At 62.2% G+C, this 230,686-nt stretch carries 197 protein-coding genes (1 of these 197 cut by a window edge); 79 read left to right on the forward strand and 118 right to left on the reverse strand.

The features are described 5' to 3' along the window. Positions 1-105 precede the first annotated feature (105 nt). From PQR40_RS00005 to phnS, 8 genes are all read right to left on the reverse strand, one after another. Positions 106-666 (reverse strand): phosphonate degradation HD-domain oxygenase, encoded by a 561-nt coding sequence (locus tag PQR40_RS00005; protein WP_408235505.1) that lies wholly within the window; start codon positions 664-666, stop codon positions 106-108. A gap of 4 nt (positions 667-670) precedes the next feature. Further along, positions 671-2,122, reverse strand: a complete 1,452-nt coding sequence (gene phnY, locus PQR40_RS00010; RefSeq protein WP_408338420.1) for a phosphonoacetaldehyde dehydrogenase — start codon at positions 2,120-2,122, stop codon at positions 671-673. Then, positions 2,119-3,375 carry a phosphonoacetate hydrolase gene (gene phnA, locus PQR40_RS00015; protein ID WP_408391423.1) on the reverse strand — a complete coding sequence of 419 codons (1,257 nt, stop codon included), beginning with the start codon at positions 3,373-3,375 and terminating at the stop codon, positions 2,119-2,121. The genes phnY (PQR40_RS00010) and phnA overlap by 4 nt, the downstream gene beginning before the upstream one ends. A gap of 57 nt (positions 3,376-3,432) precedes the next feature. Next, positions 3,433-4,167: a phosphonate utilization associated transcriptional regulator gene (locus PQR40_RS00020; RefSeq protein WP_408235511.1), complete on the reverse strand. Its 735-nt coding sequence runs from the start codon at positions 4,165-4,167 to the stop codon at positions 3,433-3,435. Between the two features lie 75 nt (positions 4,168-4,242). Beyond that, a complete protein-coding gene (phnV, locus tag PQR40_RS00025; RefSeq protein WP_408338422.1) occupies positions 4,243-5,106 on the reverse strand; it encodes a 2-aminoethylphosphonate ABC transport system, membrane component PhnV in 864 nt (287 codons plus the stop codon). Continuing rightward, complete coding sequence (locus PQR40_RS00030; protein ID WP_408508152.1) at positions 5,096-6,037, reverse strand: 2-aminoethylphosphonate ABC transporter permease subunit; 942 nt, start codon at positions 6,035-6,037, stop codon at positions 5,096-5,098. Before PQR40_RS00030 ends, phnV begins: the two co-directional genes overlap by 11 nt. Beyond that, the gene (gene phnT, locus PQR40_RS00035) at positions 6,015-7,115 is read right to left on the reverse strand and encodes a 2-aminoethylphosphonate ABC transport system ATP-binding subunit PhnT (protein ID WP_408508153.1); all 1,101 of its coding nucleotides are present in this window, start codon (positions 7,113-7,115) and stop codon (positions 6,015-6,017) included. The genes PQR40_RS00030 and phnT overlap by 23 nt, the downstream gene beginning before the upstream one ends. A gap of 88 nt (positions 7,116-7,203) precedes the next feature. Then, entirely contained in the window at positions 7,204-8,295 is a 1,092-nt protein-coding gene (phnS, locus tag PQR40_RS00040; RefSeq protein WP_408235523.1) for a 2-aminoethylphosphonate ABC transporter substrate-binding protein, read from the reverse strand. A gap of 362 nt (positions 8,296-8,657) precedes the next feature. On the opposite strand from phnS, the gene PQR40_RS00045 reads away from it, so the two are divergent. Then, entirely contained in the window at positions 8,658-9,770 is a 1,113-nt protein-coding gene (locus tag PQR40_RS00045) for a 2-aminoethylphosphonate--pyruvate transaminase (RefSeq protein ID WP_408235526.1), read from the forward strand. Between the two features lie 98 nt (positions 9,771-9,868). On the opposite strand, the gene PQR40_RS00050 is transcribed toward PQR40_RS00045, so the two are convergent. Continuing rightward, positions 9,869-10,624 carry a DeoR/GlpR family DNA-binding transcription regulator gene (locus PQR40_RS00050; protein ID WP_408508154.1) on the reverse strand — a complete coding sequence of 252 codons (756 nt, stop codon included), beginning with the start codon at positions 10,622-10,624 and terminating at the stop codon, positions 9,869-9,871. Positions 10,625-10,797: 173 nt separating this feature from the next. Here PQR40_RS00050 and PQR40_RS00055 point away from each other — a divergent pair, with 173 nt between their 5' ends. Continuing rightward, complete coding sequence (locus tag PQR40_RS00055) at positions 10,798-12,357, forward strand: ABC1 kinase family protein (RefSeq protein ID WP_408508155.1); 1,560 nt, start codon at positions 10,798-10,800, stop codon at positions 12,355-12,357. Positions 12,358-12,496: 139 nt separating this feature from the next. Continuing rightward, a complete protein-coding gene (locus tag PQR40_RS00060) occupies positions 12,497-13,369 on the forward strand; it encodes a DMT family transporter (RefSeq protein ID WP_408508156.1) in 873 nt (290 codons plus the stop codon). A 129-nt stretch (positions 13,370-13,498) separates the two neighbouring features. Here the strand turns inward: PQR40_RS00060 and PQR40_RS00065 are convergent, their stop codons facing one another. Beyond that, positions 13,499-14,527 carry a L,D-transpeptidase gene (locus tag PQR40_RS00065; protein WP_408338430.1) on the reverse strand — a complete coding sequence of 343 codons (1,029 nt, stop codon included), beginning with the start codon at positions 14,525-14,527 and terminating at the stop codon, positions 13,499-13,501. A gap of 274 nt (positions 14,528-14,801) precedes the next feature. On the opposite strand from PQR40_RS00065, the gene nadE reads away from it, so the two are divergent. Beyond that, complete coding sequence (gene nadE / locus PQR40_RS00070; RefSeq protein WP_408235538.1) at positions 14,802-15,662, forward strand: NAD(+) synthase; 861 nt, start codon at positions 14,802-14,804, stop codon at positions 15,660-15,662. Positions 15,663-15,779: 117 nt separating this feature from the next. On the opposite strand, the gene PQR40_RS00075 is transcribed toward nadE, so the two are convergent. The 7 genes from PQR40_RS00075 to PQR40_RS00105 all read right to left on the reverse strand — a co-directional run bounded on the left by PQR40_RS00075 (position 15,780) and on the right by PQR40_RS00105 (position 21,274). Beyond that, complete coding sequence (locus tag PQR40_RS00075; RefSeq protein WP_325043072.1) at positions 15,780-16,049, reverse strand: RNA-binding protein; 270 nt, start codon at positions 16,047-16,049, stop codon at positions 15,780-15,782. A gap of 5 nt (positions 16,050-16,054) precedes the next feature. Next, positions 16,055-16,201 carry a hypothetical protein gene (locus tag PQR40_RS00080; RefSeq protein WP_408235541.1) on the reverse strand — a complete coding sequence of 49 codons (147 nt, stop codon included), beginning with the start codon at positions 16,199-16,201 and terminating at the stop codon, positions 16,055-16,057. A 279-nt stretch (positions 16,202-16,480) separates the two neighbouring features. Then, the gene (locus PQR40_RS00085) at positions 16,481-16,831 is read right to left on the reverse strand and encodes a hypothetical protein (RefSeq protein ID WP_408235544.1); all 351 of its coding nucleotides are present in this window, start codon (positions 16,829-16,831) and stop codon (positions 16,481-16,483) included. 100 nt (positions 16,832-16,931) lie between these two features. Beyond that, positions 16,932-17,585 (reverse strand): hypothetical protein, encoded by a 654-nt coding sequence (locus PQR40_RS00090; RefSeq protein WP_408338432.1) that lies wholly within the window; start codon positions 17,583-17,585, stop codon positions 16,932-16,934. A 48-nt stretch (positions 17,586-17,633) separates the two neighbouring features. Beyond that, positions 17,634-17,810, reverse strand: coding sequence for a hypothetical protein (locus tag PQR40_RS00095; protein ID WP_408235549.1), 177 nt, complete (start codon positions 17,808-17,810; stop codon positions 17,634-17,636). 24 nt (positions 17,811-17,834) lie between these two features. Beyond that, positions 17,835-19,496, reverse strand: coding sequence for a S10 family peptidase (locus PQR40_RS00100; RefSeq protein WP_408235552.1), 1,662 nt, complete (start codon positions 19,494-19,496; stop codon positions 17,835-17,837). 221 nt (positions 19,497-19,717) lie between these two features. Further along, positions 19,718-21,274 (reverse strand): S53 family peptidase, encoded by a 1,557-nt coding sequence (locus PQR40_RS00105; protein ID WP_408508157.1) that lies wholly within the window; start codon positions 21,272-21,274, stop codon positions 19,718-19,720. 306 nt (positions 21,275-21,580) lie between these two features. Here PQR40_RS00105 and PQR40_RS00110 point away from each other — a divergent pair, with 306 nt between their 5' ends. Further along, positions 21,581-22,090: a DUF1993 domain-containing protein gene (locus PQR40_RS00110; RefSeq protein WP_408235558.1), complete on the forward strand. Its 510-nt coding sequence runs from the start codon at positions 21,581-21,583 to the stop codon at positions 22,088-22,090. Between the two features lie 137 nt (positions 22,091-22,227). On the opposite strand, the gene PQR40_RS00115 is transcribed toward PQR40_RS00110, so the two are convergent. Both PQR40_RS00115 and PQR40_RS00120 read right to left on the reverse strand, forming a co-directional pair. Next, positions 22,228-22,548 carry a YnfA family protein gene (locus tag PQR40_RS00115; protein WP_408235561.1) on the reverse strand — a complete coding sequence of 107 codons (321 nt, stop codon included), beginning with the start codon at positions 22,546-22,548 and terminating at the stop codon, positions 22,228-22,230. Between the two features lie 144 nt (positions 22,549-22,692). Then, on the reverse strand, positions 22,693-23,322 hold the full coding sequence (locus PQR40_RS00120; protein ID WP_325043771.1) for a LysE family translocator: 630 nt from the start codon (positions 23,320-23,322) through the stop codon (positions 22,693-22,695). Positions 23,323-23,478: 156 nt separating this feature from the next. Between PQR40_RS00120 and PQR40_RS00125 the strand changes: the two genes are divergently transcribed. Further along, entirely contained in the window at positions 23,479-23,946 is a 468-nt protein-coding gene (locus PQR40_RS00125) for an Lrp/AsnC family transcriptional regulator (protein WP_325043770.1), read from the forward strand. A gap of 65 nt (positions 23,947-24,011) precedes the next feature. After that, positions 24,012-24,245 (forward strand): hypothetical protein, encoded by a 234-nt coding sequence (locus PQR40_RS00130; RefSeq protein ID WP_097396989.1) that lies wholly within the window; start codon positions 24,012-24,014, stop codon positions 24,243-24,245. Positions 24,246-24,488: 243 nt separating this feature from the next. Here PQR40_RS00130 and PQR40_RS00135 read toward each other — a convergent pair whose 3' ends face one another. Beyond that, positions 24,489-25,961: a carbohydrate porin gene (locus tag PQR40_RS00135; protein WP_408508158.1), complete on the reverse strand. Its 1,473-nt coding sequence runs from the start codon at positions 25,959-25,961 to the stop codon at positions 24,489-24,491. A 1,203-nt stretch (positions 25,962-27,164) separates the two neighbouring features. Between PQR40_RS00135 and PQR40_RS00140 the strand changes: the two genes are divergently transcribed. Both PQR40_RS00140 and PQR40_RS00145 read left to right on the forward strand, forming a co-directional pair. Then, positions 27,165-27,305 (forward strand): hypothetical protein, encoded by a 141-nt coding sequence (locus tag PQR40_RS00140; protein ID WP_408508159.1) that lies wholly within the window; start codon positions 27,165-27,167, stop codon positions 27,303-27,305. Positions 27,306-27,441: 136 nt separating this feature from the next. Then, positions 27,442-29,127, forward strand: a complete 1,686-nt coding sequence (locus PQR40_RS00145) for an NRAMP family divalent metal transporter (protein ID WP_408508160.1) — start codon at positions 27,442-27,444, stop codon at positions 29,125-29,127. Positions 29,128-29,266: 139 nt separating this feature from the next. On the opposite strand, the gene PQR40_RS00150 is transcribed toward PQR40_RS00145, so the two are convergent. Beyond that, positions 29,267-29,743: an OsmC family protein gene (locus tag PQR40_RS00150; protein WP_408235573.1), complete on the reverse strand. Its 477-nt coding sequence runs from the start codon at positions 29,741-29,743 to the stop codon at positions 29,267-29,269. On the opposite strand from PQR40_RS00150, the gene PQR40_RS00155 reads away from it, so the two are divergent. Next, positions 29,726-30,493 (forward strand): GntR family transcriptional regulator, encoded by a 768-nt coding sequence (locus tag PQR40_RS00155; RefSeq protein ID WP_408235576.1) that lies wholly within the window; start codon positions 29,726-29,728, stop codon positions 30,491-30,493. The two genes, PQR40_RS00150 and PQR40_RS00155, sit on opposite strands and share 18 nt — an antisense overlap. On the opposite strand, the gene PQR40_RS00160 is transcribed toward PQR40_RS00155, so the two are convergent. Next, positions 30,494-30,826: a hypothetical protein gene (locus PQR40_RS00160; RefSeq protein ID WP_408235579.1), complete on the reverse strand. Its 333-nt coding sequence runs from the start codon at positions 30,824-30,826 to the stop codon at positions 30,494-30,496. A gap of 289 nt (positions 30,827-31,115) precedes the next feature. Here PQR40_RS00160 and PQR40_RS00165 point away from each other — a divergent pair, with 289 nt between their 5' ends. Together PQR40_RS00165 and PQR40_RS00170 are read left to right on the forward strand one after the other, a co-directional pair. After that, positions 31,116-31,811, forward strand: a complete 696-nt coding sequence (locus tag PQR40_RS00165) for a hypothetical protein (RefSeq protein ID WP_408508161.1) — start codon at positions 31,116-31,118, stop codon at positions 31,809-31,811. A gap of 102 nt (positions 31,812-31,913) precedes the next feature. Continuing rightward, the gene (locus PQR40_RS00170; protein WP_408235585.1) at positions 31,914-33,920 is read left to right on the forward strand and encodes a bifunctional DedA family/phosphatase PAP2 family protein; all 2,007 of its coding nucleotides are present in this window, start codon (positions 31,914-31,916) and stop codon (positions 33,918-33,920) included. 246 nt (positions 33,921-34,166) lie between these two features. Here the strand turns inward: PQR40_RS00170 and PQR40_RS00175 are convergent, their stop codons facing one another. The 3 genes from PQR40_RS00175 to PQR40_RS00185 are packed head-to-tail and all read right to left on the reverse strand — an operon-like array spanning position 34,167 to position 38,381. Beyond that, positions 34,167-35,633 carry an efflux transporter outer membrane subunit gene (locus PQR40_RS00175; protein WP_408235835.1) on the reverse strand — a complete coding sequence of 489 codons (1,467 nt, stop codon included), beginning with the start codon at positions 35,631-35,633 and terminating at the stop codon, positions 34,167-34,169. Positions 35,634-35,650: 17 nt separating this feature from the next. Continuing rightward, positions 35,651-37,246, reverse strand: a complete 1,596-nt coding sequence (locus tag PQR40_RS00180; protein WP_408235588.1) for an MDR family MFS transporter — start codon at positions 37,244-37,246, stop codon at positions 35,651-35,653. Next, the gene (locus tag PQR40_RS00185; protein ID WP_408391394.1) at positions 37,239-38,381 is read right to left on the reverse strand and encodes an HlyD family secretion protein; all 1,143 of its coding nucleotides are present in this window, start codon (positions 38,379-38,381) and stop codon (positions 37,239-37,241) included. The genes PQR40_RS00180 and PQR40_RS00185 overlap by 8 nt, the downstream gene beginning before the upstream one ends. Positions 38,382-38,538: 157 nt before the next feature. Between PQR40_RS00185 and PQR40_RS00190 the strand changes: the two genes are divergently transcribed. The 3 genes from PQR40_RS00190 to PQR40_RS00200 all read left to right on the forward strand — a co-directional run bounded on the left by PQR40_RS00190 (position 38,539) and on the right by PQR40_RS00200 (position 40,970). Further along, positions 38,539-39,300: a CerR family C-terminal domain-containing protein gene (locus tag PQR40_RS00190; RefSeq protein WP_408235594.1), complete on the forward strand. Its 762-nt coding sequence runs from the start codon at positions 38,539-38,541 to the stop codon at positions 39,298-39,300. 220 nt (positions 39,301-39,520) lie between these two features. Continuing rightward, a complete protein-coding gene (locus PQR40_RS00195; RefSeq protein ID WP_325044586.1) occupies positions 39,521-39,823 on the forward strand; it encodes an ArsR/SmtB family transcription factor in 303 nt (100 codons plus the stop codon). A gap of 85 nt (positions 39,824-39,908) precedes the next feature. Next, positions 39,909-40,970, forward strand: a complete 1,062-nt coding sequence (locus tag PQR40_RS00200) for an alkene reductase (RefSeq protein ID WP_408235597.1) — start codon at positions 39,909-39,911, stop codon at positions 40,968-40,970. Positions 40,971-41,162: 192 nt separating this feature from the next. Here the strand turns inward: PQR40_RS00200 and PQR40_RS00205 are convergent, their stop codons facing one another. Beyond that, positions 41,163-41,690: a GNAT family N-acetyltransferase gene (locus tag PQR40_RS00205; RefSeq protein ID WP_408508162.1), complete on the reverse strand. Its 528-nt coding sequence runs from the start codon at positions 41,688-41,690 to the stop codon at positions 41,163-41,165. Between the two features lie 149 nt (positions 41,691-41,839). Between PQR40_RS00205 and PQR40_RS00210 the strand changes: the two genes are divergently transcribed. Further along, complete coding sequence (locus PQR40_RS00210; protein ID WP_408508163.1) at positions 41,840-42,487, forward strand: VTT domain-containing protein; 648 nt, start codon at positions 41,840-41,842, stop codon at positions 42,485-42,487. Here the strand turns inward: PQR40_RS00210 and PQR40_RS00215 are convergent. The 12 genes from PQR40_RS00215 to sauS all read right to left on the reverse strand — a co-directional run bounded on the left by PQR40_RS00215 (position 42,484) and on the right by sauS (position 56,261). Beyond that, a complete protein-coding gene (locus PQR40_RS00215) occupies positions 42,484-42,978 on the reverse strand; it encodes an SRPBCC family protein (RefSeq protein ID WP_408235606.1) in 495 nt (164 codons plus the stop codon). The genes PQR40_RS00210 and PQR40_RS00215 overlap by 4 nt on opposite strands. Next, positions 42,975-43,313, reverse strand: coding sequence for an ArsR/SmtB family transcription factor (locus PQR40_RS00220; protein WP_054039157.1), 339 nt, complete (start codon positions 43,311-43,313; stop codon positions 42,975-42,977). Before PQR40_RS00220 ends, PQR40_RS00215 begins: the two co-directional genes overlap by 4 nt. A 3-nt stretch (positions 43,314-43,316) precedes the next feature. Continuing rightward, positions 43,317-43,778, reverse strand: a complete 462-nt coding sequence (locus PQR40_RS00225) for a VOC family protein (protein ID WP_408508164.1) — start codon at positions 43,776-43,778, stop codon at positions 43,317-43,319. A 94-nt stretch (positions 43,779-43,872) separates the two neighbouring features. After that, positions 43,873-44,706: an IclR family transcriptional regulator gene (locus PQR40_RS00230; protein ID WP_408235838.1), complete on the reverse strand. Its 834-nt coding sequence runs from the start codon at positions 44,704-44,706 to the stop codon at positions 43,873-43,875. Between the two features lie 87 nt (positions 44,707-44,793). Next, positions 44,794-46,335, reverse strand: coding sequence for an AMP-binding protein (locus PQR40_RS00235; RefSeq protein ID WP_408508165.1), 1,542 nt, complete (start codon positions 46,333-46,335; stop codon positions 44,794-44,796). 24 nt (positions 46,336-46,359) lie between these two features. Beyond that, on the reverse strand, positions 46,360-48,141 hold the full coding sequence (locus tag PQR40_RS00240; RefSeq protein ID WP_408235618.1) for an ABC transporter permease subunit: 1,782 nt from the start codon (positions 48,139-48,141) through the stop codon (positions 46,360-46,362). 19 nt (positions 48,142-48,160) lie between these two features. After that, positions 48,161-49,231, reverse strand: coding sequence for an ABC transporter ATP-binding protein (locus PQR40_RS00245; RefSeq protein ID WP_408235621.1), 1,071 nt, complete (start codon positions 49,229-49,231; stop codon positions 48,161-48,163). A gap of 11 nt (positions 49,232-49,242) precedes the next feature. Then, positions 49,243-50,304, reverse strand: a complete 1,062-nt coding sequence (locus PQR40_RS00250) for an ABC transporter substrate-binding protein (protein ID WP_408235624.1) — start codon at positions 50,302-50,304, stop codon at positions 49,243-49,245. 46 nt (positions 50,305-50,350) lie between these two features. Then, entirely contained in the window at positions 50,351-51,112 is a 762-nt protein-coding gene (locus tag PQR40_RS00255; protein WP_408235627.1) for an enoyl-CoA hydratase/isomerase family protein, read from the reverse strand. A gap of 509 nt (positions 51,113-51,621) precedes the next feature. Further along, positions 51,622-53,004, reverse strand: coding sequence for an MFS transporter (locus tag PQR40_RS00260; protein ID WP_408338460.1), 1,383 nt, complete (start codon positions 53,002-53,004; stop codon positions 51,622-51,624). Between the two features lie 144 nt (positions 53,005-53,148). Further along, the gene (locus PQR40_RS00265) at positions 53,149-54,819 is read right to left on the reverse strand and encodes an AMP-binding protein (protein ID WP_408338462.1); all 1,671 of its coding nucleotides are present in this window, start codon (positions 54,817-54,819) and stop codon (positions 53,149-53,151) included. After that, positions 54,816-56,261 (reverse strand): acylating sulfoacetaldehyde dehydrogenase, encoded by a 1,446-nt coding sequence (gene sauS, locus PQR40_RS00270; RefSeq protein WP_408508166.1) that lies wholly within the window; start codon positions 56,259-56,261, stop codon positions 54,816-54,818. Before sauS ends, PQR40_RS00265 begins: the two co-directional genes overlap by 4 nt. A gap of 201 nt (positions 56,262-56,462) precedes the next feature. On the opposite strand from sauS, the gene PQR40_RS00275 reads away from it, so the two are divergent. Next, on the forward strand, positions 56,463-57,227 hold the full coding sequence (locus PQR40_RS00275) for an IclR family transcriptional regulator (RefSeq protein WP_408235639.1): 765 nt from the start codon (positions 56,463-56,465) through the stop codon (positions 57,225-57,227). Positions 57,228-57,451: 224 nt separating this feature from the next. After that, positions 57,452-58,204: an IclR family transcriptional regulator gene (locus PQR40_RS00280; RefSeq protein WP_408235642.1), complete on the forward strand. Its 753-nt coding sequence runs from the start codon at positions 57,452-57,454 to the stop codon at positions 58,202-58,204. Positions 58,205-58,293: 89 nt separating this feature from the next. On the opposite strand, the gene pdxR is transcribed toward PQR40_RS00280, so the two are convergent. Continuing rightward, positions 58,294-59,820 (reverse strand): MocR-like pyridoxine biosynthesis transcription factor PdxR, encoded by a 1,527-nt coding sequence (pdxR, locus tag PQR40_RS00285; protein ID WP_408508167.1) that lies wholly within the window; start codon positions 59,818-59,820, stop codon positions 58,294-58,296. Positions 59,821-60,119: 299 nt separating this feature from the next. On the opposite strand from pdxR, the gene tauA reads away from it, so the two are divergent. From tauA to pta, 6 genes are all read left to right on the forward strand, one after another. Beyond that, positions 60,120-61,178, forward strand: coding sequence for a taurine ABC transporter substrate-binding protein (gene tauA, locus PQR40_RS00290; protein ID WP_408508168.1), 1,059 nt, complete (start codon positions 60,120-60,122; stop codon positions 61,176-61,178). Between the two features lie 32 nt (positions 61,179-61,210). Continuing rightward, on the forward strand, positions 61,211-62,026 hold the full coding sequence (locus PQR40_RS00295) for a taurine ABC transporter ATP-binding protein (RefSeq protein ID WP_408508169.1): 816 nt from the start codon (positions 61,211-61,213) through the stop codon (positions 62,024-62,026). Next, positions 62,019-62,939 (forward strand): ABC transporter permease subunit, encoded by a 921-nt coding sequence (locus PQR40_RS00300; RefSeq protein ID WP_408338470.1) that lies wholly within the window; start codon positions 62,019-62,021, stop codon positions 62,937-62,939. Before PQR40_RS00295 ends, PQR40_RS00300 begins: the two co-directional genes overlap by 8 nt. Before the next feature lie 213 nt (positions 62,940-63,152). Continuing rightward, complete coding sequence (gene phnY, locus PQR40_RS00305; protein ID WP_408508170.1) at positions 63,153-64,610, forward strand: phosphonoacetaldehyde dehydrogenase; 1,458 nt, start codon at positions 63,153-63,155, stop codon at positions 64,608-64,610. A gap of 169 nt (positions 64,611-64,779) precedes the next feature. Then, positions 64,780-66,582: a sulfoacetaldehyde acetyltransferase gene (xsc, locus tag PQR40_RS00310; protein WP_408235660.1), complete on the forward strand. Its 1,803-nt coding sequence runs from the start codon at positions 64,780-64,782 to the stop codon at positions 66,580-66,582. A 185-nt stretch (positions 66,583-66,767) separates the two neighbouring features. Then, positions 66,768-67,808, forward strand: coding sequence for a phosphate acetyltransferase (pta, locus tag PQR40_RS00315; RefSeq protein WP_408508171.1), 1,041 nt, complete (start codon positions 66,768-66,770; stop codon positions 67,806-67,808). Between the two features lie 105 nt (positions 67,809-67,913). Here the strand turns inward: pta and PQR40_RS00320 are convergent, their stop codons facing one another. From PQR40_RS00320 to PQR40_RS00335, 4 genes are all read right to left on the reverse strand, one after another. Beyond that, positions 67,914-69,686 carry a cobaltochelatase CobT-related protein gene (locus PQR40_RS00320; protein WP_408508172.1) on the reverse strand — a complete coding sequence of 591 codons (1,773 nt, stop codon included), beginning with the start codon at positions 69,684-69,686 and terminating at the stop codon, positions 67,914-67,916. A 107-nt stretch (positions 69,687-69,793) separates the two neighbouring features. Continuing rightward, positions 69,794-70,783, reverse strand: a complete 990-nt coding sequence (locus tag PQR40_RS00325; protein ID WP_408508173.1) for an AAA family ATPase — start codon at positions 70,781-70,783, stop codon at positions 69,794-69,796. A gap of 148 nt (positions 70,784-70,931) precedes the next feature. Further along, positions 70,932-72,236: an MFS transporter gene (locus PQR40_RS00330; RefSeq protein WP_408235672.1), complete on the reverse strand. Its 1,305-nt coding sequence runs from the start codon at positions 72,234-72,236 to the stop codon at positions 70,932-70,934. Between the two features lie 196 nt (positions 72,237-72,432). Then, complete coding sequence (locus PQR40_RS00335) at positions 72,433-74,094, reverse strand: GMC family oxidoreductase (protein ID WP_408235675.1); 1,662 nt, start codon at positions 74,092-74,094, stop codon at positions 72,433-72,435. A gap of 220 nt (positions 74,095-74,314) precedes the next feature. Between PQR40_RS00335 and PQR40_RS00340 the strand changes: the two genes are divergently transcribed. Further along, positions 74,315-75,166, forward strand: a complete 852-nt coding sequence (locus PQR40_RS00340; protein WP_408235678.1) for an IclR family transcriptional regulator — start codon at positions 74,315-74,317, stop codon at positions 75,164-75,166. A gap of 99 nt (positions 75,167-75,265) precedes the next feature. Here PQR40_RS00340 and PQR40_RS00345 read toward each other — a convergent pair whose 3' ends face one another. The 9 genes from PQR40_RS00345 to PQR40_RS00385 all read right to left on the reverse strand — a co-directional run bounded on the left by PQR40_RS00345 (position 75,266) and on the right by PQR40_RS00385 (position 85,994). Beyond that, a complete protein-coding gene (locus PQR40_RS00345) occupies positions 75,266-76,693 on the reverse strand; it encodes an amino acid permease (protein WP_408235681.1) in 1,428 nt (475 codons plus the stop codon). 241 nt (positions 76,694-76,934) lie between these two features. After that, complete coding sequence (locus PQR40_RS00350; protein ID WP_408508174.1) at positions 76,935-78,350, reverse strand: NAD(P)/FAD-dependent oxidoreductase; 1,416 nt, start codon at positions 78,348-78,350, stop codon at positions 76,935-76,937. 19 nt (positions 78,351-78,369) lie between these two features. Continuing rightward, entirely contained in the window at positions 78,370-78,774 is a 405-nt protein-coding gene (locus PQR40_RS00355) for a nuclear transport factor 2 family protein (RefSeq protein WP_408338486.1), read from the reverse strand. A 279-nt stretch (positions 78,775-79,053) separates the two neighbouring features. After that, the gene (locus PQR40_RS00360; protein ID WP_408235688.1) at positions 79,054-80,019 is read right to left on the reverse strand and encodes a CobW family GTP-binding protein; all 966 of its coding nucleotides are present in this window, start codon (positions 80,017-80,019) and stop codon (positions 79,054-79,056) included. Next, entirely contained in the window at positions 80,012-81,673 is a 1,662-nt protein-coding gene (locus tag PQR40_RS00365; protein WP_408508175.1) for an amidohydrolase, read from the reverse strand. Before PQR40_RS00365 ends, PQR40_RS00360 begins: the two co-directional genes overlap by 8 nt. Before the next feature lie 38 nt (positions 81,674-81,711). Next, entirely contained in the window at positions 81,712-83,097 is a 1,386-nt protein-coding gene (locus PQR40_RS00370; RefSeq protein WP_408338490.1) for a sodium:solute symporter family protein, read from the reverse strand. Between the two features lie 18 nt (positions 83,098-83,115). Then, positions 83,116-83,325 (reverse strand): DUF3311 domain-containing protein, encoded by a 210-nt coding sequence (locus PQR40_RS00375; RefSeq protein WP_325043394.1) that lies wholly within the window; start codon positions 83,323-83,325, stop codon positions 83,116-83,118. 296 nt (positions 83,326-83,621) lie between these two features. After that, complete coding sequence (locus tag PQR40_RS00380; RefSeq protein ID WP_408508176.1) at positions 83,622-84,353, reverse strand: sulfite exporter TauE/SafE family protein; 732 nt, start codon at positions 84,351-84,353, stop codon at positions 83,622-83,624. 261 nt (positions 84,354-84,614) lie between these two features. After that, positions 84,615-85,994, reverse strand: coding sequence for an MFS transporter (locus PQR40_RS00385; RefSeq protein ID WP_408508177.1), 1,380 nt, complete (start codon positions 85,992-85,994; stop codon positions 84,615-84,617). A 149-nt stretch (positions 85,995-86,143) separates the two neighbouring features. Between PQR40_RS00385 and PQR40_RS00390 the strand changes: the two genes are divergently transcribed. Beyond that, a complete protein-coding gene (locus PQR40_RS00390; protein ID WP_408508178.1) occupies positions 86,144-86,848 on the forward strand; it encodes an ArsR/SmtB family transcription factor in 705 nt (234 codons plus the stop codon). A gap of 117 nt (positions 86,849-86,965) precedes the next feature. On the opposite strand, the gene PQR40_RS00395 is transcribed toward PQR40_RS00390, so the two are convergent. From PQR40_RS00395 to PQR40_RS00415, 5 genes are all read right to left on the reverse strand, one after another. Next, positions 86,966-87,799, reverse strand: coding sequence for a quaternary amine ABC transporter ATP-binding protein (locus PQR40_RS00395; RefSeq protein ID WP_408508179.1), 834 nt, complete (start codon positions 87,797-87,799; stop codon positions 86,966-86,968). Between the two features lie 30 nt (positions 87,800-87,829). Further along, the gene (locus PQR40_RS00400; RefSeq protein WP_408508180.1) at positions 87,830-88,798 is read right to left on the reverse strand and encodes an ABC transporter permease; all 969 of its coding nucleotides are present in this window, start codon (positions 88,796-88,798) and stop codon (positions 87,830-87,832) included. A gap of 104 nt (positions 88,799-88,902) precedes the next feature. Continuing rightward, positions 88,903-89,940 carry an ABC transporter substrate-binding protein gene (locus PQR40_RS00405; protein ID WP_408235712.1) on the reverse strand — a complete coding sequence of 346 codons (1,038 nt, stop codon included), beginning with the start codon at positions 89,938-89,940 and terminating at the stop codon, positions 88,903-88,905. A gap of 94 nt (positions 89,941-90,034) precedes the next feature. After that, a complete protein-coding gene (locus PQR40_RS00410) occupies positions 90,035-91,261 on the reverse strand; it encodes a M24 family metallopeptidase (protein ID WP_408508181.1) in 1,227 nt (408 codons plus the stop codon). Positions 91,262-91,300: 39 nt separating this feature from the next. After that, positions 91,301-92,188: a HalD/BesD family halogenase gene (locus PQR40_RS00415; protein ID WP_408235718.1), complete on the reverse strand. Its 888-nt coding sequence runs from the start codon at positions 92,186-92,188 to the stop codon at positions 91,301-91,303. A 121-nt stretch (positions 92,189-92,309) separates the two neighbouring features. Between PQR40_RS00415 and PQR40_RS00420 the strand changes: the two genes are divergently transcribed. The 5 genes from PQR40_RS00420 (at position 92,310) to PQR40_RS00440 (ending at position 97,554) form a co-directional block, all read left to right on the forward strand. Further along, positions 92,310-93,224, forward strand: a complete 915-nt coding sequence (locus tag PQR40_RS00420) for a LysR substrate-binding domain-containing protein (RefSeq protein WP_408235721.1) — start codon at positions 92,310-92,312, stop codon at positions 93,222-93,224. Positions 93,225-93,819: 595 nt separating this feature from the next. Next, positions 93,820-94,962, forward strand: a complete 1,143-nt coding sequence (locus PQR40_RS00425) for a porin (protein WP_408235724.1) — start codon at positions 93,820-93,822, stop codon at positions 94,960-94,962. Between the two features lie 151 nt (positions 94,963-95,113). Continuing rightward, positions 95,114-95,581, forward strand: a complete 468-nt coding sequence (locus tag PQR40_RS00430) for a MarR family winged helix-turn-helix transcriptional regulator (RefSeq protein ID WP_408338496.1) — start codon at positions 95,114-95,116, stop codon at positions 95,579-95,581. 16 nt (positions 95,582-95,597) lie between these two features. After that, positions 95,598-96,161 carry an isochorismatase family protein gene (locus tag PQR40_RS00435; protein WP_408508182.1) on the forward strand — a complete coding sequence of 188 codons (564 nt, stop codon included), beginning with the start codon at positions 95,598-95,600 and terminating at the stop codon, positions 96,159-96,161. 52 nt (positions 96,162-96,213) lie between these two features. Beyond that, entirely contained in the window at positions 96,214-97,554 is a 1,341-nt protein-coding gene (locus PQR40_RS00440; RefSeq protein WP_408338500.1) for an MFS transporter, read from the forward strand. 149 nt (positions 97,555-97,703) lie between these two features. On the opposite strand, the gene PQR40_RS00445 is transcribed toward PQR40_RS00440, so the two are convergent. The 6 genes from PQR40_RS00445 to PQR40_RS00470 all read right to left on the reverse strand — a co-directional run bounded on the left by PQR40_RS00445 (position 97,704) and on the right by PQR40_RS00470 (position 104,759). Then, positions 97,704-99,227 carry a CoA-acylating methylmalonate-semialdehyde dehydrogenase gene (locus PQR40_RS00445; protein ID WP_408508183.1) on the reverse strand — a complete coding sequence of 508 codons (1,524 nt, stop codon included), beginning with the start codon at positions 99,225-99,227 and terminating at the stop codon, positions 97,704-97,706. Between the two features lie 381 nt (positions 99,228-99,608). Beyond that, the gene (locus PQR40_RS00450; protein ID WP_408235739.1) at positions 99,609-100,688 is read right to left on the reverse strand and encodes a hypothetical protein; all 1,080 of its coding nucleotides are present in this window, start codon (positions 100,686-100,688) and stop codon (positions 99,609-99,611) included. Positions 100,689-100,726: 38 nt separating this feature from the next. After that, entirely contained in the window at positions 100,727-101,752 is a 1,026-nt protein-coding gene (locus PQR40_RS00455; protein WP_408508184.1) for an Ldh family oxidoreductase, read from the reverse strand. Next, the gene (locus tag PQR40_RS00460) at positions 101,749-103,086 is read right to left on the reverse strand and encodes a C4-dicarboxylate transporter DctA (protein WP_408508333.1); all 1,338 of its coding nucleotides are present in this window, start codon (positions 103,084-103,086) and stop codon (positions 101,749-101,751) included. The genes PQR40_RS00455 and PQR40_RS00460 overlap by 4 nt, the downstream gene beginning before the upstream one ends. Positions 103,087-103,257: 171 nt before the next feature. Continuing rightward, positions 103,258-104,433: a UxaA family hydrolase gene (locus PQR40_RS00465; protein ID WP_408235745.1), complete on the reverse strand. Its 1,176-nt coding sequence runs from the start codon at positions 104,431-104,433 to the stop codon at positions 103,258-103,260. A 56-nt stretch (positions 104,434-104,489) separates the two neighbouring features. Next, positions 104,490-104,759, reverse strand: coding sequence for a UxaA family hydrolase (locus PQR40_RS00470; protein WP_266241527.1), 270 nt, complete (start codon positions 104,757-104,759; stop codon positions 104,490-104,492). 272 nt (positions 104,760-105,031) lie between these two features. On the opposite strand from PQR40_RS00470, the gene PQR40_RS00475 reads away from it, so the two are divergent. The 4 genes from PQR40_RS00475 to PQR40_RS00490 all read left to right on the forward strand — a co-directional run bounded on the left by PQR40_RS00475 (position 105,032) and on the right by PQR40_RS00490 (position 108,690). Next, entirely contained in the window at positions 105,032-105,790 is a 759-nt protein-coding gene (locus tag PQR40_RS00475; RefSeq protein WP_408235748.1) for a GntR family transcriptional regulator, read from the forward strand. Between the two features lie 32 nt (positions 105,791-105,822). Further along, the gene (locus PQR40_RS00480) at positions 105,823-106,728 is read left to right on the forward strand and encodes a LysR family transcriptional regulator (protein ID WP_408235751.1); all 906 of its coding nucleotides are present in this window, start codon (positions 105,823-105,825) and stop codon (positions 106,726-106,728) included. Positions 106,729-106,871: 143 nt separating this feature from the next. Then, positions 106,872-107,528 (forward strand): HAD family hydrolase, encoded by a 657-nt coding sequence (locus PQR40_RS00485; RefSeq protein WP_408235754.1) that lies wholly within the window; start codon positions 106,872-106,874, stop codon positions 107,526-107,528. 25 nt (positions 107,529-107,553) lie between these two features. After that, positions 107,554-108,690: a DSD1 family PLP-dependent enzyme gene (locus PQR40_RS00490; protein ID WP_408508185.1), complete on the forward strand. Its 1,137-nt coding sequence runs from the start codon at positions 107,554-107,556 to the stop codon at positions 108,688-108,690. A 111-nt stretch (positions 108,691-108,801) separates the two neighbouring features. On the opposite strand, the gene PQR40_RS00495 is transcribed toward PQR40_RS00490, so the two are convergent. The 9 genes from PQR40_RS00495 to PQR40_RS00535 all read right to left on the reverse strand — a co-directional run bounded on the left by PQR40_RS00495 (position 108,802) and on the right by PQR40_RS00535 (position 120,147). After that, the gene (locus tag PQR40_RS00495) at positions 108,802-109,971 is read right to left on the reverse strand and encodes a porin (protein WP_408235757.1); all 1,170 of its coding nucleotides are present in this window, start codon (positions 109,969-109,971) and stop codon (positions 108,802-108,804) included. A gap of 57 nt (positions 109,972-110,028) precedes the next feature. Further along, complete coding sequence (locus PQR40_RS00500) at positions 110,029-111,093, reverse strand: formylglycine-generating enzyme family protein (protein WP_408235760.1); 1,065 nt, start codon at positions 111,091-111,093, stop codon at positions 110,029-110,031. Positions 111,094-111,116: 23 nt separating this feature from the next. Then, a complete protein-coding gene (locus PQR40_RS00505; protein WP_408508186.1) occupies positions 111,117-112,841 on the reverse strand; it encodes an arylsulfatase in 1,725 nt (574 codons plus the stop codon). A gap of 73 nt (positions 112,842-112,914) precedes the next feature. Continuing rightward, complete coding sequence (locus PQR40_RS00510) at positions 112,915-114,363, reverse strand: APC family permease (protein ID WP_408235766.1); 1,449 nt, start codon at positions 114,361-114,363, stop codon at positions 112,915-112,917. Between the two features lie 294 nt (positions 114,364-114,657). After that, positions 114,658-115,599, reverse strand: coding sequence for a helix-turn-helix domain-containing protein (locus PQR40_RS00515; protein WP_408508187.1), 942 nt, complete (start codon positions 115,597-115,599; stop codon positions 114,658-114,660). Positions 115,600-115,862: 263 nt separating this feature from the next. After that, positions 115,863-117,203: an aspartate aminotransferase family protein gene (locus PQR40_RS00520; RefSeq protein ID WP_408235772.1), complete on the reverse strand. Its 1,341-nt coding sequence runs from the start codon at positions 117,201-117,203 to the stop codon at positions 115,863-115,865. Positions 117,204-117,258: 55 nt separating this feature from the next. Beyond that, positions 117,259-118,758 (reverse strand): aldehyde dehydrogenase family protein, encoded by a 1,500-nt coding sequence (locus PQR40_RS00525; protein WP_408508188.1) that lies wholly within the window; start codon positions 118,756-118,758, stop codon positions 117,259-117,261. A 195-nt stretch (positions 118,759-118,953) separates the two neighbouring features. Continuing rightward, positions 118,954-119,394 (reverse strand): hypothetical protein, encoded by a 441-nt coding sequence (locus PQR40_RS00530; protein ID WP_408508189.1) that lies wholly within the window; start codon positions 119,392-119,394, stop codon positions 118,954-118,956. Positions 119,395-119,406: 12 nt separating this feature from the next. Beyond that, positions 119,407-120,147 (reverse strand): helix-turn-helix transcriptional regulator, encoded by a 741-nt coding sequence (locus tag PQR40_RS00535; protein WP_408235781.1) that lies wholly within the window; start codon positions 120,145-120,147, stop codon positions 119,407-119,409. Positions 120,148-120,379: 232 nt separating this feature from the next. Between PQR40_RS00535 and PQR40_RS00540 the strand changes: the two genes are divergently transcribed. Continuing rightward, positions 120,380-121,165, forward strand: a complete 786-nt coding sequence (locus tag PQR40_RS00540; protein WP_408508190.1) for an SDR family NAD(P)-dependent oxidoreductase — start codon at positions 120,380-120,382, stop codon at positions 121,163-121,165. A gap of 16 nt (positions 121,166-121,181) precedes the next feature. Here PQR40_RS00540 and PQR40_RS00545 read toward each other — a convergent pair whose 3' ends face one another. The 5 genes from PQR40_RS00545 to PQR40_RS00565 all read right to left on the reverse strand — a co-directional run bounded on the left by PQR40_RS00545 (position 121,182) and on the right by PQR40_RS00565 (position 126,644). Further along, positions 121,182-121,985: an SDR family oxidoreductase gene (locus PQR40_RS00545; RefSeq protein ID WP_408338526.1), complete on the reverse strand. Its 804-nt coding sequence runs from the start codon at positions 121,983-121,985 to the stop codon at positions 121,182-121,184. After that, complete coding sequence (locus tag PQR40_RS00550; protein WP_408391337.1) at positions 121,982-122,791, reverse strand: MoaF C-terminal domain-containing protein; 810 nt, start codon at positions 122,789-122,791, stop codon at positions 121,982-121,984. The genes PQR40_RS00545 and PQR40_RS00550 overlap by 4 nt, the downstream gene beginning before the upstream one ends. Before the next feature lie 281 nt (positions 122,792-123,072). Next, positions 123,073-124,191 (reverse strand): histone deacetylase-like amidohydrolase, encoded by a 1,119-nt coding sequence (locus PQR40_RS00555; RefSeq protein WP_408484881.1) that lies wholly within the window; start codon positions 124,189-124,191, stop codon positions 123,073-123,075. A gap of 58 nt (positions 124,192-124,249) precedes the next feature. Continuing rightward, entirely contained in the window at positions 124,250-125,485 is a 1,236-nt protein-coding gene (locus PQR40_RS00560; protein WP_408235796.1) for an MFS transporter, read from the reverse strand. A 97-nt stretch (positions 125,486-125,582) separates the two neighbouring features. Next, on the reverse strand, positions 125,583-126,644 hold the full coding sequence (locus tag PQR40_RS00565; RefSeq protein ID WP_408508191.1) for a porin: 1,062 nt from the start codon (positions 126,642-126,644) through the stop codon (positions 125,583-125,585). Positions 126,645-126,998: 354 nt separating this feature from the next. Between PQR40_RS00565 and PQR40_RS00570 the strand changes: the two genes are divergently transcribed. Next, the gene (locus PQR40_RS00570) at positions 126,999-128,138 is read left to right on the forward strand and encodes a helix-turn-helix transcriptional regulator (RefSeq protein WP_408508192.1); all 1,140 of its coding nucleotides are present in this window, start codon (positions 126,999-127,001) and stop codon (positions 128,136-128,138) included. 9 nt (positions 128,139-128,147) lie between these two features. On the opposite strand, the gene hpaR is transcribed toward PQR40_RS00570, so the two are convergent. Further along, entirely contained in the window at positions 128,148-128,555 is a 408-nt protein-coding gene (gene hpaR / locus PQR40_RS00575) for a homoprotocatechuate degradation operon regulator HpaR (protein ID WP_408235805.1), read from the reverse strand. Positions 128,556-128,735: 180 nt separating this feature from the next. Here hpaR and PQR40_RS00580 point away from each other — a divergent pair, with 180 nt between their 5' ends. The 7 genes from PQR40_RS00580 to hpaI all read left to right on the forward strand — a co-directional run bounded on the left by PQR40_RS00580 (position 128,736) and on the right by hpaI (position 134,895). Then, entirely contained in the window at positions 128,736-129,509 is a 774-nt protein-coding gene (locus PQR40_RS00580) for a fumarylacetoacetate hydrolase family protein (RefSeq protein ID WP_408508193.1), read from the forward strand. Further along, entirely contained in the window at positions 129,506-130,264 is a 759-nt protein-coding gene (locus PQR40_RS00585) for a fumarylacetoacetate hydrolase family protein (protein WP_408508194.1), read from the forward strand. Before PQR40_RS00580 ends, PQR40_RS00585 begins: the two co-directional genes overlap by 4 nt. A gap of 126 nt (positions 130,265-130,390) precedes the next feature. Further along, positions 130,391-131,848, forward strand: coding sequence for a 5-carboxymethyl-2-hydroxymuconate semialdehyde dehydrogenase (gene hpaE, locus PQR40_RS00590; protein WP_408338538.1), 1,458 nt, complete (start codon positions 130,391-130,393; stop codon positions 131,846-131,848). Between the two features lie 61 nt (positions 131,849-131,909). Then, positions 131,910-132,773, forward strand: coding sequence for a 3,4-dihydroxyphenylacetate 2,3-dioxygenase (gene hpaD, locus PQR40_RS00595; protein ID WP_408235817.1), 864 nt, complete (start codon positions 131,910-131,912; stop codon positions 132,771-132,773). 21 nt (positions 132,774-132,794) lie between these two features. Next, positions 132,795-133,193 (forward strand): 5-carboxymethyl-2-hydroxymuconate Delta-isomerase, encoded by a 399-nt coding sequence (locus PQR40_RS00600; RefSeq protein WP_408235820.1) that lies wholly within the window; start codon positions 132,795-132,797, stop codon positions 133,191-133,193. 74 nt (positions 133,194-133,267) lie between these two features. Then, entirely contained in the window at positions 133,268-134,071 is an 804-nt protein-coding gene (gene hpaH / locus PQR40_RS00605; protein ID WP_408235823.1) for a 2-oxo-hept-4-ene-1,7-dioate hydratase, read from the forward strand. Between the two features lie 20 nt (positions 134,072-134,091). Beyond that, positions 134,092-134,895 (forward strand): 4-hydroxy-2-oxoheptanedioate aldolase, encoded by an 804-nt coding sequence (hpaI, locus tag PQR40_RS00610; protein WP_408235826.1) that lies wholly within the window; start codon positions 134,092-134,094, stop codon positions 134,893-134,895. 902 nt (positions 134,896-135,797) lie between these two features. Here the strand turns inward: hpaI and PQR40_RS00615 are convergent. Continuing rightward, positions 135,798-138,131, reverse strand: coding sequence for an EAL domain-containing protein (locus PQR40_RS00615; RefSeq protein ID WP_408484887.1), 2,334 nt, complete (start codon positions 138,129-138,131; stop codon positions 135,798-135,800). 547 nt (positions 138,132-138,678) lie between these two features. Between PQR40_RS00615 and bcsD the strand changes: the two genes are divergently transcribed. From bcsD to PQR40_RS00655, 8 genes are all read left to right on the forward strand, one after another. Beyond that, positions 138,679-139,134, forward strand: a complete 456-nt coding sequence (gene bcsD / locus PQR40_RS00620) for a cellulose biosynthesis protein BcsD (RefSeq protein WP_408241697.1) — start codon at positions 138,679-138,681, stop codon at positions 139,132-139,134. 62 nt (positions 139,135-139,196) lie between these two features. Then, positions 139,197-140,108 carry a cellulose biosynthesis protein BcsP gene (bcsP, locus tag PQR40_RS00625; protein WP_408241699.1) on the forward strand — a complete coding sequence of 304 codons (912 nt, stop codon included), beginning with the start codon at positions 139,197-139,199 and terminating at the stop codon, positions 140,106-140,108. Continuing rightward, a complete protein-coding gene (bcsQ, locus tag PQR40_RS00630) occupies positions 140,105-140,893 on the forward strand; it encodes a cellulose biosynthesis protein BcsQ (RefSeq protein WP_408508195.1) in 789 nt (262 codons plus the stop codon). Before bcsP ends, bcsQ begins: the two co-directional genes overlap by 4 nt. Further along, on the forward strand, positions 140,890-143,094 hold the full coding sequence (bcsA, locus tag PQR40_RS00635; protein WP_408241705.1) for a UDP-forming cellulose synthase catalytic subunit: 2,205 nt from the start codon (positions 140,890-140,892) through the stop codon (positions 143,092-143,094). Before bcsQ ends, bcsA begins: the two co-directional genes overlap by 4 nt. 3 nt (positions 143,095-143,097) lie before the next feature. Then, complete coding sequence (gene bcsB / locus PQR40_RS00640) at positions 143,098-145,674, forward strand: cellulose biosynthesis cyclic di-GMP-binding regulatory protein BcsB (protein WP_408508196.1); 2,577 nt, start codon at positions 143,098-143,100, stop codon at positions 145,672-145,674. Position 145,675: 1 nt separating this feature from the next. Further along, positions 145,676-146,884: a cellulose synthase complex periplasmic endoglucanase BcsZ gene (bcsZ, locus tag PQR40_RS00645; RefSeq protein ID WP_408241711.1), complete on the forward strand. Its 1,209-nt coding sequence runs from the start codon at positions 145,676-145,678 to the stop codon at positions 146,882-146,884. Further along, positions 146,875-151,629 carry a cellulose synthase subunit BcsC-related outer membrane protein gene (locus PQR40_RS00650; protein ID WP_408508197.1) on the forward strand — a complete coding sequence of 1,585 codons (4,755 nt, stop codon included), beginning with the start codon at positions 146,875-146,877 and terminating at the stop codon, positions 151,627-151,629. Before bcsZ ends, PQR40_RS00650 begins: the two co-directional genes overlap by 10 nt. Before the next feature lie 780 nt (positions 151,630-152,409). After that, entirely contained in the window at positions 152,410-155,106 is a 2,697-nt protein-coding gene (locus tag PQR40_RS00655; RefSeq protein ID WP_408508198.1) for a hybrid sensor histidine kinase/response regulator, read from the forward strand. 127 nt (positions 155,107-155,233) lie between these two features. Here PQR40_RS00655 and hisC read toward each other — a convergent pair whose 3' ends face one another. The 4 genes from hisC to PQR40_RS00675 are packed head-to-tail and all read right to left on the reverse strand — an operon-like array spanning position 155,234 to position 160,810. After that, entirely contained in the window at positions 155,234-156,346 is a 1,113-nt protein-coding gene (hisC, locus tag PQR40_RS00660) for a histidinol-phosphate transaminase (RefSeq protein WP_408241724.1), read from the reverse strand. After that, positions 156,339-157,772, reverse strand: a complete 1,434-nt coding sequence (locus PQR40_RS00665) for an aldehyde dehydrogenase family protein (protein ID WP_408241727.1) — start codon at positions 157,770-157,772, stop codon at positions 156,339-156,341. Before PQR40_RS00665 ends, hisC begins: the two co-directional genes overlap by 8 nt. A 10-nt stretch (positions 157,773-157,782) precedes the next feature. Further along, a complete protein-coding gene (locus tag PQR40_RS00670; protein WP_408241730.1) occupies positions 157,783-159,468 on the reverse strand; it encodes a thiamine pyrophosphate-dependent enzyme in 1,686 nt (561 codons plus the stop codon). Positions 159,469-159,520: 52 nt separating this feature from the next. Then, complete coding sequence (locus tag PQR40_RS00675; protein ID WP_408241733.1) at positions 159,521-160,810, reverse strand: MFS transporter; 1,290 nt, start codon at positions 160,808-160,810, stop codon at positions 159,521-159,523. A gap of 168 nt (positions 160,811-160,978) precedes the next feature. Here PQR40_RS00675 and PQR40_RS00680 point away from each other — a divergent pair, with 168 nt between their 5' ends. Beyond that, on the forward strand, positions 160,979-161,905 hold the full coding sequence (locus tag PQR40_RS00680; RefSeq protein WP_408241736.1) for a LysR substrate-binding domain-containing protein: 927 nt from the start codon (positions 160,979-160,981) through the stop codon (positions 161,903-161,905). A gap of 151 nt (positions 161,906-162,056) precedes the next feature. On the opposite strand, the gene PQR40_RS00685 is transcribed toward PQR40_RS00680, so the two are convergent. Beyond that, positions 162,057-163,277, reverse strand: a complete 1,221-nt coding sequence (locus PQR40_RS00685; RefSeq protein ID WP_408508199.1) for a cytochrome-c peroxidase — start codon at positions 163,275-163,277, stop codon at positions 162,057-162,059. Between the two features lie 4 nt (positions 163,278-163,281). Next, entirely contained in the window at positions 163,282-164,514 is a 1,233-nt protein-coding gene (locus PQR40_RS00690; RefSeq protein WP_408394399.1) for an alkaline phosphatase family protein, read from the reverse strand. Positions 164,515-164,862: 348 nt separating this feature from the next. On the opposite strand from PQR40_RS00690, the gene PQR40_RS00695 reads away from it, so the two are divergent. From PQR40_RS00695 to PQR40_RS00710, 4 genes are all read left to right on the forward strand, one after another. Then, positions 164,863-165,609 carry a GntR family transcriptional regulator gene (locus PQR40_RS00695; RefSeq protein WP_408237025.1) on the forward strand — a complete coding sequence of 249 codons (747 nt, stop codon included), beginning with the start codon at positions 164,863-164,865 and terminating at the stop codon, positions 165,607-165,609. Further along, positions 165,606-166,496, forward strand: coding sequence for a sulfite exporter TauE/SafE family protein (locus PQR40_RS00700; protein ID WP_408508200.1), 891 nt, complete (start codon positions 165,606-165,608; stop codon positions 166,494-166,496). Before PQR40_RS00695 ends, PQR40_RS00700 begins: the two co-directional genes overlap by 4 nt. After that, positions 166,493-166,840 (forward strand): DUF1634 domain-containing protein, encoded by a 348-nt coding sequence (locus PQR40_RS00705; protein ID WP_408339859.1) that lies wholly within the window; start codon positions 166,493-166,495, stop codon positions 166,838-166,840. Before PQR40_RS00700 ends, PQR40_RS00705 begins: the two co-directional genes overlap by 4 nt. Before the next feature lie 183 nt (positions 166,841-167,023). Further along, the gene (locus tag PQR40_RS00710) at positions 167,024-167,290 is read left to right on the forward strand and encodes a hypothetical protein (RefSeq protein WP_408394397.1); all 267 of its coding nucleotides are present in this window, start codon (positions 167,024-167,026) and stop codon (positions 167,288-167,290) included. Here PQR40_RS00710 and PQR40_RS00715 read toward each other — a convergent pair. From PQR40_RS00715 to PQR40_RS00725, 3 genes are all read right to left on the reverse strand, one after another. Continuing rightward, entirely contained in the window at positions 167,235-168,626 is a 1,392-nt protein-coding gene (locus tag PQR40_RS00715) for an ATP-binding protein (protein WP_408508201.1), read from the reverse strand. The two genes, PQR40_RS00710 and PQR40_RS00715, sit on opposite strands and share 56 nt — an antisense overlap. After that, complete coding sequence (locus PQR40_RS00720) at positions 168,623-169,336, reverse strand: response regulator (protein WP_408237039.1); 714 nt, start codon at positions 169,334-169,336, stop codon at positions 168,623-168,625. The genes PQR40_RS00715 and PQR40_RS00720 overlap by 4 nt, the downstream gene beginning before the upstream one ends. A 113-nt stretch (positions 169,337-169,449) precedes the next feature. Then, the gene (locus PQR40_RS00725; protein ID WP_408339861.1) at positions 169,450-169,743 is read right to left on the reverse strand and encodes an EF-hand domain-containing protein; all 294 of its coding nucleotides are present in this window, start codon (positions 169,741-169,743) and stop codon (positions 169,450-169,452) included. Between the two features lie 423 nt (positions 169,744-170,166). Between PQR40_RS00725 and PQR40_RS00730 the strand changes: the two genes are divergently transcribed. Together PQR40_RS00730 and PQR40_RS00735 are read left to right on the forward strand one after the other, a co-directional pair. Then, positions 170,167-170,469, forward strand: coding sequence for a hypothetical protein (locus tag PQR40_RS00730; RefSeq protein WP_408508202.1), 303 nt, complete (start codon positions 170,167-170,169; stop codon positions 170,467-170,469). A 382-nt stretch (positions 170,470-170,851) separates the two neighbouring features. Next, on the forward strand, positions 170,852-171,097 hold the full coding sequence (locus PQR40_RS00735; protein WP_408237045.1) for a hypothetical protein: 246 nt from the start codon (positions 170,852-170,854) through the stop codon (positions 171,095-171,097). 111 nt (positions 171,098-171,208) lie between these two features. Here PQR40_RS00735 and PQR40_RS00740 read toward each other — a convergent pair whose 3' ends face one another. Next, complete coding sequence (locus PQR40_RS00740) at positions 171,209-172,459, reverse strand: arsenic transporter (RefSeq protein WP_408508203.1); 1,251 nt, start codon at positions 172,457-172,459, stop codon at positions 171,209-171,211. A 277-nt stretch (positions 172,460-172,736) separates the two neighbouring features. Here PQR40_RS00740 and PQR40_RS00745 point away from each other — a divergent pair, with 277 nt between their 5' ends. The 4 genes from PQR40_RS00745 to PQR40_RS00760 all read left to right on the forward strand — a co-directional run bounded on the left by PQR40_RS00745 (position 172,737) and on the right by PQR40_RS00760 (position 175,597). Beyond that, positions 172,737-173,291, forward strand: coding sequence for a cytochrome b (locus tag PQR40_RS00745; protein WP_408237051.1), 555 nt, complete (start codon positions 172,737-172,739; stop codon positions 173,289-173,291). 115 nt (positions 173,292-173,406) lie between these two features. Continuing rightward, entirely contained in the window at positions 173,407-173,970 is a 564-nt protein-coding gene (locus PQR40_RS00750; RefSeq protein ID WP_408508204.1) for a YceI family protein, read from the forward strand. Positions 173,971-174,018: 48 nt separating this feature from the next. Beyond that, positions 174,019-174,597, forward strand: coding sequence for a YceI family protein (locus tag PQR40_RS00755; protein ID WP_408508205.1), 579 nt, complete (start codon positions 174,019-174,021; stop codon positions 174,595-174,597). A 274-nt stretch (positions 174,598-174,871) separates the two neighbouring features. Then, positions 174,872-175,597, forward strand: a complete 726-nt coding sequence (locus PQR40_RS00760) for a DeoR/GlpR family DNA-binding transcription regulator (protein WP_408237059.1) — start codon at positions 174,872-174,874, stop codon at positions 175,595-175,597. Positions 175,598-175,655: 58 nt separating this feature from the next. Here PQR40_RS00760 and PQR40_RS00765 read toward each other — a convergent pair whose 3' ends face one another. The 7 genes from PQR40_RS00765 to deoC all read right to left on the reverse strand — a co-directional run bounded on the left by PQR40_RS00765 (position 175,656) and on the right by deoC (position 185,193). After that, positions 175,656-176,714 (reverse strand): ABC transporter permease, encoded by a 1,059-nt coding sequence (locus PQR40_RS00765; RefSeq protein ID WP_408508206.1) that lies wholly within the window; start codon positions 176,712-176,714, stop codon positions 175,656-175,658. 15 nt (positions 176,715-176,729) lie between these two features. Next, complete coding sequence (locus PQR40_RS00770) at positions 176,730-178,286, reverse strand: sugar ABC transporter ATP-binding protein (RefSeq protein ID WP_408508207.1); 1,557 nt, start codon at positions 178,284-178,286, stop codon at positions 176,730-176,732. Between the two features lie 122 nt (positions 178,287-178,408). Further along, positions 178,409-179,413, reverse strand: a complete 1,005-nt coding sequence (locus PQR40_RS00775) for an autoinducer 2 ABC transporter substrate-binding protein (RefSeq protein ID WP_408339873.1) — start codon at positions 179,411-179,413, stop codon at positions 178,409-178,411. 114 nt (positions 179,414-179,527) lie between these two features. Further along, positions 179,528-180,601 carry an ABC transporter permease gene (locus PQR40_RS00780; RefSeq protein WP_408508208.1) on the reverse strand — a complete coding sequence of 358 codons (1,074 nt, stop codon included), beginning with the start codon at positions 180,599-180,601 and terminating at the stop codon, positions 179,528-179,530. 46 nt (positions 180,602-180,647) lie between these two features. After that, positions 180,648-181,610, reverse strand: a complete 963-nt coding sequence (gene rbsK / locus PQR40_RS00785) for a ribokinase (RefSeq protein WP_408508209.1) — start codon at positions 181,608-181,610, stop codon at positions 180,648-180,650. Positions 181,611-181,772: 162 nt separating this feature from the next. Further along, the gene (locus PQR40_RS00790) at positions 181,773-184,166 is read right to left on the reverse strand and encodes an aldehyde dehydrogenase family protein (protein ID WP_408508210.1); all 2,394 of its coding nucleotides are present in this window, start codon (positions 184,164-184,166) and stop codon (positions 181,773-181,775) included. A gap of 16 nt (positions 184,167-184,182) precedes the next feature. Continuing rightward, positions 184,183-185,193 carry a deoxyribose-phosphate aldolase gene (gene deoC, locus PQR40_RS00795; protein WP_408237079.1) on the reverse strand — a complete coding sequence of 337 codons (1,011 nt, stop codon included), beginning with the start codon at positions 185,191-185,193 and terminating at the stop codon, positions 184,183-184,185. 250 nt (positions 185,194-185,443) lie between these two features. Here deoC and PQR40_RS00800 point away from each other — a divergent pair, with 250 nt between their 5' ends. The 4 genes from PQR40_RS00800 (at position 185,444) to dinB (ending at position 190,766) form a co-directional block, all read left to right on the forward strand. After that, a complete protein-coding gene (locus tag PQR40_RS00800; protein WP_408508211.1) occupies positions 185,444-187,060 on the forward strand; it encodes a sugar ABC transporter ATP-binding protein in 1,617 nt (538 codons plus the stop codon). Then, a complete protein-coding gene (locus PQR40_RS00805) occupies positions 187,057-188,058 on the forward strand; it encodes an ABC transporter permease (protein ID WP_408508212.1) in 1,002 nt (333 codons plus the stop codon). Before PQR40_RS00800 ends, PQR40_RS00805 begins: the two co-directional genes overlap by 4 nt. Before the next feature lie 119 nt (positions 188,059-188,177). Continuing rightward, positions 188,178-189,326 carry a substrate-binding domain-containing protein gene (locus PQR40_RS00810; protein ID WP_408237088.1) on the forward strand — a complete coding sequence of 383 codons (1,149 nt, stop codon included), beginning with the start codon at positions 188,178-188,180 and terminating at the stop codon, positions 189,324-189,326. A 273-nt stretch (positions 189,327-189,599) separates the two neighbouring features. Then, on the forward strand, positions 189,600-190,766 hold the full coding sequence (gene dinB / locus PQR40_RS00815; RefSeq protein ID WP_408508213.1) for a DNA polymerase IV: 1,167 nt from the start codon (positions 189,600-189,602) through the stop codon (positions 190,764-190,766). Here dinB and PQR40_RS00820 read toward each other — a convergent pair. From PQR40_RS00820 to PQR40_RS00845, 6 genes are all read right to left on the reverse strand, one after another. Beyond that, on the reverse strand, positions 190,763-192,187 hold the full coding sequence (locus tag PQR40_RS00820) for a heavy metal sensor histidine kinase (RefSeq protein WP_408508214.1): 1,425 nt from the start codon (positions 192,185-192,187) through the stop codon (positions 190,763-190,765). The two genes, dinB and PQR40_RS00820, sit on opposite strands and share 4 nt — an antisense overlap. Further along, entirely contained in the window at positions 192,184-192,870 is a 687-nt protein-coding gene (locus PQR40_RS00825) for a heavy metal response regulator transcription factor (protein ID WP_408237097.1), read from the reverse strand. Before PQR40_RS00825 ends, PQR40_RS00820 begins: the two co-directional genes overlap by 4 nt. Before the next feature lie 83 nt (positions 192,871-192,953). After that, positions 192,954-194,432 (reverse strand): efflux transporter outer membrane subunit, encoded by a 1,479-nt coding sequence (locus PQR40_RS00830; protein ID WP_408508334.1) that lies wholly within the window; start codon positions 194,430-194,432, stop codon positions 192,954-192,956. A 56-nt stretch (positions 194,433-194,488) separates the two neighbouring features. Further along, a complete protein-coding gene (locus PQR40_RS00835) occupies positions 194,489-195,712 on the reverse strand; it encodes an efflux RND transporter periplasmic adaptor subunit (RefSeq protein ID WP_408508215.1) in 1,224 nt (407 codons plus the stop codon). Positions 195,713-195,747: 35 nt separating this feature from the next. Continuing rightward, positions 195,748-198,972 carry an efflux RND transporter permease subunit gene (locus PQR40_RS00840; RefSeq protein WP_408237102.1) on the reverse strand — a complete coding sequence of 1,075 codons (3,225 nt, stop codon included), beginning with the start codon at positions 198,970-198,972 and terminating at the stop codon, positions 195,748-195,750. Between the two features lie 408 nt (positions 198,973-199,380). Next, on the reverse strand, positions 199,381-200,505 hold the full coding sequence (locus tag PQR40_RS00845; RefSeq protein ID WP_408237105.1) for a mandelate racemase/muconate lactonizing enzyme family protein: 1,125 nt from the start codon (positions 200,503-200,505) through the stop codon (positions 199,381-199,383). Between the two features lie 128 nt (positions 200,506-200,633). Between PQR40_RS00845 and PQR40_RS00850 the strand changes: the two genes are divergently transcribed. From PQR40_RS00850 to PQR40_RS00870, 5 genes are all read left to right on the forward strand, one after another. Then, positions 200,634-201,527, forward strand: coding sequence for a LysR family transcriptional regulator (locus PQR40_RS00850; RefSeq protein WP_408508216.1), 894 nt, complete (start codon positions 200,634-200,636; stop codon positions 201,525-201,527). Positions 201,528-201,674: 147 nt separating this feature from the next. Beyond that, positions 201,675-202,634, forward strand: coding sequence for a dihydrodipicolinate synthase family protein (locus tag PQR40_RS00855; protein ID WP_408508217.1), 960 nt, complete (start codon positions 201,675-201,677; stop codon positions 202,632-202,634). A gap of 97 nt (positions 202,635-202,731) precedes the next feature. After that, complete coding sequence (locus PQR40_RS00860; RefSeq protein WP_408237298.1) at positions 202,732-204,036, forward strand: MFS transporter; 1,305 nt, start codon at positions 202,732-202,734, stop codon at positions 204,034-204,036. A 235-nt stretch (positions 204,037-204,271) separates the two neighbouring features. Then, a complete protein-coding gene (locus PQR40_RS00865) occupies positions 204,272-204,910 on the forward strand; it encodes a LysE family translocator (protein ID WP_408508218.1) in 639 nt (212 codons plus the stop codon). A 69-nt stretch (positions 204,911-204,979) separates the two neighbouring features. After that, positions 204,980-205,339 (forward strand): hypothetical protein, encoded by a 360-nt coding sequence (locus PQR40_RS00870; protein ID WP_408508219.1) that lies wholly within the window; start codon positions 204,980-204,982, stop codon positions 205,337-205,339. A 31-nt stretch (positions 205,340-205,370) separates the two neighbouring features. Here PQR40_RS00870 and PQR40_RS00875 read toward each other — a convergent pair whose 3' ends face one another. Next, positions 205,371-207,083 (reverse strand): SulP family inorganic anion transporter, encoded by a 1,713-nt coding sequence (locus tag PQR40_RS00875; protein ID WP_408508220.1) that lies wholly within the window; start codon positions 207,081-207,083, stop codon positions 205,371-205,373. Between the two features lie 369 nt (positions 207,084-207,452). On the opposite strand from PQR40_RS00875, the gene PQR40_RS00880 reads away from it, so the two are divergent. Together PQR40_RS00880 and PQR40_RS00885 are read left to right on the forward strand one after the other, a co-directional pair. Next, the gene (locus PQR40_RS00880; RefSeq protein ID WP_408237123.1) at positions 207,453-207,668 is read left to right on the forward strand and encodes a hypothetical protein; all 216 of its coding nucleotides are present in this window, start codon (positions 207,453-207,455) and stop codon (positions 207,666-207,668) included. An 86-nt stretch (positions 207,669-207,754) separates the two neighbouring features. Beyond that, positions 207,755-208,612 (forward strand): PA4780 family RIO1-like protein kinase, encoded by an 858-nt coding sequence (locus PQR40_RS00885; RefSeq protein ID WP_408508221.1) that lies wholly within the window; start codon positions 207,755-207,757, stop codon positions 208,610-208,612. A gap of 89 nt (positions 208,613-208,701) precedes the next feature. Here the strand turns inward: PQR40_RS00885 and PQR40_RS00890 are convergent, their stop codons facing one another. From PQR40_RS00890 to ftrA, 10 genes are all read right to left on the reverse strand, one after another. After that, positions 208,702-209,763: a LacI family DNA-binding transcriptional regulator gene (locus PQR40_RS00890; protein WP_408508222.1), complete on the reverse strand. Its 1,062-nt coding sequence runs from the start codon at positions 209,761-209,763 to the stop codon at positions 208,702-208,704. Positions 209,764-209,812: 49 nt separating this feature from the next. Then, positions 209,813-210,973, reverse strand: a complete 1,161-nt coding sequence (locus PQR40_RS00895) for an ABC transporter ATP-binding protein (protein ID WP_408508223.1) — start codon at positions 210,971-210,973, stop codon at positions 209,813-209,815. Between the two features lie 53 nt (positions 210,974-211,026). Further along, complete coding sequence (locus tag PQR40_RS00900) at positions 211,027-211,938, reverse strand: carbohydrate ABC transporter permease (protein ID WP_408508224.1); 912 nt, start codon at positions 211,936-211,938, stop codon at positions 211,027-211,029. Next, positions 211,938-212,879, reverse strand: coding sequence for a carbohydrate ABC transporter permease (locus tag PQR40_RS00905; RefSeq protein WP_408339899.1), 942 nt, complete (start codon positions 212,877-212,879; stop codon positions 211,938-211,940). Before PQR40_RS00905 ends, PQR40_RS00900 begins: the two co-directional genes overlap by 1 nt. A gap of 9 nt (positions 212,880-212,888) precedes the next feature. Then, positions 212,889-214,130 carry an ABC transporter substrate-binding protein gene (locus PQR40_RS00910; protein WP_408237140.1) on the reverse strand — a complete coding sequence of 414 codons (1,242 nt, stop codon included), beginning with the start codon at positions 214,128-214,130 and terminating at the stop codon, positions 212,889-212,891. A 39-nt stretch (positions 214,131-214,169) separates the two neighbouring features. Continuing rightward, positions 214,170-215,585 carry a GH1 family beta-glucosidase gene (locus PQR40_RS00915; RefSeq protein ID WP_408508225.1) on the reverse strand — a complete coding sequence of 472 codons (1,416 nt, stop codon included), beginning with the start codon at positions 215,583-215,585 and terminating at the stop codon, positions 214,170-214,172. Positions 215,586-215,871: 286 nt separating this feature from the next. Beyond that, on the reverse strand, positions 215,872-217,086 hold the full coding sequence (locus tag PQR40_RS00920) for a DUF2252 domain-containing protein (protein WP_408508226.1): 1,215 nt from the start codon (positions 217,084-217,086) through the stop codon (positions 215,872-215,874). A 41-nt stretch (positions 217,087-217,127) separates the two neighbouring features. Continuing rightward, entirely contained in the window at positions 217,128-217,895 is a 768-nt protein-coding gene (locus PQR40_RS00925) for a bestrophin-like domain (protein WP_408508227.1), read from the reverse strand. Positions 217,896-218,052: 157 nt separating this feature from the next. Beyond that, a complete protein-coding gene (locus PQR40_RS00930; protein WP_408508228.1) occupies positions 218,053-218,997 on the reverse strand; it encodes a hypothetical protein in 945 nt (314 codons plus the stop codon). 160 nt (positions 218,998-219,157) lie between these two features. Then, positions 219,158-220,123 carry a transcriptional regulator FtrA gene (ftrA, locus tag PQR40_RS00935; protein WP_408508335.1) on the reverse strand — a complete coding sequence of 322 codons (966 nt, stop codon included), beginning with the start codon at positions 220,121-220,123 and terminating at the stop codon, positions 219,158-219,160. A 123-nt stretch (positions 220,124-220,246) separates the two neighbouring features. Here ftrA and PQR40_RS00940 point away from each other — a divergent pair, with 123 nt between their 5' ends. From PQR40_RS00940 to PQR40_RS00950, 3 genes are all read left to right on the forward strand, one after another. Next, positions 220,247-220,681: a rhodanese-like domain-containing protein gene (locus PQR40_RS00940; RefSeq protein WP_408508229.1), complete on the forward strand. Its 435-nt coding sequence runs from the start codon at positions 220,247-220,249 to the stop codon at positions 220,679-220,681. A gap of 80 nt (positions 220,682-220,761) precedes the next feature. Further along, the gene (locus PQR40_RS00945; RefSeq protein ID WP_408508230.1) at positions 220,762-222,831 is read left to right on the forward strand and encodes a putative bifunctional diguanylate cyclase/phosphodiesterase; all 2,070 of its coding nucleotides are present in this window, start codon (positions 220,762-220,764) and stop codon (positions 222,829-222,831) included. 117 nt (positions 222,832-222,948) lie between these two features. Continuing rightward, positions 222,949-223,755, forward strand: a complete 807-nt coding sequence (locus tag PQR40_RS00950) for a hypothetical protein (protein WP_408508231.1) — start codon at positions 222,949-222,951, stop codon at positions 223,753-223,755. Positions 223,756-223,771: 16 nt separating this feature from the next. Here PQR40_RS00950 and PQR40_RS00955 read toward each other — a convergent pair whose 3' ends face one another. From PQR40_RS00955 to dapA, 4 genes are all read right to left on the reverse strand, one after another. Further along, on the reverse strand, positions 223,772-224,203 hold the full coding sequence (locus PQR40_RS00955) for a bactofilin family protein (protein WP_408237166.1): 432 nt from the start codon (positions 224,201-224,203) through the stop codon (positions 223,772-223,774). 157 nt (positions 224,204-224,360) lie between these two features. Next, positions 224,361-224,759, reverse strand: coding sequence for a hypothetical protein (locus tag PQR40_RS00960; protein WP_408485476.1), 399 nt, complete (start codon positions 224,757-224,759; stop codon positions 224,361-224,363). Continuing rightward, positions 224,752-225,738 (reverse strand): M23 family metallopeptidase, encoded by a 987-nt coding sequence (locus PQR40_RS00965; protein ID WP_408237172.1) that lies wholly within the window; start codon positions 225,736-225,738, stop codon positions 224,752-224,754. Before PQR40_RS00965 ends, PQR40_RS00960 begins: the two co-directional genes overlap by 8 nt. Before the next feature lie 356 nt (positions 225,739-226,094). Further along, a complete protein-coding gene (dapA, locus tag PQR40_RS00970) occupies positions 226,095-227,018 on the reverse strand; it encodes a 4-hydroxy-tetrahydrodipicolinate synthase (protein ID WP_408237175.1) in 924 nt (307 codons plus the stop codon). A gap of 409 nt (positions 227,019-227,427) precedes the next feature. On the opposite strand from dapA, the gene PQR40_RS00975 reads away from it, so the two are divergent. Beyond that, entirely contained in the window at positions 227,428-228,720 is a 1,293-nt protein-coding gene (locus PQR40_RS00975) for an aspartate carbamoyltransferase (RefSeq protein WP_408237178.1), read from the forward strand. Positions 228,721-228,956: 236 nt separating this feature from the next. After that, positions 228,957-230,420: an amino acid permease gene (locus PQR40_RS00980; protein WP_408508232.1), complete on the forward strand. Its 1,464-nt coding sequence runs from the start codon at positions 228,957-228,959 to the stop codon at positions 230,418-230,420. A gap of 18 nt (positions 230,421-230,438) precedes the next feature. On the opposite strand, the gene PQR40_RS00985 is transcribed toward PQR40_RS00980, so the two are convergent. After that, positions 230,439-230,686 carry the 3' portion of a zinc-binding dehydrogenase gene (locus PQR40_RS00985; protein ID WP_408508233.1) on the reverse strand. 172 nt of this gene lie beyond the right edge of the window, so 248 of the gene's 420 nt are visible here — the last part of the coding sequence; its start codon lies beyond the right edge, outside the window; it ends in the stop codon at positions 230,439-230,441.

Raw genomic sequence — 230,686 nt, forward strand, 5'->3', positions numbered from 1 at the left:
CAACCACGCCTTGCAAGCGTTATTTTGATACGCATGGATTGCGCCAGAAATGGCGCGAAGATGGCACAACAAGCTCATCCGAAGACCAACCGAAAACCCCTTCGTTCAGGCAACCACACGCTTCTGCATCACACGCTCGACTACACTCAAATAATGATCGAGTCCCGGCGTAGCGCGGTTCTCTTCTTTTGCGCGATCGTCCCATTTACGCAGGTGCAATGCGTCCTCCGCGTACGGCTTCTGCAAGAACACTTCAGCCTCTTCCTTGCTGAAGATACCGCCTTGCAGTTCCAGGCTCCGCACCGAATCGGCGGAAAGCTGGCCGAAATACGTATCGTCGATTGCGCACAGGCAGCGCTTGGCGTCGACGTGCAGCCGGATCGGCTCCAACACCGCATCCGACAACACCGGCCGCAGGAACGGCAGCGCGAAATACTGATGCAGATCGTCGATGCCCCGCTCCGTCGGCGTTTCACCTTGCAGATTCAGCAGATGGCCGAGGTCGTGCAAAAACGCGGCGGCAACGAGTTCATCGTGAACGCCCGCCTCTTCTGCCAACGCACCACTTTGCAGCGCATGTTCAAGCTGCGTCACCGGTTCGCCGCTGTAGGCAAGATTGCCGTATTGCTCGAATAACGAACGGATATCGCTCAGACTCAATGCCACGCTCTTACTCCCACGGTAATGAAAACGTCTTCAGGTTGGTGAAGCTCTTCATCGCTTCCTGAACGCCTTCCTTATAGCCAAGCCCGGAATCCTTGATGCCGCCGAACGGCGTCAGCTCGATCCGGTATCCCGGCACTTCCCACACGTTGACCGTTCCCACGCGCAATTCGTTGATGAAGCGCGTGATCGCGTCCTGCCGGTTCGTGCACACACCGGACGACAACCCGAACGGTGTCCCGTTACTGATACGGATGGCGTCGTCGAGCGTATCGAAGGTGATGATCGGCGACACCGGGCCGAAGGTTTCCTCGCGCACCAATGTCATTGACGGGTCGACGCCATCCAGCACCGTCGGCGAGTAAAGCGCGCCGTCGCGCTGGTTGCCGATGCGCAAGCGCGCGCCGCTCGCCACCGCCTCGTTGACACGCGCCTCGAATAGCTGCGCGGCGGCGACATCGATCACGGTACCCATCTGATTCGACGCGTCGAACGGATCGCCGCAGGTCCATGCGCGTGTCTTCTCCACGACCAGATCGGTGAAGTCCGCCGCGATACTCTTCTGCACCAGCATTCGCTTGACCGCGGTACACCGCTGGCCGGAGTTCTTATACGAGCCCTGCACGGCAAGCGTCGCCGCGCGATCGAGATCGGCGTCTTCGAGCACGATCAGCGGATCGTTGCCGCCCAGTTCCAGCACGACGCGCCGGTAACCCGCCTTCGCCGCAATGTATTTGCCGATCGCCACGCCGCCCGTGAAGGTCACGAGCTCCGCCAACGGATGCGTGATCAGTTCGTCGGCGATTTCGCGTGGATCGCCGGTCAGCACCTGCAACATCGGCGCAGGCAAGCCGGCTTCGTACAACACATCCGCAAGATAGAGTGCCGACAGAGGCACCTTCTCCGACGGCTTCAGCAGGACGCGATTATTGGTTGCGATTGCCGGCGCGATCTTGTGCGCGACCTGGTTCATCGGATGGTTAAACGGCGTAATCGCGACGATCACACCTTCCAGCGGCTCGCGCTGCGAAAACACCCGTCGCTTCTTGCCATGCGGCGTCAGATCGCAGGAAAAGCTCTGGCCGTCGTCGCGCAAAGCTTCGATCGAGGCGAACTTGAACACATCGGCAACCCGGCCGATCTCATAGCGCGAATCCTGCCTGGACAAACCCGACTCGAGCGAAATCAGGTCCGAGGCTTCTTCAGTTCGCTCCCGCAGCAACGCCGCAGCGCGTTCGAGAATCTGCGAACGCTCGTAGCGTGTGAGCTTCGCCTGATACGCGGCAGCATATTCAAACGCGGCGCGCACGTCGTCGATGCTCGCCAACGGGACCGTGCCCACGCGCGTTCCCGTAAAAGGATCGAGCACGTCGAGTGTGCGCGAACGCGTCGCGCGCTCGCCTTTGAGCCGCAGCGCTTCTGCCCGGAATGCCGGATGGTCCCGCAGCACGGCGTTCATGATGCCGACACGTGATTCAACGCGACGTCGAAGATATCGAAGTTGCGCAGCCGTTTATCGGTGGGCAGGCCCTCGACGCGGCGATTGAACAGCAGCGGCACTTCCTGCTCGGAGATGCCGCCGTGCGAGCGCAATGGCACGGTCAGTCCGGACAGATCATGCTCATCGCGACGCGTGCCAAGCACCACATGTTTTGTACTGACCACAACGATATCCCCCACGCGGTCGTTCGGCAGCTCGAAGCGCTCGCATGCGACGCGGTTGTCGAGCACGACTTCAATGCCCTGCAAACCGCCGATCCGCTCTATCACCTGCGCCACACTCACATCGTGTGGCAGGTAAATTGTCGCGAACGAACCGAGCGCACCGTGATGGACGACATACGGATCGGTGATCGGCAAAATCACGCGCGCTTTCCCGTGCCCAAGCCAATCGTCCAGCACATCCTGCAGGTAGATCACGTTCGGCTCGCCGGTCTTCGGATCGTGCTTGGCGTTCATGCCGTGGTCGGCGGTCAGGCCGATCACCCAGCCGAGGGCGTCGAGCTTCGCGAGATAGCCGTCCATCATCGCGTAGAAGTCGTTCGCGCCTTGGGTACCCGGCGCCCACTTGTGCTGAATGTAGTCGGTGGTCGACAAATACATCAGGTCGAGCTTGCGGGTTTCAGCAAGCCGCACGCCGGCGGCGAACACGAACTCGGACAAACCCGCGCTATACACATCAGGCACCGGCAGGCCGACCAGATCGAGTACTTCGTCGATGCCATTTTCTTCGCGCGTCACCTTGTCGGCTTTTTCCGCCGAGAAGCAGATGCCCTTCAACTGCCAGCCGAGCAGGCGGCGCAGCTTGTCTTTCGCGGTGACCACGGCAACTGCGGCGCCTGCGTGCGCTGCAGCGGCCAGCAAGGTCCCGGCACGCAGATAGGCGGGATCGTTCATCATCACTTCCGCGCCTTCGCCGCCATTCGCGTCCGGGTCCCAGAAGTAGTTGCCGCAAATGCCATGCACCGAGGGCGGCACGCCGCACACGATCGAGAGGTTATTCGGGTTGGTGAACGACGGAATCACGCAGTCGCCCTTGAAGGCCGCGCCGTCCTTGAGCATCTTGCCGATGAACGGCGCGACACCCGCAGCGACCGCGGCTTCGAGGTAATCGTATTCACAGCCGTCGACGCACACCACAACCGTCGGTTGCGCGGGTAGCAGGTAGCTGCGGCCATTGACTTCGATCGTACGTTCGCTTGCGTTTGCCATCATTACCTTCCATGCGTGAAGAGCACGCGTGCTCTAGTCAATCCGTTGCAACCAGTCTCAATCATTCGATGCCGCCGACATCCGCACCGCGCCCAACTGCCCCGCCGGTTCGCACGCCTCACGCGCGCGCTGCAGGCCGCCGTTCACATGCGCATGCATCAGCGCGGCAGCATGCTCAGCGTCGCGCGAGGCCAGCGCCGTCAGAATCGCGCGATGTTCGGCGAGCGAGCGCTCCATCGCATCTGCGTGCACCACCAGCGCGGCGCGGCGAAACAGACTCAGTTCGCTCACCAGCCTTCGATATGTCTCATACAGCTTGACGTTGCCCGACGCCGCCACGATCGCGTCGTGAAACGCGACATTGGCGCGCGTGTAGACATCGTGATCCTGCGCATCGAGCGCCGCGCGCATCGCGTCGAGCCATTCGCGCAACACGGCAAGCTTGCGTGCATCGATGCTCGAAGCCAGCATCCGGCACGCCGCCTCTTCGAGCACCGCACGCACTGCGTAAATCTCGTCCGCTTCCGCCAGCGACACCGTCCGTACGAACACGCCGCGGTTTTTCTCGGTGCGCACGAGGCCCGTTTGCTCCAGCGCGCGAAACGCCTCGCGCACCGGCCCGCGCGACACCTGCAGACGCGCGGCCCAATCGGCTTCGTTGAGTTTGTCGCCGGGCGCGAGCGCCCCTTCGATGATGTGCCGTTCGATTTCGTCGCGGACCAGCGTCGTCAGCGAATGCCTGCGCACAACCTCAATCGGATCGACAGAAGCAGTTTGCATATATTCGGTCATTTTGACAAATTTCGCCACATCGATATGTGTTTGCGCGCCGCGTGGCACGCAAACACAACAATCAGAAGATGCGCGTCAGTCCGCCCGACGGCGCGGGACGCGCGCCGCGATCAGCAGTAGCGCGGCAAGCGAGACCATCAGCAGAATCAGCGACAACGCGGAGGCCGGCAGGTAATAACCGCGCTCCACCTGCCCCACCACCACGATCGGCACCGTCGCAAAGCCCGGCGGGTACACAGTGAGCGTGGCGCCGAGTTCGCCGAGCGAGAGCGCGAAGCCGAGCGCGAGGCTCGCGCGGATCGCGGGCACCAGTTGCGGCAGCACGACGCGGCGTAACACCATCGATGGCGGGGCACCCAGACTCGCTGCCGCTTCGCGCAGAATAGTCAGTTCCGGACGCAGCGCGGCGGCCGCGCAGCGGTAGCAGAACGGCAGCACCAGCGCGATCTGCACGAACACGACGATCGCCGCCGAGCTGGACAGATCGAACGGACGCTTGTGGTACGCGATCAGCACGGCCAGCCCGAGCACCACGCTCGGCACGCCGTTGGGCATCATCGCGATCGTGTCGACGAACGCGCCAAGACCGCGCCGGTCGCGCCCTTCCAGCGCCAACGCCAGCCACAGCCCGAGAATCGTGCCGAGCACGGCGACGCCCATGCCGATTTCGAGGCTCGTAGCCAGTGCGTCGAAATCGCTTGAACCCAGCCGCTCAAACCAGCGCATGCTGAGGCTGTCCGGCAGGATCGTGCCCGACCAGTGCCCGGCCACGCTGGATAGCGCGACCACCAGCACCGGCAAGACGAACAGCCAGAAGCACAGCAACGCGGCAAAGCCGAGAAACAGGCCGCCCAGCATCCGCACCAGCAGGCTGTGCCGGACCGGCCGCGCCTTCTTGTGCATGACCGGCAAAACGGTCGGATCGAGTTCAACGGCCATGGCCCGCTCCTTTCACCTTGCGGCGGTTGACCTGGCGGTACAACGCGTACAGCGACAGCGACATGATGAGCATCACCACGGCACCGGCCGCAGCGGTCGGCAGATCGAGGTCGACCGTCGCGGAGCTGTAGATCGCCACCGGCAGCGTGATCAGATGGGCGCTGCCGAGCACGAGCAGAATGCCGAACTCGTTCAACGTCAGCAGAAAACACAGGATCGTGCCCGCGGCGATGCCCGGCCACGCGAGCGGCAGGATCACCTTGAACGCAACCATCCAGCCGCTTGCGCCGAGACTGCGGGCGGCTTCGATCAGACGCATGTCAAGCGTGGCGAACGACGCAAGCGTCGGACGCACGACAAACGGCGCGTAGAAGATCACTTCCGCGAGAATCACGCCGCCCACGCCGAACAGGAAATTGAGCGGCGGCGCCTCGAGATGAAATAGCTGCTGCAAGCCGATGCTGACCGAGCCTTGCGAGCCGTACAGAAAGATCAGCGTGAAGGCGACCAGAAACGACGGAAACGCGACGAACAGCTCGAGGAAACGCGTGATCATCCGCGCGCCGGGAAATGGTTTGAAAAACAGCATCGACGCCAATGCCACACCTAGCAGCGATGCGAGGCCGGCGCTGGCAAACAGAATCCACAGCGTCGTACCGATCACGCCGCTCGTTTCCGGGTTGCCGAAGAACGCCGAGTAAGCCTGCAGGCTCAAACCATGCGGGCCGGTGAGACTCAGCAGCACGAGGCGCACGAGCGGATAGATCACCAGCGGACCCAGCACGACCACCGCAAGGAACAGCAGGTGCCATTGCGCCACGCGTTCGCGCCGCTTCACCGCCGCCGTGTGCGAGGCCGCGCTCGCGCTGCGGCGGGCGTCGGCGGCAGCGTTGAGCGGATTTGGCGTATCAGGGGTTGATAAGGACGACATCGTCAGCCTCATAACGCAGGGAAACACGCGCGCCCTTCTCCGGCATCATGCCGTGGCCGCGCTGCATGGTAACGAGCAGAGGCTCATTGGGCATCGCGTCCAGAGCGACCGACACCGACAGCACCGCCCCATACCACTCCACCGACGTAATCGCGCCATGTAACTGCCCTTCGCCGAGCGGCACGATGCGCAGCGCTTCCGGACGCAGACAGGCCACCCGGTCGCGCTCGTTGTAACGCACGTCGTCCATGCTGAATGCGACCTGCGGCGGCAACAGATTGGCCGCGCCCAGATAGCGCGCGACGAAACCGTCATTCGGCGTGTCGTACAACTGTTGCGGCGTGCCGAGTTGCGCGATGCTGCCTTCACGCATCAGCAGTGTGCGGTCGGACAGCACCAGCGCGTCGTCCTGATCGTGCGTCACACAGACGATCGTCAGATTCGGCAGGCGCTCATGCAGCGCCTTCAGTTCGGAACGCACCGACGCGCGCAGATTGGCGTCGAGTGCGGAGAGCGGCTCGTCGAGCAACAGCACATCGGGCTCGATCACGAGCGCGCGCGCCAGCGCCACACGCTGCTGCATGCCGCCCGACAATTGCGCCGGCATGTGATGCCCGGCGTCGCCCAGTTGCACGAGCTTCAACGCATCGGCCACACGTCGCGCGACATCCTTCGACGGCATTCGGCGCGCGCGCAACCCGAAAGCCACGTTATCGAACACCGACAGATGCGGGAACAGCGCATAGCTCTGAAACAGCAAGCCGAGATTGCGCTTATGCGGCGGCACATGCGTCAGGTCGTGACCGGCAACAGTCAACGTGCCGGACAGTCCGTCCGCTTCAATGAACCCGGCGATGAAACGCAACAGCGTGGTCTTGCCGCAACCGCTGCGGCCGAGCACGGTGAGCAATTCGCCGCGCTGAATGGTCAGCGACAGATCGTCGAGCACGGTGCGCGTTCCGAAGCGCACCGTCAGATGGTCGATCTGCACGCCGCCCGGCGTGTTCGAACGCGCGGCGTCGAGCGCGTCCGGTGAGGCGCCGAGCGCGCCTGGGTGAGCAAGACTGGCCGTATTCACCGGGTTCATCCTCCAACTAGATTAATGCTGATACGGCGCCCCGCACGAATGCAGGAGCGCCGCCTGACTCAATGGCGAATTGTCCGGCTTACTTCGGCTTGACGACTTCGAGCTGCTTGCCCGACGAACCGATCACGTCGTTCTTCCAGCGTGCCGTCCAGTCAGCCTTCTTTGCCATCACTTGCGTCCAGTCCACCGGGATCAGCGTCACGCCGGCGATCGCCTTCTTGACTGCTTCGCCGTTCTTGCCGGCGAGCGGCACGTCGGTGCGACCCGGGATACCGAAGATGTCCGGCACCTTGGCTTGCACGTCGGTCGACATCAGGTAGTCGATCAGCTTCTTGCCTTCTGCCTGGTTCGGGCCGCTCTTGATCAGGCCGATCGCGTACGGCAGTTGGAAGGTGGTCGGCTTCCCGCCGGCGCTGGCTGCGAGGAAGATCGGCTTGAGCGACAGACCGCCGTTGGCCGCATCGTCCAGATCCATCTGCAGGTCGCCGTTGGCGAAGGCGATTTCGTTACGCGAGAGCAGCACGTCGAGGTAGCCGGTGCCCTTGGTGTGGAACTTGGCGCTCTCTTCCAGCTTCTTCAGGTAGTCGAACGCCTTGTCTTCACCCATCAGCGACGTGGTCAGGATGATCACGGCCATACCGTCGCCAGCCGTGGCCGGGTTCGAGTAAGCAACCTTGCCGGTGTAGTCCGGGTGCAGCAGGTCGGCGAACGTCTTCGGCTGGTTCTTCGTGACGTCCGGGTTGATCGCGAACGAGAAGTAATTGTTCACGAAGGTCGCCCATGCACCGTTCGGCGCCTTGGCGATGGCCGGCACGTTCTTGTAGTTGGCGCTCTGATAGGCCTGCAGCAGGCCGGCCTGGTCAGCTTGCTGGATGAACGGCGGCAAGGTGACGATCACGTCCGCCTTCGGCTGATCCTTCTCGATGGTGGCGCGATTCACCACTTCGCCGCTACCCGCCGTAACGATGTTGACCTTCACGCCTTCCTTCTTTTCGAAGGCCGGCAGCACATCCTTATAGAGGTTTTCGAGGCCGTCGGCGGTGTACAGCACCACTGCGTCAGCCGCGTGGGCCTGCATCGCCGTGCCGCCGAACGCTGCCGCGGCGATCAGCGCCGGCAACAGTTTGCGTGCGAGGCCAGCCGTGGCGTGAAAGGAATTCGTCTTTGTCATGTCGCTCTCTCCGAAAGGCAAAAAACCAGACGGTCGGGATAACCCGATACCTGTTGTGATTGAACGGCGGTAGCGCCGTGCCGCTTGCGTGTTGCCCGCAGCCAGTTGTCGTGCAGTTTCGTACGGATTGCAGATTGCCGACAACTTTGCCGCTTCTTCTCCAGCCTGACTTACAGCTTACCTACGACACTCGCGCTGCCTGCCATGCCTGAACGGGCACGGCAAGAATCACAGGTTTCCATGACAACGCCATGACTATTCTGGCGATTTCCAAAAAATGACACAATTCGCCAATAATATCCAAATCAATCTTTTCGTCACCCTGGCCGGGCGGCGACCATTCATCTGATGACGGAGGCTATGTGATCCTTGGAAACGACCCCATCCTGTTGACCCCGGGCCCGCTCTCCACCTCGCCGCAAACCCGCGAGGCGATGCTGCGCGACTGGGGATCGTGGGACGCCGCGTTCAACCGTATGACTCATAGCGTGTGCGCCGACCTCGTGAAAATCGTACATGGCGAAAATGACTATGTATGCGTGCCGCTTCAAGGCAGCGGCACGTTCGCGGTCGAAGCGGCGCTCGGCACGCTGGTGCCGCGTCAAGGCTGTGTACTGGTTCCGAACAACGGCGCATATTGTGCCCGTCTGATCAGGATATTGCAGCGAATGGGCATCGCTTATGTCGAACTGGCGCTGCGCGACGACGAGCCGGTCAGCGCCGCCGCCATTGAAGACGCCTTCAATCACGACTCGCGTATCAGCCACGTCGCGCAAGTCCATCTGGAAACGAGCGCCGGTCTGCTCAATCCGCTCGACGATATCGCCGCGGTGTGTCAGCGGCACGGCAAGAGCCTGATCGTCGACGCAATGAGTTCGTTCGGCGCACTGCCGATCGATTTACGGCGCGGCGGCATCGACGCGCTGATTTCGGCGAGCGGCAAATGCCTTGAAGGCGTGCCGGGGATGGGATTCGTGATTGTGCGGCGCAGCGTGCTGGAGCAGAGCGAAGGACGCTCGCCCTCGCTAGCGCTGGATCTGCACGATCAATATGTTTATATGCAGAAGACGACGCAGTGGCGCTTCACACCGCCGACTCACGTGGTCGCGGCTTTGCGTCAGGCACTCGATCAGTTCATCGCGGAAGGGGGACAAACAGCGCGCGGTGCACGCTACCGGCAAAACTGTGCGGCGTTGCTAACCGGCATGCAAGCGCTTGGCTTCGAGCCGTTTCTGAAGCCCGAGGTGCAGGCGCCAGTGATCGTCACGTTCCACGCGCCGCGCGACCCCGCGTGGAATTTCGCTAACTTTTATGCTGCGGTGCGCGAGGCAGGCTACGTGCTCTATCCGGGCAAGCTCACGCAAGTGGAAACATTCCGCGTGGGTTGCATCGGCGCGATCGATGCGAACGAACTGCACAACGCTGTGGCGGCGATCGGCCGTACGCTGAAACAGCTCGGGATTCGTGTGAAGTGAACTGGGCGCCGCGGCGCACCCGTGGTGCATGGGGTGCACGAGGCACTCGCTCATGCGCTCTGGCCGTAAGCCGCCCGGGCGCCTAGGTACCCGGGCACTCAGGCGATCAGGATTTCTGGCCCATGCGCCGTGATCGCCTTACCGAGCACCTTCTCCGGCGCCAGTTCGGTGACCAGATAACGTACCGACTCGATCCCGTTGATGCGCACCGGCGTCACGCGCCCGAACTTTGAGTGGTCGGCGACCACCACCACCATGTCGGCGGCGGAGATCATGCGGCTGCGCACTTCAGCCGCCATGCGGCTGTAGTCGGTCAGATAGCCGTCCGGCGAAATGCCGCCCGCGCCGATGAAGGCGAAGTCCGCGTGGTACTGCGTCAGTTGATGGACCGTGTCGAGCCCGAAGGTAGCGTCTTCGATCTCCGACAGTTCACCGCCAAGCAGCGTCACGCGGTTATCGTTGCGGCGGCCGAGCAGCAGCGCGATGCGCCAGTCGTTCGTATAGACCGACAGGCGATGCCGGTCGAGCAGCGCCCGGGCCACCGCTTGCGTGGTGCTGCCCGAATCGATGACCAGCGAGGCGCCGTCCGGCACGAATTCGGCCGCGCGTTCGCCGATCGCACGTTTCGCGCCGGTGTTGGCGGCTTCGCGCGTATCGAGGTCGGGCTCGCGCCGGTCGCTGGACAGCGCGCCGCCGTGGGTCGTGACCAGCAGACCGCGCCCGGCCAGCGCATTCAGGTCACGGCGGATCGTCTCGCGCGACACATTCAGTTCGCGCACCAGTTCAGCAACCGAGAGCGCGCCGGTTTTGGCGACTTGCGCCAGGATGTATTGGTGACGTTGTTCTGCGAGCATCTGTTGAGGGCCGGAAGCCGGCACGCTTGAGTTTCACCACGGTGGAAGGCCGGCGTATTGTATTACGCGTGGAGCGGGGATGCTCCTCCTCGCGCGCTTACCTGCTAACCTGAATACCCTTGGCCGCGCGCCGACGCCTGTCGATGCCGCGTAATCCGTCAACCGAACTGCCGATGCCGCCACTGTTTCGCCGTTTACTGCTGCTGTTCCACGCGTTGCGTTATGGCTCGCGCCTGATCTGGCTTGCCGCTCCGCCCGATCACAAACTGCACTGGATGATCGATCTGCTCGGCCGCGTGCATGCTTCCGGGCGCAGCGGCGAGAGCCTGCACGGTGTGCTGCCCGCGCTCGGGCCGCTCGCGAGCCGCTTCGCGCAGACCTTGGTGGAACGGCCCGAACTCGCGACCGGTACCCTGCACGACGCCATCGATGCGATCGACCACCTCGAAGCCCCACTGCCGCCGCAGGAATCCGAACAGGCTTTGGCGCGCGCGTTCGGCCGGCCGCTCGCCACCCTCTTCAGCGCTGTCGATCTCGTGCCGGTGCGCGGCGGCTTCGCCGAACAGACGCACTTCGCGCGGCTCATCGTGCCGGTCAACGGCCATAGCGAAGTCGCCATCAAGCTGGTGCGCGCCGATCAACTGCAACAGATCGGCGACGAACTCGCGCTGCTACGCTGGGTCGCGCGCTGGCTGGAGAAACTTTCCAGCTCCGCCCGCCGCCTGCAACTGCGTACGCTCGCGCAGACCTTCACCGACGACGTCCTGCGCCGCTTCGATCTGCGCGCCGAAGCCGCCAATCTGAGCCAGACCGGCCATCATTTCGACGGCGACCGGCGCATCGTCGTGCCGGACGTGATCTGGGACCTCTGCCCCAACCACACGCTGACGATGCAGCGCATCAACACCCTTCCGGCCAGCGACCTGCCCGGCCTGCATGCGCATCACATCAAGCTCGCGCCGCTCGCCGCGCATATCGTCGAGGTGGTGACTGAGCAGGCATTCGAACACGGCTTCTTTCACGCCACGCTCGATGCACGCCGGGTGCGCGTGAGCGTCGAACCGGACACGTTGGGACGCCTCGTGCTGGCGGAGTTTTCGATCATGTCGAGTCTGTCGACCGGCGAGCGAGAATTTTTCGTGCACGGCGCGACCGCGCTGTTCGATCAGGACTACGGCCGGCTTGCCGAACTCCATCGCGATGCCGGGCATGTGCCGCACGACACGCGAACGGAAATGCTCGAAGCCGAATTGCGCACTCGCGCCGAAGCGCACTTCGCGGCCGAACCGGCAGACCGGTCGGCGGGTTCGCTATTTCATCACCTGCTGCACGCGGTGCATCCGTTCGACGGCGCCGTGCCCGGCCGGCTCGCCACGGCGCAGCGCTCGTTTCAGCAGGCGGAAATGCTGGCGCGCGCGCTGCATCCGGGTGTCGATACGTGGAATGTCACGCGCAAGGTGCTGGCGGGGATTGCGCGGCGCGATATGGACCACCGCGGCTGGATCAAGCGCATCTCGCACGAGTTGCCCCATTTGGCGCACATGCTGCCGCGCGTGCCGCAACTGGCCGTGCGCTACCTGCAGCATGAGCACGATCGCGTCCGCACGCCGCAGCAGAATGCACAGCTGATGCTGGATATCGGCCGTGAATATCGACGTACGCGTGTGCTGCTGTGGGCTTGCGCGGTATGCGGCGGGATGCTCGGCGCGGGGACGGTATTGTTGATGTGGTGATGCCCCGAGGAGGCTGCGAACGCTCCGGCGCTCTAGTGAAGCAATCTGCCACTGATCCCGCACCCGCGATTGCAGCTTCGAACAAGACGTGCTTCGAGTGTCCCGGCAAGATGGCGGCTTTTCACGTTACCGGTCTCAGATGCTCGCTTCCTCAATCGCCGCCGTATTCGTCGTCTTGTGGTCGACCGGTTTCGTGGTGGCCCGAGCGATCACGCCCTATGCCGATCCCAATCTGTTTCTGCTCGCGCGCTTCGGCGGCACCGCGCTGATATTCGCGCTTGCCGCGCTCGGCGCACGCGCCGCGTGGCCGACCGGCCGCGATCTTGGCAAGCACCTGCTGGCGGGCGCGCTGCTGCAAGGCGTCTACCTCGGCGCAGGCTACTGGGCCGTTGCGCAGGGCTTAAGTGCCGGGGTAATGGCCTTGCTCGGCGCGCTGCAGCCGCTCGCGACCGCCGCCGTCGCGGCACCGCTATTCGGCGAGCGGCTTTCGCGGCGTGGCTGGGCCGGCATGGCGCTCGGGCTCGCGGGCGTCGTGCTGGTCCTCGAACCGAAACTCGCCGCGGCTGCACCGCCCACCCCACACGGCAACGCGCCGCCGTGGCTGGTCGTGCTCATCTCGATCCTCGCGATCGGTGCGATCACCGCGGGCACACTGTTTCAGAAGACATCGCTGGCAAAGGCCGATATCCGCAGCGCAAGTGCAGTGCAGAATTTCGGCGCGGCGGTCGTTGCGTCGATTCTTGCACTGGCGCTCGGCGAGCATCGCTGGATTGCTTCCGCGACTTTGTGGGGGGCGCTTGCGTGGGGCATCGTGATGCTGTCGGGGATCAGCGTCACCTTACTGGTGTGGATGGTCAGGCGCGGCGATGCTGCGCGCGCCACGGCGCTCATGTTCCTCGCGCCGCCGCTCGCCGCGCTCGAAGGGTATGTCGGTTTCGGTGAAACGCTGCTGCCGGTGCAGATCGCCGGATTTGCCGTGGCGTTGGCAGGCGTGCTACTGGCGCGGTCGTGAGGGTTTGATCGGCGCACGCCAGTCGCGTCGTTCAATGCGCGTTCGTCACTTGCTCTGGGCGGCATGATCGCGCGCACGTTATCAACCTGAGATCCGCTCAGTACCCTCGCCTGCCGGTCAACTCGCGAATCAATCCGCCGTATCGGCGCCCGCCGGCACTTTTGCGCGCGCCTGGCTGCCCGGGGCCGGTGACCAGGCCGGGCGGCTTTTGCGCTGCGAATCGACCACGACGATGTAACGCCCCGCCCACGGGGTCACCTGGCGATCGCTTTTCAACACCCACAGCGATTTGCCGGACTCGACGAGCGCGGCATATTCGGCGTCGAGAATGCCGTAATGGTCGATAAATGCATTGAGCGACGCGGGAATCCGCACGCAGCCTTTTGAATGGCGAATACCGAGCAGCGGCTCGAGCCGGTCCGGGTCGGTGGCGTGCATCTGGAAACGCATCTGCGACATGCCGCCCTTGCCCCAACCTCGCTCGCCCTGGGCCCAACCGAGGTCGAAGATCCGCATGTCGCGCTTGCCGTAGCCGCGGATGCGGTTCTCGTTCAGCGTGCCTTCGGAGCGGAAATCCATATTGGACGGCGTATGGTCGAACACGCCGAGCGGCGTGATGAAGTGGTCGTACTCGCCGGGCCGGCCCGTTGAAACCGGCGACGCGCCGATCATCTGCCAGCTATCGGCCGGGGTCGCCCGGAAATAGATGAACAGCGCCTGCACATTGGCGTTCCGGTCGACCATCACGACATATTCGCCCGACAGGCTGCCGAGCATGTGCTCGCCGAGCGCCGTTTGCAGGCGGCCGGCATAAGCGTGCTGCTCCGCCGCCGGTACTTTCAATCGACGTGTCACGTCTTGCGCGAACACGTCCCGCAGCAGGAACGCGCGGCGCGGATCGACCACCCCCGCCGCATCGGGCGCGGCAACGGTCGACGCCTTGACAGCCAGCGCCGGGCGCTTCGCCGCTACAGATGCCGATGCCGATGCCGATGCCCGGACGAGCGTAGTGCCCAAAACCGGGGCTGGGGCTGGGGCCGACGCCGCGATTGCAACGCTACATGACACCGCACAAAAAACGGCTCCCAGCGCGCGAGCCAGATAGCGCACTGAAAGAACTGCGCGCGCGGAACACGGCGCATAGAGTAAATCCGACATACCCACCACTTCGCTTTGACGATCTACCGATGCGGAAGGACTGCGGTCCAGTGCAGGCTGGCCAGGCCGATTGGGGTAGTTCATCGCGCATTTGAGCAAACCTGATTATTATCGACTGCTCGCCGGCTCATGCGGCGCTCGGAACGAGGATGTTACTAAGCACATTGATATCTGTCGATGAAGAATCGGCCCGTTCATGGGGCCGCCGCTCGAGCAATCCGCGCGAGCGTTCATAGTCGACACTCGCACAACCGCACACGGAGAAGATAGGAACATGACGCAACAGGACGCAACCGCCCGCCAGGCAAGCATCGCAGCGGAAATGCACGTCACCGCCGAGTTCGACACCACACAGGAAATCGAGCGCCGGGTCGCTTTTCTGGCGAACTATCTCCGTAGTAACGGGCTGAAAACCTACGTGCTCGGCATCAGCGGCGGAGTCGATTCAACGACCGCCGGGCGGCTTGCGCAACTCGCGGTCGAACGCCTGCGCGCCGAACATTACGACGCGCGCTTCGTCGCGATCCGTTTGCCCTACGGCACGCAAAAAGATGAAGCTGACGCGCAGCAGGCCCTGAGTTTCATTCGCGCGGACGAAAATCTCGCCATTGACATCAAACCCGCCGCCGATGCGATGCTCGCCGCGCTGGATAACAGCGGTATGCCATTTAACGACGACTCACAGCAGGATTTCATCCACGGCAATATCAAGGCGCGGCAGCGAATGATCGCGCAATACGCGGTAGCCGGCGCGCGGGCCGGCGTGGTGATCGGCACGGACCACGCGGCCGAATCGGTGATGGGATTTTTCACGAAGTTCGGCGACGGCGGCGCCGATGTGCTGCCGCTTACGGGCCTGAACAAGCGTCGTGTGCGGGCACTGTCCAAAGCCTTGGGCGCGCCCGAAGCACTGGCGCACAAAGTGCCAACCGCCGACCTCGAAATGTTGCGTCCACAACGGCCCGACGAAGACGCTTACGGCATCCCTTACGACGATATCGACGACTTTCTGGAAGGCAAACCTGTGAGCGACGCCGCGCGCGAGACGGTCTTGCGCTTTTACGATGTCACGCGGCACAAGCGGGCGTTGCCGTACACGCCGTTCGATTGGCCGGTAAAAGAAAGCGGGGAATGAAAGAAGGAATGTAACAACGAGAACATGCGGGGAGGATGCGCGTCAGGAACGCGTCAGACGCAGCGCGCGCGACTCCTTACCCACTCGGCGCATTCGGCAGACGCCACTGCGAGAGGCTCAATGAGCAGGCGGCGACTCGTCGTCGCTGAACAGATCGGCGCTCGCCTCGAGCGCCAAACCGCCTAAATGCTTGCCGTGAATCTGCCGCGCGATTACGTCGCCGACATACGGCACATCTGCGTCCAACTCGACCGTGGCATAGGCGCTGGGTTTCCCGGCATCGATCACCTCGACGCTTTTTGCATAATGCCCAAGCTCACGTTCGAGAAATTCCCGCACTTCCTGCTCGCTGCACGATTCCGCGATATTGCGCACGATCAGGTTCATGCTGCCTACCCTCGGCGCGCGTTGCGATCCGTAACATGCACGCGCACTGGGCGCAACGCGGCACGCTGTTTCGCCTCGGCAGCCGCGAGCTGGCGGATCAATGCAGCGCCGGCCGCACCCAAAGCAGCCAATGACAGATAGAAGGCAATCATTTAAATCTCCCCTTCGAATTTCGTCCTGTTTTCAGGATAGCCACAATCGACAACAAAAGCGATGCGACACAATGTCGTAAAAGACGGACTTTAAAACTTCCGTTAATGCACTGTACCTGAATAAGCAGCGGTAAAAACAGCAAAACACATGTTCATTCAGTGGTGCAGACCCGGCACACGCGCCAGACGCGGACGCTAGACGCAAAAACCGGGCCGCGATACGCATCGCCGACGGCATCCTGCGGGGGACGTGAGCAAAGGGCGGGCTGATCGTCGGGATCAGTCCGCCGCTTGCACGTTGGCCGCGCTCACCCACCACGCATTCTTGCCCTGCGGCACGTGAACCAGCACGGCGGAGGGATCATCGACACCGTCGTCGGCGACCTGGCATACCGCCAGACCGTCGGGCAGCCGTTTCACCTCGCCGGCCGCCTGGAACAGCGCGACGCGCTGCGCGCTCAAGGGTCGCAGCTGCCGGTACACGTCGAAACTGATTGCCGCTGGCACATCGCCGCGAATCTGCAGCGAGTCGGCGCTCCCGCAGCGCACGGGTTCGGCGGCAAGCACCGCAGCGCTGCCGAATAAACAGCCGAAAGTGAGCGCCAGTGCGGCAAGGCGTGAATGAGTCATGGTGATTCTCCGAGAATAAGTTGGGACAGCGCGCTGCGAGCGGTGCTGCTGGATACACGCGATTGAACATCGAGGGCGACACAGGCGAAAACAGACGGCCTCATGGCCCGCTGTCGCGACCGTCGCCTCGCCCGTTGCTGTCGCCGGTCGCAACATCGAGACGACTTACGTCGCAAGACGTCTGGCTAAAGCCCGAATAGACCACCGACCAGTTGCCGACAATCGCGGCTTGCGCCTCCGCAAGGCTCAGTTTCCCTTCGCAAACGCAGCGTTTGAGCATGACCGCAGCGCGCGCCTTACGACGCTCGCCCTGCTGGCCTGCCCATGGCAGAAGATCGAGATTGGAGGGTGCATTCGGCGAGCCGCCGAGCACAATGGGCACGCGCCTGTCCAGCGCGAACGTGGGACCGTTGCCGGCATCGATGCCGCGCGCGGCAAGCATGCGGTCCTTGTGGGCCATCAGTTCGTCGAACGGCGGTGCGACCGTGTCCGCATAGCCGGGCCGGCAAATCGTTTCGCCGACCGACTCTTGCGTGACGCGCCCGTCGAGCATCGCGGAATCCTGAGCCCAGGCTTCACCGACACGCAATGCGAGTATCGCGGCGAAGCCGAGCAGGAACACCACGCGCATCGTGCGGGCCGGACGCGTGCCGCCGCACCGGCGCACGAGCGTCGGCGGAGTCGTCTGATAGGTACTGCTGGTTGCGTCGCTGTTATGGATGATGCGACGCCTGTCTGCAATGCCTGCGTTCATTCGTCGGCGCGCCGGCAGCGGCGTGCAATAGTTCAATTCGCAGGCTAATTAAAACACATTCAAAATGCATGCGTGAAAAAGGTGCACTTGCGCAGGCTGGTACAGATGCGTCCAGATGCGCTCGCAGGTGAATGCCGGCGCGGTCTTGCCGTGCATGAAGCCAAGTTGCAAGACCGCGTCGAACCACAAGATAAATGCAAATGCCGCTGCCTGCGCGCCGCCCACATACGACGCCGACAGCACGCTACGTCAGCCTGGCTTCGCCATCCGGGCCTGCAAGGCACGGATACGGCCGAGCGCCGGAGTATTGGACACCGTCGACTCATACATCTTGGCGAGATCCGCCTTGAGCGCGGTGCGCGAGCCGCCGTCGAGATAGACCATATGGCCTGACGGATAAAAACGCGCCGACAGATTCTGCCGGACCTGCTGGCTGACAAGCGGCATTTGCTGAAGATCGAGCACGGTCTGATAGAACGGCGTGACGTAATCGAAGAAACCGTTCGCCGACAGCACCTTCAAGTCAGGATTGAGTGCCATCACGGCGGCAAGGTCGCCTGCGGTATACAGAATGACGTTGCCTTTGGCATCGAGCCCCTTCTGTGCGCCGGTCGGGTCGATGTGGCTAAAGTCCCAATACTGGAATGCCTGATCGTTGAGGTCCGTGAACGCCGAATTCGACGTGTATTTCAACTGCTCGTTCAGGTACACGTTCCACATCGTCGTGTAGACGCCGGTCACCGCCGTCATGGTGGGATCGTTGCCGCCGGAATTCGGGTCGATCTTGCCGGCGATACCGGTGTTGATCGCCGTCACGCGACCGTCGTACTCGCCAAGCGCAAGCCCCTGCGATTTCAGCAACGTGGTCAGGAACAGCGAATTACCGCGGCTGTCGTACGACGCGATATCGAGGCTCCAGGCGAGCAAGGTGGTTTTGTCGATACCGGTGTACTCGCTCAGCTTTTCGACCGTTGCGGAATCCGTAGTCGGAAACTTGCGCAGCGCCGCCAGATAGTCGGTGCGTGCGAATTGCGCCACTTCTTCGGCAAACGTGCCAAGGTCGGTTGGCCGCGGCGCAATGCCGAGTTTCTTGTGATACCACGCGTCCGCAGCAGTTGTGGGCAGCGCGCCGACCGGGTTGCCGGATTGCGTGTAATCGAGAATGGACGATTGCAGCGTGATGCCGTTCAGATCGACGCCGTCTTCATGCAGCCGGTACGCCAGCACGCAACTGCGCGCCGTACCATAAGACTCGCCGTACAGGTACTTCGGCGAATTCCAGCGATCGTTCTTCGTCAAAAACCGCTTGATGAACTGCTTGATCGAGTCGGCGTCCTGGTCGACACCCCAGAAGGCGCGGTTCGTCTTTGGCGCAATGGCCGCCGAGTAGCCCGTGCCGACCGGATTGATGAAGACGAGGTCGCTCTTGTCGAGCAGACTGTCCGGGTTGTCTTCCATCGAGTATGGCGCGGGCGGCGTAAAGCCCGGCATCGACGTCTTGATGCGGCGCGGCGCGAACGAGCCCAGCAGCACGAACACCGAAGACGACCCCGGGCCGCCGTTGTAGAAGAACGTCACCGGGCGGGTTTCTTCCTTCTGGCTGTCCTGCGTAAACGCGACGTAGAACATCTTGGCTTCAGGCTGCGAACTGCTCGGGTCGACGATCACGAGATGACCCACCGTCGCCGTGTAGTTGATCTTCTGCCCGCCGATCGTAGTCGAATGGTGCGTCACCGCGGCGGTTTCAGTAGTATCGGTGACGGAATCGTCCGGCCCGTTGCCATAAGCAACTGGATCGAAGAACGGTTGATCTCCTGCTTTGTGCGACACGCTGCTGGCAGCCGTTGCGGGCGAAGCATGGGTGTTGTGTGACGACTGCGGACTAACGGAAGCTGACTCGGGGTTCGTCATGATCGCTCCATGGGTTCGTTAACGTCTTGATATGTCTTGATCTGTCTTTCTGTGTCTAGCCGTCTCTTGTATGTCCTGCATTGCCTGCGTCTCTTGAAGCCATGCACCGTACCGCCTGCGGCCTGAAAGCAGCGCACCTTGGGACAAGCGCGGACGGCTGGCGATCGCCTGATCTGACACTCAGCCAGGCGCCCATCCGAACCGATCCGCAACTCATCAGACTATAGTGCCGCCGCCACCTTCTGACCATTGGGGCTGCCGAGTCCCGTGCACGCATCCCAGCCCGGCGACGAGGCGAAGCTGCCGTTGTTGCCTTGGGTGATGTCGTTAAACGCGCCCGGCGTCTTGTACAACTTCGGGTTGATGAAACCGGCCGGCTGCCCTTTCGCGGCGTTGATCCGCGCAATCAGCGCCGCCCACAGCGGTGCGACCGCGCTGGTGCCGCCGACCACCGTCTGCGTGCCGTCGATCAAGACGCTATAGCCTGTGACAGGCGACGCGTCGCCGGCTACGTCCGGCACACCGCGCCCGCTGAGCGCCGTCCTGGCGCCGCTCGACGAAGTGGCGGACAGGCCTTGCTGCCAAACCGGCACTGGAAAGGTCCGGCTCACGCCACCGCCGCTCGCGCCGCCCTGCGCGCCGTCGTTCCACACCACCTCATGCGAGATCGCTGTGCCCGACGCGGTCAGGTTCGTGCCGCCGCATGCGAGCACATAAGGGCTCGACGCCGGAAAGTCGACCTGATCGCCACCGGAACCGTCGCTCGAGCCGCTATCGCCCGACGCCGCGCAGACAGTCACACCCAAAGCCGCCGCCGTTTGCAGCACGCTGTTGAAAGCTTGCAGCGACTGGCTGGTCCAGTTCGACTCCGGTCCGCCCCAACTGATCGAGATCACCGAGGGTTTATTGGTTGTGTCGTGCACCGCGCGGCTCACCGCGTCGATGAAACCGGCATCGCTGTTCTGAGTGAAATAGACCGCGATGGTCGCGCCAGGCGCAATCGCACCGACGATTTCGATGTCGAGCGTGACTTCCCCATCGGGCCCATTCGGGTCGCCGCTCGGCTGATTGCTGCCCTGATCGACGCCCACTGCTTTCACCTTCGGCGAAGCAACGCCGAGGCTCGCAAAGTAACTCTTCAGGTCGGAGGCGTTGTACCCGCCGCCGAGTTCAATGATGCCGACGCACTCGCCGCTACCGTCGCCTTGCGGAAACTGATACAGCGACGCGAGTTGCGGCGGCGTAAACGAAACCTGGTGTCCTTTAGCCGCCTGGAACGGCGGCCGGATGCGAAAGTGCGGTCGCGCCTGTGGCCGGTTATCCAGCCCGAGCACGGCCTCCACGATGCCGTGCAGATCGTCCGGTACGCTGATCGTGCCAGTGCGGCCGCGGAACTGGCCCGCCGTGTGATGTTGATAATGCTCCAGCTTGACACCGAACGCGGTCTGGAACTGCGCGATCGTGCCGCTCAGCGACACCGAGCGCGCCGCCGGATCCTCCTGCACCACCGTCAAGCCGTGTGCGCTGGCAAAGGCTTTGACCTTGGCGATGTCGTCCGGCGCGGCCCCATAATCTTTTGCAAATGTCTCGCGCGAAAGTGGTTTGACACTCGGGTCGCCGGCTTCGATCTTGCTCATCAGTGCGTCGAACTGCGCCTGCCGCTGACGGCGCACTATCACGAAAACCTCGATCCGTTCCGACGGATCGCATTGCCCAACAACTTTCGAACCTTGCTCTACCGTTCGCTCGCTTCCCGGCAGCGGTTGTCTATTGACCATGGTGTCGATTCTCCTGTTAGCGTGACGGCGCGGAGCGCAAGGTACACCCCAAGCACGGCACGCGCCTGCACGAACTCACCGCCTCGGCACCGGCGGCGAATTGCTGTTTCAAGGACTTCGCCAAACCATCCGACCTATGCATTCGAACACAGTTCCGGTGTGCGCGGCAGTTGTCCGAATGGCTAACGCCGGGTTGGATCAATGCGCATCGTGCAGCACCCGCGCTATGATGCTGAAGCGGCAATCCAGCCGTTGCAGCGCCTCGCGCGCCGCCCGCGCGCACGATCAAAGAATCAGAGGAACCCCATGTCAATTTCGATGTATCAAGCATCATTGCCCGTGCTGGTGCGCGGCATGACCAATCTGCAAGTCATCCTCGGCAAAGCAGAAGCGCACGCTGCCGAGAAACAGATCGACCCGACCGTGTTCACGAACGCCCGGCTCGCGCCGGACATGCTGCCTTTGATACGCCAGGTTTATATCGTGAGCGACACGGCCAAGGGCTGCGCCGCGCGCCTCGCTGGTGTCGAAGCGCCGAAGTTCGAGGACGTCGAACAGACCTTCGAAGAACTCGACGCCCGCCTTCAAAAGACGATTGATTATTTGAAGGAATTCAACGCGCAGCAGATCGACGGATCGGAAGAGCGTCCAATCACGCTGAAAATGCGCAGCGGCCCGATCGAGTTCACGGGGCTGTCATATCTGCTCGGATTCGTGCTGCCCAACTTCTATTTTCACGTTACGACGGCGTACGACATTCTGCGTCACAACGGCGTCGAACTTGGCAAGCTCGACTATCTGGGCGGCATCAAATAAGAAGGCGCGCATGCTAATGCGTGAACGCGGTTGCAGCAAGGTATAAGCAGCACGTGGGTCGCACATCGGCTGTGAACCATGCAAGGACCGTACGTGCATGAACGGTCCGTGAGCAGTGTGTGAGCGGTCCAACGGCATCAAACGCGTGGCTGGAACGCGATGATCGCCATGCCGGCCAGTGTGAATGCCACGCCGGCCGCATCCCACAGCGTGGGCCGCACTTTGTCGACGCACCATAGCCACGCAATCGCCACCGCCACGTAGACACCGCCGTAAGCCGCATACACGCGGCCTGCGGCGGCGCCGTGCAGCGTCAACAGCCAGGCAAACAACGCGAGACTGAGCGCGCCGGGCACCAGCAGCCAGATGGAGCCGCCCTCCTTCAGCCAGCGCCATGGCAAATAGCACCCGACAATTTCGGCAATGGCAGTCACGGCATAAAGCAGAAAAGTTTTCATCGACAGATAGAAGCGAATGATTGTGTTGTCGCGGCACCGCGCGCGACTGTCTATCGGCTTTATTAACACAATCACTTTGCATGCGGGCACGGCACATGCAACAGTCGTTGCGCCCGATCCCTATTCGCTATCTGTCATGAGCAATCAATCCAGCGAAAGCCGCAGCGCAAAGCCGATCAGCGCCGCTGAGAAAGTCCAACGCTGCAGCGTCTGCGCGAGCGGATGAGCCCGCATCCAGCCGGCGATGCGCGCCGCGCCGATCGCGTACATTGCGTCGAAACACGCGCCGATAGCGAGCAGCACCAGACCCAACTCGATCATCTGCAACGCAACCGGTCCGGCCTCCGGACGCACGAACTGCGGCAATAGCACCGAGCAGAACAGCAGCGCTTTCGGGTTCAACAGATTGGTCAGCAAGCCTTTGACGAAAGCGGCATGCAACGGCCGTGACTCGGCGCTTACCGTGCCGCCTTCAGGCAACGCGAACACGGGTGAGCGGAATATCTGGATACCGACCCACGCGAGATACACCGCGCCGCCGTAACGCACCACGTCGTATAGCCAGGGCGCACTGCGCAACAGCGCCGCCACCCCGCATGCCGACAGCGTGACGTGCGTTGCACGCGCCATCCCCAAACCGCCGGCCGCCGCAAAGCCACTGCGCACGCCGCGTCCGATACTGGTCTGCAGAACCAGCGCCATGTCGGGCCCGGGCACGGCATAAACCACAAACAACGCAGCGATATAAACGACCAGAAGGTGTGCGGAAATCATAGAAGCCTCTTGTTTTTAAGAGGCTCTATCTTGCTATCGTCAGCGGAGCGTTTGCTGGCGAAATACAGGAGCAGGCGCGTTGCCTTTGAAGGAATACGCTAAAATTCCGCTCTCAAGCCATGTTTTCCGCTAGCACACAGTAAGCGCCCCAAAACCATGACAACCGACCTCGATAAAACAGACCGCGCCATCCTCGCCGCACTGCAGAACGACGGCCGTATGTCGAATGCACGGCTGGCCGAAATGGTCGGTTTGAGCGAGACGCCTTGCGCACGCCGCCTCAAGCGCCTTGAGAACGACGGCTATATCGACCGGTATCGCGCGATGCTTTCGCGCTCCGCCCTCGGCCTCGGGGTTGTCGCATTCGTCTACGTGCGTTTTGCCGTGCACGACCGCGCGATGGCCACCCGTTTCGAGCGCGAGGTGCAGGCAATCCCGCGAATTCTGGCGTGCCACAACGTCTCGGGCAGCGCCGACTACATCCTGCAAGTGGTCGCGCGCGATCTCGACGACTACGGCACTTTTATGCGCGACGAGATGCGCAGCCTGCCGGGCGTGACATCGGTGGAGTCGGCGTTGTCGCTGCGGGAAGTCAAGGCTAACGGCGGGCTGCCGCTGTCCTGAATGCGGACGTGGCATAGTCACCCATTTGATACGGTGCGAGCCGACCAGACCAGCACGGAGTTTTCATGGATCACGAAAAGGCGCGAGCCGAAGAGACAGCCGCGATGGAGCGCGTATTGACCGCAACCACGCGGGTAAAGGCGGCCTTTGCGTCGCTGCAATCGCAATTCCCGCCGGCCGGCAGCGGCCAGCCTTCGCAGTTCGCGCTGCAAACCTTCGACGCTGCGTTGCAGGAACTCGAAGACGCGCAAGCCGCATTCGACGAATTACTCGGTGATCTGCTTGACGGCAATCGTTGAGTGGCATAGCCGGGCTCTTCCCTGGATAGCTGCTGCGCAGCACGCGAGCGGCGATCGTTTTAGTTTCCATCGAAACGGTCGTCGCGTTATTTGGAGGCGCTAGCGGGACTTGACCGTTAGTTGCGTATTAACGTCCTGGAACTGAAATTTCCACGACGCCGGATCGCCCATCCCCTGCCCGATCCTGAATGCCTCGACGCGCTACTGCGTCCAGAAGCGCGTCGAAACACCCATCCCATCCGCTCAAAAAATGATGCTGGTCCGCAACCCGACGATCGCTTCATTTCCGACTCGCAGTAACGGATTGTTCGGATCAGGAATACCACCTGCCGGACGGAACACATATTGGAAGTCCGCCTGCAGTTGCCACCACGATGCGACCTGATACTGGTAGGTCGCTTCGACGACGGTCTCGGCGCTGCGCGACGGATAGCCCGGCGTCGTCAGCGAGGCGGTATCGCTCGCGAGCCCTTGGGCATGCGAGCCGATCTTCGCGTAGCCGATCGCCAATCCGGCAACGTCATTGTCGCGTCCTTTGAACGGCGCTTTGAGCGTCACGCCAGCGTTCACGCCCAGGTCCACCAGATTGCGATCGCCCGGCGCGCCCATGACTCTCGCGAAAACGCCCACCGACTGCGGGCTGTCCCCGCCGCGTTGCCAAACCGTCTGGTCAGCAATCGCGTAGAAGCTATAGTCGCCCCGGTGATTCGCCGGCAAGCCGCTACTCGCCGGGTTCGCCAGCGATAAACCGGCACTGTCGAAACGCGGGTCCGCAAATTTTTGCGTGTTGTACCAGAAGCCCAGTTTGTAGGTGCCAGGCAGTCCGGTTGCCTGCGTACCCGAAGGATTCGCCGCAGGCTGGTTGATTGCGTACTGCACTTCGCCGATGAACAATGCGCCGCCGCGCAGATTGAAATTCGTGCCGTGGCGGTTCTGTTGTTGTGGGTCGCCCGTATCGCTGCCCGCCGGATTGCTGTTGAAGACACCGGCCATCACGGTCCAGGCATCCGAAGGCTTGGCACGCAATCGCACGCCCAGTGACGACAGTGGATAAGCTGGACCACCCGCGGGCATATCGACCGACGGCAACACGGGCCAGCCAAAGGTCGCGTTGACGAATGGTGTCGCGAACTGGCTCACCATGAATTCCTGGTCGAGACTCTGTTGCCCGACCTTCACGTCCACTTTTCCGCCAATCAGGGATTGCTGATACCAGAGCTCCCACAGCCGAGTCGTGTCGTCGGCCTCGATGCCGCTCGCACTTTGCAGGGTCAGCAGATTCCGTTGACTCAGATTGCTGCCGTGGATCTGCAACGCCGACACATTGAACGTGCCGCCTGGCAATCCCAGCGCTTTTTCCGTATCGACGACGATACCGAACTGGGTCAGTCCATCGTAAGCACCGCCCCGTTTAGTACCGCCCGACAGATTGTTCAGATACTCGCTGGTTTCCTGCAGGTTGAAGCTCACCCCGTAGTTACCGAGCCATGGACGCAGACCGCCCATTTCGCCGAACAGATTCGAGCGATCCCAGAGGCCGGTGGGCGCGGCGGGGGTCTGCTCAGCAGCAGGCGTCTGCCCTGCAATTGGAGCCTGAACTGCAGCAGGTGTCTGATCCAAGACAGGTGCCTGACCCACTGCCGGCGCCTGTGCCAGCACAGAAGGCGCCACGCCAAACGACAGCAGGAACGTAAGACCGAGGGGACCGCGTGACATCCACCATCCGGTTTTCGCAGGGTTTTTCTCCACGAGACAAGGTTGAGCGCTGCGCATGCGGCGCGGCAGGGAACGATACGACAGCGATTTGACGAACATAAGCTCACTCCCATCGAGCCCGGCCAGGCCGGGCGATGTACGAAGACGTGACCGGGTCTCGCAAACAACGCGATAACGATCAAACAGAGGGAGCGTGCGACTGGATGACCGGCAGGAACCGGTCACTGAAGAGGCGCGCTAACTCGAACGGAGCGAGTTAGCGGCTAAGGAGCGATCCTGTTGCTAACTCGCGGATACTGCGCCGGCGTAGACCGGCATCGGACTTCCACTACTGGAGCATGTGTCCACGAGGGACTCCTTTTTGCTGAGACGGGCGGATTGTATTCGGCACGCTTATAAAATCGCAAGTAAAAAACACACAAAAGAGATCGCACTCCGAATTTGTCGGCGGGCCCTTCGACAGATACCCGGTTGCCATATTCATCGCTGCATCTGCGCCCTTCATCCACCTGTCCTTCCTGTCATTTCTGAAAGACTCAGCCTCGTCTGGCGATGGCAAAGCGCGCTCCCCCACGCGTAAAAAAAGAATATTTGCTTCGCTTAACGAAGCATGTTGACTTCTGCTTGTGGGAGTGCCTAAAATTCGCCCGTCATCACAAACGGGGCCATTGCCTTGGACACCAGCAGTAGTCGATCTTCGAACAGTTTCGCTGCCTGACCGGCCCGACGCCCGCGCTCTCTTTTCTCAGCCGCCGTCTTGCCAGCAGGCAGACGGTGCGCGCCGTAGTAACTCTCTCCGTGCACCCTAACTAGCGCCATTCGGCCGCGCCGCGCTTACGCACGTCCTGCGTCTGCGCGTCCACACGTCCGTATGGCATCGCGTCGCGAGCATCCGCTCGAGTCAGCGCTCACTCACGCCGGTTCGATCCGTTCGAACGTCGGCATGGCCGGGCGCGTGGATCAACACGTGCGTGCTTAACGCCAAAAAGTAATGCCGACAAGCAACGCCGATAAACAACACCGATAAGGAGCCGCCATGCCAGACAGTGACAGTTATCCCTTATGCCGCTCAATTGCCACGCAATCTTTGTTTTGCCTGAGGAAAGCGAGTAGACGTTCGCCGCCGCGCGCTTAGTGCCGGCCGCGCTCCGTGTCTGCTGGCTTTCCGCAACCCGCGTAAAGCCATACGCCCGGAGAAATACCATGTACATCGCCATCCTCGTACCGACCCTGCAGCAAACGCATATCCACAGCGACGCTGCACTCGCGCTTCACAGCATCAAGCCGCACTGGTTCGCCGCGTCCTGGCATCGCGTCAAAGCGCTCCTCTCGCACTCGGCTTAACGACCCACAGTCAGTACCCGCACGCCTTCGCGATCCGCATGCGCCGCTGTCGCTCGATCTCGTTCGACGACACTCGCGCTGCAGATCCCGAAAGCGCGCCACTGCAAACAGATCACACCCACTCAGGCGATTAGAAATGTCCACTCCAATTAACGTCTCACCACCACGCAGCGCCGTTCTCGACGAAGCCCATCTCGGCGACATCAAAGGCGCACTCGGCACTATCGCGCATCACGACACCGCACCTCGCAATAACTGGTGGGCCCGTATCCGCACACTGCTCGCGATCCGCGGGCCTGGCCTCATCGTGATGGTCGGCGATAACGATGCCGGCGCTTTCGGCACCTACACCCAGGCGGGACAGAATTACGGAACCACCCTGCTGTGGACCATGCTGCTGCTCGTGCCCGTTCTCTTCGTCAATCAGGAAATGGTGTTGCGCCTCGGCGCCGTCACCGGCGTCGGTCATGCACGGCTGATCTTCGAGCGCTTCGGCAAGTTCTGGGGGGCATTCAGCGTCGTCGACCTGTTCATATTGAACGCGCTCACTATCGTGACCGAATTCATCGGCATCACGTTCGTGCTGGATTTCTTTGGCATTTCGAAGGTGACCGGCGTTTGCATTGCCGCGGCAGTGACGATGGCCGCGGTCAGTACAGGCAACTTCCGGCGTTTCGAGCGCTTCGCGGTTGTGCTCTGTCTGTTGAGCCTGTTGCTGGTGCCCGTACTGGTGTCGATTCATCCGCCGGTTGCCCAGATGACGCACGATTTCTTCATTCCGAACTGGCCTGCCAACTCGAAACTGAGCGACGTGATGCTGCTCGTGATCGGCATTGTCGGCACCACGGTGGCGCCGTGGCAGCTGTTTTTCCAGCAAAGCTATATCGTGGATAAACGCATCACGCCGCGCTTCATGAAGTATGAGAAAGCCGACTTGTGGATCGGCATCGTCTTCGTGATGATCGGTGCGGTGGCCATGATCTCGTTCTGCGCCGCACTGTACTCAGGCAAGCCCGAGTTCGGCAATTTCACGGATGCGGGCGGCGTGATCGCCGGCCTCGAAAAGTATGCCGGACGCACACCCGCGGTTCTCTTCGCCGTCGCGCTGCTCGACGCCTGCATCATCGGCGCGGCCGCCGTCTCGTTGTCCACCGCATATGCTATTGGCGACGTATTCAAGATTCGCCACTCGCTGCATCGCGGCGTGACGGACGCGAAGGGCTTTTACCTCGTCTACTTCGGTATTATCGCGGCCGCAGCGGCGCTGGTGCTGATTCCCGGCAGCCCGCTCGGACTACTGACTGAAGCCGTGCAGACGCTCGCAGGCGTGCTGCTTCCGAGCGCTACGGTGTTTCTGCTGCTGTTGTGCAACGACCGGGCGGTTCTCGGTCCGTGGGTGAACTCAAAGAAACTCAACTTCTTTACAGGCGCAGTTGTCTGGGTGCTCGTCATGCTATCCATCGTCCTGACTGCATCGGTGATGTATCCGGACATTACCGGCGAAGCCATCATTGAAGTACTGGCCGGCGGCACGTTACTCGCTGTAGTCGGTTACGCTGCAACCGTAACGGTCCGCAGGCTGCGGCCCGTACCGGCGGATGCCGAGAGTTCCGCGGTTTCCGGGGTTTCCGGGGTCTCCGATAACGAGCAACCGTTTTCGAAAGAAGCACGCAATACGTGGCGCATGCCGCCGCTGGAAGAACTGCCGGCGCCGCAACTCACCATGTCCAAACGCGTCTGGATGGGTGTGCTGCGCGGTTATCTGATCGTGGCTGTCGCCCTGGTTATCGTAAAGGTCGTGCAGATGACTTTGCTGCATTAAATCGATGCGGCCCGCCCGCTCCCGGTCGTTTCGGTGAGCGGCGGGCAAACGGCAGTTCCGTACTACACCCCACACTGCTTTATCAGTTGCGTTGCGATCTTTTTACGGGATGCAGGTGCTGGTCACGGCCACGCATCCGTCACGCCCCATCCGCCGCGATAACAGGCTTGCACAGAATCGGAAAGTTGACCGAGTTCGCGATATAGCACTTCTCATGCGCCACGTGATGCAAACGCCCGGCCAGTTCGAGGTCGCCGCCTGCCCGAATGACGACGTGCGGGCGTAGAACGATCTGCGAAAAACGCCCCTGCTCCGGACTATCGAGCATCGTGCCTTCGGCGTTGTCGCGATAGCTTAGAACAACGATGCCCACGTCCGAGCAAAGATGCAGATACCAGAGCTTGTGGCAGGCGGAGGCCGAGGCGACCAGCAGATCTTCCGGATTCCACCGGCTTGCGTCGCCGAGAAACGCCGCGTCCGATGATCCGGGAATGTCGGGCTTGCTTCCCGCAGCGATGACGTGGTCCCGACCGTATTCACGGTATCCCGAAGTGCCGCTGCCACGGTTTCCTGTCCACTGCACCGATACCGCGTATTTGTGCTCGCCGTGCGCCATGCCCATCTCCTTTGCTATTGCCCGGAATTGAATTCGCAACACATGGATTCTATATCCGCACGCTGGTTTTGGTATACCATTATTCCAAATGACAAGGGCTCAACGCATATGGACCATAAACTGGATTCGACGGCCGACGCCATCGCCGTCTCACTACGCGAACTGATCGCGGCCGGCGAACTGGAAGACGGCGCACGGCTGGTCGAGCGCGAACTCGCCGATCGATTCGGGGTGAGCCGGGTGCCGATGAGAGAGGCCATACAGAAGCTCGAAGGCGAAGGACTGATCGAACTCATGCGCAATCGCGGCGCCGTCGTGCGAACGCTCACGGAGTCCGACCTGGATGAAATTTACGCCCTGCGTATGTTGCTCGAAGGTGACGCCATCTTCCACGCGGTCAAACGCATGGACAGTGAAACGTTATCGCGCGCCGAACTGGTTCACCGGTTGCTGGGAGACGCCGATACAGCGCAAAGACAGGGCGAACTGAATCGCGAGTTTCATGAGCTGCTATACCGCCCCTGCGCGAATGGCCGGCAACTGAAAACGATCCGCGAGCTGCGCGCCCAGGTCGAGCGCTACGAACGTCTGCAAAGCACATTGCTCGCCGACACACCAGCCTTCCAGGACGAGCATCTCAAGATTCTCGAAGCATGCGAGACGGGCAATGCCCGCCTCGCGCGATCGATGACGGTGGAACATCTCGCGTCCGCGAAGCGCATCGTTCTGCAACGGGTCCGGGCTGAGTGACTACTGCTGCCCGGGCGCTTTTCCCGTCAGGTTCGGCGCTCGCGGATTCGGATTCATATTCAGGCTGGTGCCATTTGCTCGCATGTTGTTAAGCACGGGTCCCGATCCAATGCCTCCTCCGCCGACTGTGGGTGAGCCGCCCACCGTGCCCGCGCCCGGCATTGGGCTCGGGCTTGCCGCCCCCGTGCCCAGCCCTGCTCCCGCACCATTGGCCCCGCCTGCCTGCAAGCCGTTCGTACCGTTGGCGCCAAGGTTTGCCGACTGGGCATAAGCCATACCCGTCAGACCCATCATCAGCGCCGAAGTAAAAATCACTTTAGTCACGATTTTCATAGCCCACTCCGTCATGCCGTCGAATTGCCCGAGCGAAGCACTCACACCATCGTAACGATGTCGAGCGAACGACGCTCATAAAGGAACCCGGTCAAACAGTAAGACTGGTTGCCAGCCGCGTTTGTTCATCAAAGACAATCAGGGATTGATCTACGAATTTACCGACGGAATCCGAGCGGACCAATCCCGATCGGCAAGTTGTACAAATGCTTACAAAGCAGCGCGCTTCCCACGTACACCGCCCGCGCTGCTGCGGCGTTATTGCAGGCACCTACCAGCGGAGTCCGCGATGAACACGAACATCACTTCCAGCAATCCGCAGCGCAACCGCATCCACCCCTTGGTCGCCGGCGCGGCAGTGGCCGTCATTCTTGCGAGCGCCACCGGCATCGCGGCAATGACAGGCCTTCTGCCGACCTCGCACGCCATTACGGAGCCCGCACTCCCTGCCACGGCGGTCGCGGCGCAGATTGCGAGCACACCGGTCGCCGTACCCCAACCGAACCCGGTTCAGCAAACCGTTCAACAGGCAGCCCCGGCACAGCCGCGCGTACATCACACGCACAGCACGCCCGCAGCGCAGTCGCCGAGGTACGCAAACAATCAGGGATACCAGGCACCGTATGATTCCGCGCCGGCAAGGCCGGTCGCCGATCCTTATGCGGGTGAAGTCGTCGCCATCAACACGGTCCAGGCGCCTGAGCAAACCACCGGACTCGGCGCGCTCGGCGGAGCGGTCGCGGGCGGTCTGGTCGGCAATCAGATCGGCGGTGGACGTGGCAAGATTTTCACCACCATTGCGGGCGTTGTCGGCGGGGGGCTTGCCGGTAACGGCATCGAGCACGCGGTGCGCAAACAGACCACCTATCAGGTCCAGGTGCGCATGCAGGACGGCAGCTACCGCAACTTCAGCTATCCGACGCAGCCGGATGTCCAGATCGGCGAGCGGGTTCACGTATCCGGCGATTCGCTGACGGCTTCGTGATAGTCAACGCCGGCATCTCACCCGATGCCGGTTTGCAAAAATGTCGCGCAACGCCGTGCGCGTTATGATCAACCGTTACGCCAGAACGGCTGATCGAGCACGATGGAGCACGCCTACATCCACCTTTTGCATCTGCTTGCCGGCCATTCGGCGTGGACGCTCACGGTCATCTTTCTTGCGGCCTTCCTGGAGGCCATCGCCGTCGTCGGCACCTTCATCCCAGGCAGCACTGCGATGTTCCTCGCCGGCGCGCTGGCCGGCACCGGCTCACTGAGCCTCGGCTGGGTGTTCCTGTGGGCGATCGCGGGCGCCATCGCCGGCGACGGCATGAGCTTCTGGATCGGCCGTCGCTACAAGGCCAGGATCGTTCAGCTCTGGCCGTTCCGCACACACCCGCAGATACTCGACGCCGGCCAGCGCTTCTTTCAGAAACACGGTGCCAAGAGCGTCGTGTTCGCCCGCTTCATCGGACCATTGCGGGCGATCGTGCCGGTGGTAGCGGGCATGCTGGGTATGACGCCGCTGCGCTTTTACGCAATGAACGTACTGTCGGCGCTGCTATGGGCACCCGCGCATATCCTGCCGGGCGTGGTATTCGGCGCCTCGGTGCTGCTGGCCGGTGCAGTGTCGTTCCGCCTCGTTGTCATCATCGCGCTGCTGGTGGCGATCGTCTGGCTAAGCTTTCGCGCGATGCGTTTCCTGCTCTCGCATGCCAGTGCGTGGTCGAGCGCGGCGGGCCGCTATCTGGGAAGCTGGGCTTGCCGCCACCCGGGGCCGTTCGGCCGTCTCGCGCGGCGGCTGCTGGACCCCGAACAGCCGGATGCCAGCAGCATCGTAGTGACGTCGCTGATCGTGCTGGTGTCGGGCGCGCTCTTCTTCGGGGTCCTCGAAGACGTCATCAGCGGCGATCCGCTAGTCACCGTCGATCTATCCGTCTATCACTTCCTGCAATCGGTCCGCACGCCCTGGAGCGACACCGTCCTGGCAGGACTGGCGACCCTCGGCAGCGTCGCCACGCTGACGGCGCTGATCGTGACGGTGGTGGTGTGGATGCTGCTGGAGCGACGTTGGCGCACCATCGGCTACTGGCTCGCCGCTGTCGTGTTTTCGCAATTGCTGATCTTCGCCCTGCAGTTCGCCATGCAGCGCGCGCCGCCCAATGAGCTCATGTCCGGTGCCTACGTGTTTCCGAGCAATCACGTCGCCGCGACGGTGATCGTCTACGGCTTCCTGGCGTTCCTGCTCGCGCGCCGGGTCGGCATGCTGGAAGGTTTGCTGGTGGCGACCGCAAGTACGGTCGTCGTGATCGTGGTCGCGCTGGCGGGACTCTATTTCGGCCGGTACTCGGTCTCCGACGCGATCGGCGGCGCCGCGCTCGCGTACATCTGGGTGGCGATCGTCGCGCTGACGGCGATGTTGCGGCATCCAGAAGTGCCGCCTGTGCGCCGCCTCATGCCGGTCGTGGTTCTGGTGGTGATGCTCGGGAGCGTGGGAGTCCAACTGGGCGTCAATCCACCCGCACCGCCCTCGGACAGCACGCTGCGCCCGCCGCCCGTGCTGGTCACGCAGGCAGAGTGGACGGCGTCGCTGTCGAAGCGACTGCCATGCTATCGCTCGGATATGGGCGGCGACCACAAGGAACCGCTTACGCTGCAATGGGTGTCGAACCTCGATTCGATCCGCGGGCAACTGCGCGCCCAGGGATGGATCGAGGGCACGGACCTGTCTGCGCACAGCCTGCTCTCGCTTGCCTCGCCGAACGTCGCGGCAGTGGCGCTGCCGGTGTTGCCGAAGCTGAACAATGGCGTGCCTTCGTCGCTGGTCTTCATGCGTCCTGGCGACACCCGCGACGAACGCGATGTCCTGCGCTTCTGGCCGAGCGGCTATGCCGTGGAGAACGGCGTGTCAGCCACGCCGCTGTGGGTCGGCGCCTTCGCGCACGAACGGCTCGCCCGAGCGTCCTGGCCGATCAACATTCTGCGCGTCGACAAGGAAGTGTCGACGTTCGATGCTCACACCAGAATGAGCGCCGGCCTCGGCGCTGCGCTCGTGGCCAAAGTGAGTTGCCATGGCGTGCCGGTGTCGCTACTGGCCGCTCCAGTGGAATGAGCGGCGCGTTGAAAGCGGTCTGCCTGGATGCGCGCGTTCGCCGCATCAATCAGGAAATCGCTCTGTGCTCAATCACTTGGCGGGTTTAGCCAGGACTTGTCCACAAGGATATGAACATTTTCTGTGGATAAGCCCGGCGATGCAATCCGCACTTTCTTCGGGAAGCACCAGGCGCCCTCGCATCCCGGTCACACTGAAACGCACTGCGCGGCCAGGTCGTGCTTCGACAACGGCCGCGCCCGCGCGCTAACCTTGCTGCGCTTGCCAGCCGGTGCCGAGGCTTTTCTGTAGCGACACAAAGTCCTTGAGCAACTCAGCCCGCCCCGCGACGACGTCCTGCTGCGCGGTGAACTCCTGGCGTTGCGTATCGAGCAGATCGATCAGGGTAGCGACTCCGGCGGAATAGCGCTGCCGCATCAGCGTGGCCGAGTGAGTGGCCGACGCTTCCACCTTTTGCAACGTGACGACATGCTCGCGCTGATGCCCATAACGCGAGAGCGACGAGTTCGCGTCCTGCAGCGCGCCGAGCACGGCCTTCGTATAACGGGCCTCGGCTTCGTCACGCGATGCCTCGGCGGCATGGACGCTACCCAGCGTGCGACCGAAATCGAACACATTCCATTGCAGATACGGCGCGCCGATCCAGCTGAAATTGCTCTTGCGTACAAGGTGGCCCGGATCGCTCGCGCTGAAGCCGATATCACCAAGCAGCGTCACCTTCGGGAAAAAGTCTGCAATGTGTTCGCCGATCTGCGCATTGCTCGACGCGAGTCGCCGCTCCGCTGCACGAATATCGGGGCGCTGCTGCAACATCGCCGACGGATCGCCGATCGCCACTGTCTCAGGCAACGCCGGGAGCGGCCGCGTGCCGGCGAGCTGTTCGTCCAGCGCGCCGGGCTCACGACCGGTCAGCACGGCGAGGCGGTCGAGCGAATCGGTCAGTTGCGCGTCGAGCGGAATCAGCGTCGCGCGCGTGTTCTCGACCTGCGTGTTCAGGCGTTCGACATCGATATCCGCTGCCGTGCCCCGCTCCCGGCGCTGCTGCGTGAGCGTCAACATTTTCTGTTCGGTCTCCGCCTGACGCTGCGCGAGTTCAAGCCGCGTCTGCTGGTCGCGCAGTTCGATGTAGGTCTGCGCAACCTCGGCCGCGAGCGACACCTGGGTGTCCGCGAGATCGGCGTTTACGGCTTCCGCATCCGCCGAGGCCGCTTCGATCGCGCGCCGCGTGCCGCCAAACAGGTCGATTTCCCACGTGGCGTCGAAGCCCGCGGTATAGAGCTGCAGCGGGCCACGACCCGACGATGCAGTACTGCCTGACGAGCTTCCCGAACTGAGCGAACTCAGATCAGGCTCGCGCATACGCAGCGCGGCAGCATCCCCCGACACCTTCGGCAATGCGTTTGCACGTTGTTGCTGCAATTGCGAACGCGATTCCCGCAGCCGCGCCTGGGCGATATGCACATCGGGACTGTGTGCAAAGGCGGCGGCGATGAGGTCGTTCAGTTGCGGGTCGTTGAATGCGAGCCACCATTGGCTCGGCGCCGGCGTTGCAGTCGTTCCGGCGGCCGGCGCGCGCACAAAGGTCGCGCTGCTGTGAGCGTCCCGCGCAAGCGGCGGCGCGCCGTGATAATCCGGGCCGACCGTGCAACCCGACAAGGAGAACAGAAGCGCGGCGGCGGCCAGCGCGAAACACGAGGGTCGGGTGAACATCATGGGGAGATGGAAAGACATTAGTGTCCAGCGGACGAAGGCGGCGGCGCATTCCTGCTCGGCGTTTTCAGAAACAGCGCAAGCGGAATGCAGGCGAGCAGCGCGATGCCGAGCAGATAGAAGGTTTCCGAATAGGTCATCACGATGGCCTGTTGCGTAATCTGCGCGCCGAGTTGCCCGAGCGCGCGCATCTGCGAATAGGCCATGTCTCCGGTATGAGCGAACCAGTTCGCGGCGTTCGCCGCAAGACTCTCCTGCCCGATCAGCGAATTTGCGCTGACCGACTCGCGGATCATCGCGGTATGAAACGTCGTGCGCCGGTCGATCACGGTACCGATAATCGCAAGGCCGATCGACCCACCAAGGTTGCGCGCCATGTTGTAGAGACCGGCGGCGTCGCCGGAATCTTCGCGCGACACGGCCGCCATCGACGCCTGATTAAGCGGCATCATCGCGAGCATCTGGGCGGTGCCACGGATCAGTTGCGACCACATGAAATCGTGCCCGACACTCTGCGCCGTCAGGTTAATGTCGATCATGCAACTGATCGCGTACAACACCAGCCCGGTGATCACCAGCACGCGGAAGTCGAATTTGCCAAGCAAGCGCGGCAGCACCGGCATGATCAGGAAAGCGGGCAATCCGGAAAGCAGCATGATCGCGCCGGACTGTTCCGCGTTGTAGCCCGCGACCACGCCAAGAAACTGTGGCAGCAGATACGACACGCCATACAGTGCCGCACCGACTGCGGACACAATCACGATCACGCTCGCATAATTCGGATTGCGCATCAGGCTCAGGCGCACAATCGGTTTCTTTGCGGTCAGTTGCGAAGCGGCAATCAGAAGCATGCCGAAGACCGTCACGCAGGTGAGTGTCACGATCATCGGCGATTCGAACCAGCGCTCGCGCTGACCCTCCTCGAGCACCACGGTGAGCGAACTGAGGCCAATCGCGAGACCAACGATGCCGAGCCAGTCCGCCTTGAAAAACGCCTCCCAGTGCGGCCGGTCCGACGGCAGGCCGAGGATCAGCAGGGTCATCAGCGCGAGGCAGATCGGCAGATTCATGAAGAAGCACCAGCTCCAGCTGATGTTCTCCGCGAGCCAGCCGCCGACGACCGGTCCAAGCAGCGGTCCGAGCAACACAATCAGGCCGAACATGGTCATGCCGACCGGCAACTGCGATAGCGGCAGGCGCGTACGGATGATTGTCTGCGCCGTCGGAATCAGCGCGCCACCCGTGAAGCCCTGCCCGATGCGGCCGGCGATCATCATGGGTAACGTGTGCGACCAGCCGCACATCATTGAAAACGCGATGAAAAGCACTGAATTCGTCAGCAGGAAATTACGCAGGCCGAATACGCGCGTAAGCCATGCCGCCAGCGGAATCATCACGATTTCCGACATCAGGTAGCCCGTCGAAATCCAGGTGCCTTCGGTACCGGTGGCGCCGATTTCGCCCTGAATCTGCGGCAGCGCCGAGTTCGTGATCGAGATGTCGAGCGTCGCCATCAAGGCGCCGAGCGCGCCTGCCGCGACGGCGATCCAGTCGCCGACGCTGGCACGCTCCTCGGCATGCGGTGCGGCTGGCGCCGCGGTGCTCGCATCAGCCACGATGATTCTCGGTATCGATGCGCGCGTCACGATCGCGGGCGGAACGCGTGTCGACATCCACGGTCACCGACAGCCCCGGCAACAGCACGCTACGCGTCTCCGCTCCCGTGTCGATCCGGATCCGCACAGGCACCCGCTGCACGATCTTCGTGAAGTTGCCGGTGGCATTTTCCGGCGGCAGCAGCGCGAATTGCGAGCCCGTACCGGGCGAGAAACTGTCGATCACGCCGTGCAGCGTATGACCGGGCAACGCGTCGACCTGCAGGTCCACCGGCTGACCGACGCGCATCCGGCCCACCTGCGTTTCCTTGAAATTGGCCAGCAAATAGGTACTTTGGACCGGCACGACTGTCAGCATCCGCGTGCCGGGTTGTACGTACTGACCAACACGCACGCTACGATCGCCGACCTTGCCGCCGAGGACGCTGCGCACCACGGTGTTATCGAGATCGAGTTGCGATTGTTGTGCGCTTGCCTGGGCCGCTTCGAGTTGTGCGCGTGCCTGGGCGAGCTGCGCGGTGGCCGAACCGATCTGCGAGCGTGCTGCGTCAACCGCCGCCGAATTCGCGGCGAGCGTGGCATTCGCCTGATCGCGACTGCTGGTCAATTCCGCCAGCCGTTCACTGCTTTCAGCACCGGTTGCAACGAGCGGCGCGTAGCGCCGCACTTCGTCGCTCGCATGCTGCGCGCTCACGCGCGCCACCTGCTGCTGCGCCTGCGTTTGCGCAATGTTGGACTGCTGCTGTTTGATATCGGCCTGCGCGCGTTCGATGTCGGCCTTGCGCGCATCGATCGTGGCCAGCGCCTGGTTGAGTGCGACCTGATACTGGCGAGCGTCGAGATGGACAAGCGGATCGCCGGGTTTCACGACCTGATTGTCCACGACGTAAACCTCCGTGATGTAGCCGGCAATCTTGGGCGCGACCGTGACGCTATCGGCCTGCAGATAGGCGTCGTCGGTGCTTTCGATGAAACGCCCCACCGTCCACCAGCGGGTGAACCAGACCGCGCCGACAATCAGCGCGACAACGCCGAGTGCGATCAGCACCGTTCGCCGGGTGGGACGCCTCGCGCCTGAAGCAGGCGCGTCTTCGGCGGGTATCGGGCGGGAGGGAGAGCCTGCGGTCGCTGACATCGTATGGTCCAATTATTTCCGGTTGGCATAATTATTCCACTTGATACAATTGTGTCAAGTGATATATTTCGGAAGATATCCTCAAGAGGACGTTCTTCGGGGCGCCCCCAAGGGGACTTCCTTCGGGCGTAATGAAGAGAAATGCGGAGAGAAATGCATGAACACCGCAAAGAGGCTGCGCCGTCCGCCGGAGGGCGGCTATGCGCGCGGCGACGAGACGCGTCTCCGGATCATCGAAGCGGCGGTCGAACTATTTGGTGAACACGGTTTTGATGGCGCGTCGACGCGCGACATCGCGGCTCACGCCGGCGTCAACGCGCCTGCACTGCAGTACTACTTCGAGAATAAGGAAGGGGTGTATCGCGCGTGTGTCGAAATGCTCGCCGACGATGCATGGAAAACATTCGGACCGCCCATCGAGCAGGCGCAGGAAGCCCTGCGCGAAAACGCCGGCACCACGGCGTTGATCGATGCCTTCATCCGCATTCAGGAAGCGATCGCGGACAGCGCCTTCGCGAAAGCGAACAATCCGGGCCGGCGGCTTTTCTTCGCGCGCGAGCAGGCTGGCTATGAGCCCGAAAGTGCGACGCGGATTCTGAGCTGCCGGATCCGAGAACCGCTAAACAACACGAGCGCGGCGCTGGTGGCGCGAATTTCCGGACGTGCCGCCGACGATCCCGTCACGCTGATCCGCACGTTCAGTCTGCATGGGCAACTGGTGATTTTTCACGTCGCGCATCGCTCGACGTTGTCGCTGCTCGGCTGGAAAAACATCGATGCAGAGAAGGCAGAGCAGATCAAATCAACCATACGCGGGCAGACGCGCATGCTGCTCGAGCAATGGAACCGGGAAGGTGACGAGGGGCGCACACCCGAAGTGCAAACCACGGGCAGAGGAAAGTCACGCAAGCAGCCGTGATTTCGTCAACATGACGACGCGAGAGCTCGGCCTTGCCTCGTCGCGAGCGATGCAATTGCGGCCGCCTCCTCGATCAACGATACCTATCAACCCCATTGCCAATAATGGCTTCAAGCATATCGTAAAATTCCGATATATGATTCGTCTTGTAGCGATGCAGATGCGTGAGCGCTAACCGGCGCCACGTCTGCCCGTTGTCGATGACTTGAAACTGACTCACATGACGCTCGATATCGACGCGATTCACAAAGCGCTTGCCAACCCTGTTCGGCGGGAGATTCTCGGCTGGCTGCGCGAGCCGTATGCGCATTTCTCCGACCAGGACCTGCCGCTCGACTACGGCGTGTGCGCCGGCAAGATCGACGCGCGCTGCGGCCTGTCGCAGTCCACCGTGTCGGCGCATCTCGCCGCTTTGCAGCGGGCCGGTCTCGTCACGTCGAAGCGGGTTGGTCAATGGGTGTTTTTCAAACGCAACGAGGCCGTCATTCAGGCGTTTATCGAGCACATGAACACCGGGCTCTGAACGCGTCATCCGCATCGCCGCGCTTCTTTCATCATGCAGTTTTTTAAGGCTAGGGCCACGTGCCCGCCACCCAAGGTGAACTCATATGCCGACTCTTTTTGACCCGCTCCAGATTGGCGACATTACGTTGTCAAACCGCATCATCATGGCGCCGCTCACGCGTCAACGCGCTGAAGAAATCCGCGTGCCGAACGCGCTGATGGCGAAGTACTACGCCGAACGCGCCACGGCAGGGTTGATCATCAGCGAAGCCACTTCGGTCACGCCGCAGGGAGTCGGTTACGCCGAAACTCCGGGCATCTGGTCGCAGGAACAGGTCGAAGGCTGGAAGATCGTCACGAACGCCGTGCACGCAGCCGGCGGCAAGATCTTCCTGCAACTGTGGCACGTCGGCCGTATTTCGGACCCGCTGTTCCTGAACGGCGAACTGCCGGTCGCGCCGAGCGCCATCGCAGCCCAAGGTCACGTGAGCCTGGTGCGTCCGGAGCGTCCATACGTGACGCCGCGCGCACTTGAACTCGACGAAATCGCCGGTGTCGTCGACGCATTCCGCAAGGGCGCCGAAAACGCGAAGGCAGCAGGTTTTGACGGTGTGGAAGTACACGGCGCGAACGGTTATCTGCTCGACCAGTTCCTGCAGGACAGCACCAACAAGCGTACCGACGCCTACGGCGGCCCGATCGAAAACCGCGCCCGCCTGCTGCTCGAAATCACGGACGCCTGTATTGACGTCTGGGGTGCGAACCGTGTCGGCGTTCACCTCGCGCCGCGCCGCGACGCGCACGCCATGGGCGATTCGGATCCGGCTACCACCTTCGGTTACGTGGCACGCGAACTCGGCAAGCGCAAGATTGCGTTTATCGCCGCTCGCGAAGCGCTCGGCGACGACCGCCTCGGCCCGCAACTGAAGAAGGCATTCGGCGGCCCGTACATCGCGAATGAAAAGTTCACCAAGGAAACCGCGCAGCACGTGCTCGACGCGGGTGAAGCGGACGCGGTGGCATGGGGTCAATTGTTCATCGCGAATCCGGATCTGGTGCGCCGCTTCGAGACGAACGCACCGCTGAACAAGCCGAATCCGGCGACGTACTATGCACGCGGAGAAACCGGCTACGTGGACTATCCGACGCTGGAAACTGTCGAGTAAGGACTTGAAGCCTGCGGAGCATAAGCCGCCTCGTTAAAGCGGCAAGTTTACCCGTACTACGCGGCAAGAGCACGCGGCGGGTGTGGCCGGAACGTTATCCGGTCACACCCGCCGCACTCTTTTTATGCACCGGACGTTGCGCGCGGCACACATGGCCCGCGCCACATGCAATCCGGGCCCTCGCGCCCGCTGTCATGTCAGATCTCGCCGCATGAACACGCGCTTCGATTCGTCGAGTCCTCGCGCGATATGTGCGGCACGCCGGGCGATCAACACCGCGTCGAGATCGGCCTCCTCGATGTCGCGAAAGCCTAGCCGCCGATAGTACGGCGCATTCCACGGCACCTCGAGAAACGTCGACAGCGTGAGTTGCGTCACCTGTTGCGCAAGCGCGCGTTGCGCGACCTGCTCGATTAGCGCCGCGCCGATGCGTTGCCCGGCATGCGACCTCAACACGTCGACCTCCTGAACGTAGAAGCACGCGGGCTGCGGCTCGAACATTACGAACCCCACACAGCTCGCATCAGCATCCACGGCGACGACGATCTGCTGCGCGTCGATCTTGCGATAGACGAATTCCAGCTCCATCGGCGGTGCATCGGCGATACCGGTCATGCCGACGCTGACAAAGCGCTGGCCTGCCTCGAATTCGATCGTACGGATAGCGTCTGCATCGTGAGGCCCGGCAAGGCGGAATGTGAAGTTGGAAGCGTATTGCATAAGCATTTCGTAGAGATTTTTCAGACGTGGTTCCGAAACGTGGTTCGGCAACGCAGGCTTTAATATTGACATCACCACCGCGAAATAAACAAGTGCCCACGCCGCCACAGGACTAAACTCCTGAACACCTAAATCCCTTTCGAACCAAGATGGATTTCATGCATGTGCTGCAGGTCGCCCTGCACTTCGACCAGCACCTGAGCGGTTTGATCGTGCAATACGGCACGGCCGTCTATGCGATGCTGTTTCTCGTCGTGTTCGTCGAGATCGGCTTCCTGCCGTTATTCTTTTTGCCGGGCGATCCGCTGATTTTCATCTGCGGGGGTCTGGCCGCAACCGGGGCGCTGAATGTGTGGCTCGTGATCCCTGTGCTGTTCGCCGCCACCGTGGCCGGCAGCATTGTCGACTATGCGATCGGCCGCGCGATCGGCGAGAAAGTCTATACCGCCGACTACCGCTGGCTCGACAAGAATGCACTGCGTAAGGCGCACGCGTTTTACGAAGCGCGCGGCGGTCTGACCTTTCTGCTGTCGCCGTTCATTGCCGTCGTGCGTACATTCGCGCCGTTCGTCGCCGGTGTTTCGCGCATGACGTTTACACGTTTCGTGTCATTCGTCACGGCCGGCGCGGGGCTGTGGATCGGGTCGCTGGTAGCGGCAGGCTATCTGTTCGGCAATGTGCCGCTGGTGCGCGATCATATGAGTTCGATCGTGCTGCTGGGTGTCTCACTCGGCGTAGGGTCGCTGCTGGTGAGCGCCGTGTGGCGCTTCGTCAACCGAAGGTTGCGCGCTCATTAAAGCGGGGCAGCGGCCTGCACCTCTGAACGTAGAGACGCCAGCAAAGCCTGCCACCACTCGCCGTGCCGCAACAGAAACACGCGCTCGGGGAAATGGTGGCGCGCCACATGATCCTGCGGCACCGTATCCCAGCCGCGATGCTCGACCGTCACGCGCGTTTCGTCGCCCACCGCTTCGAAACGCACCTCGACATGCGTGTGCTGCGCATCGGTGAAACTGGCCTGATGCCAGCCGAATGCCAGGCGCTCGCCCGGCTCCCAGGCTGTGACTCTGCCAATCTCGAACACACTGCCGTCCGGTTGTGTTTCGACGAGGCGTCCGTGCTCGCCACACTCCGGCGAAGATTCGAACGACAGCATGCCCGCGCCTTGCGGCGTGAACTGAAACAGTCCATTCGGCCGCCACCATCTGCCGATCTCGCGCGCGAACACATCGAACGCGCGCTGCGGTGTTGCCGCAACGCGTAGCGACACCTGCACGCGCGAACTCATTCCTGCTGCTCCAGATGCGCCTTGAACGACAGCAATTGCTCGGACCATAAAGCTTCGGTCTGTTCGAGCCATGCCTTCAGTTCGCTCATTGGCGCCGATCGCAGCACGTAAAGACGCACGCGCGCATCGACACCGTCATGCGATTCTTCGATCAACTCGCTGGAGCGCAGCACACGCAAATGCCGGCTCATGGCCTGCGGCGAAAGACCGGTGGCTTGCGCGAGTTCACCGGCGCGCATCGGCTGCTGGCTGAGCAGATCGACCACCTGACGCCGGTTCGGATCGGCTAGTGCGGCCAACGTGCGGTCGAGCGAGACGCTGGCGGGCAATCCCATCGCTTATACCCAGCCTTCGATTTTCAGTCCGCTCACGCGCTCAGCTTCCTCGCGCGACACTTCGCGAACCGTCTGACCGAAGCTCCAGACGTGCCCTTCCGGATCGCGCGCCGCATAGACGCGGTCGCCGTAAAACTGGTCCTCCGGTTCGCGCGTGATCACGGCGCCCGCGGCGCGCGCGCGGGTGCAATGTTCGTCGATACCCTCGCGCAGCTGCACATGCACCGATTGCGTATTCTTGCCACCGATCGAAGCCGGGCTCGCCGCGTCTTCCGACCATTCGCGGCAGATCATTACGTAGCTGTCGCCGAAGCGCATTTCCGAGTGGCCCAACTGGCCGTCGCTATCCGTGATCACCATCTGACGCTCGAAGCCGAAGGCTTTCTCGAGCCAGTCGAGCGCGGCAAACGGGTCCTTGTAGTACACCGACGCGCCCAGCGAAGGACGATGAAACGGCTCGTTCATGATTGCCTCCTTTTATAAACCTTCCGGTTGATATTTAACATTATAGTTAAACAAATCGGAAGAGCAAGGAGGGATTTTTGTATTCAGACGGCGCTTAGTCAGCTCTTCGCCGCGATGAAATCGCGGATGCCGTCGATATCACGAGGTCGGCAAAGCGCCGCTCGTCGCGATCCGGCTGCCAACGCGGCCGCGCAACCGCGATATTGACCGCACCGACCGCACGCCCCTGCGCATTCGTAATAGCCGCTGCCGTAGAAATATCACTGACGAAGTACTCGTCTTCCGTATGCGCATATCCCTGCTTGCGAATCTGCGCAATGCGCTCCTTGATTTTGCGCGGCTGATAAACGGTAGCCGCCGTGTACGCCACCAGATTCGTGCGGCCAAGAATATCGTCGATCTCGTCGTCGCCGAAGGTCGCGAGAATCGCAAGTCCAGGCGCCGTGCAATAGGCCGGCAAACGCGAGCCGGTAATCACATGCGCATTGAAAACATTGCGGCTGACTATGCGCAGCACGAAGATAATGTCCGTATCGTCGAGAACCGTGAGATTGGTGGCTTCCTCGGTCTCTGACCCAAGTTGCTGCAAATACGGCGTGGCACGGCTGACCAGATCGTTCGAGGTCAGATAGTGATACGTGAAATCGAGCAGCTTGGGCGACAATTCGTACTTGCGGCTATCCGGGTCTTTGAACAGATACCCAAGCGCTGCAAGCGTGAACGTAAAACGCTGTGTAGCGCTCATATCGAAGCCCGTGAGGGCGGCAATCTCCGAAAGCGACAATTGCCGCTTGCTGCCGTCGAACGCCGTGAGCACGGTCATCGCTTTCTCGACCGACTGCACATACAGGGAAGACGCAGTCGGGTCGGCAGCGGCTTGCGTGACGGCGGTCGCGTCACTCTTTTTCTTACGCGGGGGTTTGGACAACGCAGTGGTCACGATAAAAACCTGTTGTTCTAACAGGTAATCATTATCGCATGAAGATAATAGGTTATCTATTGGCGATAGACCTTGTCATGCTGCTACCTTGCTGATTCGGTCCCACGCATCGCTGAGGTCGCGCGGGAGAAGATGTTTTTTTACCCGCTCGCTAGGCGTCAGTTCAAAGTGAGCCACCGCCCGATAGTAACGCGGCAACTGGAAGCTGGCGAGACGTTCCGCAGCCCACGCATGCACCGACTCCCAGTCGACGGCGGCGTCCCTGAACTGCACGTTCAGCAGAATATCCTGCTCACCGATCTCCGAAGCCACGCCGATCGCCGCGCTCGCGAGAATTGAGGGATGCTGGGCAAACACGCGCTCGATCTCCCATGCAGACACGTTCTCGCCACGCACACGCATGCTGTCCGTGCGGCGCCCGACAAAGAACAGGTCGCCGTCGGCGTCCCGGCGTGCACTATCGCCGGTGTGCAGTTTGCCGTTGCGCAACGCCGCTCGCGTAGCCTCGCCATTCTTCAGGTAGGCCGGCAGAAAGGCGCCCTCCACACGGCTCGACAACACAATTTCGCCCGCCTCGCCGTCCGCGACGGCCTGGCCGTTCTCATCGAGCAATTCCACGTCGATCCACGGCAATGCCTTGCCGACCGAACCGGGCTTGCCGTTCGCGTTGAGCGTGGCGAAACTCGAGCACTCCGTCATGCCATAGCACTCGCGCAACCGCACCTGCAAGCGCGATTCAATCGCCGCCCAGGCCGATGCACTCACGCCCGCGCCCCACGCCACGCGAATCGTGTGCGCGGCGGGTTGGGCCTCGGCAGGAAGCTGCATCAGAATATCGAGTACGCCACCGAGATAATGCAATTGCGTCGCGCGCGAGCGGGCGATCTGAGCCCAGAACTGCGTCGCGGAAAAACGCGCCACGACGTCGAGCCCCACCGGCTCCAGAAAAGGCACCAGCAGCATTTGCGCACCGCCGATATGGCACAGCGGCTCCCACAATAACAGCCGGTCACCGGGGTGAATGTCGGCGACCCGAATGGCGGCTTCGCTCGCGATACGCATCATCCGGTGCGTGAAGATGACGCCTTTCGGCGCACCTGTCGTACCGGACGTGTAGATCACGCACAGCGGATCGGATGGTTCGATATGGGGCGCACACAGGCATGCGCTGGTATCGTCGGCGTCGAAGGCCGGGATCTGCACGCGGGATGTCCGGCCGCAATCGATGCCGTCGATCACCTCATCGAATATCGGCTCGGACACAAGCAGTTTCGGTTCCGCGTGGCCAAGGAGGTATTCGAGCCCGGCCCGGCGCAGCCTGGTATTCACCGGCACCCACACCAGCCCGCTGACAATCAGTGCGTAAATGACGTGAATATGCTCGGGGCTGTTGCCGAGCATGACGGCCACGCGGTCGCCGGGCACGAGGCCCTGCCTGACGAACCAGTGTTGCAGGTGGGCGACACGGCGCGCGGTTTCTGCGCGGGTGATCGCACGTTCATTGACATGGATCATGGCGCCGGCGGCTGTATCACGCAGGCCGGCGACGATCAGCGGTGCGCAGTCCAACGCATCCTCTGGATAACGGTGAGCAAAGTATTCTGAATAGCTGTGCATGGAAAAAATAGGAAGACGAAACGGTTAGCGTGTCGTGCGGCGAAGCCGGGACGAAATGAAGACAACCAGCGCGATCAGCACGATCAGCGTCGTGGACACCGCTGCTAGCGTCGGCGTAACGGCAAGCTGGATGTCGTCCCACATCTGTTTGGGCAGCGTGGTGTTAATGCCGCCGCTGACGAAAATCGCGATCGTCAGGTCATCGAACGACACGATGAAGGCGAACAGGAATGCCGCGGTAACGCTTGCCATCAACAGCGGCAGCACGATAGTCGCAATGCGTCTGGCGGGTGAAGCGCCCATCACCCGGGCAGCGTCGTCCAGACGCCAGTCGAATTGCCGGAAGCCCGCTGCGAGCGTCACCACCACATAGGGAATCGCCAGTACCGTGTGGCCGATCACAAGTCCGGCATTGGTGCCCGTCAGCCCGAGAGTCGCAAACAGATACAGCAGCCCCACCGCCACCACGATGCGCGGCACGATCAGCGGAGCCACCAGCAAGGCGAACAGTGGTTTGCTCGCGCGCTGCGACATGCGGGTCAATGCCAGCGTCGCACCGAAGCCCAGCGCGAGCGACAGCACGGCCGTGCCGAGGCCCACTTCGAACGAGCGGATCAGCGCGCTCTGCCATACCGGCGATTGCAAAAACGTGCCGAACCAACGGAGACTGAACAGTCGCGGCGGAAACGCAATGAAGTCGCTACGCGTGAATGCATACGGAATGACCGACAGCACCGGCGCAACCAGGACCGCGAGCACCACGAACGTGTAGATACGCAATGGACCGAAGCCGCTATCGGCGCACGGCGCCGCACCCATACGGCGTCTGACGAGCGGTGCGGCCAGCCTGCCCGCGGCCATCAGCAGCGCAAGTTTTATGCCTTGCGCACGCGAGCCGCGGCGCTTGTCCTGCACCTCGCCCGTCAGCGACGACAGACCAACCATCCGGTCATAGACAAGGAAGATCACGATCGAACACAGCAGCAACACCGTCGACAATGCGCCGGCAAAACGCATGTCGAACAGTTCAAGCACCGACGAGATCACCAGTTGCGCGATCATCGTTTCCTTCGGCGAACCGAGCAATGCGGGCACGATGAAAAAGCCGAGGCTCGAAATGAACACGAGCAAACCGGCCGCCGCGACACCTGGAGAGGAAAGCGGCAGAAACACGGTGAAGAAGCTGGTGCTACGCTCCGCACCGAGCGTTTCGGCGGCTTGCGCGAGACGATCGTCGATGCCGCGCATCACCGGCAACATGGTCATGACCGCGAGCGGCAACATCGCGTGAACCATGCCGATCAACACACCGGTCAGCGACGGAATCGTGCCGCTGGTTTCGCTTACGAGGCCCAGCGCCAGCGCAATGGTCGACAACACGCCTGTCTTCGACAGCAACAGCATCCACGCATAGGTCTTGACGAGGTAGCTGGTCCAGAACGGCAGCATGATCCAGAGTAGCCACCGTTCACGTGCACGGGCCGACAGCCGGCTCAGCAAATACGCAACCGGATAGCCGAGCAGCACGGCAATCGCGGCCGTCATGAATGAGATGGAGAAGGTGATCCACAACACTTTCGCATAGACCGGCGTGCGCGCGATCCGCTCGAACTGGCCGAGGCCGAACGTGCCGTCGGCATTGAAGAGCCCGCCTTGCAGAATCTCGCCGACCGGCACGATGAAGAAGACCAGCAGGAACAACAGCGTCGGAACGATCGGCAGAAAACGGATCGACTGCGCGAGCCATCGGAAGCGGCGTGGGCGCGCCGTGTCGCGCGAAGGCTGAGCCTCGAGAGCAATGGTCATGATTTTTCCCTGGCGTCGGTCAGGCACGCAGCAGCGTGGTGCGATGCGGGTCCCACACCAGACCGACCGTGTCGCCGACACACGGCGACAGGCTGCGTTCGCAACGCACGCTCAGGTGGCTGCCATCGGACAGTGTCAGTTGCACGCGGGTATCGCTGCCAAAGAACACAATGTCGGAGATCGTCCCGTCGAGGAACCCGCTCTTCGGCTCGACCAGACGCGGGGCTTCCGGACGCAGCAGCAGGCAATGTTTTGCGCCCGGGGACCCAGGCGCGCCGGTGCCGGTTTGCGGCAACGGCACGCGAGCTCCGGCGGTCAGCAGAATCGCCTCGCCGCGCGGGCCACGCGCATGATCGACGGCGCCTTCCAACAGATTCGAATGACCGATGAAACTGGCCGCAAAACGCGTGGCTGGCCGGTCGTACAGATCGACGGGTGTACCCACCTGCTCGATACGCGCCTGATTCATCAGGCAGATGCGATCGGAGAGCGTCAACGCTTCGTCCTGGTCGTGCGTCACGTAGACGAAGGTCGCGCCGAGTTCCTTGTGCAAGCGGCGAATCTCGGACTGCATGTGCTCGCGCAATTTCTTGTCGAGCGCACCGAGCGGCTCATCGAGCAGAATCACAGAAGGCCGGTAGGCGAAGCAGCGCGCCAGCGCGACGCGTTGCTGCTGGCCGCCCGACAGCTCTTTCGGGTAGCGCTTCGCGTAATCGTTCATGCGTACCATCGTCAATGCGTCGTCGACGGCCCGCCTGACGTCTTCGCGCGATTTGCGGCGCATCCGCAAGCCGTACGCCACGTTGTCCCATACGCTCATATGCGGAAATAGCGCATAGCTCTGAAATACCATGCCGATGCCACGCTTGCCAGGCTCCACGTGCGTCACGTCGCGGCCATCGATTTCGATGCGCCCTGCCGTCGGCGCGACCAGTCCGGAAATCATCTGCAGGAGCGTGGTCTTGCCGGATCCGGAGGGACCCAGCAAGGTGAGAAATTCGCCGGCCTGCACGGTCAGATCGGTAGGTTGCAGCGCGGCGGTTTCGCCGTAGTTCTTCGCAATCCCGATCGTTTCAAGTTTCGCACTCATCGCGCCGCTCCTCAGGAAATAATCCAGGTGTTGAAGCGCTCGGTCACCTTCTGACGGTTGTCGGCCCACCATTGCGGACTCGGCAGACGCATGTTGCGCAGATTGTCCGGTGCGGTCGGCAGAATGGCGGCGCGAGCAGCCGGGATCGAGTCGAACGCCTTGCGGTTGGTCGGACCGTAAGCGAGCGTGCCGGTGAGCATGGCCTGGCGCTGCGCATCGCCGCAGAAGCGCACAAACTGCCGGGCGAAGTCGGCGCGCGGGGTGCCTTTCGGAATGCCCCACCCTTCGATCGAATAGAGTCCCTGGTTCCACACAATCGCGACCGGCGCGCCGCCGTCGCGCGCGGCCTGGGCACGGCCGTTCCACGCCGAGATCATGTCAACGTCGCCGCTCTGGATCGCCTGCATGGCCTGCGCGCCGGACGTCCACCAGATGTTCACGTACGGCTTGATCCGGTCGAGACTGCGGAAGGCGCGATCGACATCAAGCGGGTAAAGCTTGTCGAGCGGAACCCCGTCGGCCAGCAGCGCCTGCTCGAGCGTGTCCAGCGGACTGCGGCGCAAACAGCGCCGGCCCGGAAAACGTTTGACGTCCCAGAAGTCCGCCCACGATTTCGGACCGTTTTGCCCAAACTTGTCCTGCCGGTACGCGAGCACGGTGGCATAGACGTCGACGCCGAGCCAGTTCGGCGTCACCGCTTCGGCCATTACATTGGGGAAGTCGCTGCCTTTCAAGCCGATCGGCTCGAGAAAACCTTTTGATTCCAGGTACGGAATGTCTGCGGAAAGCGTGAGCGTGGTGACGTCCCAGACATAATTTCTGGTTTGCACCATCGCCGCAAACTGTGCAACCGGTTGGGATTCACGCGCAACGCTCACCACCTTGATGCCGGTGGCTTTTTCGAAAGGGTCGTAAAACGCCTGGCGATACGCGGTGGTATACGGACCGCCGGGATCGGAAACGATGATCTGTTTCGACTGCGCGCCGGCCAGTACCGGAATGGCGCCAGCGAGTGCGGCACCGCCAACGCCTTGCAGAAAGCGGCGCCGGGTCAGGTTGAAGTCTTGCGTCATGCTCAGGTCTCCCGCACAGGATGAAAAGAAACGGTCGCGGTTTGCTTTACTTCGCGCGTTCGCGGAAGAACGCTTCCATCATTCGCGCCGGCTCACCGGAGTCGTAGGCTTCTCGCTGGATACGCGCGCCCGCCTCGATCGCGTCGCGAAAGCTCGGCTCCGTCATCTCGCGGAAACGCTGCTTGTCGAGACGCATCGCGATGGGTGGTTTGGCGGCCAGTTCTGCGGCAATTTCGAGGGCCTTGGCGAACACCTGATCCGCCGGCACGAGGTGATGAATCAGCCCGATGCGGTGACATTCTTCGGCCTCCATCAGACGGCCGGTCAGGGTCAATTCGATGGTGCGGGACATACCGAGCATCCCGTTCATGATCCACGGGCCAGTTGTGCTGGCGATCCCCGCGTTGATCTCCGGCTGCCCCATGCGCACGCCAGGATGGCCGACGCGGATGTCGCCGAGCAATGCGACCTGAAACGCGGAGCCGGCTGCCGTACCGTTCAAGGCCATGACGAGCGGTTTCTTCAGGCCACGCAGAACCGTGTAGTAACGCTCCCACTCCTTGACCCATGCGACCGCGCGTTCGCCATCGAAGTCATGCGCCTCCGACAGATCTTGCCCTGCGGAAAACGCACGGTCGCCCGCCCCTGTCATGACGATCGCGGCAACACCGTCATCCGCGTCGAAACGCTCCAGGGTGCCAATGATCATCTCGCGCATCGCGGTAGTCCACGCATTCAGACGCGCGGGGCGATTCAACGTGATGACGGCGACGCGCCCATGGTTTGAAACAAGGATGTCTTCGTTCATTTGTTATCTCATAGAGATAGTTGATGGTGTATTGCAATATACGTTTACCAAAATACACACGCAAGGTGAAATTGGCCCGGGGTTTACGCGAGGGGCGCGCGCCATTGGTCAGCGCTCGGAGGCGAAATAGATGAGGGGCAAGGGGGAAGAAACTGCCGGGGTCGCTTGGGCCGAGGTGGCCTGACTTACCTGGCGTCAAAACGGCGAACGACCATCAGCGCTCTGTGCAAGCGCCGCCGAATGAACCAGTTTTTGCCGCGAAATACACTGTTGGCGAGCCGGCCCAGTTCTTGTTTGCAAGCCGGCAAAAGACCGCCTGCAACCCTGGGCCAACTTTATTTGCTACGTGGACAAACCGTAGACGGAGAACAAGTCCCGTTTCATCAACAAATTAGCCCGTCATCTCAGACCAGATTTCGTCCATCCGGAACTATCAGCGCCACCGGCAAAAGAGAGCCACGAGCGAGCGAGCGGAGCGGACGCCTGCCGCCCCCGCCCCTAAGCACGCCCTATCTGCGCCAGCGCAACGGACGGCGCAGATGGTGCCGCTCCAGCCGCACTGCGGCGCTCACCGGGACAAACGCGGGCATGCCGTCCATCTGTCCGCCTTCAAGCCGCTCGCGCTCCTCGTCGGCCTCGACCGTTCTGGCCGGATCGATGAAAAGTGCGGCCACGATCCCCACCCCCAGCAAACATGCGGAAATCGTGAACGGCACGTTGTAACTGCCGGTTGTCTCGATCAGATAACCGAACACCACGGGCGAAATCATGCCGGCGACGCCGAAGCCCGTGTTCATCATGCCGCCCGCCGTACCCGCGTAGCGACCGCCGATGTCGAGCGGCAAGGTCCATAACACCGGATTCGTGATCTCGAGAAAGAAGAACGACGCCGACAGGAACACCACCGCCATCAATGGATTGGTCGCGGACACCATCGGCAGCAGGAACGCGAGCGAGCCGCCCATGCCCACCACCAGTACGGCACAGCGCGCAAAGCGCAGTCGGCCGGTGCGCTTGTAAAGCCGGTCCGAGACCACGCCGCCCAGGGTATCGCCAATCACGCCCGCGAGCAGCGGCAACGCCGTGAACAGTGCCAACTGCTTGAGATCGAAGCCGCGTGCTTCCTTCAGGTACGAAGGCAGCCAGGTCAGATAGACCCATAGCAGCCAGCCATAACAGAAGTCGACGAACGTGACGAGCCACATACGGCGCATCAGTTTGCGCCACGGCGTGGCCGCACGCTTGGCGCGTTCGCAGTCGCCGGCACGATAGCCGATCTCCGCGGTTTCCTCGGGCGTCACGCGCCGGTTCTGCTCCGGCGAGTTCGTAAAGACGCAGAGATACAGCACCGTCCACGCGAGACTCGCCACACCGAGCAGAATGAACGCGTCGCGCCAGCCGCCCGCTACCACCACCGCGAGCACGAGCGGTGGCGTCACCGCGCCGCCGAGGCGGGCGAAGCTATGAGTGATGCCTTGAGCGAAACCACGCTCCGCCACCGGCATCCAGTACGTAAATGCACGCGTGGCCGTCGGGAACGCACCGCCCTCGCCGATTCCGAGCGCGAACCTCAGCGCGACGAGCATCGCCACACTGCCGGCGAATCCGGTGGCAAGCGTCGCCGCCCCCCAGATCAGCGACAGCACCGTCAGCACCATCTTCGGTCCGTATTTGTCGGACAGCCAGCCACCGATGACCTGCATGAACGCATACGGATAGGCGAAGGCCGAGAACACGAGGCCGAGCTGGACCGTGGTCAGCCCCATTTCGTGCCGGATGATAGGGCCGGCCACGGCAATATTCACACGGTCGATGTACGAGATGAAATACATCAGACACATGACGGCCAGGATGATGTGGCGTGTCTTCACACGCCGCTTGTGCGTTTGCATGCTGTCTCCGGTCTCTCTTATGTGACGCCAAAGGCGTCTGTAGTCGTTCGATCCGTACGTCGTACTGCGTCGAATTGCTTGCGCGCCGACGCGCGCCCTCCTGACCCTGCCGGCGCGATCCGGCCACGCCGATACGTGCTGCCGTCAGGTGGGCACGAGCTTCAGGCGCTGCACCTTGCCTGAGGGTCCACGAGGCAGTTCCGCGACGAAGCGAAACTCCTTCGGCGTCTTGTAGCGGCCCAGTTCGCGCAGACAGTGCTCATGCAGATCCGCTATGTCGAGCGCGCCCTGCCCGTGCGCCACACGAGGCACAATGAAGGCGACGATCTCCTGCCCGTAAGCGGCATCCGGCACACCTACCGCCGCCGCATCCAGTACACCGGGATGTTTAAGCAGCACTTCATCGATCTCGCGCGGGGCGATGTTTTCGCCACCCTTGATGATCAGTTCCTTCGCGCGGCCATTGATATAGAAGTAACCGTCGCTGTCGCGATAGCCGAGGTCGCCGGTGCGCAGCCAGCCGTCGGCGGTGAAGGCCGCGCGCGTTTCCTCCGCGCGCTTGTAATAGCCGCGCATGACCTGTTCGCCACGCAACACCAGTTCGCCGCACTCGTTGGGCGCGCACTCACGGCCGTCACGATCGATCACCTTCGCTTCACTCCCCGAAGGCAGGCCGATACTGCCGATTCTTCGGCTCTCTGAATCGTACGGATTGCTGAACACGGGTGCGGCGGTTTCGGTCATACCCATCGTCTCGATGATGCCGACGCCAAAGCGCGCCTCGAATGCGCGGTGATGATCGACCGGCAGCGCCGCCGACGCGCTGCGGCAAAACCTCAACGCGGACAGGTCGAACGTGCACGCTTCGTCGTTGTTGAGCAGATAGGCGACGATCGTCGGAACTACGTTGATCCACGTACAACCGTGCCGCGCGACATCGCGCCAGTAAGTGCGAGCGGAAAAACGCGGTGTCATGACGACCGATCCGCCATGAAAGAGCGGTGCAAGCAGCGTCACGACGAGACCGTTGATATGATAAAGCGGCAATGCGGCGAAGACCCGGTCGCTGGTGCCGAGCCGGTGTTCGTGCGAGATGTTGCGAGCATTGGCCAGCAGGTTCCGATGGTCCAGCAGGACGCCTTTCGGTGCACCCGTAGTGCCGGATGTGTACATCAGCAGCGCGACGTCGCTTGCGTCCGGCTCGCCGGTTGGTGACGCTTTGGAATCCCAGGCGGTGACAGGCGGTGCATAGCGCGAATCATTTGCCGATTCCGCCTGCGCGGCAGCCACACCTGCCGTTTCCACCAGCGCGGATTCAACACAAGCCGGCACAGAAGCCAGTACAGACGCAACGGCCGCATTGGGTTCTGTACGAATCAGCGCAACCGTGCGGGTGATGCCTTGCTCACGTAATCCGGCGATCGCACTCGACATAGCCGCGTACGTATCGGCGCAAGCGAAGACCATCCGCGTGTCCGAATGCTCCACGATGTAGCGCAACTGCGACGGCTGGCACAACAGATTGAGTGGGTTCGCGACAAGCCCGCTGTACATGGCAGCAAGCAACAGCCTCGCTGTATGGATACCGTTGCCCATGAAGACCGAAACAACATCGCCGGCCTGCAAGCCTGCTTCGTGAAAGACCGTCTCAAGCGCGCGGCAGTCGTCGCGCAGCGCCGCGAAGGTCAGCGCGTCGGCACGCGCAGCAGAATCACCGCCTTCATCGCAGTCAGGAGCCGTCAGCAGGAACGGCTTGTCGGGATACTGTGCAGCACGCGCATCGATCAGCGCGCGGATCGTATGCGGCGTCTTCATTTGCCATACCTCCCGAAGAAATCCCCGAGTACGTCGTCCAGTTCAGGGACGCGCTCTTCGATTGGGAAGGCCACGCGCGTAATGTTCAGGTAATGATGAAAGTTGAGATTGCTCGAGAAATTGTTGCGACCCCACGTTCCGCATCCCATCGAGAGCGAAAAGGGCAAGCCGTTATCGAAGTTGCCGCCGGTCGCGAGGCAATGTGCCTGATTCACGATTACACGCGCAACCGGCAGCGTCGAACCGAGCTGCACCGCCTGGCCCGAGTCGGTGGAATGCAGGCCGACCGAGTGCCCTGCTCCCATGTAGGCGTAGATACCGCGCACGATGTCGGAAGCGGCATCGAAAGTTTCCGCGCGATAAACGGTCAGCACCGGCGCGAGCTTCTCACCCGAGAACGGGTGGTCGGCACCGAAGCCGGTTTCCTCCACCATCAGAAACGCGGGCTTACAGGCGGCAATGTCGTCGAGGCCCGCCGCCCGTGCAATCGACGCAGCCGAGCGCGCAGTGCAGTGTGCCGACAGCTTGCCGTTCGACCACAGGACGGCCTGCAGTCGCGCCTTTTGCGCGGCGTCAAGCATCACGCCACCGCAGGCGGTCAGTTCCGCCAGCATGTCTGTGTACACCGCGCCTTCGATAACGACGCTGTTTTCCGATGAACAGCTCGTCGCGTTGTCAAACGTTTTCGAACGTGCAATCTTGTGCGCTGCATCGTTCAAATCGACCGACGCGGCGACGATCGAAGCAACGTTCCCCGCGCCCACGCCGAACGCGGGCGTGCCGCTTGCGTAGGCCATCCGCACATTCGCCTGCGACCCGGTCGCGACGACCAGATCGCACTGCCGCATCAGTTCAGCGGTGGCCGCCTTGCTGATCGGTGCAGGCAACATCTGCACGAGGTCGGGCGCGAGTCCGACCTTGGCGAATTGCGCGTGGATAAACTCAATCAGCAGCGCGCACGACGAATAACCTTTGGGAGAAGGCGCCACGATGACGGCATTGCCGCATTTGAGGGCGTTGACGATCTTGTTGATCGGCGTGGCCGCCGGATTGGTAGACGGCGTAATCGCCGCCACCACGCCGACCGCGCGCGCGATCTCAACAATGCCAGTGGCGTCGTTGCGCTCGATCACCCCCGTGGTCTTCTGCCCGCGCAGATCGCGCAACAGCCCGAGTGTCTTACGATAGTTCTTGCGAAACTTGTCGTCCGCGTTGCCGAGACCGGTGTCGCGCACGGCCAGCTCGGCAAGCTGCCGGTTGCGCGCGGGCTCCATGATCGCCCACGCCGCGGCGTCGGCGGCGGCATCGAGCATGTCCTGTCCCGCAAACTCGAATCCGCTTTGCGCGGCGCGCGCACGCGCAACTATCGACGCAACGACGCGTTCGACTTCACTCTGTGTGCTCGCGTGCGTAGCTTCCGCTTCTGTGGCCCTAACATTCATACGGTTCACTCCGGACTGAAAAGATTGGCGTTGGTACCAATCTAGTGAGCCGTGCCTGTTTCGGAGTCCCGTTTTTTGAACTATCCCTTGCGCTGAACCGGCAAGAATCGAAAAGTGCGAAATTCGGGACTTTCCATAGTCCCGAAAACTAAACAGACCGATGCACAATCCAACTTATAACTACGACATTGAGGAGACAGTGTGTCGACTTCGAATCAATCGAATGCGGCGGCCGTGCGTGCATTTCGCGTACTTGAAACGTTGGCCGAGGCAAGCGGCCCGCTTTCGATGACGGATCTCGTCCATGCCCTCGAATTGCCCAAGCAGACGGTGCATCGCATCCTGGTGCAGTTGATGGATGCGTGGCTTGTCACGCGCAGCGCCGGCGACCGGCTCTACGAGTGTTCACCGCGCGTGCGCATGCTGGCGGTCAATGTGCTGATGCATGCCGGCCCGGCCGCTGCCCGGCACGTGCTGCTTGAACAACTGGTGGCCAAAATCGGCGAGACCTGCAATCTGACAATGCTGGCCGGCAACGACGTGGTCTATGTCGACCGGGTGGAAACCGAGTGGCCGCTGCGCATGCACCTGCAACCCGGCTCGCATGTGCCGCTGCACTGCTCGGCGAGCGGCAAGCTGTTGCTCAGCTTTCTTCCGAAGGAACGGCGCGAACGGGTCATCGAAACCTTGCCGCTGCGTGCTTATTCCGAGCGGACAATTACGGATCGTGGCGAATTACGCAAGGAATTGACCGCGACGCGGCGTCGCCAGCTCGCCATCAATAATCAGGAACATTTGCAGGGACTCATCGCAATCGCGGTGCCGGTCATGCTGGATCGCAATCGCGCCTGCGCGGCCATCGCCGTGCAGGCGCCGGTTGGGCGGGTCGCACTCGACGACCTGCTGGCCTTCCTGCCCGATCTGCGTCTGGCTGCCGAGGAGACCGCCAAAACGTTCCGGCAATAGTCCAGGCAAAAAACGAGCGGTGGCCCAGGACGCGGGTCAAAAACAGGTCCGCCATCAGTTCGAACGGGCATTCGCGTTCCCGTGAGGCAGCGCTGGTCCGCATTCCGAAAAACGGGATGATCGCCGCTTAAATCGCGCTCTTAAACCACCATAAACCCGCGAAAACCGCTGTCAACAAAGGCCCGCGTTACAATGATGCCGATCCATTTTCCGGAACGGCACACATGACTAAAGTGGATACTCCTACCCTGCGCGCGTTCGCCCTGCTGGAACATCTCGTGCGCGCCGAAGGGCCGGTGTCGCTTGCCGACATTGCCCAGGACGTCGACCTGCCGAAGGCTTCGCTGCACCGCATGCTGGCTTCGCTCGAAGCGGGTGGTCTCGTGATCCGCGAGCCGGGACAGAAAAACGCTTACGTGATCGGCCCGCGCCTCGCGCAACTCGGGCTTGGCGTCATGATGCACTCGGGTGCCCGCCGGTTGCGGCATGCGATCCTGGCCCACCTGGTCGCCGATCTCGGCGAGACCTGCAACCTCACGATGCTGCACGAAACCGAGGTGCTGTATCTCGACAGGCTCGAAGCGCCCTGGCCGTTGCGGCTCGATCTCAAGCCCGGCTCGCACGTGCCGGCGCATTGCAGCGCGAGCGGCAAACTGCTGCTGGCCATGCTGCCGCGCGAACAACGCGCCGCCCTCGTCCGCACGCTGAAACTCGAACGCTTCACGCCGAATACCATCACCGATCCTGAGCTGCTCGAAGCGGAACTCGACCGCACCGCGCACAAGCGCATCGCCATCGACAACGAGGAATTTGTCGCCGGCATTGCGTGCGTGGCCGCGCCGGTGATGGATGAGAGCAACACGTGTATCGCGGCGATCGCCGTTCACGCGCCGGTCTCGCGTGCGCCGCTGTCGCGCGCCCTCGAGTTCGTACCGCGCCTGCAGGAAGCCGCTCGGCAACTCGCCAAAACCTTCTAGCGCGCTTTGGCGGTCGCTTGTGCCGTCGCTTGCGGCACCGCTTCTGCTAGCGCTTGTGCCGTCGCTTGCGGCGTTGCTTAGTCCGCCGCCTAATCCATGGGCTGCTGCGCGCGCACGAGCTCCGCGAGCAGGCGCACGCCCTCATCGATCTTTTCGAGCTTGATGGCCGAAAAGCCCATCCGGAAGCAGTGGTTCTGCTCCAGTCCGGTCATAAAGAAGACCCGACCCAGTTCGATCAGAATGCCGTGCGCCTGCGCATCCGCGGCGAGGCGTGTCGCATCGAGCCACGGTGGCCCCTCGACCCAGCACGACGCGCCGCCCCCCACCGGCAAATAGCGCGCTTCGGGAAGATGTGTGTCGAGCGCAGCCATCAACGCCTGCGCGCGCTCCCGATAGGCGTGGGCGAGCCGCCGCAGCAGTGCATCGTGGTGCCCGAGCGCCAGAAAAGTGGCGAACGCGCGCTGAATATACGCTGCGGGGTGGCGCACCATCAGGCGCCGCAGTGCACGCAGTTCGCGGACCAGTTCTCGCGGCCCGACGATATAACCCAGCCGCAGCCCAGGCGCAAAGGTCTTCGACAGACTGCCGATATAGATCACCCGGTCCGCGGTATCGAGGCTCTTCAACGCCGGGTGCGGTGTGCCTGAGAAGTTGTTTTCGCTCTCGTAGTCGTCTTCGATCAGGACGAAGTCATGGGCCTGCGCCTGTTCCAGCAGCGCATGACGCCGCTCGATCGGCATGGTGGCCGTGGTCGGGCACTGGTGGCTGGGCGTTACGTAGACGTAATCGCATTGCGCGAGCAGATCGGCGTCCTCGACGGGGCGCACACCGCCGCCATCGACAGGCAGCGGCTGCAGCCGCGCATTGCGGTTCTCGAAGATATTGCGGGCATCCGGATAACCGGGGTTTTCAAAGCCGATCGTGGTCCGCTCGCTCGCCAGCAGGTCCGCGATCAGATAGAGCGCCTGCTGGCAACCGATCGTCACGACGATTTCGTCCGGCATGGCGAATACACCGCGCCGCGGCAGCACGCGTGTGCGGATCTGCTGGATCAGCGTATCGTCGTCGCGCTCGATCAGGTCCGGCGCCCAGTTGCGAATCTCCATGACCGACAGCGCTTTCATGCAGCATTCGCGCCAGTCGTTAGTCGGAAACAGCGACTGATCAAACTGTCCGTAGATAAAGGGGTATTCGTAGCTCAGCCAGTTACCCGGCTTGACGATGTTGCGTTGCGACGAGGGCCGTCTTCTGACCCGCTGGTCCCAGTCCGGCCGCGCGAGTGCTTCGTTGGCGGCCTGCGTCGGAACTGTTTGCAGCGGCGAAAATGCGTGCCGCCCTTCGAGGATGGCCGGATTGACGAAATGCCCGCTGCGCTCGCGTGAGATCAGATAGCCCTCCTCCACCAACTGCTGATAAGAGAGCACGACCGTATTGCGGGCGACGCTCAACTGGTCGGCCAGCTCGCGGCTCGATGGCAACGCGTGATGCGGCAGTAGCTGGCCGTCCAGAATCGCGGCCACCAGCATCTGGCGAATCTGGCCCTGGAGGCTCATATTCGACTCGGGTGACCGCTGGAATCGCTGGCTCCAAAGAGCCACCGAGGTGCGACTTGCCATGCTTTCTCCTGATTGTTGTAGGCGGAGCCCGCCCGCACAAAGGCGGACACCGGCATTGTGGACGCGCAAAAAAACGCCTGCTAGCCGCCCCGGGGCGGTTGCCGGCGAGACCGGCGCGACAGCCCACTCTGGTGCAGCGGTGTGGACTCAACGATCAGCCACGTCTGGCCCTAACCCGCATTATTTTTTACTGACGATACTCGCATCACCCCATTGTCGGCGATTGGGACAAGCCCCCGTCGGCGGGCGTTGGATTCACCTGTACTCGCGTACCCACAAGGCCATTCTGGAGACCTACAATGAAAAGCGACAAACAACCGAAGTTGTCCCGCTGGTTCGGCGCTTTGACACGCCGCGTGACGGTGGCGGCGTTCGCCGCGCTCGCCTGCATGGTGGCGCAACCCGGCTACGCGCAGGACAAGGAGGTCACGATAGCCTATCAGCAGATCGTCGACCCATGGGTCGTTGCGATCGCCAACGGCTCGATCGAGAAAGAAACGGGCTACAAGATCAACTGGCGGCAATTCGAATCCGGCGCGAAAGTCGCGACCGCCATGGCCTCGGGCGACGTGAAGGTCGGCGTGATCGGCTCGAGCCCACTTGCCGCGGCGGTCAGCCAGGGTCTCGATCTGCAGCTCTTCTGGATTCTGGACAACATCAACCAGGCCGAAGCCATGGTGGTGCGCAATGGCTCCGGCATCACCAAACCGTCCGATCTGAAGGGTAAAACAATCGGCGTGCCGTTCGTCTCGACCACGCACTATCACACCATGTTCGCGCTGCAGCATTGGGGCATCAATCCGTCGGAAGTGAATATCCTCAACATGCAGCCGAACCAGCTGGTCGCGGCGTGGGAGCGCGGGGATATCGATGCCGCCTATGTCTGGGATCCGGCGCTTGCGCAATTGAAGAAGAGCGGCAAGGTCCTGATTACCTCCGGCGACCTGTCGAAGCTCGGCAAACCGACATTCGACGGAATCGCCGTCGACCGCCAATGGGGCGAGGCGCATAAGGACTTCATGGCAAAACTCGTGAAAGCCATTTCCGACGCGGACGAACAGTACCGCAAGAATACGGCGCAATGGAATGCCACCTCGCCGCAGGCCGCAGCCATCGCAAAGATGATCGGCGGCTCGGCGGCGGATGTGCCCGAGTCGCTCTCGCTTTATGCGTTCCCGACGATCCAGGAGCAGGCCTCATCGCAATGGCTGGGCGGCGGCAGCGCGGGCCGCGCGACCTTCGCACTGAAGGACACGGCGAACTTCCTGAAGGATCAGAAACAGATCAGCGCGGTGTTGCCCGATTACTCGAAGTTCGTGACCCCGGCATACGCCGAAGCGGCAATGAAACTCAAATGACGTAGGCCGGTTCCGTCGAATCAGGAGGCAACATGGAAAGCATGAGAGTCAAGAATGTGAGCGTGGTCTTTCCAGGGCGCAAGCCGGGCCAGACGGTGCACGCGCTCGACAACATCAATCTGACGGTCAACTCCGGCGACTTCGTCGTCGCGCTCGGTGCCTCAGGTTGTGGCAAGACCACCTTGCTCTCGCTTATGGCGGGCTTCATTGCACCGACCAGCGGCGAGTTGCTGCTCGGCGGCACACCGATCGCGGGACCGGGTTCGGACCGTGGCGTCGTGTTCCAGAAGCACGCCCTGTTGCCGTGGCTCAACGTGATCGACAATGCCGAGTTCGGCCTGAAGCTTCAGGGCGTGCGCAAAGCGCAGCGGCGCGAGATCGCCGCGCGCAATCTGGCGCTGGTCGGCTTGCAGGACTTTCACAAACACATGATCTATCAGCTCTCTGGCGGAATGCAGCAGCGTGTCGGCATTGCCCGTGCGCTGACCTGCGACCCCGCCATGCTGCTAATGGACGAGCCGATGGCCGCGCTCGATGCGCTGACCCGCGAAACGATTCAGGAACTGCTGCTCGACGTCTGGACCAAGACCAGCAAGATGTTCTTCTTCATCACGCACAGCGTAGAAGAAGCGCTCTTTCTGGCCAGCCACCTGATCGTGATGTCGCCGCGCCCGGGGCGCATCACTCACACTTACGAACTGGATTTCAATCGACGCTTTCTCGAAACTCGCGACGCGCGCGCCATCAAATCGAGTCCCGATTTCATCGAAATGCGCGAACGCGTGCTCAGCATCATTTACGGCGACGAGAAAATGCACAACGCCGAAGCCGAGGTGACACATGTTTAGTTCAAAACGGGCTCATGCCCTGGCGCACGGCCAGCAGACCTCGCTCGGATCCGACACGCCGATGGAGCCACCGCGCACACCCGGTCGACGTCCACGCATTCTCGCCAAGAAACCCGCAAGGCCAGGCGACACATTCGGCGTGCCTGGCCAGGGCAGCAGCGTCGTCACGAGCCTCGTGACGGTCGCCCTATTCATCGGGCTGTGGTTTGTCGCGACGAACCTGCACTGGATCAAACCGCTCTTTCTACCGTCGCCACAGGCGGTGTATGCAAAGTTCGTGTTTGTCGCCACGGAAGGTTTCGCCAATTCCACGCTCGCGCAGCACGCCGGCATCAGCTTGCTGCGCGTGTTCGGCGCCTTCGCGCTCGCCTGCGTGACCGCGATTCCAATCGGCGTGATGATGGGCGTCTCGCGCTTTGCACGTGGGATATTCGATCCGCCCATCGAGTTCTATCGGCCGCTTCCGCCGCTCGCCTATTTGCCGCTCATCATCATCTGGTTCGGCATTGGTGAATTCTCCAAAGTCTTTCTCATCTACCTCGCGATCTTCGCACCGCTCGCCATCGCCGCGCGCTCCGGCGTGCGTTCCGTGTCGATCGAGCAGATTCATGCGGCCTATTCGATGGGCGCCTCGCGCACGCAGGTCGTGTTGTATGTGATTCTGAAATCCGCGCTGCCGGAGATTTTTACGGGTATGCGGATCGGCATCGGCGTCGGCTGGACGACACTGGTCGCCGCGGAAATGGTGGCCTCGACGAGTGGCCTCGGCTTCATGGTGCTCAACGCGGCAGAGTTCCTCGCCAGTGACGTGGTGATCATGGGCATTATCGTCATTGGTTTCTTTGCCCTGTGCTTTGACCTGCTGATGCGCCACCTCGAGCGCGTGCTGGTGCCGTGGAAAGGCCGGGTGTGATCCGGCGAGTGCGATCGTTTCAGCGCGGCCCATAGTGCCGCCATAGTGACCCACGAGTGCCCCATAGCGGCCCGGTAGCGGCCGCTTGCGCCTCATGGCACCGTGCGCAGCGCCCCACGCCGGCGTGGACTCAGCGATTGGCGGCGGCTGGTACTACTCCGATGGCCGTGCCCTCCGCAATACTTCAGCTACCCGTTATCGCTGGAGTGCAGCATGAATTCGATTGCGAAAGTCTGGCCATCGCCGCAGGTTCGTCATGAAGCGCTGCGTATCGGCGGGGAAGAAGTCCGGCGCGCGGAGATCATCGAAGTCTTCAATCCCTATACCGGCGAACTGGTCGGCACGGTGCCCAAGGCAACACTTGCCGACGTGCGGCACGCCTTCGCCTGGGCACACCAGTATCGGGCCCGGCTCACGCGTTACGAGCGCTCACAGATCCTGCTGCGCGCGGCGGACATGGTCCGTCGGCGTACTGAAGAAATCGCCGGTCTGATTACCGCCGAATCCGGCCTGTGCAAGAAGGATTCGCTGTACGAAGCGGGCCGCGTCGCAGACGTGATGACGTTCGGCGCCAGCGAAGCGCTGAAGGACGACGGCCAGGTGTTTTCCTGCGATCTCACGCCGCACGGCAAGAAGCGCCGCGTCTACACGCAGCGCGATCCGTTGCTCGGTGTCATCTCCGCGATCACTCCGTTCAACCATCCGATGAATCAGGTCGCGCACAAGATCGTGCCCTCCATTGCGACCAACAACCGCATCGTCGTCAAACCCTCTGAAAAGGTACCGCTGTCCACCTTCCTGCTCGCGGACATCTTCTACGCAGCCGGCCTGCCGCAAGAAATGCTGCAGGTCATCACCGGCGACCCGAAAGACATCGCCGACGAACTGATCACGAACCAGCACGTCGATCTGATCACCTTCACGGGCGGCGTACAGATCGGCAAAACTATCGCCAGCAAGATGGGCTATCGGCGCGCGGTGCTCGAACTCGGCGGCAACGATCCGATCATCGTGATGGAAGACGCCGATCTGGAAGAAGCCAGCACGCTCGCGGTCTCCGGGTCTTACAAGAACTCCGGTCAGCGTTGTACCGCGATCAAGCGAATTCTGGTGCACGAGGCGGTGGCCGACCGTTTCGTCGAACTGCTCGTGGAGAAGACCCGGGCCATACGTTATGGAGACCCCGCCGATCCGGCGACCGACATGGGCACCGTCATCGACGAAGCGGCGGCGAAATTCTTCGAAGCACAGGTGAACGATGCGGTCAGCCGCGGCGCGACCTTGCTGCTCGGCAATCTCCGCGACGGCGCCCTCTATTCACCGACGGTTCTCGATCATGTGAGACCGGACATGCCGCTCGTCAAATACGAAACCTTCGGCCCCGTGTCGCCGGTGATCCGCTTTCGCGATATCGACGACGCGATCCGGATTTCCAATTCGACTGACTACGGACTCTCGTCTTCGGTCTGCACGAATCGCCTCGACTACATCACGCGCTTTATCGCCGAACTGCAGGTAGGCAGTGTGAACGTGCGTGAGGTACCCGGGTACCGGCTCGAGTTGACGCCATTCGGCGGCATCAAGGATTCGGGTCTCGGCTACAAGGAAGGCGTCCAGGAAGCGATGAAAAGCTTCACCAATGTGAAGACCTATTCACTGCCGTGGGATTGAGCCGCTCTCCCCGCATTCCATCCAGCATCGCATTCATCAATTTTCGAGACAATTTGCACCGTTTATTTCGCATCACCTATTGACCACCTCAGGTGCATGCTCTACATTTTATAAAACAACTTTTCGGAACGATTTGTTCCATTTTCACTAAACATCGGAGACAGCCCTCATGAGCGATCACACCCCCATCAGCGGCCCGCAGGCCATGACCCCGTCAGAAGCTTTCGTCGAAACCCTTGCCGCGAACGGCGTGACCGATATGTTCGGCATCATGGGTTCGGCCTTCATGGACGCCATGGACATCTTCGCGCCCGCCGGCATCCGCCTTATCCCCGTGGTGCACGAGCAGGGCGCCGGCCACATGGCCGACGGCTATGCCCGCGTATCGGGCCGCCACGGCGTGGTGATCGGCCAGAACGGCCCCGGCATCAGCAACTGCGTGACCGCCATCGCCGCGGCCTATTGGGCACACAGCCCCGTGGTCATGATCACGCCCGAGGCGGGCACTATGGGCATCGGCCTGGGCGGTTTCCAGGAAGCGAAGCAACTCCCGATGTTCCAGGAGTTCACCAAGTATCAGGGCCACGTCACCCATCCTGCGCGCATGGCTGAATTCACCGGTCGCTGCTTCGACCGTGCAATGGCCGAGATGGGCCCGACCCAGCTCAATATTCCGCGCGACTACTTCTACGGACAGATCAAGGCCGAGATTCCGCAACCGCAGCGCCTCGACCGCGGCCCCGGCGGCGATCAACGCCTGAACGAAGCGGCCGAACTGCTCGCTCAGGCCAAGTTCCCCGTCATCATCTCCGGCGGCGGCGTGGTCATGGCCGATGCGATCGAGGAGTGCAAGGCGCTTGCCGAGCGGCTGGGCGCACCGGTCGTCAACAGCTACCTGCATAACGACTCCTTCCCCGCCGACCACCCGCTGTGGTGCGGCCCGCTCGGCTATCAGGGCTCCAAGGCGGCGATGAAGCTGATCCAGCGCGCCGACGTGGTGGTTGCACTCGGTTCGCGTCTGGGACCGTTCGGCATGCTGCCGCAGCACGGCATGGACTACTGGCCGCAGAACGCCAAAATCATCCAGATCGATGCCGACCACAAGATGCTCGGTCTGGTGAAGAAGATTTCCGTGGGCATCTGCGGCGACGCCAAAGCCGCCGCGGTTGCACTCACGCAGCGCCTCGACGGCCGCACGCTCGTTTGCGACGCCTCGCGTGAAGAGCGCGCCGGCCAGATCGCTGCCGAGAAGGCCGCATGGGAGAAAGAGCTCGACGGCTGGACCCACGAGCGCGACCCCTACAGCATGGACATGATCGAGGAGCAGAAAGACGAGCGCACGCCCGGCGGCGGCAATTATCTGCACCCGCGCCAGGTGTTGCGCGAACTCGAAAAGGCCATGCCGGAAGACGTGATGGTCTCGACCGACATCGGCAACATCAATTCCGTGGCCAACAGCTACCTGCGCTTTACCAGGCCGCGCAGCTTCTTCGCCGCGATGAGCTGGGGCAACTGCGGCTACGCGTTCCCGACCATCATCGGCGCCAAGGTTGCAGCACCGCATCGCCCTGCTGTCTCCTATGCTGGCGACGGCGCGTGGGGCATGAGCCTGATGGAGACCATGACCTGCGTGCGTCACAACATTCCGGTCACCGCCGTGGTCTTCCACAACCGGCAATGGGGCGCCGAGAAGAAAAACCAGGTCGACTTCTACAACCGTCGCTTCGTCGCCGGAGAACTCGATAACCAGAGCTTTGCCGGCATTGCTCGCGCGATGGGCGCCGAGGGTGTCACGGTGGACCGGCTCGAGGACGTTGGCCCTGCACTCAAGCATGCGATCGATATGCAGATGAACCACGGCAAGACCACGATCATCGAGATCATGTGCACCCGCGAACTCGGCGACCCGTTCCGTCGCGATGCGCTGGCCAAGCCTGTGCGTTTGCTCGACAAGTACAAGGACTATGTCTAACCCGTCCGTTGTCTGAAGGTCTGGGCACGAGGCGCACATCGCCTCGTGTCCGACAGGCCGGAGACGGGATTTACCCTGCCGTTTCCGGTCTCGTTGTTTCTGGTTTCTCTCATTCCCGGCCTGTGTGTTTCCGGCCTTTTTCGTTTGCTGTTCCCGTTCTTCAACCGTGAGCGCCGCCCAGTGCCATGAAAGCCATCAACCGCATCATCGAGCGCGCCCGCACTTCGCCGAGACGCATCGTGCTATGCGAGGCGGAAGATCCCCGCATGCTGGAAGCCGCCCAACGCGCCACCCGTGAGGGCATTGCCCGCATCGTGCTGGTCGGCCCGAACGAGCGCATTCGCGCGGCGGCTGCTGAACAAAACATCGAACTATCCGGCATGGAGTTGGTGGATCCCTCAACCTCGCCGCTCGGCCCCTCGTTTGCCGAGGCACTCTTCGCACTGCGCAGCAAGAAGGGCATGACGCTGGACGAAGCCAAGCAGGAAATCCTCAAACCCCTCTGCTTTGCCAACCTGATGGTGCGGCTCGGTCACGCCGACGGCTCGGTGGCCGGCTCAGTCCACACGACCGCCGACGTGGTCCGCACGGCGATCCAGATCATCGGTCTCGATCCGTCGTTCAAACTGGTGTCGAGCTTCTTTCTGATGATGCTGTGCGAGCCCTTCCACACGCTCAAAGGCGGCCTGATTTTCTCCGACTGCGGACTGGTGGTGGACCCCGACGCCGGCGAGCTGGCCCAGATTGCGATGGCCGCCGCCGACAGTGCGCAAAGCCTGCTGATGGAGGAACCGCGCGTGGCCATGCTGTCATTCTCGACCAGCGGCAGCGCCCGGCATGCGGCCGTCGACAAGGTCGTGGAAGCGACGCGCCAGGTGAGAGCCGCGCGCCCGCATCTGGCGATCGACGGCGACGTGCAACTTGACGCGGCACTCGTCTCCGAAATCGCCCTGCGCAAAATCGATCATTCACAGGTGCAGGGGCACGCCAACGTGCTGATTTTCCCCAGCCTGGAGGCCGGCAATATCGGCTACAAGCTGGCTGAGCGGATTGGCGATGCGAAGGCAATCGGCCCCTTGCTGCAGGGCCTGAAAAAGCCGGCCAACGATCTTTCGCGCGGCTGCAGCGCCGACGACATCTACTACGTGATCGCGGTGACGGCCGTGCAGGCACAAACCGCGGCTGAGCCGGCGACCGCGCACCCCATCCCGCATCACGCATCATGACCACTGGGAAGATGCGGGTCCAACTCGCCTTGACAGGCGCCGCAATATCCACGTGGAGCCGTGGATGCGAAGCCGCGATGTGAAGCCGTAAGCCCGCGATACCCGCTACCCTTTGCCGGGCCGCCCACGCGCACCCATCCAACCGACAATCTCCGCAAATAGCTTCATGTCAGGCGGCACGGAAAGGTCCACGGCGAGACAACGGCGGTAATACGGACTGAGATCGAGCCCGACACCCAGGCCCAGCACCTCCACGTCGCGCGAGGCTTCATGGCGCGCTACAACGCTCTTGAGATGGTTGTCGAGGTAGAACGCGTCGTTGGCCTGGCCCGTCGCGCTGTCCATCGGGCTGCCATCCGAAATCACGATCAGAATCCGTCTCGCCTCAGGACGGGCGACCAGACGCGCGCAGGCCCAGTCGACCGCTTCGCCATCCACGCCCTCACGAAACAGGTCCGCCTTGAAGAGCGCAGCAATGTCGGCGCGGGCGCGTCGCCAGCTCCGGTCGGCGTCCTTGAACACCAGGTGAGACAGTTCGTTGAGCCGACCCGGATGATGAGGCCGACCCTGCGCCAGCCAGTCGAGCCGTGGCCGGCCGCCGTTCCAGGCACCGGTGGTAAAGCCCAGGACCTCGGTGGTCACGCCGGCCTGATCGAGCGCGCGGGTGAGGATGTCCACCATGATCGCGACCGGCTCGATATGCGCTTTCATCGAGCCTGAGCAATCGATCAGGAAGCCGACCACGCAATCGGCAATGAGCGTGTTTCGTTCCAGCCGGAACAGGCGTCGTTCAGCGGGAGAGCTGACCAGTTGCGCGAGACGCCGGCCGTCGATACGGCCATGCTCTTCGCCGAACGACCAGCCATCGCGTTGCCGTATCGCCAGCGCCGCCTTCAGCGCGTGCGCGAGCCGCGCCACGTTGATGCCCTGCGCGGCGACGCGCTCGTCGAGCCGTTCGCGAAACTCGCCGAGCAACGCTTTGCGGACCAGTGTGCCGGCCACAAGCTCGCGGTCATAGCGCGTGGTGTACGCACGATAGCCCTGCTCCGATGCTTCGAGCACGCGGCTCCTGCCGGTGAGCGCAACGGCCATGTCCTTGTATTCGTCGTCCTCGACATCGAACCAGAGCGAGAACGCCGTGCGTGGGGCTTTGTCGTCGCTCTCCTCTTGCGGGTCGTCTTGCGCATCGTCCAGCGCGTCCGCACGGGCGGCACGGATCATCTCTGCCACCAACCGCGCCAGCGCCAGCGCATGGACAGCGAACGCGCCCTGCTCGGCCCGATGCCGGCGCAAACCCGCCAACGATACGCCCAGGGCCGGCACGATGGCCGCACGCGTAGCTTCGATCAAGCCTTCGATCTGTTCAAGCACAGGCCAGCCGGTCAGGCGCGACCACGCAATCTGCGCCACCGTGAACAGCAGAATGCCGAGATGGTCCTCGGCGAGCCCTGCGTGATGGAAGGCCCGCGACCAGGCCTCGAAACGCTCGCGCAGATTCTGCACAAGGCCTGGCATGCCGGGCGGCGTCTGCGTTTCGCACCGTAGCTGTTCGAGCAGTTCGAACACGAGGCGTTCGACGGGATCGGTTGGGCAAAGCCTGCTGTGCAAGTCCGCGTCGGAGTGCATGAGTCGCAAGGCTGCGCCGTCGGCGGCGCCGCGCAAGGACGCGAAGTCGTCTTGCTGCGGGTCGGTGCGCAGATGCGGCGCGTGCAAGGGCAAGGGCCGCAGGTCGCGGCACAACCGGCCGTCGCGGTAGTGCAAGGTGGCGTCGCCGGTGAGGGCACGCACGGTCGCTGCGCAGAGCGCCTCGCGCTGTTCCGCGCGGAGGGTCGCCTGGCGCTCAGTCGGCTGGTCTTGAGCCGCTTGGCTCGGGGGCACCTGGCTCGGGTCCGCTTGCCGCAAGGGCGCCTCGTTTTGGGCCGCCTGGCGCAGTGCCGCGTCGCACGAGTCCGATTGCCCTAAGGCCGTTTGCCTGCCCGACGTCATCAGCGGGTGCCCGCTGCGTGGCCTTCAGCGTTGGCGTCGGCCTCGAGTTCAGTGCCGAAGCAGCGCTGAAAATACTCCGCCACGATCGACCGCTCAGCCTCATCACACTTGTTCAGGAAAGTCAGACGAAACGCCATCGCGGGATCGCGGAAGATCTGGCAGTTCTCCGCCCAGTTGATCACTGTGCGCGGCGACATCAGCGTCGACAGATCGCCACTAGCGAAGCCCTTGCGCGTGAGTTCCGCCACGCTCACCATCGATTCGATCAGCGCGCGTCCCGCCTCGTCGGCGAGTTCCGGTACGCGCGCAAGCACAATACCGGCCTCTTCCGCGCGCGGCAGATAGTTGAGCGTGGCCACCACGTTCCAGCGATCCATCTGCGCGTGATTCAGCACCTGTGTGCCGTGGTACAAACCGTTCAGATTGCCCAACCCCACCGTGTTCGTCGTGGCGAACATGCGGAAGTACGGATGCGAATGAATCACGCGATTCTGGTCGAGCAGCGTGAACTTGCCGTCGCGCTCGAGAATGCGCTGGATCACGAACATCACATCCGGACGCCCCGCATCGTATTCGTCGAAGATCAGGGCGACCGGGCGCTGCAATGCCCACGGCACGATCCCCTCCTGAAACTCGGTGACCTGCAGGTCATCACGTACCACGATCGCGTCTTTGCCGACCAGGTCGAGGCGGCTGATATGGCCGTCGAGATTGACGCGCACGCATGGCCAGTTGAGACGCGCCGCCACCTGTTCGATATGCGTCGACTTCCCGGTGCCGTGCAAGCCCTGCACCATCACCCGGCGGTCACGGCTGAAGCCGGCCAGAATCGCCAGCGTCACCTCCGGATTGAAACGGTAAACCTCGTCGATTTCCGGCACGTGGTCGTCGCGCTCGCTGAACGCGGGCACCATCAGGCTGGAATCGATGCCGAAAACGGTTCGTACCGCGACCATTGTGTCGGGTTTGCCAGTCACGATATCAGTCACTTCTTTCTCCTCCCCGCTCTGGGGACATTCGTTCTACGCCGCCGGGCGATTATGCGTTTTTCGGTACATTTCGTTCCGTTTTAATTATAAACAGAATCTCGCACCTTGAACGGCACTTCGTCCGCATCGACCCCGGCGGCCCACGCCATCAACGCACCGTCGCCATCCCGTCGAAGGGTTTCGCACGCCGTTCCATCGCGCGCGCCGACCATGCAGAGAGCAGCGCCGACAAAATCACATAGACGCACACGTACCAGGGCTTGCCACCATCCAGGCGCAGCAGCGCCGTCGCAATGATCGGCGTGAGGCCGCTCGCGAAGATGCCCGAGAACTGATACACGAACGAGATGCCGGTGTAACGCACCTCAGGATCGAACAGCTCGGCGAAAAGCGCGGCTTCCGGACCGTAGACCATGGCGTAGAAGATGCCGAACGGAATCACCACGCCAAGCCAGACGGCCAAAGTATTGCCGGCCTGAGTCTCCATCAGCCAGAACGCCGGCAGCACCGAGGCGCCGCAGATCAGCGAGCCCCAGCGATACACGCGCGCACGTCCCATCAGGTCCGACATCCTGCCGAAGAAAGGAATGAAAAAGCACATCACCATCGCCGCGATCATCACACCGGTGAGTGCTTCCGTGCGGCTCATCGAAAGACGTTGCGTGAGGTAGCCGATCATGAACACCGCGAAGATGTTGAAGAACACCCCGTCGATCCAGCGCGCGCCCATGCCGAGCAGCACCGAACTGCGGTAGCGCGTGATCATGTCGACGAACGGAATTTTCACGGCGCGGCGGTTACGTTTGAGCGCAAGAAACTCGGGCGTCTCCATCACCTTGACGCGGATGTAGAGGCCAAGCACCACGAGCAGCAACGAAGCAGCAAACGCGACCCGCCAGCCCCACGAGAGAAACGCCGCTTCCGGCAGCAGCCGGGAAATGCCCGCGACGATGCCCGATGCGAGGCACAAGCCAATCGACAAGCCGATCTGCGGCAAACTTGCGTACAGACCGCGCCGGTTCGGCGGGGCATATTCATAGGCCATCAGCACCGCGCCGCCCCATTCACCCCCGAGCCCGATACCCTGCAAAACGCGCAAGAAGAGCAGCAGAATCGGCGCCCAGATGCCGATCTGATCGAAGGTCGGCACGAAGGCGACCCCCGCCGTCGAAATCCCCATGATGACGAGTGTGCAGATCAACGCGGATTTGCGTCCGACCTTGTCGCCGAAGTGACCGAAGATCACACCGCCGAGCGGCCGCGTCACGAAGCCGACGGCGAATGTGCCATAGGCCAGCATCGTCGAGACGAGCGGATCGTGAGCGGGAAAGTAAAGCTTGTTGAACACAATGCCCGCCACGACGCCGTATAGAAAAAAGTCATACCATTCGACCGTCGCTCCAATCACGCTCGCGAATGCAACGCGGCGGATCACCCGCTTATCGATTGCCATAGCGCCTCCTCCAATGGATGGCCGCGTGCCGTCCCGGCTACGCCGCACTTTTTGAGCCCCTGACTGTCTCCTCCGGGGGCACGAATTTCGCCACCTGCATGCTGCTGTTATCGACTTCGGATGCTGCGAGTCAGGTAGCGATCGATTTACTTCTTGTAGCCACTTCGCTTCGTTGCTTCTGCTTTTTACTTCTACTTCAGTACTGCGCTTCCATACTCCGCGACTGCACTTGCCCGGCCGGCCTGTCGCCGGCGCGGGCATCCTCGAGGATCATGCTGGACGCCTTTTCGGCGACCATCACGATCGGTACGTTGGTATTGCCGGAGACCAGCGTCGGCATGATCGAGCAATCGACCACCCGCAATCCTTGCGTGCCATACACGCGCAATCGTTCGTCGACCACCGCGCCCGGATCGCTCGCGACGCCCATCTTCGCGGTGCCGGACGGATGAAAAATCGTCTGGCCGTATTCTCGGCAAAAGTCCAGCAGCTCATCGTCGCTTTGCGCTTCCCCACCAGGACGCACTTCGCGTTTCATCAGGGATGCCATAGGCTCCGTGGCGGCGACGCGGCGCGCGAAACGCACCCCCGCGACCGTCGTGCGGCGGTCTAGATCGGTCGCCAGATAATTCGGCTGGATCGACGGGGCGTCGCGCATGTCGCTCGTGCGGATTCGCACGCTTCCGCGCGACTCCGGCCGCAACTGGCAGATCGAATAGGTGCAGCCTGGAAATGTGTGGACATCACCGCCCGCGGTGTCGGCTGAGAGCGTCGAGAAGTGAAACTGGATGTCGGGCGTTTTCGCCTCATCCGGCAAGGCGCGGCAGAACATACCGCCCTGATTGATGCCGACAGACAGCGGCCCCTCGCGAAACAGCGCCCATTGCAGGCCCATCTTCGCGCGGCCCGTCCAGGAGTGCAGCAAGTCGTTTGTCGTGATCGGCCGCGTCACTTCATAAGTCAGGCGTACTTGCAGATGGTCCTGCAGATTTTCGCCAACACCGGCGCGATTGGCGACCACCGGAATACCCAGATCATTGAGCAATCTGGCCGGGCCGACGCCCGACACCTGCAGCAATTGCGGCGACTGCAGTGCGCCTGCCGTCAGCACCACTTCACGGTGCGCGCGCACTTCGTGCACCTTGCCGTGCTGCACATAGCGAATACCCGTGGCACGTGTGCCCTCGAAGAGAATCTTCGAGGCCAGCGCGTCGGTCTCGATCTGCAGATTCGGACGGCTGCGCGCGGGTTTGAGGTAAGCGACGGCCGTCGAACAACGCCAGCCGTGCCGCGTGGTCAACTGGTAGTAGCCAACCCCTTCCTGATCGCCCTGATTGAAGTCGTCGACCGTTGGGACGCCCAGGCGATTCGACGCGGCAATGAATGCATCCACGAGTTCGTGGCGCTGTTTGATCGTGGAGGCCCACAACGGGCCACCCACGCCACGTGTCGGCGACTCGCCGAGCTCGTTGTGTTCAAGCCGCCGGAAGTAAGGCAAGCACTCCTTCCAGTTCCAGCCACGATTGCCGAGTGCCGCCCAGTGGTCGTAATCCTCTTTTTGTCCGCGAATGTAGATCAGCCCGTTGATGGAACTGCAGCCGCCCAATGTGCGCCCGCGCGGCCAATAGAGCTTGCGATCGTGCATGTTCGGATCCGGGTCGGTGTAAAAGCCCCAGTTGTAGACCGGATGAAACATGGTCTTGCCGTAACCGATCGGAATATGGATCCACAGAAAGCGGTCGGGCGGCCCGGCTTCGAGCAGGCATACCGAGTAGCGGCCATTCTCAGAGAGGCGGTTGGCCAGTACACAGCCGGCCGATCCCGCGCCGACGACCACGTAGTCGAAACTCCGTACCATTGATGTCTCCGTGCTGATGCCTTTGTTTTTTAAAAACGGATCATTTCGTCTCAATTTATTGGATGGGAGTTTCGACTTCAAGCGAATCCGGTTACGATTGAATAATCCGGTACGAAAACCGACTTTTTCGTTTCACTATTCAGTCTGTCCGCACGCGTTCATCCGGGTTGTCACTGATCCGTTCGGGCTGCATTCACCGTCATCCGCTTCGGGAAGGACAATGAGAGACACCACGCACCTCCCCTCACCTGCTCACGAGCCCGCCGACGACACCCGCGTCCTGCGCGCGCTCAGCGTGCTGGAACAACTTGCGTCCGCCGGACAGCCGTCCTCACTTTCCCAGTTGTCCTCACGTCTGCAGATTCCGAAGGCGACCTTGATGCGCCTGATCGAGTCGCTCGAAGCACGCGGTTACGTCACACATATGCCGGATTCGCGTGGGGCCGATCGCGCCATTGCGCTCGGGCCGCGCGCCGCGCAGCTCGCTTTGACCACACTCGCGAACAGCACGTTTACCCGTGCTTGCCGCTCGCTGCTGCGCACGCTCGTGGACTCGCTCGGCGAGACCTGCAATCTCACCGTGCTCGACGGCGATACCGTGCTGTACGTCGAGCGCGTCGAGACGAGCGAGCCTTTGCGTCTGCATATGCAGCCGGGCACGCGCGTCCCGCTGCATTGCACCGCCAGCGGCAAGCTGTTTCTGTCGCAGATGACGTCGGCCGAGCGCGGACTCGTCATCAGGCGCTTGCCGCTCAAATCGATGACGTATCGCACCCTGACCGATATCGATCTGCTCGAAGCGGAACTCGACCGCCTTGCCATGCGCGGCATCGGTGTCGACAACGAGGAATTCGTGCGCGGGATGGTGGCGGTCGCGGTGCCGGTGCGCAACGTCGAGGACGGCCGTGTGCTTGCGGCATTGGCCGTTCATTCGCCCACGGCACGTTCCAGTCTGGAGGATCTGTTGAAAGCGGTGCCGAAGCTCAAGGAGATCGCCGTGCGCATTGGACCATTGCTGCAGCCTGCAACCGCGAATACGGCGGCTACGGCCGCGATGGCCGTGTCGAAGTAGGGAGACTGCAACTGCGCACGCCAGTAACGTATCGCTGCAGCGCAGCGGTTGTCGCGAACGACACCTGCTGCGCTGCAATCAACACGCGCGAGACAGGCATCAATGCGTGTGGGGCCGATATTCCACGAATTCCGGCTCAGTTGATGCTGCGCCGCGTTTCCGGGCCCGCCAGGCATACGCCACGAGCAGCACGCCGAGACTCACCACACCCAGCCACAGTGGCGTGCGTTGGTCCGGTATGAACGCCATGGCCACCAGAATGCCGACCATGCCGACAATCGCGAAACAGGTCAGATACGGGTAGCACCACATCCTCACGCGCAGCATCTCCGGCGCTTCGCGCTCAAGCCGGGCGCGCAGCTTCAATTGCGACACGGCAATCAACACGTAGACGAAAATCGCCACTGTGCCGTACGAATTGACGAGGAATGCAAACACCGTGTCGGGCGATACATAAGACATGACGACCGACACATAGCCAAACAAGGTGCCGATCAGAATCGCGCGAACCGGAACGCCGCGGCGATTGACCTTGGCGAGCGCAGCCGGTGCGTCGCCGTGGCGGGTCAGCGCGAACATCATCCGCGAGGCCGCGTAGAGGCCGGAATTAAGCGCGGAGAGCACGGCGGTCAACACGATCGCATTCATGACGTTCGCGGCGGCAGGAATACCCATCGCATCGAGCGCACTCACATACGGCGTCGCCATTTTCGGTGAATCCCAAGGAACTAGCGCCACCACGAGCAGGATCGAGCCGACATAGAAAATCAGCACGCGGGTGATCACCGAGTTAGTGGCTTTGGCGACCGCCTTGACCGGCTCGTGAGCTTCGGCCGCTGCGATCGTGACGATCTCCGCGCCAAAGTAAAAGCCCGTCGCCGCGACCGCGCCGCTCAATACCGGTCCGATCCCCTTCGGCATCAGCCCGCCGTGCGAGAAGAGCGTGGGCATCACGGAGGTGGTGTGCATCGACGCGGGCCAGAGCCCCAGCACATACAGACCGCCGAGAAACAGAAACACGACGATCGCCGCGACCTTGATCGACGCGAACCAGAATTCGAATTCGCCATAGCTGCCCACCGAAATCAGGTTAGTCGCGGTCAACACCACCAGCAGCACGAGACTGATCGCCCACGCCGGCGTATCCGGCAGCCAGAATTGAACCAGTTTCGCGCCGGCCACCGCCTCGACGGCCACGACGATGACCCAGAAATACCAGTACATCCACCCGGTCAGAAAGCCGGCCAGTTTGCCCGGGCCGCGCTTGCCGGCAAAGGCGAGTCGCGCGTACTCGTAAAACGAGCCCACTGCCGGCATCGCACACGCCATTTCGCCGAGCATGCGCATGACGAGCACGATCAGACCGCCGGTAATCAGAAACGACAGGACTGCCGCTGGGCCGGCCTGCTGGACCACGACGCCGCTGCCGACAAACAGGCCCGCGCCGATCACGCCGCCCAGCGCGATCATGGTCATGTGGCGCTCCTTCAGGCCGGTCTTCAGTTCACTTTGATTCGATACTTGCATGTCACCTCCACATCCTGTTGATGCCGGCGCTGGTCGTACGGGGCTGCGTGCGAAGCTGCGCGCATTCCCGGCACCTGAGCGCCGTCAATTCGGATCGAGCAAGGACGCTTGCGCGTCTCGCTGCATCGTGTCTTTTCTTATGATTTAACGCGCAGACCGGTCTGGCTGCGCAACGCCGTGCGAGTGACGCACGACGGCCGGCGAATAACATGCCGCGGGTGGCGCGGCACGCAGGCCATGTTCAAGGTTTCTCGTCGCGCCGGAAATACAACTGGTAGAGCATCCGTTGTCCGATACGACGGAACGGTGCGAACGGATGGCCGGGTAACGGGGACGTGAAGATCGGCAGCGTCTGCTTCGACCCTTTCCCCGCGATCCGTTCGGCGAGCCGGCGACCCGCCTGCTGCGAATATGACACGCCATTGCCGCCGTAGCCCAGTGCGTAAAACACCGACTGCTTCGGATCCGGCTGACACACGCGCGGCATCATGTCGTGGCTCACATCCACCCAGCCCCACCATGAATAGTCGATCGGGACACCGCGCAACGCCGGGAACTTGCGGCCCATTCCTTCGACGAGCAACTCGTAATGACGTGGATTCGGTGCATCCGCACCCGTGATCGCGCTACGGCTGCCGATCTGCAACCGGTTGTCCGGCAGGAAGCGATAGTAGAAACGCAAGGTGCGCGTGTCGGTGAGCACCTGCGTCGTTCTAAAATTGCAGGCAGCGATTTCCTGCTGCGTGAGCGGCCGCGTCACCATCGAATTCGACAGGATCGGCATGACGCGGCTCGTCAGCGAGGGGTGGAGGTCGGGCGCCGTATACGCGCCAGTCGCGATCCCCACGGATCGAGCCCGCACGATGCCACCCGGCGTGCGTAGATGATGAATACCGTTGATGGTCTCCCAGCCGATCACCGGACTCGCCGGATGAACTTTCGCGCCCGCTTCACGCGCCAGCCGCAGATAGCCATACGCGAGTTTCAACGCGTGAATGCCGATGCCCTCGGGTTCGTGGAGTGCGCCGGCTGCCTCGCTATCGTTGACGTATTCGCGGCGGAACGTGGCCTGGTCGATGAGCTCGGACGGATAACCGAAAACGTCTTTCCAGACTTTGGCTTCAGCGGCGAGTTTGGCCATCATGCGTGGCCGGTGCGCAATCAGAAAGTGGCCGCCCGGCTGCGGATCGCAATCGATCTCGGCGACCAGCGACTTGAAGTTGTCGAACCCTTCCTGGATCTCGTCGTGCATTTTCAACGCGACGTCTTTACCCCAACGCTCGATCCATTGGGAGCGCGACAGACGCCCCGACGCATTCTGCCCTTGTCCGCCATTGCGGCTGCTGCAACCCCAACTGGTTTTGTTGGCCTCGAGCACCACCGCCTTGATGCCATGCTCACGCGCGAGACAAAGCGCTGTCGCGAGTCCCGTATACCCTCCGCCGATGATCGCCACGTCCACGTCGATGTCTTTCGTGATCGGACCATCGTCAGGCGGCGGCGTGCCGGCGGTCGCGGCCCAGTAGGTCGGTGCGTATTGCTTGCCATGCCCGGGTCCCGGCGAGACCAGCGGGTCGTATCTCGGGTCATACTGCGTCGCGCTGTCCCGCCCCGCTGACAGACCTTCGCCGACCCGTGTGATGACACTTTGCTCCATGTGAAGCTCCTCGTCGGCGTCAAACGTTCTGCTTCGGACGTTCCTTGCGGAACGCGCGCTTGACTGCGATCAGACCATCGCGGAACTCGAAGAGATCGCACCCTTCCGCTTCGATGCGCCAGCCTTCCGCATGCGTACCCGTGAATACCCATTCGGACACGCCGCGGTCGCCCACGACGTAGTGACGACCCTTGCCCCAATGCGCATCCGGGAAGGTCTTGAAGACTGCTTCGAACGCTGCGCGCACTGCCTCGCGACCAGCGAAGCGCGCACCGTAGACTTCGCTTCCGCCGGCGGCATCGAACACACAGTCTTCGGTCATGAAGCCCATCAGCGCATTCGCATCGTGACGATTGAACGCGGCGGAAAATGCGGCGAGCGTATCCGCGGTGACCCTGGGTGCGGACGTTTCTGTTGTGGCCATGCATGTCTCCTGCTTGGTTAATTGGGTGAGACTCGTGAGCTTGCCTAAGCGGCGATCTCTTATGGAAAAGTGTAAGTTTCGTGTCCGCTCGACGGTAGGGCCAGTGCGCTGCTTTCGCCTGGTGCAGCGTGTGCCGGGGAGACGTGAGTTGACTGGCCTGGAACCGGGGATTCGGTTTCGGGCCGTTGGTGGGATTCGTGGGATTGGTGCGCCAGGTGTGCTGCGTGCCTGGTGTGCCTGGCGCAATGATCGCGGCACGCTGACGCGAAACGGGGGTTGTTAGTTCAGCGTCTGTGTACCTTCGAGGCAGCGCCTCACGGCACGCTCGTCTTCGTCGCTGAAACGGCCAATCAGAACGATCGTCGACTCACCCGCTGCATGACCCGCAAAAGGCGTGATCAGAATGCGGCCGCCGACCACATGAAGTTCCTGCGGAGAGGCATCCTGGTCGAGCCAGACGATGCCCTTCGCTCTCAATAGCGGGACAGACAGGCTGCGAAACACGTCCCTGAGTTTCTTCCTGTCGAGGCGAAAATCCGATCGAAAGGAAAAGCTGCAGATGTCCTGATGGCTATTGAGGCCCTCGCTCGCCGCGAGAGCGAGCCCAGCGGTACGACGGCGAGGCGCGACACTCGCGTCGAAGATCAGCTCCAGCGGAATGGATCCGTTTGCGGATTCGAGCAGGATGGAAGTGGTCGCGAGCGACGACACCGCCTCCCTCGCCGCCACTTTTTCCTGCTCTGTCACGAGGTCGGTCTTGGTGAGCACAAGGGCCGTCGCACCCGCGATCTGCCGGCGCACAATATCGCCAACGTACGGGTCGAGCAAGGTTGCGCCGATTCGCTCGGCGTCTACGGCAACGATGATCCCGACCAACCTGAATGCCCGGTCGAGCAGGCCGATCTGCGCGATTTTCACGGGATCGGAAACACCACTGGCTTCGATGATCAACAACTCGGGACGCTCGGGCCGCGCGCCGATTTTCACGAGCGCATCGACGAGGCGGCCGCCGATCGAGCAGCAAACGCAGCCGTTCTCCAGATTGATGACGTCGTCCGTACGTTCGCGAATCAGCGCGGCGTCGATATTGATATCGCCGAAATCGTTGACCAGCACAGCCACTCTGCAATGCCCCGCATTCGAGAGCACATGGTTAAGCAGAGTGGTCTTGCCCGCGCCCAGATAGCCGCCGAGCACGACCAGGGGAATGGGTGGCCGCACGCTCACGGCCGCAGCGTCATTCATTTTTTGCCGGCGACCTGAACACGCGGCCGCCCAGCACCGTGCCCCACACCTCGACGTCTTTCAACTTCTCAGCAGGGACCTCGCTCGGGTCATCCATCAGCACGGCGAAGTCCGCGAATTTACCCACCTCGATACTGCCGATCAGGTGGTCCATCCTGAGCGTATAGGCTGCTCCCAGCGTGATCGCACGCAACGCGTCGGCCACAGGAATGCACTCGCTCGCGCCCAGCACGCGTCCCGATGCGGTCTTGCGTTGCACCGCGCACCAAGCGGTAAACAGCGGACTCAACTGCGTGATCGGCGCATCCGAATGAAAAGCAAAGGGCATGCCCAGACGCCGCGCCGTGCCCGCCGCGTTCATGCGGTTCGCCCGGTCGGGGCCCATGGTCTGCGCGTAATGGGCCTCGCCCCAGTAGTAGATATGGTTGGAGAAAAAGTTGATGCACATGCCGAGTTTCGCCGCACGGGCCAACTGGCTCGCATCAGCCATCTGACAGTGCTGCAGCGTGTGACGGTGATCGCTGCGCGGACAGGCGTCGAGCATCTTCTCGAGGGCGTTCAATACGACCTCGGTGGCCTCATCTCCGTTGGTGTGAATATGGAGTTGCAGCCCTGCGCGGTGAAACGGTGTGAACACCTCTTCCAATTGACTCGGCGGAATCAGCCACAATCCGTTCGGCTGCCCGCCGACATAGCCCGGCCACTTCAGCCGCGCTGTGAAGCCCTGAATCGACCCATCGACGATGAACTTGACCGGGCCGAACCTCAATTTTTCCGTGCTGTCGCGAATGGCCGACAGCACTTTTTCGACGCCGTTGTCCGGGCTTCGCTGCGGAGCAAATGCCGGCACGATCCTGACCGGATATTGCGGGTCGGCCGTGACTTCGCGCAGGTTGCGATTGCCCAGCGCCGACAGATCGTTGACCAGATCCGTCGCCGTGGTCACCCCGGCAAGTTGTGCGACCTTGCCGAAATTCCAGATCGCCTCTTTCTTTTCACTCGCCGCAATGGAAAGCTGGCTGCCGATCACCTGATACACCGGAAACATCGCCGCGAATTCCTGCAACTCGCCGGTCGGCTGGCCGTCCTGATCCTTATCGATACCGTCGATGTCAGTGTCGCCGTCGATACCGGCAAGCGCCAGCATCGCGCTGTTGACGTTCATCAGATGCACACTCGCATGCAGCACGACAATGGGGCGGCTCGCGGAAACGGTATCGAGTTCCCTGACCGACAGGCGGCTCGCACCGAAGAAAATTGGATCGAAACCCCACGCGAGTAGCGGCGTCGCCGCGTCGGTCATCGTGCGTTGCGCTTCACCGAGCCGCTCAATCACCTCGTCCAGCGTTTTCAAGCCTCGCCACAACTTGCCGTCGGGACCGCGCCGGTCGTAGTAGCCAAGATACACGGCGTCCCACATGGCGCCTTCCATCAGATGGCAATGCCCTTCAACGAGACCCGGCATCAACACCTTGTCCTGGAACGTGTCGACGATCTCCGCCTCGCCCCACTGACTGACCTCCTCCAGATTGCCGACGGAGAGAATTCTGCCGTCTCGCACGGCAACATGCGTGGCGTGCGGCTGGGCCGGATTCATCGTCAGAATTTTTCTGGCGACGAAGACTGTGATGGGACCTCGTTCAATCGAATTCATAAATAGGCGTTATTTGCTTTAGGACGCGGGTCGGACGGTTAGGACAGCGCATGCACTGGCTTGCGCTTCCAACCATAGTTCAGTACGGCGGTCACCGCGATATTGATCACGAGACACAGCAGTCCAAGGTTGAATCCGCCGAGATCGGCATGGACGATATAAAGGATGATCGCGAGTATCTGGCCAGTCAGAATACCCGTTGCAACGGCGGCCGGTTTGACGCGAAGCGAAAACAGAATGATCATCACGCCCGGGAAAAACTGGGTCACGCCGTAGTACGCGGTATTGATCAGTGTGAGCATCAGATTCGGCGTCAGCAAGGTCATCACGATCGAGACCAGCAGGTAGACCACGATCACCGTTTTCGCGGTCGCTTTCTGTTTGCTCTCGGGCATCTTCGGCAACAGATTGCGTGTCACTAGCGGACCGATGGCGAGGCAGATTCCCGTCAGCACCAGCAGACCGGATAGCGCGGCGCCGGCCGCGACCAAACCCAGCAACCAGCCCGGCAGCAACCGGATCGCCGCCGCGAAGAACGCTTCATTCGGCGACGCGAGGTGCAGGTTCTGACTGATCGCATAGTACGAGGCAATGACCAGAAACGGATACATCAGCATGTACAACGGCATCGCAACCTGGGTGCGCCGGATTGTGTTCGGACTTGCGGCCGTGAAGAAGACCTGCACGGCGAACGGCATCACGTAGAACCCTAACGACTGGAACAGCATGGTGCTCATCGAAAACGTCAGTTGATTCGCGTTCATGCTGTTGCTGACGTGCAGGCTCGCGGCGTGAAAAACTTCCGTGACGCCGGATTCCCACGAGACCGCCAGCCCCGTGATCACAATCGCCGCGACCATCAGTATGTCTTTCAGAACCGCTATGTACGCCGACGCCCGCACTCCCGAAATGGCGATGTAGGTGAAGGCCAGTATCGCTGAGATCAGAATCAGATAGAGCGGTTGGAAATTCCAGCCAAGACCTTTGAACGCGGCAATGAGCCCCGTGAATTGCAATTCCCCCCAAGGCAGCAGAAACAGGATCGCCGATCCGGCGACGATCACCTCCAGCGCGCGGCTGCCGTAATGGCCTTTGAACAGGTCCGGCAGCGTAATGGCGTTATACCGTTTCCCCGCTTCCCAGATTTTCGGTCCGATGAAATAGCCGACGGGATACGCCAGCAGGATATAGCCCAGGAACCAGACCCCATAAGTCGGCCCCTTGGCATAGATGCCGCCAGGAAAGCCGACCATCGTGCCGATACTGTAGATTTCGCCCGCGGCGAGGAAGAAAACCAGATACGCGCCGAACTGCCGCGACGCGACAAAGAAATCATGAACGCTTTGCGCGCCATGCCCTTTTCTGGATCGAATCGCCAGATACAGCGAGAAGAGAATCAAACCGAGAAAGACAACGGTGGACATCCTGGCTCTCCTGCTGCTTCAGTGGGTTTGCGGAGGTGCATCGTCCGCGCGGCGATCGAACAGACGCCAGCACACTTGCAGGCAAAGCGACGTCAGGACGAACCACGCGAAGATCCACGCATAGATGAATGGCACGCCCAGGACATATCTATCCACTGAAGCGACCCAGGGCAGCAGGCCTATCACCCCGATATAGGGGATGCCGATCCCAATCAAGAACTTGAGCATGAAGTCTCCGTCTGCTTTTTGCGATCGATGAAATCATGTCTGCTGATTCCGCCTGCCATTTGAAAACCGCATTGGTTAGTGGCGGTCCGCGGCGAACGGATATGGCATGACAGCCATAGCAGACGACTTCAGTATCGGTGGCCGAAAATGCACCTGACTAGTACCAGCGATAATAAATCGCCTGGTCCACATGAGGGACCACGAACGGGCATTGCACCCGCTCGCAGGGAGATGGCAAGGTCGTTTTTACGCCTTTCTACGCCCTCTCACGTGTCTCTATGCGTCTTTGTGCGTCTCTACGTGACCAGGGCGACCAGCCCGGAACACAGCAGCAACGCGCTCACGAGATGTTCGAGCCGACGCACAGGCACCTTTGGACCCAGGCGCTCCCCCACGGAGACACCGAGCACGAACACCGGCACGAGCAGCGCCAGTGAACTGAACTGTGGCCTGTGAACCTGGTGCTCGGCCACAAAAAGGGCCACCACCCCCACATAGAGCACCGCAAAATAAGCGAGAAGATTGGCGCGCAGCGCTGAGCCCTGGCCAATGCCGTTGAGGTAGTAGACGGCCGGCGGACCGCCAATGCCGCCCAGCGCGGTCAACGCGCCGCTCATGGCGCCTGCTGTGAAGGTCGGCCGCCAGCCGCTATCGTGAAGCCAGCGCCAGCCCCGCATGTGCATCACCGTGGAGGCAAGCACGGCGACCGCGACGAGCCGTCGAAGCTCGACTGCGCTCTCGCTTGCCATCCACCATGTCGTGACGGCGGTGCAAGCCATTGCGACCAGCGCGAGTGGAATCACGGTGCGCCAGCGCACCGCGCTCGCCCAACTGCGCACGCCTTGCAGCGAGGTCGCAAAGTGGATCAGCACGATCAGCACGCCGGCTTCGGGTGCGGGAATCAACAGCCCGAACAATGGCGCCATGACGAGCGCGCCGCCGAATCCGGTCAAACCTTTTGCCATGCCCGCAACCAGGGTCACCAGGGTCAGACATCCCAGTACGAAAGGGGTATCGGCAACATTCATGAGTCGTTTGTTCGCTATAAACGGAGAATCGAAGGTCCAATCGATTGCTACGTTCTGCGCACGACGACATCTTCAGGAGAGGGCCGGTATCGTCGCAGGATTCCGAACGCCGGCGTAGTGCCAACAGAGTCCTTTCGATGGTGCCAGCCAGGACTGGCACGCGAGGCACTCCGTTTTGCCGTCGCTGGCAGCGATGGCCGTCGTGCCGTCGGAAGCCGTCGCCAGGGCCGCCCACGCACGAGACTTTGCGGTCGAACCCGCTTACCAGGCATCACTGCCCGCGTAACGCGTCGCCACAGCCAACGCGATGCTCCAGACTAGCGCCGCCAGTAACGACAGCCCTATCGCAAGATAGACGGCCACGCGAATCCCTGCGTCGAGCGGCTGGATCGCGCTCATCAGCGCGCCGAAGATCGCGACGCCAAAAGCGGACCCTGTCTGCCGGCTCGCGTTGAGCACGCCCGCCGCGACGCCGGCACGCGCATTGTCTACCGCCGTCATCAAGGCGGCGGTCGCCGCCGGCGTAATCAATCCCGCCCCGAAACCGATCGCCGGAAAGCACAGTGCAATACGCCAATATGGCGCATCGTCCGCGAGCGCAACGAGACCGGCGAAACCGAACGCATATAGCAGGAAGCCACTACAAACGAGCCGATGCGCGCCATACGCCCGGTTCAACGCGCCGGATGCGAAGCTGCCGATGGTCACCATCACAGTCAACGGCAGGAACGCCAGGCCGGTCCGCAACGGCGACCATCCGCGAGCAGACTGGAAGTACAGACTCAGCAGGAAGAACAAACCGTAGAAAATCAGGCCGGAAATCAGCGAAACGAACGCCGATGCAGAAAACACCGGACTGCGAAATAAGCCCAACGGCAGCATCGGCTGTTTGCGTTTGACCTCGACCAGCACGAACGTAACCCAGGCGGCCAGCGCAAGCGCCGCGCCCACACATATCGCGTCCGCCCGCCATCCGAGCTTCGCCCCCTCGATCAGCACGGCTACCGACACGCCAAGCGCAACGATGGCGAGCATCTGCCCGGCGACATCCATTGGCCTGTCCGACGCCACTGGACGGACCGAAGCGACGCGCGTAGTCAGCCACGCGCCGATCAACGCGATCGGCACGTTCACCAGAAAAATGCTGCGCCAGCCGAACAGATGAATCAGCAGGCCACCTGCCAGAGGCCCCGCCGCCATCGCGATACCGCCGCATCCGGCCCATACGCCGATCGCGCTGGCTCGCTGCCGGGCAACCGGAAAAGCATGGTTGATGAGGGTCAGCGAACACGGTACCAACAATGCCGCGCCGACACCTTGCAATACCCGCGCGGCCACCAGAATCGGCAAATCCGGCGCCAATCCGCATAACGCCGATGCGCAAGCGAAAATCAGCAATCCGGCGAGGTAGACGGTCTTCGCGCCGATCCGGTCACCGAGTGCGCCGCCGCTCAGCAGCAGGCTGGCAAATGTCAGCGTATAGGCGTTGACCACCCATTGCAGGCCGCTGATATCCGAGCCTAGACTGGCCGCAATCGGCTCCAGCGCGACGTTTACGATCGATGTGTCCAGTATGACAATGACGTAGCTGAGGCTCGTCGCGATCAATACCCGCTTCTGATATTCACGTTCATTGTTCAATGAGTTCCAGCCCCTCGTTATTGGTTTGCCGTTGACTATAAGGCGACCCGCACAGAGAATGCTTCGGGCTGTATCGAAGTGTGCAACCGAACGGTTTTTCGCCTGCCAGCAGGCATCACTCGCACATCAATGACGGACATTGCACATAAATGGGCCAGCACAATATTTCAAGCGTTGCGCACCTGATCGCCGAGCCGGTTCGTTCGGTGATGCTGATCACGCTCGCCGACGGCAACGCCATGTCGGCCGGCGCGCTTGCGCAAGCGGCGGGCGTGACCGCTCAAACTGCCAGTTCGCACCTCGCAAAGCTGCTCGACGGCGGCTTGCTGAGCGTGGAAAGCAAGGGCCGGCACCGCTATTACCGTCTCGCCGGCGCACACGTTTCGCATGTGCTTGAAAGCCTCGCGTCGATTGGGCCGGTCACCCCGGCCTGGCGCAATACGCCCAGTCGCTCGGCCCAGGCGCTGCGTTTCGCGCGCTGCTGCTATGACCACCTGGCGGGTCAGGTCGGCGTCGCGGTGACGCAAAGCATGCTCACGCGGGGCTTCATCGTCGAGACGGGCGAGCGCCAATACGCACTCACCGCACCCGGTTGCGAATGGCTGCAGCAACTCGGCATCGACATGGGAGATGCGGGGTTCGATCACGCTGACCATGCGCACCGATGTCTTGACTGGACCGAGCGGCAGTATCACGTCGCGGGACCGTTAGGCGCCCGGCTAATGGACGCCTTTCTTGCATGGGGCTGGATGCAGCGATCGCCCACTACGCGGTCGGTGACGGTCACGGCACTCGGCTGGGATGGACTCAACCGGCACTTCGGTATCGCCCGAGAGTCTTGCGGGCCTGACTAAACGCCCCGGCCATGCTGGCCGCCCAATTGTTCAGCCCGCGCCTCGGCCTTGTCCGGCTTCGCGGAGCGTGCGCCGCGAAGCCGGATGCATCGACAGCCACGCGTGTAAGCAATCGCATCAATGGCTGGTCGTGCCGCGATCTGAGCGGCGCTCGACAAAGCGCCTCACATAGTCATCTGCGGGGCGCGTCAGAATCTCGTTGGGTGTCCCCTCCTGCACAGGTCTTCCATCACGCAGAATTGCAATGCGATTGCCGATCCGCAGTGCTTCGTCGAGATCGTGCGTGATGAACACGATGGTCTTCTTCAGCGTAGCCTGCAGTTGCAGCAACTGATCCTGCATTTCCGTGCGAATCAACGGATCGAGCGCGGAGAATGCTTCGTCCATCAACAGGACATCCGTATCAGCGGCTAGCGCGCGGGCCAATCCGACCCGCTGGCGCATGCCGCCGGACAACTCGTCCGGATAATGTTCGTCGTACCCGTTCAGCCCCACCTTGCCGAGCCAGACACGGGCTTTCTCGTTCGCTTCGGTCCTGCTCTCGCCGCGCACACGCAATGCATACGCCGTATTGTCGAGCACAGTCTGGTGCGGCAGCAGTCCGAAATTCTGGAACACCATGCTGACCTTGTAGCGGCGCAGCTCACGCAAGCCTTGCGCGCCGAGCTTGATGACGTCCGAGCCGTCGATCACGATCTCGCCCGATGTCGGCTCGATCAGCCGGTTGAAATGCCGTACCAGGGTCGACTTTCCGGAACCGGACAATCCCATAATCACGAATATTTCGCCCGCGCCGATATTCAGGCTGACGTCGTTCAGACCGACATTGCAACCGGTCTGGGCCAGCACATCGGCTTTGCCCTTGCCGCTTCGCAACAGATCGAGCACGCGCGCATGACTGGTGGGCGGCCCGAAAAGCTTGTACACGTGGTTGACTTCAATCGCTGCCATGTTGCTCTCCTTGCTTGCCTCGTTTTCCTGCTACTTGGCCGCGCGGGTTTCGAGCCCGCCTTCAGCCGCAGACGTTTCATCCGAATTCGTGCCGCTCATGCGATAAGGAATGCGCGAAGCCGCTTTGGCCTTTCTGCGTTGCGCGAACAGGCGTCGCGCGCGTCGGTCCTGTCCATAGCCCTGGCTGATGCGGTCGATCACGATCGCGAGAATCACGATGGCGATACCCGCCTGCATCCCCTTGCCCACATCAAGTGTCTGAATGCCGGCGAGTACATCTTCGCCGAGGCCGCGGGAGCCGATCATCGAGGCGATCACCACCATTGAGAGCGCCATCATCGTCGTCTGGTTGATGCCGGCCATGATGCTGGGCCGAGCCAGCGGCATCTGCACGTTGACCAGCAACTGCCAGCGCGTCGTGCCGAATGCGCGTGCCGCCTCGACCACCTCGCTATCCACGTGACGAATGCCGAGATCGGTCAGACGAATCAGCGGCGGCAACGCATAGATGATCGTGGCGAGGATCGCCGGTACCTTGCCGAGGCCGAACAGCATCAATACCGGAATCAGATAGACGAAGCTGGGCAGCGTTTGCATGACGTCGAGCGTCGGCAACAGCACACGCCTCAGCCATGCGCTGCGCGAAGTCAGAATGCCGAGCGGCACGCCGAGCGAGACCGATAGCACCGTCGCGACCAGCATCAACGCGAGGGTCTGCATCAGCTTTTCCCACAGACCGAAGCAGCCGATCGCGTAGAGCAGCAGCATGAAGAAGCCGGCAATGCTCAGGCGCCGCGTCGCATTCCACGTCACTGCGCCGACCGCCAGCAGGATCAGCCATGGCGGCAAGGCGCGCAGTGCGCCTTCGAGCGGGACGAGCACATAGCGCAAGAGTGTGATGCTGAACTGGTGAAAACTGTCGCCGTAGCGGGTAACGAACGATTGCACGGCATCGTTCACCCAGTCGGCAATCGAAAGATGCAGAAAAAACGAATTCATGACCAATCCTCCACTACAGGTGGACAGCAGGCTGCACGAACCTGCTGTCCGGCACGACGCCGCAAGACCTCGTGCCATCGAGATCTGCCTGACGTTACCGCCTGTCAGGCACCAGCAAGTCCGGCCTGCACCTTCGACGCGACATCGGCAGGTACCCATTGCTTCCACATCTCCGGATGCTCGCGCAAGAATTGCGTGGCCATGGCTGAGCCGTCGAGTTTCTTCGTGCTCATTTCGAGGATCGTGCTGTTGAGGAAGTCCATCGGAAACCTGACCTTGCCGAGCATCGACACGAGCTGCGGGTCGGCGTCATAGAACGGCGTGGATACGCCTACGGTGACATGCGAGACCATGTACGAGGAGGCGCATTGCGAGGTACTGCTTTCGTCGCGCAAGGTTTTCCAGCACGCCTCGTTATAGGCGGGCATCTTCAGTTCGACGAACTTGTACTTCGCCATCAGCGCGGCCGGGCCCCAGTAATAGAACACGATCGGCGCGCCGCGCTGGTAGGCGGAGGCGATAGCGGCATCGAGCGCCGCGCCCGTGCCCGGGTGAAAATTGGTGTAGCTCGCATCGAGATTGAGCACCTTCAGCAAGCGTGTGTTGACCCGTTCGCAATCCCAACCCGTCGGGCAGTTGAGAAAGCGGCCCTTGTCCGGTTCCTCGTCGTCGGCGAATACGCTCTTGTACTTAGGCAGGTCGGTCACCGACACTAGGCCCGCTGCGACCGGCTTGATGCCGCGCCTGGGATCGCCCTTCACCACGTATTCGGGCACGAACCAACCTTCCTTCGTCCCACCCGGCAAGGTGTCGCCGACCAGTTTGACGCTGCCCGAAGCCACGGCTTTTGCGGTAATCTCGCTGCGCCCGGTCCACTGTTCGGCCCACACCTGCACGTCGTTGTGCGCAAGCGCGGTTTCAGTCGCCGCCGTACTGCCGGGCACGACATCGGTCTTGCAGCCGTAGCCCTTCTCCAGAATCTGCCGCAGCACCTCGGTTGCGAAGGAGCCGCTTTCCCACGTAATGCCCGCGAAATGCACCGTCTTGCCCTGCGCGCACCAGCTACCCGCAGCGTGCGCGCTAACGCCGGTCAAGGCCATGGCGGCGGCGCACAGCACCACCCGAAGTTGTCTGAATTGCATCGTCGATCACCCTTGGAGCGTTGAATTGCATTGAGCCGGCATGCGCGAGAGGGCAAACCTCTGCCTCACATGCCGGTGAAGACGCGCCATGCGCTCAGGCGAGCAGGCGTTTCTCGAACGGATAGTCGGACAGCAGTTCCACACGGCCGTCGTCGCGCACATACACCTGCTCCTCCAGCTTGACGCCTTCACCCCCGTCTTCATGACCGATGTAGCTTTCGATGCACAGTGTCATGCCAGGCTCGATCACACCGTCATAACCCTTGGCGTCGTTGTCCTCACGATGGACGATGTACGGATATTCTCCGGTCATGCCGACGCCATGCGCGAGTGCGAAATAGCGGCGCGCCCGGTAGGGGCCGGGAATCTTCCACGCTTTCGCGATGAACTCCTGGAACGTCGCGCCGGCACGCACGTTCTCCATGTTCGAATGGATCTGTTCATAGGCGAGCTTATAGAGGTTTTTCTGTGCCGCCGTGGCCGGACCGTCGCCGCACAGGAAGGTTCGCGAGAAGTCCGCGTAATAACCGAAGCGCCCCACTACGTCCGTATCGAGGCCGACTAGCTCGCCGACCTGGATCTTGCGCGGACTGCTCTCCTGGAACCACGGATTGGTGCGCGGCCCCGAGCTGATCAGACGTGTCTCCACGTAGTCACCGTCCGTTTCGATAATGTGCTTGTGCAGATGCGACCAGAGTTCGTTTTCGCTGATGCCGGGCATGAGCGCCGCTTCCAGCTTACGCACGCCCTCTTCGGCAGCACGCAGCGATGAACGGATCATCTTGATCTCGTTGGGAACCTTGATCGATCGCGCCCGTTCGAGCGGTTCCTGTGCGTCGCTGATCTGATAGCCGCGCGCCTGCAATGCAAAGGCCGCCGCCGATGTCGCACTTTCGATGGCGATGCGTTTGCCGCCGCCACTCTGCTTGACCAGTTCATCGATTTCATCGGCCCAGCGCTCGGTGACGCGGCCCAGCATGTCGTCGCAGAAGTAATAGGAAATCGCGGTGGCGGGCCGCACTTCATCGACCGTATCGAGTCCGTCGGCGAGAAAATCGCAGCCTGCGTATTCGAACAGCACAACCTTGCCTTCGGCCGGCACGAATAGATAACGCGCCGGATTGCGCATCGAATAGACCTGCATGTTGCGCGAGCCGGTCGCATAGCGCATATGCGTGGGGTCGAACAGGATCGCGGCGGTCAGATCGCGCTTTTTCAGTTCGCGCCGTACGGCGGCAAGCCTGTCACGTTGGATCTGCGCGATTTCCTCCACGGTCGGTTCGCAATCTTCCGGGCGGTGAGTCGGGCGAATAATCGTCATGTTTTTGAAGGGGACGTAGGATGGTTTTTGGAAAAAACTTCAATCAACGAGGTTGTCGGCACGCACGAGGCGTTGCTCGGCTTCCAGATGCATTTCGGACACGCGTCCATACAGTTGGCGCGTGCGTTCGAGCCTGCCAATCACACCAGGCTTCTGCGAGTACGCGAAGATCGCTGTGTGCCGGTCGATTCCGCCTTGCACCTGCGTGACGCGGTGCAGCGAAAAGCGTCCCTTGAACAGTTGCAGATCGCCGGGCTGCAACGTGATTACGTTGACCGGCGCGCGCGTTTCGCCACGCACTACGCTGCCCACGTCGCCATAGTTCTCGCCCTGGGGCGAACGGATATTCGGGCAATACTCGAAATCGCCGCCCGCTTCCGGCTGTTGCGTCATCATCGAGACGATGAATTCGTTGGTGTCGTAATGCCACGGCTGTTCGGTGCCGGGCGGCATGACGTTCTGAACCAGCCCGGCATAGGGGTCCGCGTATTCCCAAACGCGCGCTTCACCGAGGCAGGCGGCAACGAAGCGTTTCATCGCCTGGGCCACATAGATGCGGTGCACGATCGCGTCGGCGGGGATTACATCGCGGGTGACAAAGCCACTGGTGCGGTCCATGAAGACGCGGCGCGGATCGTCGGCAGGCAGCGTCGGGTCGTCCACAGTGAAGTAAGCGTTGACCTTACGAATCGAAAAGTAGGTCTTGCCCGCCAGGGCCACGCCTTCGGCCCGCGCCTGGGCCAGCGCCTCGGGCCGCAGGAAGCCGTGCAGCACCGCACTGCCGTTGCCCGCCAGGTGAGCGCGGCAGTTCGCGATCAGTTCGCGCATGCGGGGATGGTCCGGATCGTGCAAGGGATAGCGCCCGGTATCGACGATGTCGCTCAAATCGTTGCATTCGGCATCGGCAAGAGGAAGACTGACTGACACGGAGAGACTCCAGATTAGGGGTTCAGACTGATTTGTGACGCGAATTGTTTTCGACAACAATCACCTCACTGACGCCCCCATGTTTTGATCGCCAAATTTCTTTGGAAAGCGAGTAATTCCGATGGCTTCCATCAGCGGACCCGATTGGTCGAAACTGAGTTCTCTGGACCCCGAACTGGTGCGGGCATTCGTTACCGTGGTTGACAGCGGCGGATTCACCGCGGCGGCCAAACTGCTGCACCGCACACAGTCGACCATCAGTCTGCGGATCCGCACGCTGGAGGAGCGGTTGGAAACGCATATGTTTTTGCGTAGCAGCCGGCGGCTCGCTTTGTCGCGCGATGGCGAGAATTTTCTGATTCACGCCCGGCGCATTATTCAGGTGCAAAACGAGGCGATCGCCGCGCTGAACCGGAGTAATAGCGATGGGGTGATCCGGTTTGGCCTGCCCGAGGACTATGCAGAGTTATGGCTGCCTGAATTGCTCAAGAAGTTTTATGCGCTGAGGCCGGGTGCGCGGCCGCATATTCATTGCCGGATGTCGTTGGAGTTGCTGGAGCGGTTGCAGGCTGGGGAGTTGGATCTGGCTTTAGTGGTGCGGCATGGGTCGCAGACCAGTGGGCGGCATCTCGGGCGTGAGGAAGTGGTGTGGGCCGCGCATCGGGATTTTGTTCTGGAGGCTGGGGCGCCGGTGCCTCTTGCCTTGTTTCCTGAGACTTGTTGCTATCGGCAGCGGGGGCTTGAAGCGCTTGCCGCGGTTGAGCGGCACTATCAGGTTGTGTATACGAGTCAGAGTCCTACCGGGATCAAGGTTGCGGTTAATCATGGGGCGGCTGTTACGATTATCGATCGGTGTACGTTGCCGGATAACTGGCGGGTGCTTGGGGTTCAGGATGGGTTGCCCGCCTTGCCCGCGGCCGATCTTGAGTTGCATCGGGCTTCTGTTAATCGGGATCCTGCTGTGGATGTGCTTGCGGCTTTGATTGAGGAGATGGTTGTTGAGAGGCGCAATTTGGCGGTTGCTGTTAGCGCTTAGCGGTGCTGCTTGTCTCGTGGGGGTGGTCTTTTCTTGATCTGGCTTTTGGGCCTTTCCTTGATCTGGCCTTTGGGCCTTTCCTTGATTTGTTATCGGTTTATTAGCGTCGCCCCTGTGCGGGGCAGGCACCTACTTTTCTTTGCCTGCTGCAAAGAAAAGTAGGCAAAAGAAAGCAGCTCACACCGCTAGCTCGTAAGCGGGTCCCTCGCACAGTCGCGGTAGTGGTGCATCTGGAATCCGTGCTCTCGCACATTCCGCCCTGGTGACAAGGCAGTCATGCCTCCGGCGGCGCTGCGCGCGCCGACCCGTATTTCTTAAAACCATCTGTCTCAGTTCTTCCCCTCTCGACTCATTTCACTGCTCCGCTCTTCATCTCGTCTCATCTCATCTCGTCTTGTCTCTCCTCGCTTCGCGCGCTCTCTCCCCGCCTCGTCAAGTCATTCGGATAGCAAACGTTCCGTGATTCGGCTGGCGACTCTCCAGCGCTTGCTCCATCGGCGTTTCCGATTGATCCCATCAGAATTCCTCGCTTTGCAAAAAGTATTGGCCGGAAAATCATGCGTCGGCCACTTGCCCAAACCATTCTGGATATCTTATGAAAAAGAAAGTCATCGCCCTCGCCCTGCTCGGCGCCACGTCCCCCGCTTTCGCACAGAGCAGCGTGACGCTATACGGGGTCATCGATGAAGGTGTCGACTACACCAATAACGTCGGACACGGTAGCGTCGTGGAGCTCGCAAGCGGCTACGCACAAGGCAGCCGCTGGGGCATGAAAGGCTCGGAAGATCTCGGCGGTGGCCTCAAAGCAATCTTTCAACTCGAAAACGGCTTCGATCTGAATTCCGGCCGGCTCAATCAGGGCGGCCGCATGTTCGGCAGGCAAGCCTATGTGGGTCTGAGCAGCGACCGCTTCGGCACCGTTACGCTAGGCCGTCAATACGATTCGGTGGTCGACTATCTCGCGCAGACCACCGCCAACGGCAATTGGGCCGGCTATCTGTTTGCGCATCCGTACGACAACGACAACACCGATAATTCGTTCCGCGTCGATAACACCATCAAATACGCTAGCCCGGATATCTCGGGGTTCCAGTTCGGTGGCACGTACAGCTTCAGCAACGATACGAATTTCGCCAACAACCGTCAGTACAGCTTCGGTGCTCAGTACGCAAACGGCGGTCTGCTGGTCGCAGCGGCCTATTTGCAAGCAAATAATCCCGGCGTCGGTTCGAACGGTGCAATCACCGCGAACGATGCAAGCTTCATCGCTGGACGTATGCGCGTGTTCGGCGGCGGGATCAACTACACGTTCGGCTCGGCGACTGTCGGCTTCGCGTATACCAACTCGAACTACAAGGATCCCATCGGTAACGGCTATATCGGTATCCCGCTCGCTGCAAACGGCGTCCTGCTGAATACGCTGAAATACCAGAACTTCGAAGTGAACGGCAAATACCAGATCACACCTGCGCTCTTCGTTGGCGCACAGTATGTCTACACGATGGAGACTTACGACGCCTCGACAGGCAGCGTAAAACCCAAGATCCACTCCGTCGGCCTGATGGCTGACTACAACCTGTCAAAACGCACGGACGTCTACATCCAGGGCGAGTATCAAAAGGTCGCCGGCAGTTCGACCAACTCGATTCTCGACGACGCATTCGTCCCAGGCACGCAGTCTCCTTCGTCGACGCAGAATCAGGTCGTGGCTCGCGTGGCGCTTCGCCATAAATTCTAAAAGACGCGTCGCCGCACGCCACGCTTCAACCCGATCACTCAAGCCAAACCCGGAATGCGCGGCCCGCCTCGCATTCCGCCACCAGCTCCGTCAACTTGACTCCCGGCAGATGTGAAGGTAACCTACGAAGGTAACCTTCACATCTGCCGGTATGTCCAGCAACGACACTCAGCCCACACGCTCCTCCTCCGATTCCGACGCCCTGCACGCAACGGCGGGAGACTTGCGCATACTTGTCGGCAAGCTGCGCCGCCGGTTGCGCGAAGAAGCGCACGTGGGCGATTTCACGCCGTCGCAGGTGCAGGTTCTGATCCTGCTGGAGCGCGAAGGTCCGGCAACGGTCACAACGCTCGCGCGCATCCACGGTATGCGTCCGCAATCCATGGGCGAGACGCTTTCGATTCTGAAAGCTGCCGGGCTCGTGAGTGGCGCACCGGATCCGAACGACGGGCGGCAAACTGTTCTCTCCCTCACGCCCACCTTCCGCAAGCAGATCAAGGCAAGCCGCGCGGCACGCGAAGACTGGCTGTTCCGTACGATGCAGACCCGCTTCTCCGCCGCCGAACAGAAACAGCTCGCGATCGGCGTCGACTTGCTCAAGCGCCTTATCGACTCGTAACCTCCAGGAAAACACCATGGCCCTCACTACGCTCGACGCAAAGACTGCATTGGTCGTCATCGATTTGCAGCAAGGCATCGTCGCACTGCCCACCGCCCACCCCACCGCGGAGGTCGTCAAGCGCTCCGTTGGTCTGGCCGATGCATTTCGTCGCCACGGTCTGCCGGTGGTGCTCGTCAACGTGGCGGGCGGCGCGCCAGGCCGCGCGGAGCAGTCGCGTCCTGCCGGTGACTTCCCCGCCGGCTTTGCAGACCTCGTTCCCGAACTGAACCAGCAGCCGTCGGATCATCTGGTGACCAAGCGCACCTGGGGCGCGTTCACGAACACCGACCTCGAAGCGTATCTGCGCAAACAAGGCGTCACGCAGGTGGTACTGGTCGGCGTGGCCACCAGCATCGGCGTCGAGTCCACCGCGCGTTTCGCACAGGAACTCGGCTTCAACGTTACGTTCGCGATCGACGCGATGACGGACATGAACCTGGACGCTCACACCAACAGCATCGCGCGAATCTTCCCGCGCCTCGGCGAAACCGGCACGACGCAGGACGTCCTCGATCTGCTGGAAACATCACGCGCATGATCATGCGTCTGAACCGCTGCGCAGCGCGAATCGTCCACGGGAAGATGTCCCGGTGAGTGGCACATTCCGTTCACTGCGCACGTTCAACTACCGGGTCTGGGCCAGCGGCGCGATCGTCTCCAACGTCGGGACATGGATGCAGCGCACGGCGCAGGACTGGCTCGTGCTCACTGAACTCACGCATCACAATGCAACCTCCGTGGGCATTGTGATGTCGCTGCAGTTCGGGCCGCAAATGCTCCTGCTGCCCCTAACCGGCTATGCGGCCGATCATTTCGATCGCCGCAAGCTGCTGTTCGCCACCCAGGGGGCGATGGGCACATTGGCGTTGTGCCTCGGGATTCTCACCGTGACCGGCCTCGTGCAGTTATGGCAGGTCTATGTGTTTGCGGGCTTGCTCGGCTGTGTCACCGCGTTCGATTCGCCGGCGCGTCAGACCTTTGTCTCCGATCTGGTGGGAGAAGCCGATCTGTCGAACGCGGTCGCGCTGAACTCCACCTCGTTCAACGCGGCACGTATGATCGGGCCTGCTGTCGCAGGGCTGTTGATCGCCTCAGTGGGCACGGGCTGGGTGTTTCTGATCAACGGGCTCTCCTTCGTCGCCGTGCTCGGTTCGCTGCGCATGCTGCGCGTCAGCGAACTGAATTTGAAACCACGTGCGACACGCACGCGCGGCAGCTTCGTGGAAGGCTTCAAGTATGTGTGGACGCGCCCCGATCTGAAAGCCGCGCTGTTGATGATGTTTCTGATCGGTACGTTCGGGCTGAACTTCCCGATCTTCATCTCGACCATGTCGGTCACCGCCTTTCATGCGGGTGCGAGTCAATATGGGGTACTGAGCTCGACCATGGCAATCGGCTCGGTAACCGGTGCGCTGCTCTCCGCACGCAGGGCGAAACCTCGCATGGCTCTTCTGCTCGGCGCAGCGGCGGTTTTTGGCGTGGGCTGCACGGTCGCCTCGTTAATGCCGAACTACGTATTGTTCGGCCTGGCACTCGTCGTGGTTGGCGTAGCGACGCAGACGTTCAACACGTCGACGAACAGCCTCGTGCAAATCTCCACCGAGCCGGCCATGCGTGGCCGGGTCATCGCGATCCTGCTGGCCATCGCGTTAGGCGGCACGCCGCTCGGCGCACCGGTAGTGGGTTGGGTCGCGGATCGCTTCGGCCCGCGTTGGGCGCTCGGCGTCGGCGCTGCATCGGGCTTCGCGGCGGCGGTCGTCGGCTTGATGTATCTGGTCAAGTATCGTCAGTTGCGCGTGTATGTCGAGGCGGGCTGGTTGCGCTACAGCATTGACGACCCGCGCCAGGCGCCGCTTTACGTCAGCCCGGCAACCGCGGTGCAGAATGCCGTGCTGAGCGAAGCGGAAGAGGATTCGTCCGCGGGTGTTTAAGGGCTGCGGCGTGATCAGTAGCGCGGTGCATCAGAACAAATGCGTGATCGCAACCCGCGCCATCACCTGGTGCGAATTCGACGACACATTAAAAAGCCGCTCCTGAAATCAGGCGCGGCTTTTTCATTACAGAAATACTGCTCTATCGATTACTTCGCCACCGGCATCGTGAACTCAGCACCCTTCGCGATGCTATCGGGCCAGCGCTGCATGATGCTCTTGTAGCGCGTATAGAAACGCACGCCCTCTTCGCCATATGCATGGTGATCGCCGAACAGCGAACGCTTCCAGCCGCCAAACGAGTGCCATGCCATCGGCACCGGAATCGGCACATTGATGCCGACCATGCCCACCTGAATCTGCCGGCCGAACGCACGCGCCATGCCGCCATCCGACGTGAACAGCGACACGCCGTTGCCGAACTCGTGCGCATTGATCAACTCGACCGCACTCGCGAAATCGGGTACACGAACCACCGCCAGCACCGGCCCGAAGATTTCTTCCTTGTAGATCTTCATCTCCGTGCCGACCTGGTCGAACAGCGACCCGCCGATGAAGAAACCGTCTTCGGTCACGACCGGATGTGCACGGCCATCGACGATCAGTTTCGCGCCTTCCGCCACGCCCGAGTCGATATAGCCGGCCACCTTGGCCTTATGTTCCGCGGTAACCAACGGACCCATTTCGGCGTCCAGGTTCTCGCCGTTCTTGATCACCAGCGACTTCACACGCGGCACCAGACGCTCGATCAGTTCATCGGCGACATTGCCGACCGCCACTGCGACCGAGATCGCCATGCAGCGCTCGCCCGCCGAACCGTAGGCAGCGCCGATCAATGCGTCGACAGCCTGGTCCAGATCGGCGTCCGGCATCACCACCAGATGATTCTTCGCGCCGCCCAGCGCCTGCACGCGCTTACCGCGCTTCGATGCTTCCGTGTAGATGTATTCGGCAATCGGCGTGGACCCGACAAACGACAGCGCCGCGACGTCCGGGTGTTCGATCAGCGCATCCACGGCCACCTTGTCGCCGTTCACGACGTTGAACACGCCATCGGGCAAACCGGCTTCTTTCAGCAGTTCAGCAATGCGCAACGACGCCGACGGGTCACGCTCCGACGGCTTCAGCACGAACGTGTTGCCGCAGGCGAGCGCGACCGGGAACATCCACATCGGCACCATCACCGGGAAATTGAACGGCGTGATCCCCGCCACCACCCCCAGCGCCTGACGCAGATTCCAGTTGTCGATGCCGCCGCCGATCTGATCGGTGAAATCGGTCTTCAGCAGATTCGGAATGCCGCAAGCGAACTCGACGACCTCGATACCGCGCACCACTTCGCCTTGCGCGTCCGTGAACACCTTGCCGTGTTCGCGCGTGATCAGCATGGCGAGTTCGTCGTGGTGCCGGTTCAGCAGTTCCTTGAACTTGAACAGAATGCGTGCGCGCTTGATCGGCGCGGTTTCGCTCCAGGCGGGAAAGGCAGCCTTCGCAGCTTTAACCGCAGCGTCCACTTCCCCGACCGATGCCAAAGCGACCGAGCCGGTCACCTGGCCGGTAGCGGGATTGAACACGTCCTTGACGCGGCCGCTGGTCGACGCAGCCGGCGCACCATTGATGTAATGGCCCAACTGCTGCACCGACAGCTTCGCTTGTTCGTTCACTGCATTCATTTCGTTACCTCGAGTTCGGGATAGGCCGCAAGGGTTGACCACCGGGCCTTAAGCAAAAAGTTCAAGCTACGTCGCGCAGCACGCGAGCGGTGAAATGCCGGGCGGGGATCTGCTGGGCGGCATTCCGCCGGACGGCGCTCCGCTGGGCGGCATTCCGCCGGGCGGCGCTCCGCTGGACAGCACTCCGCAAGGCGCACCCCACTTGCCGGCAGGCTCCATCAAGACCCGCCAACTGTATCGACGGTACCGGTCATATTCCCGATACAGCACAATAAAACCGCGCCTCACTGTATTGTTTTTCGCGCGGCAACTGTACTGGCCGGTGAGGCCGAGATTGCTAGAAAAACCGATCGCAACCACGGTCGATGATCCGCTCACGCGTCAGCGCCACTGCTCGGTCAATTCGTTGGCCAGCACCATCTTCTCGCGGATGAGTTCAGTCAAACCGGCGTCCGCGCCGCCCTGCGTCTTAAGGAATTTCAACGCCGCGGAATGAACCGCTCGCATTGACCGGCCGTCGATCCCAGCCATGCGCGCCGCGCTGCGACGCGTTTCCTCGACCAGGTCGCGTGCGTTGCCGAAGTCAGGCGACAAACCACTCTGCGCCTCGAACTCGGCGCGCAATCCGGCCGCATAGTCGCGCGACTGTCCCAACCGGTCGATGTCGATCATCAGATCGACGCCGTCCACCATCCGCAACGCACCAAGAATCCACAACGCGACGAACGCCCGATACGCGTTGTTGCCTTCCGCTGTGCGCGCATATTGCTCGCATGCCATGGCGTAAGCGTCATCCGAAGTCGGCACGGCAGGCGGCAAGCTTACGCCGCAGATTTCGATAGCCTGCCGAACCAGAGGCTCCGACTGATTCAGACCCAGCACGCGAAACGGTGCGGCCACAAAGAACGGATTGCTCCATTGCTGGTTGAGCAGCCACCCCGAGGCAAATTGCGATGCGGGATTTCGCAGCACCGCGGCATGCATGGCTTGCGGGAATGCGCGCCTGAGCCACGGCAGACGGCCCGACGAACGGCAAAACTTGAAGACGGGTACGCTGCCTTGCGCGGCGGTCCGCTCGCACAGATGGGTCAAATAAGCCTGCAGCGCGGGAAATTCCACATCCGGCACAGGCGAAAATCGATCGGTACCGAAGCGCTTCCTGTATCCGGCTACGCCGCGCGTGCCCTCTTGCAGAAACGGCCGGTACTCTTCGAAATACGGCTTGGCAAGCGGGGGATGTCCAGAGGTCAGGGTAGGACGGGACGCGGAAACGTCGGCAAGGCTCAGATTGGCGAGCACGTTGCTGAACGGTTCATAGAATCCGGTCACGGAATCGAGTGCGCGCAGACGCGACCAGACCCACGTCCCCGCGCTGCGCCACCCCGTGTGCAGAAATACCCCCCGTTTCAGGGCGCTGTGTTGCGGGTCTTCGGCTGGCTGGGAAGCGGGATCGTTCGGCATGCTAGTCAGGCTGTCGGCTTCGTTACGGAAGCGTCAGTTTAACTTGCGGCTCGGGCAAGCACCTCCAGTTGCGCAAGCAGCGTTGCCGGTATGCCGATGCCGTCGCGCGCGGCAGCCTCGGCCACTTCATCTCGCCGATAACCTGGCAGACGCACACCGTCGTCCACGAGCATCAGGTCAATCAGCGTCTCGATCCGCGCCTCGTATATCGCGGTGCCCGCGAGCGCAGCCGGGTCGATGATCCAGAAAAGATGCCCGACGCGCGAACGCGCGCCCTCGGCGGTGAGAAACGATCCGGCCTCCGCCCCGAACTGCGCTCCAGATAACGCGGCCGCCAACAATTCAACCATCAGCGCGAGCATGGCCCCCTTGGCGCCGCCGAACGGCAGCATCATGCCGTCGAGCGCGGCCTGCGCATTGGTGGTCGGCTGGCCGTCCGCGGTGGTCGCCCAACCCTGCGGAATCGGCTTGCCGTCTCTCGCCGCAACCATGATCTTGCCGCGCGCCACCTGCGATAGCGACAGGTCGATGGTGAGCGGCCGGCCCTTCGAACGAGGAAAGACGGCCGCGATCGGGTTCGTGCCGAAGAGCGGTTTCTTGCCGCCCCAGGCCGGCATCGACGCAGGCGCATTGCTGAATGCGAGCCCAACGAGCCCGGCCGCGCCGATCGCTTCGAGGTGATACGCCCCCGCGCCAAAATGATGACTGCGCACAATGCTTGCCGCTGCCGTACCAAACTGCCGTGCCCGCTCGATGCCGGTCGCAATCGCCAGTTCGCAGGCCGCGAAGGCGAGGCCGTCGGCCGCGTCGATCAGAAAGGCCGCGCCCTTGTCGCGTACGATGCCCGGCACGGCCACCGGATCGACGCGGCCGTTGCGCAGTTGCGCGACGTACATCGGCAGGCGCGCTACGCCGTGCGACGCGAGCCCGCGCATGTCAGCGTAGACGAGCGCGCGCGTCGTAGCATCGGCCGTCGCAGGCGTCGCGCCCGCTCCCAGCAAGGCCGCGCGAGCAAGTTGGCCCAGTTCATCGGCCGCAACGTATCGCAGGTTCGAATCGCTCATTTGTGACTCTCACGCATCGCCTGACGCGAGGACAGCGGCATCGTCGCGCCGTCCACCTCATTCGTGCTGTCCTGTAGCGCTGCGTTGCGCGGCGAAGCAAGCACGGCACGCGCCGTCTCCACATCGAACACGCCTTCCCAGCGCGCGACCACTAACGTCGCCACCGCATTGCCTATCATGTTCACGATTGCGCGCACTTCGTTCAGCACGCGGTCGATGCCGATGATGAGCGTGATGCCCGCCACCGGAATGATGTTGTGGGTGGACAGCGTCGCCGTCAACGCAACCAGCGCCGCACCGGCTACCCCCGCCCCGCCCTTCGAGGTCAGCATCAGGATCGCCAGCAGCCCGATCTGCTGCATCAAGGTGAGGTGCGTGTTGGTCGCCTGCGCGATGAAGAGCGAGGTCATCGTGAGGTAAATCGCGGCACCATCCAGGTTGAATGAATAGCCGGTTGGCAACACGAGACCGACGACCGACTTCGGACAGCCGAGCCGTTCGAGTTTCTCCATCAGGCGCGGCAGCACGGATTCGGTGGTCGAGGTGCCGAGTACGATCAGCAGTTCTTCGCGCAGGTATTTAAGGAGTGGCCAGAGACCCACGCCCGCCCAGCGGCATGCCGTACCCAGCACGATCACGACGAACAGGATGCTCGTGATGTAGAAGCACAGGATCAGCAGGCCGAGTTGCTGCAGACTCGCGATGCCGTACTTGCCAACCGTAAATGCGATCGCGCCGAAGGCGCCGAGCGGCGCGAGCCGCATGATCATCTCGACGATCCGCATCAGCACGTCGCCGAACTGCTCGATGCCACGCTGAAGAATCCGGCTGCGCCCGGACATGATCGACAACGCGATCCCGAACAACACCGAAAACAGCAGTACCTGCAACAGATCGCCGCGCGCAAACGCGCCGACGACCGAATTCGGCACGATCTGATCGAGGAAACTCGCTTGCGACTGCGTATGCGCCTCGCTCACGAAGCGCGACACGCCGCTCGCGTCAAGTGTCGCAGGATCGATGTTCAGTCCCGCGCCCGGATGCACCAGGTTCGCGACCGCGAGCCCGATGACGAGCGCGATCGTCGTCACGACTTCGAAATAAAGGATCGTCTTGAAGCCCACGCGCCCGACCTGCTTGAGGTTCTCCATGCGCGCGATGCCAATCGACACCGTGCAGAAGATCAGGAGCGTGATCAACATCTTGATCAGGCGGATGAAAGTGTCGCCGAGCGGCTTGAACTGAACGCCGAGCGACGGCGCGAAATGACCGACGAGAATGCCGGCCGCAAGTCCGATCAGGACCTGCACATAGAGATGCTTGAGCACGCGCAAGATGGTGTCTCCTCCACTCGCTGCTGCCAGAAGATAGACGGGCGCGCCGTACGGCACGCCCGCTTCGTCGAACGGTGTCGTGCCGGCGCGCACCGGACGGGGACTTCGTTTTGCCCTGCTGCTTCTATCGGTAATGCAGTGATGCTGTGCTGCGTTTGTGCTTGCGGCGGATCAGGCGCTTTCGAACAGCCGCGTCAGCACAAATTCACGATGGCCGAGCGTTTCCGCCGAAGTCCAGCGGCCGTTCGCCGTGGCGAGCATGCATTCGAGCAGGCGGTCGCCGGACTGGTCGAGGTTTTGCTCGCGTTGCAGGATGCCGGATACGTCCACATCGATATGCTCACTCATCGTGCGCACGGTGCGTGGGTTCGCGCAGATCTTGATGACCGGCACGATCGCGTTGCCGATCACGTTGCCTTGGCCTGTCGGGAAAAAGTGAACCGCGAAACCCGAGGCCGCGCACAGCGTGACCATCTCGGCTGCTGCGGACGACGAATCCATGAACCAGAGACCCGGATGTGTCGGCATTTCGGCCTTGTCGAGCACGCCGTCGACCATGCACTTCTTGCCGATCTTCTGGATGTTGCCGAGCGCCTTTTCCTCGATGGTCGTGAGGCCGCCCGCAATGTTGCCCTTGGTGGGTTGCGACTCCGACAGGTCGTCGGTCTTCCAGCGATTGATCATGTCCTGGTAGCGATCGAACATGAACTGGAAGCGCTCGCGCACGCCGTCGTTCGCACAGCGCGCGGCGACAATCTGCTCGCCGCCCGTCAGCTCCGAGGTCTCGCCGAACACGAGCGTGGTGCCGAGCCCGTACAACTTGTCGAACGCGTTACCGACGGTGGGGTTCGCGCCGCAGCCGGAGGTGGTGTCCGACTCGCCGCATTTTGTCGACACCCACAGGTCGCTGATCGGGCACTCTTCGCGCTCCAGCGCGGTCGCATATTGCACCATCTCCCTGGCTGCTTTCGACGCCCGCATGATGGTGTCGTGGTCGCCATGCAGTTCGATGCCGAAGCCCATGACCGGCTTGCCCGACGCAGCGATGCCGTCGACCACGCGCTTGGTCCAGCCTTCCTCGATACCGATCACAACGACCGCCGCGACGTTCGGGTTGCTGCCCGCGCCGATCAGCGTGCGAAAGTGCAGGTCGAGGTCCGCACCGAACTGCAAACGGCCGTACGGATGCGGCAGCGCCATCGTGCCCTTGATGTTGTTCTCGACCGCTTGCGCCGCCGCGTTCGACAGATCGTCGACCGGCAGGATGATCACGTGATTGCGTACACCCACACGGCCGTTGCTGCGGCGATAGCCGCGGAAAGTCGTATCCAGTTCAATGACGCTCATGGTGTCTCTCTCGATATGGGAAAGCGAAATGTTGTTTGCTGCCTGGGGCACACGGCTTACCAGCGCTTTGTCTTGATGTTGTGCACATGGGCGTGCTCGCCCGCGGTGATCGGCGCGACCACCTTGCCGATATCGACGCCGTACTTGAACACCGTGTCGCCGACGGCCATGTCCTTGAGCGCCACCTTGTGGCCGATCGGGATGTCCTGCTTCGCGGCCACGGTCACGATTTCGTCCTCATCCATGATCCACGCGTTCAGTTGCGTTCCCGCCTGAATTCCTTCGACAACCGCCACACCCACCGTGTCTCTGGCCTCGTGCAACACGATGTGGATCGTCTTGCGTCCGCCCGTTTCAGCCGCCGTGCTCGCGGCGCCATTCGTTTCTGCTGCTGCGTGACTCATCTGCGTCTCCTGGTTGAGTTCAATAAGTGGCCAGTGCGTGCCGGGCGGCGAATCTCATGTCGCCGCTGCGTTGTGTTGAAGTCATCCTAGGCGTCAAATTCATCCATGTCAACTAGATCATCTATATGTGTTACATGAATGGCTTATTGCCGTAAAATCGTGTCAACGCGCTTCAGAAGAATTCAGGGAGAACCATGAGCACCATGACGGAAACGCCGGCCGCCGTCGGCGGCACGCGGTACAAGGAAGTGAAAAGCGCGCTGCTGGCCGCCCTCGCGGCGCATGAATGGAAGGGTGGCGAAGCGATTCCGGCGGAACGGCGTCTCGCAGAGCGCTTTGGCGTCTCGATCGGCACGCTGCGCAAGGCTATCGACGAACTGTGCGCTGAAAACATCCTCATTCGGCACCAGGGCCTTGGCACCTTCGTCGCGATGCACCAGCGCGATCGGCATTTCTTCCGCTTCTTTCGCATCGTGCGCAACGATGGGGACAAGACCTACCCCACCGTGAGCCTCGTCAACTTCCGTAAAGCCAAGGCAGCGCAGAAAGTCGCGGCGCGCCTGCAAATCAGCGAGGGAGTGCCGGTCTTTCAGTTCACGAATCAGCTTGCACTGCACGGTGTGGTCGTGATCGTCGAGAACATCGTGGTGCCGCAGGCGCGCTTCCCAGACCTCACTGAAGCCGCGCTGCGCAATCGTCCGAACACGCTTTACAACTTCTATCAGGATACGTTCGGCATCAACGTGGTGAGTACGGATGAGCGGGTGCGCGTTGGACAGGCGAGCGAACTTGAGAGTGGACTGCTCGAACTCGCCTCTGGCGCATCCGTCCTGGAAGTCGAGCGGATTGCGTATTCGTACAATGAACAGCCGGTCGAGTATCGGCTCACCCACGTGAACACGCAGGAATACGACTACGTATCGAGTTACGCGCGACCCTCGAGCGGCGGATAAACATTGAGAAAAACAACCGAGGCCCTGCCACGATGAACGACTCGGCCGATATCCGGTTTCTGCTGACCATCCGCGAAAGTGGCAGCCTGATCGCCGCGGCACGAAAACTGGGACTGTCACCCTCGGCGGTGACCCAGCGCCTTCAGCAACTGGAAAAGAAGGTGGGCGCGCAACTGGTGAACCGCACGGCACGCCGTTTGCAGTTCACGGAAGAAGGCACACTGCTGTGCGAACGCGGCGCCGAACTGGTCCAGCAGTTCGACTCGCTGTTCGAAGACCTGCAGACCCGCCGGGGCGGTCTGGTCGGCACGCTGAAAATCAATGCGCCACTGGGATTCGGGCGGCGCCACCTGGCGCCCGCCATCGCCGGGTTCCAGCAGCAGAACCCGGATATCGATGTGGCGCTGACGCTATCCGACCAGCCTTTGACCGAGACGATGGACCGTTTCGACATCGTTGTGCATATCGGCGAGTTACCGGTATCGAATCTGGTCGGCTACGCGATTGCACCGAATGCACGCTTCGTATGCGCCGCGCCGGCGCTGCTCAAGCGCATTGGTCAGCTGGAGTCGCCGGAAGAACTGGGCAAGCTGCCGTGCATCGTGCTACGCGAGAACAACGAGGATGTCTCGCTGTGGCAGTTCAGCAAAGGCCGCACGCGGCGCAGCGTGCGCGTTTCTCCGCATTTGAGCTGCAACGACGGCGACGTGATCCGCCAGTGGGCCTGCGAAGGCCGCGGCGTGATCCTGCGCTCAGAATGGGATGTAGCCGATGACATCGCGAAGGGGAGGCTTGTGCGCTTGCTGCCAGGTTGGAAAGCGCCGGATGCCAACGTGATCGCGCTGACACATCAGCGAACCGGATTGCCGGCTCGTACGCGGCATTTCATGCAGTATTTACAGGGCAGATTCAGGCCGTTACCGCCGTGGAGAAGATAGACGTTATAGCGTACGGATCGCATGAGTTAAACACGGTAGATTCAATCAAACTGAATTTGAGAGTTAGCCTGTCTGAACGTTGGACGAACACCTGGACTTTATAATCGGCTTACCGCTTCTCACCGTTCCTCGCCGGTTAAATCATGCCCTCTCTATCGTCTCCGGCCGCTTACCCCAAGGCGGTCCTCTTCGACCTCCTGACCGCCCTGCTCGACTCGTGGACGTCATGGAATCACGCCGCAGGTTCAGAACCTGCGGGCCGCGCATGGCGTGCGGCCTATTTGCGCCGGACCTACGGCTGCGGCCGATACATCGCGTATGAACAATTGGTGCGCGAGGCAGCCGCCGAAGTTGGACTGCCGGAATCCGCGGCAATCGCGCTCGAAGCCGACTGGTTGAAGCTTGCGCCCTGGAGCGGCGCCCTCGACACATTGCAGGCGCTCCACCCGCATTGCAAACTGGCGATCGTCACGAATTGCTCCATTCACCTCGGTACACAGGCCGCCAATATTCTCCCAATCCACTGGGACGCTATCGTCACCGCTGAAGAAGCCGGCATGTACAAGCCGGACCCGTTGCCTTACCGGCTCGCGCTCAGCAAACTTGGCGTGGACGCCCATGAGGCCGCGTTCGTGGCCGGTTCCAGCTACGACATGTTCGGCACGGCCGCGGTCGGCTTGCGGACTTACTGGCACAACCGCGTAGATCTGCCGCTGGTGGCGGGAGCACAGCCGCCCGAGATCGAGGCGCCGACGCTCGACTCGCTAGTCCCATGGCTCAGCCGCTTCGGCCAGACCTGAGGCCACTCCATTCCCCGGTGAACACATGAAACTCGACCACATCGACACCCCTGCCGCGCTGATCGACATCCCCCGGATGCAGAAGAACATCGCGAGAATGCAGGGCCATATGAACGGGCTGGGCGTTGCATTCCGTCCGCACGTCAAGACCACCAAATGCATCGACGTGGTCCGCGCGCAGATCGCCGCCGGTGCACGCGGCATCACGGTCTCGACCCTGAAAGAGGCGGAGGCGTTCTTCGCGGCGGGCGTCAGCGATATCCTCTACGCGGTCAGCATCGCCCCTTCAAAGCTGCCACGAGCGCGGGCGTTGCGCCGCCAGGGTTGCGATCTGAAGCTGGTGGTCGACAATCCGACCGCCGCCGCAGCCATCGCCGCATTTTCGGACCAGCACGGCGAATCCTTCGAAGTGTGGATCGAGGTGGACACGGACGGCCACCGCTCCGGTATTACGCCGGAACAGGACACGCTGCTCGAAGTCGGCCGGATCCTGCATGAGAACGGCGTCAAGGTGGGCGGTGTGATGACCCATGCGGGTTCCAGCTACGAGCTTCATACGCCGCAAGCGCTTGCCGCGCTTGCGGAGCAGGAACGCGCGGGCTGCGTGCGCGCGGCACAACGCCTGCGCGATGCGGGCATTCCTTGCCCGGCCGTCAGCGTCGGTTCAACGCCCACGGCCCTCGCCACCGGGCAACTGGACGGCGTGACCGAAGTACGCGCGGGTGTCTATGTTTTCTTCGATCTGGTCACGCACAACGTCGGCGTGTGCACGCTTGAAGATATCGCGCTCAGCGTGCTCGCCACCGTGATCGGCCATCAGGCGGATAAAGGCTGGGCGATTCTCGACGCAGGCTGGATGGCGATGAGCCGCGATCGCGGCACCTCGAAGCAGGCGCACGATTTCGGCTACGGTCAGCCCTGTCTGCTGAACGGAACACCGCTCGGTGGTTATGTGGTGAGCGGCGCCAATCAGGAGCACGGAATTCTGTCGTCATCGCAAGAAAGCGCGCACGCCGGTGATATCACGCAGCGCTTTCCGATTGGCATGAAGCTGCGCATCCTGCCCAATCACGCCTGCGCGACTGGCGCGCAGTTCCCCGAATATCACGCCGTCTCGGCGAACGGCGACAGCGTCGAGTGGCGACGTTTTCAGGGCTGGTGAAGAACTGATCGCGGGTTGCAGACCGGCTGCCGCGGCGCCGACGACACTCATGAAAAGCCGGCACGGCGCCGAACAGCATCACCGTGCCGTGTCGTGCCGCGCCTCACCGAATCAGAACTGATGCTGAATGCCTGACGTCACCACCAGTTGCCGGCGCGTACTCGATGGCGACACACCATAAATCTGCGCCACCGCATGTCGCCCCTGTTGCGCCACGCCGATCAAATAGAGCGTCGTGCGCTTCGATATCGCGTACTCGGTACCGAGGTTGATCTGATCCCAGCCCGGTTCCGCATCACCCGTGCCACTGCCTGAATAGCGTCCATTGGTGCGGATGTAGGCCACGCCCGTTTCCCACGACGGCGTAATCTGCCACGTCAGGTTCGCCTCGTAGTTATCGAGCGTCAACGCGGTCGCGTCCAGATAGCGGTACTGCGTTTTCGAGTACATGCCGCCCAATGTCAGCGCGCCGAAGAACTGGTAGGAAGCCCCGGCGAGCCAGATACGCTGCCGCTTCACCCCCGCCGTGCTGGCAATGCTGCTCGAAAACGTATTCTCATAGTCGTCGTACACGCCTGCACCCGGCGCGCCCAATGCGCCGGCGGGCTGCGCGTCAGGCCGATCGGCCTGTAGAAAGCCGATACCCGCCGCGAACGGTCCGCGTGCGTAAGCAGCGCCCGCGCTCATCATGCGATTGTTCGCAAAGCCCGACGAACCGTCCGTGGCCGCTGCCTGATTGCTGAAACCGTAGGTCGCGCCGAAACTCAATCCGGCGAACTGCGGGCTCGCGTATTTGACGGTATTGCTGACCTTGAAGCTCGCATTGGTGTTATCCGCATCGCCGACGTGGGCGCCGATGTAACCCGCCCATGTTTCGTTGGTCGCGAAACCCGAGACGGTGTCGATCGTCGTGTCCCATTGCCGGCCCATCGTCAGCGTGCCGAAGCGGTCGTCGGCGAGGCCCACGTAGGCTACGTTGAACGCGCGACCGGTGCCGTGCCCGTTCTGCATGTTGAACGGGCTCATCAAACGGAAGATCGCATGCGATCCGCCACCCAGGTCTTCGCTGCCAGTCACAATCCAGCGCGATGCGGTCAACTGCCCACTGGTCGTCGACCAGTCGGAATGGCCGCCGCTATTGTTCGCGTAGAGGATGCCCGTATCGATAATGCCGCTCAGGGTGACGCGACTTTGCGCATGAGCGGCGAACGGCACACCGAACAACCAGGCGCAGGACGCAGCGACGAGCGTCATCCTCACGGTTTTTTCTCGTGATTTCAAAGTACTCTCCAAATCCAGGTGACTAGTTTTTTACTGGTGGCGCCAAAACCGGCGTACCTACGACCCGGGCAATCTCAGCACCGTGCGAAAACCAATGTGGTTGGTGCCCATCGTCACGTCCTGCGCGTGGCGTGCGCTAGGCCGGTAGCGTTTGCAATAGATCGGCGAACAGAGAAACGAGCCGCCTTTGATGGTGCCGAGTTCTGTGCTGCGCGCCTTGGCCACCAGCGCGTCCTCGAGATCCACGTTCGGGTTCGGCGGCGGCTCGCTCGCCTGCTGCGCGTGGCTCTGCTGCCACGGATCCTTTACCCACTGCCAGACATTGCCGACCATGTCGTATAGCCCATAGCCGTTGGCCGGAAAGCAACCGACCGGAGAAGTGGACACGAAGCCGTCTTTCGCGGTGTTCTGAAACGGAAAGGCGCCCTGCCAGGTGTTGGCCATCATCTTCGAACGGATGGCGAAGGTGTCGCCCCACGGGTAGGTGGTCGAGGTGCCGCCATGCGCCGCGTACTCGTATTCGGCTTCGGTCGGCAGATCGCGGCCGCGCCACTTCGCGTAGGCCAGTGCATCCTCATACGCGATATGCACGACCGGATGATTGCCGAGCCCATCGATCGAACTGTCAGGCCCGGTGGGATGCCGCCAGTCGGCACCCGGCACGAAATGCCACCACTGCATCGCGCCGACCAGCAGGTCCTTCGGCGGCAGAAACACCGTCGAGCCGGGCCGCGTCATCTCTGCCGGCAACGACGGATAACGCTTCGCATCGAGTCCACGTTCAGCCAGAGTCTTGTACCCCGTCGCCGCAACGAAGCGGGCGTACTCCGCGTTCGTCACGTCGTAGCGATCGATCATGAAGCTGCCCACTTTGACGCTCCGCGCAGGTGCTTCTTCCGGATAACCGCCATCGGAGCCCATCACAAAGCTGCCGGCAGGCACGCGGACCTGATCGCTCTCTGACGATGCCGGCGGCAAACCGTTGAACGCCTTGCACGCCTGCAAATTACCGAGCGCCACAGTTCGCGGTGCGGCACCGTTCGCCACCGCCCCCGCCAGCGCCGCCTGAGCCAGCACGACGCACGCAACCGTTGCCCCATACCGCACGATCAAATTTCGCATATGCATGCTCATGCCGGCACTCCTCAGTAGTCCATACGCGGATACGAGGTATCGCGCCACGTCTCGACAACGTTGTTCTGCTGCACGTATTGCGCCCACTCGGTCAGCATCTCTTCGAGTACATCGGGACGCTTCGCGGAAAGATCGTGCAGTTCGGCGATGTCGTGAGCGAGGTCATACAGTTGCCAGTGACCCTTGCCGTTGTCGTAGGAATAAACCAGTTTCCAGTGGCCCTTGCGCAGCGCATTACGCCCCATCAGCTCCATGCCGTACACGTAGTCGTTCACATGCACACGCTTGCGCTCGCCGGTCAGGTACGGCTTCATCGACATGCCCTGCATAGGCAGTACGGTGTGGCCGTGGAATTCGATGCCGGGTTGTTTGATATTGGCGAAGTCCAGAATGGTTGGCGTCAGATCCTTGACGGTGAGCACCTGCTCGCTCTTGCCCGCCTGAACATGTCCGGGGAACGACACGAATGCCGGCGAGCGGATCCCGCCTTCATTGGTGTACGCCTTGAAGAGGCGGAAGGGTTGAGCACTCACCTGTCCCCACGCCGGTCCCTCGAACACGAACGAATTGGCACGGCCGATGTTGTCGAGCGAGTTGTCGAAGGTCTGCGCGATCCACTTGGCGTTGCCGCTATCCTCTTCCCATTTGTTGCCTTCCGGGCCGTTGTCCGACAGGAACACGATCAGCGTGTTGTCGTACTGGCCGCTCGCCTTCAGGTAATTGATCAGGCGACCGACGTTACGGTCGAGATCGCCCACCAGCGCCGCGTAGGCCTCCATCGTGCGGGCCGAACGCGCCTTCTCGTCGACGCTCAAGGCGTTCCACGGTTTCGTGCCCTGTGGCAACGGCGCGGGCTTCGCGTCGTTCGGCACGAGACCGAGGCGCTTCATCTTGTCGATACGGCGCTGGGCAATCACGTCATAGCCGACGTCGTACTGGCCGCGCACCTTTTGCAATTCATCGTCAGGTGCCTGCAGCGGCAAATGCGCCGCCGTATAAGCCGCATATGCGAAGAACGGTTTGCCGCCACGCTGCGAATCCTGCAGATAGGCAATCAACTTGTCGGTGTACGTCCGCGATGAATAGAAGTCGGCCGGCAAATCGATCTTCTTGCCGTTCTCGCGATAGGTCGGCTCCGGCGCATCCGACGTAATCGTCATGACCTTCTGCCTGAAATGCGACGCGCCGCCGTTCATCAGCGCATAAGACCGTTCGAAGCCACGCTGATCGGGGCGCATACCATCGCTGCCGCCCAGATGCCATTTACCGGCCATCACGGTCCAGTAGCCGCCGTCTTTCATGATTTCCGGCAAGGCCGCCACCCGCTGATTCAAGCCGCCTTCGTAGCCGGGATGGTTGACCTCCTCCGGTGTCAGATGCGGCGTGATCATCTCCGCCATATTGCCGAGACCAGCAAGATGATTGTCCATGCCGGAAAGCAGCATCGAACGGGTCGGCGAACAGGTCGGCGCGACATACATGGTGTCGAGCAGACGGCCGTGTGCGACCAGTGCATCGAGATTCGGCGTCGCAATTTCGCTGCCGAATGCGCCGATGTCCGAGCGACCGACATCGTCGGCGACGATCAGCAGTACATTGGGACGCGCGCCGGGTGCGGCCACCGGCGCAGCCGGTGCGGAAGCTGCAGCAGCCGCGGCAGCCGCCTGCGCGAGCGGCATCATGACGGTACACGCACCGCCTACGAAGGTTGCTGCCAGGATGGTACGAAAGCTCATTTGATCTCCATTTCCACGATGTCTTCCTAACCTCGATTCATGTCTTGTTGCCATGAAGCTTTGACGAAATGCTTTACAACCTTGACCGCCCCAGCCGCTCGAACGCTTCACGGTCGCGTTGCTTGAGGTTTTTCGCCGCGAGCACGCCAGCCACCGCGAAAATCGGCAGCAACGCGGTCAATGCATACGACACACCCACACCCGCACCGGTCAGCAGCGGAAAATTCACGACCGCAAGCACCAGCACAACCGTGAGAGCGAGACCGGACAGCACCGGCAGCACGCCCACACGCATCACGCCCGCGTCGTCACGGCCGATCCGCTTGAAGAACACGAACACCGCCGCCGAAGAAAGCGCCATCAGCGCGATGATGCAAAGCGTCGCCACGTTCGTGAGCCACGAGAACAGCGTCAGAACCGGATCGGCGTGCGCCACGATGAACACCAGCACAACGATTGCGGCCACGGCGGTTTGCAACAGCGAGCCGATATGCGGACTGCAATGAACGCGATGCGTACGGCCGAGCGCCTGCGGGAGCAAACCTTCACGACCCGTAGCGAAGAAATAGCGCGATGCGGAGTTGTGAAAAGCCAGCAAGCCCGCATACACGCTTGTGATGAACAGCACGCTCATCGCCGCGGTGAGTGTCTTGTTGGCATAGTGATCGGAAAGCGTATAGAGGAACGTGGTCGGATCGCTCAATGCGGTGAGCGTCTTGACGATCTTGTCGCTGCCCGCGCCGATTACCATGCACCACGCGGAAAACGCATAGAACACGCCAATCAGCAGCACCGAAATATAGGTCGCCAACGGCACCGTGCGTTGCGGGTCTTTCGCCTCTTCGCTATAGATCGTGGTCGCTTCGAAACCGATGAAGCTTGCGAAGCAGAACAGAAAACCGATTGCAGGCGTGCCGCTCATGAAGGTATGCGGCGTGAACGAAGCTGCGTTGATGCCGCTGTCGCCGCCGCTTTTCAGAATGGCCAGATCGAGAATCAGCACGACGATATATTCACCGAACACCAGCAGCGAAAGCACCTTCGCGGACAGATCGATCTGCCGGTAGCCAAATACGCCGATGCTGGCCATCGCCACAAGCGAGCAGATCCACCACGGCGCATTGAGGTTGAAGTGCGCGTTCAGGAAGCCCGAGGTCACCGCGCCAAACATGCCGTACAGACCGATCTGCATCGTGTTGTAGCCGAGCAGTGCGATCAATGCCGCCGCCCCGCCCGCGGTGCCGCCGAGACCGCGAGCCGTGAACGCATAGAAACCGCCGGCGTTGGTCACGTGCCGCGACATTGCCGTATATCCGGCGGAAAACATCAGCAGAATCACTACCGTGGCGACCAGCAAGGCCGGTGTGCCTGCGCCGTTACCGAGCATGATGCCGATTGGAAAGCCGCCTGCGATCGCGACCAGCGGCCCGGCCGCCGAGATTACGAAGAAGATGATGAAGCCCAGTCCTAACGCCCCCTTGCGTAACTCGGTGGACGGTGACGGTTCAGCGACGACGCTCATGTTTTCGGCTCCTGGATTTTCATTCGTCTGCATCACGACGAAGTCGGGTGCAGTGCAAGTGTTGATGCACTGTAGAAAGCCAAAAATGCCGAGCGGGAGCACAAATCGGCAACGCATCGCGAACTTGGGTTTACGCCTAGGCTTCGCCTACGCAGCCAACCAGGGCATTGAATCTGGACGTGAAGGATCGGGCGGGACGCGCGCAGGCACGCCCGCAAACGGGATTCGTTCACGAGTGAGAATCAGACAAGGAGGGCCACGCATCCACGCGGCCCTGACAACGCGCGCTGGGCGTTAGCTCAGGCGCGGCGTCTGCGACGGCAATTCGCCGAACAGATCGCGATATTCGCGGGCGAAATAGCCAAGGTGCGTGAAACCCCAGCGGCAAGCGGCATCGCCAATCAGGAGTTCCTCCGCGCTCGTCATACGTAGCAGCCGGTGCACGGCATTGAGCCGGATCGAGCGCAGGTATTCGACGGGCGTCACGTTGGCCACGCGTTGAAAGCTGGTTTGCAAGGTTCGGCGACTGCACCGCAGCGCGCGGCACAGATCGAGCACGGTGATCGGTTGATCGGCGTTGTCTTGCAGAATACGTTCGCAGCGCCGCACAATGTCGCTATACGTGGTGTGCGTAAGGTCTCGCAGCGGCGTCTGCGACGCGCTTTCGATCAGACCGAGCAGGACGCTGATCATTTCGTCGCGGAATACTTTGGTCGCGGCAGGGTGCGCGAACGCAGCGGTATTGCGCTCGGCGGAGTCGAGAAACGGCGCGAGCCGCTCACGCAGCATCACCCCGTGCTCGGCGGAGAGCGCCAGCACACCGCCTTTTATCTGATGGCCGGCGTGCTCGCCCACTGTCACGTTCAGCAGTTCGTCCATCATCTCGGCGGAGACGCTGATGCCGGCATAGTGCATCGACTCCGGCGTGTAGAAGCGAAACTCCTCGCCCGCACCGAGCAGCAGCAGCGCGTAACCATCCACGCGCCGCCCCTGAAACGTGCCGACGAGCGGCGCATAGAGCGGCACCGCGATCGAAGCCAGACTGGCCGGCGACACGCCATGCTGCGCCACACGGCGATTGGTAGTTTCGCGAAAGAAATGAAAGTCGGTCGAACTCGCCTGCACGAGCGTGCTCTGAAAGCGGCCCGGCGTCATCTGACGATAAACCTGCTCCCAGCCACTCACCGCCAGCGAATGATCGTGCACGTCGGCAAGCGTACTGATCCGGAAGTCCATGTCCCCTCCCGCCTACTCTGAACAGGCTACATTCATGCGATGACGGCCCGGCCTGTCGTAGCGGACGCCAACCTGGATGCTGACAAAGGCCGCGGTGCGCGGCGCCCTCTGCAAATGATGAAGCAATGTTATTCCAGGCCGGCGGATGTGGCTCGATTTTAAAAAACGGCGACGCGTCCGCGGATTCAATTTCATCGCGCGCTGCCCCAACCCGGAATGCACTGGTGCATTCTGCAGCGCGCCTCAACACTTGACCAAGTCAATTATGCAAATTTCACTTCATCGAAGCCCGCGGCCAACGCACCGACGAGCGCGTCGAGCTGCGCCGATTCGACCACCAGCGGCGGCGACAGGATGATTTTCGTGCCGACCGGCCGTACCAGGGCGCCGTGCGCGCGCGCCACTTCGGCCACCGCGTTGGCATAGCCCGAGGTCGGATCGATTGGCTCGCGAGTCTGCTTCGACTTCACCAGATCGAGCGCGACCATCAGGCCCTTACCGCGTACGTCGCCCACCGCCGCATAGCGCTCGGTGAACGGCCGCAGCGCTTCGAGCAGATGCGCGCCCTGCTGCGCGGCGTTGGCCGGCAGATTCTCGTCCTTGACGATCTTCAGGTTGGCCAGCGCCGCTGCGCACGCAACCGGATGCCCCGCATAGGTATACCCGTGCATCAACGCGCCGGTGAAATTCGCGTTGTTCATGAAGGCCTGCTCGATACGCTCGTTGAACGCGGTCGCACCGAGCGGAATGTAACCTGAAGAAATGCCCTTTGCGAAGCACATGATGTCGGGTTTGACGCCCCAGCCGCGACTGCCGAACATGTTGCCGGTCCGGCCAAAACCCGTGACGATTTCGTCGGCGATCAGCAGAATGCCGTACTTGTCGCACACTTCACGAATCAGCGGCCAGTAGTTTTCCGGCGGCACGATCACACCGCCCGCGCCTTGCACCGGTTCCGCGATGAACGCGGCAATCGTATCGGGGCTCTGGAAAATGATCTCGCGTTCCAGCATTTCGGCGCAAATCCGGCCGAGCTCAGCGGGATCCTGAGTGAACGGATTGCGATAAAGCCACGGCGTTTCCACATGAAAACAACCCGGCAAATTTGGCTCGTAATTGCGGCGGAACGCAGTATTGCCGTTTACTGACGCGCCACCGAAGTGCGTGCCGTGATAGCCCTGCTTCAGCGAAATAAACTTGGTGCGGTCCGCCTCGCCCTTCAGCTTCCAGTACTGACGCGCGAGCTTCAACGCGGATTCGACCGCATCCGAGCCGCCTGAACTGTAGATGACGCGGCGCATGCCTTCCGGTTCGAGCATATCGATCAGCACCCTCGACAATTCCTCGGCGCGCGGATGCGAAATACCGTCGAACAACTGGAAGTATTCGAGTTCGTCCAGCTGACGCACAATCGCGTCCTTCACTTCACGCCGGTTATGGCCGACGTTGACGTTCCAGAGACCGGCCACGCCGTCGACGAGCTTGTTGCCGCGATCGTCGAACACATAACAGCCGTCGCCTCGCACGATACGGATCGGCTCGCGATGCTGCATTTCAGCGGGGTGCTGCATCGGATGCCAGAAAGCGGAATCGTTCGTTCCCATAGTGCTTACTCCATTAAGTCCAGTTTGTTGGTAGGTTCGTGTGGCTGCGTCCGGCTCAATGCGCGATGCACACGGACTTGGTTTCCGTAAAACCTTCGATGGCGTACTTGCCGAATTCACGGCCAATGCCCGACTGTTTGAAGCCGCCGAACGGCATGCCCGGATCGAGCGGTACGTGGCAATTGACCCACACGGTGCCCGCCTCGATTTGCGGCACGAGGTTCATCACGGTCTTGAGGTCATTGCTCCACAGGCTCGCGGCGAGGCCGTACGGTGAGTCGTTGGCGAGACGCAGCGCTTCGAGCGGATCGTCGAACGGGACGATGGCGAGCACCGGACCGAACACTTCGTCGCGCACGATTGCCGCGTCGTGCGGCACGTCGGCGATGACGGTGGGGCGAACGTAGTAGCCCGGCAGATCCACCGGCTTGCCGCCCGCCAGAAACTTCAGGCCGGCAGCCTGAGCGCGCGCGATGTGCTGCATGACGCGGTCGCGGTGCTGCGCGGACACCAACGGATTGATCTGTGCAGCCGGGTCGAGGCCCGGTCCCAGCGTCATGGCGTTGGCAATATCGGCAAGACCTTCCGCCACTTGCCGGTACTTGCTGTGATGCACGTAAATGCGCGAGGCCGCCGCGCACACCTGCCCCTGGTTGAAGAAGCCGCCGGCCAACGCGCCTTGAATCGCCTGCTCGACGTCGATATCGGCGAGCATCACCGCCGGATTCTTGCCGCCGAGTTCCAGTGAAAAGCGCGTCATGTTCTGCACGGCGGCCGTGCCGACCAGCTTGCCCGTCGGCGTCGAGCCAGTGAACGAAATCTTGCTGATGCCTGGATGCGCCGCCAGCGCGGCGCCGCATTCACGGCCTCCGGTGACAACGTTGAATACGCCCACAGGAACACCGGCTTCAAGCGCCAACTCGGCGAGACGCAATGCAGTCAAAGGCGTTTCCGGCGACGGCTTGATCACGACAGTACATCCCGCGGCAAGCGCCGGCACCAGCTTCCACACGGCGATCATCAGCGGGAAATTCCACGGCACGATGCCGGCAACGACGCCGATCGGCTCCTTGCGCGTGAACGCCGTATAGCGCGTACCCGGCGGAAACGGAATCGACACGTCCAGTGTTTCGCCGGTAATCTTGGTCGCCCAGCCCGCCATATAGCGCGCATATTCGATCGTCGCACCCACTTCCACCGCGCGGGCGATGTTGATCGACTTGCCCTGATTCAAGGTTTCGAGTTGTGCGAGGTCTTCGGCATTGGCTTCGAGCAGGTCGGCGAAGCGCAGCAGAATGCGCTCGCGATCGGCGGGACGCAGGCCGCTCCATACCCGCGCATCGAACGCAGCGCGCGCGTTGCTCACCGCGTGATCGACGTCGGTTGCATCCGCATCCACTACGGTCGCGAGGCGCTCACCGCTCGCCGGATTGAACACATCCAGACGACGCTCCGAATGCGCGCGTTGCTGCGCGCCGCCGATAAACAGGCCGAAATCGCGTTGTACGAACGCGCGAACCGCATCACTGACGACAACCGTTGCATCGTTACTCATATCCTGGGCCTCTCGTTGATGTCTCGCTGCTATCCGATTCATGGCCGCGGAGGCCATCGTGTTGAAGAATGGTGTCACGCCGGTTCGTCCACCGTTAGCGCAAATCGGCAGGCACGCCGCGCTTAAGGGAAAACATCTAGCGCTCGTTTGCGGTTACGTAGCCGGGATTACGCGCTCGCGGCCGGTTGCTTGCAGTTATGCGTAAAGGCAACGCTCGAATGCGTCGCGCTGCACGAATAACCGTTCGGGCAGCAACACTGCTTCGGCCGCATTGATCTGCATAAGCAGCGCAAAACGTGCGCCGTCGCTATGCCCGACAATTGCGCAGTTCGCTTCCACGAAGCCGCGATTAAAGCGCGGATCGCCGCTCACAATGTCGACGTCGTCATGCAGGCCGACGCACCGTGCACCATCGACGATGTTCCAGCTATCAGGCAAACGCAGCAGAATGTCCGACACGTCTTCTTCGCGAGAGATCACGGCGGCCAGCGCGGCCTGACGGCGTTGGAACCAGCGAGCGCCATGCATGCTGTCGGCGCGTTCTACCGCTACGGCCGCGACAGCGTAGAGGAGCATCGGCTCATCGGCCTCGACCGCTTCGACGCGCGTGTCATTCATCGGCCAGGTGTCGATCATGGCGTCGGTCCTTTATAGAAACAGCGCGCCGATCATTTCCGTGCGGCTCGACACGCCGAGCTTGCGGAACATGCGCAACAGGTGGGTTTTGACCGTGGGCTGCGCGAGCGCGAGGTCACGTCCGATCTCCTTGTTCGACAAGCCATTGCGCACGAGGCGCGCGATCTGTTGTTCGCGATGTGTCAGGTTCGGACGGATATCGGTATCGACGTCTCCGTCGTGGCGCAGATGCGTGCGCATTGGCCGCTGATCGCGCAGCGCCGGCACCAGTGCGGCTTCCAGCAGGGGTTGCACCGCCCTCGCATGCTTTTGATCGTCCTCGGAAAAGGCTTCCGCGGGCGCCATGCGCAGCAGTGAAAACGCGGCCACCGGACGGGTGCCTCGCGTGCCATCCCGGAGCAGGACCTCCATCACATCGACCACCTGATGCGGATTCAGGAAGCGCCGCCAGTACACCGAGCCGCCGCGCACCGTCTCCGGCAGTTCGCCCGCGAGCGTGAGCACGCTGCCCGTCTGCGTCGAAAAACGCGACGGATGCATCGGATCGAGCGTGCAGTAACGCTGCAAATACGTGCGATGCATCGTCTCGGTCATGCCGAACAGCTCGAAGCCGGACGGTTCGTTGTCCGCGCCGACCCAGTAGAAGACCGTCGCCGAGGGTCGCACCAGTTGCGCGAGCGCATCCACTGCGGCGCCCAGTGCGGGCATGAAAGCGCTTTGGGACGCAGCTTCGTCGCGAATCGTGTTCAACATGGCGCTCTCCCGGTTCACCAGCTCAAGACCATCGTACGAACGTGCGATTCCGCAGCGTGAGCACAAATTGGCAAATCGACCCGATCCGCGCAGTCGAACGACGGTGGCGTTGTCATCCTTTTGCCTGATTTCGCGGCACGCCCCGCGTGTCTAGACTCTGGACTCACGCTTCACTCCTTTCATCACGCTAAATCACATCCAGTCACGTTCAATTACGTTCATAAGGAACGCCATGTCCCAACAACGCACGGTTGTCATCACAGGCGCAGGCACCGGCATCGGTGAAGCCTGCGCCCGCCTGTTTGCTTCGCGCGGCGCGCGCGTGGCATTGATCGGCCGACGCCGCGAACCACTCGAACGGGTGGCGCGCGAAACCGGCGGCCTGGCGCTCGATGGCGACGCTGCCAGCACCGCCGACTGGCAGCGTTTCATCGCCGCAATCAAGGCCGACGGCGGCACTGTCGATGCGCTGATCGCCTGCGCCGGCGGTTTCGGCATGGGCACCGCCATCGAGACCGACGACGCCGCCTGGTCCGCCGCGATGCGCGCGAATCTCGACACTGCCTTCGTCGCCGCCCGCGCCTGCCTGCCCGATCTGATCGAACGACGTGGCGCGATCGTGCTGGTCGCCTCGATCGCTTCGCTCGCAGCGGGGCCCGCCGTTTGCGGCTACACCACGTCGAAGCACGCGCTGATCGGCCTCACACGCTCGCTCGCTCGCGACTATGGCCCCCACGGCGTGCGTGTCAACGCGGTATGCCCCGGCTGGGTCCGCACGCCGATGGCCGATGCGGAAATGCAGCCGTTGATGCAGCGTTACGACGAAACGCTCGATGCGGCTTATCAACGCGTCTGCGCCGACGTGCCGTTGCGCCGTCCCGCGCACGCAGAAGAAATCGCCGGCCTATGCGAGTTTCTGGCGTCGCCCGCTGCGTCGATCGTGACAGGCGCCACCCTCGTGGCCGACGGCGGCTCCTCGATCGTCGACGTGCCGACGCTCGCCTTCGACCATATGTAAGCGAGGCCGCAAGGCCTCAGCTCATCGCGGCGGTCGACTCTGGCAAGGTCGCGCCGCCATCGACCACGATGGTTTGACCAGTGATGTACGAGGCCGCGTCGGACGCTAGAAACAGCATGGCCGCCGCGATATCCGACGGTTCGCCCAGGCGCCCGAGCGGAATTGCCTGCTCGATACGGCGGTTGTGCGCGTCGTCGCCGAGATTGCCCATCGCAGGCGTGCGGATCATGCCGGGCTCGACGCCGTTGACCGTGATGCGGTGCTTCGCCAGCTCCAGCGCCGCAGCGCGAATGAAGCCGTTCACGCCCGCCTTCGACGCCGCATAGTGCGCGAGCCCCGGATACGCCACACGCGGCCCCGTCACCGACGAGGTCGCCAGCATCCGGCCGCCGCCTTGCCGGATAAACGCGGGCGTCGCCGCCTGCGCGAGCCAGAAGAGCGCGGCAAGATTCACGGCGAAGGTGCGCTGCAAAATCGCGGGCGTGATCGCATCGAAGGCCGTGAGTGGGAAATACGCTGCGTTATGCACGACCACGTCGAGCTTGCCGAAGTCTGATTCCACCTCGCCAACGAGGCGCTCGATCTGCGCGTACTCGGCCATATCCGCCTCGTAGGCGCGGGCGGCGGCGCCGTGCTGCGCGAGACGTTGCGCCGCTTCCGAGACCGCGTCGCTGCGCAGATCCGCGATCGCCACCGAGGCGCCGCGCGCGGCAAACGCCTCGGCAATGCCGCGCCCGATGCCTTGCGCGCCGCCGGTCACCAGCACCACCTTGCCGGCGAAATCACGCACGCTCGTCATATGCTGCGCGGCGTCGCTCATTGCGGATGCAGCGTCACGTTGAGCACTTGTGCGAGTGCGCCGACCGGGAAATTCGACAGCGCGTCGAACTGGTTGCCCCGATAGCCGAAAATCTTGCCATCCGTTTTCTTGCGTTCGAGGTCGATCATCACCACACCGAGCGTCGGAATGATTTTTTCGCGCCAGACGAACAGGTACAGATCTTTGGCGATGGCGATGTAGTGGCAACGGTCCACATCCGCGAGCCCTGCTTCCACGCCCGCGAGGCATTGCCACGCATAGAAATTGTCGTTCAGATAGACGTGTTCGTACTGTTCCGTGGCGCTATACGTGTACAGGTTGCGCATGCCGATCAGCTCGCGAGTCGGATGATGCAATGCCGCGTCCGTGTTAGCGCCCTGCTGCGCGATCCTGCCGTGGCGGAACTGCACCTGTACACCGGTCAACTCCATGCCTCGCTCGACACGCGTGAACGCATCGGTACGGGCTTCGCTTTCATTCGGCAAGGTGCCGGCCACTGCGGTGCACAAGCCCTTTTTCACATCGAGAACGTAACTCGTCGCTGCCGGCCGCGAGCCATCGCCACCGCCGATGTAATCGACGAAGTAAATGCCGTCGCGCACCGAGGTGACCCGGCATTCGAATTGACCGTCAGCCGTACGCAGCACACCCGCGGAGACGAACGTCAACGTCTCCGCGGGGCCATCGGCGAATTCAAGCTGTAATGTGCGGTCAGTCAGATCGTCGACGGGCGGCAGGATGTGGCTGTCGGGCGCGAAACCTTCGGCCAGCGCGCCGACCTGAATGAAAACGGGTTGAGATGTCATTGTCTGTATTGCTCCAGTAGTTCGATGATTTGCCGCGGCGCTGCTCGCATCGAGCGGCAGCCCGTGGCGCCTGTGACTACTGTACGGAGGCCGCGGGCCCGGCGGCATCGACCATAAGGATGACAACGCCCGTGACTTCAAGCGGCCCAGTGCGCCTGAAAGGCCAGACGCCCCAAGGCCCGTGGACCCTTTGGGCGCTGCGCGGCCCCTTTAGACATTCCGGAACCTTTGGGTGCTGCGTGGCCTTTAGACACGGTGGGCCTTTGGACGCCGCTGAGCCCTTAACGCGTTGACAGCCCAAACTCGCCGGCCATCTCATCGATCAGCCCACGCTGAAACGCCTTGAAGCGCTCGTTAGGCTGCTGTGCGATGGCCAGATCGAGCATCGGATCGGTCACCTGCGTACGCACGTCAGCCAGCGTTTCGACAATCGCGTGCCCGCAGAACGGCACATACGCTTCCGAATACCCGCCCTCATGCACGATCACCAGCCGGCCGCCGCAATATCGTTCGGCGGCATCGCACATCAGTTGCGTCATCGTGCGATAGCTCTCGCTGTGGAGCAGCATGCGCGCGAGTGGATCGACCGCGCTTGCGTCTAGTCCGCTCGCCACGACGATCAGATCCGGCCTGAACGCATCGAGCGCGGGCAGCACGATGCGCTCGAACGCATACAGATAGGCGTCATGGCCGCCGCCCGGCAACAACGGAATGTTGACGTTGGCTCCAACGCCTGCACCCGCGCCGCGCTCATCCGCGCCGCTGTAACCCGGCGGAAAGCAGCGGTCCTGATGCAGCGAAATCGTCAGCGTGTTGGGATCATCGTAATAGATCGACTGCGTGCCATTGCCGTGGTGGACATCCCAGTCGATCACCACGACGCGTTCGACGCCATGCTTCGCACGCGCCGCTTCGATCGCAACGGGAATATTGGCGAGCAGGCAGAAGCCCATCGGCTTGTCACGCAGACAGTGATGACCGGGCGGGCGCGACAACGAGAATGCGTTGCTTGCCCGCTTGTCGAGCACGGTGTCGATCGCGCTGATGGCAAGCCCTGCGGAAAGCGCAGCGATCTCATAGCTGCCCTTGCCAAACGGTGCGAGCTCACCCAGATCGCCGCCGGTCGTGTCGCTGAGCGCCTTGAAGCGATTCAGATAGTCCCGCGGATGAACGCGCAGCAAATCGTCTTCAGTGGCAAGCTCCGCCCCCTGCATGTCGAGCGACGCCGCCAGCCCCGAGGCCTGGATCAACGCCAGCAGCCTGCGTTTCGAATCGGGCGACTCCGCGTAACCACTGCTCGACGGCGGCTGCACCCAGCCGCCGACCGGAAAGAACAGCGCATGCGTGCCGCCTGTATGCCAGAAAGTGCGTTCGTCCGTGAAAAATGCCGTTTTGCTCATGATGTCTCTTACCTGTAGTTCACCTGCGGATTCAAATCGACCGGATTCGACGGCACGGTCACCCACGCGCGCCCGGCACTTCACGCCCGCTACGCTCGACACGTAGCAGGCAAACGAAAGACAACGCGCAGATCAACGCCGCGCCCTGAAACAACGTATTGAGTCCCACCCCCGCGTCGAGGAGAAAACCGGCGATCAGCGGACCGACTGCGAGCCCCGCGCCGATCACGAAGTTCAGCGTGGCGATCAAACGCCCAGATGTATCGGTTTTTGCGGCTGCGGCGAGAATGAACGGCAACACAAAGGTCCACGCGAACTTGAAGGCGAAGATCGCGGCGGCGTAGCCCATCGAAGCTGGATGCGCCGACAGACCGAGCAAAGCCGCGACGAGAATCGCGTAACCCGTCAGCAGCATCGCGGCACGCGCAATCCGGTTGCCGATGAACGATGCGCTTGCCGCGCCGACGATTCCCATTACGCTTGCGGTCGCGAGCAGTTCGCCGGTGTGGCCAGCGTCGAGTCCGGCGAGCGACGCCGCCTTGCTCGCGAACGTCCAGACGCCGCCGATTGCCACATAGAAAGCGAGCACGCCGCCGATCACCAGCGTCGCGAGAAACCACCTGCTGCCGGCACCGTTGATGCAGGATCCAGCCTGTTGCACCTGCTTGCCGCTGGCGCCGCCCAAGGCCGGATCGAAGCCGCGCGTGAGCGGCGATGCGATCAGCGCGAGCGCGGCCAGCACTACATACAGCGCCCGCAAACCGAACGCGTCGAACAGATGCGGCAGCACGAACAGGCCGAGCGCACCAGCCACCAGTTGACCCACCACCCACAAGCCATACACGCGGTCGCGATTGCCGCTCGTCGCCGCGCTCGTCATGCACAGCACCATCAGCGTGCCGCCGCCGAGCGCGGTCAACGCACGCAACACCAGCAACACGACAAAGCCGGGCATCAGCACCGCTGTGGCGAGATTGCCGATGCAAAACACCGCCGTGGCGATTGCCGCGACACGGCGCGCGTCGACTCGACCCAACCACAAGAGCGATGGCAAGGTCGCGCAGCTGAACGCGCCGAGTTCGACGAAGAAATACGTGCCGATCTGCGAGGCGCTCAAACCGAGCTGTCCGCCGAGTTGCGCAGCGACTGCTGGCGCGACGAGAAGCAACAACGGCGTGATCGCAGCAAACACCACCAGCGACAGCAGCGTGGACGTCGCGAATTCGCGCGGCGCGGCCGCGGACGTCGCGGACGCAGCGGCCGTGGCAAATGAAGATGTCGAAGAGGTTTTCATGGGGCTCAGAGGTAACGATTGCGGTTGCAACAAAAGCCGATACGCGGGCTATGAGAGACGAATACCAGCCGGCGTTCTCGACACCGGCGACGGGCAATCAGAACGTGTGATACATGCCGAACATCGCGCCCAACTGCGAGGCGCCGTTGAGCGACGTTGCGTCGTATTCATAGACCGGTTGCGAGCTTTGACTGCTGTTGCGCGAGTAGCCGAGATTCACATATGCCACCGTGCGCTTTGACAGTGCATAGGTGCCGCTCGCGATGAACAGCGTCGGATGACCGACGCTTGGCGTGTTCGACCAGGTTTGATAGACACCGCCCGCGAGGCCAAAGAAATTGTCGATCTGGTAGCGCGCCCCGCCCCACGCCACGGTTTTCGACGGCGCGAGCGATCCGGTTTGCCGTTCCGCGCCGCCGTATAGCGAAAGCGTCGCGATGTCCCAATGCGCCGCCAGCGTGCCAATGGTCTGCTGCAGTCCCGATGTATCCACATCGCCGGATGCCGTACCTTGCGCCCGATGCAACGCCGCACTGATACCGTAGCCGTTGCCGCCGTATTGCGCGCCGATTTCCAGCACCCGGCCCGAGCGCGAATTGCCCGCCACACCACCGGTCGCCGCCAATGCTTCGGCGCTGAAGCCGCCGTAATCCGCAGTCTTGAACTTCACTGAGTTATCAATGAAGTTGGCCGACAGCGGCACCAGCACACCCTGTCCGCTGTACGCCGCGTACAGCAGCGGGTCGTAGAAAACCGTGCGATCGAACAGCACGCTGAACTGCCGTCCGAGCGTGACGGTGCCGAATTTGCCGGTCAAACCGACATAAGCGCCGCGAAAGAATGCGTAACCAGGTACGGTGGCCGTGCCATCGTTCACGTTGATGCCCTGCTCGAGGCGGAAGATCGCCTGCAAGCCGCCACCCAGGTCTTCCGTGCCCGTCAAACCGATCTGCGACGGCAACACGCCGTAGTTCTGCAAGTTGACCGCGCTGTGCTGGCCGTCCGCGTTCGTGCGGTACTGAATGCCGGCGTCGACCAGACCGTACAGCGTGACACTCGATTGCGCGTGGGCGGTCGTGGCGCAGAAACCGGCCGCCACACTCAATACCGCCAATGTCTTTCGTCGACCGCCGCGCTGCCGTGATACGTTTCGTTTCATCGAGAAGCTCCAAACCGTCTGATGTTTTTGTAATGTGTCCGTTGCTGCGGGCTGCATCCCTCATCGAGTGCAACGGCAGTGTCGGTAGCGGCAATTGCGCTGAATAGACGTCCAGATGAACGGTATGGAAAACCCGCACGCGCTTGCGTGAAGCCCCAGTGCGATTGACATACGTGGATATGTTGAATGGCCCGGCGCAATGACGCGGCGCGGCATCCGCGGCCCGGGGCCGTTCAAATGAGGGGGTGTAGCGCCATTTCGGTCGCTGCGTTTTTCAAAAAAACGCCACGTATAATCGATCGGCACGCCGCGCGAGCAGCCGGACGCGCCTTATCGACAGCCGAAGGAGCCAGCGTGACAGTCACCGCGGACACAAAGCGGGTTATCGATCAGTGGGGTGAAATGCCCCCTGCCATTCCGCTCGACGAATACGCAGGTGCGCCACTCGAACAGCGCAGCGCCGACTTTGAAGGCGCGCTTTCCGGCAACGGCACCGCTGCGCGTGGCCTGAGCCTTTTCCTGCTCGACCTCTATGCGCTCGCCAACCGCACTGGCATCGGTGAATTCGAGCACGGCTTCTTCCGCCTCCTATCGCAGCATTTGCCGTTCGACGCCGGCTGGACCGGCGTGACGACGCACACGGCCAACGGTCCCGTGATGCACAACAGCTTCGTCTATGGATTGCCGGGCGAGTTCTTTACCGACTGGCAGCGCGTGCGCGACTGCGATCCGCTCGCGCTCGGCTCGATGAACCGCTACGGCCGCGCGCTGGAAGTGTCGATCGTGGCGCCCGGCATCGATCCGCGCTTTCGCAACTGGGCAATCAAATACGGGCTCGCGCAACTGATGGTGGTGTCGGCACTCGATCATCGCTTCGGGCTCGCAACCTTCCTCTCGGTGTATCGCCGCGCGCTCGACAAACCGTTCTCCGCGGCGGATGCGCAAACGCTGGAGGATGTGATTCCGCACTTAAGCGCGGCGCTTACGATCAGCCGCTCGTTTCAATTGACGCGCGAGCGCGGCGAAGGCGTTTCAACGCCTGCACGTGCGATCTGCGACGGCTTCGGTGCAGTGCACCAGGCGGATAAAGCGTTCAAAACCATTCTGCGCAGCGAGTGGCCGGGCTATCAGAACCAGCATCTGCCGGCGCCGCTGATCGCGCATTTGCATGCGGACACCGGCCAGCCGTATGTCGGCGAGACGGTAACGGTAAGTTGTTCGCCCGTGGTTGGCCTGTTTCAGCTGGAAGCGCGCCAACGCTCCCCGCTCGACCGTTTGAGTCCACGCGAACTGAGTGCGATCAAGCTGTACGGCGACGGCCTCTCACACAAGGAAGTCGCGCAGCGCATGGCGATTTCGCCTGCCACCGTGCGCCACTATCTGCGCTGCGCATACAAGAAGCTCGGCATGCACGACAAAAGCCAGATTCCGTGGCTGCTTGGGCTGAGGGAGACCGCTGCTACAAATACCCCGGCGCCCGGCCAGAGCAATTGAGCAGCTGCTTCACTCGTCCTCTTCTTCAAGGCCGGCAAGCAGATCGTCGACCGCGCGATACACGCGCTCGACGATTTCCGGCCCTACCTTGCGCTCCAACTCGCGATAGTGCGCTTCGAGATCCTTCGAGATCACGCGCACCAGATCCACGCTCGTGCTGGTGAGCGACACCAGCACGCGGCGCTGGTCTTCCGCGAAACGCTCCTTTGTCAGCAGTTCCATGCTCTCCATGCGCGCGAGCACGCCCGCCATGCTGGGGCTCGAAATCGTGCAGATATCGGAAATGTGGCGCGGCTCCATCGGGCCGTGCTCATTGAGCGCACGAATCACGCGCCATTGCTGTTCGGTCAGTCCGTGCGCGGTAATCAACGGACGGAAACGCTCCATCATTTTTTCTCTGGCGCGCAGCAACAGCATGGGCAGGTTGCGGTGTAAAACTCGGGTAGAAGCGGAAGCGGACATGGTGGAAGATAAATAAAAGGCAGCCGTCGAAGCTTAAGGGAAAACCCGCAATCAGCCGACAGGCTATTGACCGTGGATGATATCAAGCGCAATAATACTAACATGTTAGTGTTTTCTCTGAGAGACAGCTAATTTATGTTTGCACTTGCCGATCACCTGCTACACCCCGAAGGCGACGCGCTGCCTCGCGACGTGGATGCGCTCACCGTTGCCGCGCTGCTCGCACGCGGCGTAGCCTGCCGCGCGCCCGTTTCCGGCGCAGTTTATGGAACCTTGCTGAACGACCGCGCCGCATTGGAAGCATTGGGCGATGCGGTTCATGCCGCTCCGTATAAAGCACCGCCCAAAGCGCCGATTCTCTATCTGAAGCCGCGCAATACGTTCGCTGGTCATCGTGCGCGTGTCGTCGTGCCTGACGATGCATTGGGCGTGGAAGTCGGCGCTTCACTGGGTATCGTGATTGGCCGCACTGCAACACGCGTCAGCGCGGCCCAGGCATTGGACTACATCGCCGGTTACACGCTGGTCGCCGATTTGAGCGTGCCGCACGCGAGCGTGTATCGGCCGTCGGTACGGTTTCGGGCACGCGAAGGGTTTTGCGTGATCGGTCCGGCAGTGGTTGCCGCGCGCCATGTTGCAACGCCTGACAATCTGACGATCAAGGTTTCGCTTCCCGGACGCGAGGTTTTCAGTGCCAGTACTGCATCCTCGGTACGCAAGGTCGCTCAATTGATTGCGGACGTGACCGATTTCATGACGCTCAGCGCCGGCGACGTCATTACGCTTGGCGTGCCTCATGGTTCGCCGGTTGCGCATATCGGCGATACGGCCACGCTGTCGATTGGCGGCTTGCCGCCGCTCGAGGTGTCGTTTGCCGGTGTGGAAGAACAACATGGAGAACAGCAATGATGCGCGGCCGTGTTGCGTATGCAGGAGCGATTCACGAGGCTTATCCGGACGCCAACGGCGTGCGCCTCGCCGACGGCCGCGTGCGTCGTGAGGATGAGGTGGTGTGGCTCTCACCGGTCGAAGTCGGCACGATCTTCGCGCTCGGCTTGAACTACGCCGAGCATGCGAAGGAATTGCAGTTCAACAAGCAGGAAGAGCCTTTGGTCTTTCTCAAAGGCCCGGGCACGGTCATCGGGCACCGTGGCTTCACGCGCCGCCCTGCCGACGTCACCTTCATGCACTACGAGTGCGAACTGACCGTCGTGATCGGCCAAACCGCGCAGAACGTCAAGCGCGAAAACGCCATGCAACATGTGGCCGGCTACATGATCGCCAACGACTACGCGATCCGCGACTACCTGGAAAACTATTACCGCCCCAACCTGCGTGTGAAGAATCGCGACGGTGGCACGGTGCTCGGCCCCTGGTTCGTCGATGCGGCCGATGTCACAGACGTCACGCAACTCGAATTGCGCACGTTCGTGAACGGCACGCGGCAGCAACACGGCAACACGCGCGATCTCGTCACCGATATCCCCGCGTTGATCGAATACCTGAGCAGCTTCATGACCCTCGCACCCGGCGACGTGATCCTGACCGGCACGCCGGAAGGCATCGTCAACGTCAATGCAGGCGACGAAGTAGTCTGCGAAATCGACGGCCTTGGCCGTCTCGTCAATACGATTGCATCCGACGCGGACTTCGGCCGCGCCTGATCGACAGGCTTTGCATGAGATCGGAGTAAGCACTTTGCATGGGACCGGAGTAAATACCAAAGCACTAACTCCGGCCGACAGCGGAAGCACTAACCCGGATCGACACCAGAAAGAAAGGACAAGGCAATGCGAATCGAACATCTGATCAACGGCAAATCGAGCGCCGCGAAAGACTACTTCGAGACCGTCAATCCGGCGACGCAAGACGTGCTCGCCGAAGTCGCCCGCGGCGGTGCGGAAGAAGTCGATGCCGCCGTGCGCGCGGCCAAAGATGCGTTTCCGGCGTGGGCCGGCAAGCCCGCTGCGGAACGTGCAAAAATCATTCGCAAGCTCGGCGAGTTGATCGCGAAGAACGTGCCGGAAATCTCGGAGACCGAGACGAAGGACACTGGTCAGACGATTTCGCAGACGCGCAAGCAACTCGTGCCGCGCGCCGCCGACAATTTCAGCTATTTCGCGGAGATGTGCACGCGTGTCGACGGCCATACGTATCCCACCGATACGCATCTGAACTACACACTGTTCCATCCAGTCGGCGTCTGCGCGCTGATCTCGCCGTGGAACGTGCCGTTCATGACGGCAACGTGGAAAGTCGCCCCCTGTCTTGCGTTCGGCAATACCGCCGTGTTGAAGATGAGCGAACTGTCACCGCTCACTGCCTCGATGCTCGGCAACCTCGCGTTGGAAGCCGGCATTCCGGCCGGCGTGCTGAACGTCGTGCACGGCTTCGGCAAAGACACTGGCGAGCCGCTGGTGGCGCACCCGGATGTGCATGCGGTATCGTTCACCGGATCGACGGCAACCGGCAATCGCATCGTGCAAACCGCGGGCCTGAAGAAGTTTTCAATGGAACTGGGCGGCAAGTCGCCGTTCGTGATTTTCGACGACGCCGATTTCGAACGCGCGCTCGATGCCGCTGTATTCATGATCTTCTCGAACAATGGTGAACGCTGCACGGCGGGCTCGCGCATTCTGGTGCAACGCTCGATTTACGCGCGCTTTGCCGAGCGGTTCATCGAACGTGCAAAACGCTTGACGGTGGGCGATCCGCTGGCCGACAGCACGATCGTTGGTCCGATGATCAGCCAGGGGCATCTGGCCAAAGTACGCAGCTATATCGAACTGGGTCCGAAAGAAGGCGCCACGCTCGCTTGCGGTGGCCTCGACGCACCCGACTTGCCCGAAGCCATGCGCAAAGGCAACTTCGTTCAGCCAACGGTGTTCGTCGACGTCGACAACCGCATGCGGATCGCGCAGGAAGAGATCTTCGGCCCGGTCGCCTGCCTGATTCCGTTCGACGACGAAGCCGACGCGATCAAACTCGCCAATGACATCTCCTACGGTTTGTCGAGCTATATCTGGACCGAGAGCACTGGCCGCGCCTTGCGCGTCGCCGCTGCGGTTCAGGCCGGCATGTGCTTCGTCAACAGTCAGAACGTGCGCGATCTGCGCCAGCCATTCGGCGGCACCAAGGCATCGGGCGTGGGCCGGGAAGGCGGCACGTGGAGCTACGAAGTGTTCCTCGAACCGAAGAACGTGTGCGTGTCGCTCGGCTCGCATCACATTCCGCGCTGGGGCGTCTGAAACGCTGGTCATTTGCGCGCGGGGCCATCATGCCTCGCGCCACACAGAATAGGAGACCGCGATGGGCAAACTCGCATTGGCAGCAAAAGTCACTCATGTCCCGTCGTTATATCTGTCCGAGCTCGACGGTCCACATAAGGGTTGCCGTCAGCCCGCGATCGACGGCCACCATGAAATAGGCCGGCGCTGCCGCGAATTGGGTGTGGATACGATCGTCGTATTCGACGTGCATTGGCTGGTGAACAGCGAATACCACATCAATTGTGCGCCGAAATTCGAAGGCGTTTATACGAGTAATGAACTGCCGCATTTCATCAAGAACATGCCGTATGCGTATCCCGGCAATGTCGGGCTCGGCGATCTGATCGCGGAAGTTGCGAATGAGATGGGCGTGAAAAGCCGTGCGCACAGCGAGACCACGCTCGAACTCGAGTACGGCACGCTGGTGCCGATGCGCTATATGAATAGCGACCAGCACTTCAAGACGGTCTCGGTAGCCGGGTGGTGCATGTGGCACGACCTCGAAACCAGCGCGCGCTTCGGCCTCGCGGTGCGCAAAGCCATCGAGGAACGTTACGACGGCACCGTGGCGATTCTGGCGAGCGGCTCATTGAGCCACCACTTCGCCAATAACGGCACGGCCGAGCAGTTCATGCACAAGGTGTGGAGCCCGTTTCTCGAACAGATGGACCGCAAGGTGGTCGAGCTGTGGGAAGCCGGCGACTGGAAGACCTTCTGCGAGATGCTGCCGCTCTATAACGAAAAATGCTGGGGCGAAGGCGGCATGCACGACACCGCAATGCTGCTCGGCGCACTCGGTTGGGATCGTTACGACGGCAAGGTGGAAGTCGTCACGCCGTATTTCGGCAGTTCGGGCACGGGCCAGATCAACGCGATCTTTCCTGTGACGCCCCTGCCCGCTTAAGCCCTGAGTAAGGAGCCTACTGTGCCGCATTTGACACTCGAATACAGCGCCAACCTCGCCGGCGAAGAAAGCATCGGGCAGCTTTGCACGTCGCTCGCCGCTTGCCTCGACGCACAACGCGAGAACGAACAACGCCTTTATCCGCTTGGCGGCATCCGCGTGCGCGCCTTGCGCTGCGAGCAGTACTGCGTTGCCGACGGCAGAGCCGACGCCGCGTTTCTGCACGCGAACCTGAAGATTGCCGCGGGTCGCTCGGACGCCGCAAAAAAGGCGACTGGGGATGCGCTATTTGAAGTGATCAAACAGCACTTCGCCGCTGAATTTGAAAAACACGGTATGGCGTTGTCGCTGGAGATCAATGAATTCAGCGAAACCGGTACATGGAAACACAACAATTTGCACGCGCGGCTTAAGGCCTAGTCCCGGGCCTCATACCCGAGCCTGGCGCTCGGTCCTACTACCTATGCCTGATCGCGGCTTATAGAGAATCCATCATGCTAGACGAACAGACTATCCGCGATCTCGCGGCCCAACTCGACAATGCCGAGAAAACGCGCACCCAGCTGCGTCATTTTTCGGCCAAGTATCCCGAGATGACCGTACAGGACGGTTACGCGATCCAGCGCGAGTGGGTGAAACTCAAACTGGCCGAAGGCCATGTGATCAAGGGCCGCAAGATCGGCCTGACTTCACGCGCCATGCAGCGTTCCTCGCAGATCGACGAACCCGACTATGCGCCGCTGCTCGACAGCATGTTCATCGAAAGCGGTCAGGACATCCGCGCCGACCGTTTCATTGCGCCGCGTGTGGAAGTGGAATTGGCCTTCGTGTTGAGCAAACCTTTGAAGGGCCCCGGTGTCACGCTATTCGACGTGCTGGACGCCACCGCCTACGTGACTCCCGCAGTGGAGATTATCGACGCGCGTATCGAACAATTCGACCGCGAGACGAAGGCGCCGCGCAAGGTCTACGACACCATCTCGGACTTCGCGGCCAACGCCGGCATCGTATTGGGTGGCCGTCCGGTGCGTCCGATGGACGTCGACCTTCGCTGGGTCGGCGCATTGCTTTACAAGAACGGCGCGGTGGAAGAAAGCGGACTGGCAGCCGCGGTGCTGAACCATCCCGCCACTGGCGTTGCATGGCTCGCGAACAAGATCGCCCCATACGACGAGATGCTGAATGCAAACGACGTGATTCTGAGCGGTTCGTTCACGAGTCCGATCACGGCACGAGCGGGCGACACGTTCCACGTCGACTATGGTCCGCTGGGCGGCATTGGTTTGAATTTCATTTGAGCTCATTTGAGTTAATCGACATGTCCCCACCGCAAAACACATTCAAGCGCGCCCTGGCTGAAGGCAAGCCGCAATTCGGCCTGTGGGCCGCGCTCGCCGACGCCTACGTAACCGAGTTGCTGGCTACCGCCGGTTTCGATTGGTTGCTGATCGACAACGAGCACGCACCGAACGACGTGCGCAGCACACTGGCGCAATTGCAAGCCGTGGCCGCGTATGCATCGCATCCGGTGGTGCGTCCGGTGCGCAGCGACAGCGCGTTGATCAAGCAATTGCTCGACATAGGCGCACAGACCTTGTTGCTCCCGATGATCGACACAGCGGACCAGGCCGCGGACGCCGTAGCGGCCACGCGCTACCCGCCGCAGGGCATTCGCGGCGTGGGCAGTGCATTGGCACGGGCCTCGCGCTGGAACCGGATACCGGACTACCTCAACACGGCGGCAGACGAGTTGTGTGTACTGGTGCAGGTTGAGACGGTACAGGGAATGGAGAATCTTTCCGCGATTGCGGCGGTGGAAGGCGTAGACGGTGTTTTTTTTGGTCCGTCGGACCTGAGTGCATCGATGGGATTGCTAGGCCAGCCCGGTGATGCGAGCGTACGCGAGGCGATTTGCAACGGCATCAGGAAGGTGCGGGACGCCGGCAAAGCGGCGGGGGTACTGGCGCCGGATTCGGGGATCGCCGCCGAGTACATGGCGGCGGGCGCGACGTTTGTTGCAGTGGGGACGGACACGGGGTTGTTGAGTCGGGCGGCCGCAGATCTGGCGGCCTCGTACAAGAAGACTGCCGGAGTGGCAATGCCCGTGAAGGGCGGGTATTGAGGCATGACTGTTTTGTTTGCCTGCGGGGCGTTTGTCTGTCTGTTGGCCTATGGCGTTGACCTTTCCTTGATTTCTTAGTGGTCTATTAGCGTTCGCCCCTGTGCGGGGCAGGCACCTACTTTTCTTTGCCTGCTGCAAAGAAAAGTAGGCAAAAGAAAGCAGCTCAAACCGCTAGCTCATAAGCGGGTCCCCTGGCTCGGAGGGGATAGTGGCGCATCTGGAATCTGTGTTCCCGCACATTCAGCGTGAGTGACAAGGGGCTCATCCGCTCCCACTCCGCACTGCGTGCGTCGCGGATGAGTCTGCATGGGAAATCAGAGGCTTCGTTTGGGTGCGGTGGGACCATCGGCTTCGCATCGGCGAGGATGGTGCTATATGGAAACACGGGGCTTCGGTGGCGTGGTGGGAACCTTCAGCTCCGCCTCTGCGGAAGGCTGATGTGAATGAATCACCAGCGCCTCTATCAGAGCAAAGGTGAAGCAACGGCCAGCCCAGTCGTTGAAAGAAGCTCGGGAACCAAAACGTAGCGCATGGCGTTTGAAGCACGCTTCGGCGCGCGCAGCGCCGCCGGAAGTATGACGCCCTTGTCACGAGAGCGGAGTGCGCGAGAGCACGGATTCCAGATGCACCACTACCGCGACTGTGCGAGGGACCCGCTTATGAGCTAGCGGTTTGAGCTGCTTTCTTTTGCCTACTTTTCTTTGCAGCAGGCAAAGAAAAGTAGGTGCCTGCCCCGCACAGGGGCGACGCTAATAATCCAATATCAATTCAAGGAAAGGCCAATAGCCAAAGAAGCCCGATGAAGGAAAGGCCAACGCCATAGGCAACCAGACACCAAGCGCTGAGCATGCAAAAAAACCAAGCAAAACCCCAACACCGCAGGTAAACAAAAACCCCACCCCTTATTCCCCCGCCGGCCAAGGCAACCCCACCGCCGACCAATCCATCTCCACCCCAATAACAGACCTTTCAGCAGCAAACTGCAAAGCCAAAGTAACAGCAATACAAGGCCGGCCACTGGCCAAAGAAAGATAAGGATTACTAGCCACAGCAACCCCAGGCAACAAAACCGCATTACGGAAATAAGGCCGATGATCCCATCTCGCATCGCGAGGATTGGCCACGGGATGCAGCGAGGCCGCTTCGCTACTCCAGGCCGGCCCCCGCAATTCATGCCCAATCTGCCGTCCCGAATCATCCAGAATAAAACAGCTGATACAGCGATCAAACGTAGCCAACACAGCAAACGCCTGATCCATCAAAGCGCCCGCCAGCAAATCATCAGCGGCACGGCTCAAAGCCGACCGATACGGCTCGACCTCCGACTCGAACAACGCATACTGATGCGCTCTCCCCTGGGCAATCACATCGAAAGCATCATCGATCCGCCGGTGCACCGACTCCGGCGGCGCAATCTCGGCAGCCGGCCGTCCAAGCAGATACCCCTGCGCGAAATCCACATTCGACTCAACAGCAAGAATCAACTCCTCGGTGGTCTCCACGCCCTCCACGACAACCAGCATCCCCGCCTGATGCAACAGCGAAACGAGCTTCGGCAAGATCGGCTGCCCGGAGCCGTGACTGGTCGCGCGAATCAGCTCGCCGTCGAGCTTCACGATATCCGGCCGAATCCGGAACAGCCGGTCAAGATTCGATTGACCCGCGCCGAAATCGTCGACGGCGATCAGGAAGCCGTGCGCGCGGTACACAGCCGCGGCGCGCGACATGTCGTCGACGCTGCCGCCATGCGACTCCAGAATTTCGAGAATCACTCGCTCAGGTTCGAGCCCCACCGCTCGCACGATCATGGCGAGCTGATCCGCATAGCCTTCGGAGATAAACGTGGCGGGCAGAATGTTGAGGAACAGCCATGCATCGCCGGGCAGCGATTTGCGCGCGTTGGCCAGGTGCACGGCATGACTCGCGCGATCGAGTGCGCCTTCGTCGCTGGACGGCTTCGGCGCGAACAGCACCACGGGCGGCACCAGCGTGCCGTCGTTCTGCTCGCCTCGCAGCAGCGCCTCGAAGCCCACCTGCTTCTGATGCGACAAACTATAGAGCGGCTGGAAGTGCGAAGTCAGGTAATAGTCGTCCCAGAGATGCCGCGGCGCCACCGCCTCGCCCTCGGCAAGCATATCGGCGGAGAGCATTTTTAGCGCATCGAGCGGCAACGCGCGTTCGGCGCATACGCGGTTTCTGCCCGAATGCTTGGCGCGCAGCAAGGCTTCATCGGCACGGTCGAGCAATACCATGATGCTTTCGCCGCTCCGGTGTTCGGCCACGCCGAAGCTTGCGGTCAGATGGCCGTCAGGGCGCTCGATCACCGCAATCGCGCCGCGCAGGCGCTCGGCGAGCGCCAGTGCGCCGGCCAGACCGTCGCGCAGCAGCACCGCGAACTCCTCGCCGCCGATCCGGCTCACGCTGTCGTCCGCGGCGGTCTCCTCCATCAGCACCTGAGCGACCTGGTACAGCGCATGATCGCCGACCGCGTGGCCGAAGCGGTCGTTCAGCGATTTGAAACTGTCGATGTCGAGAAAAATGGCGCTGACCCGTGCATCGGGCGTCATGGCGTCGAGCCGTCGCTCGGCCTGCTTCACAAACGCACGGCGATTTTGCAAACCAGTCAGCGGATCGGTCGCCGCAAGTTGCGCCAATTGGCTCTCGAGCAGAAAGTGGTTGCGCCGGAACCGGTAGAAGCTGAAGTGAAACACAGCGGAAGTCGGTATGCCGATCGCCGCGATCCACATCCACACGACCACGTCGACGTCATGCGTGCGCGGCTCGCCGAACAGCAAGGCAAACGCCGCCGCATAGAAAATCGCACTGCCGACGAGGAAATGCGTTGGCGTAAGCCATAGCGGCGCGGCGCAGATCGGGATCGCGACCATGGCCGGCAGTATCCACAACAACGGTTGTTCGACGCCGGAGACGTTCAGCGCGAGACCGGCCACCAGCACCAGCGAGTACGCGACACCGATTGCGCCGAACGTCCGGCTCGAGCCGGCGCGTGGAATCGCCATCACCAGCAGAGCAAGCACCAGCGCACAGGCAAGGCGGTAAGCGAGCGGCGTCGCCGGGCCGTCGACCAGGTTGCGCGCCCCCACGAAACACAGGAACGCGACAACGGTAAAGGCCATCGTCACGGTCGAAAGTGGACGCTGGTGTTCCAGCGATCGTTTATGAAAGCGATCGCGCAAACCGGAATCGGACAGTTGCTTCGTTGAGGTGGAAAGCATATTGATAGATATCAGGCTGGCTCCGGTCACTCGGCCAATGTATAACGGCAACCGTCTGACAAATATTTATGCCCTACCCGCAAATAGAATTGCGCCCCGCCCAGTAAGGGCTACACCGCCCTCACGCGATTTCGTCCCGCCCCCCGGCTTCAGCGAAGCATTCAACAAGGCGGACTCCAACGGCATACCGACGCTGTTATGAGTCGTGCTAGACATGCTTTGTGCATATCAGCATCGATCGTGAACACTTTCACCAGGGATAACCGCAGTAAGGAAGCGCAAAAAGCCATTCGACCAACAAAAATTACGTGATTGACCGGCATCCGCGGCAATCGTTTGCTCGTATAACGCAGACGAATGTAAAGTGGCTAAAACTTACTGTCTTAAGTAGACTCCTTCGAAGTGTGGTGGACAGACTAGACAGTCCGGTAAAAATAACCTTGGACGCGTGCAACGCGCGGCTTTCCGTAACACTTTCACTTTGCATTCGACCGTCGGCACCCGTTTTTTTATACACGGCCGAAGCAACGGCCACTTCCCGGAAAACATGGTCCCAATTCTCGATTACCTGCTGGAACGCCAGATCTCGCCGCAATGGCGCGGCATGCTGACTGCATTGGCAACGGAGTTCGAAGCGCAGATCGGTCGCGACGAACTGCGCCAACTGATGTACCGCGTAGGCTGCCGGTTTGCCGCGGCGCATCAGTTGCCGGCTTGCGGGTCGACCGCGGAACTCGCTCAGGTATTGAATCTGTATTGGCATGACATGGATTGGGGCTATGTCGAGTTGTCCGACGAAGCTGAATCGCTGCGCATCGTGCATTACTGCGCGCCGCTGCAAGCGTTTGGCAACCCGGCGCTCGCATGGACCCCTGCGTTTCTCGAAGGCGTCTATCAGACCTGGTTGAGCGCGTTGGGCGCGCAGGGCCTGTCGGTGGCGCAAACGAGCGAGTACGGCACGGATACCTCGATCGAGTTCCGGTTGGGCCGGCACCCGGGTTGAGCGGAGTAAGTAAAAAGTAAAAAGATCGAGGCAACGCAAGTCATGAACAAGACGGCGGCACCATGAGTTCATCGAGCGATATCGAGAAACTGTTCGATCATTTTGGCGGCGACGCCAGCGCGTACCAGGAAATCGGCCGCGAAAACGAAGCGCGTTCGGCGCGCACACGTTGGCCGCTGCTGGTGACACTTGATCTGACACAACCGACGATTCCCGCGATCGGGCAGCGCCGCGAACCTGCTAGCACGGCATTGGCGCAAGACGCGGCGCCGGCTGCCGATCGCCAGGACACCACGCCCAAAGACGCTGCCTCAGTCACACGTGCGAAGGCCCCCCTGTTTACCCGGTCACATCGGCGGGACATTCCGCCAGTGGTCGTCGCCGCTCAGCCTGCCGCGCCGAGTGGCGCTTCGCGTTTCGGCGCGCTCGAAACGAACGATGAAGCGGCGCCGCCATCCGCACCAGCAGCGCCGGTGGCCACCGCACCGGTTCCTCCGACCATGCCGCCTGCAAGTATTCCGCCGGTGGCCCAGTTCCGCACGCCGGCAACGCCAGTCACGCAAGCTATGGCGGGCCTGCCATCCAACACGCTGACGCCGCGCGCCGGGATCCCGCCGCTCACGCCACGCGCCGCCGCGCCGGCGCCAGTCGCTGCACCCGCGCCAACGTGGGCGCAAGCGCCGGCCCAAGCTCCAACATGGGCGCAAGCACTCGAGCACGCCCCCACCTACGCGATGACACCCGCAGCACCCAGGCCGCCCGCGTCGATCCTCGGCAAACTGTTCGCCCCGGAACCCGAACCCGCGCCGCCACAAGCCGCCGCCGCGCCAGGCGAATCCGCGCCGCTGCAATCGGTCTTCGACCGTCTGCGCGGCACACCCGCACAAACGGCCGCCGCGCCGGCCGGCGCACCGCGCGCCGCCACGCCCGCCGCCTCCAACTCGTGGCTGGTCAACGGCCCTCGTCGCTCATGAAAGTCATCGCGGTCGTGTCCGCCAAAGGCGGGGTCGGTAAAACCACCCTCGCCGCCAATCTCGCGTCTGTGCTGGCCGCCAGCGGCCGGCGCGTGATTGCCCTCGACCTCGATCCGCAGAACGCGCTGCGCCTGCATTTCGGCGTGCCGCTCGACAGCATCGACGGTTTGTCGCGTGCCACGTTGACGGGCGATCCCTGGCAAACCGTCATGTTCGACGGCGTAGACGGCGTGACCGTGGTGCCCTATGGCGCGGTGCTCGAAGACGACCGCCGCCGCTTCGAAGCGCATATCGACCAGGAGCCGGGATGGCTCGCGCAGTCGCTGCAACGGCTGCGGCTCGACGCCTCCGACATCGTCATCATCGATACGCCGCCGGGCTCGTCCTTGTATGTACGCACTGCGTTGTGCGCGGCCACCTTCACGCTGAACGTAGTGCTCGCCGACGCTGCTTCGTACGCGGCCATTCCGTTAATGGAACGGCTGATTGAAACGTATGCGGCGCCGCGCCCTGAGTTCGGCGGCGAAGGCTACGTGATCAACCAGATCGACCAGTCGCGCCAGTTGACCAAAGACGTCCTCAAGGTTTTGCGCCAGATGCTCGGCGGCAAACTCTTCCCGGGCGTGATCCATCTGGACGAAGGCGTGAGCGAAGCGCTCGCATGCGACACCACGCTGATTCACTACGATCCACTCAGCCAGGCGGCCGCCGATTTTCGTTCGTGTGGCAACTGGCTGATGACGGCGGTCGACGCGATCGCCGTCTCGCCAAGGAACGTCGCATGAGCACGCCTCAGTCGCAGGACATCGAGGCCGGCGAGCCGTCGCGGCTCGAACGCTTCGTCGACGCACGCTTCTGGAACAGCCGCATCGTGACGGGTCTGGTCACGCTGTTCGCGCTGACGATGCTGTACTTCGTGTTCACGGTGCCGCTCGCCTTCTACGAGCAACTGACATTCGCGACCTGCTGCTTCGTCACCGCGCTGTGGTTCCGCCGCCTGCCTGGCCGTTACGCGACGATGGTGATGATCATGCTCTCGGTGGTCACCTCGGGCCGCTATATGTACTGGCGGCTGACCTCGACGACTTACTGGGAACATCCGCTCGATGCCGCGTGGGGCCTGCTGCTGGTGTCGGCCGAAGTCTATTCGACCATCGTGCTGCTGCTCGGCTACTTCCAGACCGCCTGGCCGCTCAAACGCACGCCAATGCCGCTGCCCACCTCCCGCGAGCTGTGGCCGACCGTCGACGTGTTCATCCCGACCTACAACGAGCCGCTCTCGGTGGTGAAGCCCACCATCTACGCGGCGCTCGCGCTCGACTATCCGGCCGACAAGATTTCGATCCACGTACTCGACGACGGCCGCCGTCCCGAGTTCAAGGCGTTCTGCGAGGAAGTCGGCGTCAACTGGACGATCCGCACGCACAACCGCCATGCGAAGGCCGGCAACATCAATGAAGCCCTGAAGATCACCCAGGGCGAGTACCTTGCGATCTTCGACTGCGATCACATTCCGACCCGCTCGTTCCTGCAGATCGGCCTCGGCTGGTTCCTGCGCGACAAGCTGCTGTCGATGCTGCAAACGCCGCACCACTTCTTCTCCGCCGATCCGTTCGAACGCAATCTCGGCACCTTCCGCAAAGTGCCGAACGAAGGCGAACTGTTCTACGGGCTCGTGCAGGACGGCAACGATCTGTGGAACGCCACCTTCTTCTGCGGCTCATGCGCGCTGTTGCGCCGGACCATGGTTGAAGAGATCGGCGGCATCGCAGTCGAAACGGTTACCGAAGATGCGCACACCGCGTTGAAACTGCACCGCCTCGGCTACACCACGGCATATCTGGCGATTCCTCAAGCGGCGGGTCTCGCCACCGAAAGTCTCTCCGGCCACATCGGCCAGCGGATTCGCTGGGCGCGCGGTATGACGCAGATTTTCCGGATCGACAATCCGCTGACCGGCAAGGGCCTGAAAATCGGCCAGCGGCTGTGCTATCTGAACGCGATGATGCACTTCTTCTACGGCATCCCGCGTCTGGTGTTCCTGACCGCGCCGCTGTCGTATCTGTTCTTCGGCGCGCATGTGATCGAAGCCGCCGCCAGCACGATCGCGATCTACGCGCTGCCGCACATGTTCCACGCGAGCATCACCAACTCGCGGATGCAGCGCTCGTTCCGCCATTCGTTCTGGGCCGAGGTCTACGAATCGGTGCTGGCGTCGTACATCACCGCGCCTACCTTGCTCGCGCTGATCAACCCGAAGCTCGGCAAATTCAACGTGACGGCCAAGGGCGGCCAGATCGAGAAGAACTACTTCGACTGGGCGATCTCGCGGCCGTATCTGTTCCTGCTGTTGCTGAACCTGATCGGCTTTGTCGTGGGCATCGTGCATATCTATCTGAACCTGCACATCCGCAGCGTGGTGAACACGACCATCCTGAACCTCGCCTGGACCACCTACAACATGCTGATTCTCGGCGCGAGCGTGGCGGCGGCAAGCGAGCGTCGGCAGATTCGCGCAGTGCACCGCGTGGCGATGACGATGCCCGTGATGCTGAAATTCTCGACCGGCCGCACGCTCGCCTGCGAAACCATCGACTACTCGGAAGGCGGCGTCGGCGTGGCGCTGCCCGCCGCGATCGAAGTGCCGATGCACGAAAGCGTGACCGTATCGCTGTTTCGCGGCGACGAGGAATATGCCTTCCCCGCCACCGTCGGTTTCACGGAACCAGGCCGCGTAGGCCTGCGCTTCTCCGCCATGACGCGAGAACAGGAATACGAGTTCGTCAAGACCACGTTCGCGCGCGCCGATGCATGGACCGGCTGGGCCGAAGGGCGTCAGCAGGACACACCGCTGCGCGGTCTGTCGCATGTGCTGATGGTCGGCGCACGCGGCATTGCGGGTCTCTTCGAGCATCTTTATGCCGACCTTCGAAGCTCGATGAAAAGCCGTCCGGTGGACGTCAAGAAGCTAAAAACCAAAGACTGATCTATGGGCAACAGGATGGCGAAGGCAAACGTCGAACGCTCGAATCACGAGCGCAGTGGGATGGAACCGGAGGCACGTCCACGTCGGTCTGGACGCTCCCCTTCGCAACGCCTGATGCGCGGGCTTGCCTGCTGGCTCGCGTTGCAGACCGCGTTGGCGGCGCCGCTGGCCTCGGCGGCTGAAGTGGCCGCGGCGGCCATGAGCGGCGCGAGTGCGTCGCAAGCTGATCAGTCGACAGCGGCCCAGAGCGCTCCGTCTGCGCGCGTCGCCACCGGCGTGGGCAGTGTGCCCGCACCGGGCGCGGCCGTCGTCTACGATCCGAACATGATCGCGCAGGCGCAGTTGGCCACGCCCACGCCGACGCTCGCCGCGGCGTCGGTGAAAGCCTTGGGTATCAGAACGCCGACCACCGCCGAACCAGGCACGCTGGTGCCCGGTGGCCGCCGTCAAACGCTCACGTTCGCCGACCTCGGCGCGCACGATCCGCTGCAACTGCGTGGCACCGACGGCCAGAACGGCGTCGCGTTTTCGGTGCGCGGCGACGAAGTGGTGACGGGCGCCATCCTGCATCTGGTCTATAGCTACTCGCCCGCGCTGCTCGCGAATATCTCCCAGCTAAAAGTGCTGGTGAATGGCGAAGTCGCCGCAACGCTGCCGGTGCCGCACGAACAGGCCGGCATGCTGGTGGCGCGTGACATCTCGATCGATCCGCGTTTCATCACCGAATTCAATCACCTGAACGTGCAGTTGATCGGCCATTACACGACGAGCTGCGAAGACCCGGCGAATTCGTCGCTGTGGGCCACCGTCAGCAATGCGAGTTCGCTCGATCTGACCTACGCGTCGCTCGCCAGCAAGCCGGACCTGGCTGCCCTGCCGCAACCGTTCTTCGACCGCCGCGACGTGCGCCGACTCGAGCTGCCGTTCGTGTTTCCGCAAAAACCCGGCGCCACGATGCTCGAAGCGGGCGGCATCGTCGCGTCATGGTTCGGTGCGCTCGCCGGCTATCGCGGCGCGCTGTTTCCGGCGCAACTGGATAACGTGCCCCTGTCGGGCAACGCGGTGGTGTTCGCGACCGACGACCAGCACCCGGCCGGTGTGACAATTCCGGCGATTTCCGGCCCGACTATTGCCGTGGTGGATCGTGAAGCGCCGGCGCGCGGCAAGCTGCTGCTCGTACTCGGCCGCACCGAAGCCGAACTGAAAACCGCCGCCAAGGCACTCAGCATCGGCCAGAACACGCTGAGCGGCCAGAGCGCGACGATCACGCAGCTGAACGAACTCGCGCCGCGTGCACCGTACGACGCGCCGAACTGGCTGCCGACCAACCGTCCAGTGCGTTTCGGCGAGCTCGCCGACGCGCGCGACCTGACCGTGTCCGGCTATGATGCCGACGCCGTGCGCGTCAATCTGCGCGTGCCGCCCGATCTGTTCATGTGGCACACCAAGGGTGCACCGATCGATCTGCGCTACCGCTACACAGTGCGTCCTCTGCGGGACCGTTCGTCGCTGAACGTCAGCGTCAATGACGGCTTCGTGCAGGCGCTGCCGATTCCGGCCGAGCCGGCCTCGGTGTTCGATCTGAGTCATTACTTCGCGCGCGTTTTGCCGGACAAAACTGCCGAAGCACGCCGCACCGTGCATATTCCGCCGCTGCTGCTGACGCCGCGCGCGCAAGTGCGCCTGCATTTCTACTACGACATTCCGAACACCGGCGAATGTCACGGCCGTCTGCTGGAAAACGTGGTCGGCGCGATCGATCCGAACTCGACCATCGACCTCTCGTCGTTCCCGCATTACATGGCGCTGCCCGATCTGGCCGCATTCGCCAACAGCGGTTTCCCGTTCACGCGAATGGCCGACCTCTCGGAGACCGCGGTGGTCTTGCCGAACGAGGCCGATTCGAGCGACTACAGCCTGTTCCTGCTGACCATGGGCCGGATGGGTGCCTCGACGGGTTATCCGGTGAACGGCGTCATGGTTGGCACCGCTGACGACGTCGACAAGTACGCCAACAAGGATCTGCTGATTTTCGGCGCGCCGGGCAAGCAACCGCTGCTGCAGCGCTGGGCCAGGTCGATGCCGTTCTCCAGCGACGGCGATTCGCGCACCTTCGCGCTCTCCGACGTCGTCTTCAAACTCGAGGACTGGTGGCATGGCGAGCGCGGCGTCGAACGCTCGCCGGCGCGTGCCGACCTGACGCTCGTGAGTTCGAACGGCGACGCGCTCCTGACCGGTTTCGAATCGCCGCTGCAGAAAAACCGCAGCGCAGTTGCGCTGGTGAGCGCGGCCGGCCAGTCGGACGCCGATCTGTCCGCCGCCCTGCTCGACGCCGACGTGCTGCAGGGGATTCAAGGCGCGATGGCCGTGATCCACGGCCGTACCGTCACCATCACGTCGAACGGCGAAGCGTACTATGTCGGCCACTTGTCGCCGCAGGAATACTTGCGCTGGGCGCTGTCGTCGCATCCGTTGTTGCTGATGCTGGGCGGCGTGCTCGCCGCGCTGATCATCGCCGGCCTCTTCTACCGGACGCTGCGTTCGATCGCCGCGCGCCGCCTAAGGGACGGACAGGACTGATATGCGGGTTCGAACCAATAAGACACGCGTGGCGCTGACGCTCGGGCTTGGTCTTGGACTTGTCCTCGCGGCGGCCACGAGTTTCGCCAACATCATCAGGGTCGCCCAGAGCACGTCGACGCCCGCCCAGACGGGTCCGTGCAACAACGACTGGCCGGCATACCGCACGTTCGTCGAACACTTCGTGCAAGCCGATGGCCGCGTGATCGATTATTCATCGCCACAGCTGAAGACCACCTCGGAAGGCCAGTCGTACGGCCTGTTCTTCGCGCTGGTCGCGAACGACCGCGCCACCTTCGACCGGCTTCTGAACTGGACTCGCACCAATCTCGCGGGCAATCAGTTCGATCCGCAAAATGTCCGGCTGCCGTCGTGGCTCTGGGGCAAGAAACCGGACGGCTCGTTCGGCGTGCTCGATCAGAATGCCGCGTCCGACTCTGACCTGTGGATCGCCTACGATCTGCTGCAAGCCGGCCGCCTGTGGCGTGAGGCAAGTTATACGCAACTCGGCCAGGCGCTCGCCGCGCAGATCGCGCGCCAGGAAGTGACCACGTTGCCGGGCGTCGGCCCGATGCTGCTGCCCGGACCGCAGGGTTTCAAGGACGGCGGCGTGACGCGCCTGAATCCGAGCTATCTGCCGTTGCCGGTGCTACGCGCGCTGGCAAAGGACATGCCGAACGGTCCGTGGGCCAAGCTCGCCGATAGCGCCTACAAGCTGATCAAGACCACGGCGCCGCAAGGCTTCGCGCCCGACTGGGCAGCATGGCAGAACGGCCAGTTCGTGGTCGATCCCAAAGATGGCGACACCGGCAGCTATGACGCGATCCGCGTCTACCTGTGGGCCGGCCTCACGTCGCCCGCCGATCCGCTTGCCAAACCCTGGCTCGCGGCGCTCGGTGGCATGCGCACGAGAGTCGCGCAAACCGGCATTCCGCCCGAGAAGGTCTCGTCGACCACCGGCACGGCAAGCGGCGAAGGACCGTTGAGCTATTGGGGCGCGCTCGCGCCGTACTTCAAGGCGCTCGGCGACGAGCACGGCCTCGGGCTCGCGCGCACGCATCTCGCCGTGCTCGACACCAGCGTGCCGGGCCGTGAACCTGTTTATTACGATCGTGTGCTGGGCTTGTTCGGCACCGGATTCATCGACGGTCGCTATCGTTTCGACGAAGCCGGCCGTCTCGTGCCGAGTTGGAGAAATGCATGCGATTGAGCGCCCTCGCGTTTTCATTGCGGTTCGCGCTGAGCCTCACGGCCGTCTGCTGCGTGGCGACGGCTTCGCCTGACGTGTTGGCGCAGGCATCGAAAGATCCTCTGAGCGTGCTGATCGATCAGGGCAAGTACTGGCAAACGCATCACCGTGGCGACCTCGCTGAGCAGGCGTGGCAGAAAGTGCTGGGTATCGATCCGAAGCAACCCGATGCGCTCTACGGCATGGGCATGGTGCTCGCCGACCGCAAGGACGGTGCGGGCGCGCAGCAATATCTGGCGCGCCTGAAAGCGGTCGCGCCGAACTATCCGAATCTGGACGAACTGGGCCGCCGTCTTGGCGAATCGAGCCAGCGTGACCAGAGTGTCAATGACGCGAGGCGCCTTGCGCAAACTGGTCAAAGCGCGAGCGCCGTACAGGAGTATCAGCGCGCGTTGAACGGCAAGCCGGCGACACCCGAACTGCAACTCGAGTACTACCAGGCGCTCTCGGCCACACCGCAAGGCTGGGATCAGGCGCGCCACGGCCTGGAACAGCTCACACGCGATAACCCCGACGACCCGCGCTACGCCCTCGCCTACGCACAGCATCTGACGTATCGCGATGTGACGCGCCGCGACGGTATTGCACGGCTGCAGAAGCTTGCCGCCGACAGCACGGTCGGCGCATCGGCGAAAAAGAGCTGGCGTCAGGCGTTATTGTGGCTCGACGCGCGGCCCTCCGACGCCGCGCTATACGAAGCGTATCTGCAAGGCGCGACCGATGACGCGGCGGTCAAGGCGCGCTTCGAGTCCATGGTTCAGCAGGACAAGTCGGCTCGCGATCGCGCACAGCAAAATGCCTCTGTCGACGCCCGCGGCCGCGCCGTCGCCGACGGTTTTGCCGCGCTCGATCGTGACGATCTCGGCACGGCGCGCGCGAAGTTTTCGTCAATCCTGGCGAATAGTCCGAACGACACCGACGCGCTCGGCGGCATGGGTATCGCAGCGTTGAAGCAGGAACGCTTCGCCGAAGCCCGTAACTATCTGGAACGCGCGTCGCGCAGCGGCAATCCGGCGCGTTGGAAAACCGCGCTCGATAGCGCGACCTACTGGACCTATACCAGCGACGCGATCGGCGCACGCAGCAACGGTGAATTCGCCAAGGCGAAGGCACTCTTCGAACGGGCAATCGCGCTCAATCCGTCCGACGTCACGGCGCAGGTGCTGCTCGGTGAAATGCTGCTGTCGAACGGCGACCCGGTCGGCGCGGAGCAGGCTTACCGGATGGCGCTGCGCCGCCAGGCCGACAATCCCGATGCGATTCGCGGCCTGGTCGGCGCGCTCGCCGCACAAGGCCGCGGCGACGAAGCGCTGCAATTTGCCAATCAGTTGAACACCGAACAACAGTCGAAGGCCGGCGGCATCAACCGTCTGCGTGGCGAAGCGCAGGCAGCGCAGGCGCGCGCGGCCGAAGCGCGCGGCGATCTCGGCAGCGCGCGCAGCCTGTTTGAAGACGCGCTGCTGAACGATCCCGACGACCCCTGGCTGCGTCTGGACCTCGCGCGCATTTACGTCCGTCAGGGCGCGGTTGCGAATGCCCGCAGCATGATGGACGGACTGCTCGCCGCGCATCCCGACATGACCGACGCGCTATATGCGAGCGCGTTGCTGTCGGCAGAAACGCAGGACTGGGCTGCCGGTCTTGCGCAACTCGAACGGATTCCGGTCGCGCAACGCACCGACGCGATGACGACCTTGCAACACCGCCTGTGGGTGCATCAGCAGGCCGACCTCGCGACGCGGATGGCGCGCAACGGCCAGTCGCAACAAGCGCTGGCGACGTTGCACGCGGCCGAACCGGTCGCCGGCAACAGCCCCGAACTGATCGGCGTGATCGCGGCCGGATATCAGCAAGCTGGCGACCCGAATCGCGCATTGGGCCTTGTGCGCAGCGCGATGACCGCGGCGCCCGGCAATACCGATCTGCTGCTCCAATATGCGGGCATTCTGTCCGCCACGCAGCAGGACGCCGAACTCGGCATGGTGATGCGACGCCTCGCATCGATGCAACTGACGCCGCAACAGCGCACGGATTTCGGCAATCTGAATCTGGGCATCGTCATCAAGCAATGCGACGTGGTGCGTCAGCGCGGCGACCTCGCCGGCGCCTACGATGTGATCGCGCCGTGGCTGGCGGCGATGCCCGACAATCCCGATCTGCAAACCGCCCTCGGCCGCCTCTATTCGAGCGCCGGCGACGACCGCAATGCGCTCGCCAGTTACCGCGTCGCGCTGCAGCGCAAGCCCGACGACCTGAACCTGCTGCAAGCGACGATTCCCGCGGCGGTCGGTGCGAAACAGTTCAGCTACGCCGAGTCGCTCGCCAATCAGGCGCTCGCTGCGGCGCCAGGAGACCCGGGCGTGCTGGCGACGGTCGGCCGCATGTATCGCGCCGAAGGCAAACTGTCGCTCGCGTCGACTTATCTGCAGCGCTCGCTGGTCGCGGCCAATGCGCCGCTGATGGCCAACGCGCCACGTACCAATGCGCCGAGCAACGTGCCGCGCGGCTGGGAAGTCGCGATGCGCCGGATCGGCGCGACCCCACTGCCAGGCACCAATCCCTTCGAAGGTAAAACCGCCACGGTCACGCCGACCGACGCCGACAATGCCGCGCTTAGCCAGAGTGGCTTTAATGCCGCGCGCGCGTCGCTTCCGTACTCGCAGTCTTCCTTGCCGTCACAGACCGTGCCGAACTATCCGCCTCCCTCGCAGCCCACGCCTTATGTCGCGCCTTATACGACGCCTGCGCAGCCGTATTCGCCGAACGCCGCGCCCACCGCCGTTCCCTATAACGCGCCGCGGCCCGATACCAACACCGGTGGCTACGGCCAGGGGACCAACGGGTCGAGTCAGTCGGGCGCGCCGTTGCAGCCGTACCCGGGACAAGGCCAGCCGCAGATGCAAACGCAGATGCCGCCGCAGCAGCAGTACAACGGCGGGTATCCGCAGCAGGCGGGGTATCCGCAACAAACCGGTTACCCGCAACAGGGCGGATACGCTCAACAGCCGCAGTATCAGCAACAGGCGCCGGACGGCTATGCGCCCACGCCGTGGCCGATGTCGCCCGCGGCACGCGAAGCGCAAGCCAACGCCGGTTCGATGCAACAGCCGCGTTACACGGGCTCGACCACGAGCACGAAACACGCGGCCGGCAAGAAGCAAAGCACGTCGAAGAGCACGCGCAGCGCACAAGCTTATGCGCAGGCGCCGTATGGGCAGCAGCAAGGTTATCCGCAGCAGCAACAGCCCTATTACGGCCAGCAGCCATATCCGCAGCAACAACAGGGCTACGCGCAGCAGGCTTACGGTCAGCAGCCTTATCAGCCCTATCCGAATCAGGGCTCGGGTTATTACGCGCAGCAACAGCAGCCGTATATCCCGCAGCCGCCGACCGGTTATGCGCAGCCGTATTACCCGCAACAACCTGGCGCGAATGGTAATGGCGGCAACTACCCGCAGCCGAACGTCGCCAACACGCAGACGCTCGGCGTGGCCGAAGAACTGGCGCAGGTCAATCGCGAGCAGTCGAGCACCGTGTCGGGCGGGATCGTGTTCCGCAACCGCACGGGCGAGGACGGCCTGTCGACGCTCACCGATATCGAAGCGCCCATTCAGGGGCGTATCAAGGCAGGCAACGGCCATATCGTCGTGACGGCGACCCCGGTTACGCTGGATGCCGGTAGCGCCTCGGGGAATGTCTCGACGCTCGCGCGATTCGGCGCGGGGTTGTCCAACAGCAAGTCCGAGGCGGCGGCGATTGCCGGCACCAACACTTACGGCAGCCAGACTGCGAATGGCGTGGGTTTATCGCTCGGATACGAAGGCCGCAACATCAGCGGCGATATCGGCGTGACGCCGCTCGGTTTCCTCGAGAAGACCATCGTGGGGGGTGCGCAATACAACGGCGCCATTACCGACAAGGTGTCGTATTCATTGGCTGTCGCACGTCGCGCCGTGACGGACAGCCTGTTGTCGTATGCCGGCGCGCGCGACTCCGGCTCCGGGCTCGAATGGGGCGGCGTCACATCCAACGGCGGTCTCGGCAGCCTTGCATGGGACGACGGCACCAGCGGCCTGTATGTGAACGCTGCGTATCAGCACTACCAGGGCGTTCACGTCGCGAGCAATAACGCAGTCAAAGGCGGCGGCGGGGTCTACACGCGCCTGCTGAAGGATGCCGATCAGACGCTGACGATCGGCGTTAACACGACGCTGATGAGTTACGACAAGAACCTCTCGTACTTCACGTACGGTCAGGGCGGGTACTTCAGTCCGCAGCAATACGTGATTCTGAATCTGCCGGTTGAATGGACGGGGCGCAATGGTGCATTTACCTATGACGTGAAGGGCTCGATCGGCGTCCAGCACTATCGGCAGGATTCGTCGAATTATTTCCCGCTCAACGACTCTTCTGCGCCGCAGGCGACGGCTGCAGCGAATGCTGCTTTCGTTGGTACGGGTGTTGATAGTGGTGCGGTTTATCCTGGCCAGAGTAAGACGGGGGTTTCCTATTCGCTTAGCGCGGTGGGGGAATATCAACTTGCGCCGCAGCTGGCGTTTGGGGCGACTGCGTCGCTCGGTAATGCTTACGAATATCGCGAGTGGCTCGCGGCTGTTTATGTGCGGTATAGCTTTAGTAAACAGACGGGCTTGCAGCCGTTTCCGCCTACGCCGCTTAGTTCGCCGTATTTGTCGTTGTCGAATTAGAGATCGGTTTTTGTCTTTGGCGACGGCATTGTTGGTGGTTTTGTGGTGGTGCCGTTTTTTCTGGTTTGTTTGCCTGTGCGGCGCTTGTCTGTGTTTTTATGGTGTTGGCCTTTCCTTGAATTGTTATTGGATTATTAGCGTCGCCCCTGTGCGGGGCAGGCACCTACTTTTCTTTGCCTGCTGCAAAGAAAAGTAGGCAAAAGAAAGCAGCTCAAACCGCTAGCTCATAAGCGGGTCCCTCGCACAGTCGCGGTAGTGGTGCATCTGGAATCCGTGCTCTCGCGCACTCCGCTCTCGTGACAAGGGCGTCATACTTCCGGCGGCGCTGCGCGCGCCGAAGGGTACTTCTTAACGCCTTCGCCGCGTTTTGGTGCTCGTGTTTTGCTCGGAACCCCGACTTATCATTGCATCGCCCAAACACGCCCGTCCCCTTTCCTGCCGCCCAGGTACACCGCCCGGGTCGCGCCAAAGCAGCCGACATGCAATCAAAACCGGCGACATGTGCGCTTCTTTCCGGATCCCGCGTGCTTACTTGAGCAACGCAGGTAAAAGTTGCGAGACAGTTCGCGCCGATGGGTCGGCTAAACCCGCACAGCCCCTTCTGATACGCCACCAGGCAAGCGTTGTGACCTACAATTATCGCTGCCGCCCGGCCGCTTCGCGCCGGCTCGCGGTGCACGGCAGAAGATTCATCCCGCCTCCTGCTGAACATCCGCGCGCGTCATGCGCGCCGGCAGAGTGGGGACATACTCGTTGACGTGATCTCTGTGGAGCGCAGCAATGCCCTTTCCAGCACAAGACCATGGTTGCCCCGGCTGGAACGGGGAAATGGCGCGTCGCATCAGCGAATTCGACTGGGCCGCGACCGACCTCGGCGCCATAGAAAGCTGGCCGCGCAGTCTGACCGCCACCGTTCAAATGCTGCTCGCCTCGCCCGTGCCCCTCGTGCTTTTATGGGGCAAGCCTGGCTACATGATCTACAACGACGCCTACGCGATATTCGCGGGCGGGCGGCATCCGTATCTGCTCGGCTGTCCGGTCGAGCACGGCTGGCCGGAGATCGCCGATTTCAACCGGCATGTGATGCTCACGTGTCTCGCCGGCGGCACCCTGTCGTATCGCGACAAGGAACTGGTCCTGCTGCGCGACGGCAAGCCTGAAGACGTCTGGATGGACCTCTACTACAGCCCGGTCGCCGACGATAGCGGCGCACCCGCGGGCGTACTCGCGATGGTCGTCGAAACCACCACGCGTGTCCTCACCGAACGCTGGCGGCAGCGTGCCGAAGCGGAGCTGCACGAGACCAACGAACGGCTGCAACTCGCGCTCAATACCGGCGCCGTGCTCGGCACCTGGGTGCTCGACGTGCGCACCGGCACCGTCACCGGCGACGAACGTTTCGCGCGCACCTTTTCGTTTCCGCTCGAAGAGGCCGCGACCGGGGTCGAGCGCAATGCCGCGACACAAGTGATCCATCCGGACGACCAGCCGCTCAACGACCGCATGACGATCGAAGCAATGCGCACCGGCCAGCCGTTTCGCGCCGAGTACCGGATTCGCCGCCCCGATGGCGACTATATGTGGGTGCAGGCGAACGGTCAGTGCGAATTCGACGAACAGGGGGAGCCGACCCGCTTTCCCGGCGTGCTGATCGACATTCACGAACGCAAGATCGCCGAACAATCGCTGCGCCAACTGACCGAAACGCTCGAACAGCGCGTTACCGACGAGGTCGCGGCACGGGCGGCCGCCGAAGAGCAGTTGCGCCAGGCTCAAAAGATGGAAGCGATCGGCAGCCTCACAGGCGGCGTCGCCCACGACTTCAACAATGTGCTGCAAGTGATCAACGGCAATCTGCAGATGCTCGCCGCCGACGCCAATGACAGTCCGGCCACGTTGCGGCGGCTGTCCGCCGCGACCGATGCCGTCAAACGCGGCGCGAAACTGGCCGCGCATCTGCTCGCCTTCGCGAGGCGCCAGCCGCTCTCGCCGACCGTGCTGAACCCGCGCCGCCTGCTCGCCGGCATGAGCGAGATGCTGCACCGCGCGCTCGGCGAGACCGTCAGGATCGAAACGGTATTGAGCGACGATCTGTGGCACGTGCAGGCCGATCGCAATCAACTCGAAAACGCGCTGCTCAATCTCGCGATCAATGCACGCGACGCGATGCAAGCCGACGGCACGCTCACCGTTTGCGCAACCAACCGCGTGCTGGACTCGATGTTTTGCCACGGCAAGCCGGAACTCTCGCCGGGCGAATACGTAGTGTTCTCGGTGACCGATACCGGCGCCGGCATGAAGCCCGAAATCCTGGAACGCGTGTTCGAACCATTCTTCACGACCAAGCCCGATGGCCATGGCACCGGCCTGGGATTAAGCATGGTGTTCGGTGTCGTCAGACAAAGCGGTGGCCATACGTTGATCGACAGCGAAGTAGGACGCGGCACCACCGTCTCGCTGTTTTTCCCGCGCTGCTGCGAGCCGGAAACAGCCGAAGCCGTCGATCAGACCGCCACGCCGGTGGGCGGCGGCGAAACGATTCTGGTGGTCGAAGACGATGCGGATGTGCGCCTGACCGCCGTCGAAATGCTCGCGCAACTCGGCTACAAGGTGCTGACGGCATCGAGTGGCGACGCGGCGCTCGAATTCATCGAAAGCGACGTGCCGATCGATCTGCTGTTTACCGATGTCGTGATGCCAGGCCAGGTGAAAAGCGTGGAACTGGCGCAGCGTGCGGCGGCGCGCTCGCCCTCGGTACCGACACTCTTCACCTCGGGCTATACGCGCGACGAGATCGTCCATCACGGCAAACTCGATGCCGGCATCACGCTGCTTTCCAAGCCGTACCGGCGCGACGATCTCGCGCGCAAGGTGCGCGGCGTATTGCGCGCTGGAGCCGCCGACATGAGCGACGGGCAGATCGCCCCCTGCGTGCCACGCACGGTCTACGATCCAGCCGGCGTATTCGCAGCGTCCGATCCGCGCGAAATGCCGCTGCACGAGCCAAACTCCGCAGGAGAAAGCTCGCCCGCCAACGCCTCGGCGGGTCTGCCTGGGAGTTCGCCTGGGAATTCAATGGCAAGTCCGCCGTCACACCAACCCGGCACGCCGGCTCGCGTGCTGCTGGTCGAAGACGACCCCGATTCGCGCGACGCAGTCAGCGAACTGCTCGGCGCGCTGGGTCTCGACTGCACGGCGGTCGCGAGCGCGGAAGAAGCGCTGCCGCTCGTGCCCGCGCAACGTTTCGACATACTGTTCACGGACCTGACCTTGCCCGGCATGTCCGGCGACAACCTGGCGCGTGCGCTGCTGCGGCAGCAGCCGGATATCCGCGTGTTGCTGGTGTCGGGCTATGGCAGGAGTGCCGAGATCGGCGAGGCCATCCCCGGCGCGCGACTGCTCGGCAAACCGCTCGATATCTCGCAGTTACGGCGCGAGCTCGCGGAGTGGCTCGATCACACGGAGGCGGCTTCCTAGGCTCGCCTCCGTTAATTTCGCGGCCTCACCCGCTGGCGAGTGGACCGGATACATCTGAAAGACCCGCTTTGCAACATCCAGCAAGGCGGCTAACTCATTCGCATGCCTACCGAAAGGCACATTGCATTCAAGCTTGCATCGCCTGTTGCAAGGCTGCCAGACACCGCAAGTTCTCGGCTCCCGTGCCGACCGAAATCCTCAGCCAGTCCGGCAATCCATAAACACCGACAGGCCGTACGATTACGCCCTGACGCAACAGGCTGGCATTGACCATGGCCGCATCGCCTACCTGAACAAGAACGAAGTTCGCGCGCGAACGCAGGTAGTGCAAGCCTAGCGAATCGAAGCCCGCATAGAGTTGCGCCAGCCCCTTATGGTTTTCAGCACAACTGCGCACAAGGAAAGCCTCGTCATTGAGCGCCGCTACGGCTGCGCGCTCTGCCAGCGCCGTCACCACAAAGGCCGGTCTGATGCGGTTCAGCAATGCCGCCAACGGCGGTTGCGCAACACCGTATCCGACTCGCAGGCCAGCCAGTCCATACGCCTTCGAAAACGTTCGGGTCACGATCAGATTGGGAAAGCCCCGCACCCATGCCAGACTGTCATAACAGTCGTCGACCGGCAAATACTCGCTATACGCCTCGTCGAGCAGGACCGGGATGTGGCTCGGGACTGCAGTAAGGAAGCGCTCCAGCGCCGCGCCCGATACGAACGAGCCGGTCGGATTGCCCGGATTCGCAAGGTAGACAAGCGCGGTATTCTCGTCGATGGCGGCGAGCATCGCCTCCAGGTCGCAGCCGTAGTTATGTGCCGGCACCACCTTGTGTGCGGCGCCAGTGCGCTGCACGGCATTGACGAACGCCTGGAACGAGTACTGGGCATAGACCGCATTGCGGCCGGGTTCAAGAAACGCAGTGGCGGCCAATCCCAGCACGCACTCCGAACCGTTGCCCGGCACCAGGCATTCGGCCGGCACGTCGAACCTGCGCGACAACGCGGCTAGCAATGCATGGCAATCGTTGTCGGGATACCGGGCCAGCTCAGTGCCGGCATCCGTCAGAACAGCACGGGCTGCCGCGCTCATGCCGAGCGGATTTTCGTTTGAGGCCAGCTTGACGATCGCTTCGGGTTGAACACCTATTTCACGCGCCAAAGCGTCAATCGGCTTACCCGGCTGATACGGTTTCGTCGCACGAATGTGGGCCGGCAGTCGCGGTGCCGTTTCGCTGGTATCACGCATGGGTACAGCCTCCCTGTATTGCCTTCAATTCGAAAAATTCCTCGACACCGTAACGTCCGTTTTCGCGTCCGATGCCCGATTGCCGATAGCCGCCGAACGGCGCGGCAAGATTCTGCGGTGCGCCGTTGACGACGACCTGTCCCGTGCGCAGGCGCCGGGCGATGCCGAGCGCACGCTGCGCATCGGCACTCCAGACGCCGCCCGACAATCCATAGGGCGTGCTGTTGGCGATCGCCACAGCGTCTTCTACATCCGTGTAGCTCATCAGCGCCAGCACGGGACCAAAGACTTCCTCACGCGCTAACGTCATGTCTGGTGTCACGGCGGAAAACACGGTCGGTCGCACAAAATAGCCGTGCTCAAAACCAACGGGGCGGCCGGCACTGCCAGTCACGAGCCGCGCCCCCTGTGCGAGCGCGGTGCCGATATGACGCTGCACGGCCTCGAACTGACGGCGGTTGGCAACCGGTCCGAGCCGGGTCTCCGGACGATCAGGATTGCCTACGATCCAGTCCCGGGCGTGCTGCGCGCATAGGGCTTCGACTTCACTCAGCAGGACGGCCGGTACCAGCAGCCGCGTCTGTGCCGCGCAAATCTGGCCGCTGTTCGTGAAGCATTGGCGCAGCACCGTTGACACCGCGTCAGACAGCGGTGCGTCGTCGAGCAGGATGGTGGCCGACTTTCCGCCCAGTTCAAGCGCGACTTTTTTCACGGAATCGGCCGCAGCGCGCGCTACTGCACGCCCGCCCGTTAGAGACCCGGTGAAGCTCACCATGTCGACCTCGGGATGGGCCGCCAACGCCGCGCCTGTGCCCGGCCCATCACCCCATACGAGATTGAACACGCCTCGCGGCAGACCGGCTTCGTGAACAATTGTGGCAAAGCGTCGAGCGGCAAGCGGCGCTAACTCGCTCGGCTTGAGAACCACCGTGCAACCGGCCGCGAGCGCCGCGCCAACCTTGGCGACGATTTGATGCAAGGGGAAATTCCATGGCGTGATGGCCGCTACCACACCCACCGCTTCACGCACGACGAGCGAGTGGCCCACGTTTGTTTCAAGCGCCATCGAACCGATCGCCTCGATCGCCAGTTCGAGATTACGCAACGGCATCGGCACCTGCATCTGCCGCGAGACCCATAACGGCGCGCCGATCTCCTGGGCAAGATCGGCGGCGAAGCCATCGAGCTGCCGCGCAATGCCCTCACGCACGCGGTTCAATGCCGCGCAGCGCTGCTCAACCGGCGTGGCGGACCAACCACCGAACGCGCGCCGCGCCGCGGCAACCGCCGCATCCACGTCGTCCGCATCACACACGGCAATCGAAGCAAATTGACGCTCGGTGCACGGATCAAAAGCCGCGAGCCTGTCGCGCCCGGCAACGGGAACCCAATCACCGTCGCAATAGAAAGTATCAAAATTTTCCACGCCCTTCCCCTTATGCCGCCTTGGCCGGTTCGCCAAGCGGGTTGGGCGGCGCTTCGCGGCCTGCCAGCTTGAGCGGCGCCTTGAGGCGGAATAGATGCCAGGGACTCGGCATCTCGCCGACCTGCGCTTCGATCACCACAGGCGCACGTGCGGCAATCGCATTGCGTACCGCCCCCTCAAGCTGCTGCGGGTTGGTCACGCGTTCGAAATCCAGATCGAAGGCCGAGGCAAGTCGATCGAAATGCGGATTGCACAGTTCGACCGCGATGTTTTCGCCGAAGGTCTGTTTCTGGATCGTCCGCACATTGCCGAAATGGCCGTCGTTAAATACGACCGTGACAAGGCCTACGCCATACTTGCGCGCCGTCGCCAGCTCCTGCATGTTCCAGCCGAAGCCGCCGTCGCCGTTGATGCTGACCACGGCACGACCCGGGTTGCCGGCAGCCGCGCCGAGCGCAGTGGCGAACCCGTAACCGAGCGTGCCCTGATAGCCCGGCGTGATGAACGTACCCGGCTGGTAGACCGGATACATCAGCCGCGCGAAATAGCCGACCTGCGTCAGTTCGTTGACGAGGATGCCGTCGTCGGGAATCGCACTGCGCAACGCACGTGTGTAGGCACTCTGCGGCTCGATCTCGTCGGCCTGACGCTGAGCCCACGCACGCACGATGTCGAGGTCGGCCGGGGGCGCGCGGCGCACGCCGCTCAGTTCGTCGCACAACGCTTCGAGACCGAGCCGCGCATCGGCGCCAATCCCGAGACCCGGCGCGCGTGGCGCCGACCAGTCGGCCGCGTCGGCGTTCAGATAGATGTAGCGGATGCCTGCGCCCGGCCACGACGGCGCAGGCGTCATGATGTCGAGAAAGCGGCTGCCCACCACCAGCACGACATCGGCGTGCGGGAACACGGCGCGACCGCCGAGCGTATTCAGCGCGAGTGGATGCCGGCTCGACAAGGCGCCTTGTGCGTTATCGTCGAGTACGACCGGGGCCTGCAATTTCTCCGCAAAACGGCGCAGCGCCTCGCTCGCGCCAGCGGCCAGCACGCCGCCACCCGCGTAGATCACAGGAAAGCGTGCCCGCTCAAGGAGTCCGGCGGCCTGGGCAATGGCGACTGGATCAGGCCGCACACGGCCGGCATCATCTTCATTCGCAGGCGGATCGATGAGCGCGATATCGGCGCTCGCGCTCAATACGTCATGCGAAATTTCAATGCCGACCGGACGCGGCCGCCCGCTGCGCAACTGCTTCACCGCTTCGCGCACGAGCCCTGGAATGGCTTGCGGCAACGCTGCACTGCCCTGCCATTTCGTCACGCTGGCCAGCACCTGGGTCTGGTTCGGAATTTCGTGCAACAGCCCGTAGCCGCGGCCGACCCCGCTCGAATGGATATTGCCGGTAATGGCCAGCACCCGTGAATTGCAAGCATAGGCGGTCGACAGCCCCGCCATCGCATTGAGCAGCCCGGGGCCGGGCACGACCATGCTGACGCCGATGCGCCCTGTCGTGCGTGCATAGCCGTCGGCCATATACGCGGTGGCCTGTTCATGACGCGGCACCCAGTAGCGGATCCGGTCGCTCTGCTGACGCAGCGCTTCCACGGCCCAGTCGAGCTGGACACCCGGAATGCCAAAAATATCGGTGATGCCTTCACGCACCAGTTGCTGCGCGAGCGCTTGTCCGCCGGTCATATTCATGGAGTCACTTCCTTGCAAATTGGAGAGGTTTGAGTTCGATGTCTGAGCCGCATCAACCGTGTTGTGGCGCGTCTTGCGCCATCGGTCTCGCGGCTGCTCCGGGTAGCGCCAACGCAGCGGCAAGACCCAGCAGGACACCGAAAATCACGTAATACGCGGGAGCCATCCGGTCGCCAGTGACGACAATCAGTCCCGTCACAATGAGCGGCGTAAAGCCGCCGAAAACCGTGGTCGACAGGTTGTAGCTGACCGACAGACCGCTGGAGCGTCCACTCACGGGGAACATCTCCGCCAGTGCGGTGGAAAGCGGGCCAAGCACCGCCGCGCCCAGCACGCCGAACAGCAATTCGATCGCGAGCAGCGTGCTCATGGCCGGGTCGGCCTTCAGCCAGGCAAAGCATGGCCACACAGCAATCAGGCTGAACACGAACCCCCACGCCAGCACGCTCTTGCGTCCGACCCGATCGGACAAGGCGCCGAATGCGGGACATGCCAGAATGCGCACCACGCCCGATATCGCGATCACGACGAACGGCGTGCTCGGCGGCATCCGCAGGTACTGCACTGCGTAGGTTGGCATATAGATGTTGAAGACGAATTGCATGATGGTGGTGCCCGCCACCAGCCCGCTCGCGATGACGATTTCGCGCCAGTAAACCCGCAGCAGTTGCCCGAACGGCAGGCTCGGCTCGCGTTCCCGCGTCACGCGAAAGAGTTCGGGTTCGTCCACCCGGTTACGGATATACAGCCCGACCGGCCCGATCAGCAGGCCCAACAGAAATGGCAGCCGCCAGCCCCATGACTCCAGTTGCGCCGGGGTGAGGCCCTGCGTGATCAGTACACCGACGAGCGACGCGAGGACACCGGCCACCGCCTGCGCAAACATCTGAAAACTGCCGAACAGGCCCTTCTGGTGGGCAGGCGCGGATTCCACCAGCATCGACGTCGCGCTGCCGAACTCCCCACCGGCCGAAATGCCTTGCAGAACACGGGCGAGCACCATGATGACGGTCGCCACCACGCCGGCCTGCGCGTAAGTCGGCGCAAGACCGATCATTGCGGTCGCCACGGTCATCATTGCGATGACCAGCAACAGTGCCGCCTTGCGGCCCACGCGGTCGGCATAGATGCCCAGCACGATGCCGCCGACCGGACGCGCCACGAACGAAACGCCAAATGTCGCTGCGGTCAGAAGCGTGGCCGACGACCCGGCCGTGGCCGGAAAGAAGTGGCGTGAGATCACGCCCATCAGATAACCGAAGGCGATGAAGTCGTACCACTCCAGCACGTTACCGATCGTCGACGCAAAAATCACGCGACGGTGTTTGAACAATTCCTGCATGTCTCCAACCTCCTGAAGGGGTCTTTCCAGTTCGCTCCTGGATGGGCGTGCCCCGACTGCGCGGGTTCCTGCCTGACTGAATCGTGTCACCTTAGAGATAACCACGAAAGCCTTTTTTGGCTATCATGATCGCCTTTAGCGATCACTATCGACCCACGGAGTAACGACATGACATTGCAGCAATTGCGCGATTTCACGGCAATCGTGAACCAGGGTGGGGTGCGCGCGGCGGCGCGCGCACTCGATGTGTCGCAGGCGGGGCTCACCAAGAGCGTGTCGAAACTGGAGGCGTCAGTGCAGGCGTCACTGTTCGTTCGTACTTCGCGCGGGGTCGCCCTCACCGCATTCGGGGAACGCCTGCTCGAACACGCGGCGATCATCCTGCGCGAATGCGACCGCGCCGAAGCGGACCTGAACCAGCTGCGCGGCGACGAAGCAGGCGAAGTCGGTGTCGGTGTGTCGCCCGCGCCGTCGATTCATCTGGTGCCGGCCGTGCTGCCCGAGTTTCGCCGCCGTTATCCACGGGCACGGCTTCACGTCACGCACGGCCTGTCACATTCGTTATTGCCCGCCGTACGGTCGGGGCAACTCGATATCGCCATCACGCCGGTACCCGAACCTTTCGACGCCGCTGGGTTGCACATCATTCCGCTCTTTCCGACCGAACCGTCTATCGTCGGACGACGCGATCACCCGCTTGCGAAGAGCCGCTCGATCAAGGAACTGGTCGATTGTGAATGGGTGATCACCGGGGTGGCGGATAGCCTTGGCGCGCCAGGCAGCAGCATCGTCGACCTGTTCGCCGAGGCTGGGCTCGGCCGGCCAAATGTCGCCGTCGTGTGCGACTCATTGTTCGACACGCTATCGCTGATCGCCCGCACCGATCTGCTCGCACCGCTGCCGCAAGCGGTGCTGACACACAGCCTCATGCGGGACGGCCTGGCACGCATTCCGATCCGCGAACCGCAGAAGGTCTACACGATCTGTATCGTTCATCGCGCCAGCCCGCCGCTGTCGCCGATCGCGGCGGCGTTGACGGCGATGCTGGTGTCGTTCGCGAAGATCGGGCGTGGGATCAGGGGGGAAGAACGATGAGCCCGGCAAGAGCGGGCAAGTGGTCCAATTCAAATAGCGATGTTTCATCCACCCGCAGATCCAGGGGCGAAATAATAAAGCGCCGCGCCTTGGTCACTCCGCTGCCAGCGTATGCCTCCGGTTCGAAAGCGTCCCCGCTCTCGTCCGGTCACTATCTTCTGTAGCCGTCGTTCAGCGTGGAGAGGAAAGCGGCGACGTCGTCGATATCCTGCTCCGACCACACGGGGCGCTCGCCCACCTTGCGCGTGAGCGGTTCGTCGGTCGTATCCACATTCACGCGCAGCGCAACCGGCAAGTCGTTGAATTTATCGACCTTGCCGTGAGCATCTGTCGGGTACCACTTCGCCGGATTCGTATCGCGCTGAACGTAGAAACGCAGCGCGTCCTTCAGCGTATGGAAGCGGCCGTTGTGGAAGAACACATGCCGCGTTGCCGTGTTGCGCAGGGACACAGATTTGAAGAGTCCGCAGTTGCTTCTGTCGCTAGACTGATCGGTACGCAGCGGTCCACACAAACCCATATCGAAGTACTTCGGATCCGCGTTCACACGCAAGTCCGGATTGCGTGGCACGCCGAGCGCCTGGAAGTTGAAGTCGGTGAAAAGCGGATGAGAGCCATCGACACCCGATTGATCGATGTGGCACGAGGCGCAATTGCCTGCGGCCGGATCGTCGAACAGCTTCTTGCCGCGCAATTCGCGTGCCGTCAACTGCACCTTGCCGTCGAGGTAGTAATCGAACTTGCTGGTGTACGGATGAAAACTCGGGTCTTCGAGCTCGAAGCGCTCGATGGCATACATCGCCTGGGTGAATGCCTTGCTGGGGTCGGTGAAAATGTTCTGGCCGAACACTTCGCTGAAGCGCGCCGCGTACGGCGCGTGCTCCAGTTTCGCGAGCACCGCCGCCGGATCCCGGTTGGCCATCTCGTCCGGATTGAACAACGGGAAACTCGCCTGATCGTGCAGACGGTTAAAGCGCCCATCCCAACCGAAGCCGCCAACCGGCACGTTGTCCGTTTCGCTCAGGCGCTCGGACAGACTGGCCGCCTGCGCATGACTCCACATCGGCGTACGGTTCAGCACGTAGCGCAGGCTCGGCACGGCGCGCGTGCCTTGCGAGCGCATGTCGGGTCCACCCAGTTGCGCGGCCAGCCCGTTGGGCGGCCCGTACGCATGCGACGGGCTATGACAGATCGCGCACGACATCTTGCCCGAGGCCGACAACGACGGATCGAAGAACATCAGCTTGCCGAGCGCAGCGGCATCGCTGTATGTAGGCGGCACGTCGTTCGGCGCCGCACCCGCTGCCATCGGCAGCAGTACAGCGCCCGCCAGCACGGCGAGCGCTGCGAATCGCATTGCGGAAACCGTCATCGGCTTAAAGGTTCGTGAAGATGTCGTTGCCGAACCCAACCAGGCCAGCCTGCCCCGCGTAGCCGAGATAACCCAGCTGGAAAATGTCTTCAATGCTCCTGAGCATCGAGTAATGGTTGTACTGCACTGTCGACACCGTGCCCGGTTTGATGAACTTCGAGATCATCACCGCACCGGTCTGGTCGCCGCCAAAGCTCTGTTTGGTCAGGTTGATCGTCGCACCCTTGTACGACAGCGACGAAGTCTCCGGGAACGCCGGCAGATTCGGACCCGGCTGCTGGCTGCAGCAGGTTGTACCCGCGAAAGTCAACTGCGTTTGTCCCGCTGAAGGCTGGGTCACCGACGCATAGCTGCTCTCGTCGAAGTTGATGATCAGCAGACCGTCCTGCTGGAATGCCGGCGAGGCGGTGATAATCGGCACCCACTTCTGCAGGAATGTGTTCGCGCTCGTCAGGCCGCCGGGCTGGCCATTCACGCACGGCGCGTCGTGGCCATCGTCGCACAGGTTCGGCGTAATCAGGTTGAAGTTGGCGGTGGTCGAGATCGATTGCAGGTCGGTTGTGAGTTTGTTCAGGTTCACGACGTTCTGGCCGCAGTCCGGCGAATCGATGATCGAGTGGAAATACATGAACGGGTTGTGACGCGTTGCGTATTGGTCGCCCAGCGGCACGGCCGCGCTCGGCGCTTGCCCAACCTGCGTGAGGTCGGTTGTGTTGAGCGCCGGATGACCGCAGGTAGCGGCTTCGCGCGTGGGGTCGTTGCCCATGTCGTCTTCATAGCCCTTCCATGTCAAACCAGCGGCCTTCAGCTGGTCCGGCAGCGTCTTGATGCTCGCCGGATACACGCAGCCCGAGCCGATTGCCTGACCGTCCGGCGTCATACCCGCGAACTTGAAGTCCTGGTAGATCGGGCAATCGTTGTCCGTTTCCGGTGTCGGCGCCTGACCGCTGATCATCGAGATGTAGTTGTCGAGGCTCACGTGCCCCGTGCCGTAGTACTGCTGCACCAGCGCGCCTTGCGAAGCCAGTGTCTGCGACAGATACGGCGCCTTGCTGTTTGCGCCGAAGGTAGCCGCATAGTTCTCGTTTTCGAGCGTGATGACGAAAACATGCTTGATCTGCTGCTGCCCGGTCACATTGAGCGACGAGGACGACGAGCCGCACGCGGCGACGATAGCGCCTACGAGGACAGCAGAAATGGCAGCGAAAAGTGTGCGCATCAAGGTGCGTTTTGACATTCCCTTCCCTTTTAATTGTGTTTTCCTGATCCGATCGAATCGACATACATCCCAATTGCTTTGCATGACGAACTAAATCGGATTGAATCACTGGGCATGTAATTACCCGTGCTGCCCACTGGCAAAAAAAACGGCGTATTCCGCGATCGGGACCGCCGTTTCTGGTGCAAAGCGAGGTTAACACCGCCGGTTCAATCGCACGTAGTCCATCCCGACTAAGGGGAAACGACGACTGCAGGACGCAATCAAAGGCTCCCTGTCCAACCGCGCCCCATTTCTCGCTTTTCCCCACACCACGCCCGAAATCGCGCCTTGACACCAAGACATCATGACGTCATGATGTCTACGATGAACAGTGACCGTAACAGCCAACTCCCCCTCTACGCGCAGGTCGAAGCCGTACTCGCCGCACGGATCACAGACGGCACGTATCCGCCAGGCACGCAGTTGCCCAATGAAGCAAGCCTGCTGGCGAGCTTCAACATCAGCCGCACCACGCTGCAAAAAACGGTGCAGAACCTGATTACGCGCGGTTTGATCGAAATCCGCCGCGGCAAGGGCACCTTTGTGACCCAGCCGCGCCTCACGCAGCCGCTCACCGAGCTGAGCGGCTTTGTCGAAGATATGCGTGCGCAGGGCCGCCATCCCACCGCCCGGCTGCTAGCGAGACAAATCGAAACCGCGAGCGAGGCCGTCGCCGGCAAACTGGCGCTCGAACCGGGCACGCCCGTCGTCCATATTCAGCGCGTGCGTATCGCCGACGGCACACCGCTTTCATTCGACGAAACCTGGCTACCGAAAGACATCGGCGAAAAGATCATCGAAAACGATCTGGAGGCGGAGCCGATCTTTACGCTGCTCGAAGAGAAGTACGGCATTCCGCTGATCGAAGCCGAATACCGGCTCGAAGCGATCGCCGCGAACGAAGCCGTTGCGCAGGCCCTCGAGGTCGACGTGGGCAGCCCGATTTTCCTGATCGAGCGAACCTCGTATTGCGACGAAAACCGTCCGGTCGATTATGAAAAGCTGTACTACCGTGGCGATCAGATCCAGTTCGTCACCCGTCTCGCCCGGCGCAAGCCGAACGGCCAATGACCGGCGCGCAGGCTACGATGGATCTGAGCTACACGCTGTGGCTCTTCGCGGTGTCAGTCGGGGCAAGCGCGTTGGGCGGCATGCTTGGCATGGCAAGCGGCATTTTTATCGTGCCCATCCTGACCATGTTCGGCCACCTCGATATTCACGTCGCAATTGGCGCCAGCATCGTTTCGGTGATCGCCTGCTCGTGCGGCGGTGCAGCGCCCTTCCTGCGCGGTCGCCTGACCAATATTCGTCTCGCCGTGGTTCTGGAAACCGCCACCACGCTGGGCGCGTTGTCCGGCGTGCTGCTGAGCGGGCTTATCCCGGTGCCCGTGCTGTTTTTCATTTTCGCGGTCATTCTGCTGCTCTCCGCCCAGCAAATGCTGGCGCGGCGTGCCGACCCGATCGCCAGCTATGGCGCCAACGCGCCGGGCACAAATTCGTGGGGCACATCGTTGCAACTGGATTCGAGTTATCCGGATCGCGCACTCGGACGCGATGTCGACTATCGCGTGCAACGTGTACCGCTGGGTTTGTCCCTGATGTACGGCGCAGGGTTGATTTCGGCGTTGCTCGGCATCGGCAGCGGCGTCCTCAAGATTCCGGCGATGGACACGGCGCTGCGCTTGCCAATCAAGGTCTCGTCCGCCACGTCCAATTTCATGATCGGCGTGACGGCGGCGGCCAGCGCCGGTGCTTACTTCCTGCGCGGTGAGATCGTGGTCGCGATCGCCGGCCCGGTGGCATTGGGCTCGGTCGTGGGCGCCGTGCTCGGCGCGCGCGTGCTCACGCGCGTATCGGGCGAGAAACTGCGCGTGCTTTTTGTCGTGGTGCTTGCGCTGCTCGCCGTGCAGATGCTGCTCGAAGCATTCGGCGTCCATCTTTCCGGAGCGCCGGCATGAGCCGCATCGCGTCGAGCGGGGCACGGCTCGAGTACTGGCTGGCGAAGCTCCTGCAGTACGGCACATGGGTGGCAACAGGCACGATTGCGACCGGCCTTGCAATTAGCCTTCCAGCCAGCCTTCGAAGCGCTTTTCCCGGCCTGCAAATTCCCACCGGACTGCTTTCAGCGTCGGCCGGCATGCATATTGTGAGCGTCGGCATCGCGCTTTTTATCCTGCTGCCGATAATGCGGCTTATATTGATGTTAGGGATGTTCCTGCATCAACGCGACTACCGGTTCAGCGCGATTGCCGCCCTCGTGCTGGTGATCGTCGCTGCGGGATTACTGGCCGGCGCAGCCTGATGTGCGCGGCACGAACGACCCCGGGTATGATGCCGATCGTGCACGGGTCGGCGTTCGACCCACCGCTGCACATTTGTAATGCACGCGTTGTAATGCATTTTGTCATTGCGTTTTGTCACGCGTTTTGAAGTTGCATTGGCAGCCGCGTCTTGCGCGGCACTTCTTCCAGTCACGAGAACCATCATGCCCGTCCAACACGACGAAGTCCCCACCTCCAGCACCGAGCCGGGCAAGGCAAAGCGCAAGGATCTGTCCATTGTGGCGCGCAATCTTATGATGGTTGCAGTCGGCGTCGTGGTCTTCGCGATCGTTGCGACGGTCGTGCTTTACGGTCCGATCACTTACGGCGACGAGATTCCCAACTTCGGCATCATTCTCATGCTGACCGTGCCGGTTATAGCGGGCGTGGCGTTCCGCGTCGGGCTGGATGCGTGGCTGGATCGGAAATGAGCGGCAACACCACCCACACTTCCAGGCCACCGCCTTCGCGTGCATGAAACTGCAGGCTGCCGCCGTGCAGCCGCGCGATCCGCTCGACAATCGCAAGCCCGAGCCCGGTGCCACCGCTGTGCGCGCGGGCATTGCGGCCACGCTGAAACGGCGCTTTTAGCTGCTCCAACTCCTCCGCCGAAAGCCCTTTGCCACGATCGCCGACCGCGACATACACCGCTTCGTTTGTGGTCCAACTCCGCACAGCGAGCCCGGTCCCGCCATATACGATCGCGTTCTGCATCAGGTTCATCAGGAGCCGCATCATGCTGATCGGCCGGTAAGCCACAGCGGGCAAGTTCGCGAGCGACAACTCGAATTCATGCCCCAGCCCCGCGAAATCGCCGGCCAGCCGTTCGATCAACGCATTCAGATCACCGGGCGCCACCGCTTCACGCTCGCCGCTCCCCGCGTAGTCCATGAACTGCTGCAAGATCGTCTCGATCTGATCGAGGTACGACTCGGCGGCGACCACGAAGCTGCTGTCGCTGCCGTCCGGCATCGCCATGGCCATCGCAAGGCGCAGTTTGGTCAGCGGCGTGCGGATATCGTGCGAGATACCGGCCAGCATCAGCGCGCGCGTCGCTTCGGCTTGCTGCAACGCATGCGTCATCTGATTGAACGCGCTGCTTACCGTGGCGATCTCGGCAGGACCATCGGTCGGCAACGGCGCGGGCGTTTCGCCGGCGCTCACGCGGCGCGCGGCCCGCGTCAATTCCTGGAGCGGCTGGTTGAGATGGCGCTGGATCACGTAGCCAGTCAGCGCCGCCAGTGCACCCAGACCGAGCGACAGCAGGATCGCCGCGTCGAGTCCGGCGCCTTGCGCGTCCTCGGGAATCGGCAGCGCGATCCAGTACGGCGTGCGCGGCGCATCGGCTGGCGCGTGCATGCGAATCCACATCCGTTGACCGCCTTCGGACTGCCAGCGCACCGGCATGTCGGCGGGCAGGTGCGCACGCAAGCTCTCGAGAAACACGTTGCGTTGATACGTGCGATAGGCGTGCATCAGACCAGGCGGCGGCGCACCAGCCGCTTCGGCGGGGAGTTGCGCGCGAGCGTCGAGGCGTGCGGTCAAATCGGCACGCGCGCCAGGCGGTGTGGCCTGAAGCAGATTGTCGAGCGTCGTTACGTAGGTGGCGAACACCGTGGCCGCCCGTTCGACGCGAGGCCGCTGCACATAGTGCAGCAAGACGCCGAGCACGCATATCTGGCTCAGCATCAGCAGCACGATCAGCAAGACGATATTGCGCGCCAGTAGCGTTTTCGGCAGCGCCCTCTGCAGCAGCGAGCGCGTCATGAGTCGACGTCCGCGATCAACATGTAACCGACACCCCACACGGTCTTGATGAAGCGCGGCTTCGACGGGTCGTCCTCGACGATCTGCCGCAGCCGCAGCACCTGCACGTCGATGCTGCGATCGAGTGCATCGTGCTCACGGCCACGGGCGCGCGCCAGCAGATTGTCACGGCTCACAGGCCGGTTCGGCGAGGAAGCCAGCGCGACCAGCAACAGCATCTGCGCCGAATGAAGCTCAAGCAGTTCTCCAGCACGCGACAGCTGCTGCTTGCCGACGTCGAGACTGAAATCGCCGAAACGCACGCTCTGCGAGGTCACGGTGACATCGCCCGAGGCCATCTTCTGGCGGCGCAGCAGCGCATTGATCCGCGCCACCAGTTCACGCGGCAGGAACGGTTTGGCGAGATAGTCGTCGGCGCCGGTTTCGAGGCCGACCACCTTGTCGAGCGGATCGCCCTTCGCGGTCAGCATCAGGATCGGCAACGTCTGCCCTTGTGCGCGCAAGCGGGCGCAGATCGCGAGGCCGTCCTCCTCGCCGATCATCAGATCGAGCACAAGCAGATCGAACGGCTCGCGTTCCAGATAGCGGTCGAGCCGTTTGCCATCTTCCGCGATACGTACGTCGAAGCCGTGGCCGCGCAGGAAGCGCTGCAGCATGTTGCGCAGTTCGGCTTCGTCGTCGAGCACGATGATTTTGGCGGGGCGATCCATGCGAGAGCTCCTCGGTTTAGGCGTCGGGCAGTGCACAGGCGACAGGACGTGGCAGCTTTCATCGCACGCTGGGGCCTCAAAGAGACCTACGATCCCGCCGATGCCCGCGTGGCTCAGTGCGCTGCCCCGCGCTCCTGCATGAATGCCGCGATCTGCGGCAACGTAATGTAGCCCGCTTTCTGCGTATCGATTTCATCGAAATGCTTCGCGACCATCGGCATGCCTGCCGCCGCCTGGTCTCTCGTCAGCTTGCCGTCGTGCGTGGTGTTGGCATTCGAAAAACGCGTTTGCAGTTGCTGCGCCATGCGTTCCATGCGCTGGGGATTGCCGCCCTGCGGCGCGGCGGTTTGGGCAAACGTAACAGTGGATGCGCAGCACAGCAGCACAACAGCGATCAACTTCTTCATGACTGACTCCTTGGATTGGACTCATCGTGCGTCGCCTGCAAACCGCCGCGATCCGTTCGATGACAGGCCGAATTCTTGTTCAAGCGCCGCCGGAAGGCAATTTCAGAATCGTGTCGCCATATGTCATCGTTTTAGTGGCGTCGGTACGGCAAGCACGCGCGCTGTCGACGTAACCCAGGATGCGTTCCCGACACCTGCACGCTTATGTCGTCATAGTCCGCTCTCGCGCGACATTGAATGAAATAAGTTCGCGCTGCCGTTCTGAAGGCGGTTTGCGTATCTTTCGTCTGCCGGCGCCGTACGCACCACAAGCACCACAATCGGCGCCTCAACGGTTCGGCAGAACTCTCAAGCAATCCGAACCAGCCGGCCTGCTTCTTCACCGGAAGACGCGCCGCTCAATGTCTCAGGAGTATCAATCAAATGAGTATTCGTCTCTTCTGTGCCTCTACCTTCACCGCCATCGGTCTCGCCTGTTCGTCGACGGCATTCGCCCGGGTGGTCGTCTATATGCCCGCTGCGGTGGTCTATGCACCGCCGCCACGCCCTGTCTATTACTACGTGCCGGTCAAGCCGGTCTACGTGGTGGCGCCGCCGGCTCCGGTTCCCGTTGCTGTAGCGGTCGGCACGCCCGTGCCGCTGCCTGCGAATGCCCTCGCCCCATACGCGATCGTGCCGGCCCCCGCCGTCACCTATACGCAACCCGTGATGACGGTGCCGCGCTAAAGCAGCCGAAGCGGTTCATCAGACGACTTGGGACGCGGCATGCTCACCGATCGGTAACTAGTGTTCTACGACACGATTCTTACAGACAGAGACGTGGGATGGGCTCGCCGCTTCAGCGTTCCGCTACACGTTGCGCGGATTAAAACAGATGGAAGACATGCCTCCTCCGAAGGCCTCCCTGATTGGGCGGCGTCGATACATCAGACAAATACATCACGTTTGAAAGCTTGATGTCAACTCGACATCGCGGCCTGCGGTACGGTCCTTGCTGAATCCTGTTCTAGCGCCCCAGCGTGCCAATGAGTTGGACATATCTGTCCAATTGCCGCCGTACCGCTTACCCCGTTTCATTGCCCGTTCACCTCTTCTTCCGGAACGTTAGATGAGCTATCAGGATATAGACAAAGAGATCGCCCACCTCGAACGCGTATTCGGGCTGATATCCACCAACGACCGCATTCCGCTGTCGTATTGGCGCAATCGCCTGCGCATGCTCCCCAAGACATTGCTGATGCCCACGCAACGGGCGCGCCTCGCGCGGCTCGATGCCGCCTTGCGCTCGCTCGAACAGTCCGCGCAAATGCTCGTGGCCGAGCCACCCATGCGTTCGACCGGCACACTGCCATGATGGGAAGCCTGGGCAAGTGACTGACCGCCCTCGCGCCGGAGATCAGCGACAATCGCCGAGCGGGCATGGATAGCACGCAGGGTGTCAAGGCCACCTCCGCATGTTCTCGGCTCAACCGATCAGAATCCGCGCCGCAAGCGCCAGAGCGAGGGCCGGCAGCATCACCACCACGCCCACTTTCAAAAACTTCAGGAAGCTCACGTCTTCGCCTTCGCGGCGAATTGCGCTGAGCCAGAGGATCGTTGCGAGCGAGCCGGTAATCGACAGATTCGGACCCAGATCGACGCCGATCAGGAGCGCATCGATCACGCGCTCGGGACTATGCGCCTGCATCACCGTCGAGCTGGCGATCAAACCCGCCGGCAAGTTGTTCATCAGATTGCTGCCGATCGCGATAATGGTGCCGGCCCAGCCGGCCGTCGCGATTTCGCTGTGCTGGGTCGCGCTTTGTACCTGAGCGACGAGTGTCTTGATGACACCGGTGTGATCGAGCATTTCGACGAGCACGAACAACGCGGCGACGAGCGGCAGCACGCTCCACGATATTTCCCTGATCATCGGCAGCGGCGATTTGCGCTCCTGGATCAGCACGACCCCGGCAGTCAGCGCGCCGAGTATCGCGGTGGGCAGGCCGAGCGGGACATCGAAGGCGGAAACCGTCAGCAACACGACAGCTGTCACCGCGATACCTGCCAGCGCAATGCGCCCGCTCGACGACAACTCGAGCGGTTCAAGATTGGCCTCGCAGGTACCGGCGAGCGCTTCGCGCTGGGTCCAGCGCAACAGCACATAGGTCGCAACGATCGAGAGCACCGAAGGCAGCGTGAAGCGCATCAGCCAGGCGCCGAGCGCCGGCGTGTGATTGCCGTACAGCACGATGTTTGCCGGGTTCGAGATCGGCAGCACGAAGCTCGCGGCATTCGCGATGAACGCACAGACGAAGAGCAAGGGCAGCGGATGCGTCTTCGCTTTTTTGGCGGCGGCAAAAACAGCCGGCGTGAGCACGACCGCGGTGGCGTCATTGGAAAGAAAGGCGGTGATGACCACGCCGACCAGATAGACCAGCAGAAAGAGCTTTGCCGGCGAGCCTTTAGCATGGTTCACCGCGAGCACGGCGACCCAGTCGAACAGACCTTCGCGGCGCCCGACTTCCGATAGCAGCATCATGCCGAACAGGAAGAGGTAGACGTCCGTGCCTTTGCCAATGGCCTCGATGGCCAGATCGACGGGCAGCAGGCCCAGTGACACCAGTAATAGCGCGCCGGCAACGGCCCACACGGCCTCGGGCCATTTGAACGGCCGGGTGATGACGCCGGCCGTGGCGGCTATGGCTATACCCCAAGACAGGAAGACGGAATTCACCAAACAGGTTCCTGGATTCTGATTGTGCGCGAGCGTGGTAGTGGAGCGCAGCATAACCCATGACCGGGATGCCGCACGGGTCGGGCGCAAGTTGTGTGCCCACACAATTCACGCTGCCCCGCGCAGTTTATTCCATCCACATTAGCGTCACGGCTAGAACAATCTGTTCTCTTCTCCCCGGCTATTCAGTTTTCATTGGCGTCCCTACTATCCGCATTCACATGCGATACGCCGCACACCGCACGCGGCAAGCACCACGAATAGCGAGCTTCAACCCATGAAACCCCGTTCTTCAAACGTCGAGCATTACAGCAGCCCTGCCGTCGCCCTGCACTGGCTCATTGCATTGCTGATCATCTGCGGGTTCTACATCGGCTGGATCATGACCGATATCCCCGGCTTTACGCCCACCAAGCTGAAGTACTTTTCGTGGCACAAGTGGATCGGCGTGACAGTCTTCGTGCTGGCCGTGGCGCGCGTGCTCTGGCGCGTCACTCACCGCGCGCCGGCGCTCGATAGCGCTACGCCCACCTGGCAGAAGGCTGCCGCCCATCTCGTGCATGGCGTGCTCTACGTTCTGATGCTGGCGATTCCGCTGTCCGGCTACTTCTATAGTTCGGCTGCGGGCATTCAGGTGGTGTACCTCGGTATCGTGCCGCTGCCCACCCTTATCGGCCCCGACCAGGCGCTCAAGGCAAGCCTGCGCACGGTCCACGTGCTGCTCAATTACACCTTGCTGACACTCGTTGCCATGCATGTGCTCGCGGCGCTCAAGCATCAATTCGTCGACCGCGACGGATTACTCGCGCGGATGATTCCGTTCCTCAGATAACACCTAAGCAGGTGTGAAGCAGGCGGGTAGCGGACGATTGGCTACAACCTGTTGGCAATCTAATTCCCAGCGGTGTGCAATCACAGCGCGTGGGTTCGATAGGATGCGTACCACGATGAAATCAAACTTTTACCACTCCATTCTGGCCGGCGTTGCCGCTTTCTCTTTCCTCGGCGCAAGCCTCGCGCACGCCGATGTAGACACGAGCAAAAGCAACGTCATTGCCACGACGAAGCAGATGAACGTGCCGGTGGACGGAAAATTCAAAAAGTTCTCGGCGCAGTTGAATTTCGATCCAGCCAGGCCAGCCGCTGGTAGCGCCAACGTGTCGATCGACACGGGCAGCTACGACCTCGGCGCGGACGATTACAACAAGCAGGCCCAGGGCAAGGAATGGTTCGATAGCGCGACCTATCCGGCCGCGACGTTCGTCTCGAGCGCGATCGCGCCGGCCGGCGGCAATCAGTACAAGATCACCGGCAAGCTCACCATCAAGGGCAAATCGCAAATCGTCGTGGTGCCGGTCACGATTGCCAGCCAGGGCAACACGCAAACCTTCGACGGCGCATTGCCGATCAAACGTTCGCAGTTCGATGTCGGTACGGGCGAATGGAAAGACACGTCGGTTGTCGCCGACGAAGTCGTTATCAAATTTCACATCGTCGCTTCGAAGAAGTAACTGGACACACCGAAGCGTCACAGCACTTTCTGAAATCTGGAGAATCTCTTGAAGAAACAACTTTTGCTCGCCGCAGGCGCGCTGGCCGCAGCCATGTCGTTCAACGCAATGGCCGCCGATACGTATCAACTCGATCCGACGCACACCTACCCGAGCTTCGAAACCGACCACTTCGGCGGACTGTCGATCTGGCGCGGCAAGTTCAAGAAGAGCAGCGGCACCGTGGTACTGGATCGCGCGGCGAAAACCGGTACGGTGGACGTGACAATCGATATGAGTTCGGTGGATATCGGTAACGACAAGCTCGACGCGGAACTGGTCACGGACAAGTTCTTCGATGCGGCCAAGTACCCGAGCGCAACCTATAAGGGCACGCAGATCCGCTTCGACGGCGACAAGCCGGTGGAAGTGATCGGCACGCTGACCATGCATGGCGTGACCAAGCCGGTCAACCTGAAGATCGAATCGTTCAAGTGCATCATGAACCCGATGCTCAAGCGCGAAGTGTGCGGCACCGAATCGACCGCGACGTTCAATCGCGACGACTTCGGCGTCGACTTCGGCAAGACCTACGGCTTCAAGATGCAGACCACGCTGCATATTCAGGCCGAAGGCATCAAGCAGTAACAGCTAGCCCGTTCAGCTTGCTTCAGGCGACTGCTTCATGCAGTTGCTTCAGGCGGTTGCGGCAACGGGTAGAAAGACCGCCATGTTGCCGCAACCTGCTCCATCTCCATGCCCCCGCTTCACTCAGCCGCCCGTCATCGAACGGAAATCTCCCGCGTTTTCCGTTTGTGTTCGAGACTCAAACAGGCTCGCCGCGCCGACGACCTCTTGTTATAATCCTCTCACCAACTCGAACAAAACATAACGCCTCCCCACACTGCGCGACAGGACCTCCATGCTGAAACCCGACCGCCTCCGCGCCCTCGCCGATGCGCTGGCCAAGCAGAGCGTAATGCGACTGCGCGACGCCGCCAGCCTGCTGGGCGTATCGGAGATGACTGTCCGGCGCGATATCGCAGGCAGTCCGGAGCGATTCACGTATCTCGGCGGCTACATCGTCAGCGCGACCGACGTACCCAATAACGCCGGCTATTCACTCGAAGAAGAGAAAGATCATTTCGCGCAGGCCAAGGCGGAAGCATCCGCGATTGCGGCGAAGCTCGTCGTCGACCATGAAACGATTTTCATCGATTGCGGCACGACACTCACCACGCTTGCACGCCTGATTCCGCTCGAGCGTCACGTCACCGTGGTCTGCTATTCGCTGAATGTCGCGGAGATTCTGCGGCGCAAGCCGAACGTGCGGATGATTCTGCTGGGCGGCGTCTACGTGCCTTCTTCAGATTCGTTTGCAGGCGAAGAGAGTCTGGAGATGCTGCGCCGTATGGGCATCAATAAGGCGTTCATTTCCGCGGGCGGTGTGGATAACGCGCGCGGGGTCACCTGCTGGAACTTTCACGAAGTCGCGCTCAAACAGGCGGCCATGACAAATGCCGTCGAACGGCATCTGGTCGTGGACCAGAGCAAGTTCGGCGTCGTCAAGGCGGTACGCTTCTCGCAAATCGACGACTTCGATTCCATCATCACTGAACAAGGCCAGGAGCACCGCAAGCGCAAATAAATGCGCTTGCCGCACCACGCGTCATAGCCTATGCAGCCTGTGCAACAGACGTTCAGTTTCAGCTTTTGCGCTGCAATGCGAACAACGTCCCGGCGAGCAGAATGAACGCGCCGATAATCACCTTTTGCCAGGTGCTCGGCACGCCGACCAGAATCAGCACGCTGTTGATCAGCGTGACCAGCACCACACCCAGCAACGTGCCGGCCACCGTGCCCGTCCCGCCGGTAATGCGCGCGCCGCCCAGGATCACCGCGGCGATCACATCGAGTTCCGAGCCCACGAGATCGAAAGGATTCGCGAGCCGGTTGTTCGATACATGCAGAATGCCCGCAATGCCTGCGAGCATGCCGGTGTAGCCGAACACGAACAGATGGATCGCGCGCAGGTTGTAGCCGAGCCGCTCGGCGATCGCAAGGCTGCCACCCATCGCATAGACACCGCGCCCCATCATGGTCCGGTTCAACAACCACCACGTGACAATGGCGGCCGCCACCAGCGCCAGCACCGAAACGGGCAGTACCGCGCGCAGACCTTCATTGGTGTGATAGAAAAACAGCGGAATCCGGCCGAAATGATCCATGCTGTGCGGAATGTTCATGAAGAACGTCGTGCCGATGAACGTCAACAGCAGGCCGCGATACAGATACTGCGTGCCGATCGTGACGATCAGCGAAGGCGCTTTCAAACGATGCACCAGCAGGCCGTTGATGAGACCGAGCACTACGCCGCCCAGCGCACCGGTGATCAGGATCAGCGCGAACGGCGCATCCGGCCACCATGCAAATACCGCTTTCGTGATGCCGTACATCGTCAGCGCGGCGATCGCCGTGAACGAGACGTCGATGCCACCGGACGCCAGCACGACGAGCGTGCCCAGCGCAAAAAGCGACATCGTGGTGGCCGAATGCAGTAGATCGAACAACGTCGCAAGCTGAAAGAAGCGCGGATTGATCGCGCCGACAATCAGGCACGTCGCCGCGATCAGCGCGACTGTGAACCATTCGGGGTTGCGCGCGAGCCTGGTCCACAAGGTAGGCGGCTTGACCTCAGGTGCGACTTCGACAACGGTCGGGGTGGTCATGGTCTGGTTCATGCGCGATTGGATGCGCGAGTTCATGGGTGTCGACGTCCTTTATGCGGCTTCCGAAAGCAGCGCGTGATACAGGTCGGCTTCGCTCAACGTATCGGCCTGATATTCGTTCGCCACACGTCCCTTCTTCATCATCAGGATGCGATCGCAGTTCTGTAGCAGTTCAGGCAGGTCGTCGCTGATCAGAATGATGCCAATGCCCCGCTGCGACAGGCGCTGCATGATGCGGTAGATGATGTCCTTCGATCCGACGTCGACACCGACCGTCGGTCCATGCAGAATCAGCACGCGCGGATCGATGGCGAGCCAACGGCCGATCAGCACGCGCTGCTGATTGCCGCCCGAGAGCGACTGAACGGGCTTGTCGACGCCGGGCGTGGCGATCTGCAAATCTTTCACCGTCTGTTCCGCGAGTGCCTGCGCGCGCGTGCGATCGATCTGGCCGAAGCGGTCCCGCAAGCTGGAGATCATCGCGGTAATCACGTTGTCGCGGATCGACTTGTCGAGAAACAGCCCTTCGTTCAGACGGTCCTCCGGCACGTAGCCAATGCGATGATGTTTCGCGTCCGAGGGTGTGCGCAATGAAATGACCTTGCCGTCGAGCCTCACCTGTCCGGCGTGTGCCGCCGTCACGCCGGCGAGTGCGCGAGCAAGTTCGTTGCGCCCGGAATCGAGCAGACCGGTGACGCCGAGAATTTCACCGCCATGCAGCGCGAACGACACGTCGCTGAACTGGCCCGCGCGCGTGAAGCCACGCACGTCGAGCACGACATCCTGCCCAACCGCGCCTTCACGATAGCGTTCGTTCGACAGATGGCGCCCCGTCATCAGCTCGCTGATCTGCGCCTTGGTGAATTGCGCGATCGGTCCCTGCGCCATTTTCTGGCCGTCGCGCAGCACGATGACTTCGCCGCCGATTGCGTAGCATTCGTCGAGCTTGTGGCTCACGAACAGCACCGTTACGCCCTGCGCCCGCAGATTCGCGAGCACGGCAATCAGATTGTCGACTTCCTTTTGCGTGAGCGACGTGGTGGGCTCGTCCATGATGACAAACTTGGCCTCGCTGGCAATCGCGCGAGCAATGGCGACGAGCTGGCGCGTGGCGAGCGGCAATTGTTCGATCAGGGTTGCCTGAAATTCGGCGTCGCCAGGTAGCCCGACCGATTGCAGCGCTCGCGCTGCCGTGCGTGCGAGCGCCCGCCGGTCGAAGGTACGCGCGAGCCGGCCTTCGTGCGTGGCCAGCTCTGCGGTGAGCGCGACGTTTTCCGCCACGTTCATGTTCGGCAGCAGCGAGAGATCCTGATAGACGGTCTCGATTCCCGCCGCCAGCGATTCCAGTGCGGAAAGCCGTGCATGCCGAACGCCTTCGATCACGAGTTCGCCTTCGTCAGGCGGCTGCGCGCCGGAGATGATCTTGATCAACGTGCTCTTGCCGCAACCGTTCTCGCCGAGCAGATGGTAGATCTGGCCGCGCTCGAACGACAGGCTCACGCCGCGCAATGCATGTACGCCGGTGAAGCGCTTGTGCACGCCGACAACCTGCAAAAACGGCTGCGAGGTGTCGGACTGCGGCAGCTGAGACGATACGTCTTGATTCATGATGGCGAGTCGCAAGTTAAGGCGTGCTCATACGGGCACGCCTTGAAGAAAGCCCCCCACCCCGAAGGAAATCCCCTTCGGGGAATGGGGGACGCCGTGACACATAAAGCAAAACAACCTGATCAGAACGGATACTGCTTATAGTTCGATTTGTCGACGTTCACCCAGCCCTGGCCGCGCACGATGATCCCTTTGCCCGGCCCCTTCGCGACGGTGACTTTCGTGTAGCCCGGAATGCCGAGATCGGCGCCGTTCTCAACCGTCTTGCCATCGATCAGCATCTGCGCAATCTTGTTCATCGCGATGCCCGCAAGTTTCGGATCCCAGAACGCAATGCCGTTGATGGCGCCGCTCTCGAGGAACTTGCCCGCCTCAGTCGGCAGGCCCGTGCCGTAGACGCAGATCTTGCCCTGCATGCCGGCTTCTTCGACCGCACGGCCAATGCCGATCACGTCGAGCGAGGACGAGCCCTGGAAGCCCTTCAGGTCCGGATGCTTGCGCAGCACTTCCTTCGCGACTTCATAGGCGCGCTCGCCGTCGTTATTGGTTTCGAGTTTCGGTTCGACCAGGTTCATCTTCGGATATTTGGCCTTGGCGTTGCCGATCCCGCCGTCGGCCCATTGCACCTGCGAGCGGCTGCCCAGCGAACCGACCAGCGCGACCCACTTACCGTCGTCGTGCATGCACGAAGCAAGACGTTCGTTCAGACCGGCACCGTAGGCGGTGTTGTCGAACGCTTCGATGTCGACCATCGTGTTCTTCTCGTTGTCGGCTTCGTGCGTGACGACCTTGATGCCACGATCCATCGCCTTCTTCAGCGCCGGTTCGAGCGTCGGCGGATCGTAGGGCACCACGGCAATCGCGGTGACCTTCTTCGCGATCAGGTCTTCGATGATCTTCAGTTGCTGCGCCGCGTCCGCCCGGCCCGGACCGGTCTGATACGCAGTCACGCCCGGGTTGTCTTTCGCGAATTGCTTGACGCCGTCGTCCATCCGGTTGAACCAGTTGATACCGGTCACCTTGACGACCGTGACGATCGTCTCGTTGGTTGCCGCGTGTGCCGCGGCGATCACGCCCACCGTAAGAGCGCCTGCTGCGAGCGCGGTGCCCAGTCGAGTCAATTTCATGCAATGTCTCCTTTATCGTTCGATGACGCCCCACTTCACCCGTCACGGACAGCCAGGGCTTGTTGTCCGCCGCGTACTGAAACTTTTGATTGCGCCTCGCGTTTGATCGGCTCGCTAACCTTTCGGCGCCGTGCCGGAACGTGCCGCACCACCGGCGCCGCCACCACCGCCACTGCCACCGAAGCCGCCAAAGCCGAAAATCGCGCGCACCCGCTCGCCGCCCGCGAACGCGAGCGACAACAGCAATAGGAAACCCCACGCGCAATCGCCGAAAAACTGCGACACGCCCAGCAGATTGAACAGGCTCGACAGAAACTGCAGCACCGTCGCGGCGAAAAACACGCAGATGATGCGGCCGTGGCCGCCGGCAGGATTCACGCCGCCCATCACGGCAATCAGAATGGCGATCAGCAGATAGGAATTCCCGTAATCCCATTTCGCACTGGACGTATGCGCCGCGCTGATCAGACCCGCGAGTGACGCGAGCACACCGCACATCGCATAGGTCGTGATCAGCATCCGCGCGCGCGGAATGCCGGCATAGAACGCGGCTTTGGGATTGGTGCCCATCAGATAGAGACGCAGGCCGAACGGGCTGCGTTTGAGCAGCCATCCCAACACGACCACGGCGGCGATAAAGATGCAGAACGCGATCGGCACCTGAAACACGGTGCCGTTACCGATATTCGACAACGGGTCGACATAGTCGACATGCACCGAAGCGCCGTTGCTGAGCACCACCGCTATCCCCGTGAATAACAGTTGCGTGCCGAGCGTGCAAAGAATCGGCGTGAGTCTGAGCCGCGCGATGACCACACCGTTCAGCAGTCCGCCGAGCAGCCCCATCACCACCACGATGACGCAGAAGAGCGACGTGTAAAGCGCCGGTGAGTCGTCGCCGTTGACAAAGCGCGGCACGACCAGCGCGGCGACCATGCCGGACAGGTTCGCGAGCCCGACGCCCGACAGGTCGATCCCGCCATTGCCCGACACCATCGACAACATGATGCCGAGCGCGAGCAGGCCGAGTTCGGGCAACTGTCCGCCCATCGACTGCAGGTTATCGATATCGACGAATTGCCCGTGCGAGAGCCATGTCGCGGCCAGCACGACAAGCACGTTGACGATCAGCAGAAAATTCAGTTGGCGGTCGCCGAACATTTTTCCAGCGGTGAACGAGGACTTCATGGTGAGCACAATCTCCTTCAGCCTTCGCGAATGGTCGGGACAGCGGTCAGAATGCCTGGGACATTCCGGCGGACTGGTTCAACACGCGGTTCACTTCGTCGAGCGTCGGCATGGAAGGCGCCGTGCCCGGACGCGTGACGGAAATGCCCGCGAGTGCGCAGCCGAAACGCAGCGCCGTGATGGCGTCGTCGCCGCGTGCGAGAGCGGCCGCGAAGCCGCCCGTGAAGCCGTCGCCAGCACCGGCGGTCTCCACCACACGGCCGCAGTGATAGGCCGGCACGAGCACCGATTGAGTGGCCGAGTGCAGCAGCGCGCCGCCTTCCCCCAGCGTGACGATGACCGCGCCCACACCTTTGGCGAGCAGCACATCGGCGGCACGGCGTGCGTCGTCGGCATTCGCGATCGGCACGCCGGTGAGCGCGGCGGCTTCGGTTTCGTTGGGGGTGATGTAGTCGCACAACGGGAAGATGTCGTCGTCGAGCAGCAAGGCGGGCGCCGGATTGAAAACGGTGATGACGCCGTGCCGGCGCGCCACCTCAAGGCCGCGGCGCGCGGCAGCGAGCGGCTGCTCGAGCTGCGTGACGAACACGCGTGCGGCGGCGATGTCCGCTTCGATCGCGTCGACATCGGCTGCATTCATCGTACCGGCCGCGCCGGAGGCGACGATGATCGCGTTCCCGCCCGTAGTGTCGTCGACAAAAATATGCGCCGCCCCAGTGGACACGCCCTCAATCACCGAGGCGCGCGCCGTGATGCCTTCCCTCGCCCATGTTGCGCGCGCGATCTCGCCGAACGCGTCATTGCCGATGCGGGTGCAGAACACCACCTCGGCGCCGGCGCGAGCCGCCGCCACCGCCTGATTTGAGCCCTTGCCACCCGGCCCCATCGCGAACGCCGAGCCGGCGATCGTCTCGCCGATCAGCGGCATACGCGCGGCGCGAAACGTCAGGTCCGTGACATAGATGCCGAGAATGACGACACGTCCGTTTCGTTGTAAAGACGTGCTCATTCGCGTTCTCCCTGAGGGGCGTTCATCAGGAAGCCGCCGCGCGGGGCATTCGCCGTGCGCAGCAAGACGGTGTTCAACAGCAGATTCAGATACTTCAGCACGTTGTCTCCTCCATTTTCTGGTTGGCGTGCATGTCGTTCCGACACCCGGTCGGTCTGTCGGTCAGTCTCCGTACGGTATCCAGATGTTCTTCACCTGCACGGCCTGACGCAGAAACGGCCGGCCTTCGCTCGAACGGTCGAACCAGTCGAACTGGCGGCCGTGATCGACGAAGGTGCGTTTCAGATTACCGATCGACTCGCGCTCGACCAGCGTCGAATCCGCCGCCTTGCCGAAACACCAGACAGCATCGACGTCGTCGTGTTTGGCGAGCGCCGGCAACAGCGCGCCACGCTCGCCCGTGACGATGTTCAGCACCCCACCCGGCACATCCGAGGTCTCGGCCACCTGATAAAAGTCGGTCACCGTAAGCGGACACAGCACGCTCGGCAACACCACCACGCGATTGCCCATTGCCAGCGCGGGCGCCACCAGCGACACGAAGCCGAGCAACGGCGCTTCGTCCGGACAGGCGATGCCGATCACGCCGAGCGGCTCGTGCATCGCCAGCGCGACGCCGCGCAACGGCGGCGTATGCACGGCGCCGTCGAACTTGTCGGCCCACGCCGCGTAAGTGAAAAGACGCGCGATCGCGGCCTCGACTTCCGCATGCGCCGCCGCTTCCGTCGCACCGTTTCTCGTCACAAGTTGCCGCTCGAACTCATCCGCACGAACGGCCAGATTCTCCGCGAGATAGAACAGCACCTGGGCGCGGTTATGGGTACTCGCCTGCGACCATTTCTGCGCGGCGCGCGCCGCCTCGACCGCGTTGCGAATGTCCTTGCGGTTCCCCTCGCCCACCTCACCGACCAGCGAGCCATCCGGCGCGTGAACCGGCAACGAATAGCCGCTGTCCGGACGCACCTGCTTGCCGCCGATAAAGAGCTTCGCGGTGCGATCGATCAGCGTGACATTCGACAACGGCTCGCGCTCGCCTGCGCCTGCTGTCTGTTCAGCGCGCACGGCCTGACGGTCAGCAAGATTGAGCCAGGCTCGCGGTTTCAGATATTCGTAGATGCCCTCACGACCGCCTTCGCGACCATAGCCCGACTCGCGGTAGCCGCCGAAACCGACCGCCGCGTCGAACAGATTGGTCGCATTGATCCACACGACGCCGCAGGCAAGGCGCGGCGCAATATCCAGCGCGCGGCCGATGGTTTCGCTCCACACGCTTGCGGCAAGGCCGTAGCGCGAATTGTTGGCAAGCGCGATCGCTTCATCCGGCGTACGAAAGCTCATCGTGATCAGCACCGGTCCGAAGATTTCTTCCTGCGCCAGAATGGAAGCCGGCGCCACACCGGTGACAAGCGTCGGCGGATAGAAACAGCCGCCGGCGGGCATCGTCGTAGCGGGCGACTGCCACACCGCGCAGCCCTCGCGCCGCCCGGTTTCCACCAGCGACTGAATGCGTTCGAGCTGCACCGGATCGACGATCGCGCCGATATCGATACTCTTGTCGAGCGACGTGCCGACGCGCAGCGTTTCCATACGGCGCTTCAGCTTCGCGATGAAGCGCGCTTCGATCCCCTCCTGCACGAGCAGGCGCGAGCCCGCACAGCAGACCTGCCCCTGGTTGAACCAGATCGCGTCGACGACACCTTCGACGGCGCCGTCGAGATCCGCGTCGTCGAACACGATGAAGGGCGACTTGCCACCGAGTTCGAGCGTCAGCGATTTGCCCGAGCCGGCCGTGGCCGCGCGAATCAGGCGCCCCACTTCAGTCGAACCCGTGAAAGCGATCTTGTCCACCCGCGGATGCTCGACGAGCGCGGCGCCGGTGCGGCCGTCACCCGTTACGACGTTCAGCACGCCTGCCGGCAAGCCGGCCCGATGGGCAAGTTCGGCAAACAGTAAGGCGGTGAGCGGCGTGTATTCGGCCGGCTTCAACACGACGCAGTTACCCGTCGCAATCGCCGGCGCGATCTTCCACGCGAGCATCAGCAGTGGAAAATTCCACGGCACGATCTGCCCGACGACACCGAGCGGCGCGTAATCGGCGAATTCGCTCTCCTGCAGCTGCGCCCACCCCGCGTGATGCAGGAAGTGCCGCGCGACGAGCGGCACGTCGATATCGCGCGTTTCGCGAATCGGCTTGCCGTTGTCGAGCGCTTCGAGTACGGCAAAAAGGCGGCTATGACGCTGGACCATGCGGGCGAGCGCATACAGATGCCGTGCCCGGCCGGCGCCACCGAGCGCGAGCCAGCCCGGCTGCGCGGCACGCGCGGCGTCCACCGCCGCGTCGACATCGGCCGCGTCGCCCTGGGCGATTTCGGCGAGCCGCTCACCCGTGGCGGGCGCGTGCGAGGCGAAGCGCTCACTGGCGGCGGGCGCATGCCACGCCCCGCCGATGAAATGCCCGAAGCCCGACTCATGTTGCGCGAGCCACGCGCGCGCGGGTTGATCGTCCTCGGGTGCGGGACCGTACTCCATCGATGAAAAATACTCGGCTACGCTCATGGGATCGGTCTTCTGTTCAGGCTGCGGGGTGACGGTTGAAAGCGGAGTAACGACCGCTCACATGATGTTCGAGCTGGCGTTCGATATCGGCCAGCAGGCTCGATGCGCCGATACGGAACAGCTCGGGTTCGAGCCACGGGCGGCCGAGTTCTTCCTTCATGAGGATCTGATAGGACAGGACGGACTTCGCGCTCGACACGCCGCCCGCCGGCTTGAAACCGATCGGCACGCCGGTGCGCTCCTGGTACTCGCGGATCATGCGCACCATCACCAGCGAGACATCCAGCGTGGCGTTGACGCCTTCCTTGCCGGTCGACGTCTTGATGAAGTCGGCGCCGGCCATCATGCAGACCATCGAGGCGCGCGCCACGTTGGAGAGCGTGCGGATGTCGCCGGTCGCCAGAATCGTCTTCAGATGCGCCGGCCCACAGGCTGCGCGGAAGTCGCGTACTTCGTCGTAAAGCGCCTGCCAGTTGCCGGTCAGCACGTATTCACGCGTCACGACAATATCGATTTCCTGCGCGCCGTCCGCGACCGAGGCCTCGATCTCCTTCAGCTTCAGCGGATGCGGAATCAGTCCGGCGGGAAATCCTGTGGAGACCGCGGCAACCGGAATGCCGCTGCCCTGCAGCGCATCCACTGCCGCCGCCACGAAGCGGTGATAAACGCAGACCGCGCCCGTCGTGATGCCGCGCGGCGCGATGCCGAGCGCGTCGAGCAGATCGGCCCGCACCGGTTGGCGCGCCTTCGCGCAGAGACGGCGCACGCGCCCTTCAGTGTCGTCGCCGTTGAGCGTGGTGAGGTCGATGCAGGTGACGGCCTTCAGCAACCAGGCCGCCTGCGCATCTTTCTTGACGGTACGGCGCGTGGCGAGCGTCGCCGTGCGCCGTTCGACCGCGGACTGATTGACGCGCAAGCCGTCCAGCCAGGACGCGTCGAAGGGCGTGCCCGGATTGCGAACCGGATGGACGAGCGAGCCGCCGCGCAACGCGACGACCGAAGAAGACAGCACAGGGGCTTCAGGCATAAGACATCCGGAAATTTGATGCGGCGCACAACAGCCGCCGGCAAGTTATTCGCACTTATGCTACAACGATTGATAGAATCATAACAAGTTTCTCGGTGCGATCGTTACATAAGTGGGCACCAAAGCCTCTCCACACCCTGCAATGTTATTGACGCACCATATTCATGATGCGAAGATCACAAGACGGTTTCGATCGCCAGCACCATACAAAGAGAAAAATTTCGTCGGTTCGACGAAGGAGACATGCCAGATGAGTGAGCCGGCTGCGGTCGCGCCATCGCCTCAGGTTCCATTGATCCGTGTTGCGGGCGTCACCAAGCGATTTGGTGGCGTGCAGGCGCTGCGCGGCGTCAGCCTCGACGTACTGCCCGGCGAAGTCCACGCCTTGCTCGGCGAAAACGGCGCGGGCAAATCCACGTTGATCAAGATTCTCAGCGGCGTTCATACCTACGACGACGGCGTCATCGAGATCGCCGGTCAGAAAGTGGCGTTCGATTCACCCGCGCGCTCGCGTGAGGCGGGTATCGCTGTGGTCTACCAGGATCTGAGCCTTGTCGAATCGTTGTCGGTCGGGGCGAATCTGATGCTCGGGCGCGAGCCCCGCACACGTCTGGGCTTTGTGAAGAACCGGCAACTGATGGCGACCGTCAGCGAATTCCTCCGCTCGCACGGCATCCCGCTCGATCCGCGCACACCGGTTGGTGCGTTGCCCTTCGCGTACCGGCAAATGACCGAAATCTGCAAGGCGCTGATGGGCGACGTGCGCGTGCTGATCCTCGACGAACCCACTTCAGCGCTGACGGGCGGCGAAGAGCAGATCCTGTTCGACGCGATTCGCGCAGTCACGAATCGCGGCGTCGGCGTGATCTACGTGACGCATCGGTTGAATGAGGTGTTCCGGATTTCGCAGCGTGTCACCGTGTTTCGCGACGGGGCCAATGCCGGCGTGTTCCAGACGGCGCAGACCGATATGAAGCAACTGGTCGCGGCGATCGTCGGCCCGGGCCATGCCGCGTTGCAGGCGAGGGAGAGGACGGCCGCCGGCGTGGCGGATGACGAATCTGCTATCGGGCGGCAAACATTGACCACATCCGACACTGCCGCCGCCGCTGCGCCCATTCTCGCGTTGTCGAACGTTAGCAATGACAGGCTTCACCACGTCGATCTCACGATTCGTCCTGGCGAGATTCACGGGCTCGCGGGACTGATCGGTAGTGGGCGCACGGAAATACTGCAAACTATCTTTGGTATTCGCAGGATCGAAGCGGGCGCCATCGAGATCGACGGTCAATCCCGTTCGCGTATCACGCCCGCCGAAGCCATCCAGCTCGGCGTGGCGCTGGTGCCCGAAGATCGTCATCTTGAAGGGCTCGTCCTCGATCATTCGATCGAGCGCAACCTGACCTTGCCGCGCTTGCCGCAATTTTCTCGCTGGGGATGGCTGCGCAGCCAGGCAGCCGTCCACCAGGCGAAGCGCTCGATGAAAGAGCTGTCCGTCAAGGCACCCGGCGCGTCGACCGCAGTCAGGTTCCTGTCCGGCGGCAACCAGCAAAAAGTGGTCTTTGCGAAGTGGAACCACCCGCGCCCCAAGATCCTTCTGCTCGACGAACCGACTGTCGGCGTCGACGTCGGCGCACGCGAGGAGATCTACGGCGTGATTCATGATGCCGCGCGCGCGGGCACCGGCGTGCTCGTCGTGTCCTCGGACCTCGATGAACTGTTGCGCCTGTGCGGCCGGATTTCGATCGTCGCGGACGGCTCGATCGTCAAGACCGTCGAGCGCGCTGAACTCGCCAACGCCGAAGCGCTTCATCACCTGATCCAACTGTCCCGTTCTTCCATCGAGTCCCCCGAGCACGCACTATGAACGATTCTGTCTCGCCGCTAACGGCCGAACGGCAGGCATCGCCACCGCAGAAGAGCCGTATGCGGCGCATCGCGCAACTCCTGCTGCAAGGCGACCGGCCCTACGCGCTCTACGGCGCGTTCGCGATCCTGCTGGTGGTTTTCAGCCTGGCGTCGCCCTGGTTTCTCTCCATCGACAACTTCCTGAATATCGGCCGCCAAACCGCACTCGTGTCGATCGTCGCAATCGGCATGACCTTCGTGATCATTGCGCGGCAGATCGATCTGTCGGTCGGATCCACGCTCGCGCTGTCGGGCATGTCTGCGGCGCTTGCGATGGCGTACGTGGGTGACAACTGGATCATCGGTGCGATTGCCGGCATCGGCGCCGGTGCGATCGTCGGCGCGCTCAACGGGGTCGTGACCACGCGACTGAACATTCCCTCGTTCCTGGTGACGCTCGGCACCTTGAGCGCCGCACGCGGACTCGCCCTGATGGTGACGACGACGAGACCCGTGATCATCACCAACGACTCGTTCATCGCGATCTTCGGCGAGGGCGACATTTTTGGCGTGCCGGTGCCGATCATCTGGACGCTGCTTGCCGTGATCGCGGGCATTCTGCTGCTGCACTACAGCGTGTTCGGCCGGCAGATCTATGCGGCCGGCGGCAATCCAACGGCGGCACTCTACTCCGGCATCAACACGAGACGTGTGACTACGCTCGCCTTCATTCTCACCGGTGCGCTGGCCGGACTCGCCGCGCTCGTGCTCTCCGCGCGCTCGCATGCGGCACGGCCCGATGTCGTGCAGGGACTCGAACTCGATGTGATCGCTTCCGTGACGCTCGGCGGCTGCAGTCTCTTCGGTGGCCGCGGCTTTGTGCTCGGCACGCTGCTCGGCAGCCTCATCATCGGCACGCTCAATAACGGGCTGGTCCTGCTCGGCGTCAGTTCGTCGCTGCAACTGGTTATCAAGGGGGCGATCATCGTCGCGGCTGTGGCCTTCACCAGGAAGTGATTCAGGAAGTGGCCGGGGAAGTAACGAAAGCACGTCGATCACGCGAGATGTCACGTGCCCGCGTTGTTCGTGAATGGCAGGAGACGTAACACAAACATGAAGACCAACGGAGAAGAATCATGAAACATCGTCGTGGCTCAGGAAGTGTTCTACCCAGCTTCATCGCGGCGGCAGCCGCCGTCGTGGCGCTGGCAACGCCCGCCGCCTACGCGCAATGCGTGACCAGCCTGCCGGCCGGTTCGATCGGACCGAAGACGATTGTCGGGCAAGGGCCGAACGGCGAAAAAGCAGCCTCAGTGGATGCCGTGAAGCTAAGCGACGCCGACATCGCCAAAATCAAAGCCGGCAAGTTCAAGGTCGGCATTTCGATGCAGACCATGAATCTCGACTGGTCGCAATTGCAGGTGCAAGGCATCACGGATACGCTCAAAAAATACGGCGTGGAAGTGATCGGCACGGCTTCGGCCGAATACCAGGTCGACAAGCAGATCGCGGATATCGAGAACACCATCCAGCGCCATCCGGACGGCATCATCTCCATTCCGGTCGACGGAACGGCAACGGCTGCCACCTACAAGAAAGTGTCCGAGGCCGGGATTAAACTCGTGTTCATGGACAACGTGCCGACGGGCCTCAAGCATCCTGAGCAATACGCGTCGATGATTTCCGCCGACAGCGAAGGCAACGGCCAGATCGCGGCGAAGGTGCTCGCCTCGTGCGTCCCGCACGGCGCCACGATCGGGCTCGTGAATTTCGGCGTGGATTACTTCAGCACGACGGAACGCACCAAGGCCGTCAACGACTGGATCAAGAAAAATCGTCCGGACATCAAGGTCAAACAGGTCGCCTTTACGGATCCGTCGAAAGTGGGGCAAATCGCGGGCGATTTCCTCACCGGGAATCCGGACGTCAAGGGCTTGTTCGCCGTCTGGGATCAACCGGCGCTCGACACGCTGACGTCGATGCGGGCGCAAGGTGTGAATATTCCCGTCACGACGGTCGACCTGGGCCTTCAGTCCGCGATCGAAATTGCCAAGGGCGGACCGCTCAAGGCAACCGGCTCGCAACGCCCGTACGATCAAGGCGTGGCCGAGGCCATGGCGATGATGAAGGCGCTGATCGGACAGACACCGCCCGCGTGGATCGGCGTGCAGTCTCTGCCGGTGGTTCAGTCGAACGTGCTCGAGTCTTATAAGACGGTGTTCAAGAAAGACCCGCCGCCCCAGTTGGCCGACGCATGCAAGAAAGCCAAACCGGCTTGCGGGTGACGCGTGTGGGTGACATCAGGCACGCATGATCCGGACGCCATTCCAGCGCCCGGATCATGTGTGACCGCTCGTGACGGGTTGTGCCTGTTCGAGCCCTCAGGCGCGGCCCTTGCCCAGGCGGAGCAAGGTAATATTACGGTTTGGCGTCCGGCGCGCGCGCATTATGGCTCGCGCGTCCTGACGCCCGACGCAGCAAGCCATCAGACAGCGGCAGCACGGCAAGTGCATCGACTGTTATGCTCGCTGCCCGCGCAGTCACCCCATCCGCCACCCATGAGTTCTGTCAGCCGCCGCATCGCGCACCTGGACATGGACGCGTTCTACGCGTCCGTTGAACTCCTGCGCTATCCGGAACTGCGTGGCAAGGCGGTGGTAATCGGCGGCGGCCGCAATGGCGTGCCGCAAACGCTTGAAGACGGCAGCCGCCGCTTTGCGAAGCTGCGCGATTACGCGGGCCGCGGCGTGGTGACCACCTCCACCTACGAAGCCCGCGCGCTCGGCGTGTTCTCAGCAATGGGCATGATGAAAGCGGCCGTGCTGGCGCCCGACGCGATTCTGCTGCCCACGGATTTCGAGTCGTATCGCCACTACTCGCGCCTGTTCAAAGCGGCGGTCGCCGCGTTCACGGACCGGATCGAAGACCGCGGTATCGACGAAATCTATATCGACCTCACCGAGCTGCCGGGCGAGCCAGTCGAGATCGCCGCGCGCATCAAGCAGGCCGTCAATCAGGCGACCGGCCTCACCTGCTCCATTTGCGTGGCGCCGAACAAGCTGCTGGCGAAAATCGGCTCCGAACTCGACAAACCCGACGGTCTCACGATCCTGACGCCTGCGGACGTGCCATTACGCGTGTGGCCGTTGCCGGCGCGCAAAGTCAACGGGATCGGCCCGAAGGCCGCGGAAAAACTCACCGCGCTCGGTCTCGGCACCGTGGGCGATCTGGCGGCGGCGGACGCGGGTCTGCTGCAGGACCACTTCGGGCGCAGCTACTCGGCGTGGCTCATGCAAGTCGCGCAAGGCTACGACGAGCGGCCAGTCGTGGTCGAATCGGAACCCAAGTCGATGAGTCGTGAAACGACCTTCGAACGCGATCTGCATCCGCGTCATGATCGCCCGGCCTTGTCGAGTTCGTTTACCGGCTTATGCGTGCGGGTCGCGGAAGATCTGGTGCGCAAAGGATATGTGGGCCGCACCGTGGGCATCAAGCTGCGCTACGACGATTTCCGCACGGTCACGCGCGACCTGACGCTCGACGAACCGACCGCCGACGCCACCGAAATACGGCGCGCCGCAACCGAATGTCTAAGGCGCGTGGAATTGAATCGCAAGCTGCGGCTGCTGGGGGTGCGCGTGAGCGCATTGACGCCGGCCAACGCGCAACCGGCGAAACAGCGTCTGCCGGTTCAGGCCGATTTGCCTTTTGCCGGCGACGATTAACCTGCCGCCTCCACAGGGACACCGGCATTCTTGCGCGCCGCCGGCAAGCTGGTTTCCACACTCGACGCCGCAATCGAAAACGCAAACGTGTTAACTCCGTTCGCACTTTCCACCGACACCGTGCCGCGATGCATTTCGGCAATGGCCTTCACGATCGCGAGACCCAAGCCATGGTTTTCGCGGCTATTGGTGCGAGACACTTCCGCGCGATAGAACCGGTCGAACAGGTGTTCGAGCACGGCAGGCTCGATCGGCTCCCCCGGGTTGGCCACCGCTACGCGCAACTGATCCGCTGCATCCGAGATCGTCACCGTAATCCCCGCGCCCGGCGCGCAGTGCTGGATCGCGTTCATCAACAGATTCGTGCAGGCACGGCCGAACAGCGAGCGGTTCACACGCGCCACAGCATCGCCGCGCAATTGCGCATGCACGCGCGCTTCTTCCAACGGAATCTCCAGAAATTCCAGTGTATGCGCGACCTCCGCGGCCAGCGACACTTCGACGAGGCCCGTCGCGCGCTCGCCCTGGTCGGCGCGAGCGAGGAACAGCATGTCGTTGATGATCGCGCGCATGCGCTCGAACTCTTCGAGATTCGATTGCAGCGTATGGCGCAAATCGTCGACCGAGCGGTTACGCGTCAGCGCCACTTCGGTCTGGCCGATCAGAATCGTCACCGGCGTACGCAGTTCGTGAGCCACGTCCGCGTTGAACGACTCGAGGCGGCCATATGCGCCGTCCAGACGTTCGAGCGCGCCGTTGAACGAGTTGGCCAGATCGCTCAATTCAAGTGGCAGCGAGGCCGTATTCAGACGTTGCGAGCGGTTATTCGGGCTCACCGCAGACGCATCTCTCGTGAGGCGCGTCAACGGCGCAAGACCGAGCCGCGTGACCGAATAACTCAGCAACAGCACGGCGAGACTACCCAATGCGGACAGCGCGGCGAGCGCCGAACCGAACACGCGCATCGTGCGAAGGTTTGGCGAACAGCTGGCGGCGACCTGCAATTGCACGGGTGGGCGGGCGCCATTAGCCGGTATCGTCACCGTGATCGTCAGCATGTCCGCACCGCCGCCGATCGGTGAAACAGTTGTGTAGCCGCCCGGCCAGCTCGATACCACCGGTCCCTCGACGGGATTGCCATAGTGAAAATACGGATCGGTGCTCAACACCGAATACATCGTGCTGCCGTCGTGCGGTGTCATGTCGGTGAGTTTTTCGCGCGCTATGCGCCACTTTTCCGGTGTCACCGCGTGATAGACGATGATGCGTGCGATTTCCGTGCGATCGTCGAGCGACTCGCGCAAGTGATGCTGGAGTTGCGTGCGCAACACCACAAAGAGCCCGGTGCCGACCAGCGTGAACACGAACAGCGCCACAAGCGCGAACATCAACGCAAGGCGGCGCGCGATAGAACGGTTCATGATTGTTCTGCCTCCTCACGTACCTCGAGCACGTAGCCCATGCCGCGCACGGTATGCAGCAGTTTCGAGGCAAACGGGCCGTCGAGTTTGGCGCGCAGTCGTTTGATCGCGGTTTCGACTACGTTGGTATGGCTGTCGAAGTTGACGTCCCACACGAGTTCGGTAATGGCGGTCTTCGAGAGGATGTCGCCCTGGCGGCGCGCCAGCACGCTAAGCAACTGGAATTCCTTGGCGGTCAGATCGAGACGTACGCCGTCGCGGGTGGCGCGCCGGCCGATCAGGTCGACGAACAGATCGCCCACGGAAATCAGCGTCGACTCCTGCGAACGCGTGCGGCGCGCCAGCGCATGCAGCCGCTCGACCAGTTCGAGAAAGGAAAAGGGTTTGGTGAGGTAGTCGTCGGCGCCTTCGCGCAGACCGCGCACACGGTCGTTCACGTGGTCGCGGGCGGTCAGCATGATCACCGGTGTCGACTTGCGCATGCGCAGCGCTTTCAGCACGCTGAAGCCGTCGCGTTTGGGCAGCATGACGTCGAGGACAATGACGTCGTAATCGAATTCGGTGGCCAGATGCATGCCTTCCTCGCCGTCGAGCGCGACGTCGACAACCCAGCCCTGCTCTGTCAAACCGGAGCGCAGGTAGTCCACTACCTTATGCTCGTCTTCAACGATCAGCAATTTCATGCGCGTCCCCTTGTATCTGCATTATACGAAACGCTTCGCTTTCCTCGTTTCTGTCTGGCCGTGTCATTGTCGGGCGGCTCACTTCACTTCGCGGGAGCCATTGCCTCCTTCGTGTCCGCGGTGCTGCTGGGCGCCTGCACGCCCGAAATCTTCGTGTCGGCGTCCCAACCGCCGCCCAGCGCCTTCACCAGCGAAACCGACAGCGTCATCTGCTGGCCATGAATCTGCACGTCCTGACGCTCACTGGTCAGTAGCGACTGCTGCGCGGTGATGACGTCGAGGTAGGCGACCAGGCCGCCCGAATAACGGTCGTTGGCAAGCGAGAGCAGATGCTGCGCATCGGTCACCGCCTCGTGCGACTGCTTCGCCGCACCGTCCAGCACCGACAGGCCGGTGATGCCGTCCTGCACCTGCTGGAACGCGGTTAGCACAGTTTGCCGGTAATTCGCCTCGCTCGCCTGGTAGCCTTCGCTCGCGAATTTCACGTTCGCCGCCCGGCGGCCACCGTCGAACAGTACCTGGCCAACCGTCGCGCCAAGCGTCCACATCAGCGTAGGCGCGCTCAGCAGGCTTGCGAACTGCGTGCTTTCCCAGCCGATGCCCGGCGTCAGCGTCAGGCTCGGAAAGAACGCTGCTTTGGCGACGCCGATCTGCGCGTTCGCCGCGGCCATCGCGCGCTCCGCGGATGCGATATCCGGACGGCGTTGCAATACGTCGCTCGGCAAGCCAAGCGGAATCGGCGGCACACCCACGTCGATTACCTTGGGTTCGATGGCGAACTGCGGCGCGGGCACGCCGGCCAGTGCGGCAATCGCATGTTCGAACTGTGCGCGCTGATTCAACAGGAGTTGCGCCTGCACACGGGTCGAATCGAGTAGCGACTTCTGCTGCAACACGTCGAGCCCGGACACCGAGCCGAGGTCGTGCTCGTTCGTGACGTAATCGAGCGCCTTTTGCTGCAATTTCACCGACTGATTCAGCACGTCGATCTCGGCGTCGAGTTCACGCAGCGAGAAATAGTCGGTGGCGAGATCGGTAGTAAGGACGAGCCGTGCATTGGCGAGGTCGTCGGCCGATTGCTGCGCGGAGGCCGCGGCGCCTTCCACTTCGCGACGTATCCGTCCGAATAGATCAGTGTCGTAGTTGATCGTCGGACCGAGTTGCAGATTGTTCTGCACGGTCGAGGTCGTCGGCGTGGCGTAATTCGTGAGCGGACGGTCTTGCGAGACTCTGAAGCGCGATCCCGTCGCCGTCGCATCAACCTCGGGAATCTGCTGGGCGCGCGTATTCGCGAGCGTGGCTTTGGCCTGCTCATAGTGCGCGCTCGCCGCGGCAAGCGTCTGATTCTGCGCGAGCGCCTGTGCTTCCAGCGTGACGAGCGTCGGATCGCCGAACGCGCTCCACCATTCGGGCAAGATCGGCGCGTGCGAAGGCGCCGCGACGCGCCAGTACGAATCGGTTTGCCAGTTCGGCGGCACCTCGGCTTGCGGACGCTGATAATCCGGGCCGACTGTGCACCCGGCCAGCAAGGCCGCGCTCGCGGTGGCCGCAAGCGTTCTCAGTGCCGCCCGTGCCGTCTGTGTCGTTACTGCCCGATAAGCGCCCGCCTGCTTCGAGATCACGACGCCCCCTTGCCGTTTTTCTGCGGCTGCGTGATCTGCACGTGATCGCCGTCCGCGATCGAATCGCTCGGGTTGATGATGATCTTGTCGTTCGCCTCGATCCCGCTTTCGATTTCGAGCGACTGCCCCAGGTCCTGCGCGATCACGATCTTGCGCAATTCCACGTTGCCATTCGCATCGACCACCGCGACGCGTGGTCCTTCGGCGCGAAACAGCAAGGCATTGCCCGGCACCATCAATTGCGCATGGGCGACCGCCGGCACGGCCACCTGCACATACGCGCCGGGCCGCAGCTTGTCGTCGGGATTCGGCAAGGTCACTTCGATTTGCAGTGAGCGGGTCGGCACGTCGATCGCACCGGAGATGTGCGTGATCGTTCCGTGGAACTGCTGACCCGGCAATTCAGCCTGCGTGACCACGACCTTCTGTCCGACCGACACGTTTTGCGCGTACGCCTGCGGCAATTGCACATAGACCCGCAACGGGTCCGACTGCGCCAGTGCGAACAGCGCACGGCTCGTGCCGCTGCCCGCGTCGATCAGGTCGCCGACATCGACATTACGCTGCGTGATCACACCCGAAAACGGCGCGACGATGCGCTTGAACGATTCGAGTTGCTGCAGGCGTTTCACGTTGGCATCGGCAGCGGCGAGGTTGGCGATGTCCTGCGTGTAGGTGCTCTGCCGTTCGTCGAGTTCCTGCTGCGAGACCGCATCGCGTTGACGCAGTTGCTGCCAGCGATCCAGCGAGCTTTTGGCGAGGCCGAGACTCGAACTGGTTTGCTGACGCTGTGCCAACGCCTGCGCAAGTTCCTGATCGATTTCCGGCGTATCCAGATCGGCGAGCAGTTGCCCCTGCTTCACGCGCGCGCCGATATCGGCGTACCAGTGCAGCAGATACCCAGTCGAGCGTGCGTAGATCGGCGATTCGACATTGCCGCGCAACGTGCCCGGCAGCAAAGTGTTGCCGCCACCTTCCGTTTGCGTCGGACTCACCACGTTCACATACTGCGCGGCGTTCTGTTGAGTCGTTTCAGCGACCGAGCGGTTTTGCAGAACATCTGCGATCACCGTACGCAACGCCCCCACTGCGAGCAGCACCAGCACGATCCAGACAGCGATTTTGGCGCGCTTCCATTCTCGATTGCGCGGCGGCAAGGCGTGGCCGCCGTCGGCTTCTCGCGAGGGAATCGCCAGCGATGCATGAGTTTTTTCGGTCATCTCAGTCAGCCATCTCAGTCAGCCGTCAATTAACGTTACGCGGGTTTGCCTTCGCCGCCGTGGTTTGGCGCTGGGCCGTCGTTGCCGTGGCCACCCGTGGTATCTGTGTCGTCATCGTCGCGGTGGCGCCGCGCGAGGCGCGTATGAATGCCCGCGAACACCAGCGGCACGAAAAACAGCGTGGACACGGTAGCGAACAGCAATCCACCGATCACCGCGCGGCCAAGCGGCGCGTTCTGCTCGGCGCCCTCGCCGAGACCCAGCGCCATCGGAATCATGCCGATGATCATCGCGAACGCGGTCATCAGCACCGGCCTGATCCGGCTTGCACCGGCTTCGAGCGCCGCGGTGAGCGGCGGTGCACCAGCGGTGAGCCGCTGGCGCGCGAACGACACCATCAAAATACTGTTGGCAGTCGCGACGCCCATTGTCATGATCGCGCCGGTCAATGCAGGCACGCTCAAATGCGTGCCGGTCAAAAACAGCATCCATACGATGCCCGCCAGTGCCGCGGGCAAGGCGCTGATGATGATCAGCGGATCGACCCACGACTGGAAATTCACCACGATCAGCAGATACACCAGCACGATCGCCATCGCCACGCCAAGACCCAGACCGAAGAATGAACTGCGCATGGTCTGCACCTGGCCGCGCAGGGTGATCTGACTGCCGCGCGGCAGCGATGCACGCACGTTATTCACCAGCTTGTCGACCTGATTCGCGACGCTCCCCAGGTCACGCTTCTCGACGCTCACGTAAAGGTCGATCACCGGCCTGATGTTGTAGTGCGTAACTTCCGCGAACTGATTCTGCGGCGAGACCCGCACCAGGTTGCCGAGCAGTTGCGTCGGTCCGTTGGCCGCGCCCGATACAGGCGTACGCAGCAACTCATCGATCGACGAAATCTGATACTGCGGCGTTTGCACCGCGACGTTGTATTCGACACCGTTCTTGTTGTTGAACCAGAAACCCGGCGACGTCTGCGAACTGCCCGACAAGGAAATGAGCACGTTTTGCGCCACATTGCTCGCGCTCAGGTTGAGTTGCTGCAGGCGCGTGCGGTCCATCTGAAGATTGATGGCCGGTTCGTCCAGTTTCTGCTGGATGTGAGTGTCGACGGTGCCGGGGATCATCCGCACCTGTTTTAGCAGCTTGCGTGCAACATCGAAGTTACCTTCCTGATCCGCACCGGAAATCTGCACGTCCACGGCGGCGGGCAGGCCGAAGTTGAGAATCTGCGTGACGATGTCGGCCGGTTGAAAAAAGAACTCGACGCCCGGAAAGCGCTTCGGCAAGACCGCGCGCAATTTGTCCATGTAGGTTTGCGTCGGCTTGTGGTCTTCGTTCAGGGCCACCTGAATTTCGCCGTCGAGCGTGCCAATCGTGCCCGAGTTACTATACGAGAGATTAATACCGCTATACGGCAAGCCGAGATTGTCGAGGATCGTGCCGAGATCTTTAGGCGGCACGACCTCGCGGATCACTTTCTCGACTTCATCCGCGAGACGCGCGGTTTCCTCGATGCGGGTGCCGGTTGGCGCACGCATATGCAGGCGAATGTCGCCCGCGTCCACATTCGGGAAAAAGTCTTCGCCGAGCACGAAGACCAGTCCCATCGACACGATGCAGAAACCAAGGAACAGACCGCCGAAGCGGCCCCGGCGCACCAGCACGCTACTGAGAATTACGATGTAGGCGCCGCGCATGCGCTCGAAACCGGCGTCGAAGCGGTGATAGAGCCGCATGAACAGATTCGGCCTGGCACCGGCCTTGGGTTTGTGCGCGTGGCCCATCAGCAGCATCGCCAACGTCGGCACCAGCGTGCGCGACAGGACGTACGAAGCGAGCATCGCGAACACCACCGCTTCGGCGAGCGGCACGAACAGGTAACGCGCGACGCCGGTCAGGAAGAACATCGGCACGAACACGATACAGATACACAGCGTCGACACGAGGGCCGGAATCGCGATTTCGCCGGCGCCGTCGAGAATCGCATCGTGCAGATTCGTGCCCATATGCAGGTGCCGCTCGATGTTCTCGATCGTCACCGTCGCGTCATCGACCAGAATCCCGACCGCCAGCGCGAGGCCGCCCAGCGTCATGATGTTGATGGTTTGCCCCAGCGCGTGCAGTGCGATCAGCGAGGACAGGATCGACAGCGGAATCGAAATCGCGATGATGCAGGTGCTGCGCCAATTGCCGAGAAACAGCAGAATCATCGCAGCAGTCAACGCGGCGGCAACCAGGGCCTCACGCACCACACCCTGCACCGCCGCTTTCACGAACACCGACTGGTCGAACAGCGCCGTGATGTGCAGGTCCGGCGGCAACGCGGCGCGCGCCGCCGGCAGCAGGCCTTGCAGCGTATTGACGATCGAGAGTGTCGACGCACTGCCGTTCTTCAGCACCGACATCAGTACGCCGCGATGTCCGTCCTGCCGCACGATATTGGTTTGCGGCGAGAAGCCGTCGCGCACATGAGCGACTTCACGCAGATACGTCGTCGCGCCATTGAGCGTGCGCACCGGAATGTCGTTGAGCCCTTCCACCGTGGCGGGCGAGCCGTTCATATTGATCGTGTATTCCTTCGGTCCGATCTTGGCCGTGCCGGTGGGCAGAATCAGGTTTTGCGCATTGAACGCGCTGACCACATCGGATGGCGTCAGGCCCTTTGCGAGCAGTGCGCGTGTGTTGAGGTCGACTGAGATCAGACGCGATTTGCCGCCGTACGGATACGGCACGGCCGCGCCCGGAATCGTCACCAGTTGCGGGCGCAGGAAGTTCAGCGCAGTGTCGTTGAGCGCCTGCTCGGAGAGCTTCGGACTCGACAAGCCGAGCTGGATCACCGGAATACTGGAAGCCGAGTAGCTGATCACCAGGGGCGGGGTGGCGCCTGGTGGCATCTGTTTGAGCTGCGCCTGTTCGACGGCCACCGTCTGGGCGATCGCGGTCTGGATATTCGCGTTCGGCTGCAGGAACACCTTGAGAATCGTGATGCCCGCAAGCGACTGCGATTCGATGTGCTCGATGTCGTTGACCGTGGTGGTCAGACTGCGCTCGTTGACCGACGTGATGCGGTTGGCCATGTCTTCGGCCGACAAGCCCGTGTAACTCCAGATGATGCTGACCACCGGAATATTGATTTCCGGCAACACGTCGACCGGCGTGGTCAACAGCACATAGGGCGTTGCCAGCAAGATCAGGATGGCCATCACGATGAACGTGTATGGCCGCTTAAGCGCAACGTTGACGATCCACATGAAACGCGCCCGAGAGAATGCCGATAAGGAATTGAATCGCCGTGACTGGACGGTCGCGCTGTTTCAGCATTCGACATGCTGAAGCCGGCAAACATGAGACCACGTTGCCGGGGCCAATGCCCGCGCCTCTCCCGGTGAATCAGGCCTTATGCTAGATCGATAGCACCAACGCCTGCATGGCGCCAAAATGGCTAATTTGTCAGGAAGGCTAATGTAAGGATAGGCGATGCTTCAAACGCATGTGGGTTGATGAGGCGCAAACGTTTGATAAGAGGGAGATAAGCGCTTTTAATGGAATTGCTAAGGGCATGTTTCGTTGTAATGCTGTGAAACATGCCCTTAGATTAAATTGCGCAATGCAAATACCTTACGCTCAGATTAGCGTCATGCAAAGAGCCTGCGTCGAGTCTAGCCAATCACCGTCCACTTGCCGTACTTCGCGACCTCACGCTCGTCGAAATCGAAACCGAGGCCGGGTGTCTGATGCAATACGATACGTCCGTTCCTGTGACCAAGCTGACGATCGATCAGGCGACGGAAATTGAGCACCTGGTCGTCCCAGAAGTACTCGACGTAGCGCGCATTCGGTGTGGCCGCCACCAGTGGCGCGTGCACGTCATGGAACCAGTGCGGACACATCACCACGCCATAGCTTGCGGCAGTCGCCGCAATCCGCCGCCATTCGCTGATGCCCCCGCACACCACCGCGTCGGTTTGCAGGATCGCCGCGCCGCCCTTGTCGAGCAACTCCTTGTGATACCAGCGGCCGTAACCGATTTCGCCGCTCGCCACCGGCACGCGCGTCAGCCTGGCGAGGCGCGCGTGGTTGTCGATATCGTCAGGAGAGAAAGGCTCTTCAACGAAGTACGGATCGTATTGCTCGATTCGTCGCAGATGCTGCAAAGCCTGGGTTGTGTCGGTCCAGCCGTTGTTGATGTCGATCATCAATTCGATGTCCGGGCCGATCGCTTCGCGTGCGGCGCGCACGCGCGCCTCTTCTTCGCGCGGTGAGAGGCGGCCGCCCTTCATCTTCACGGCCTTGAAACCCATCTCGACGTAACTCGCCATTTCTTCGCCGAGCATGCCTGCGGACTTGCCGTCGAGATAATAGCCACCGCTCGCATACGCGGGCACGGTATCGAGTTCGACCGCGCCGAGGTACTTGTGCAGCGGCACGTTGTGGCTACGCGCATTCAGATCCCACAACGCCGTATCGAGAATGCTGATTGCGCGCATTACTGTGCCAGCCCGGCCGTGCAGCAACGCCTCCTGATACATCGCCTGCCAGAGCCCTTCGACCGCATACGAGTCCTTGCCGACCAGGACGGGCGCCAGCAATTGCTCGACCGCCACGCGCAGCAGTTCGCCACCCGCACTGCCGACATAACAGAAGCCGATCCCTTCCACGCCATCGGTCGAGCGCACTTTCACCAACCCATAGTGACGCGTCGAGACCGTGCGCGTTGCAAACGAGGTTACGCGATCGAGCGGTACACCCGCCGCGCAAACCGACACCGATTCAATTCTTGGCATTTCCACACTCCTCCATTTTTTGCAGGCCGTCCGCGTCTGATGCGCGTTCGGTGAGATCGAAGTGTGATAGCCGCGAGGCCTCAAAAACAGTATCCTTTGGCTTCTTCAAAAGATAAAAATTCTATTCGATGGACTCGCGCTATCTGCAGAGCTTTGTCTATGTGGTCGAACTCGGATCGATCGCCGAAGCTGCGCGCAGGCTCGATCTGACGCCCGCTGCGGTCGCGCAGCGCGTGAAGATGCTCGAACAGGAGCTCGGTGCGAAGCTGGTGCGCCGTTCGGGCCGCACGGTCGGCACAACCGAGGCGGGCGAACGCATTCTGGAACGCGCGCGCACGGTGCTGCACGATATCCGCGACCTGAAGTCCGATCTCAACGACGAATCGGTGCTCGCGGGTCAATTGCGGCTGGGCGGCACGCCCACCATGATGACAAGCCTGATTCCCGACGCGCTGGCCGGGTTGCTCGCGCAGCATCCGCAGATCGATATCTATCTGGAGCCGGGCAATTCGGTCGACCTCTACCGCAAGGTAGTGAGCGGCGATCTCGATGCGGCGATGCTGGTTCAGCCGCTCTTCGATCTGCCGAAAAGCTGCGACTGGCACACGTTTCGTGAGGAGCCGCTGGTGCTGCTGACACCCGTGTCGATGCAGGTCGACGATCCGCATGCGGTACTGCGACGCGAGCCGTTCGTGCGCTACGACCGCAACGTGGTCGGCGGGCAACTGGCCGATGGATATTTGCGTCAGCACGGTATCCAGCCGCATCAGCGCTGCGAGCTCGATGGGCTCGATGCCATCGCGGTCATGGTGGACCGTGGGCTTGGCGTGTCTCTGGTGCCGGACTGGCTGATGACGCGCTTCTCCGGGCTGTCGCTGGCGAAATGGCCGTTGCCGCATGCGTTTCCGAAGCGTGTGGTCGGCTTGTTGTGGGGGCGCTCGTCGGCGCGCATGCGGCTCGTCCACGCGTTCCTGAAGGCGGCACAGGCATTGAACGCCTCGCCCGGCGAGACACAAAAATAATTAACGTTTGAAGCAAGCGGCTCGCGCTTCTTCGCTGTTCACGGTCACGCAATACTGCCTCGGCGCCTGAATGCTGCGCACCGGCATGCCGGGCATTGCCAGGTATTCAAGGACGCGACCCGCATGGACATCGAAGGAGACATTCCCATGAGCACGCCCACGCCTGGCTTACACGGCGTCCTGTCGCCCGTACTCACGCCATTCAACGCCGACGGCTCGCCCTCGCCCGCCCGTTTCGTCAAACATTGCCGCTGGCTGTTGCGCCAGGGCGTGGGACTGGCCGTATTCGGCACAAACTCGGAAGCGAACTCGCTCACCGTGAGCGAAAAGCGCGCGCTACTCGACGCTTTGCTCGACGCCGGCTTGCCGTCCGCGCGCATGATGCCGGGCACGGGCGCATGCGCGCTGCCCGATGCGATCGAACTCACCCGCCATGCAGTGAAAAGCGGTTGCCCTGGCGTGCTGATGCTGCCACCCTTTTTCTATAAAGGTGTAAGCGACGAAGGTCTGTTTCGTGGCTTTGCCGAAGTCATCGAAGCGGTGGCCGACACGCGCCTGCGCGTCTATCTGTATCACATTCCTCCGGTTGCCCAGGTGGGTATCAGTTTCGAGTTGATCGAGCGTCTGCTCAAGCGTTATCCGGGCGTAATTGCCGGCATCAAAGACAGTTCCGGCGACTGGAATCACACCGCTGCATTGCTGAAGGAATTCCAGAACGCCGGCTTTGATGTATTCGCCGGCACTGAAACACTGCTGCTACCGACCCTGCAGAACGGCGGCGCCGGTTGCATCACGGCGACCGGCAACGTCAACGCGGCCGCAATTGTGCGTCTTGCGCAGACATGGCGCGCAACGGATGCCGCCGACCAGCAGCAACGGCTCAACGACACGCGCGCGATATTCCAGCGCTACCCGATCATCGCCGCGATGAAGGCCGCTATCGCGTGGCAATCGGGCGATCCGCAATGGGCCACGATGCGCCCACCACTGATCGAACTCGACGACGCACAACAACGCGAACTCCAGCAGGCACTCGCGCGGACCGGATTCGAAATCGAAGACGCTTCGACGCTCGCAGCCAACCTTCAGGAGGCCAGCCCCGCCTAGCCGTGGAAACGCGGCCCACCTGCCCGTACACTCTCACACCGTTCGCCCGCCCCAGCATTCAAAACAACCAGCACGGCGGGCCAGGAGACAACCCTTGCTGACCCAAACGTCCTACTCTGCCACTGCCGATGCGAACCCGGCCGATCAACTGTTCCGGCGCGTCGCGTGGCGCTTCATGCCGCTGCTGTTCGTCGGCTACGTGGTCGCTTATCTGGATCGTGTCAACGTCGGCTTCGCGAAACTGCAAATGCTCAGCAGCCTGCATTTCAGCGAAGCGGCCTATGGCTTCGGCGCCGGCCTTTTCTTCATCGGCTACTTTCTGTTCGAAGTGCCGAGCAACCTGCTGCTGCATCGCTTCGGCGCGCGGCGCTGGATCGCCCGCATCATGATTACGTGGGCGCTGCTGTCGATGCTCACCGCCTGGGTCCACACGCCATTGATGTTCTATGGGCTGCGCTTTCTGCTCGGCGTTGCCGAAGCGGGCTTCTTTCCCGGCATGATCCTGTACCTCACCTACTGGTTTCCCTCGCACCGGCGCGGCAAGATGACCGCGCTGCTGATGGCGGGCATCCCGGTCTCCGGTTTGCTCGGCGGCCCGCTATCCGGCTATCTGATGCACGCCTTCAACGGTACATGGGGTCTCGAAGGATGGCAGTGGTTGTTCATTGTCGAAGCGTTGCCCTCGATCGTGCTCGGCTTTGTCATCTATCGCTGCCTCGACGATCGTGTGGCCGATGCGGCATGGCTCAGCAGCGAAGAAAAGCGCCTGATTCAGGACGAAATCGACGCCGACGCCATCGTACGCACGCACGGTTCGGTGCGCGCGGTGTTCGGCTCGGCGCGCGTCTGGCTGCTGTGCCTCGTCCTGTTCGGTGTAGTCATGGGGTCGTATGCGATCGGCTTCTGGCAGCCCACCATCATTCGCGGCACAGGTATCGACGATCCGTTGATGATCGGTTTGCTGACCATGATTCCCTACTCGGTGGCGCTGATCTCGATGATCACGGTAGGCCGTCACGCAGACCGCACGCGCGAGCGGCGCTGGCATATCGTCGTGCCCGCGCTGGTGGCGGCGAGCGGCTTCAGCCTGTGCGCGATCAACGGCGACAGTTCGCTGCTGTCAATGATCGGCCTCACCCTGGCCGTCTCCGGCGTCGTCACCGCGCTGCCGATGTTCTGGGCGCTGCCCACCGCCTTTCTCGGCGGCAGCGGCGCGGCGGCGGGGATCGCGCTGATCAACTGCACGGGTAACCTGGCAGGCTTCATCAGTCCAACCGTGATTGGCTGGCTCAAGGGGTACACGCATACGCTGGCGTCCGGGCTCGTGCTGACGGCCTGCACGCTGACGTTATCCGCCGTGCTGATTCTAGTGTTCATCCCGGCGAAGTTGGTGAATCGCTAAGCCGTTTCGGATTCGAACAGCAGGAAGGCCGGTCAGCCATGGGGGCATTACCCCGGTTATCCGGGTTATCCGGGTTATCCGGCAAACGCACGATTGTGCTGTTGCGCAGGCCATCAACTGTATCTGTGAGATTGGCACGCAGGCGAGCAGAATTGTTGTTCGCGCATCGATCCATGCGATTCGCCTGTGCCTTGACGAGCGGCACGGCTTTCCTGCCGCCGAGGTTTATCAGCCCATGACCGCCAGCCCATTCCTCACCGCCGATGTCCTGATCGCCTATAGCGCCTACTTCGTCGGCACGGCGAGCCCGGGGCCGAGCAATCTCGCGATCATGTCGCTCGCCATGAGCGCCGGCAGGAAATCCGCGCTGACCTTCGCGCTCGGCGTGGTGTCCGGTTCGTTCTTCTGGGCGTTGCTGGCGTCACTGGGTTTGTCGGCGGTACTCGCCACTTATTCGGAATGCCTCGTGGCGGTCAAGATTGCCGGCGGGCTTTATCTGCTGTGGCTAGGCTTCAAATCCGCGCGTTCCGCATTCAGCGCGGAAAAACTACCCACGAATACCGCACGCGAAGGCGAACCGCTCAAACGGCTCTATTTGCGCGGCCTGCTGCTGCACCTCACCAATCCGAAAGCGATTCTGGTGTGGCTCTCGATCGTTTCGCTGGCTATGTCGCCGGCAGGCGGCACCTCGCACACCGCGCCGGTGGTGCTCGGCTGCATGTGCATCGGCGTATCCGTGTTCAGCAGCTACGCGGTGCTGTTTTCAACCGCGTCCGCACGGCGCATCTATGCCGCGATCCGTCGCTGGCTGGATGGGTCGCTGGCGATCATGTTCGGCATTGCCGGGATCAAGCTGCTGACTTCGAAAAGCTAGCAGCGCCTTCGGTACACGCGCCCTCTGCGATACTGTCGCTCTTATGACTCGAGCGGACAAACGAACACGATGAGCGGTGGCAACGACCTGAATCCGGCAGCGAATCACTCGCCATTTCAAAAACGGCTGTATCTGGCGGGCACGGTGGTGGTGCTCGTCGCGCTGATCGCCGCGGCGATCATCTATGCAACAGCTCCGGCGCCAGACAGCGCCGTCTCCATGTACGGGATCGCGGACCCGCGCTATCAGATCGAATTGCAGCGCATCGGCGGTAACGCGGCCGTTTTGATGGCACAGCTCCATCAGTGGTTCGACGGTCTTTGGCACGGTACCGCGCTCGCTTATACGGTGGCCGTGCTTGGCGTACTGCTCGCCGGCGCATGCTTTTTTATCGGCTACTTCTTTGCTGATGACGAGCCGCAGGGCTAACGCGTTCCCGCGCGCCCCGGCAAACAGGCACCTATGTCGCTTCTTTCACATGCTGACCAGGCTGCTCCACCTTCGCCGCGCGCAGCGCCTCGTGCAAGGTGCTGAAAATGCAGCGTGTCTCGACGATCGGCGTGATCCCATGCCGGTCCATATCCGAGCGCAAATAACGGTTCACCCGCGCGAAAATCACCTCGATGCCGCTGCGCTTCAGCGTCTCGCACAACTCACCGACTGAACGTGCCGCCGAATAGTCGAGGTCGGTGATCGCGCTCGCGTCGATCACAAACCAGCGCACCGCGCTCGGCGCATGATCGATCAGGCTGCGGGTGTCGTCGACGAAAAAATGGTCGTTCGCGTAGAACAGGTCGGCGCCGAAGCGATAGACGATCAGCCCCGGCGCGGTCTGGAGTCCGGGTGCGGCCGGCACCGGCACCCAGATGCCGTCTTCGCCGGGCGCGAGAATCATGGTGTGCGGCCGGTAGCTGTGCCGCACATGCCGCAGCAGCGATAAGGCCACCGCCACCAGAATGCCGTGCTCGACACCGATCAACACCACGGCCGCGGCGGTGAACACGGCCAGCGTAAATTCGCCGGGGCTTTCGCGGCGGATCGAAAAGAGCGTCTTCAGATTGACCAGGCCGATGGCGATCGTAAACACGATACTGGCCAGAATGCAGTGCGGCAGGTACTGCAAAAACCGGCTGAAAAACAGCAGCACCACGACCACCACCAGCGCGAAGACGATCTGCGCGAACTGGCTGCGCGTTCCGGCGCGATCGGCCATGGCGGTTTGCGTCGGACTGCCGTTCACCACGAAGGCGCCTGACAACGCTGCCACCGCGTTGGCAGCGGCGATACCCAGCAGATCGGCATTGGTATCGACGGATTCGTGATAACGCTCGGCGAATACGCGGCTCGCAGCAGCGCTTTGCGCGACGATCATCACGAAGCACGAGGCGGCGACGGGCAACAGATCGAGTAACTGCGGCCACGTGACGGACGGCATCCGCAGCGGGGGCAGTCCGCCTGCCACCGGCCCCAGCACGGAAATACCGTGCGCCGCGAACCCGTAAATATCGCTTGCGGCAATGCCTGCCACTACCGCGATCAACGGTACCGGTAGACGTGGCAGAAAACGCTTGAAAACCAGAATGGCGACCACCACCAGCGCGGAGATAGCGAGCGTCGGCAGATTGATCTGCGCTGACTCGCGCACCACGAGCGCGAGTTGATCGATGCTGCTCGCGGCATGTCCGGGTACGCCGAACATATCGCCCAGCATAGCGATGCCGACCTGCACGCCAACGCCGGCGAGGAAGCCGACCAGCACCGTGCGCGAGAGAAAGTCAGCGAGAAAACCGAGCTTGAAGATGCGCGCGATAAACAGAAGCGCGGCCGTGAGCAAAGCGACTATCCCCGCGAGCGCCGCATATTCGGCGCTCGAAGCCGGCGCCATGGTTGAGAGCCGGCTGGCGAAAATAGTGGCGGTGGCGGAGTCTGCAGCGACCACGAGGTGTCGCGACGCGCCGAAAAACGCAAACGCAATAAGCGGCAGAAAGACGGTGTAAAGGCCCGTGACGGCAGGCATGCCGGCAATGCGTGCATAGCCGAGCACCTGGGGAATATCCATCGACGCCAGTTGCACGCCGGCCAGCGCATCGCGCGCCGCCGCGGCACGGCTCAAAGGAAGTACGCCCTTCAGTACGCCAAGGCGGGTAGTGATGTTTGCCAGAAAATCCCGCATACGCGATGGTGCCCCGAACTTAGGTTATCGCGCATCGTGCCGTGACTCCGCACTCAAAGGCAAGATTTGAGGCTTTGATCGGCAAAAGAAAATGGCTACAGGCGGCAATGGCTCCGAACCCGCCGCTGTTACCGCCCCACTTTGTCTTAACGCTTGAACTGCCCTGTGAGCGGATCCACGTGCCGCGCGAAACCAAACAACGCGGCGATACAGATCGGACAGGCGATGATGAACACGGCCAACATCTTGCACCCCGTAACAAATTGTTACCGCAAGTTTAAGCGATTGTCGTGCGAAATGAATGAGGGAAAACGCAAAACACTGTTGCCACGCATTACAACGTCGTTACTGCCCGACGGAGCGCGACGCATGAAAATGCACCTGAAATACGGCAAATCGCACCAAAGAAGCGCGTACAACACGAAGCGCTATAACGCGCAAACCTTTGCTCGCCTACAAACCGGTTACGTCATGCATGCGTCGACTTTCATCTTCGCGGCAAAACGATTAAATGAGTGTTTCTACCGGCTCGACAAAATCATCTGTTTTCCCGCAGGCAGGCCGTTTCTCCGCCACCCCTTATAATCCGGCATGACCCGAATCCTGCACCATCTCCCCTCGCAATCGGCCGCGCACGGCCAATCAACCGCCCCACGCTCTCCGGCGGCCGCATGAAAACACCCAAACGTCTGCTCCCGCTGATCGAAGAAGGCCTGATCGACGAAGTCATCTCGCAGTTGATGAGCGGCAAGGAAGCCACCGTCTACGTGGTCCGCAGCGGCGAGTCCACGCGCTGCGCGAAGGTCTATAAAGACGCCAAACAGCGCAGTTTCCGCCAGGCCGCGTCCTATCAGCAGGGTCGCAAGGTCAAGAACAGCCGCCAGCAGCGCGCAATGGAAAAAGGCAGCCGCTATGGCCGCGAGGTGCAGGAACAGGCGTGGCAGAACGCGGAAGTCGATGCCCTGTTCCAGCTCGCCAATGCAGGCGTGCGCGTGCCGCAGCCCTTTATCTGCACCGACGGCGTGTTGCTGATGGAATTGGTGACCGATGGAGACGGCAACGTCGCGCCGCGTCTGAACGATGTCGAGATGACCGAGACGCGCGCGCTCGAATTGCACGCGCTGCTGCTCAACCAGGTGGTGCGCATGCTGTGCGCCGGCATGATTCACGGCGATCTGTCCGAATACAACATCCTGCTCGCAGCAGACGGCCCGGTGATCATCGACCTGCCGCAAGCCGTGGATGCCGCCGGCAATCTGGAAGCACCGGCCATGCTGGAGCGCGACGTCAACAACCTCGCCACGTATTTCGGCCGCTTTGCGCCGGCATTGCTCGACACACGCTATGGCAAGGAAATCTGGTCGCTGTACGAAGCAGGCGCATTGCACGTGGATGCCGAGCTCACCGGCCATGTTGAACTGGACACCACGCCGATCGATCTCGAAGCCGTGCTACAGGAACTCGAAGATACGCGGCTCGACGAAGAAGCGCGTCTGCGCTATGAAGAGTCGCTGCGCAGCGGCACCTGAGCCACCGCTACGCTGCTACGCGTAAGTGGCCAATCCAATGAAATGAGCCGGGTCTGGCGCCCCTATGCGTTGCTCGCTGTGCAACGAAGCTACGACGCGCTACTGAAACTGCCCGCCGTGACCTTGACCGATGAAGCCGCCGCGCCCGGTGCCGGCCCCACCGACTCGCGCATCGTCACGCTTACCGGAAACTCGCGGAAGATTTCCCAAGAGGTCCGGTAGCACTGATTCACCAGCCAGCGCACCGCGTTCTGCGTCAACTCCGCCGTCGGGATATGCACCGAGGTGAGTCCAGGCGCGGCGTAAGCGGCCGAATAATCATCGTCGTAGCCAATTACGGAGACTTCGTCCGGGACGGCAATGCCGGCCTGGTGGAAGCGCGCCAGTACGCTCACCGCCATCGTGTCGTTCGCGCAAAAGAGGCCGGTGAAGCGCCGCTTCGAATCGAGCAGTTTCTGCGCGGCAGCGTAGCCGCCTTCCGGCGAGAAGTCCGATTCGATCAGCGTGACATCCTCGCGTGCGATGCCCTCGCGCGACAGTTCGGCGAAGAAGCCTTCGAGCCGGGTCTGATTGTCCGACGCGCTGAACGGCCCGGAAATCACCGCGATGTCCCGATGCCCATAATCGAGCAGCGTGCGTGCCGCCATTTGACCGCCGCGCCGATGATCCGCGCAGAACGACGCCTCCGGCAACTGATCGAACGCGCGATTCAAAAACACCATCTTCGGATGCATGCGATGCAGCATGTCCAGATCGTCGTCGTGCAGATCGTGGCTGATCACCACCACGCCGTCGCAATCGCGGCCGATCAGAAAACGCACCGCCTCGATGGCCTGCTCGCGCGGTGACACTTCGCCGCAACCCGTTGCCACCACCACGTGGCGGCGCACCGCGCGCAGTTCAGTATCGGTCTGCTTGAGAATCGTGCCGTAGTAGGAGCCAAAGAAGGTCGGCACGAAAATGCCGATCATGCCCAGCGATTGCGTCGCCATTGCGCGGCCAATGGACGACGGCCGGAAATTCAGCGCTTCGATAGCGGCCTTCACACGTGCGGCAGCATCGGCGGAAATGGGGCCTTTGCCGGATATGGCACGCGAGGCAGTCGACATGCCAACGCCGGCCAGTGCCGCGACATCTTTGAGTGTTGCCACGCGGTTCTCCGTCAAGCCCTGTTGTATTCAACGACGCTGCATGCAGCCACTACAAACGCGCGCCGCCTTCTTCGTCGAACAGCGAAATATGCGCACTATCGAACGAGAACACCGCGGCATCCCCTACCGCCGCCGGCGTCTTCGTCTGGTCGATCGACGCGATTTGCACTCCATGATAGTCGAGCCAGATGACCCGGTGGTTGCCCATCGGCTCGATCAGTGAAATGTTCGCGCGCTCGTTCAATTGTGTGCTCGAACTCTCGCCTGCGCGCACGTCTTCTGCCCGTACGCCGAGCACACAAGGCAGACGATCCGCAGGCAGGTTTTTGAAAGGATAAGCCGACACATCGAGCTGCAAATGCGCTGTGCAAAAGCAGAGCGAGCCGTCACGCGTCTCAAGCGTGCCCTTGAGCAGATTCATCGCGGGCGTGCCCAGAAACGTCGCAACGAACAGATTATTCGGCCGTGCATAGACTTCGGCGGGCGTGCCGAACTGCTGGATCACGCCGCCGCGCATCACGGCCATGCGCGTCGCGAGCGTCATCGCTTCGACCTGATCGTGGGTCACGTAGATCATCGTCGCGCCCAGACGCTGGTGCAGTTGCTTGAGTTCACGGCGCAATTCGGTGCGCAATTTGGCGTCGAGATTCGACAGCGGCTCATCGAACAGGAACACGTCGGCCTCACGCACAATCGCACGGCCGATCGCCACGCGCTGCCGTTGGCCACCCGAGAGTTGGGCCGGCTTGCGCTTAAGCAGCGGGCCGAGTTGCAGCATCTCGGACGCCCGCGTCACGCGCCGCTCGATTTCCGCCTTCGGCGTGCCGTTGATGCGCAACGCGAACGACAGATTGCGCTCGACACTCATGGTCGGATACAACGCATACGACTGAAACACCAGCGCGATACGGCGATCTTTCGGGTCGGCCCAGGTCATGTCTTCGCCGGCGATTTCAATGCTGCCGTCGCTCACGTCGATCAAGCCCGCAATACTGTGCAGCAAGGTGGATTTGCCGCAACCCGATGGACCGAGCAACACCACGAACTCGCCCGCTCGCACGTCGAGATCGAGATTCTCGATCACCGTATTCGCGCCGAGCTGGATCTTCAGATTGCGCACCGACACGTTGGCTGGATGCGATAAACCCGCCGCATCCGCCACATTGCCGAGGTTCGTCACGTCTGCCGCATGGGCTCCCGTGTTTGCCATTGCATTTGCCACCGCATTTGCCCCATTCACCAGGTTAGTCATGCTTGATCGCCCTATCCCTTGACGGCGCCAGACGCAATGCCGCGCACAAACCAGCGGCCCGAAATGAAGTAGACAGCAAGCGGCACCATGGAGGTCAGAATAGTCGCCGCCATATTGACGTTATAGAGCCTCTCGCCGGTCGTCGTGTTGATGATGTTGTTCAATTGCACGGTCATCGGCAGGTTTTTTGTGCCCGCGAACACCAGCCCAAGTATGAAGTCGTTCCAGATGCCCGTCACCTGCATGATGACCGCGACGACGATGATCGGCGTGGACATCGGCAACATCAGTTGCAGGAAAATGCGCCAGAAACCGCCACCGTCGATGCGCGCCGCCTTGAACAGCTCCTGCGGAATCGACGTGTAGTAGTTGCGAAACAGCAGAGTCATCACCGGCATGCCGAAGATGGTGTGAATCACCACGATGCCCGGCAGCGAGCTAAACAGGTGCACGCTCGCGAGCACGCGCACGAGCGGATAGACCATCACCTGCACCGGAATGAAGGCGCCCATCAGCAGCACGCCGAACAGCAGCCCTGCCCCGCGCGGCCGCCAGAACGATAGCGCGTAGCCGTTCACCGCGCCGATCATGATCGAGAGGATCGTGCTCGGCACGACGATACGCACCGAATTCCAGAAGCCGACCTGGATGCCGTTGCAATCGAGCCCGGTGCAGGCGGATCGCCACGCGGCGCTCCATGCGTCGAGGGTGAAATGCGTGGGGAAAGCGAGCAGATTGCCGAGGCGAATCTCGCTCATCGGTTTTACCGATGTGACGAGCATCACGTACAGCGGCAACAGGAAGAACAACGCGGCGGTCAGGAGAAATGCGTAGACGCCCAGGCGTGCGGGTGTAAACGCCCGGCGGCGCCTGCGGCTACGGCTCGGTGTGCCGCCCTTCATGGGAGGACTGAGCGTGTTCATCACACCTCCTTGCGCAACGCGGCGCGGCTGCGGGCATAGAAGAACGGCGTGAGAATCGCGAGCACCGTAGCCAGCAGCACAATCGACGCTGCCGACGCGAGGCCGATATTCGCGCGGCCAAACAGGTAATCCATGATGAACTTCGCCGGCACTTCGCTCGCCGTGCCGGGGCCGCCTTGCGTCATCGCGACCACGGCGTCGTAGAGCTTCACGACCATCACGAAGAGCAGCACGAAGGCGGTGGACATGGAAGGCCCGAGCATTGGCACAACGATGCTCGCGTACACACGCCAGCGCGGAATGCCGTCGATACGCGCGGCTTTCCACAGTTCGTCGTCGATACCGCGCAGGCCGGCCAGCAGCAGCGCCATCACGAGACCGGAGGCCTGCCACACCGTCGCGATGACGATCGTGTAGATCACCCAGTCCTGATCGACAATCCAGTCAAAGCGCGCGTGCACGAAACCGAGTTTGTGCAACACGGCCTGCGCGCCCAGTTCCGGATTGAGAATCCACTGCCAGACCAAACCCGTTGCGACAAACGACATCGCATACGGATAGAGAAACACCGTGCGCAATGCGCCTTCCGCCACCACGCGCTGATCGATAAAAATCGCCAGCAACAAACCGATCACCATGCACGCAACAATGAAGCATGCACCGTAGATCACGATGTTTTGCAGCGACAGCAGCCAGCGATCATTATTGAAGAGCCGCGTGTATTGCGTGAGGCCCGCGAAGTCCCCCGAAGGAAATGTGCGTGAGTTGCTCAGCGACACGCGCGCGGTCCAGACCATCGTGCCGAGATACGCGAACACGACGGTCAGGACCATCGGCAGGAGCGCCACCCACGCGGCTATCGGCAAGCGCTTCCTGAGCGTTTTTTTCAGCGGCCCTTTGCGAGGCCCGGAGCCGGCGGTTTGCAGCTTGAGCGCCTGCATGGTGAGCGCCTAGCTCTTCAACGCACTGGCAAACGCCTTCTGTGCATCGTCGACCGACTGGTTCTTGTTCCAGAAGTTCGTGATGACGTCGATCAACGCGCCCTGCGTGTCAGGCGAGAGCAGCATTTCCGGATTCGGCAACTGACGCGACTTGTCCTTCATGATCGCCATGCCCTCCTTTGCGCAGATGTCGAGACTGCTGGCGTCCACATCGGGACGAATCGGAATCGAGCCTTTCTTCGCGCTGAATGCGACTTGCGCGGCGGGCGAGGTCATCACCGTGGCAAGCAGATTCTGCGCCTTGATCGCGTTGGCATTGTCGGTTTTCGGGAACACGAATACGTCGCCCGCGACCAGATACGGCGAGTGCGGACCAAAACCCGGGAAGCAGCCGAAGTCTTTACCGGCAGTCTGGTTGGCCGCCGAGAATTCGCCCTTGGCCCAGTCGCCCATGATCTGCACCCCCGCCTTGCCGGAAATCACCAGCGCGGTGGCATCGTTCCAGTTGCGGCCAGGCGAGCCCGGGTCGACGAAATCATGCAAGCGCTTGAACTGCGCGAGCACCTTCCTGAACGCATCCGACTTGACCGCGTTCATGTCGCGATCGCGGTACACCTTCAGATAAAGGTCGGGGCCGCCGACGTCGGCAAATACCGCGTCGAACGTGATCTTTTCCTGCCACGGCTGACCGCCGAGCGCAAGCGGGATCACGCCCGCGGCTTTCAGTTTGGTGAGATCAGCGATGAATTCGTCGTAGCTCTTCGGCTCGGCGGCAATACCGGCCTTCTGGAACACCGGCTTCGAGTAGAAAAACCAGGCCGGCATATGAATATCGACCGGCGCAGCGTAGTAATGCCCATTTACCTTGATGCTGTCGATGATCGACTGCGGGAACACACCGTTCCAGTTTTCTTTCGCGGCAACGGTGTCGACGTTGTTCAGCAGGCCCTGGTCGATCAGGTCGTGAAACTGCTTGGACGTATTGAACTGCGCGGCGGTGGGTGGATCGCCGCCGATGATCCGGTTGATCGCGGTGGAGCGCGCCTGATCGGCGCCGGCCACCGCATTGTCGACCCACTGGCCACCGGCCTTGTTATACGCATCGGCGAACTGGCGAATCGCGGCCGACTCGCCGCCTGAAGTCCACCAGTGAATCACGTTGGCCTTCAAGGGTTCAGCCGCATGCGCGACGACGCCCACCAATGCCAGTGCCGCAACCACGCCTCGTAAGAGCATTTTTCTGCTGTTCATTCCGTCTCCTGTCGACATACAAACCAGCTCCACCTGCTGTTACGCCTGTGCTTTACGCTCCTTCAAAAACTTCGCCACCAATTCCGCACTGCGTTTGACTGTACGCTTCTGTGTACTGTAGTCGACGTGCACGACACCAAAGCGCCGCTCATAACCGAACGCCCACTCGAAGTTATCCATCAGCGACCACAGAAAATAGCCGCGAATATCCACGCCGGCCTTGATCGCCTGATCGACCGCCGCGAGATGGCGCTTGAGAAACGAGATGCGCTGCGCATCGTCGACGTGGCCGTCGATCACCTTATCGTCCGAGGCCATGCCGTTTTCGGTGATGTAGATCGGCGGCAGGTTGCGATACGTGCGATTGAAACCGATTAGCAGGTCGCGCAAGCCATCGGGATGCACCTCCCAGCCCATCTGCGTGCGCTCGACGCCCTCCAGCGGCACGTCCCGGAATCCATGCGCGCCGTCGCTCGCAACATTGGTGCGGAAGTAGTAGTTGATACCCAGGAAGTCGAGCGGCGCGGAAATGGTCTGCATGTCGCCGTCGAGCACCAATGGCTCGGTGCCTGGCCACAACTCGAACAGATCCTGCGGATACGCGCCCTTGAGGAGCGGATCGAGAATCCACGCATTGTGCTGGACTTCGAACAGATGCGCCGCACGCTGATCCGCGGCGCTGTCGCTATTGGCCGTGCCGCGGCCGATGTTGGCGACGATCCCTTTCTGCGAGGCCGGATCGTTGGCGCGCAGGACCGGAATCGCGAGGCCATGCGCGAGCAGCAGATGATGCATCGCCTGCGTCGCAAAGCGTCCGTCGGCGAGGCCCGGTGCGTGATGCCCGTTGCCATAGCCGAGATAGGCCGAACACCACGGCTCGTTGAGCGTCGCCCATGCGTCGACCGTGCCGGCCAGTTCGCGGCTCATCAGGTCGGCGTAGTCGGCGAAGCGGTAAGCGGTGTCGCGATTGAGCCAGCCGCCGCGATCTTCCAGATGCTGCGGCAAGTCCCAGTGATAGAGCGTCACGGAGGTCGTAATGCCCTTCTCTTTCAGGCGGTTCAGGAGCCGCTTGTAGAAATCGAGCCCCTTGCGATTGGGCAAGCCTGCCGCGTCCATGACGCGCGGCCATGCAATCGAGAGCCGATAGCCTTCGAGGCCAAGCGAGGCCAGCAATTCGATGTCTGCTTCCCACCGATGGTAGTGATCGCAGGCAACGGCGCCGGTGTCACCCGCCAGCACCTTGCCGGGCTTGGCCGAGAAGGTGTCCCAGATCGACGGCAGGCGGCCGTCTTCATTCACCGCGCCTTCGATCTGATACGAAGCCGTGGCGGCGCCAAGCAGAAAGTTCTTGCGCCACAGAGACGAGTCCGCGGGCGGGCTGAAGGGATCGGCGAGTGCGCCGTTGGACACGGCCGAGGGGCGTGCGTCGGATACAGCGAATGCGTCGTTTGCCACGGATTCTCTCCTGCGCTGAGGTCGTTGAACCGTAAGGCGGAAGCTGGAGTGGAAGCGCTTCCACAAGACCTGCGAACGATAGCAGTGTGGGATTCAGCGCAGCAATCAGGGTTTGTCTGGAGGGCTTGCTGGCATGCGCGGCGTTGGGATGCGCCGCGCATGGGAGACGTTTAGAACAACGTGACGACCAACGATAGAAGCGCCAGATGCGGTATGACGGCGACGCCGCTGTGCGCGCCATACAACGTGCGCAATCGGTGCGGAGCCGCCACCAGCACGGCGAATTTCAGGGCTTGGCTGGCAGATTGAACGCGCCGCGATCATAAGCCTCGCAATACGCCTTCCAGTCAGCCCCCACCTGGGCCTCGCACTGCGTCGCGAGTTCGATCATCGGCAATTGCCAATCCTTGCGATTGCCGAACGCGATCAGCTCGTCCGCAATCGACGATTTCTGCCGGCCGCCGCTGCGCAGTTGCCCCCAGGCGCTCAATTGGGCCATGCTGTTAATCACTTCTTCGAGCCGCGGCAGCTTGCCGTCCCAGTCGCTCAGTGCCACGCGGTCTTCCGAAGGCTGCAAGCTGCGCAGCACATACGAGCACTGATTGAAGTCGACCGCGTGCAGGAACGCCTGCGAGACTGCCTGATTGCGCCGCTGAATTTCAACCACGCGCTGCGCCTCGCTCTGCCACTTCGGCTGCGGCGTGCGTACATGCGGTGTCACCGAAGAAGGCAGCGCCTCTTTCAGATCGAGCAGATAGTTGCCGTCCGGCGAGCCCTTGCCTTCGACGAGAATCGCATAGCGATCCACACCCAGGCTGCCGGTGCCGGCAATCCGGCGCGCCACGTCGATGATGCGATAGAAGTCGGGATTGGGCTGCCCGGCTGCGAACGTGTGCATGAATTCGGTGACGGTGGCGCGCGCCTTGTCGCTAACCGGCAGCGCTTTCTTGCCATCCACTTTGAGCACGCGGGTCTTGCCCTTGAGCGTGGTGCGCCGGTCCAGATGCGCGGCGCGCGTGCGGCTCGCCAATGCGTCGAACAGATCACGCACCATACCGGTCGACGTCTCTGCTTCGATCCAGCGCGATTTGCCAAAGGCAAGCGCCGCGCTATAGGCATCGACCGCGGTGTGGCAGAGCGCGAGTGCCTGCGCGCGGCTCAATTTGAGGTCGCTCGCGCCGACCAGCACGCTCGTGAGGAGCCGCACCAGTTCGTAAAGACTCGGCGCGAGGCAGGCCTCATCGAAATCGTTGTTGTCGAAATAGACGAGGCGGTTGTCGCCCTTGTAGCTGCCGAAATTTTCCACATGCATATCGCCGCAAATCCACACCGGGGGTGCATCGTCGAGCACCTTGTCGCGTGGCAGATTTGCGTAAAACAGATGACAGGTACCTCGCAGAAACACAAACGGCGAGCCGCGCATGAGCTTGTATTTCATCGCGAGCCGTTCAGGATCACGGCCGGTATTGAAGCTGGCGATGGTCTGTGCGATATCGGACATGTGTTTTCCCTTCATGCAGCGCGTTGTGGTTCAGTACGGGTTCAATGCGAGCGGATCGAATCCACGAGCGCATGGAGATTGAGCGGCTTCACACGAATCACACCGCCGCGCGGGCTGTCGATATCGGCGACCAGCATGAACGACAACGACACGATCAGCGGAACGATCAGCAACAAACCGGCTCCCGCTTTCAAACCGCGTGCGCCGTAGCCGACCAGCACATTGGCGCATGCCGCTATCAGCACCATCAGCGCCCACGCCGCGACGGGAATGCGATTCCACCACGCGGCTTGCGTGTAACCCTGGGTATTGAGCACATCGTTCATTCCGGCGACGGCAAGCGCAGCCACCGGTGTGGGCTGTGCGGCCGCGGCATTCTTCACTGTAGTCCACATTGCATCCTGCAGGCGCGCTGTCTCGGCATTGACTTTGGCGAGCTCGCCGACGTCGCGCGTCGTGTAGAACAGCACGCGCTCGTCGAGATAGGTTTTCAGCAAGGCGCGCACGGTCGCCGCATCCGCGGCGGGCAGCAGATCGGCGCGGACGTATTCGGTGCCAATCGCATTCGCCTCTTCTTCCTCGTAGTTCTTGCGTTGATCGTAGCGGCCCACCGCCATCGAAAACGTGAAACCGATGATCAACGCGAGCAGCGTCAGCGTGGCGGCCTGAATTACGCTGAAGTCGTCGCGCGCAGCCTCGTCGATTCTTCTGAATCTGCGCAGCAGCGACGCGCCGATGCGCGCCGCCAGCCACATTGCAACAAATGAAGCGATAAAGACGAGTGCCGGATAATCGAAAATGTTTTGCATGAGCGAGCGTCTTTTTTATCAGAGTTCTGTTAGCGGGAACGCTTTGAGCGGCGATTAAACGTGCATGGCCACTGCATCATAAGAGACGCAGCGCGGATGGGAAAGCGCGGGGGGGGGGGGCAGGTGGACAGGCGCGTGAGCGGCAGCATGCCGACCGTCAGGAGCCTGTCATCAGATAGTAACGTCCGTCCGCAGTGACGTTGAAACCGAAACCGCATTCCGTCAGTGAGCCGTGCGTCGCTACATCGAGCGTCTCCGGTGCGGAGAGCTTGAACTCGATCAGGCATTTGTCGGCGTGTTTGTCCCCCTGCCTGTCATAAGACGCGAGGTTGCTGATCCTCGCGGTGGCATCGAGTGGCGCATCGCCGCCGCCATCGGTCACCGGCACGCGCGCCACGCCGTCGTAGAACCGCACATAGGCTGACAGGCTACCCATGTTCGCACTCGGTTGACCGTCGGTGCCCACGGTCGGATACATGAAGTCGCCGTCGATCCGATAGACGCCGCGCCGCCCTTTCACCGGCTTCACCTCGATGCTGTTCCACGCGCCGAAAAACATATAACTCGCAAAACGCGCGCCGCTCGGCGGCACGCCGTTCACCACCGCTTTGTCCGCAATCGACTCGAGACGCTGGCGCGCCGCCGCTACCGCGCGGCCGAGCAGCGCGTCGTTAGGATAGTCGTTGCCGCGGCTTATCGCGGTCCGGTAGTACGCGCGCGCATCCGGCAGCGCGCCCAGCTTCACTTGCACGTCACCCTGATGGACCAGCGCCATCGCCACGCGCGCCCGCGCCGAACTGGTTGCTTTCGGCGAGTTCTCCTCGCCGGCCTGCATGGCGGTGGCCTCGGCGAGCGCGGCTTCCATCTCGACCAGCGTTTGCGCGTCCTTGATGCGCCCCGCTTCGAGCGCGGCCACACCCAACGCCGCGCATGACGCATTCGTGCGGCACGGCACGTCCTTGCCCGCCAGAAGGTTGCGGCGATAAAGTTCGGCGCGCGAACTGGCGGCGTCCGTCTGCGCTGCGACGAGCGCAGGCATGAGCGCGGCAGTAGCAGCAGAGACCATAACGGCAGCAGCGGTGACGGCGGTTTTGACGTTCATGAGAAAGAGAGGACGGTGGCGGTGACGCATTTCGAACGTGCGCTTCAAGTAGCCGTATGCGCGGCACGTTTGACCCAGGTTGCCACGGACGCTGGCCGTGATGCTGACAGAAAACCGGCGATTGCGCGAACCCTTACGTGATACGCATTTATCCGGCCGCCTACACCCCGACCTGCTCTCCGAATTTCTTACGATACGCGCCCGGGCTCGTCAATGCGATACGCCGGAAGTGCCGCCGCAGCGATTCTTCGGAACCGAAGCCCGCCAGCTCCGCAACGCGCGCCATCGGCAATGGGAGCGGCGCTTCGAGGAGTTCTCGTGCGATCGCAACGCGTTCGCGCACCAGCCATTCGTAGGGCGCCATGCCAGTGGCATCGTGAAACTGCCGCTGCAGCGTACGTGGACTCATTGCCGCCCGTTCGGCAAGCGAGCGCAGGGTGTGCGGCAACGCGGGATGGTGACGCACCCAGTCCATCAGTTTCGCAAGGCGGCCGCCTTCGTCTTGCGGCATGGGCCGCGGCACGAACTGCGCCTGACCGCCCTCGCGATGCGGCGGTATCACGAGCCGCTGTGCGACCCGGTTGGCTATCGCGCTGCCGTGATCGCGCCGCACCAGATGCAGCAGCATGTCGAGGCCCGCCGCCGATCCCGCCGAAGTGATGATCTGCCCTTCGTCGACATATAACGCATCCGGCTGCACATGCAATTGCGGATAACGCTGCTGCAATTTGTCGGCATAGCGCCAGTGGGTCGTGACGGTCTTGCCGTCGAGCACCCCCGAAGCAGCCAGCACGAACACGCCGGAGCAGATCGAACACAGTCGCGCGCCGCGCTCGTAGGCGGCGCGAATCTTCTTCAGCAGCGGTTCGGGCGGCAACTCGTCAGCATCGCGCCAGCCGGGGATAACGATCGTGTCGGCGTGATCCAGCAGCTTGAGCGTGTACGGCGCGGCGACTGTAATGCCGCCGGCGGCGCGAATCGGACCAGGTTCGCTCGCGCAGACGGCGAAGCGATACCAGTCCACGCCGAGTTCAGGACGTTCGAGCGCGAACAGTTCGGTCACGCAGCCAAATTCGAACGTACAGAGCCGGTCGTAAGCGAGCGCGACGACAAGATGATTGTGCATGGCGTGATGTTGCCGGATATTGACGATTACGCCACTTACCTGGCGCGTGCGGCGTCGCGACAATGAAGGCTCCAGAATCGCTTCGCCACCCAGCCACGCTCACTCCCCTACCGGAAACCCGCCATGCCGACCAGCCCCACCAGCAATGCCGTCCCCGCCGCCGATAGCGCCGCCGCCCTCGCCCACTTCCAGGCGTCGCTGCAATTCGAAACCGATTGCGCCGACGTTCGCGCAGCACTCGCGAGCGGCACGCCCGGCTTCGTGCTGCTCGACGTGCGTAGCCCGGCGCTGTTCGAACAGGGCCACGTGCCGGGCGCGCTGAACCTGCCGCACGGCAAGATCGTGGCGTCGAAGCTCGCCGGGTACCCGCAAGACACGCTGTTTGTCACCTACTGCGCGGGCCCGCACTGCAATGGCGCCGCGCGCGGCGCACTGCGTCTCGCGCAACTGGGACGGCCCGTCAAATTGATGATCGGCGGCATCACGGGCTGGCTCGCCGAAGGGCTCACCCTTGCACAAACCCCGGCCAGCCGGGAGGCGCTCAACACACATGACTAAGATATTGAAAATCAATTAAATAAACGCCGCGAACTGTCGATAACAGGTTCAGCCGCACCTCTCCCGCGGTTGGACTTAACATGCAGAGCTCATACAATTTTTGGCTGGTCGCAATCTCGTTCGTCGTCGCGGCGCTAGCGTCGTACACGGCGCTCGATCTGACCGGCCGCATCTTCCTGTTGGCCTCGGCACGTCTGCGGCACGCCTGGCGCCTGGGCGGCGCCGCGGCGCTCGGTGTCGGGATCTGGTCGATGCACTTCGTCGCCATGCTCGCCTTCTCGCTGCCGATCCCGCTCGGCTACGACTTCGCGACTACCGCTTATTCGCTAGGACTCGCGATCGGTGTCTCGTATCTGGCGCTGGTCGTGACGACCCACGCACGGCTCACGCCGCTTCGGCTCGTGGCCGGCGGTGTGCTGATGGGCCTCGGCATCGCCAGCATGCACTACACCGGCATGGCAGCGATGCAAATGGAGCCGGGCATCCACTATCAGCCGGGCTGGTTCGCCGGCTCGCTTACGATCGCGATCGGTGCGTCGACCGCGGCGTTGTGGATGGCCCGCGCGCTCAGCAACGACGATGACCACCACGTGGTGCGCAAGCGCTTTGGCGCCGCGCTGGTGATGGCCGTCGCGATCAGCGGCATGCATTACGCCGGCATGGCCGCCGCCGGGTTTCCGCTCGGCGCCGTGTGCGGCGCGGCCAGGGGCGTGGACGCCGCGTGGCTCGCCACCTCGGTGATCCTGTTCACGTTCGCGATTCTGATTGTCACGCTGATCCTCTCGCGTTTCGATGCACGCACCAGCTTTCTGATCGGCTCGGTGTCGAAACTGAGCGGTCAGATCGTGCGGCTCGCCACACTCGACACGCTGACGGGCCTGCCCAACCGCAGCACGCTCACCGATCGCATCGACCGCGCAATCCAAAACGCGCGCCGGCAGCGCTCGCTGTTCGCCATCCTGTTCATGGATCTCGACGGCTTCAAGACCATCAACGATTCGCTCGGCCACTCGGCCGGCGACGAAGTGCTGTCCGCATTCGCACAGCGTCTTCTGCTGTGCGTACGGGCGAGCGATACCGTCGCGCGTCTCGGCGGCGACGAATTCGTCGTGCTGTCCGAGAACCTGGCTTCGCGCGAAGACGCCGGCACGATGGCCGAAGACGTGCTCGAGCGGATGCGTCAGGGCGTATGGACCGATTCGCAACCGTTGCAGGTGATGCCGAGCATCGGCATCGCGCTCTACCCCTACGACGGCGATACCGTCGACACGCTGCTGAAACATGCCGACGCGGCCATGTACGAAGCCAAGCGCGCGGGCCGCAGCACCTATCGCTTCTTCGAGCAAAGCATGAATGAAGCCGCGACGCGCGCGCTGCAGATTCAACGTGCGCTGCACGAGGCGCTCACCGCCGGACATTTCTCGCTGCATTTCCAGCCGAAGTTCCACGGCAACGGCGACTCACTGGCGGGGGCCGAAGCGCTGATCCGCTTGCATCATCCGCAACTTGGCACGCTGGCGCCGCTCGAGTTCATTCCGCTGGCCGAGCGTTCGGGCCAGATCGTACAGATCGGCTACTGGGTCCTGCGCGAAACCTGCCAGCAGATTCGCCGCTGGGTCGAGCAAGGCCTGCCGTCGATGAAAGTGGCGATCAATCTGTCGCCGCGTCAGTTGTCGCAACCGAAGCTCGTCGCGACGATGCTCGAGATCGTAAAGGCCGAAGGTGTGCAATGCGAACAGATCATGTTCGAAATCACCGAAACCGTCGCGATGCAGGACGCGCCGAAAACCATCGAAATGATCCGCGAATTCCAGGCCAGCGGCTTTGAAATCGCCATCGACGATTTCGGCACCGGCTATTCCAGCCTCGCCTATCTGCAACGCTTTCGCGTCAAGCAGTTAAAGATCGACCGTTTCTTCACAAACGGCCTCGACGAACACGGCCCGGAAGGCTGCGCGATCGTTTCGGCAATAATCGCGCTCGCGCACTCGCTGGAAATGGACGTGGTGGCCGAAGGCGTTGAAACCGAATCGCAGTTCGACATGCTCAAGTCGATGATGTGTGACGAGATGCAGGGCTTCCTGCTAGGCAAGCCGCTCACCGCCGACGATTTCGGCGAGCTGCTCCGTGAAAGAATGGTGGCCGCCTAAGCACCCAGATTTGAAACTCGCAGGGCTACGCAGTTCGGTTGTTCATCTGGCGCACTCCGCTGCGTGGCCCCGTTTTACCGAAAAGCAGGAACAGGCAGTTTGGGTCCTGGAGATTTCATGAAAATTGACGTAGCGACGTTCCAAACGGTGTGGCTGATCACGTTTCTGTGCAGCGCCCTCATCACGACCGCGCTTTCGCGCATGTTTGCGCACGTCGGCGCCTTTCGCTTCTGGGCGGTGGGCTTTTATCTGCTTGCCACCGCCACGGCATGCTTCGCGTTGCATGCGATCTGGCACACCGATCTGTTGTTGTTTGCCACCGCGACGCTGGCGTTGCAAAGCCGCATTCTGATCTGGGCAGGCACACGCGATCTGTTCGGGGCTTCGGCGCCGTGGCGCGCCGGTCTTGTCGTCACCGCGGTGTTCTCCCTCCTGTATGGAAGCGCGCTGGCATGGGATGCCCCGCTGCTGGTCCGCGCCAGCTTGCTGGCGCTGTTCTTCGCGCCGTGCCGGGCGGCGACGCTGTATGAGGTGTACCGCCGGCGCCGTCCGCAACTCGGACCGGCACGTATGCTCGTGGCGCTGGGTAGCGCTATCGCGACGCTCAATGCCATCGTGCCGCTCGTACTCGTGGCGCTCGACCGCGCCAACATGACGCTGCTGTACGGCAATCCCCGGACCACCTCGGTGGTTTACGCCGTCGTGTTTGCCGGTGATCTGCTGCTGACTGTCGGCCTGATCGTGATGGCTTTGCGCCAACTGATCGTTGAACGCGACATGCTCGCCACACTCGACCGCGGCGCGCTGGAGCGTCTCGCCGAATCACGTGAAATGCGCGGACTGCGCGGTTCCCATTCGCCACGCGGCGATATGCTCGGCCACGACGCACCCACGCAACGCCAGTCGCTGCCGGGGACGGTTTGATGCAGAGCGCGGCTGCTTAGCCGGCCTTACGCTCCTCGCGCGCGGTGTCGGCGACCGACACGAGAACCGGTGTTGCCGGAGCGGCTTCACGCTTGGTGAGCTTGCCGTCCACCGAGGCACCGCAATCCATTCGCAACTGCTGGTAGTAGATGTTGCCGGTCACATGCGCATTGCTCTGCAGCTCGACAAAGTGATCGGCGATCACGTCGCCGACGATCCTGCCGTTGACCACCACGTCGTAGCCATGCACGTTGCCCTCTATCGAGCCCCGGTCGCTCAATACAAGCAGCGTCTGGCTGTCCGGCGCGCCGCTGACATTGCCCTTGACGTGGCCGTCCATGCGCAGGCCGTCGCTGAACAGGAGGTCGCCCGTGATCCGCACGTCGTGTGCGATGAGGGTGGCGAGCTTGGTCTGCTGGATGCCCGCCTGTTTTTTCTTGCTGAACATAAATATCTCTCGGAAATGAAAATGTTCGTCGCGTGATGCTTGCCGGGCGACGATCCGGGCGTTGGTTGATCAGTTGCTGCGCTTGCCGCTTTGCAGTGCTGTTTGCATTGGGTCAGTACGACATTGGCCGTACTGACCCAATGCCGCTCACCTACGGTTAGCGGCGCGGCGCTTCCGTTTGCGCCGGCGGCTTCGTCTTGCTCTGACCGCGCAGGAACTGCAATTCGGCGCTCAATCGCGCGACGTCGGCTGCGGCGCCGTCCGCGGTTTTCTGCACCGCGGCGCGCGCCACCGATTCCTGCGCCAGCGCAAGCCGCGTGCGTGCAAGCTCCGTCTCCTCGCTGCCTTCATCGACGGGCGCCACCTTGCATTGGTCAGTCGACGTGCCGGAGTGCTGCGCGTGCCACGCCACAACAGCCGCCGCGCCGCCTGCCGCGCTGAGCGCGCACACCAGAACCCACACCGTCACGCGAAAGGCGAGCGGCCGCGTGGGCTGCAACGTGTAGGCACAATGGGTCAGATTGCCCGCATCGCGGGAAAAACGTCGTTCAACCATGGGGCGTGGGCTCAAATAGCGCAAGGTAGGCAGACGGGTCGACCGGCGCGCCGTTGACCAGCACTTCGAAATGCAAATGTGGGCCGGTTGAGCGGCCGGTCGAGCCGACATCGGCAACATACTGGCGCGGCAGCACCAGATCGCCGACGTGCACGACAATGCGCGACGCGTGGCCGTACCGCGTCACGAGGCCGTTGCCGTGATCGATTTCGACCGCGTTGCCATAGCCCGACTTCTCGCCGGCGAAAACCACGCGGCCACCCGCTGCCGCCAGAATCGGCGTACCGGTTTTGGCGACCAGGTCGATGCCCGGGTGAAAACTCAAGCGATGCGTGAACGGATCGGTGCGATTGCCGAACGGCGAACCGAAGCGCGCGCCATCGGCGGGCATGCGGCCGGGAAAGGCGGCATACGCGATCGCGTGGTCAGCGGTTTGTTGCTCGAGCGCGGACAGCGTTGCGGCGATGCAGTCCAATTGTTGGCGTGTGCGCCCGGCATCGGCATGGCCGGCCGGTTGCGGCAGGACATCCGTGCAGCGGCGCGGCGGCAAAGAAGGGCCGCCCTCGCCTTCGCTGTCGGTAGCGGATGTGTCGGGTTCCGAGGCGGCGCCCGGCGTAGCCGGCGCGGCGGGCATGACCGGCGCGCGCGGTGCCGGCCGCGGCGTATTCAGACGTGCTTCGAAATCGCGCAACGCGCCGACCTGCATCGTCAGGCGCGCGATGCGCGGTTCGATCTGCGCCATGGATGCGTTCAGCTTGCCGAGTTGATCGATTGCATAGTCGTGCTCGACACGGTTTGCGGCCTGATCGCCGGAGCCGCCGTGCGCCGGCCAATGCATGCCGATCGCTATGCCCGCGGCAAGCGCCAGCGCTGCTGCGCCGAACGCCGTGGCAATCGCGACGGTCCGCGCGGTGCGGCGCGTGACGAAGCTGATTGAGCCGCTGGAAAGCTGACTGCCGCCGCGAAACAGGGAGGACATCAACGGCTCCCGGAACGCGCCATGCGGCCCGTGCAAGGTCGCGCACGGGCCGCACAACGCACGTTCAGCGTATTCGGCGTGCTGGAGGTGCCCGGTATGCTGAAGCGGCACAGGAGATTGGTGGACAAGACTAACTGCATGTGGCATCGACCGGACAAAATACCGGTTGCGATAATGAACAAAGGGCGACGATTATCGCCTGGCATCACGAACCATCATCTCAAATACAGACGGCACTGCGAGACGGCAGATGGCGTGTGCCGGATGCCGGATGCCGCGCATCAGATGCGGTCTGCGGATGCGGCGAGCTTGCCGTGCGCGTTGTGCTCCGATGCGCACGGCAAGCGCATCGGCACTCAAGCGGACAATGCCACCGCCTGCGGCTCGATCCGATCAAGCCCTTCCAATGCCCTGAGCCGCGCGACCAGCGCATCGCCGGCGGGCGTCATCGGCATGCGCAACTCGTCGCGTATCAGGCCTTGCACGGCGAGCAGGGCCTTAACCGGCGCCGGATTCGGTTCGGCGAACAACGCCTGGATCAGCGGTACTAGCGCATGAAAAATGCGTCGTCCTTCGTCGAGCCGGCCCGCGGACAGCGCACGATACAGCGCAACGAACCGTTCCGGCCGCACATGCGCCGAGGCCGCGATCGCCCCACTCCCACCCAGACACAAAGTATTGAAGATATTGATGTCTTCGCCGGCGAGCACCTGCAAGCGGCCGTCGCGAATCAGCGCGAGCGTGGTATCGAGCGAACCGGCGCAATCCTTCACCGCCTGAATCCGCGGATGTGCGGCGAGCGTCAGCAACGTCTCGAGTTCGAGCCGCACGCCGGTCCGATAGGGAATGTCGTACAGCACGACAGGCTTGTCGCTCGCATCGGCAAGCGCCATGAAATGCCCGACGATGCCGGCTTGCGAAGGCCGGATGTAGTACGGCGCGGCCATCAGCACACCGGCGATCGGCAGTGGATTCAGTTGCCCGATGCGCTCCTTCATGCTCCCTGTGTGATTGCCCGACACGCCGACCAGCACCGGCAGTGCTTGTGCGTCAACTGTGCCGCGGTCGACGGCTTGCGCTTCGTCGAGAATCGTCGCGAGCACGGCGTCCTGTTCGGCGGCGTCGAGCGCGGCCGGCTCGCCGGTCGTGCCGAGCGCGACCAGCCCGGCAATACCCGCGTCGGCATAGCGGCGCACCAGCGTGCGCAGCGCGGCGTGATCCACCTCGCCATCGGCGAACGGCGTGATGAGCGGAACCCAGATACCCGAAAAAATAGACATGTCTTTACCTCGATGACGACCGTATCGATTCCAATCAGCGGTGCGAGGGAGGAAAAACAGGGAATGCCGCAGGCGGGCGTTGACCGGCTGTTCCGTCGCACATCTGACGGAACAGCGTGCTCCGGTCAGATGAGCGGCTGTTTTTTGGCTTTGGCGCTAACGCTCGCGACATTCGCGCGTGCGACCACGACGCTCGCAAAAGCGAGACGTGCAAGGGTTGACGGACGGAGTCGGAGCGTTTGGCCGGGATGCATGAAGCGCAGTGTAACCGCGTCCGGCTTGAGTTTGCAAAGCGGGTTGGCAAACGGGTTTGCCAAACTCGCAAAATTGCTTGACTTCTGCGACAGGAAAACTAATATACGCACCGCGTACATGACCGGTACGCGACCCACTCCCGACAGGTGCCCGCATGAGCGTCCCGCAACAAGCCTTCCTACGCGACGCGATGCGTCGTCTGAATATGACCCGCGACACGTTCGCGAGCCGCATCGGCGTATCGCGCCGCGCACTCGACACATGGCTGCTGCCAGACGATTCGCAGGAATCGCGGGCCATGCCGGAGATCGTGGAGCGTTTTGTGTCGGAAATCGTGGTACATGGCGAGCCGGGCGAAAAGTATACGCAAAGCGTAGACTCGCAGTCGCTTGCGAGCCAGATGCTGTTCGAAGGCAAGCCACAGTTGCTGTCGGTCGACCAGTTCTCGCGCGACTCGGTCGAGGCGCTGTTTCGCGTCGCCGACATCATGCAGCCGATCGCGCGGCGCCGCAAAATCTCCCGCGTGCTCGAAGGCGCGGTGCTCGGCAATCTGTTTTTCGAAGCCAGCACGCGGACTCGCGTGAGCTTCGGCGCGGCGTTCTGCCGGCTCGGCGGCTCGGTGTGCGACACCACCGGCTTCACATTTTCGTCAATGGCCAAGGGCGAGTCGATCTACGACACGAGCCGCGTGATGAGCGGCTACGTGGATGCGCTGGTGATCCGTCATCCGGAACAAGGCTCGGTGGCCGAATTCGCGCGCGCGACCAACGTGCCGGTGATCAACGGCGGCGACGGCCCGGGCGAGCATCCGAGCCAGGCGCTGCTCGACCTGTACACGATCCAGCGCGAGTTCTCGCGGCTCGGCAAGATCGTCGACGGTGCGCATATCGCGCTGGTCGGCGACCTGAAATATGGCCGCACGGTGCATTCGCTGGTCAAGCTGCTGGCGCTGTATCGCGGCATCAAGTTCACGCTGATCTCGCCGCCCATGCTCGAAATGCCGAGCTACATCATCGAGCAGATTTCACGCAACGATCACGTGATCGAGCAGACCCATGACCTGCCCGCCGGGTTGCGCGGCGCCGACGTGGTGTACGCCACACGCATCCAGAAAGAGCGCTTCACCGACGAATCGTTCGAAGGCTATACGCCGGATTTCCAGATCAATCAGGCGCTGATGGACAGCGTGTGCGGCGCCGATACGCTGATCATGCACCCGCTGCCACGCGACAGCCGGCCGGGCGCGAATGATCTGAGCGTCGATCTGAATCACGATTCGCGCCTTGCGATTTTCCGGCAAACCGATAACGGCATTCCGGTGCGGATGGCGATTTTCGCAGTGCTGCTGGGCGTCGAAAAGCTGGTTCAGCACTCGATGCGCGACGCCGCGTGGCGCCCGCCCGTGTATCTCGGTCCGGACGACGCGGTGTTTCACGGCATCGATTGATCAGGATTCAGATGATTGAAAGGCGGCCTTGCGGCTCACCCGCAAGGCCGCTTCGGCATCCGCAAGATCCATCTTCAATACACACCGGATTAAATCCGGACTAGACTGGATTCGTCGGATCCCTCCTCAACCGCAACATCAACAGTGTCAGTCGTCTTTAAAGAAGTCGCTTATTGCAGTGCGTCACGAATCGATTTGATTTCGGATTCACCAACATACGAACTGGACGACTCATCATGGCTGACACGAGTTACATGGCGCGCAAATCCGTCGCCGCTATTGTCGCAAGCGCGGAGAGCGGTGAACGGCAACTGTCGAAGTCGCTGGGTGCGCTCAGCATTACGGCGATGGGTATCGGCGCGATCATCGGCGCCGGAATCTTTGTTCTGACCGGCACGGCCGCGGCGCATTATGCGGGGCCGAGCATCATTCTTTCGTTTGTGCTCGGCGGGATCGCCTGCGCCTTTGTCGGACTCTGCTACTCCGAACTGGCTGCCATGCTGCCGGTCTGCGGCAGCAGTTATACCTACACCTATGCCACGCTTGGCGAATTATTCGCGTGGATCATCGGCTGGGATCTGATCCTCGAATATGCGATGGGCGCGGCGACCGTTGCGGTCGGCTGGTCGGGCTATATCGTGAGCCTGTTGCACAACGTCGGGATTAACATTCCGCCCACCATGGCGGCTGCGCCCGGCACCACGGTAACGCTTGCCGATGGCAGCACGGTGGCCGGGATCGTCAATTTGCCGGCGGTCTTCATTATTGCCGTGCTGACCACCTTGCTCGTGCTCGGCACCAAGGAGTCGGCGCGGCTCAACAACATCATGGTGGCGATCAAACTGACCGTGGTGCTGGCGTTCATCGTTATCGGCGCCTTCTTTGTGCATCCGGCCAACTGGCATCCATTCATTCCGCAAAATACCGGCGAATTCGGCAATTTCGGCGCGAGCGGCATTCTCCGCGGTTCGGCCGTCGTATTCTTCGCTTTCATCGGCTTCGATGCGGTGTCCACCGCGGCCCAGGAGGCACGCAAGCCGCAGATCGACATGCCGATTGGCATTCTGGGCTCGCTGGTGGTTTGTACCGTGCTCTACATCGCGGTCGCGGGCGTGCTGACGGGACTCGTTCCGTATGCCGAGCTCAACGTCCCGGACCCGATCGCGAAAGGTGTCGATGCGATCGGCGTCACCTGGTTTTCCGTGCTCATCAAGATCGGCGCGCTGACCGGCTTAACGACCGTGATACTCGTGCTGCTGTATGGCCAGAGCCGCATCTTCTTCACGATGTCACAGGATGGCCTCCTGCCGCACCTGTTCGCGCGCGTCCACCCGCGTCTGCAAACACCCCATCTGAGCCAGATGATGATCGGCGCCATCGTCGCGATTGTGGCCGCGTTCACACCGATCAACGTGCTAGGCGAGATGGTCAGCATCGGCACCCTGTTCGCGTTCATTCTCGTCTGCGGCGCCGTGATCTATCTGCGCCGCAGCGACGCGGGCGCCTCCAGGCCGTTCCGCGCGCCGGGCGTGCCGGTGATCCCGATCCTCGGGATTCTGTTTTGCCTCCTGCTGATGGCCGGCCTGCCGCTCGTCACGTGGCTACGGCTCGTTGTCTGGCTCGTGATCGGGCTCGTCATCTATGGAATCTACGGCCGCAATCATTCGCGCCTTCGCCATCCGGAACGGGCTCCCGACTGAGATTCCAACGCGTCGTGCTCAACCCCACGCTTGTGGGGACTGGCCTTCCACGACCGTGCATTGCAGACCCGACATGCGGCCGGCAGCGTCGATGGCCGCTTCGAGCTGGGCGAACGGATACGACTTCAACTCGACCGCCTCGAGCGGAACCTGTCCGGATGTCACGAGCGAAACCAGCGCGAGATAATCGGCGCGCGTGTACATGAAGTGGCCGATCAATTCCCAGTTGTTCAGCAACATCTCCCTGTACGGAATCGGCAAGTCCA

Source organism: Paraburkholderia sediminicola (assembly GCF_046026855.1).
In the GTDB taxonomy this organism is placed as follows: domain Bacteria; phylum Pseudomonadota; class Gammaproteobacteria; order Burkholderiales; family Burkholderiaceae; genus Paraburkholderia; species Paraburkholderia sediminicola_A.

Excerpts from the sequence above, each read along its gene's own strand:
- PQR40_RS00745 (WP_408237051.1), top strand. The coding sequence starts at position 172,737 with ATGAAACCCCGTTCTTCAAACGTCGAGCATTACAGCAGCCCTGCCGTC.
- PQR40_RS00345 (WP_408235681.1), bottom strand. The coding sequence starts at position 76,693 with ATGCAAGTATCGAATCAAAGTGAACTGAAGACCGGCCTGAAGGAGCGC.
- PQR40_RS00720 (WP_408237039.1), bottom strand. The coding sequence starts at position 169,336 with ATGGATCGCCCCGCCAAAATCATCGTGCTCGACGACGAAGCCGAACTG.
- PQR40_RS00195 (WP_325044586.1), top strand. The coding sequence starts at position 39,521 with ATGACGCTCGATATCGACGCGATTCACAAAGCGCTTGCCAACCCTGTT.
- PQR40_RS00520 (WP_408235772.1), bottom strand. The coding sequence starts at position 117,203 with ATGGGAACGAACGATTCCGCTTTCTGGCATCCGATGCAGCACCCCGCT.
- PQR40_RS00265 (WP_408338462.1), bottom strand. The coding sequence starts at position 54,819 with ATGAAGACGCCGCATACGATCCGCGCGCTGATCGATGCGCGTGCTGCA.
- PQR40_RS00615 (WP_408484887.1), bottom strand. The coding sequence starts at position 138,131 with ATGCTTTCCACCTCAACGAAGCAACTGTCCGATTCCGGTTTGCGCGAT.
- PQR40_RS00370 (WP_408338490.1), bottom strand. The coding sequence starts at position 83,097 with ATGTCCACCGTTGTCTTTCTCGGTTTGATTCTCTTCTCGCTGTATCTG.
- PQR40_RS00140 (WP_408508159.1), top strand. The coding sequence starts at position 27,165 with ATGTACATCGCCATCCTCGTACCGACCCTGCAGCAAACGCATATCCAC.
- PQR40_RS00585 (WP_408508194.1), top strand. The coding sequence starts at position 129,506 with ATGATGCGCGGCCGTGTTGCGTATGCAGGAGCGATTCACGAGGCTTAT.
- hpaH (WP_408235823.1), top strand. The coding sequence starts at position 133,268 with ATGCTAGACGAACAGACTATCCGCGATCTCGCGGCCCAACTCGACAAT.
- PQR40_RS00405 (WP_408235712.1), bottom strand. The coding sequence starts at position 89,940 with ATGCAATTCAGACAACTTCGGGTGGTGCTGTGCGCCGCCGCCATGGCC.
- PQR40_RS00725 (WP_408339861.1), bottom strand. The coding sequence starts at position 169,743 with ATGAAGAAGTTGATCGCTGTTGTGCTGCTGTGCTGCGCATCCACTGTT.
- rbsK (WP_408508209.1), bottom strand. The coding sequence starts at position 181,610 with ATGAGCACGTCTTTACAACGAAACGGACGTGTCGTCATTCTCGGCATC.
- PQR40_RS00980 (WP_408508232.1), top strand. The coding sequence starts at position 228,957 with ATGGCTGACACGAGTTACATGGCGCGCAAATCCGTCGCCGCTATTGTC.
- PQR40_RS00730 (WP_408508202.1), top strand. The coding sequence starts at position 170,167 with ATGAGTATTCGTCTCTTCTGTGCCTCTACCTTCACCGCCATCGGTCTC.
- PQR40_RS00280 (WP_408235642.1), top strand. The coding sequence starts at position 57,452 with ATGACTAAAGTGGATACTCCTACCCTGCGCGCGTTCGCCCTGCTGGAA.
- PQR40_RS00510 (WP_408235766.1), bottom strand. The coding sequence starts at position 114,363 with ATGAGCGTCGTCGCTGAACCGTCACCGTCCACCGAGTTACGCAAGGGG.
- phnV (WP_408338422.1), bottom strand. The coding sequence starts at position 5,106 with ATGGCCGTTGAACTCGATCCGACCGTTTTGCCGGTCATGCACAAGAAG.
- PQR40_RS00245 (WP_408235621.1), bottom strand. The coding sequence starts at position 49,231 with ATGAGTGCGAAACTTGAAACGATCGGGATTGCGAAGAACTACGGCGAA.
- PQR40_RS00885 (WP_408508221.1), top strand. The coding sequence starts at position 207,755 with ATGAAAACACCCAAACGTCTGCTCCCGCTGATCGAAGAAGGCCTGATC.
- PQR40_RS00530 (WP_408508189.1), bottom strand. The coding sequence starts at position 119,394 with ATGATCGACACCTGGCCGATGAATGACACGCGCGTCGAAGCGGTCGAG.
- PQR40_RS00840 (WP_408237102.1), bottom strand. The coding sequence starts at position 198,972 with ATGTGGATCGTCAACGTTGCGCTTAAGCGGCCATACACGTTCATCGTG.
- PQR40_RS00800 (WP_408508211.1), top strand. The coding sequence starts at position 185,444 with ATGAGTGAGCCGGCTGCGGTCGCGCCATCGCCTCAGGTTCCATTGATC.
- PQR40_RS00550 (WP_408391337.1), bottom strand. The coding sequence starts at position 122,791 with ATGACATCTCAACCCGTTTTCATTCAGGTCGGCGCGCTGGCCGAAGGT.
- PQR40_RS00185 (WP_408391394.1), bottom strand. The coding sequence starts at position 38,381 with ATGTCAGCGACCGCAGGCTCTCCCTCCCGCCCGATACCCGCCGAAGAC.
- pdxR (WP_408508167.1), bottom strand. The coding sequence starts at position 59,820 with ATGGCAAGTCGCACCTCGGTGGCTCTTTGGAGCCAGCGATTCCAGCGG.
- PQR40_RS00545 (WP_408338526.1), bottom strand. The coding sequence starts at position 121,985 with ATGAGCGACGCCGCGCAGCATATGACGAGCGTGCGTGATTTCGCCGGC.
- PQR40_RS00255 (WP_408235627.1), bottom strand. The coding sequence starts at position 51,112 with ATGAACGAAGACATCCTTGTTTCAAACCATGGGCGCGTCGCCGTCATC.
- hpaD (WP_408235817.1), top strand. The coding sequence starts at position 131,910 with ATGGGCAAACTCGCATTGGCAGCAAAAGTCACTCATGTCCCGTCGTTA.
- PQR40_RS00780 (WP_408508208.1), bottom strand. The coding sequence starts at position 180,601 with ATGAAGTCCTCGTTCACCGCTGGAAAAATGTTCGGCGACCGCCAACTG.
- PQR40_RS00490 (WP_408508185.1), top strand. The coding sequence starts at position 107,554 with ATGAAACTCGACCACATCGACACCCCTGCCGCGCTGATCGACATCCCC.
- PQR40_RS00805 (WP_408508212.1), top strand. The coding sequence starts at position 187,057 with ATGAACGATTCTGTCTCGCCGCTAACGGCCGAACGGCAGGCATCGCCA.
- bcsA (WP_408241705.1), top strand. The coding sequence starts at position 140,890 with ATGAGCACGCCTCAGTCGCAGGACATCGAGGCCGGCGAGCCGTCGCGG.
- PQR40_RS00435 (WP_408508182.1), top strand. The coding sequence starts at position 95,598 with ATGGCCCTCACTACGCTCGACGCAAAGACTGCATTGGTCGTCATCGAT.
- PQR40_RS00580 (WP_408508193.1), top strand. The coding sequence starts at position 128,736 with ATGTTTGCACTTGCCGATCACCTGCTACACCCCGAAGGCGACGCGCTG.
- PQR40_RS00850 (WP_408508216.1), top strand. The coding sequence starts at position 200,634 with ATGGACTCGCGCTATCTGCAGAGCTTTGTCTATGTGGTCGAACTCGGA.
- PQR40_RS00250 (WP_408235624.1), bottom strand. The coding sequence starts at position 50,304 with ATGACGCAAGACTTCAACCTGACCCGGCGCCGCTTTCTGCAAGGCGTT.
- PQR40_RS00855 (WP_408508217.1), top strand. The coding sequence starts at position 201,675 with ATGAGCACGCCCACGCCTGGCTTACACGGCGTCCTGTCGCCCGTACTC.
- PQR40_RS00200 (WP_408235597.1), top strand. The coding sequence starts at position 39,909 with ATGCCGACTCTTTTTGACCCGCTCCAGATTGGCGACATTACGTTGTCA.
- PQR40_RS00080 (WP_408235541.1), bottom strand. The coding sequence starts at position 16,201 with ATGATTGCCTTCTATCTGTCATTGGCTGCTTTGGGTGCGGCCGGCGCT.
- PQR40_RS00130 (WP_097396989.1), top strand. The coding sequence starts at position 24,012 with ATGGATCACGAAAAGGCGCGAGCCGAAGAGACAGCCGCGATGGAGCGC.
- PQR40_RS00475 (WP_408235748.1), top strand. The coding sequence starts at position 105,032 with ATGAGCACCATGACGGAAACGCCGGCCGCCGTCGGCGGCACGCGGTAC.
- phnS (WP_408235523.1), bottom strand. The coding sequence starts at position 8,295 with ATGACAAAGACGAATTCCTTTCACGCCACGGCTGGCCTCGCACGCAAA.
- hpaI (WP_408235826.1), top strand. The coding sequence starts at position 134,092 with ATGTCCCCACCGCAAAACACATTCAAGCGCGCCCTGGCTGAAGGCAAG.
- PQR40_RS00445 (WP_408508183.1), bottom strand. The coding sequence starts at position 99,227 with ATGAATGCAGTGAACGAACAAGCGAAGCTGTCGGTGCAGCAGTTGGGC.
- PQR40_RS00790 (WP_408508210.1), bottom strand. The coding sequence starts at position 184,166 with ATGAGCGTAGCCGAGTATTTTTCATCGATGGAGTACGGTCCCGCACCC.
- PQR40_RS00500 (WP_408235760.1), bottom strand. The coding sequence starts at position 111,093 with ATGCGAAATTTGATCGTGCGGTATGGGGCAACGGTTGCGTGCGTCGTG.
- PQR40_RS00395 (WP_408508179.1), bottom strand. The coding sequence starts at position 87,799 with ATGGCAGCGATTGAAGTCAACCACGTGTACAAGCTTTTCGGGCCGCCC.
- PQR40_RS00100 (WP_408235552.1), bottom strand. The coding sequence starts at position 19,496 with ATGACGAACCCCGAGTCAGCTTCCGTTAGTCCGCAGTCGTCACACAAC.
- PQR40_RS00880 (WP_408237123.1), top strand. The coding sequence starts at position 207,453 with ATGAAAATGCACCTGAAATACGGCAAATCGCACCAAAGAAGCGCGTAC.
- PQR40_RS00190 (WP_408235594.1), top strand. The coding sequence starts at position 38,539 with ATGAACACCGCAAAGAGGCTGCGCCGTCCGCCGGAGGGCGGCTATGCG.
- PQR40_RS00050 (WP_408508154.1), bottom strand. The coding sequence starts at position 10,624 with ATGCTCGCAGAACAACGTCACCAATACATCCTGGCGCAAGTCGCCAAA.
- PQR40_RS00865 (WP_408508218.1), top strand. The coding sequence starts at position 204,272 with ATGACCGCCAGCCCATTCCTCACCGCCGATGTCCTGATCGCCTATAGC.
- PQR40_RS00065 (WP_408338430.1), bottom strand. The coding sequence starts at position 14,527 with ATGTCGGATTTACTCTATGCGCCGTGTTCCGCGCGCGCAGTTCTTTCA.
- PQR40_RS00410 (WP_408508181.1), bottom strand. The coding sequence starts at position 91,261 with ATGACGATTATTCGCCCGACTCACCGCCCGGAAGATTGCGAACCGACC.
- PQR40_RS00485 (WP_408235754.1), top strand. The coding sequence starts at position 106,872 with ATGCCCTCTCTATCGTCTCCGGCCGCTTACCCCAAGGCGGTCCTCTTC.
- PQR40_RS00465 (WP_408235745.1), bottom strand. The coding sequence starts at position 104,433 with ATGAGCGTCATTGAACTGGATACGACTTTCCGCGGCTATCGCCGCAGC.
- PQR40_RS00555 (WP_408484881.1), bottom strand. The coding sequence starts at position 124,191 with ATGAGCAAAACGGCATTTTTCACGGACGAACGCACTTTCTGGCATACA.
- dapA (WP_408237175.1), bottom strand. The coding sequence starts at position 227,018 with ATGTCTATTTTTTCGGGTATCTGGGTTCCGCTCATCACGCCGTTCGCC.
- PQR40_RS00225 (WP_408508164.1), bottom strand. The coding sequence starts at position 43,778 with ATGAACGAGCCGTTTCATCGTCCTTCGCTGGGCGCGTCGGTGTACTAC.
- hisC (WP_408241724.1), bottom strand. The coding sequence starts at position 156,346 with ATGCGTGATACCAGCGAAACGGCACCGCGACTGCCGGCCCACATTCGT.
- PQR40_RS00670 (WP_408241730.1), bottom strand. The coding sequence starts at position 159,468 with ATGAATATGACCGGCGGACAAGCGCTCGCGCAGCAACTGGTGCGTGAA.
- PQR40_RS00375 (WP_325043394.1), bottom strand. The coding sequence starts at position 83,325 with ATGCTCAAGTTCTTGATTGGGATCGGCATCCCCTATATCGGGGTGATA.
- phnA (WP_408391423.1), bottom strand. The coding sequence starts at position 3,375 with ATGGCAAACGCAAGCGAACGTACGATCGAAGTCAATGGCCGCAGCTAC.
- PQR40_RS00235 (WP_408508165.1), bottom strand. The coding sequence starts at position 46,335 with ATGCACAGCTATTCAGAATACTTTGCTCACCGTTATCCAGAGGATGCG.
- tauA (WP_408508168.1), top strand. The coding sequence starts at position 60,120 with ATGAAAAGCGACAAACAACCGAAGTTGTCCCGCTGGTTCGGCGCTTTG.
- PQR40_RS00120 (WP_325043771.1), bottom strand. The coding sequence starts at position 23,322 with ATGATTTCCGCACACCTTCTGGTCGTTTATATCGCTGCGTTGTTTGTG.
- PQR40_RS00690 (WP_408394399.1), bottom strand. The coding sequence starts at position 164,514 with ATGTCAAAACGCACCTTGATGCGCACACTTTTCGCTGCCATTTCTGCT.
- PQR40_RS00480 (WP_408235751.1), top strand. The coding sequence starts at position 105,823 with ATGAACGACTCGGCCGATATCCGGTTTCTGCTGACCATCCGCGAAAGT.
- bcsZ (WP_408241711.1), top strand. The coding sequence starts at position 145,676 with ATGCGGGTTCGAACCAATAAGACACGCGTGGCGCTGACGCTCGGGCTT.
- PQR40_RS00710 (WP_408394397.1), top strand. The coding sequence starts at position 167,024 with ATGCCCGTCCAACACGACGAAGTCCCCACCTCCAGCACCGAGCCGGGC.
- PQR40_RS00150 (WP_408235573.1), bottom strand. The coding sequence starts at position 29,743 with ATGGCGCACGGCGAGCACAAATACGCGGTATCGGTGCAGTGGACAGGA.
- PQR40_RS00910 (WP_408237140.1), bottom strand. The coding sequence starts at position 214,130 with ATGAACAGCAGAAAAATGCTCTTACGAGGCGTGGTTGCGGCACTGGCA.
- PQR40_RS00160 (WP_408235579.1), bottom strand. The coding sequence starts at position 30,826 with ATGAAAATCGTGACTAAAGTGATTTTTACTTCGGCGCTGATGATGGGT.
- PQR40_RS00540 (WP_408508190.1), top strand. The coding sequence starts at position 120,380 with ATGTCCCAACAACGCACGGTTGTCATCACAGGCGCAGGCACCGGCATC.
- PQR40_RS00535 (WP_408235781.1), bottom strand. The coding sequence starts at position 120,147 with ATGTTGAACACGATTCGCGACGAAGCTGCGTCCCAAAGCGCTTTCATG.
- PQR40_RS00525 (WP_408508188.1), bottom strand. The coding sequence starts at position 118,758 with ATGAGTAACGATGCAACGGTTGTCGTCAGTGATGCGGTTCGCGCGTTC.
- PQR40_RS00925 (WP_408508227.1), bottom strand. The coding sequence starts at position 217,895 with ATGCAAAACATTTTCGATTATCCGGCACTCGTCTTTATCGCTTCATTT.
- PQR40_RS00085 (WP_408235544.1), bottom strand. The coding sequence starts at position 16,831 with ATGACTCATTCACGCCTTGCCGCACTGGCGCTCACTTTCGGCTGTTTA.
- PQR40_RS00135 (WP_408508158.1), bottom strand. The coding sequence starts at position 25,961 with ATGTCACGCGGTCCCCTCGGTCTTACGTTCCTGCTGTCGTTTGGCGTG.
- PQR40_RS00695 (WP_408237025.1), top strand. The coding sequence starts at position 164,863 with ATGAACAGTGACCGTAACAGCCAACTCCCCCTCTACGCGCAGGTCGAA.
- PQR40_RS00330 (WP_408235672.1), bottom strand. The coding sequence starts at position 72,236 with ATGGCAATCGATAAGCGGGTGATCCGCCGCGTTGCATTCGCGAGCGTG.
- PQR40_RS00875 (WP_408508220.1), bottom strand. The coding sequence starts at position 207,083 with ATGCGGGATTTTCTGGCAAACATCACTACCCGCCTTGGCGTACTGAAG.
- PQR40_RS00765 (WP_408508206.1), bottom strand. The coding sequence starts at position 176,714 with ATGAACTCGCGCATCCAATCGCGCATGAACCAGACCATGACCACCCCG.
- PQR40_RS00735 (WP_408237045.1), top strand. The coding sequence starts at position 170,852 with ATGAGCTATCAGGATATAGACAAAGAGATCGCCCACCTCGAACGCGTA.
- sauS (WP_408508166.1), bottom strand. The coding sequence starts at position 56,261 with ATGAATGTTAGGGCCACAGAAGCGGAAGCTACGCACGCGAGCACACAG.
- PQR40_RS00945 (WP_408508230.1), top strand. The coding sequence starts at position 220,762 with ATGCAGAGCTCATACAATTTTTGGCTGGTCGCAATCTCGTTCGTCGTC.
- phnY (WP_408338420.1), bottom strand. The coding sequence starts at position 2,122 with ATGAACGCCGTGCTGCGGGACCATCCGGCATTCCGGGCAGAAGCGCTG.
- xsc (WP_408235660.1), top strand. The coding sequence starts at position 64,780 with ATGAGCGATCACACCCCCATCAGCGGCCCGCAGGCCATGACCCCGTCA.
- hpaR (WP_408235805.1), bottom strand. The coding sequence starts at position 128,555 with ATGCTGTTGCTGCGCGCCAGAGAAAAAATGATGGAGCGTTTCCGTCCG.
- PQR40_RS00075 (WP_325043072.1), bottom strand. The coding sequence starts at position 16,049 with ATGAACCTGATCGTGCGCAATATCGCGGAATCGTGCAGCGAGCAGGAA.
- PQR40_RS00750 (WP_408508204.1), top strand. The coding sequence starts at position 173,407 with ATGAAATCAAACTTTTACCACTCCATTCTGGCCGGCGTTGCCGCTTTC.
- bcsQ (WP_408508195.1), top strand. The coding sequence starts at position 140,105 with ATGAAAGTCATCGCGGTCGTGTCCGCCAAAGGCGGGGTCGGTAAAACC.
- PQR40_RS00940 (WP_408508229.1), top strand. The coding sequence starts at position 220,247 with ATGCCGACCAGCCCCACCAGCAATGCCGTCCCCGCCGCCGATAGCGCC.
- PQR40_RS00905 (WP_408339899.1), bottom strand. The coding sequence starts at position 212,879 with ATGCAGGCGCTCAAGCTGCAAACCGCCGGCTCCGGGCCTCGCAAAGGG.
- PQR40_RS00870 (WP_408508219.1), top strand. The coding sequence starts at position 204,980 with ATGAGCGGTGGCAACGACCTGAATCCGGCAGCGAATCACTCGCCATTT.
- bcsD (WP_408241697.1), top strand. The coding sequence starts at position 138,679 with ATGGTCCCAATTCTCGATTACCTGCTGGAACGCCAGATCTCGCCGCAA.
- phnY (WP_408508170.1), top strand. The coding sequence starts at position 63,153 with ATGAATTCGATTGCGAAAGTCTGGCCATCGCCGCAGGTTCGTCATGAA.
- PQR40_RS00165 (WP_408508161.1), top strand. The coding sequence starts at position 31,116 with ATGAACACGAACATCACTTCCAGCAATCCGCAGCGCAACCGCATCCAC.
- PQR40_RS00680 (WP_408241736.1), top strand. The coding sequence starts at position 160,979 with ATGACATTGCAGCAATTGCGCGATTTCACGGCAATCGTGAACCAGGGT.
- PQR40_RS00655 (WP_408508198.1), top strand. The coding sequence starts at position 152,410 with ATGCCCTTTCCAGCACAAGACCATGGTTGCCCCGGCTGGAACGGGGAA.
- deoC (WP_408237079.1), bottom strand. The coding sequence starts at position 185,193 with ATGCCTGAAGCCCCTGTGCTGTCTTCTTCGGTCGTCGCGTTGCGCGGC.
- PQR40_RS00365 (WP_408508175.1), bottom strand. The coding sequence starts at position 81,673 with ATGAATTCGATTGAACGAGGTCCCATCACAGTCTTCGTCGCCAGAAAA.
- PQR40_RS00560 (WP_408235796.1), bottom strand. The coding sequence starts at position 125,485 with ATGAAAACCTCTTCGACATCTTCATTTGCCACGGCCGCTGCGTCCGCG.
- PQR40_RS00770 (WP_408508207.1), bottom strand. The coding sequence starts at position 178,286 with ATGAATCAAGACGTATCGTCTCAGCTGCCGCAGTCCGACACCTCGCAG.
- PQR40_RS00030 (WP_408508152.1), bottom strand. The coding sequence starts at position 6,037 with ATGTCGTCCTTATCAACCCCTGATACGCCAAATCCGCTCAACGCTGCC.
- PQR40_RS00760 (WP_408237059.1), top strand. The coding sequence starts at position 174,872 with ATGCTGAAACCCGACCGCCTCCGCGCCCTCGCCGATGCGCTGGCCAAG.
- PQR40_RS00705 (WP_408339859.1), top strand. The coding sequence starts at position 166,493 with ATGAGCCGCATCGCGTCGAGCGGGGCACGGCTCGAGTACTGGCTGGCG.
- PQR40_RS00895 (WP_408508223.1), bottom strand. The coding sequence starts at position 210,973 with ATGGCAAACACGGGAGCCCATGCGGCAGACGTGACGAACCTCGGCAAT.
- PQR40_RS00715 (WP_408508201.1), bottom strand. The coding sequence starts at position 168,626 with ATGACGCGCTCGCTGCTGCAGAGGGCGCTGCCGAAAACGCTACTGGCG.
- PQR40_RS00205 (WP_408508162.1), bottom strand. The coding sequence starts at position 41,690 with ATGCAATACGCTTCCAACTTCACATTCCGCCTTGCCGGGCCTCACGAT.
- PQR40_RS00835 (WP_408508215.1), bottom strand. The coding sequence starts at position 195,712 with ATGACCGAAAAAACTCATGCATCGCTGGCGATTCCCTCGCGAGAAGCC.
- PQR40_RS00090 (WP_408338432.1), bottom strand. The coding sequence starts at position 17,585 with ATGAACGCAGGCATTGCAGACAGGCGTCGCATCATCCATAACAGCGAC.
- PQR40_RS00355 (WP_408338486.1), bottom strand. The coding sequence starts at position 78,774 with ATGGCCACAACAGAAACGTCCGCACCCAGGGTCACCGCGGATACGCTC.
- PQR40_RS00350 (WP_408508174.1), bottom strand. The coding sequence starts at position 78,350 with ATGGAGCAAAGTGTCATCACACGGGTCGGCGAAGGTCTGTCAGCGGGG.
- PQR40_RS00920 (WP_408508226.1), bottom strand. The coding sequence starts at position 217,086 with ATGTCCGATATCGCACAGACCATCGCCAGCTTCAATACCGGCCGTGAT.
- PQR40_RS00105 (WP_408508157.1), bottom strand. The coding sequence starts at position 21,274 with ATGGTCAATAGACAACCGCTGCCGGGAAGCGAGCGAACGGTAGAGCAA.
- PQR40_RS00775 (WP_408339873.1), bottom strand. The coding sequence starts at position 179,413 with ATGAAATTGACTCGACTGGGCACCGCGCTCGCAGCAGGCGCTCTTACG.
- PQR40_RS00960 (WP_408485476.1), bottom strand. The coding sequence starts at position 224,759 with ATGGTTGAACGACGTTTTTCCCGCGATGCGGGCAATCTGACCCATTGT.
- PQR40_RS00930 (WP_408508228.1), bottom strand. The coding sequence starts at position 218,997 with ATGAACGTCAAAACCGCCGTCACCGCTGCTGCCGTTATGGTCTCTGCT.
- PQR40_RS00450 (WP_408235739.1), bottom strand. The coding sequence starts at position 100,688 with ATGCCGAACGATCCCGCTTCCCAGCCAGCCGAAGACCCGCAACACAGC.
- PQR40_RS00125 (WP_325043770.1), top strand. The coding sequence starts at position 23,479 with ATGACAACCGACCTCGATAAAACAGACCGCGCCATCCTCGCCGCACTG.
- PQR40_RS00260 (WP_408338460.1), bottom strand. The coding sequence starts at position 53,004 with ATGCAAACGCACAAGCGGCGTGTGAAGACACGCCACATCATCCTGGCC.
- PQR40_RS00145 (WP_408508160.1), top strand. The coding sequence starts at position 27,442 with ATGTCCACTCCAATTAACGTCTCACCACCACGCAGCGCCGTTCTCGAC.
- PQR40_RS00825 (WP_408237097.1), bottom strand. The coding sequence starts at position 192,870 with ATGAAATTGCTGATCGTTGAAGACGAGCATAAGGTAGTGGACTACCTG.
- PQR40_RS00220 (WP_054039157.1), bottom strand. The coding sequence starts at position 43,313 with ATGGGATTGCCCGCCAGCGTCTCGCTCGACCGCACGTTGGCCGCACTA.
- PQR40_RS00425 (WP_408235724.1), top strand. The coding sequence starts at position 93,820 with ATGAAAAAGAAAGTCATCGCCCTCGCCCTGCTCGGCGCCACGTCCCCC.
- PQR40_RS00115 (WP_408235561.1), bottom strand. The coding sequence starts at position 22,548 with ATGAAAACTTTTCTGCTTTATGCCGTGACTGCCATTGCCGAAATTGTC.
- PQR40_RS00110 (WP_408235558.1), top strand. The coding sequence starts at position 21,581 with ATGTCAATTTCGATGTATCAAGCATCATTGCCCGTGCTGGTGCGCGGC.
- PQR40_RS00400 (WP_408508180.1), bottom strand. The coding sequence starts at position 88,798 with ATGAATTCGTTTTTTCTGCATCTTTCGATTGCCGACTGGGTGAACGAT.
- PQR40_RS00295 (WP_408508169.1), top strand. The coding sequence starts at position 61,211 with ATGGAAAGCATGAGAGTCAAGAATGTGAGCGTGGTCTTTCCAGGGCGC.
- PQR40_RS00820 (WP_408508214.1), bottom strand. The coding sequence starts at position 192,187 with ATGAACCGTTCTATCGCGCGCCGCCTTGCGTTGATGTTCGCGCTTGTG.
- PQR40_RS00700 (WP_408508200.1), top strand. The coding sequence starts at position 165,606 with ATGACCGGCGCGCAGGCTACGATGGATCTGAGCTACACGCTGTGGCTC.
- ftrA (WP_408508335.1), bottom strand. The coding sequence starts at position 220,123 with ATGCACAATCATCTTGTCGTCGCGCTCGCTTACGACCGGCTCTGTACG.
- PQR40_RS00380 (WP_408508176.1), bottom strand. The coding sequence starts at position 84,353 with ATGAATGTTGCCGATACCCCTTTCGTACTGGGATGTCTGACCCTGGTG.
- pta (WP_408508171.1), top strand. The coding sequence starts at position 66,768 with ATGAAAGCCATCAACCGCATCATCGAGCGCGCCCGCACTTCGCCGAGA.
- PQR40_RS00975 (WP_408237178.1), top strand. The coding sequence starts at position 227,428 with ATGAGCGTCCCGCAACAAGCCTTCCTACGCGACGCGATGCGTCGTCTG.
- PQR40_RS00300 (WP_408338470.1), top strand. The coding sequence starts at position 62,019 with ATGTTTAGTTCAAAACGGGCTCATGCCCTGGCGCACGGCCAGCAGACC.
- PQR40_RS00170 (WP_408235585.1), top strand. The coding sequence starts at position 31,914 with ATGGAGCACGCCTACATCCACCTTTTGCATCTGCTTGCCGGCCATTCG.
- PQR40_RS00505 (WP_408508186.1), bottom strand. The coding sequence starts at position 112,841 with ATGAGCTTTCGTACCATCCTGGCAGCAACCTTCGTAGGCGGTGCGTGT.
- PQR40_RS00175 (WP_408235835.1), bottom strand. The coding sequence starts at position 35,633 with ATGATGTTCACCCGACCCTCGTGTTTCGCGCTGGCCGCCGCCGCGCTT.
- PQR40_RS00390 (WP_408508178.1), top strand. The coding sequence starts at position 86,144 with ATGGGCCAGCACAATATTTCAAGCGTTGCGCACCTGATCGCCGAGCCG.
- PQR40_RS00240 (WP_408235618.1), bottom strand. The coding sequence starts at position 48,141 with ATGACCATTGCTCTCGAGGCTCAGCCTTCGCGCGACACGGCGCGCCCA.
- PQR40_RS00335 (WP_408235675.1), bottom strand. The coding sequence starts at position 74,094 with ATGGTACGGAGTTTCGACTACGTGGTCGTCGGCGCGGGATCGGCCGGC.
- PQR40_RS00215 (WP_408235606.1), bottom strand. The coding sequence starts at position 42,978 with ATGAGTTCGCGCGTGCAGGTGTCGCTACGCGTTGCGGCAACACCGCAG.
- PQR40_RS00360 (WP_408235688.1), bottom strand. The coding sequence starts at position 80,019 with ATGAATGACGCTGCGGCCGTGAGCGTGCGGCCACCCATTCCCCTGGTC.
- PQR40_RS00210 (WP_408508163.1), top strand. The coding sequence starts at position 41,840 with ATGGATTTCATGCATGTGCTGCAGGTCGCCCTGCACTTCGACCAGCAC.
- PQR40_RS00845 (WP_408237105.1), bottom strand. The coding sequence starts at position 200,505 with ATGCCAAGAATTGAATCGGTGTCGGTTTGCGCGGCGGGTGTACCGCTC.
- bcsP (WP_408241699.1), top strand. The coding sequence starts at position 139,197 with ATGAGTTCATCGAGCGATATCGAGAAACTGTTCGATCATTTTGGCGGC.
- PQR40_RS00055 (WP_408508155.1), top strand. The coding sequence starts at position 10,798 with ATGCCGCCACTGTTTCGCCGTTTACTGCTGCTGTTCCACGCGTTGCGT.
- PQR40_RS00810 (WP_408237088.1), top strand. The coding sequence starts at position 188,178 with ATGAAACATCGTCGTGGCTCAGGAAGTGTTCTACCCAGCTTCATCGCG.
- hpaE (WP_408338538.1), top strand. The coding sequence starts at position 130,391 with ATGCGAATCGAACATCTGATCAACGGCAAATCGAGCGCCGCGAAAGAC.
- PQR40_RS00430 (WP_408338496.1), top strand. The coding sequence starts at position 95,114 with ATGTCCAGCAACGACACTCAGCCCACACGCTCCTCCTCCGATTCCGAC.
- PQR40_RS00455 (WP_408508184.1), bottom strand. The coding sequence starts at position 101,752 with ATGAGCGATTCGAACCTGCGATACGTTGCGGCCGATGAACTGGGCCAA.
- PQR40_RS00515 (WP_408508187.1), bottom strand. The coding sequence starts at position 115,599 with ATGGACTTCCGGATCAGTACGCTTGCCGACGTGCACGATCATTCGCTG.
- nadE (WP_408235538.1), top strand. The coding sequence starts at position 14,802 with ATGACGCAACAGGACGCAACCGCCCGCCAGGCAAGCATCGCAGCGGAA.
- PQR40_RS00900 (WP_408508224.1), bottom strand. The coding sequence starts at position 211,938 with ATGAACACGCTCAGTCCTCCCATGAAGGGCGGCACACCGAGCCGTAGC.
- PQR40_RS00685 (WP_408508199.1), bottom strand. The coding sequence starts at position 163,277 with ATGACGGTTTCCGCAATGCGATTCGCAGCGCTCGCCGTGCTGGCGGGC.
- PQR40_RS00340 (WP_408235678.1), top strand. The coding sequence starts at position 74,315 with ATGAGAGACACCACGCACCTCCCCTCACCTGCTCACGAGCCCGCCGAC.
- PQR40_RS00565 (WP_408508191.1), bottom strand. The coding sequence starts at position 126,644 with ATGAAACGAAACGTATCACGGCAGCGCGGCGGTCGACGAAAGACATTG.
- PQR40_RS00650 (WP_408508197.1), top strand. The coding sequence starts at position 146,875 with ATGCGATTGAGCGCCCTCGCGTTTTCATTGCGGTTCGCGCTGAGCCTC.
- PQR40_RS00675 (WP_408241733.1), bottom strand. The coding sequence starts at position 160,810 with ATGCAGGAATTGTTCAAACACCGTCGCGTGATTTTTGCGTCGACGATC.
- PQR40_RS00965 (WP_408237172.1), bottom strand. The coding sequence starts at position 225,738 with ATGTCCTCCCTGTTTCGCGGCGGCAGTCAGCTTTCCAGCGGCTCAATC.
- bcsB (WP_408508196.1), top strand. The coding sequence starts at position 143,098 with ATGGGCAACAGGATGGCGAAGGCAAACGTCGAACGCTCGAATCACGAG.
- dinB (WP_408508213.1), top strand. The coding sequence starts at position 189,600 with ATGAGTTCTGTCAGCCGCCGCATCGCGCACCTGGACATGGACGCGTTC.
- PQR40_RS00955 (WP_408237166.1), bottom strand. The coding sequence starts at position 224,203 with ATGTTCAGCAAGAAAAAACAGGCGGGCATCCAGCAGACCAAGCTCGCC.
- PQR40_RS00420 (WP_408235721.1), top strand. The coding sequence starts at position 92,310 with ATGGCTTCCATCAGCGGACCCGATTGGTCGAAACTGAGTTCTCTGGAC.
- PQR40_RS00060 (WP_408508156.1), top strand. The coding sequence starts at position 12,497 with ATGCTCGCTTCCTCAATCGCCGCCGTATTCGTCGTCTTGTGGTCGACC.
- PQR40_RS00020 (WP_408235511.1), bottom strand. The coding sequence starts at position 4,167 with ATGACCGAATATATGCAAACTGCTTCTGTCGATCCGATTGAGGTTGTG.
- PQR40_RS00950 (WP_408508231.1), top strand. The coding sequence starts at position 222,949 with ATGAAAATTGACGTAGCGACGTTCCAAACGGTGTGGCTGATCACGTTT.